The sequence below is a fragment of the Sphingomonas jejuensis genome, assembly GCF_011927695.1.
Taxonomy (GTDB): Bacteria; Pseudomonadota; Alphaproteobacteria; order Sphingomonadales; family Sphingomonadaceae; genus Sphingomonas_K; species Sphingomonas_K jejuensis.
In genome coordinates, this window is record NZ_JAATJE010000002.1 from 385,265 (window position 1) to 604,207 (window position 218,943).

The following is a 218,943-nucleotide window of genomic DNA, read 5'->3' on the forward strand; positions in this document are numbered from 1 at the left end:
GGCGTGAGGAGAAGGAGCAGCAGCGCCCTCATGACGGCTGCACCGTGTAGATCTCGTCCGGGCGCCAGCCGAGGCCGAGGCCGATGCGGATGGCGACCACCAAGACCAGGAAGGCGAGCATCAGCCGGAGCATGTCGGGCTTCAGCCGGAGCGCGAGCTTTGCGCCGATCTGCGCGCCCGTGACGCTGCCGACGAGGAGCAGCACGGCGAGGACGATGTCGACGGCCTGGGTGGTCAGCGCATGCACAAGCGTGGCCGCCGCCGTGACGAACAGGATCTGAAACAGGGAGGTGCCGACAACGACCCGCGTCGCCATGCCCAGGATGTAGAGCATCGCCGGGATCATCACGAAGCCGCCGCCGACGCCGAGCAGGATGGTGAGCACGCCCACGAAGAAGCCGACCAGCAGCGGGGCGACGGGCGAGATGTAGAGGCCCGAGCCGTAGAAGCGCCACCGCATCGGCAGCGCGGCGACGAGCCGGTGATGCTTTCGCCGGCTGGGTGCGGGCTGTTCCCCACGGCGGGACGCGACGAGGCTGCGGATCCCGTCGCGCGCCATCAGCGTGCCGACATAGCCGAGCAGCAGGACGTAAAGGACGCCGATCACCGTATCGATCTGGCCGATCCGCTGAAGGACGCGGAACAGCCACGCGCCCGCCAAGGAGCCCAGGAGGCCGCCCGCCACGAGCACGGCACCCATCTTCATGTCGACGCCGCCGCGCCGGAGATGCGCGAGCGCGCCCGACACGCTGGCGCCGGTCACCTGCGTCGTCGCGGACGCCGCCGCGACCGTGGGCGGGATGCCGTAGACGATCAGCAGCGGCGTGGTGAGGAACCCCCCGCCGACGCCGAACATGCCAGACAGCAGTCCGACGCCGAAACCCAGCGCGACGATGACAAGCGCGTTCACCGACAGGTTGGCGATGGGCAGGTAGAGATCCATGCGGCCCCGGCCTATCGGATGCGGTGGGTGAGGTGAACCCGCATCAACCCTCCTGCGATGCCCACCAGCCGGCATAGGGCGTGTTGCGAATCAGGCGCCGGTTGAGATCGGGCGCGCCGTCCGTCCACCAGACGGGGCCGCGCTCTCCCAGCGCGCGCTTGGCGGCATCCACGGCGGCACGGGCCGCGGCGCGGGCGGCCGGATCTCCCCTGGCCAGCCGCACCCCGGCACGCGCGCGGCCGAGCGCCTGGCGAAGCGCGTCCCGCGTCGCCGGATCAATCCTAGGATCGGTCGCGCGCCACAGCCGCGGGCCGGCACGCCCGACATGGACGATGTAGCGTCCGTCGGGCGTGCGCGGCGGTGCGGGCGGGGGATTAGCCGTTGACGACCGTGCCGCCATTCGGGTGGATCACCTGGCCCGAGATGTAGCTGGCATCCTCGCACGCCAGGAACAGGAAGGCCGGGGCGACCTCGTTGGGCTGCCCCGGGCGTCCCATCGGCGTGTCCTTGCCGAAATCGGGAATGTTCTCCTTCGGCTGGCCGCCCGACGGGTTGAGCGGTGTCCAGATGGGTCCGGGCGCCACGCCGTTCACGCGGATGCCGTCCTTCACCAGGCTTTCGGAAAGCGACCGGGTGAAGGCCGTGATCGCGCCCTTGGTGCTGGAATAATCGAGCAAGATGGCGGCACCCTGGTACATGGTGATGCTGGTGCAGTTGACGATCGCCGCGCCCGATTTCAGGTGCGGGCGCGCCGCCTGGACCATGAAGAACATGCCGAAGATGTTGGTCTGGAACGTGCGGCGCAGCTGCTGTTCCGTGATGTCGGTGATGTCCTTGTCCGGATGCTGTTCGCCTGCATTGTTGACGAGCACGTCGAGCTTGCCAAATTCGGCGATCACCTTGGCGACGGCATCGTCGCACCAGCTCTTGTCGCCGACATCGCCGGCGACCGTGAGGGCGCGGCGACCTTCCGCCTCCACGATGCGCTTGGTTTCCGCGGCATCCTCATGCTCGTCCAGATAGAGGATGGCGACATCGGCGCCCTCGCGCGCGAACAGGGCCGCCACGGCGCGGCCGATGCCGCTGTCGGCACCGGTGACGATCGCGACCTTGTCCTTCAGCCTGCCGGAACCGGGGTAGCGCGGCTGCCATTCGGGCTTGGGCTGCAGGTCCGCTTCGGACCCGGGCATGCCGGGCTCTTCGGTGGTCGGGGGCGTGAAATCGGTGGCCATCTGTCATCCTTTCGCGTCGCAGCCCCTGCAACGCCGCGGATGGCGGGCGGTTCAGACCGTTTCGGCAGGAGCCGGCGAAAGCTCATCGGGCGAGCCGGGTGGCGATGAAGCCGGCGAGCAGCGGGCCGGCGATGCCGGCGATCGCCATCCACAGCGGATGCGTGATGGCGAGGATGGTGAGCAGCACCAGGGCGAGGATCAGCCCGGCGACCACCCAGCCGGGCCAGGCGCGGCACGACACGCCCACGGCAAGCGCGGCCCCGCCCAGCGCGCCCAGGAACCAGGCCAGCACGACGGACAGCTTGTTGGCGAGCGGCAGCGCGGCAATTGCGGCGGGAAGTTCCGCGGGGGTGAGGCGGGTGAAGCTTGGCGGCGCGGGCGCGAGCAGCCCGCCGATCCGCTCAACAAGCGCGACGGTGAGCACCCCGACAACGATGCCGACGATCAAACCCAACACTGCGCGCATCTTCACCCTCCCCGACCGGCGAGGATATTAGCGCGACGCGACGATCCTGTCGCCCTGCGGTCGCGCATCGGCCATCTGCATGGTGGTTGCGCGGCATTCGGCGAGGATGACGGGGAAGTCGAGGTCGCTTGCGGCGATCAGTGCGTCGTCCTGCGCGGCGCGGCAGCTCGCCTCCGTCCGGAACGCGGTGGGCTGAACGCGCATCTGCGTGCAGGCGGAGCCGGTGTCCGCGCACCCCATGATCGCAATGACGTAGAGAAGCGGCTCCATGCCCAGCATCCTTCCGTTCACCTCATCGCATAACGCGCGATGAGCCGTGCAGTTGCATCGACGAGCAGAGTGGAAGCTTAGACGAACAGATCATCTTTGTGCGGCGTCGGATCGTCCCCATATGGCGGAGCGATGCCGCCCGACACCACCGCCCCGGGCGTGGCCGATCCTGCCGGATGGGCGACGCTCCGCCGCTTCCTCCCCTATTTGTGGCCCGCCGACGACATCGGCCTGCGGGTGCGCGTCGCGCTGTCCTTCGCCCTCGTCGTGGCGTCGATTGCGCTGACCACGCTGGTTATGCCGCTCGCCTATGGCGCGGCGGTGGACCGGCTGACGGCGGGACAGGAAGCCGGGGTCGCGATCGCGGTGGCGCTGGTGGTCGCCTATGCCGGCGCGCGCTTCGGCGGCGTGCTGCTCGACAACATGCGCAATGGCATCTTCGAATCGGTCGGGCAGGATGCCACGCGGCGGCTGGCCGAGCGCGTGTTCGGCCATCTCCACCGGCTGTCGCTGCGCTTCCACCTGGAACGCCGGACGGGCGCGGTCACCAAGGTGATCGAGCGGGGCACCAAGAGCATCGACACGATGCTCTATTTCCTCTTGTTCAACATCGCGCCGACGGCGTTCCAGCTGACCATCGTGCTGACGCTGTTCTGGACGCGGTTCGGTGTCGGACTGGTGGCGGCGACGCTCGCGGTGGTCGCGCTCTACGTCTGGTTCACCAAGGTGATGACCGAATGGCGCACCCGGCTGCGCGAGCAATGGACGGAGCATGACACGCATGCGACCGCGCGCGCGGTCGATTCGCTCCTGAACTACGAGACGGTCAAATATTTCAACGCCGAGGCGCGCGAGGAGCGGAGCTATGCCGCCGCGGTCCAGGCGCTCGCCCGGACGACGGTGAAGGTGGAAACGTCGCTTGCCTGGCTGAACATCGGCCAGTCGCTGATCACCAACGGCATGATGGCGGGCGCGATGGCGTTTACCGTCTGGGGCTGGTCGACCGGCCGGTTCAGCCCGGGCGACGTGGTGGTCGTGAACACGCTGCTGATGCAGCTGTTCAGGCCGCTGGACCTGTTGGGCATGGTGTACCGGACGATCCGCCAGGGCCTCATCGACATGAAGGCGATGTTCGACCTGGCGGATACCGATGCCGAGGTGAAGGACATCCCCGGCGCGCCCGCGCTGGCGGTGACGCGGGGCGAGGTCCGGTTCGAGCATGTCCGCTTCGGATATGAGCCGGACCGGCAGGTGCTGCACGACGTCAGCTTCACCGTGCCTGCCGGCGGGACGCTGGCGGTGGTGGGCCCGTCCGGGGCCGGCAAGTCGACCCTGTCGCGGCTGCTCTACCGCTTCTACGACCTGCAGGGCGGCCGCATCCTGATCGACGGGCAGGACGTCGCGCGGGTGACGCAGGACAGCCTGCGCCGCGCGATCGGCATCGTTCCGCAGGACACGGTGCTGTTCAACGACACGATCGGGTTCAACATCGGCTATGGCCGAGAGGGCGCCGGGCCGGAGGAGATCGAGGCGGCGGCGAAGGGCGCGGCGATCGACGAGTTCATCCGCGCGCTTCCCGACGGGTATGACGCGATGGTCGGCGAGCGCGGGCTGAAGCTGTCGGGCGGCGAGAAGCAGCGCGTGGCGATCGCCCGCACGCTGCTGAAGGACCCGCCGGTGCTGATCCTGGACGAGGCCACCAGCGCGCTGGACAGCCGCACGGAGGCGGCGATCCAGCGGACGCTGGGCGCGGTGGCGGAAAGCCGCACATCCATCGTCATCGCGCACCGGCTGTCGACGATCGTCGATGCCGACCAGATCATCGTGCTGGACGCCGGTCGCGTGGCCGAGCGCGGCACCCATGCCGAGCTGCTGGCGCGCCGCGGCCTTTATGCCGAGATGTGGGCGCGCCAGGCGGCCGAAAGCGACGTCGACGAGGTCGCCGTCGCGGCGGAGTGACGATCAGGCGCGGTGCTGCCGCCGCCAGATCAGGAAGGAATAGAGCACCGGCGTCGCCACCATGTTGAGGATGGCCGCGATGACGAGCGATCGCCGCGCCTCCGCATCGATGGGCGCGAGCGCGGCAAGCAGGATCACCAGTCCGGCGATCACCGTGGTCCAGGCGCCGAACCGGTGCGTCGCGATCCAGTTATCGGTATCGGCAAGGGTCCACGGCGTGCGGATCCCCACGAAGAAGCCGGGTCGCGATTTCGGAAGCGCATTGCCGACCGCGACCAGGAGCGCGCCGACCCCCGCCAGGATCAGCGACGGCTGGGCCGCGAGACCGAGCAGGGGTGCGGCCACCATCAGCTGCACGACCAGCATCAACGCGAGCAGTCCGGCCCAGCAGGTGCGCAGCAACGGCGCGCTCGCCTCCATCCGGCGCTGCAACGGCTCGATCGACGGCAGGGCCGCGAACAGCAGCGACAGGAGGATCGTCACCGCGATCGGCGTCAGCAGCGCGGTGCCCGCGTCCGCGAATCGATCGGGCAGGCCCGCGGCATCCCAGTGCACGGGAAGCGCGACGCCCGGCGCCGCATTCTTCCACGCGACCGCCGCCACCAGCGCCATCACCCCAACGGTCGCGGCCGACGCGATCTTCAGTCCACGGTTTTCCATGTCCCCTCCCCTTCTGCCTGCCTGTCCTCGCCGACGCCGAGCCGGCCCATGAAACCCATCATCACCTCTTCGAGAAGCGACAGGTTGAGCGTGTAGATGGTCGACGTGCCGCGCTGTTCGGCGCGGATCAGCCCGGCCGCCTTCAGCCGCGCGAAGTGGCCCGACATCGTCGGCTTTGACACGTCAAAGGCATCGGCGAGCGCACCCGCGCTCATCCCGCCGCCGCGCAACAGCTCCAGCACGCGCCGGCGGATCGGGTGGGCCAGCGCATCGAACACCTCGTTCATCGCCACTCCTTCGTCTCAAGACTAATTAGCCTTGCGACAAAAAAGGTCAAGCGTGAACGGACGAGACTATCGGGGTGCGGGTTCGGCGGGTGCCTGGTTGGTCACGACGGCGGTGGTCTCCGCAGCCGCGTCGTTGGCCTCCACGCGGTCGCGGGCGGTGTCGCAGCCCGAGGTGAGCAGGCCCAGCACCAGCAGGATCATCGCTTGCTTCATCACGCCACCTCACCGTCACCATGCGGCACCGCTCGACAGGATCGCCGCGCCGCCGCTACTGCCCCAGACATGGACCTGACCGCAAAGCTTCGCCAGCTCTTTGGTTTCGCGGGCTTTCGCGGCGTGCAGCAGCAGGTGGTCGACCGCGTGATGGCGGGCCGGCGCACCCTGGCCGTGATGCCGACGGGCGCGGGCAAGTCGCTCTGCTACCAGCTGCCGGCGGCCGCCCTGCCGGGAACGTGCGTCGTCATCTCCCCGCTGATCGCGCTGATGCACGACCAGCTGCGCGCCGCCACCGCCGTCGGCATCCGTGCCGCCACGCTGACATCGGCCGACGACAATCGCGCCGAGACGATCGCCCGGCTGAAGGCGGGCGAGCTCGACCTGCTGTATGTCGCGCCCGAGCGGGCATCGGGCAGCGGATTCGCCCAGTTGCTGGATCAGGTGGACCTTGCCCTGTTCGCGATCGACGAGGCGCACTGCGTCAGCGAATGGGGGCATGACTTCCGGCCCGATTACCGGCTGCTGCGGCCGCTGCTCGACCGGTTCGACCATGTGCCGCGGCTGGCGCTGACCGCGACCGCCGATGCCCATACGCGCGCCGACATCCTGGTGCAGCTGGGCATCCCCGACGACGGGCTGATCGTCGCCGGGTTCGACCGGCCCAACATCCGCTACAGCATCGCGCCGCGCGACAACGCCACCGCGCAGATCAGTGCCCTGATGAAGGCGCATCTGGGCCCGGGCATCGTTTATGCCCAGACCCGCGCCGGAGTGGAGAAGCTGGCCGAGGCGCTGGGCCGCACCGGGCGGCCGGTCCGCGCCTATCACGCCGGACTGGATCCGGCCGTGCGCGCCGCCAACCAGACCGCCTTTGTGCAGTCGGAGGACATGGTGATGGTGGCGACCGTCGCCTTCGGCATGGGAATCGACAAGCCCGACGTCCGCTTCGTCGCGCATGCCGGCCTGCCAAAATCGATCGAAGCCTATTATCAGGAAACCGGGCGCGCCGGGCGCGACGGCGACCCGGCGGTGGCGCACCTGTTCTGGGGTGCGGAGGATTTCGCGCGCGCGCGGCTGCGGATCGGCGAGGTGGAGCCGGACCGCCAGCCCGGCGAGCGCGCCCGGCTGGCCGCGATGGGGGCGCTGGTGGAGACCGGCGGGTGCCGGCGCGCGGTGCTGCTGCGGCACTTCGGCGAAGCGCCCGCGGAGCAGTGCGGCAACTGCGACAACTGCCTGACGCCGCCGGCGGCGGTGGATGCGACGGAGGTCGCCCGCAAATATCTGTCCGCCGTGTTCCGGACCGGCCAGAGCTTCGGCAGCGGCTATGTGGAAAGCGTGCTGCTGGGAAAGTCGAGCGAGCGCAGCCTGATGAACGGACACGAGCAGCTGTCGGTGTGGGGCATCGTCAGCGCGGGCGAGGCGACGCTGTTGCGGCCGGTGTCGCGCGCCTTGTTGCTGCGCGATGCGCTCCGCACCAACCATCATGGCGGGCTGGAATTCGGGCCGGGCGCCCGCGCGCTGCTGAAGGGGGAAGGAACGCTTTCCATCGTGCTGCCGCCGGTGCGCGCGCGGCGCCGGCGGGGCGAGGGCGCGGACGGGGAGATGCCGCACGACCCGCTGTTCGAGGCGCTGCGCGATTGCCGGCGCCGGCTGGCAAGCGAAGCAGGCGTCCCGCCCTATGTGGTGTTCCACGATTGGACGCTGCGCGAGATGGCATCCGTGCGCCCGGCCACTCTGGCGGCGCTCGGCCGGATCACGGGTGTGGGCGCAAAGAAGCTGGACGCCTATGGCGCGGCGTTCCTCCAGGCGATGAAGGATGCGGCATGATGGACAAGGACGTGGACCTGCGGTGGCTGGAGGACGGCTTTGCCGTTGCGGGGCAAATCGATGCCGCGCTGTTGGCGACGCTGAGGCAGGCCGGCATCACCGCGATCATCAACAACCGGCCGGATGGCGAGCAGCCGGGACAGCCGGACGACGCCAGCCTGGCCGCGGCCGCGCGGGCGGAAGGGATCGCCTGGACCCACGCGCCGATGAGCGGCGGGGTTTCGCCCGAGATGCTGGATGCGGTGGACGCCGCATCGGCAGATGCCGGCGCGGTGCTGGCGTTCTGCCGGTCGGGAACGCGGTCGGCCTATTTGTGGGCGCTGGCGCGGGCCCGGGCCGGCGGCGACCCGGACACGCTGTCGAGCCAGGCGGCGGCGGCGGGGTATGACCTCGCCGCCGTCCGGCCGTTGATGGAGCGCCTCGCCGCCGAGGCGCGATAACGCTTATTCCTCGTCCGCGTCCTCGTCGTCGTCATAGTCGTCGAGGTCGTCCGCAGTGGACAGATGTTCGTCGATCGCCTCGGCGATGAGGTCGAGCTGCTCGACCGTGGCAGTGAACTCGGTCGAGTTTCCGTCATCGTCCTCGATCGACAGGAGATAGCCTTCCGAATCGGGTTCGATCGTGAAGCGGGACAAGGCGCGTGCCATAAAACCTCCGATGCTGTTCGGGGTTTGGCAACGCCCAACTCGGCCCGCGTTTCCGTGCCGCGCTGAGACTTTCGTTCGGCCGGTCCGGCGGCGCGGACCGGCCGATGACGATCAGTAGTTGTAGGCGCGCTCGCCGTGCTCGCCCAGATCGAGGCCTTCGCGCTCAACCTCTTCGGTGACGCGGAGACCGGTGACCAGCTTGGCGACGGTGAAGGCGATGGCCGACCCGACCCCGGCCCAGACGATCGCGATCACGACCGCGATCACCTGCGTGCCGAGCTGCGCGCCCAGCGCGTAATCGTCTCCGCCGGGACCACCCAGCGAAGGCAGCATGGTGACGGCAGTGCCGATCGAGCCGATGATGCCGCCCAGGCCGTGGATGCCGAAGGCGTCAAGCGAATCGTCCAGACGCAGCCGCGGCTTCACCGACACGACGAACCAGGCGCAGACGAAGGCCGCGATCCCGCCGAGCAGGATGGCGCCGAACGGACCCGAGTTGCCGGCTGCGGGCGTCACCGCGACGAGGCCGGCGATCGCGCCCGAACAGGCACCGAGCAGCGACGCCTTGTGACCCAGCGCACGCTCCGCCAGCATCCAGAACAGCACGCCCGCCGCCGTCGCCACGAAGGTGTTGAGCATGGCAAGCGCGGCCGAGCCGTTCGCCTCCAGCGCAGAGCCGGCGTTGAAGCCGAACCAGCCCACCCAGAGCAGACCCGTGCCGATCAGCGTCATGGTGAGCGAGTGCGGCGCCATGATCTCCCGCTTGTAGCCGAGGCGCGGCCCCAGGATCAGCGCACCGACGAGCGCCGACACGCCTGCGTTGATGTGCACCACCGTGCCGCCGGCATAGTCGAGCGCCGCCGGTTCCCAGTTGAAGAGCAGGCCGTTGGCCGCCCACACCATGTGCGCGATCGGCAGGTAGACGATCGTCAGCCACACCAGCGCAAACAGCATCAGCGCGGAGAATTTGAGCCGTTCCACCAGCCCGCCGACCACCAGGCTGACGGTGATGGCCGCAAAGGTCATCTGGAAGGCGATGAAGACATATTCGGGAATGACGACGCCGTCGGTGAAGGTCGCGGCCGTCGAGTCGGCGGTGACACCGGCCAGGAACAGCTTGCCCGCGCCGGCGATGAACGCGTTGCCGCCGTCACCAAAGGCGAGAGTGTAGCCGTAGATCACCCACAGAATCATGGCGAAGCTGGCGACGCCGATGATCTGGGTGAGGACGGACAGCATGTTCTTGGTGCGGACAAGGCCGCCGTAGAACAGCGCCAGCCCCGGCACGATCATCGCCATGACGAGCACGGTGGCCGTCATCATCCAGGCGGTGTCGCCCTTGTCCACCACCGCCGCGACCGGCGCGGCCTCTGCCTGCAACTGCGCCAGCGCCGGCGAGGCAACCAGCCCCGCGAGCGCCGCCGCCACCAGGCTCCGTCCCGTTAGTCCCATCGCCACCCCCTTCGATGCTGCTGATGCGAAGGGACGATGCTAACAAAAACTTTCCGTTCGCCAAGCTTTTTGCTGCGCCTGCGAACGATTTTAGGACAGAATGTTCCGGAAGGTCAGTTCGGCGTGCCGGTGTTGCTGCCGTTGTTGGCGCCGCCCATGCCCGGCGCGCCCACGCGGCCGATGTTGCCGAAGATCTCGTCAAAGAAGCTGCGGTCGCGGCCGAGCGTCGGCGTGGTGCGCGACGTCGGAGACACCGACGCGATCTGTTCCAGGCCGGTGCGCTCCACCGACTGAACGTTGCCGGCATCGTCGAAGCGGACATGAATCACGTTCTGCGACGCCGCCTTGGGCCGGCCGAAGGCGAACTGCCGCGTCTGGCGCGAAACATAATACCAGTCGCGCTGATCGAACTGGCCCTGGAAGGTCGGGCGCCCGAGCGTCCCCTGCACCGAGGCGCGGTTGTCCACGCCCGGCGCGATCGCGCTGGTCAGGCTTTCGTCGGCGACATAGCCGGAATAGGTGATCGACTGCGTGCAGCCGCCCGCGCCCACCAGCAGCAGCGCCGCCGCAAGCGTCACCAGCCTCGTTCCCGTCACCGACATGATCTCTCCAACTCAACCACAAGCGCATCGCCTTGCAACGGCCGCGCGCCCGCTCAATATGCGCGATCACCGTGGATCGGCAAGCCAGCGAAGGATGCGCCCGCCCCCCATGTCCTTCTTGCAGCGTCTTTTCCGAGGCCGGGGCGACGACGCCGCGGCGATCACCCCGCTCTATTCGGCGATCGTCACGCGTGCGCGTGAACCACATTGGTATCTCGACGGCCGCGTGCCGGACACGATTGATGGCCGGTTCGACATGATCGCCGCGATCATGGCCGCGGTGCTCATCCGGCTGGAGGACGACCCGGCGGCCCGCGCACCCTCCACACACCTGGCCGAAGTGTTCATGGACGACATGGTCGGGCAGCTGCGCGAGATCGGCGTGGGCGACGTGGTTGTCGGCAAGCATGCCGGGCGGATGATGAGCGCGCTGGGCGGCCGGCTGACCGCCTATCGCACCAGCACCGATCCGGTCGAGCTGAAGCCCGCGCTGGTCCGCAACATCTATCGCGGGGTCGATCCCGGCGAGGCCGCACTTGACCATGTGGCCGCAGCCCTCACCCGGTTCCGGTCGGAGCTTGCGCAGACGCCGAGCGCCGCCATCCTGGCCGGCACGCTGCCGCCGGCATGAGCATGCCGGAATTCTCACGCCGCATCGCGCTCGACACCGTGGGTGAAGGCGGCCGCGACGTGGCCGTGGAGGCGGACGCCGACGAGCGTCAGGCGCTGGCTCGGCGGTTCGACCTGTACGCGCTCGACCGGCTGGACGCGACCGCACGGCTGACGCTCCGGTCCGGGATCGTCCATGCCGAAGGGACGCTGCACGGCACCGGCGCGCAGCGCTGCGTCGTGACCGATGCGCCCGTGCCCGTCCTGATCGACGAGGCCTTTCATCTCCGCTTCGTGGACGATGCGCCGGAGGGCGACGAGATCGAGCTGTCGGAGGAGGATTGCGATACGTTGCCGCTGGATGGCAACGCGATCGACCTGGGAGAGGCGGTCGCCGAGACCTTCGCCCTGGCGCTGCCGCCCTTTCCCCGTGCGCCGGACGCGGATGCCGTGCTGCGCGCGGCGGGCGTAAAGAGCGAGGAAGAGGCCGGTCCGTTCGGGTCGCTCGCGGCGCTGAAGGACAAGCTTGCGCGTGGTGAGTAGGCGGCCGGGCGGCGCGCGTTGAGCATCGTCACCGCGCTGGCGCGGTGGATCGGCCGCAAGGGGCTGCTGTTCGTCGCGCTGGTCGCGGCGCTGATCGCCTACCAGATGATCCGGCCGTCCTACGACCGGTACCGGGATCTCAGCGCGCAGGTGCAGTCGGCGCGGGTCGCCGGCCCTGCGCTGGACGCCGCGGGACGCGACGCGCTGACGGGCGGGGAGCGCGCACTCACCGATGCCCACCGGCTGGGCGTGGCGCAGATCGACGCGCGGCTGGGGGCGGCGCGGCAGGCGCAGGCGGACCGCGCCGGGCGGTGCGGCAGCGACCTGGGAGCGGCGCTGCGCGGGGGTGCGGCCGCGGTGATCGACAATCGCCGGGCCTGCTTCGAGCAGGCGGCGATCGGGCGGGAGATCAGCGTCCTGACCGAACTGCGCGCCACCGCCGATGCGCGCCGACCGGGGGAAAGCGTCGAAGATGCAATCACCCGTCATGTCGCCGACATGCGCGCGGCGGCCGCGGAGATGCGCCGGGCGGCCGCGGACATGCGCGCGGCGCGGAGCTGGCAGGATGCCTTTCGCCGGAACCAGCAGCGTGAGGCCGCAGCGGCGCGCTACACGGCGGCCCAGGCGCGGGCAGAGCGGGCGCGCGGCCAGGCGGAGCGGCTGGTCCGGTCGCGCGAGCGGATGGCCACGGCGGAGGTCACTGCCCAGCGGCGGGTGGCCGAAGCGCGTGCGGCGTTCGAGAGGCTTGCGGTCGACCGGGCCGGGGCGCTGCGGCGGACCTATGCCGACCGGCTGGGCACGTGGAGCGCGCAGGTCGGGCTGCCGGGCATCCTGCGGACGGCGGCATGGCTGCTCATGGGCATTATCCTCATGCCCTATGCCATTCGGCTGTTCTGCTGGTTCGTGCTGGCGCCGCTGGCGATGCGCCGCCCGTCCATTCGGCTGCGGGTGCCGGGCGGCGGCGACCGCCCGATCCCCTTGCCGGACCGCAGCGGCCCATCCGTGGCGGTACGGCTGTCGCCGGGCGAGGAGCTGCTGGTGCGGCAGTCCTTCCTTCAGTCGACCAGCGTGGAGGGCACCAAGGCGACCCGCTGGCTGCTCGACACGCGCCATCCGCTGACCAGCATCGCGTCCGGCCTGAGCTTCCTCACGCGACTGCGCGGCGACGGGGGCGCGACCACGGTGTCCGCGACGGCCGACCCCTTTGCCGAGGTGGCGATCCTGACCCTTCCGGACGGCGCAGCTTGCGTCGTGCAGCCGCGCGCCCTTGCTGCGGTGGCGGAGCCGATCGGCCGGCCGCTCAGGATCACCAGCCACTGGCGGCTGTTCAGCCTCAATGCCTGGCTGACGCTGCAGCTTCGCTTTCTGGTGTTCCATGGGCCGGCGCGGCTGGTGCTGAAGGGCGGCCGCGGGGTGCGCGTGGAGCGGGCGGAGGCCGGCCGGGTTTTCGGCAGCGACCAGCTGATCGGATTTTCGGCGGACCTCTCCTACGCCGTCACGCGGTCGGAGACGTTCTGGCCCTACTTCCTTGGCCGCGAATCCTTGCTGAAGGACCGGGTGCAGGCAGGCGCGGGCGTGCTGATCGTGGAGGAAGCGCCGCTGGGCGGGCGGCGCGGCGCGGGGCCGCGGCGCGGGATCGAAGAACTGGTGGACGCGGGGCTGAAGGCCTTCGGCCTCTAGCCCCGCGCGCATGAGCGGCGTCGGCCCCGGGCGGGCGCGCGGCCGGCCTCAGTGGCCGGCCTGCTCACCCCGTTCGATGCCCGACTTCGCCAGCTGATCGTCGATCTGCGCCATCAGCCGGTCGAGCCCGGCCTGGTCCTTCGCCTCGGCGCGGGCGACCAGCACGTCCTGCGTGTTGGATGCGCGCAGCAGCCACCACCCGTCGGGCGTGTTGACGCGCGCGCCGTCTGTGCGGTTGACGTCGGCGCCGTCCGCCTCCAGCCGGTCGAGCACTTCGTCCACGGCCGCGAACTTGCGCGTCTCGTCCACCTGGAAGCGCATTTCCGGCGTGTTGACCATCTGCGGCATGTCCGACTTCAGCTGGGTCAGCGACTTGCCCGATGCCTTGACCGCCCCGATCAGGCGGACGGCGGCATAAAGCGCGTCGTCGAAACCGTAATAGTCGTGCGCGAAGAAGATATGGCCGCTCATCTCGCCGGCGAGCGGGGCACCGGTTTCCTTCATCTTGGACTTGATGAGGCTGTGGCCGGTCTTCCACATCAAGGGCTCGCCGCCCAGTTCCGCCACGCGATCGTAGAGCGCCTGGCTGGTCTTCACGTCGGCGATGATGGTGGCGCCGGGCACCGCCTTCAGCACCGGCTCGGCAAGGATCGACAGCAGCTGGTCGCCCCACACGATGCGGCCCTGCCCGTCGATCGCGCCGATGCGGTCGCCGTCGCCGTCGAAGGCGACGCCAAAGTCGAGCCCCTTTTCGGCGACCAGGCGGCGCAGGTCCTCCAGGTTCTTTTCCTCGGTCGGGTCGGGATGGTGGTTCGGGAAGGCCGAATCGACGTCCGTGAACAGCAGGTGGTGCTCGCCCGGCAGCTGCGCCGTCAGCTTCTCGATCGCGGGGCCGGCGGCGCCGTTGCCGGTGTCCCAGCCGATCCGGTACTCGCCGCCCGAATAGCCGGCGACCAGACGCCCGACATATTGGTCGAGGATGTCGAAATCGGCGACGCTGCCGCGCTCGTCCGACTCCACCCAATCGCCCGCGGCCGACAGCCGGCCGACCTCCTGGATGTCCTCACCGAAGAATGGCCGGTGCTGGAACACCATCTTGAAGCCGTTGTAGTTCGCCGGGTTGTGGCTGCCGGTGATCATGATGCCGCCGTCCACCTCGAGCACGGCTTCGGCATAATAGAGCATCGGCGTGGGGCCGAGGCCCACCCGCACCACGCTGACGCCGCCCGTGGTGAGCCCGTCGATCAGCGCGTCGGACAGCCGCGGCGAGCTTTCGCGCCCGTCATAGCCGACCGCCACCCGCGTGCCGCCCGCGCGCGTCAGCAGCGTCGCGAAGCTGCGGCCGATCGCATAGGCGTCCTTTTCGCCAAGCGTTTCGCCGATGATCCCGCGGATGTCGTATTCGCGCAGCGAACTGGGGTGAAACTGATGGGTCATGAACGGCTCCGTCTCTCGATCTCGGCAAGAAGGGTGTCGCGCGCGGCGTTGGCGCGGCCGGCAAGCTCTGCGCTGCCGCCCGCGTCCGGATGCACGCGTGCGATGATGCGGCGGTGGGCCGAACGCACATCGTCGGCCGAGGCTCCGCCGCCGAGTTCCAGCGTGCGGCGCGCCTCCGCGAGCGTCATGGCCGGGCGCTTCGACCGGCCGAGCCAGGCGAGCACCGCCAGCACCAGCAGGCCGAGCAGGAGCAGCTTCACGACGCGAGCGCCGCCGTGCTGGCGCGTTCGGGAAGCTGCAGGCCGGAGACGAGCTCGCGCAGTTCCTGGCGTGCGGCGACATGGCCGAGGCCAACGTCCGTCATGGCCGCGATGTCGAGAAGCGTGAGCCCCGACGGAAACAGCTCCCGGTAGATCACGCGCTCGCCCAAGCCCGGGATCAGGCGGAAGCCGACGCGCTTCGACAGCTGCTGGAGCGCGTCGCCGACCCGGCGCATGTTGCGCGCCTCGATATGCTGGAGGCGGTTGCGGAGCACCACCCAGTCGATGGTCGCGCCGTCGGCCCGGGCCCGCGCCTTGCGCGTGTCCCAGATCAGCTCCGAATAGAAGGACGGGCGCGTGACCTTGTAGCTTTCGGCATCGACCTGCCCGATCAGGTCGAAATCGACGAAGCTGTCGTTCATCGGCGTGACCAGCGTGTCCGACAGCCGCGCGGCGGCGCGGGCAAGGGGATCGTCGCGGCCGGGCGTGTCGATCACCAGGAAATCGGCACCGTCCGCAATCTCCGCCAGGCGGGCATCGAAGCCGTCCTCCGCCGTGCCGTCCAGCACCTTCCAACGCGGCACCGGCAGGTCCAGCGACCGCTTGCGCATGGTGGCGACACGGTTTTCGAGATAGCGGGCAAGGGTGCGCTGGCGATGATCGAGATCGATGGCGGCGACGCTGCGGCCGGTAGCGGCGAGAGCGACGGCGACATGGACGGCGGTGGTGGATTTCCCCGTGCCGCCCTTTTCGTTCGCGAACACGATCAGGTGCGTGCCGCCGATTGCCATTCGCCCGTTACCTGCCCCTTGATCGCGTCCGCAACGAACGTCATTGACCCTGGTCCGCGCCATAGTCGAGGGGGCAAGCCGGTGCAAACGATCCGTCGAACGGCGGAGTTGAGAGAGTTGCTCGCCGCGCTGCGGGCGGGGGGCGGGCGCGTCGCGCTGGTCCCCACCATGGGCGCGCTCCACGCCGGGCACCTGAGCCTGGTCGCGGAAGCGCGGCGGCGGGCCGAGCATGTGGTGGCCTCGATCTTCGTCAATCCGCTCCAGTTCGGAGCGGGCGAGGACCTGGACCGCTACCCGCGGCGCGAGCGCGCCGACGCCGCGCTGCTGTCCGAGGTAGGTGTCGCCGTGCTGTGGGCACCGGCGGCCGATGACATGTACCCGGACGGCTTCGCCTCCACCGTCAGCGTCAGCGGGATCACCGACGGCTTCGAAGGCGCGACCCGGCCCGGCCACTTCGACGGAGTGGCGACGGTGGTCGCCAAGCTGTTCGGGCAGGTGCGACCGGACGTCGCGCTGTTCGGCGAGAAGGACTGGCAGCAGCTGCAGCTGATCCGCCGCATGGCGACCGACCTGGACCTGGGCGTGGAGGTGGTGGGCGTTCCGACCATGCGCGATGCCGACGGGCTCGCCCTGTCGTCGCGCAACGCCTACCTGACGCCCGAGGCGCGCACCGCCGCCCGTGCCATGCCGCGCGCGCTGGGTGAGGCCGCGGCTGCCTTGGGACGCGGGACCGCAGCGGACGATGCGCTTGCCGCCGGACGCGCGGCGCTTGAGCGCGCGGGGTTCGAAGTGGACTATCTTGCGCTGATCGACGGCGCGTCCATGCGGCCGATCGACGCTGTCGTGGACGGGGCGCGCCTGATCGCGGCCGCCCGCATCGACGGCACGCGCCTGATCGACAACCTCGCCGTCTAAACATCTCGGCGCGCCCGCCGTTAACCTTTCCAGCGACGTCATCACCAAGGCTGCGATGACGTTAACCATTCTTTATCCGGGCGCGCCGCAATGCTTCCGGACCACGGAAGGGACGGAAATGGCAAGCGCGATCAGACACATGGGAATGTTGGTCGAGAACCGGCTGGCCGAGGCGGCACGCGGAAGCGTGGACGCGCTCTACGAGCTTGGCATGGTGTTCTCGAGCGGAGCCGAGGGGCTGCGCGTGGACTTCATCGAGGCGCACAAGTGGTTCAACCTCGCCGCGCTGAAGGGTGATTCCCGCGCCCAGATGTGCCGGTCCGACATCGCGGCCGACATGACCACCCGCGAGATCGCCGAAGCGCAGCGCCAGGCGCGCGCGTGGCTGAGCAGCACGACCCAGCGCCTCGCCGCCTGACCCCGACCGCGGCCTGATTGGCGGGCCGCCGGGCGGGCGCTAGACAGCGGGCGATGTCCCGGCGCCGCATCCTCATCCTGTTCGGCACCAGGCCGGAGGCGATCAAGCTGTTTCCGGTCATCCGGGCGCTGCAAGCGTTTCCGACTATCGAGGTCCTGACCTGCGCCACCGCGCAGCACCGCGACATGCTGGACCAGGTGCTGGGCATCGCCGGCATCAGGCCCGACCATGACCTCGACATCATGGAACCGGGACAGACGCTGGACCGGCTGACCGCACGGCTGCTGACGGGTATCGGCGGCGTGCTCGACACCGATCCCGTCGACCGGGTGATCGTGCAGGGCGACACGGCGACCGCGATGGCGGGGGCGCTTGCCGCCTATTACCGCAAGATTCCGGTCGCGCATGTCGAGGCGGGGCTTCGATCGGGCAACATCCTCCATCCCTGGCCGGAGGAGGTGAACCGCCGGATGATCGCGCCGATCGCCGATCTTCATTTCGCCCCCACCGAGATCGCTGCCGCCGCGCTTCGCCGGGAAGCGATCACGTCGGGCATCCACGTGACCGGCAACAGCGTGATCGATGCGCTTCATCAGACGCTTGCCGCCGTGGAGGCCCGTCCGGCGCTGGCGGCCGGCTGGCAGGACGTGGCGCCAGCGATCGACGGTCGCCGGCTGATCCTGGTGACGACGCACCGGCGCGAGAATTTCGGTGGCGGCCTTGAGGCGATCGCCGACGCGCTCCTCCGCATCGCCGCCGATCCGGCTGTGGTGCTGCTGTTTCCCGTCCACCCGAACCCGGCCGTCGGCGCGGTGATGGAGCGGATGCTGGCATCGCAGGCCAACATCCTGCGCGTGCCACCCTTCGATTACCCCAGCTTCGTCGCCGCGCTGGCCGCCGCGTCGCTGGTGCTGACCGATTCGGGCGGCGTGCAGGAGGAAGCGCCGGCACTCGGCAAGCCGGTGTTGGTCATGCGCGAGACCACGGAGCGTCCGGAGGGCGTCGCCGCCGGCACCGCACGGTTGGTCGGCACCGATGCGGACCGGATCGTCGCGGAGGTGCGGCGCTTGCTGGACGACCAGACCGCCTATGCGGCGATGGCGCAGGCGCACAATCCGTTCGGCGACGGACAGGCGGCGGCGCGGATCGCCCGCATCGTCGACGCAGGGACGCGCCTGCTCAGCCGCGCCTGAAGGGCGTCATCTCATCCAGCGCGGCGATCTCCCCCGCCACCGCGCGACGCTCCCGCTCCAGGAAATCCGCCACCGCGGCGCGGAAGCCTGTATCGGGGATATAATGGGCGGAATAGGTCGGCACCGGCCCGTAGCCGCGCGCCAGCTTGTGCGAGCCCTGCGCGCCCGCCTCCACCACCCGCAACCCGCGCGCGATGGCCGCGTCGATCGCCTGATAATAGCACAGTTCGAAGTGGAGGAAGGGCACCTCCTCCGACGCGCCCCAGTAGCGGCCGTAGAGCGTGTCGGCGCCGATGAGGTTCAGCGCTCCGGCGATCGGAACGCCATCGCGGAGCGCGAGCATCAGGAGCACGCGGTCCCCCATCCGCTCCCCCAGCAGGTCGAAGAAGCGGCGGGTGAGATAGGGGCGGCCCCATTTGCGGCTGCCGGTGTCCTGATAGAACTCCCAGAAGGCATCCCAATGCCTGGGCTCGATGGCGCTGCCGGTCAGATGGACGATGTCGAGCCTGCGCACCGCCTCCGCCCGTTCATGGCGGATCGTCTTTCGCTTGCGGCTGGCCAACGCGCCCAGGAAGTCGTCGAAGCTGCCATAGCCATTGTTGATCCAGTGAAACTGGCTGTCGACGCGGATCAGCCAGTCCGCCGCCTCGAACAGCGCGACCTGATCCGGATGGACGAAGGTCGCATGCGCCGACGACAGGTCATGCTCCCGCACCACCGCCTCTGCCGCGGCGATCAGCGCGCGGGCGGTGTCCGGGTCCTGCGCCAGGAGCCGAGGACCGGGCACAGGCGAAAAGGGCACTGCGATCTGGAGCTTCGGGTAATAGCTGCCCCCCGCCCGCTGCCAGGCATCCGCCCAGCCATGGTCAAAGACATATTCGCCCTGGCTGTGGCTCTTGGCATAAGCGGGAAGCGCCCCGGCCAGTCGCCCGTCGGCGCCGTCGATCAGGATCGGGATCGGCTGCCAGCCGGCACGCGGCGAAACGCTACCCGATTCCTCGAGGATCGAGAGAAAGGCATGCGAGACAAACGGATTGTCGCTGCCGGCGACGGCATCCCACTGCGCGGCATCGACGCCGGCGACGCCGTCCGCCAGCCGTGCGACGATGCCTGCCACCGGGCGCTCAGGCGTCCTTGAGCGCGATCACCGCATCGATCTCCACCGCCGCGCCGAGCGGAAGCGTCGGCACGCCGACGGCGGCGCGCGCATGACGGCCGGCTTCACCGAACACGTCGGCCATCAGCGTCGATGCGCCATCTGCGACCTTGGGCTGATCGGTGAAGCTGCCAGCGCTGTTCACGAAGACGCCAAGCTTGACGATGCGCTTGACCCGGTCGAGCGACCCGACCGTCTTCTTGACCTGCGCCAGGATCATCAGCGCGCAGGCACGCGCCGCATCCTGCCCGAAGGGGATGTCGCGGTTCTCGCCAAGCCGCCCTTCCATCAGGGCACCGTTGCTGAACGGCAGCTGGCCCGAGAGATAAAGGAGGCCGCCCTCCTCCACTGCCGGCACATAGGCGGCAACGGGCGCAGCGGCGGCGGGAAGCGTGAGGCCGAGTTCGGCCAGCCGGTCGTCGATGGTCATGATGTCAGTCCTCATCCAGATCGCTCCCCCAGCGTCAAGCCGGCGGCCGGTCGACCTTCGGCAAAGCGCGCCAGGATCCAGTCGGCCGCCACGCCCCAGTCATCGATCCGCGCATGCGCATCGGGTGCGGGCGGGATCTCCGCCGCGAGCGGCGGGTCCATGACCATGTGCAGCCGGTGAACAAAGGGCGCGGCCTTGCCGACCGAATGATGATGGGTGGCAAGGTCGTCCACGAAGGCGGCGATGGACGGCCGGTATTCCGCAAGCAGCCGGGCGGCGGCCGCGCCCTTCCCGCCCTGGTTGCAGACGACGCGGTGATCGATGCCGAGCGCGGAGAGCTGCGCCACCCGGTCCGCCTGATGGCAGTCGTGGAGGTTGGTGAGCACGACGATGTCGGCGACCTCCCCGATCCGCTGCAAGGCGTCCGTCGCCCCGGGCACCAGCGTCTGGCGCGCCATCTGGGTCGTGAAGAAGCCGCCCAGGAGCTCCCAGACTTCCTGACCGACGATCGGATCGCCGCCCGGCCGCCGCTTCAGCGCGGTCGCGAAGTCGCCGCCATTGGTGGAGAAGTCCACATCGTGCGCCTCGTCGAGCCATTCGCCGAAATGCCGCACCATGTGCAGCAGCACCTCGTCGCAATCGGTGATCAGCAGCGGGCGGCTCATCGCTCCAGCGCCTCGCGGCTGGCGACGAGATCGGCCGGCGGCACGTCGATGGCGTCGGCGCAGGCGATGAGATCGGGCTCGTGCGTTTCGAGAAAGCGCAGAATGGCCGCCAGCACCGCATCGTCCTCCAGCCGGGACCGCAGATCGGCGGGATCAAGCCCGGTCAGCGCCAGCAGCCGCGACGCGCGCTCGTCGTCCGAGAGCGTCCAGCCGAGCGCCATCAACGCAGCTTGCCGCGGATCAATTGCCGTTCTGCGATTCACCGCCTATCGTCCGCCTCGTTCACGAAAGTTCATAAGGGGGCGACGTGACGAAAAAGGTGCTCGTTGTCGAGGACAACGAGCTGAACCTGAAGCTGTTTTGTGATCTGCTCCGTGCCCATAACTTCGAGGCGGAGCCGGTCCGGGACGGCCGTGAGGCGGTGGAGCGTGCGCGGCGCTTCCAGCCGGACCTTGTCATCATGGACATCCAGATGCCGCATGTGAGCGGGCTGGAGCTGATCGAGACGCTGAAGGCGGATGCCGAACTGAACGCCATTCCGATCATGGCGGTCACGGCCTATGCCGGAAAGGGAGACGAGGGGCGCATCCGCGAGGCGGGGGCGGAAGCCTATGTCTCCAAGCCGATCTCCGTGCTGCGCTTCATCGATTCGGTCTCCCAGCTCGTCTGAGCCGGGCGACCGAACAGCGCAGCGGACCTGCTTACTTGATCTTGGCTTCGCGGAACTCGACGTGCTTGCGCACGACGGGATCATATTTGCGGAAGTTGAGCTTTTCCGTCTGCGTCCGCGGATTCTTCTTCGTGACGTAGAAGAAACCGGTGTCGGCGCTGCTCACCAGCTTGATCTTGACGGTGGTCGGCTTCGCCATGACCCCTTAGTCCTTCATCGATTGCGCATGAAAAATGAAGGGCGACGTTGCCGCCGCCCTGATCGGCCGTCCATGACGATACGGGCGGCGCTTGTCAAGAAAGCCCGCGATCGGACCGCCAGCGCAACCTCTTGCCGCCTCCGACATTGAAGGCGCGAACCCCCATCCGGAGCACAGCCATGGCAGACCAGAGCCCCGCCCCCCTCGCCACCCCCACCGACCTGAACCGCAACGACACCGGATCCGTCGCAGACGCGCTGAACGTCGTGCTGGCGGACTGCTTCGCGCTCTATCTCAAGACCAAGAACTTCCACTGGCATGTGTCGGGCCCGCACTTCCGCGATTATCACCTGCTGTTCGATGCCCAGGCGACGCAGATCCTGCAGATCACCGATGCGGTCGGCGAGCGGGTGCGCAAGATCAGCCAGACCACGCTCCGGTCGATCGGCGACGTCGCGCGGCGCCAGAACATCCGGGACAACGACCGCGACTTCGTGCCGCCGGCCGAAATGCTGGCCGAGCTGCGCGACGACAATCTGAAGCTGGTCGAGACGATCCGCGTGGCGCGGGAGCGCGCGGAGGCGGCGAACGACACCGCCACCTCGTCGATCGCCGACGACTGGATCGACCAGGCCGAGGAGCGCGCCTGGTTCCTGTTCGAGGCGAGCCGCGGCGCCTGACGATGTGACGGTCGGCACCGCCGGGTGCCGGCCGCCGCCACCCCCATCCGGCGTCCACGGAACCGCCACGCGGGTCCGGCGCTTGGACGATCGATGCGCGCCTTTTCCCAGCTTCTCGACGGGCTGACCTACACACGGTCGCGCAATGCCAAGCTGAAGCTGATCGCCGATTACCTGCGCGCGACGCCCGATCCCGACCGCGGCTATGCGATGGCCGCGCTGACCGGCGACCTCGACCTGCCGGCGGTCAAGCCCGCCGTGATCCGCGCGCTGGTCGGCGAGCGCGTCGACCCCGTGCTCTATGGCCTCAGCCGGGACTTCATCGGCGACACGGCCGAGACAGCGGCGCTGCTGTGGCCTGATCCGGCGGTGCCGCCGGAAGGCGAGCTGGACCTGTCGCTGTCGGCCGTGATCGACCGGCTGAACGCCTCCGGCCGCGCCGCCGCACCCGCCACGCTTGCCGATCTGCTCGACCGAGTAAGCGTGGAGGAACGCTATGCCCTGTTGAAGCTTGCGACCGGGAGCCTGCGGGCGGGCGTGTCGGCACGCCTGGCCAAGACCGGGCTGGCCGACGCCTTCGGGCTGAACGTCGACGACGTGGAGGAGCTTTGGCACGGGCTGACCCCACCCTATCAGCCGCTGTTCGAATGGGCGGAGGGCCGCAGCGACCGCCCTGCGCTGTCCGAGTTGCCGGTGTTCCGCCCCTTCATGCTGGCGCACGGGCTGGAGGACGGCACCGTCGACCTCGCCGACTATGCGGCCGAGTGGAAATGGGACGGGATCCGCGTGCAGCTGGTCCGCGCCGGCGGCCAGACCCGGCTGTTCAGCCGGACGGGCGACGACATCACGGCAAGCTTCCCCGACGTCGCAGCGGCCTTCACGCACGACGGCGCGCTCGACGGGGAGCTGCTGGTGCGGGGCGACGCGCAGGGCGCCGACAGCCATGGCGGGGCGGCCGCGAGCTTCAACGCGTTGCAGCAGCGGCTGGGCCGGAAGGCAGTGTCGGCCGCGATGCTGCGCGATTATCCGGCGTTCGTCCGCCTCTACGACGTCCTGCTGGACGGCCAGGAGGACCTGCGCGCGGAGCCCTGGACCGAGCGGCGCCGCCGATTGGAAGCCATCGTTCCGCAACTCGATCCCACGCGATTCGACCTGTCGCAGCTGATCAACGCCGCCGACTTTTACGCGCTGACGGAGATCCGCGCCGGAGCGCGCGACGATGCCATCGAAGGCGTCATGCTGAAGCGGCGGGACAGCCCCTATGTCGGCGGGCGCCGCGTAGGGCTGTGGTACAAGTGGAAGCGCGATCCGCTGACCGCGGATTGCGTCGTGATGTACGCCCAGCGCGGGTCTGGAAAGCGATCCTCCTATTATTCCGACTACACGTTCGGCTGCTGGTCGGAGGATGGCGACCTGCTTCCGGTCGGCAAGGCCTATTCCGGCATCACCGACGAAGAGCTGCGGTGGATCGACCGCTTCGTGCGCAACCACACGGTGAAGCGGTTCGGGCCGGTGCGCGAGGTCGAAAAGAGCCTGGTGTTCGAGATAGCGTTCGATTCGATCCATGCCTCCGCCCGGCACAAGTCCGGCATCGCCATGCGCTTTCCCCGGATCAGCCGGGTCCGCCGCGACAAGCCGGCGGCGGAGGCGGACCGCGTTGAAACTTTGCGTCGCCTGGCAACATGATCTTGGAACAGCCCCGTGGGCGGGCTAGGCTTTCCCGAAGTTAACGAGGGGGCATGGTGATGCGGGGTTTGATGCTGTTGGGCGGGTTGGTGCTGGCGGCATCGGCCCCCGCATTCGGGCAGGAACGTGCGGCCGCGCCGACGCCGCTGCGTCCGGGAAGCGCCGCGCAGGAGCAGCTGACCAGCAACGGTCCGCGGCTGGTCGAGTATGACATGTACTACGACCTCTACTCGTTCCGCGCGGATGCGGGCGAGCGCGTGCAGATCGACATGCGGTCGGACGCGTTCGACCCCTATCTGGAGCTTGGCCGGGTGGGCGGCGACGGTGCCTTTGTCGCCGTTGCCGAAAATGACGACGCCGACGGGCTGAACGCGCGCATCATCCAGACAGTGGCGGAAGGCGGCGATTACCTGGTGCGGGCGCGCACCGTCAGCCCCGGCAGCACGGGCGCCTACACGATCGAACTGAGGCGGCTTGGCGAGGCGGCCCCGCCGCCGCCGCCCGTCGCGCTTCGCTCCGGCCAGGCGACCAGCGGAAGCTTTGCGACCGACGGTGCGATGCTGGTCGACGACACGGGCGCGACGACCACCCGCCCCTATCGCCTCTACAGCTTCGATGCGCGCGCGGGACAGACCTACACGATCAGCATGAAGTCCGCGGCCTTCGACACCTATCTGGAGGTCGGCGCGCTGACCCCGATCGGCTTTGCGTCCGCGCGCAACAACGACGACGCGGAGGGCGACGCCGGCGGTGACAACGGCACCGATTCGCAGCTCACATTCCGCGCCGAGCGAGCGGGCCCGGTGACCGTGCGCGCGAGCGGCCTGACCGACGGCGCGGTGGGCGACTACACGATCGACGTGCGCTGAGCGCGTCCGGGGCGGGTGCCGCGCCCGCCCCGGCGATCAGCCGCGCTTCAGCCTGCCAATCAGGGCGTCCAGCGCCTGCAGGAACCGCGACCGGTCCGTCTTCGAGAAGGGCGCGGGCCCGCCGACAACGTCCCCGCCGGCGCGGAGATCGGCCATGATCGCTCGGGTGGCGATGGCCGTGCCGATGCTTGCGGTGGTGAACGGCTTGCCGGTGGGCGCAAGCACGCTCGCCCCTGCCTTCAGGCAGCGGTCGGCGAGCAGGATGTCCGCGGTGACGACGGCAGAGCGCGCATCCGACGCCTCGGCAATCCAGTCATCGGCGGCATCGAAGCCGTCGCCGACCACCACCCGCTCGACCAGCGGATGGCCCGGGACCCGCAACCGGCTGTTGCTGACGATCATTACGGGGACGGCGTGGCGCCAGACGACGCGGTAGATCTCGTCCTTCACCGGGCAGGCGTCCGCATCGACCAGCACGCGGACACCGCGTCCGGAGGCGGCAGGGTCGATCAGACCGCCACCTCGCCCTCATCCTCGCCATCCCAATAATGAAGCCGTTCGGCCCTCACATGGATCATCACCAGGCCGGGCGTGTCGACGCCGTCCTTGAACCAGCGTTCCAGGTCGGGCGTCCAGTGCGCCTCGAAGGTCGCCTTGTCGCGGACGATGTCCGCCCGGCCCTCCACCGCCACGAAGAAGGGACGCATTCCGAGCATGCCGGACTTGCCCTGGAAGCTGAGGCCGACATGCGGATCGCGGCCGATGTCGGCCACCATGCGGGTGTCGTCGGTGGTGAAGAACCAGCTGTCGCCGTCATAGTCGACGTCACCATTGTTGCTCATCGGGCGGGCGCCGATGCTGCCGTCCTCCGCCTTGCTGTTGAGCATGGCGAAGTCGATATCCTTCATCGCCTTGGCGACATCGGCGAGGGTCTTGGGCACGGGCGCGCTCCTTTGCTGTTGCCCATGCTCAACGCGCCGCCTGCCGGTTGGAGCCGATCAGAACAGCCCCGGCACCTCGCGCTGCGCCGTGGTTGGCCGATCGGGGCTGAGCAGCAACTGCTCCCGCTCAATCCGCGCCGACTGCCCCTGGACACCTTCCCCGGCGATGCGGGTGCAGGCGCGGCCGGCGATGAAGTCGATCGACCGGGCGATCGATGCCTCGCGCGGATCGCCGAGCGGGAAGGACGCATCGTCGGCGGCGGCGCAGCTGTTGGCGACCTTGCTGGCGAGCCCATCATAATAGTCGCCCTGGCGGTCGCGGTTCTGCGTGGCGAACGCCACCACGCGCAGCCGATCGTCACACGCGCTCCGGTCGAGCGCGATCTGGCCGACCGGCTTGCCGTAGGTGTTGGTGCCGACCAGCGCCAGGTTCTGCCCGAGATAGGGGATGAAGGCGTTGATCACGAGCTCGCTGGCGGACGCCGTGCCACCGCGGCCGATGAAGGACACGCGGGTGGGCGCGATCGAGTCGGAACGCTGCTGGAAGAAGCGCGTGCTGTTCTGCGCGGACTTCTCCGGCCGGAAGGTGGTGTAGGAGAACACGTCCGAGCTGAAGCGATCGCGCGCCATCAGGTCGCCGATCAGCTCGGCCACCCGCACCAGGCCGCCGCCATTGTAGCGCAGGTCGAACACGATCTCCGTCACGCCCTCCGCCCGGAAGCGGGCAAAGGCGTTGCGCAGCGGCTGCTCCGCCGTGTCGATGAAGGTCCGCAGGTTGATGTAGCCGATGCGGCGTCCCTCCTGCTCGATGACGCGAACGCCGTAGCGCGGCGACACGGCCGGCAGTTCGAAGTCCGCCTTGGTGACCGTCACCTGCCGCGTGCCGCCGTCGGTGCCGCGGATGGCGAGCACGCGCGCCGTGCCCGCCGTGCTCGGCCCCAGCGCGTCGACGATCGCCTGCGTGCCGCCCGATGAATAGAGATCGGCAATCGTCCGCACCGGTCCGCCGACCGGGCCGACGCCGGTGATTACCGTGCCCCGGTCGATCCCGGCGGCGAGCGCGGGACCGTTCTCGAACCCTTCAAGCACGGTCAGGCTGGTGGTGCCATATTCCAGCCGAACGCCGAAGCCGGCGGTCTGGCCGGACGAATAATAGGCGTTCTCCTCCGCGATCGACGTCACATAGGTGAAGAAGCGGTCGCGCCGCTGGGCCCGTGCCGTTGCCGTCAGAGCGTCCACATAGTCGGAGAGCGTCGCATAGGCGGCAGGATCGAGCGATGCCGGCAGCGTTTCGGGGAACAGATACCATTCGCGCATCTGCGCGGTGACCCAGTCCTGCCGGGCCCGGAGCGAGCAGGTGGCCGTAGGGGCCGGCGTTGAGGGCGTGGGGCTGGTCTGCGTCGGTGTCGGCGTCGTGCCCACCAGGGCATTGCCGCCACCGCCACCACCGCCGCACCCCGACAGCAACGCGCCCACACTGATCAACGCAACGAAACGCCGTGCCTTCATGGACTTATCTCCCGTCGCCGCAGCCTAGCGGCACGAACGGAGCCTGTCAGGCACAATCATCATGAAGGATGACTGAAGCCGAGCAGCGACAGCGTCGCGCCGTCGCGCCTGCCGCCGAACAGGATGTCGAGCACCGCGGCGGGCGCGGATCCGCCGCCTGCCGCCTCGAACAGGGTGGCGCTCGACCGGAGCTTCATGGCGTCGACCGGGCCCATCAGCCGGTCCGCGTCGGCACCAGCGGGTGATTGCGCCGCGGCCTCCATCGCCGCAACCAGCCGGTCGCCGAGCAGCGGATGCGCCAGGTAGGAGCGCGCCTCGTCCAGATCGGCGATGGCGTAATGGCGCGCGGTCTCGCTTCGGCCCAGCCCGGCGAGCTGCGGGAAGACGAACCACATCCAGTGGGTGCGCTTCTCGCCCCGGCGGAGCTCGGACATGGCCTGGTCGAAGACGCCGTCCGCCTGGGCATCAACGAAGCGCTGCAGCCTGTCGACCACCGACACCCTCCCAGCCGAAAATCATGATCTGCCAGCAACTTCCGCGGACCCGGCACGTTCCGGCCGAACGATCCCCCGTTGCAAGCCAAGGAGCAAGACCATGGGCCTGTTCACCAAGGACATCGAGACGCTGCACGACCTTTATGTGCATCAGCTGCAGGACGTTTATTACGCCGAGCATCAGATCACCAAGGCGCTGCCAACCATGATCGGCAAGGCGACCAACCCGCAGCTGAAGGCAGGTTTCGAGCAGCACCTGCGCGAGACCGAGGGTCAGATCGCTCGGCTGGAGCAGGTGTTCCAGCTGCACGGCCTGTCGCCCAAGGCCGTCACCTGCCCGGCGATCGACGGCATCATCAAGGAAGCCAACGAGGTGGCGGGCGACATCGCCGACAAGCAGGTTCTGGACGCGGCACTGACCGCATCGGCGCAGGCCGTCGAGCATTACGAGATCACCCGGTACGGCACGCTGATCGCCTGGGCGGAGCAGATGGGCCATGCGGAGGCAGCGGCGCTGCTCGGCGAGACGCTGGCCGAGGAGAAGGCGACGGACGACAAGCTGACCCAGCTGGCGTCCTCCGCGATCAACCGTCAGGCCGAACTGGCCTGACCCCGAGCGCGGGCGGGCGCCCCGGCGCTCGCCCGCGCTTTGCCTAGCGGCGCGCGTCCGCCAGGCGCTGGACCGCCGCAAGCGTCTGCGTGATGTGGGTGCGTGGATTGCGGTCCTCGTGCGCGAGCACGACGCGACCATCCTGACCAATGACATAGGAGATGCGGTTGGCGCGGCTGCCGTCGCCCAGTGCCGCGTCATAGGCGCGGATGGTGGCGGCGGGGGCGGTTGCGACGGCAAAGCGGTCGCGGCATTCCTCCCGGCTGAAGCGGGTCAGCGTCGGCAGGTCATCCGCCGACATGCCGATCACCGTCGCGCCGGCGCGCCGGAACTCGTCCGTCGCCTCGGCGAACGCATTCGCCTCGATGGTGCAGCCCTGGGTGAAGGCGGCCGGGTAGAAGTAAAGCACCACGGGCCCGCGACGGAGCGCCGCGGCAAGATTGAAGCGGAAGGGACGACCGGCCAGGGCGCCCTGCGTCCGGATCTCGGGCGCCCGCGCGCCGATGGGCAGCGCGGCGTTGGCAGCGGTGGCGGGCATCAGGCAGGCCGCGGCGGCGGCAAGAAGGGCAAGGCGCATCAGGTGAACTCCGGCGTTGTGCCGGGAGCTTAGCGCATCGGGCGCGGCGTGCCAGAGGCCTCGGCGTCGGAGAGAGCGCCTGCGACCTCCGGCACGACCGGCCGGGTCGCCCGCATCAGGCGATCGAGCGGACGGCGGTGTTGTTCATGGCGGGCGCAACGGCGGCGCCGACAACGTTGGCCGACAGCATCAGGGCGGCAACGGCGGCGAAAACAGTGCGGATCATGGTGGTCACTCCCTTTGTCCCGCCGGACCATCCGGCCGGGATGCAAGGGACTTTGCATGGCCCGTGCCAAATCGCGCGATGCCTCGTTTACCGCGATTTTTTCCGTTATCTGCGGGTAAAGACCCGCCTTGCATGCCCGATGAGTTGGCGAATTCCACCAAGCGCTGGCGAAAGCCGCCGACCCTTGCCGCCCCACTGGTGAACCGACCGGAGACGCAGTAGGTCAGCGCGATGCCTGGAACCATCCCGCCGTCCGCCGACGACATCGAGGCGATCGCCCTGGCGACGCTGCTGTCGCTGCCGCCCCTGTTCGGCGACCATCTGGGCGACGTGGTGCTCCGCGTGGAGGAGTTCGCGACGGAGGACGTGCTGGACGAGCTCGCGATCGACGATCCCTTTGCGCTCACCGGCCTTTATACCGGCCGGCCGATCGGCGAGAAGACGAGCGGGGACACGGGCGCGCTGCCGGACATGATCCACCTGTATCGCCGGCCAATCCTGGACGAGTGGATCGAGCGCGACATTCCGCTGGAGACGCTGGTCTCGCACGTGCTCATCCACGAAGTGGGGCATCATTTCGGCTTGAGCGACGAGGACATGGACGCGCTGGAGCAAGAGGCGGCGGACGCGGAGCGGTGACGGCCGCGCTTCTGGAGCTGACCGGCGTCGCCTGTCGCCGCGGCGGCCGGATGCTGTTCCAGGACGTGTCGCTCACGCTGTCGGCCGGCGAGGCGTTGCTGGTCACCGGCGCCAACGGCAGCGGCAAATCCTCTTTGTTGCGGATCATCGCCGGGCTGCTTCGGCCAAGTGCCGGTCAGGTCAGCCGCGAAGGGAGGATCGCCTTCGCGGACGAGCGTCACGCCCTGGACGATGCCGCACCGCTTTCGGTCGCGCTGGCCCGCTGGGCGGCGCTGGATCGCAACCCGACGACGTCGTTGGACGCCGTCGGCCTCCAGGATTTGGGGATGCTGCCCGTTCGGCTCCTGTCCACCGGCCAACGGCGACGGGCGGCGCTGGCCCGGGTGATGGCGACGGGGGCCCCGCTGTGGATCCTCGACGAGCCGGATCTGGGCCTTGATGCGGAGGGCTGCCACCTGCTGGAGCGGCGGATTGCGGCGCACCGCGCCGCCGGCGGTGCGGCGATCGTCGCCAGCCACCGGGCGCTGGACCTGCCCGGCGCGGCTGGGTTGCGGCTGTGAGGGCCTTTGCTCACATCATGATCGGCCAGGCGCGGACCGGGCTGGTCGGGGGCGGCGCGGTGATGTGCGTGCTTTTCTTCCTGCTGGTCGCGACCTTGTTTCCCTTCGCTGTCGGGCCGGACGCAGCCCTGCTGTCGCGGATCGCAGGCGGCCTGCTGTGGACGGCCGCGCTGCTCGCGGCGCTGCTTCCGGTGGGCACTCTGGTGGAGGACGACCGCGCCGCCGGGATCCTCGACCAATATGCCGCGCGCGGGATCGGCGACGAAGTGGTGGCGGCCGCCAAGATGGCCGGCCACTGGCTGAGCTTCGGCCCGGCGCTGATGCTTGCGGCGCTGCCCGCGGCCGCCTTGCTGCGGATGGACGGCGACGTGCTGCTGCGGCTGGAGATCGGCCTGCTGATCGGCACCCCCGGCCTGGCCGCGCTGACGCTGGTGGTTGCCTGCGTGACGAGCGGCCTGCGCGGGACCGGCGCGCTTTCCGGATTGCTGATGCTGCCGCTTGCCGTGCCGATCCTGATCTTCGGCGCGGGGATGGTCGGAACCGACGATCCGTCCGCGGCCCGGCTGCTGGGGGCGGTGTCGCTGCTGTTCGCGGGTGCCGCACCGTTTGCGGCGGGCGCGGCGCTGCGCGCCGGGCGCGGCGGCTAGACCGGGAGCCCCTGCAGCAGGCAGGGGAGCTGCCCGGCCTCGCCGCGCGCCTCCGCCATGAACCGCCGCTTCAGCACGGGCGCGCGCTGCACGAGGCCGAGGCCGGCGCGGCGGATGGCCGAAGCCGTTCGACCGGGCACCCCGAACAGCCGCGCCAAGCCGTCGGTCGCGGTCGCGACGGCGAGCGTGTCAAGCGCGCGCCACCGCTCGTAGCGCGCAAGGAGCTGGCGATCGCCGAGGTCCATGCCCAGCCGCGCGCCTTCGACCAGCACCTGCGTCAGCGCAGCGACGTCGCGGAAGCCGAGGTTCAACCCCTGCCCGGCGATCGGATGGATGCCGTGCCCGGCATCGCCCACCAGCGCCAGCCGCTCGGCCGTGATCCGAGCGGCATGGTGGAAGCCGAGCGGATAGGTGGAGCGCGGACCGGCAACGCGCAGCGCGCCCAGCATCCGCCCCATGCGCTTGCCGGCCTCATCCAGGAACGCGCGATCGCCCAGCCGCAGCATGGCGGGACCGTCGCTGGCCTTCACCGTCCACACCAGCGCGGAGCGATGCCCGTCGGCATCGTCCGGCAGCGGCAGCAGCGCGAACGGCCCGGCCGGATAGAAGATCTCGTGCGCGACGCCGCCGTGCGGCAGCTCATGCCCGATCGCCGCGATGATCGCCTGGTGGTCGTAGGACCAGCGCGCCACTGCGATGCCCGCTGCCTCGCGCGACGGGGAGCGCCGACCTTCGGCGCCGATCAGGAGCGGCGCGGCCACGTGCCGCCCGTCCGACAGCGTGGCGGTGACGCCCGCCTCCGTCCGGCGAACATCCGCCGCGCTTGTTTCGAGCCGCAGGTCGAGCGCGGGCGCCTCGTCGGCGGCCTGGTGGAGCGCCTGCCGCAGCGCCCGGTTCTCGTACATGACACCCAGGGGGCCGCTGCCGGGATCCGGATCGAAGTCGAGCACACCCGGCGCCAGGCCGTCCGAGACGCGGATCGACGCGATCGGGCAGCCGAGACCCGCCAGCCTGGGGGAGACGCCGATCGCATCCAGCATGCGCCCGCTCGCGCTCGCCACGGCGGAGGCGCGGCCATCGAAGCCGGGGCGCAGCACATCCTCCCGCCGGGCCGGATCGACGATGATGCTGGAGATGCCATGCGCATCCAGCGCCAGGCCAAGGGTGAGCCCCACCAGTCCGCCGCCCAGGATCAGGACATCTGCGCGGTCGATGCTTTGCGTCATGACCTTCATCTAGGCGCAAGTGCCGCGGGGCGAAAGCGTCTCGCTTGACGTTGGAGTCACCGGGCGCGATCTTGGGCGGCGGAACATAGGGCAAACGGGGCGGGCATGGCGAGCCGGGCGGCAGGCGAGGAACTGGGGTGGCGCGATGCGTTCCGCCGCGGTGTGGCACGATCGGGCGCGATGCTGGCTGCGATCGGCATCGGGCTGCTCGCGCTGGCGCTGATCGTCGCGCTGGTCAGCTACCGCTCGAGCGATCCGTCGCTCAACACCGCCGCCGGGGGGCCTGTCGGCAACCTGCTGGGTTCCACCGGCGCCTGGGTGGCGGACCTGCTGCTGCTGCTGTTCGGCCCGGCCGTGGCGCTGATGGTGCCGCTCCTGTTCATGTTCGCGCTTCGCATCTGGCGCGCGGTTCCGCCCGGCCGCTGGCGGCTGACGGTGCCGCAGGCGCTGCTGGGCATCGTGCTGGTGGGCGCCGCACTGGCGATGGTGCGTCCCGGCGCCTTTCCCGGCCTTCCCGCCGGAGTGGGCGGACTGGGCGGGCTGACGCTGGCGGGCGGCGTCGACAGCGCGGTATCGCTGATCCCGGACAGCACGGTGAGCTTCTGGACGCGGATCGCGGCCATCCTGTTCCTGTCCCTCACCGGTGCCATCCTGTGGGCGAAGAGCCTTGAACTGGATGCCGTGGAGCGCGGCTGGCTGTTCCGCCGCGGGCGGGCGGAGCGTGTCCGCGACGATGCGCCCATCCGGGTGGCGGAGCCCGCCGCCAAGCCGGCGTCCACCCGCCGGCAGGTGGCGCCCGTGGACGAGGACCGCGCGCCCCCGGTCATTGCCGACCGTCAGCCGGCGCCGGCCAGCGCCGGCCGCCGCCAGGTGCGGGAGCGGCAGTCGAAGCTCGACCTGCGCGACAACTACACCTTGCCGACGCTGGACCTGCTGAAGCCCGCGCCGCCATCGACCGGCGGCCCGATCGACAAGGCCGGGCTGGAACGCAATGCCCGCCTGCTCGAATCGGTGCTCGACGATTTCCATGTGAAGGGCGAGATCGTGGAGGTGCGGCCGGGGCCGGTCGTGACCATGTACGAGCTGGAGCCCGCCGCCGGCATCAAGGCCAGCCGCGTGGTCGCGCTGGCCGACGACATCGCCCGCAACATGTCGGCGCTGTCCGCGCGCATCGCGGTGATCCCCGGCCGCACCGTGATCGGCATCGAGCTTCCCAACCAGAAGCGCGAAGCGGTGGTGCTGCACGAACTGGTCGGGTCCGAGGCGTTCGAGGACCAGCAGGCGCAGCTGCCGCTGATCCTGGGCAAGAACATCGCCGGCGACCCGGTGATCGCCGACCTGGCGCCGATGCCGCACCTGCTGGTCGCGGGCACCACCGGATCGGGCAAGTCGGTCGGGCTCAACGCCATGATCCTGTCGCTGCTGTACCGGCTGACGCCGGACCAGTGCCGCATGATCATGATCGACCCGAAGATGCTGGAGCTGAGCATCTACGACGACATTCCCCATCTTCTGTCGCCCGTCGTGACGGAGCCCGCCAAGGCGATCCGCGCGCTGAAATGGGCGGTGGAGCAGATGGAGGAGCGCTATCGCATGATGGCGTCAGTCGGGGTCCGCAGCCTCGCCAGCTTCAACGAGAAGGTGCGCGGCGCAAAGGCCAAGGGGCAGGCGCTCGGGCGGCGCGTGCAGACCGGCTATGACGCGGACACCGGCCAGCCGCTCTACGAGGAGGAGCAGCTCTCGTTCGAGCCGTTGCCGCAGATCGTGGTGGTGGTGGACGAGCTCGCCGACCTGATGATGACGGCGGGCAAGGAGGTCGAGTTCCTGATCCAGCGGCTGGCGCAGAAGGCGCGCGCGGCGGGCATCCACCTGATCATGGCGACGCAGCGCCCGTCGGTGGACGTGATCACGGGCGTCATCAAGGCGAACCTGCCGACGCGGATCAGCTTTCAGGTCACGTCCAAGATCGATTCGCGCACCATCCTGGGCGAGCAGGGTGCCGAACAGCTGCTCGGCAAGGGCGACATGCTCTACATGCCTGGCGGCAAGCAGATCGTGCGTGTGCACGGCCCGTTCGTGTCGGACGACGAGGTGCGGGCGGTCGCCGACCATTGGCGCGGTCAGGGCACGCCGGACTATATCTCCGCCGTGACGGAGGAGCCGGCCGACGGCGGCTTCGAACTGGACGGCGCGCCCAGCGGCGATGATTCACCGGAAGATCAGCTCTACCGCAAGGCCTGCCAGGTCGCGGCGGAGAGCCAGAAGGCATCGACCAGCTATATCCAGCGGCAGCTGCGCATCGGCTATAATTCGGCCGCGCGGCTGATCGAGCGGATGGAACAGGACGGCAAGGTCAGCCGCCCCGACCATGTCGGCCGCCGCGAGGTCCTGATGGACACGGACGGCCACGCGATCTGAGCCGCGCCGCGGCGCGCGTTACCGGCAGCGATGCGCGCGGGTGCGGCGCTCAGGCGGTGCCGCCGACCGTCAGGCCGCCGATCAGCAGAGTCGGCTGGCCGACGCCAGCGGGAACGGACTGGCCGCCCTTGCCGCAGGTGCCCACCCCTTCGTCCAGCGCCGGGTCGTTGCCGATGCCCATCACCTGGGTCAGAACGCTCGGCCCGTCGCCGATCAGGGTCGCGCCCTTGATCGGTGCGCCGATCTTGCCGCCTTCGACGCGGTAGGCTTCGGTGCAGGTGAAGGTGAACTTGCCCGACACGATGTCGACCTGCCCGCCGCCGAAGCTCTTGGCGTAGATGCCGTCCCCCATGCGGGCCAGAAGCTCCGCCGGGTCGTCCTTGCCGCCCGTCATGAAGGTGTTGGTCATCCGCGGCATGGGTGCGTGGGCATAGCTTTGGCGGCGACCGTTGCCGGTCGGCTTGACGCCCATCAGCCGCGCGTTCAGCCGGTCCTGCATATAGCCCACGAGCACGCCGTCCCTGATCAGCACGGTTTCCTCGGTCGGCGTGCCTTCGTCGTCGATCGACAGCGATCCGCGACGTCCCTCGAGCGATCCGTCGTCCACCACCGTCACGCCGGGCGCGGCGACGCGGTCGCCGATGCGACCGGAAAAGGCCGACGTGCCCTTGCGGTTGAAATCGCCCTCTAGCCCGTGGCCGATTGCCTCGTGCAGCAGGATGCCGGGCCAGCCCGGCCCGAGCAGCACCGTGCGTTCGCCGGCGGGAGCGGGGACGGTATCCAGGTTGACCAGCGCCTGCGCCAGCGCCTGGTCGATGCCGCGGTTCCAGGTCTCCGGATCAAGCAGCCGGTCGTAGAGCATGCGCCCGCCAGTCCCGAAGCTGCCGGTCTCCCGTCGGCCGTTCTGTTCGACGACGATGCCGATGTTGAGGCGCACGAGCGGACGGACGTCGGTCGCGACAAAGCCGTCGGCACGCACCACCTCCACCACCGACCAGCTGCCGAGCAGACTGGCCGAGACCTGCCGCACCCGCGGATCGCGCGCGCGCGCGGCTGCATCGATCTCGCCCAGCAGCCGGACCTTGGTTTCGAACGGCACGGCCGAAAGCGGATCGGCATCGGTGTAGAGATGGCGGTTGCTTCGCCGCGGCGCGGCCGCAGGGGTGCTGCCCGACGGGTCGAGCAGCCGCATGGTTTCGGTCGCGCGCTGGATCGCCGGCGCGTCGATCGAGCTGGCATGCGCATAGGCGGTGGTGGTGCCGCTGACCCCGCGCAGGCCGAAGCCGCGGTCGACGGAGTAATCCGCCGTCTTCAACCGGCCATCGTCAAAGGCCAGGCTTTCCGCCTGGCTGTGCTGCAGGAACAGCTCGCCGTCATCGAGATGACCGATCGCGCCGCGCGCCAGCCGGAGCGCGTCGGCCGGGTCGATGTCGCGGTAGAGGAGCGACCGGGGCGCCGCGGCCGCCACCGTCAGGCGACCTCGCCCCGGTCCGCCGGCCCGCCCGCAAGAATGAAGCGGCGGTCGCAATAGCCGCAATCGACGACGCCGTCGGCGCCCATCTGCAGCCACACGCGCGGATGGCCCAGCGCGGGGGCGATATCGCCCGCGCCGTCGCAGGCGATGCGGGTCTGGTCGACACGGATGATTTCGGGTTGAGGCGCGTTCATCTGAGCGGTCCTATCAAGCGCGTGCGGTGGCAGCAATCATCCGAGCAGGTCGATGCAGTGGCCCGCAAACGCCTGCCCCGTGTCGCGCGGCGGCGGCGGCGTGCTGCCGATCCGCTGGACGCCCTGCACGACATCGATGGCGGCTGCATCAGCCATCAGCTCGGCAAGATTGGGCGGGATCGACCCTTCGGCAACGCTGCCCCGGGCGCCGGGGGCCTCCACGATCGGCGCGAGCGCGATTTCCGTGGTGCCGATCGCCAGCCGCATCGGCTCCCCGGTGCGCGACGGCGTGAACCCCGGGACCGCAACCGACAATCGCGCCGGCGTGCCGCCGCAGGTCAGCGTCAGGGAGACGGTGCCTTCCGGCTCCACCAGTTGCAGGCTGCCATCCGCGTCGCCGGGCACGATGCGCCAGCTGAGCCCCGGCACCGGCTCGGCCGGTTCAGCGGCCAGGTTGGACTGGCTTTGCGTCGCGACCTCGGCCGGGATGCCGGCAGCGTTGTTGGTGGTCACGTCGTCGCCACCGCCACAGGCGGGCAGCGCCAGCACGAGGAGGGCGGCGAGCCCGCGTGACGATCGCCGCTTGGAGCCTGCCTTCGCCACCGCTATTCCCCTTGACCCATGACCGACGTCGCCATTCAGATCGATACGCTTTCGAAAACATACAAGGGTGGAAAGCGCGCGCTGGACGGTGTGACGTTCGACGTGCCGCGCGGCCAGATCTTCGGGCTGCTGGGTCCGAACGGCGCGGGCAAGTCGACGCTGATCAACATCCTGGCCGGGCTGGTGAACCGCACCGGCGGCAGCGCGCGGATCTGGGGGTTCGACATCGGGCAGGACGCCCGCAACGCCAAGGCGTCGATCGGGATCGTGCCGCAGGAGATCCTGTTCGATCCGTTCTTCACCCCGCGCGAATCGCTGGAGATCCAGGCCGCGCTCTACGGCGTGCCGCGCGACAAGCGGCGCACCGACGAGCTGCTGGCCGCCGTTCACCTGTCCGACAAGGCGGACGCCTATGCCCGGACCCTGTCCGGCGGCATGAAGCGCCGGCTGCTCGTCGCCAAGGCGATGGTGCATTCGCCGCCCGTGCTGGTGCTGGACGAGCCCACCGCAGGGGTCGACATCGAGCTTCGCCAGCAGCTGTGGGCCTATGTGCGCGAGCTGAACGCCGCCGGAGTCACGGTGGTCCTCACCACCCACTATCTGGAGGAGGCCGAGGAACTGTGCGACCGCATCGCGATCATCAACCACGGCCGCCTGATCGCCAACGAGCCGACCCGCGCCCTGGTCGGGATGGCGCAGGAGAAAATCGTGGAGGTGACGGTGGACCGCGACATCGCGGCCGCCCCGGCCAATGCCTGCTTCGACAAGGTCCTGTTGAAGGGCAGCCGCGTGCTGGAGATCAGCTACCGCAAGGACCGGGTGAACGCGGGCGAGGTGCTGGCTGCGCTGCAGGGCGCCGGCCTGGGCATCGTCGACGTGTCCACGAAGGAGGCGGACCTGGAGGACGTCTTCCTGAACCTGACGCGCGCCGCCGCCTGACGGACACCGCCGCCTCAGCCTGAGTCGGCCACCTGCGTGAGGGCCGCAAGATCGGCGAACAGCACCGGATCGCTGTGCTGGAACCGAAAGCAGGTCCTGCCATGCCGCACGGCCCGCAGGGCGGGGGACACGGCGGCGTCCAGCCCGTCGTCGCCGTAGAGCGGCATCAGGTGATAGGCGACGCATTCCTCCTTCACGGTCACCGTTCCGAACCAGCCGAGTTCCCCCGTGCTGCCGTCGACGTCGCATGAGCGGACCACCAGCCGACCGGGCTTGTCGACCGTCACGACCTGTCGGCCGGCAGCCGCCACCATGATGGCGCGCAGATCGCTGAAGACCTCGTCGATCGGGTTCATGTCTCCCTCCGCCGAAGCATCATTGTATCAGAAGCCGGTGCGGGCGACTTGCATGGCAAGGCACGCCACCGGCGGGACGCTGTCCTCCGCCGGCGGATCATGGCAGACGGAACCGATGAACCGACGCTTCCCTCCCCCGCCCGCCGCACCGATCCCCTTCAAGCCCGACGCGACGGGCCGCAGCGGTGATGGCGTCCGGGAGCACGCACCAGCATGACGGACGCGGCGAGCGGGGCATCGTTCGACGTCGTCATCGTCGGATCGGGAGCGGCCGGGCTGACGGCGGCGCTGAACCTGGCCGAGCGCTTTCGCGTGGCGGTGCTGGCGAAGGGCGGCCTGTCCGAGGGGTCGACGGCCTGGGCCCAGGGCGGCATCGCCGCCGTTCTTGAGCCGGGCGACAGCTTCGAGGCGCATATCGAGGACACGATGATCGCCGGTGGTGGCCTCAACGACCGCGAGGTCGTGGAGCATGTCGTGTCGCGCGCACCGGCGGCGATCGAGCGGCTGGCCGAGCTGGGCGTGCCGTTCAACCTGGGCGAGAACGGCGAGCGCTGGCACCTGACGCGTGAGGGCGGGCACAGCCACAGGCGCATCGTGCATGTCGACGACGCGACCGGATGGGCGGTGCAGGCGGCGCTCGAGAAGGCCGCGGTGGCGCATCCGAACATCACGCTGCTGCCCGATCATGTCGCGATCGACCTTGCCACCGGCCGGCACGGCGAACGCTTTTCAGGCGATGGGCATGTGCGCGGCGTTTATTCCTTCAACCGCGCCACCAATCATGTCGAACTGACCACCGGGCGCGCGACCATCCTGGCGACGGGCGGAGCGGGCCGTGCCTATCTCTTCTCAACCGCGCCGCGGGGCGCCACCGGCGACGGCATCGCCATGGCGTGGCGCGCGGGCGCGCGCGTTTCCAACATGGAATTCATGCAGTTCCATCCGACCTGCCTGTACAATCTGGAGGTCAAGAACTTCCTCGTCACCGAGGCGGTGCGTGGCGAGGGCGGGCGGCTGATCAACCCGACCACGGGCAAGCGCTTCATGCCTTACTATGACGAGCGGGCGGAGCTTGCCCCGCGCGACGTGGTGGCGCGGGCGATCGACGCGGAGATCAAGCGGTTCGGCCTCGACTATGTCCATCTGGACATCAGCCACATGGACGCCGGCTTCGTGCGCGGTCATTTCCCGAACATCAACGACAAGCTGCTGGGCCTGGGCATCGACATCACCGCCCAGCCAATCCCGGTGGTTCCGGCCCAGCATTATACCTGCGGGGGCGTGGTGGTGGACCTGGAAGGGCGCACGGACCTGCCCGGCCTCTATGCGGCGGGCGAAGTCACCGAATCAGGTCTGCACGGGGCAAACCGGCTCGCCTCCAACTCGCTGCTGGAATGCTTCGTGTTCGGAGAGGCGGCGGCCGAAAGCATCAAGCAGCGCTGGGACGACCTGCCCGTGCCGCCGCCGACACGCGCCTGGGACGAAAGCCGCGTCACCGATTCCGACGAGGAAGTGGTGGTGCAGCACAACTGGCGCGAGCTTCGCCGCTTCATGTGGGATTATGTCGGCATCGTCCGCACCACCAAGCGGATGGAACGCGCGCGGCGGCGCATCGCCAACCTGCGCGCCGAGGTGGACGATTATTACGGCAACTTCCGCGTGACGCCCGACCTCATCGAACTGCGCAACCTGATCGAGGTGGCGGACCTGATCGTCCGATCCGCGCTGCACCGGCAGGAAAGCCGGGGTCTGCACTATACGCTCGACCACCCCGACATGGCGGCGGAGGCAGTCGACACCGTGCTGGTGCCCTGACGGCTCAGGCGAGGAAGCCGCGCACCGCCACCGCGAATTCACGCGGGCGGTCGAGCATCACCATGTGGCCCGCGCCTTCCACGGGCACCAGCCGCCTGTCCGGCGCCCGCGCATAGGCGGCGGCATAGGTGCGGCCCAGCCCGCGGGGATCCGCCTCGTCGCGCGGTGGCGCGGCATAGACGACGGTGAGCGGGCTCCTGAGACGAGAAAGCTGCGGCCCGAGGTCGGTGGTCGCGAGCTCGTGCAGCGCATTGGCGGTCACGTCCGGGTTGGTGGCGCCCATGCCGAACCGGCTCATCAGCTGACCGAACATCTGCCGCCCCCCGGGGGTGGCGGTGAACTGCTCCCGAAGCCGATCGAACAGGCCGTTGGATCCGCCGCTGGCAAAGCCGTAGCCGGTGGCGGGCGCGGGGAGGATGTCGACCACCATCAGCCGCCCGACCGCCGCCGGCACGCGCGTGGCAAGCATCAGGCCGATGATGCCGCCCATCGAATGGCCGATCACCGCCGGTTGCACGAGCCGCTGGACCTGGATGTAGCGGGCGATCTCCGCCGCCACCGGCCCGGCGACCGGGCCGTCGGCGTTCGCGCCCGGCGCGGTGCCACCGAAGCCGTTGATCTGGACCCGGTGGTAGCGGTGGCCGGGCACGGCGGCGACCAGGCCGTCCCACACGCTGCGCGAGCCGCCGAGGCCGTGGATCAGGATCACGTCTGGGCCCGTGCCGCGCACCTCCACCGACATCCGGTTGGAGGAAAAGGGCGCGGCGGCGGCGCTATCCGGCAGCAGCGCCCCGCACGCGACCGCGACGCCGGCGGCAGCGGCGGTCCCGATCAGGCGGCGGCGGTCGATGTTGTCTGTTGCATGCATGCGACGCATCCTGCCCGGTCGCGCTTGAACGGCAGATGATCGGTCCCGCTCGCTGGCAGGAGGGCGTGCGATCCGCTATCCGCCATCCATGCCGCACCTCTACCTCGTCGACGGATCGGGTTACATTTTCCGGGCCTATCATCGGCTGCCGCCGCTCACCAACCGGCATGGCGAGCCGGTAGGCGCGGTCTATGGCTACACCACCATGCTCTGGAAGCTCGCCGACGAGCTGCACGCCGCCGACGGCCCCACGCATATGGCGGTGATCTTCGATGCGTCGTCGAAGTCTTTCCGCAACGACATGTACGACCAGTACAAGGCGCATCGGCCGCCGCCGCCCGAGGACTTGGTGCCGCAGTTTCCGGTGATCCGCGACGCCACACGCGCCTTTTCGCTTCCGTGCCTGGAGGAGGAAGGGTTCGAGGCGGACGACCTGATCGCCTCCTATGCCAAGGCGGCACTGGCCGAGGGATGGTCGGTCACCATCGTGTCGTCGGACAAGGACCTGATGCAGCTGATCGAGCCCGGGCTCGACCTCTACGACACGATGAACAACCGCCGGCTGGGCGCCGAGCATGTGCAGGAGAAGTTCGGCGTCGGTCCGGACAAGCTGGGCGACGTGCTGGCGCTGATGGGCGACAGCGTCGACAATGTGCCCGGCGTCCCCGGCATCGGCCCCAAGCGCGCGTCCGAGCTGATCAAGCAGTTCGGCGACGTGGAAGCGGTGATCGCCGCCGCACCCGCGATGAAGCCGTCCAAGATGCGCGACAACCTGCTGGAGCATGCCGATGCCGCGCGGCTGTCGCGCGAGCTCGTGCGCCTGAAGGACGACATGGCGCTGCCGGCGCCTCTCGACGAGTTCGCGCTGCCCGACAGCGGCATCCCGGAAGCGCCGTTGCGCGCCTTCCTGGAGCATCATGGCTTCAAGTCCCTGCTGACCAAGCTGAGCCAGGTCGCGGAGCCCACCCCCGACACGCCCTCGCACCCGGTGTTGCCGCCCGATCCGCCGTGCGATCATGACGCATACCAGACGGTGCTGACGCTCGATGCGCTGGACGAGTGGATCGCCCGCGCCCGCGCGCAGGGGAGCGTCGCGCTGGACACGGAAACGGACGCGCTGGGATCGGCCAGCGCCAACCTGGTCGGGCTGAGCCTGGCGCTGGGGCCCAACCAGGCCTGCTATGTCCCGCTGGCCCACAGCGGCGGCGACCTGTTGTCGGACGTGCCGCAACAGATCGACATGGCAGAGGCGCTCGGCCGGCTGAAGCCGCTGTTCGAGGATCCCGGTGTCCTGAAGGTCGGCCACAACCTCAAATACGACCTCACCGTGCTTGCCCGCCACGGCATCGCGGTCACGCCGATCGACGATTCGATCGTCATGAGCTTCGACCTGGATGCCGGACTCCACGGGCACGGGCTGGACGAGCTTGCCGCCACCCATCTTTCGCACAGCTGCATCGCGTTCAAGGACGTGACCGGGTCGGGCAAGGCGGCGATCGGCTTCCATCAGGTCGCGCTGGACCAGGCGACGCGCTACGCCGCGGAGGACGCCGACGTCGCGTGGCGCCTGTGGCGCCGCTTCAAGGCCAGGCTGGCGCTGGAGGGAGCGACCCGCGTCTACGAACTGGTCGACCGGCCGCTGGTGCCGGTGATCGCCCGCATGGAAGGCCGCGGGATCAAGGTCGATGCGGCCAAGCTGGCGCAGCTGTCGGCCGACTTCGGAACGCAGATCGAGGCGCTGGAGGCCGAGGTGCATGCGCTTGCCGGTCAGCCCTTCACGATAGGCTCGCCCAAGCAGCTGGGCGACATTCTGTTCGAGAAGCTCGGTCTGAAGGGTGGCCGCAAGGGGAAGTCGGGCGTCTATTCGACCGATGTCAACGAGCTGGAGCGGCTGGCGGGCGAGGGCGTGCCGATCGCGCGCAAGGTGCTGGAATGGCGGCAGCTGACCAAGCTGAAGTCGACCTACACCGACTCGCTTCAGGCAGACATCAATCCGCGGACGGGCCGCGTTCACACCAGCTACTCGCTGACCGGCGCACAGACGGGGCGCCTGTCGTCGAACGACCCCAACCTGCAGAACATCCCGATCCGGACGGAGACCGGCCGTCAGATCCGCGACGCCTTCGTAGCGGAGCCGGGTCACCTCATCCTGTCCGCCGACTATTCGCAGATCGAGCTGCGGCTGGCCGCGCATTTCGCGGACGAGCCCGCGCTGAAGGCAGCCTTCGCCAACGGCGACGACATCCACGCGCTGACCGCGACAGAGCTGTTCGGCGAGGTCAACCGCGACACGCGCGGGCGTGCCAAGACCATCAACTTCGCGATCCTCTACGGCATCTCGCGCTGGGGGCTGGCTGGGCGGCTGGACGTCACCGCCGACGAGGCGCAGGCGATGATCGATCGCTATTTCGACCGTTTCCCGGGCATCAAGACCTATATCGCCGAGACGCTGACGCGCGCCCGCGACACCGGCTACACGGAGACGCTTTTCGGCCGGAAGACGCATTTCCCGCGCATCAAGTCCAAGAACCAGGCCGAGCGCGGCGGATCGGAACGCGCCGCCGTCAACGCGCCGATCCAGGGCACATCGGCCGACATCATCAAGCGCGCCATGGCCCGGATCGAACCCGCGCTTGCCGCCGGCGGCTGCACCCGGACCCACATGCTGCTGCAGGTCCACGACGAGCTCGTCTTCGAGGTCGCCGAGGATGAGGTGGAGCGCGCCACGCCCATCATCCGTGAGGTAATGGCGACGGCGGCCGAGCCCTACCTCACGCTCAACGTGCCGCTGGGCGTCGAGATCGGCACCGGTTCGAGCTGGGGCGCCGCGCATTGATCAAGGGCGATGGCGTCGCCACCCCGCAGCCGGATGCGGAGCGCGAAGGAGAGGACATCGCAACGCTGGCCAAGGGCGGCCGAACGAACGTGTTCGGGTTCGTCCTCCGGCTGACCGCGCGGCTGCCGTTCCTGTTCATCGCGGGCCGCATCTATGGCGCGGAAACGGTTGGTCGGTTCGCCTTCGCCGTGCTGATCGTCGAGCTGGCGGCGCTGGTCGCAACGCTGGGCCTGAAGCGCGGACTGGCGCAGGCGCTGGCGAAAACGGACCGTTCGCACTCGCACGTCGTGTGGGACGGCATGGCGGTCGCCTTCCTGGCATCGGCCGCCGCCACCGCGCTGCTCTTCGCCTTTCCGCAGATCATGTACCCGAACAGCGAGATCTACGGCCTCGAGCGGCTGTTGCCGCTGGTGGTGTTCGCGATCGCGTGGTCCGACATCTCGCTCGCCGCGCTCGCCTATCGCCTGAACGTCAAGGCGACCGTGTGGGCGCGGGCGGTGGTGGAGCCCTGGACGATCAGCGTGGCGGCGCTGGCGCTGTCGTTCGTGTCGACACGCGACGGCCTGATCATCTCCTATGTTCTCTCGATGATCGCGGCGCTGACGGCATCGCTGGTGCCGTTCATCCGCAGCTACGGCATTCCCTATGGCTGGAAGCCGCATGTCGCGCCGATTATCCAGCTGACGCGCGCCAACGTCCCGCTTGCCGGCGCGGACGCGCTGGAATGGGCGTCGCGCAACGTCGACAGGTTCATCCTCGGCCTGTTTTTCGGCCCGGCGATCGTCGGCGTCTACTACATGGCGCAGCAGGTGGCATCGCTGCCGCAACGGCTGAAAACCAGCTTCGACCCCATCCTTGGGCCGGTGGTGACGCAAAGCCTGGCCGAAGGCGACCGCGCGGCGGTGGCGCGGCAGGTGCGGCAGGTCGCCTACTGGATCATGACGGCACAGCTGCTGCTGGCCCTGATGGGATCGGTCCCGGGCGAGGCGGTGATGGGCGTGATCGGCCCCGCCTTCGTTTCCGGCACGGCCGCCCTCGCCTTCCTGTTGTTTGCGGAGGTGTTCGCGTCGCAGGGTGCGGTGTCGGAAAGCGCGCTCGTCTACATGGCGCGGCACCGCAACCTGATGATCTCCTCGACGATGCTGGGGATCCAGGTGGTGATGAGCATCGGTCTTATCCTGCTCGCCCGGCGGCTGGGCCTGCCGGAGACCTACGCCGCCGCCGGCCCCGCGCTCGCGCTCGCCATCACCGTCGGGATCGCGTCCTTCACCAAGGCCGCGCTGTTGAAGCACCTGACGCAGACGCCCGTCTGGGGCTTTCGCTGGGCGCTGGTCGCCGCCGGCGTGATCGCCGCCGGTGTCGGCACCTTGTTCACGCGCCTGCCCGAATGGGCCGAGCTGAGCTTCGGCCTGCCTGCGATCGTCGCCACCTATGCGGTGGTGATCTGGCGCTACGGCCTGACCGACGACGATCGGGCGCTGTTCCGCAAATCCGGCGCCCAGCCGGCGCCGATCAGTGGCGGAAGTGCCGCTGCCCGGTGAAGACCATGGCGAGGCCCGCCTCGTCCGCCGCCGCGATCACCTCATCATCCCGGATCGAGCCGCCCGGCTGGATGACGCTGGTCGCGCCGGCCTCGACCGCCGCCAGCAGCCCGTCCGCGAACGGGAAGAACGCGTCCGACGCAACCGCGGACCCGATCGTGCGCGGCCGGTCCCAGCCCGCCTTCTCGGCCGCATCCTTCGCCTTCCACGCAGCAATGCGCGCCGACTCCAGCCGGTTCATCTGGCCGGCGCCGATCCCGGCGGTGGCGCCGTCCTTGGCGTAGACGATCGCGTTTGACTTCACGTGCTTGGCGACCGTCCAGGCGAACAGCAGGTCGCGCATCTCATCGGCGGACGGCGCGCGCTTCGTGACGAGCTTGAGCTCGCCTTCCGTCACGCGGCCGAAATCGCGGCTTTGCACGAGATAGCCGCCGGCGATCGACCGCACCTGCACGCCGCGGCGCGCGGGATCGGCGATCTCGCCGGTCAGCAGCAGGCGCAGATTCTTCTTGGCGGCGAACGCCGCCAGGGCATCGTCGTCGGCATCCGGCGCCACCACCACCTCTGCGAACAGCTGGGTGATCGCCTGCGCGGTGACGCCGTCGAGCGGGCGATTGACCGCGATGATGCCGCCAAAGGCCGACACGCTGTCGCAGGCGCGCGCGGCCTCATAAGCGTCCAGCAACGTCGATGCGGTGGCGACCCCGCACGGATTTGCATGCTTCACGATCACGGCCGTGGAGTCGGCGTCGCGGAACTCCGACAGGAGCTCCAGCGCCGCGTCGGCGTCGTTGTAGTTGTTGTAGCTCAGCGCCTTGCCGCCGACCTGGCGGGCATGGGCGACGCTGCCGCGCCCGCCGCCCGATGGCAGGTAGAGCGCGGCCATCTGATGGGGATTCTCTCCGTAGCGCAACTCGCCGGCCTTCTCGGCCGACAGGAGCAGCCGCTGCGGCAGCCGCTCGCCCTGGTCGACATGCGCGAACCAGCGGGCGATCGCCGCGTCATAGGCTGCCGTCGCGGCAAAGGCCTTCGCGGCCAGCCGCTTGCGCAGGACAAGATCCGTGCTGCCGCCGGTCGCGTCGAGCGCGTCGACCAACGCCTGGTAGTCGGCCGGATCGGTCACGATGGCGACATAGGCGTGGTTCTTGGCGGCCGATCGCACCATCGACGGACCGCCGATGTCGATGTTCTCGATCACCGTGTCGCGATCGGCGCCCTTCGCCACCGTCGCCTCGAATGGATAAAGGTTCACCACCACCAGATCGATCATGCCGATGCCGTGCGCGGCGGCGGCGGCGGCGTGGGCGGCATCGTCGCGAACGGCCAGCAGCCCGCCATGGACGACCGGGTGCAGCGTCTTCACGCGCCCGTCCATCATCTCGGGAAAGCCGGTGAGATCGGAGATGTCGCGCACGTCGAGCCCGGCGTCGCGCAGCGCAGCGGCGGTGCCGCCGGTGGAAACAAGCTCGACCCCGTGGCGGGCAAGCGCCCGGCCGAGATCGACGATCCCGGTCTTGTCGGAAACGGACAGGAGGGCGCGGCGGATGGGCAGATCGGTCATGCCGGCCCGTTAGCCGAAGCGCCCGCGCTGTTGAACCCTATCCGCTGCGCTTCAGCAGCCAGGAGACATTTGTGCCGCCGGCCGGGCTCTCGCCCGTCGCCACCAGCTGGGTGGTGCCCGCCGGGTGCCCCTCGCCATCGATCCAGATGCTTTCTTCCAGCGACAGGACGGCGCCGCGCAGGCGGAACTGCCAGAGCGGCCCGCCGGCGACGCGCAGCAGCGCCCCCATGCCGTCGGCGGTGGGCGTTGCCTCCACGTCCGCGCCGAGATGGAAACGGATGGCAAAGGCGGCCGGCTTGCCACGCCCGCGCTTGGCGGCGGGAAGCAGCATGTCCTCACCCGCAAGCTCGCGCCCGTCACTCGACAAACGCAGGATGCGGCGATGGATGAGGCCGTGGCGGCGTGCATAGCCGTCATGGCTCGCCTCCAGCCGGCTCGTTCCTTCGCTTTCCTGCCGGTCGACCTCGACCTCCACCACGCCGCGGCCGAGCGCGCCGTCGCCGTGGATGGCGGTGGAGTTGGTATCGGCCAGGACCAGCGTCGAATGCGCGGCGGTGGTGCGAAGCGCGGCGGCGAGATCGTCGGGCAGGGTCAGCCCGGCGAGGCCGCCGCCCCCGCACGACACGATGATGCGGTCCGGCCCGTCCGACATCTCGAAGGCAAGGGTGGAGGCGCAGCCTCCTTCGCACAGCCGGGCGACCGGCGGCGGGGCGGCATCCACGGTGATGACGGTCGCGCCGCCCGCCAGCCGCTGGAAACCCCATTCCCTGGCCTGGCGGAGCGGCCGGGCGCGCACGCCGCTCGCTTCCACCACCTGCCGCACGCGCACGGCGGGGACGGGCAGCCCGCCCTGCCAGCTGGCAAGGCCGCCGTCGCCGTGGCACACGCCGAGCAGCGCCGGCACCGCGCGGGCAAGCGTCGCCTTCAGCGCGGGCGCCGGCTCCATGCGGACCGCATCATAGCAGGCGTCCAGCGTCGCCAGCAGGGCGACACCATCCAGCAGCCCGCCCGGGTTGCGGCACACGGCGCCGCCATCTCCCGTGAAGGCACCGGCGAGCGCGCGCTCGAGCCCTTCCTCGCCGAACTGGCGGCGGCGCTCCCCGCCCGGCAGCAGAAGCCCGGCCGCGACCACGCCCGACCAGGCAGCGACCCGCGCCATGCCGATCGGCGCACGATCGGCGCCGCGATCGAGATGACGGGCGCCGCGCGCAAAGGTGTTCAGGACCGCCGACCGGTACACCAGATCGGACGACGACAGGATGAGCGGCGCATGCGCCGCCCACATCAGGATGCGGCGCCCCCACAGGTCGTAGCGCCAGGCGAGGCCGGACACGTCCTCGGCATGCTGCGCCAGCCAGCGGCGCATGATGCCCTCAGCGATGGGCGCGCCGTCCTGCCGGGTCGCGGCGGTCGACAGGTCGCGTAGCCAGCCGAAGCCGTGGAGATGTTCGGCAAGCGCGCGGGGCACGGCGAGCTGCGCGAAATCGAGATCGGCCACCGGCACGCTGACGCCGCCGAAGCTCAGCTCGCCGGCAAGCAGCGCCTGGCCCGCATGGCGATCGCCCATCACCGGATCGCGCGGCGCCGCGAGCAGCTTCAGTGGAAAGCGGCCACGCAGGCGAAAGCTGTGGAGCGGCGTGCGCCAGGTCAGCCGGTTGAAGCCGTTGGCGATCCGCTCGAGCAGACCGCCCGAACCCTCGCCCTCGACCCGGATCAGCCGCTTGCCTTGCTCGATCCCGTCGTCGCTCGGCTGCGGTGCGCTCATCGCCCGGCCAGCCCGCGGATGTTGGCGGCGTAGGCGTCGGCCCCGCCGCGAAAGGCGGCGGTCCCGGCCACCAGCACGTCCGCACCCGCCGCGATCGAGCGGGGCGCGGTGTCGGCGGTGATGCCGCCATCGACCTGCAGCCGGATCGGCTTGCCGAGCTTGTCGATGCTTTTCCTGATCGCCTCGATCTTGCGAAGCTGGCTGTCGATGAAGCTCTGGCCGCCGAAACCGGGATTGACGCTCATCACCAGGACGAGGTCGATCTCCTCCAGCACATAATCCAGCATCTTGGCGGGCGTGGCGGGGTTGAGCGACACGCCTGCCTGCTTGCCCAAGGCCTTGATGCGCTGGATCGTGCGGTGAAGATGCGGGCCGGCTTCCGGATGGACGGTCAGGATGTCCGCGCCCGCATCCGCAAAGGCGTCAAGGAACCCGTCGACCGGCGAGATCATCAGGTGGACGTCGAGCGGCTTGGCCGTTTGGGGCCGAAGCGCCTTCACGACAGCGGGTCCGATCGTGATGTTGGGCACGAAGTGCCCGTCCATCACGTCGACATGGATCCAGTCGGCGCCGGCGGCGTCCATCGCGCGCACCTCCTGCCCCAATGCGGCGAAGTCGGCCGACAGGATCGACGGTGCGATGAGAACGGGCCCGGTCATTGGGGGCCAAGCTCTAGTGGCCCGACTCGGCACCCGCAAGCGGCCGGCGCCGAAGCCTGGCGATGAAGAAGCCGTCGAGCCCGCCCTGATCGGCGATCATCCCGGGAAGCGTGCGGACCCAGCCTTCGCCGGCAACCGGAACACCGGCCGGAAGCTCCCCGGACGCGGGCGGATGGACGGCATAGTCCGGGCGGGACGCGACAAAGGCGCGGATCTGGTCCTCCCCTTCCTCCGGCTCCATCGAGCAGGTGGCGTAGACGAGCGTCCCGCCGGGCCGGACCCAGTCGGCCGCGCGCGCCAGCATCGCCGCTTGGCCCGCGGCCAGATCGGCGATCGCGCGCGGCTGGACACGGTGGAGCACGTCCGGATGGCGCCGGAACACGCCGGTTGCGCTGCACGGCGCATCCAGGAGCACGGCGGCAGCCGGTTCGGGCGGGTTCCAGCGGAGGATGTCGGCCTCGACCAGGTCGGCCCGCAGGCCGGTGCGCGCCAGATTCTCGCCGAGCCGCTTAAGGCGCGATGCCGATCCGTCGACCGCCGTCACCCGCCACCCGGCGGCGGCGAGCTGCATGGCCTTGCCACCGGGCGCCGCGCAGAGATCGAGGACATGCTCGCCCGCGCCTTCGCCGAGCAACCGCGCCGGGATGGAGGCGGCGAGATCCTGAACCCACCAGCCCCCCTGGTCGAAGCCGGGCAGATCGGTGACGGTGCCGGACGGCAGGCGCCGGTGGCGGGGGGCGAACGCGACCCCGTCGGGGGCGACGACATCCTCCCGCGCCAGACTGAGGTCCAGCGGCGGCGGAGCCGCGATCGCCACTGCGGCAGCCGCCACCACGTCGGGGCCCCACGATCGCCGCCACCGGTCGGCGACGGTCGGCGGCAGCGTCGGATGTGCCGGCAAGGTCACGCCGCGGCGCATCAGCGTGCCGAAGACGCCATGCACCAGCCGCTTGGGCCCGCCGTCCAGCAGCGGGAGTATTGTGGCGATGGCGGCGTGCGGCGGCGTGCCGAGCACCAGCGGCTGCACAAGCGCGAGCCGGAGCGCCATGCGCGCCTTTGCGTCGTCAGCCAGCCGGTTGCGGGTCGCGCTGTCGATCAGCGCGTCGAGGTCGGGCAGTCGGCGCAGCACCTCGCCGGCGATGGCGAGCGCGAGCGCCTGATCCTGGCGATCCGCCACGTCGCGGGTGGCGGCGGACCTGGCCGCGTCGATCGGAAGGCCGCGCCGCAGCACGGCGTCCAGCAGGCGCAGCGCCGCGCGCCGGGCGGGAAGTCCGGGCGTTCCCGCATCGCTCATCGTGCCATGTCCTGCCCTTGAACCCCTTGCACCGCGTCACGACAGTGGTGGCGCAGAGCGCAACCTTTGGAGGCCATCATGTCAGGTCGTCGTCCCGCCCATCTGGATCCGCCCGCCGATCTGTCGAAAAGCCCGCCGGTGCCGAAGCCGGAGCCGCTGGTCCGGCCGAGCGACGATCCGCTGGGGATGGACCCGGTGCGCTATGGCGATTGGGAGCGCAAGGGCATCGCGGTCGACTTCTAGAGCGGTCATCATGCTTCCGCCCGAAGCGGGCGGGACAACAGCGTGCGGATGACATCGGCGGCCTGCGCGCCGGCCAGGAGGTCGCAGACCGCCGCGGTCACTGGCATGTCGATGCCGGCCTCATCGGCCGCCGCCCGCAGAACCGGCGCGGTGAACGCACCCTCCGCAACGGTGCGGCGGTCGCCCAGCAGCTCGGCCGCCGTCCGCCCTTCGCCGATGCCGAAGCCGAGTGCGAAGTTGCGCGACCGCTGCGACGAGCAGGTGAGCACCAGGTCTCCCAGCCCGGACAGGCCAGCGATCGTGCTTTCGCGGGCGCCGCGTGCCCGGCCGAAGCGGCTCATTTCGGCAAAGCCGCGCGCGATCAGCGACGCGCGGCCATTCTCGCCAAGCCGGGCGCCGGCCACCACGCCGCATGCGATGGCGAGCACGTTCTTCACCGCGCCGCCGATCTCCGCCCCGACGACATCGTCGGACAGGTAGGGGCGGAAGGTCGGGCGGGCGATGCGCTGCACCAGCCGCTCGCCAAGCGCAGGATCGGCGCAGGCAAGCGTCACCGCAGTGGGCAGGCCGGCGGCGACCTCGTGCGCGAAGGTGGGTCCGGACAGCACAGCGATAGGGGAGCGCGGCCGGGCGGCCGGTGCGACCTCCGACATCAGCCGCCTTGTGCCAGCCTCGATGCCCTTGCAGCACAGGATCAGCGGCTGGTCGCCGGCGGGCGCGGTTCGCAGCACCTCGCCCATCGCCTGGGCGGGTGTCACCACCAGCCAGGCCTCCGCCGCGGCGAGATCGCCGATGCGGCTGGTCGCGCGAACGGACGGCGACAGCGTGATCCCGGGCAGATAGGCGGGGTTGGTCGCGCTGTCGTTGATGGTGTCGGCAACCGCGGGATCGCGCGCCCACAGCACCACATCCTCGCCGTTGCTGGCCATCGCCTGCGCCAGGGCAGTGCCCCAGGCGCCGGCGCCGATCACGCCGATCATGCCTTCACTCCCGCGCCGCGGGCGGGTGCCGCTTCCGGATCGAGCGGCCACCGCGCGCGTGCCGGCACGTCCAGATCATCCAGCATGCCGGCGGCAAGACGCTCCGCACCCGCCCAGGCGATCATCGCGGCGTTGTCGGTGCAGAGCCACAGCGGCGGTGCCACGAAGGGAAGGGCATGGTCGGTCGCAAGCCGTTCCAGCGCTTCCCTGATCGCGCCGTTCGCGGCCACGCCCCCGGCGACCACAAGGGCGGTGACCCCGTCACTGGCATCCAGCGCACGGCGTGTGCGATCGACCAGACAGTCCACCACCGCCTGCTGGAACGACGCGGCGATGTCGGCCGTGCCGAAGTCGCCCGACTGCGCGGCGCGCGCGACCGCGCTCTTCAGGCCGGCGAAGGAGAAATGCGGATCGGCCGTCCCGACCAGCGGGCGCGGCAGCGGCACCGCGCGCGGGTCGCCACCCGCCGCGGCACGTTCCACCGCCGGGCCGCCGGGGAAACCCAGCCCGAGGAGCTTGGCCGTCTTGTCGAACGCTTCGCCGGCGGCATCGTCAATGGTGGTGGCGAGCCGGCGATAGCGGCCGACGCCGTCCACCCGCAGCAACTGGCAATGGCCGCCGGACACCAGCAGCAGCAGATAGGGGAAGTCCAGCGAGCGGTCGTGGAGACGGACGGACAGCGCATGGCCTTCGAGATGGTTGACCGCGATCAGCGGCTTGTCCGCCGCCATCGCCAGCGCCTTGCTGGTCACCAGCCCGACCATGACGCCGCCGATCAGCCCCGGCCCCGCCGTCGCGGCGACCGCATCCACGTCGGCCAGGGCGATGCCGGCATCGGCCAGCGCGGCCCCGACCAGCGGTGCGAGCACCTCGACATGCGCGCGTGCCGCGATCTCCGGCACCACGCCGCCGAAGGGGCGGTGCTCGCTCTCCTGACCGGCAAGCCTGTGGGCGAGCACGCGGCCATCTCCTGTCACAACCGCAGCGGCGGTTTCGTCGCAACTCGATTCGATTCCGAGGATCAGCGTCATGCGCCGCGGCTCTAGCGCATTTGTCATGGCACACACATGCCCCTAAGCGACCGCCACGATGGTTGCCCTTCCCCTTCGGCTCGGCACGCGCGGATCGCCGCTTGCACTCACCCAGGCGCGCATGGTGCGCGCCGCCTTGTGCGCCGCGCATGGCTGGCCGGACGATGCCGTCATCATCGTCCCCGTGTCGACCAGCGGCGACCGCATCCAGGATCGCGCGCTCGCCGAGGTGGGCGGAAAGGCGCTGTGGACCAAGGAACTCGACCGGGCGCTGTGCGAGCGGTCGATCGACTTGGCGGTTCACAGCATGAAGGACGTGGAAACGGTCCGCCCGGTTGAGATCGCGATCGCCGCCGTGCTGCCCCGCGCCGACGTGCGGGACCGGTTGATCGGCGCGCCCTCCTTCGATGCGCTGCGCAAGGGCGCCGTCGTCGGCACCAGCGCGCCGCGCCGCGCCGCCCAGCTGCTGCGGATGCGGCCCGACTTCCGGATCGTGCTGTTCCGCGGCAACGTCGGGACGCGGCTGGCCAAGCTGGAGGTCGGGGAGGCCGATGCGACGCTGCTGGCGGCAGCGGGGCTCGAACGGCTAGGGCGCGACGACGTCGGATCGCCGATCCCGGTGGACATGATGCTTCCCGCGCCCGCGCAGGGCGCCGTCGGCGTGGAGGTGCGCGCGGAGGACGCTGCCGTTCGCGACGCCGTTTCGGCCATAAACCACCACCCGACCCGTCAGGCGGTGCGGACGGAACGTGCGCTGCTCTACGCGCTTGGCGCCGATTGCCGTTCCCCGGTGGCGGCGCTTGCGACCATGGAGGGTGGCGGCATCCGCCTGCGCGCCGAAATCCTGACCAACGACGGCAGCCTCCACCTCGCACGGGAAGCGACCCTGGCCGCTCCGGAGGACGCAGCCTCGCTGGCGGCGGACATGCTGGCCGAGGCACCGGCGCCGCTGCGGTCGCTGTTCGCGGCATGACCCCGATCCTGGTGCTGCGGCCGCAGCCCGGGGCGGATGCGACGGCCGCGCGCATCCGCGCACGCGGCCTGCCGGTGGTGGTCACCCCCCTGTTCGCGCGGGTTCCGCTTGCCTGGACCCCGCCCCCGCCCGACGCGGTGGATCACCTGCTCGTCACCAGCGCGGCCGTATTCGACCATGGCGGTGCGGGGCTTGCCGCTTTCCGTCAGCTGCCGCTGGTGGCGGTGGGCGGCGCGACGGCAGCGGCCGCGCGCGCGGCCGGCTTCACCCATGTCGCCTTTATGGAAGGCGGCGACGTGCATGCGGCAGCTGCGCTGCTGGCGCGGCGCGGCGCCCGGCGCGTGCTGCACCTGGCAGGCGCCGACCGGATGGAGGCGGACGTGCCGGACGCAACGGTGATGCCGATCGCGGTCTATGCGTCGCGCCCGGCCCCGCCCCCCGACAGTTTCACCCGTGCGCTGGTCGGGCCCGCGATCGCACTGGTCCATTCGGCGCGGGCGGGCGCGCGGCTCGGTGCGCTTGTGACGGACCGCGACCACCTTTCGATCGTCGCGATCAGCGCGGCGGCGGCGCGCGCGGCGGGCGATGGCTGGCGCGCGGTCTCGGTCGCCGCGGCGCCAACGGACGCGGCAATGGTCGAACAGGCAGCGGCGCTTGTGCACGCGGGTTGAGCCTGCGATGAAGCGTGCATGATCGCGGAGGAACCACCCTACGCGCCAGCATCCCGGCGCGCGCGCCGGTGGCCGATCGTGCTGCTGCTGGCGATTGCTCTCTTCCTGGCCGGCGTCGCGGCGGCCGTCTGGGCATTCCGCGACCCGGGCATGCGCGACCTGATCGCCGAAGAGCCCGAGAGCATGACCAACACCGCAGCCCCCATGCCGGTGGCGGCGGTGACACCACCCCCGATCGTCCCGACCGCAGATCCGGCGGCAACCGAGACCGCCGACGCGCTGGACGAACGCGTGGCGGCGCTGGAAGCACGCATCGATCAGGTCGGCCGGCGTGCGCAGAGCGCGGCGGGCGACGCGGCGCGTGCGGAAGGTCTGCTGGTCGCCTTCGCCGCCCGCCGCGCGCTCGATCGCGGTCTCGGCCTCGGCTACCTCGAAGGTCAGCTGAACGATCGCTTCGGAACCGCCCAGCCCCTGGCGGTGCGCACCGTGATCGCGGCCGCACGGGACCCGGTCACGATCGAGGATCTCCAGCTTGATTTGGAGGAGATCGCTCCCGCGCTCGGCCGCGGCAGCGCGGACGAAGGCTGGTTCGACGGCGTGCGCCGGAACCTGTCGGAGCTGATCGTGATCCGCCGGGCAGGCACACCGTCGCCCCTTTCGTCCGAGCGGCTCCGCCGCGCGCGGCGGATGCTGGAGGGCGGCCGTGTCGATGCGGCGATGGCGGAGGTCGCGCGGATGCCGGGCCGCGACGGTGCCGCCGCCTGGCTGACCGACGCGCGGCGCTATGTCGCGGCGCGCCGGGCGCTGGACGTGCTGGAAACGGCTGCCCTGCTTGCGCAACAGCCGCAGCCGGGTGCGGCGGGCGTGACCCAGCCAGCCGTGACCGACGCGGATCAGCCTACGCCCGATGCGGCGGCGCGCCCGTAATTTCCGATTAGTGAGGTCGCGGCCGATGGCGACTGGAGCGGGCGAAGGGATTCGAACCCTCGACCCCGACCTTGGCAAGGTCGTGCTCTACCCCTGAGCTACGCCCGCTCTGGCGTTGCGCGACCCTGGTGGGCCGGCGGGTGAGGTCGGGCTGATAACGGCAAGGATTGGGCACCGCAAGCCCCTTCGCATGCAAAGGCCGCCCGCGGCTCCGCGGGGGTTGGCATGGATGCGCGGTGCCCTCACATACGACAGTACGATCAAGGCAAGGTGGAGAGTGGCGGTGGCGACTTTGGGGATGAGCGCGGCGGACCGTGAGGCGATTGAGGCCTTTCGCCGCGACGTCGTCGAGCCGTCGATGACCAAGCTCGTGATCCTCGATTTCTGGGCGGAATGGTGCGGTCCGTGCAAGGCGCTGGGGCCGGTGCTCGACGCCGTGGCCGAACGCTATGCGGCACGCGGCGTGGTGCTGCGCAAGCTCGACGTCGACAAGGAGAAGATGATCGCGGCCCAGTTCCAGGTCCGGTCGATTCCGACAGTCTATGCCCTGTTCCAGGGTCAGCTGGTCGCGGACCTCACCAACTATCGCACGGAGGCGCAGCTCAGCCAGGCGCTGGACGAGATCCTGCGACAGCTGCCGGTCGAGGCGGGCGAGCCCGCCGACGCCGCGGCGGACGTCGCTCCGCTGATCGGGATGGGCGAGGAGGTGCTGGACAGCGGCGACGCCGAACGTGCGGCGTCGATCTTCACGCAGCTGTTCGACATGGCGCCCGACAACCCTGCCGTCATCGCGGGGCTGGCTCGCGCGCTCGTGGCGCTGGGCCGGATCGAGGACGCGGAGGCACTGATCGAGGCCCATGCCGCGGACAGCACCGACGCCGCCATCACCCGCGCGCGGACCGCCGTGTCGCTGGCGAAGGACGCGCAGCCCGCCGACGAGCTCGACGGATTGCGGGCGCAGGTCGCTGCCGACCCCGACGATCATCAGGCCCATATCGATCTGGCCGGCGGCCTGATGGCGGCGGGTGACCGCGACGGTGCCGCCGACCTGCTGCTCCGTTCGATCGCGCGCGACCGGGAGTGGAACGACGGCGCGGCCCGCCAGAAGCTGTTGCAGCTGATGCAGGTGGTCGGCCTGGAAGATCCGTGGGCGTCGGCGACCCGCCGGCGGCTGTCGGCGCTGCTGTTCGGCTGATCCGTGCGCTCCACGTCCCGCCTGTCGATCTTCCCGCTTGGGGGCGCGCTGCTATTCCCGGGCATGCAGCTGCCGCTCCACATCTTCGAACCGCGTTATCGCGCGCTGGTGAGCGATGCCATGGCGCGCGATCGCAGGATCGGGATGGTGCAGCCGCGCGGCGATGGCGATCCGCCGCCGCTGTTCGATGTCGGTTGCGTGGGGCGCATCGCCCATGTCGAGGCGCTGGACGACGGCCGTTACAACATCCTGCTGGAAGGCGTGGCGCGGTTCCGCATCGTCTCGGAACTGGATGTGGCAACGCCCTTCCGGCAGGTCGAGGCGACCATCGAGGAGGCAGCCCCCGACGAGAGTCTGGCGGCCGTCCAGCGTGCGGCGCTGGAGAGCGAGTCGCGCCGGTTCGCCGAGGCGCATGGCTATGCGGTGGACTGGAGCGCGGTCAGTCGTCTCGACGACATGTCGCTGGTCAATGGCATCGCGCAGATCGCCCCGTTCGACGTCGCGGCCAAGCAGGCATTGCTTGAGGTGGACGGCATCGCGGCGCGGAGCGAGCTGATCATCCAGCTGATGCAGTTCTTTGGCCGGCATGACGGCGAGAACCGCGTGACGCTGCAATGAGCCTGCCCGACGAGATGGTGGCGCGGCTCGTGTGCCCGGTGACACGCGCTCCGCTCAGACGCGACGGCGAGTGGCTGGTGTCGGACGCGGCGGGATTGGCCTTCCCGATCGTCCGCGGCGTACCCCGGCTTGTGCCGGAGCAGGCACGCCCGACAGCCTAGCCGTCGTTCGACCAGCGCGCGAAGATGGCGGTGGGAAGGAGGAGGCCGCGTGCCTCTTCCCGCACGGTCAGTTCGCCCGCCTCGACCCGCCCCGGCAGGTCCGCGAACAGCTGGCGCATCAGCTCGCCGATCGCCAGCGCCGACATGCGCACCGCGTAGACGGTGAGGAAGCAGAAGCGCGATTGCTGGTCGATGAGCGCGCGAACGTCGGCGAGCAGCGGCGCCAGATCCTGTTCCAGCCGCCATGTTTCCCCTGTGGGACCACGGCCGAACTTTGGCGGGTCGAGCAGGATGCCGTCATACCGCCGTCCGCGCCGACGCTCCCGCGCGACGAACTTGCCGGCATCGTCGACAAGCCAGCGGACCGGGCGATCGTCGAGGCCCGACAGCCGGGCATTGGAACGGGCGGTATCGACCGATTTCTTCGATGCATCGACATGCACCACCTCGGCACCCGCCGCCGCCATCGAAAGCGTGCCCACGCCCGTGTAGCCGAACAGGTTCATCAGCTGCGGCCGTTCGGCGCCTGCGACACGCTCCCGCATCCAAGACCAGACAGGTGCCATGTCCGGAAAGAAACCCAGGTGGCGAAACGGCGTGCACTGCGCGGTGAAGCGGACGTCCTCCCAGGCAAGGGGCCACCCGTCGCGGGGGACCGGGCGGTCGAAACGCCACCGGCCGCCGCCATCCTCATCGGGACCCGGTACGAACTCGGCATCTGCCGCCCACTCGGCGTCGGCGGGCGCCCACAGCGCCTGCGGATCGGGACGAACGAATCTGTAGCCGCCATAGCGCTCCAGCTTTCGCCCGCCGCCCGAATCGACCAGCCCGTAGTCGCCCCAGGCCTCCCCCGTCATCGTCACGAGCGTCATGCGGCGGGGGTCGCGTGCTCGCGCAGATAGCGGGTGAGCGCATCATAGGTGCCGGGGATGGCGGTGCAGCGTTCCTCACGCGCGAACAGGTCGCCGACGCGCGGGGGCAGGCCCGGTCGGTTGCCGGAGGCGCGCTCCACCGCGTCCCGGAATTTGGCGGGGTGAGCGGTCGCCAGCGTGACGATCGGGATGGCGGGGTCGAGATCGATCCGCTGGGCGGCGGACAGGCCGATCGCCGTATGCGGATCGATCAGCTGACCGGACCGCTCGTGCGCCCAGCGCAGCGCCATCGCCATCTCGTCGCCGTCGACCCGCACGCTGGCGAACCGCCGCGCGATCCCGCCACGCTGCTCCGGCGTCAGCCCGACGCGTCCGGCGGCGGCGAAATCCGCCATTTGATCGGACAGGGCGGTGCCGTTGCGGCCGCCTTCCTCGAACAGCAGCCGCTCGAAATTCGAGGAGACGGCGATGTCCATCGACGGGGTGGCCGTCTCCACGACACCCGCCGGCGCATAGTCGCCGGTCTCCAGCGCACGGTGCAGGACATCGTTGACGTTGGTGGCAACGACGAGGCGGGCGATCGGCAGCCCCATGCGCGCGGCCACATAGCCTGCGAACACGTCGCCGAAGTTGCCGGTCGGCACGGAAAAGGCGACGGGACGATGCGGCGCGCCGAGCCGCACGGCTGCGTAGAAATAATAGACGACCTGCGCCAGCAGCCGCGCCCAGTTGATCGAGTTGACCGCCGTCAGCGCATAGCGCCCGGCGATGTCGGGATCGCCGAACATGCGCTTCACCAGCGCCTGCGCGGTGTCGAAGTCGCCTTCGATCGCCAGGTTGTGGACGTTGGGCGCCAGCACCGTCGTCATCTGGCGGCGCTGCACGTCCGACACACGGCCGCGCGGGTGGAGCATGAAGATGTCGAGCCGATCGATGCCGGCAAGTCCATGGATGGCGGCGGAGCCGGTATCGCCCGACGTCGCGCCGATCACCGTCAGGTGACGATCGCTGCCGGCGAGAAAGCGTTCGAGAAGAAGCCCGAGCAGCTGGAGCGCCACATCCTTGAAGGCGAGCGTGGGGCCGTGGAACAGTTCGAGGAGCCAGTGCCGGCCGTCCAGCTGGATCAGCGGGGTGACGGCGGCATGATCGAACCGGCCGTAGGCGGTGCGGCACAGCGCGAGCAGGTCGGCCGCCGGCACCGCGTCGCCGACGAAGGGCTGCATGATGCGCTGGGCGGTTGCGGCATAGTCGAGGCCGGCAAGCGCCGCGATGTCCTCGCCGGTGAGATGCGGCAGGCGGTCCGGCAGGTAGAGGCCACCGTCCGGCGCGAGCCCCGCCATGGTTGCCGCGCGGAAATCGACGGGCGGCGCCGCACCGCGCGTGCTGATGTAGCGGATCATCGCGAGCGCCGGGCCCGGCTGCGTAGTGCCACGACGTAGACCACCAGCGCGATCGCCGCGAAGGCGAACCATTGCACCGCATAGGCCCGGTGGTTGTTCGGGATGCTGTCGATGTCGGGCGGCGCCGCCGGCATCAGCCCGGCCGGGGCGTCGTCGGCGACGAGGCGGATGAGGCTGCGGCTGTCCGGGGCGATCGTGCCGGTCACGCGGCCGCCGGCCCACGCCGGGTTCGCATCGTCCCGGGACCATCCGACCACCACCTGGGCGCCCGGCCCTTCGGCGCCGGTGCGGCAGGACGCGACATGGATCCAACCGGACTCGCCGGCGCGATTGCGACCGCTGGTGGCGCGCCACCCGGCGACCGAAAGGCAGGTCACGGCCGACCGCCGGAACAGTGGGAGCGCGTCGGCGACGGGCGGAGCGGGATAGGCGACCGCCGGCTGATGGGCTGCGGCGGCAAGCTCCCGCAGCACGGCATCCTTCCACTCGGCGCGGCGAAGCTGCCACACGCCAAGCCCGATCATGGTGACCACCGCCGCCAGGACGATGATCGTGGCCAACAGGGGCGGCCGGCCGGTTCGCCCGGTGTCAGGCGTGCCGTCGGCCATCCGGTCAGCCGTGAACCGCGGCGCCCCAGCCACCCCAGACGTAGATCGTCAGGAAGAGGAACAGCCAGACCACGTCCACGAAGTGCCAGTACCAGGCGGCCGCCTCGAACCCGAAATGCTGCCGCGGGGTGAAGTCGCCGCGATAGGTGCGCACCAGGCAGACGATCAGGAAGATCGTGCCGACCAGGACGTGGAAGCCGTGGAAGCCGGTCGCCATGAAGAAGATCGAGCCATAGTTGAGCCCGGAGAAGGCGAACGGCGCATGGGCGTATTCATAGGCCTGGATGGCGCTGAACAGGATGCCGAGGCCGATCGTCAGCCACAGGCCGTTCTTCAGGCTCGCCCGGTCGTTGTGCAACAGCGCATGGTGCGCCCAGGTGATCGTGGTGCCCGAGCACAGCAGGATCAGCGTGTTGAGAAGGGGCAGCCCGAACGCGTCGATCACCTCGACACCGGCCGGCGGCCAGACCCCGCCGACTGCCTCGGCATCGGAGGGGAACAGCGCGAAGTTGAACCAAGCCCAGAACCAGCCAACGAAGAACATCACCTCGGACGCGATGAACAGGATCATTCCGTAGCGCAGGTGCAGCTGGACGACCGGCGTATGATCGCCGCGGTTGGCTTCCCGCACCACGTCCGCCCACCAACTGTAGAAGGTGAACAGGACGGCTGCGAGGCCGACGCCGAACACGGCCGCGCCATAGGGCGCATCGTGCATCCACATGATGCCGCCCGCCGCCATCGCCAGCGCCGAGAACGAACCCACGATGGGCCACGGGCTGGGCGGAAGGATGTGGTAATCGTGGTTCTTGGCGGACGCCATCGTGTCAGGCCCTTGTCTATCTCGGTCTTGCTCTAGCCACCGGTTCCGGCACGGTCCACCGGGAAGAAGGTGTAGCTGAGCGTGATTTCCTGGATGTCGCGCGCGTCCGGGTCCTCCAGGATCGCGGGATCGACATAATAGAGCACCGGCATGCGCACGCGCTGGCCGGGTTCCAGCCGCTGCTCGGTGAAGCAGAAGCACTGGATCTTGGTAAAATATTTGCCCGCCTGGCTCGGCGTGACGTTGAAGGTCGCGGTGCCCGTGACCGGCACCGTTCCCTTGTTCTCGGCGATGAACACCTGCATGTCGCGCGCTCCAACCGTCACCCGGTCGCGGTTCTGTTCCGGGTGGAACGACCAGGGGAGCGCCGGCGACGTGTTCGCGTCGAAACGGATGGAGAGCACATTGCCGGCGACCGGGTGGGCCCGTTCCGCGACAACGGCGGGATCGACGCGCATGGTGGTGCCGCCCCAGCCCGTCACCTGGCAGAACATACGGTAGAGCGGGACGCTGGCGTAGCCGAGGGCGAGCATGCCGAGCGCAGCCACCAAGGCCATCAGGGCCGCCCGCCGGTTCCGATCCTGAAGCGTCGCCGCCATCAGCGCAGACCCAGCTTTGCAATCGTAATGAGGAAGAAGAGGATGGCGAGCGCGCCTAGCACGATCCCCATCACGGTCGCCCGCGATCGCTGCCGCGCGCGGAACAGGTCCTGATCGTCCGGCGTCATGCCAGCAGCAGCCGGTCGGCGACGACGGCCCCGAACAGAGCGAACAGGTAGAGGATCGAGTAGCGGAACAGCGCCCGTTCCGGCGCCATCCGGGTCGGATCCGTCTCCGTCGAGCGCGAGACGCGCCAGGCGAGGAGAAGGAACGGGACGGTGAGCGCCACGGCAGCCGCCGCGTAGAGCCAGCCGGCAAGGTCGAACAGCGCAGGCGCGATCACCACCGCCGCCATCACGATGCTGTAGAACAGGATCTGGCGGCGCGTCTCTAGCTCACCCGCCACGACCGGAAGCATGGGCACGCCGGCCGCCGCGTAGTCGGGCCGCACGAACAGCGCGAGCGCCCAGAAATGCGGCGGCGTCCACATGAAGACGAGCCCGAACAGAACGAGCGGAAGCGCCCCGACCTGACCGGTCGCCGCGGCCCAGCCGATCAGCGCCGGAAACGCACCGGCGGCGCCGCCGATGACGATGTTCTGCGCCGTGCGCCGCTTCAGCCAGACGGTGTAGACCAGCACGTAGAAGAGGATCGACACCAGCAGGATCGCCGCTGCCAGCCAGTTGAGCGCGACGCCCATCAGCAGCACGGAAAAGGCGCCCAGCGCCACGCCGAAATGCAGCGCATCCTGCCGCGCCATGCGGCCGGCGGGAAGCGGGCGCCTGGCCGTGCGCTTCATCAGCGCGTCGATATCGGCCTCGTACCACTGGTTGAGCGCGGCTGCCGCACCGGCGCCGAGCGCGATACACAGGATTGCGGTGAAGCCGAGCACGGGGTGCACCGGCACCCGCGCCGCGAGCAGCCCGCACAGGCCGGTGAAGACGACCAGCGTCATCACCCGCGGCTTGGTCAGCGCGACGAAGTCACGCCAATCGGCGGACAGCTGTGTGCTGCCCGCCGGACTGGTTGCCGGATGTGTCGTGGACGCCATCAGTCGATCTTCGGCAGCGTCTCGAACTGGTGATACGGCGGCGGGCTCGACAGTTCCCACTCAAGCGTGGTGGCGCCTTCGCCCCAGGGATTGTCGCCTGCCTTCTTCCCGGCCGCGAGCGACCAGGCCACGTTCACGAAGAAGATGACCATGCCCAGCGCCATGATGATGTAGCCGTTGGACGCGATATCGTTCCAGGTGGCGTAGGCATCCGGATAGTCCGGATAGCGGCGCGGCATGCCCTGCAGACCCAGGAAGTGCATCGGGAAGAACAGCACGTTCACGCCGATGAAGAACACCCAGAAGTGCAGCTGGCCGAGCAGCTCCGAGTACATCTTCCCGCTCATCTTCGGGAACCAGTAGTAGAAGCCCGCGAAGAGCGAGAACACGGCGCCGAGCGACAGCACATAGTGGAAGTGCGCCACCACGTAGTAGGTGTCGTGCACCACGTCGTCGATGCCGCCGTTGGCGAGCACGACGCCGGTCACGCCGCCGACCGTGAACATGAAGATGAAGCCGATCGCCCACATCATCGGCGTGCGGAACGACAGCGAGCCGCCCCACATCGTCGCGATCCACGAGAAGATCTTCACGCCCGTCGGGACCGCGATGATCATGGTCGCGGCCGTGAAGTACATCTTCGTGTTCACGCTCATGCCGGTCGTGAACATGTGGTGCGCCCACACCACGAACCCGACGACGCCGATCGCGACCATGGCATATGCCATGCCGAGATAGCCGAACACGGGCTTGCGGCTGAAGGTCGCCACGATCTGGCTGACGATGCCGAAGCCCGGCAGGATCATGATGTACACTTCGGGGTGGCCGAAGAACCAGAACAGGTGCTGGTACAGCACCGGATCGCCGCCGCCCTGCGCGTCGAAGAACGCGGTGCCGAAGTTGCGGTCGGTCAGCAGCATGGTGATCGCCGCGGCAAGCACCGGAAGCGCCAGCAGCAGCAGGAAGGCGGTCACCAGCACCGACCACACGAACAGCGGCATCTTGTGCAGGGTCATGCCCGGCGCGCGCATGTTGAAGATGGTGGTGATGAAGTTGATTGCACCCAGGATCGACGACGCGCCAGCCAGGTGGAGCGACAGGATCGCCATGTCCACGGCCGGACCCGCAGAGCCGCTGGTCGACAAGGGGGCATAGACCGTCCAGCCGGTGCCGGCGCCGTTGCCAGTGCCGCCGGAGAAGAAGGCGGATCCCAGCAGGAGCAGGAAGGCCGGCACGATCAGCCAGAAGCTGACATTGTTCATACGCGGAAACGCCATGTCGGGCGCACCGATCATGATCGGGACGAACCAGTTGCCAAAGCCGCCGATCATCGCCGGCATCACCATGAAGAACACCATGATGAGGCCGTGGGCGGTGATCAGCACGTTCCACAGGTGGTGCGCCTGGTCGGGCGTGGCGCCCGGACCGTCCACATAGGTCGCCCACAGGTTCAGATACTGGATGCCCGGCTCGTGCAGCTCCATGCGCATCAGGCCGGACACGGCGCCGCCGATGATCCCCGCGATGATCGCGAAGATCAGGTACAGCGTACCGATGTCCTTGTGGTTGGTCGACAGGAACCAGCGCGCGAAGAACCCCGGTTTGTGGTCGGCGTCATGATGATGTTCGTGCGCATGATCCGCCTGAAAGGCGCTGGCGCCGTAGGCGTTGGGGTTAGCGGCGACGTCGGTCATCGGCTCAGTTTCCGGTGTTGTCGGTCGCGGACTGGTTGGTCGCGACGGCAGGGGTGCCAACTTCGTTCTGGAGCGCCGGCTCGTTGGCGATCGGCTGCGCCGCGCCCTCGGCCGGAGTGGTGGTGTCATCGGCCGCCTCGGCGACGTTGGCCGCCTCGGTCGGCTGCGCGTCGCCCGGCATGGTGCCGCCCTTTGAGCGCACCCAGGCCTCGAACGCCGCCGGCGACACCGCCTCCACCGCGATCGGCATGAAGGCGTGGCGCGCACCGCACAGCTCGGAGCACTGGCCGTAATAGACGCCGGGGCGCTCAACGGTGAAGGTCAGCTCGTTGAGACGGCCGGGAACGGCGTCCATCTTCGCCCAGAATGCGGGAACGGCCCAGCTGTGGATCACGTCGTTTGACGTGACGATCATCTTGATCTCGCGCCCGACGGGCACGACAATCCGGTTGTCCACCGCAAGCAGGCGCGGCTCGCCGCGGCGCGCGGCCTCGTCGTCGGGCAGCATGTTCGAGATCAGCTCGAACTCGCCGTTGTCCGGGTACTGGTAGGTCCAGTACCACTGGTTGCCGACCGCCTTGATGGTGAGCGCGTCGCTCCCGGCCGGCTTGAATTGCGCGGCGAGCAGGCCGAGCGACGGGATGGCGATCGCCACCAGCAGCAGCACCGGCGCAACCGTCCAGATCACCTCGATCAGGGTGTTGTGCGACGTCTTGGACGGCGTCGGATTGGCCGACCGGCGATAGCGCGCGATCACCCAGAGCAGCAGGATCAGGACGAAGATCGAGATGGCGACGATGATCGGCATCAGCACGGCGTTGTGCATCCACGCGGCGCGGCGGCCGTTGGGCGTCACCTGCGGCTGGAGCGTGAAGCCGCCCTGCGTCGGCTGACCGATGCCGCCCTGCGGACGCAGCATCGGGGGCGCGGCCGGATTGGCCGCTGGCGTCGCATCGGCCGCCGGGGCGCCGGGGTTCGGCGCGCCTTCGCCCGGCGTTGCCGGCGCAGGGGCGCCGCCCGGCACGATCGGGGCCGGCGTTTGCAGTGCCTCTGCCGCAGGAACGCCTTGTTGGGCGAGCGCGGCGGCGGGCAGCAGGATCAGCCCAAGCGCGGCGGCAGCGGACTTCAAGAAGGTCATAGTCGTCCCGATCATTCCACTCGGTTCGCGGCAAAGCGGTCGGCACCGACGCCGAACGGGCCTGCGATTCAAGGCCCTATATGCCCGGCTGCTCCCGCCCTCAAGCTTGTCAGCGGAGATTTTGCTGGCATAGCGGCCGAACCATGGACCGCGACGCCATCCTGAACGAATTCCGCGCCGCCGGCGCGCTCCTGGAAGGGCACTTCATCCTGTCCTCCGGCCGGCACAGTCCGGTGTTCCTCCAGAAGATGCTGGTGTTCCAGGACCCCCGCCGCACGGAGCGGCTTTGCCGCGCGCTGGCGGACCGCATCACCGACCGGTTCGGTGCCGTCGACGTGATCGTCTCCCCGGCGATGGGCGGCATCATCCCCGGATATGAGACCGCCCGCGCGCTGGGCTGCCGCGCGATCTTCGTGGAGCGCGAAGAGGGCGAGTTCCGGCTGCGGCGCAACTTCTCCATCGCGCCGGGCGAGCGGGTCGTGATGGTGGAGGACATGGTGACCACCGGCCTTTCCTCGCGGGAGTGCATCGCCGCCATCCGCCGCCATCCGGGCGATCTGCTGGGGGCGGCCTGCCTGATCGACCGCTCGGGCGGCCGGGCGGACATCGGCGTTCCGCTGGTGCCGCTCACCACGCTCGACATCCCAGACTACGCAGCGGATGCGCTCCCTGCCGAGTTGGCGGCGATGCCGGCGGTGAAACCCGGCAGCCGCGATCTCGCCCGGTGATCCGGCTCGGCGTCAACATCGATCATGTGGCGACCGTCAGGAACGCGCGCGGCGCGGGCTATCCCGATCCCGTGCGCGCCGCGCGGCTTGCCGCCGATGCGGGCGCGGACGGCATCACCGCGCACCTGCGGGAGGACCGCCGCCACATCACCGATGACGACATCGCGCGGCTTTCCGCCGAGCTGACGGTCCCGCTGAACCTCGAAATGGCGGCCACGGACGAGATGCTGGCGATTGCGCTGCGCCATCGGCCGCACGCCGCCTGCATCGTTCCCGAAAAGCGCGAGGAGCGGACCACGGAGGGCGGGCTGGATGCCGCCGGGCAGCGCGCGCACCTGGCGCCGATGGCGGCGGCTCTGGCGGAGGCCGGCATCCGGCTGTCGCTGTTCATCGAACCGGACGCGCGCCAGATCGAAGCGGCGTTGCAGCTGGGTGCGCCCGTGGTCGAGCTGCACACCGGTCGCTATGCCGAGCTGGAAGGAGACGCCAAGGTGGAGGAGCTGCGGCGGTTGTCCGATGCGGCGGCGCTTGCCGCCAAGAACGGCATCGAGGTCCATGCCGGCCATGGCCTCACCTTCGACAATGTGCAGCCGGTGGCGGCGATCCCGCAGGTGCGTGAGCTCAACATCGGCCACTTCCTGGTGGGGGAAGCGCTGTTCGACGGCCTGGCTCCCGTTGTCCGCCGGATGAAGGCTCTGATGGACGACGCCCGGTGAGGACGCCGCGGGCGCTCGTTCCTTGGATGGATGCGGCATGATCATCGGTATCGGGTCGGACCTGTGCTCGATCGAGCGGATCGCGCGCTCGCTGGAGCGGTTCGGCGAACGGTTCGAGACACGCGTGTTCACCCAGGCCGAGCTTGCGCGCGCGGCGCGCCGGCCGTTCACCCGGGCCGGAACCCTGGCCAAGCGCTTCGCCGCGAAGGAAGCGATGTCGAAGGCGCTGGGCACCGGCTTTCGACAGGGTGTGTTCATGCGCGACATGGGAGTGGCGAACATGGCCAGCGGCGCGCCGACCATGACGCTCCAGGGCGGTGCCCGGGCGAGGCTTGACGGCATGACGCCGCCGGGCCACGCCGCGCGCATCCACCTGAGCATGACGGACGATCATCCCTGGGCCCAGGCATTTGTCGTAATCGAGGCCGTTGCGGTGCCGGACACGGGGATCGGGAGACTTGAGGCGTGAACGCATCCAAGGCGGCCAAGGCCGGCACCAAGAAGAAGACCGACTGGGTCGGTGAGCTGAAGGGCATCTTCTGGCTGGTGCTGGCGGTGCTCGGCTTCCACAGCTTCGTGGCCAAGCCCTTCTACATCCCGTCCGAATCGATGATGCCGGGGCTGCTGGTCGGCGACCGGCTGGTGGTGTCCAAATTCCCCTATGGCTGGTCGTTCGTGTCGCCCACCTTTCACATCCTGCCGCCGATGCCCGGCCGCGTGCTCGGCCGCATGCCTGAGCGGGGCGACGTGGTGATCGTCTCGCCACCCGGCGTGCGCCAGGACTATATCAAGCGGGTGATCGGCCTGCCGGGCGACCGCATCGAGATGCGCGACGGCACCGTGATCCTGAACGGCGTCCCGATCCGGCGGGAGCGGCAGCCCGACGCGCTGATCCCGGTCGATGCGAACGCGCCCTGCTCGCCCTTCCAGTTTCCGGGAGCGCTGGAGACCACCGCCGCCGGTGGTGAGGTCTGTCGCCTGCCGATCGTCCGCGAAACGCTGCCCAACGGGCGGCAGTACGACACGATCGACCTCGGCCCGACGCCGGCCGATAATTTCGCGGCCTTCACCATCCCGGCCGACCACGTGTTCCTGATGGGCGACAATCGCGATCGCTCTGCCGACAGCCGCGCCGCGCTGATCGACGGGGGTCTGGGCGGGCCGGTGCCGTGGGAGAATCTTGGCGGCCGCGCCGAGTTCACGACCTTCTCGCTCGACGGATCGTCGACCTGGTACAACCCGATCAGCTGGATCGAGGCGCTGCGCCCCGGCCGTGCCGGCAACAGCCTGCATCCGGTCCAAAGCGTCAACTGACGTCCGTCAGCGGGTCGTTTGAGGAGGCGTTGGCGAAAGCTCTCTAGGTGGGGGTCAACAACCCGATCCGGTCGTCGGGTCGGGTCGCCGCGCACCGCAGTGGATGCTGAGGCGGCCCGCACTTAGCGCCGCAGGCCTTGGTCGCGCTGCGTCACGGACGAGAGCCAGCCGAGAGCAGGGTCCTGATCGTCAGGCTGTCCCGCTGCCGACGGTGCTTGGCCCGAGGATGAGCTGCACCAGCGGGCGATCAGCCATTCGCGGTGACGATGTCTGATGCAGGCCGCGCCACAGCCCAATGGCGAAAAACCGGACCCGCGTCGGGCCCGGGTCGCTTTCAGCGCCCGTCGGCGCCCGGTGCGGGGCCACCCGGCGGCATTCCGCCCGGCATGCCCGGCATCCCGCCCATGCCCTGCATCTGCTGCAGCACGGCGGCCGGGATGAAGTCGATCATCTCGACGTCGAAGATCAGCACGCTGTTGGCCGGGATCTCGGGCCCGGGCGACTGTTCGCCATAGCCCAGCGCGGGCGGCAGCCAGATGCGGTACTTGGATCCCTTGGGCATCTTGGTCATGCCCTCTGCAAAGCCGGGGACGACCTGCGCCAGCGGGAACGGCGCGCGCTCGCCCTGATCGAACTGCGATCCGTCGCGCAGCGTGCCGGTGTAGTTCACCAGCACCACGTCCGACATGGTCGGCGTGGCCCCCTCGCCCGGCTCGATCGCGCGGTACTGAAGGCCCGACTCGGTGGTGACGACACCCGGCTGGCGCGCGTTCCATGCCAGGAACTGTTCCGGGGTGCCGGCCTGCGCGACCGGCGCGCTGGTGGTGGCCCAGGCCAGCCCACCGGCGGCGGCGACGGCAAGGCCGATGCCCACCCACAACGAAACAAGGACGCGGCGGCGCGTCGGTCGCAGCGGAACGGCCGTCACCGATGACATGGGTCGAAAAGCCTTACTTGGCGCCGTCGCGCTCGGCGCGCTTGCGCTCCAGCTTGCGAGCCCGGCGGACAGCGGCGGCACGCTCGCGCGCACGCTTCTCCGACGGCTTCTCATAGTGACGGCGCAGCTTCATCTCGCGGTACACGCCCTCACGCTGCAGCTTCTTCTTGAGCGCACGAAGGGCCTGGTCGACATTGTTGTCGCGAACGAGAATTTGCATGAACCGCCGAACTCCGAAAGCCGAACGCGGCCGATTCGCCCAACCGATATGGGCGAAGACCGCGCAATATGAATGCGTTACGCCCGAAACCCTTTCCGGACGCGAACCGCACTCCTAGCACCGCGCGCCAGCCGCTTCAAGTCGCGGCCGAACAGGTCTAGGAACAGGCCGGAGAGGATGGCCGAGGAGACGATCATGGCAACGGCAGTCGACACCCGGATGAGCGAGGCGGAATGGGCAGCGCGGCAGGAGCTGGCCGCCTGTTACCGCGTGTTCGACATGCTCGGCTGGTCCGAGATGATCTACAACCATATTACCGTGAAGGTGCCGGACGAGGAGGGCGCCTTCCTGATCAACCGGTTCGGCCTTCATTTCAGCGAGGTGACCGCGTCCAACCTCGTCAAGATCGACATCGACGGCAATGTTCTGGGTGATCCCGCCCCCGTCAACCGCGCCGGCTTCGTCCAGCACGCCGTGTTCCACCGCAACCTGCCGCACGCGCACTGCATCATGCACACCCATACCACCGCCGGCATGGCGGTGAGCGCGCTGGAAGGCGGGCTCAGGCCCACCAACTTCTATGCCACCGCCTTTGCCGGGCAGCTCGGCTACCACGACTTCGAAGGGGTCACCGTACGTGACGAGGAAGGCGCGCGGCTGATCGCGAGCCTCGGGGACAAGCGCGCCATGTTCCTGCGCAATCACGGCATCCTGGTCATGGGCCGCACGTTGCCAGAGGCGTTCCTGACGCACTGGTCGCTGCAGCGGGCGTGCGAGATCCAGCTGGCGACCATGTCGATGGGAACACCGCTGGAGGTGCCGGCCGAGGTGATCGCCGTGCACCAGCGCGATCTCAGCCAGGCGCAAGCGCCGGGCGGCCCGGGTGCGGCCGATTTCGCCGCCATGGTCCGGCTGGTGGACCGGACGGACCGGAGCTGGCGAGACTGATGGTTGCCCTCACCGTCAACAACCAGCCGGTCGATTACCTGATGGATCCGGACACCCCGCTGCTCTGGGCGCTGCGCGACGCGTCCAACCTGACGGGCGCGAAATATGGCTGCGGCGATGGCAGCTGCGGCGCGTGCACGGTGGATGTCGACGGCGCGGCGGTGCGCGCCTGCACCATGTCGCTGGCGGAGGCGGAAGGCCGCTTCGTCACCACCATCGAGGCGCTGTCGCGCGACCGGAGCCATCCGGTCCAGCAGGCCTGGGTCTCAAATCAGGTGCCGCAGTGCGGGTTCTGCCAGCCCGGCATGATCATGGCGGCCGCCATCCTGCTGCGGCGCACGGCGCGGCCGACCGATACCGAGATCGACGCCGCGATCACCAACCTGTGCCGCTGCGGCACCTATCCCAGGGTTCGGGACGCGATTCGCCGCGCTGGCGCCGTGCAGTCCGGCGCGGAGACGATCGCGGCCGCCCCGCCGCCGCGCATCGATCCGGCCGACGCCGCCGCCGCGGTGCCCGCCCTTACCCCGCCGGAGGCGCGGCAACCTTAACGGCGCGGTTCAACGACGTTCAGCCACGGCTCATGGCGGATGGGTCAAAGAAGCTCCATGATCCGGCGCGTCCTGCACGCGGGTCGTTGGAGAGTATGTCATGCGTAACAGGTTCATTCTGGCGATGCTGGCCGCCAGCGTCGCCGTGCCCGCCTCAGCCCAGGTGGCGGAGCTCGCGCCGACGGAAAGCATCGAGCCGGTGCTGGCGAGTCCGGCCCGGGCGGAGCGGGCTGCCCCCGCAGCGCCCATCGAGATCGCGCAGCGCGAGGGCCGCCGCGGCGGCGGAGAGCGTCGCGGCGGCGGCGAACGCTTTGGTGGTCGCGGGGGCGGAGAAGGCTTCCGCGGGTCGCCGCGCAGCACCAACGAGGCGGTGTTCCGCGCCCGCGAACGCGCGGTGCCATCGTCCATGTCCGCGCAACCGCGCCCCGAGCAGGGCGCACGGCAGGAGTTCCGGCGCGAGCGTCGCGACGCCGGCAGGACTTCCGGCAGGAACGGCGCGGCGACCGGCAGGAGTTCCGGCAGGAGCGTCGCGACTGGCGCCAGGACCGGCCTGCCAACCCGGCGGACAGGGGCGAATGGCGGCGGGAGGGACGCGAGGATCTCCGCGACTTCCGCCAGGATCGCCGTGACGATCGCCAGGATTTCCGGCGCGACCGCCGCGACGACCGTCAGGACTTCCGCCGCGACAACGGGCGGTGGGATCGCGGCGACAATCGCAACTGGAACAACGATCGGCGCTGGAACGACAACCGCGGCTGGAACAATGATCGCCGCTGGAACGACGGGCGGGGATGGAACGGGCGCGATCGCGACGGTCGCGGCTGGGATCGCGGATGGCGCAACGATCGCCGCTACGACTGGCAGAGCTATCGTCGCTCGAACCGGGCGGTCTTTCGCGGATCGCGCTACTACGCGCCGCGTGGCTGGGGCTACGGCTACCGCCGGTTCGACATCGGCATCAGCCTGTTCGCCGGGCTCTACGCGTCGAACTACTGGATCAACGATCCCTGGTATTACCGCCTGCCGCCCGCTTATGGCAGCTACCGGTGGGTGCGCTACTATGACGACGCGCTCCTGGTGGATGTGAGGTCGGGCTATGTCGTGGACGTCATCTACGATTTCTTCTGGTGACATAGACCGCGATCAGGCGACGGTGCTGGCCCAGACGGGCCGCGCCGTCGCCGATCGGCTGCGGGAGAACCCGGCGGTTATCGCCATCCCGCATGACGGCATCGAGATGTTCGTCGTGCCCGACTTCATCTCCCCGGCAGAATGCGCCGCGTTGATCGAGAAGATCGACGCAGTTTGCCAGCCCTCCACGCTCCTGTCCGGCGGCACCCTGGCCGACGATGTCGGCTTCCGCACCAGCCACAGCGCCAATCTCGACCGGTTCGATCCGCTTGTGGAGGCGATCGACACCCGGATCCTGGCGCTCACCGGCCTGCGGGAGCGGCAGGGCGAGACGATCCAGGGCCAGCGCTATCGGCAGGGACAGCTGTTCAAGCCGCATTATGACTGGTTCGGCACCGACCAGCCTTATTGGCCGAAGGAAGCGGCGGCCGGCGGGCAGCGCAGCTGGACCACCATGGCCTATCTCAACAGGCCCCAGGCAGGCGGCGCGACCCGCTTCACATCCGCCGGGTTCCAGGTGGAGCCGCTGCCCGGATTGCTCCTTCTTTGGAACAACATGACCGTCGACGGCCTGCCGAACCCGGCCGTTATGCACGAAGGTTCACCCGTCGAGGCGGGAACCAAATACATCTTTACCAAATGGTTCCGTCGAGGCGATTGGTATTGAGGAAGCTTTCGGGAAGCTGACAACCGCATTCCCGCATCGTTCAGAGCGAATCGCGCAGAAGAGCGTTCATGGAGCCGCCGGATATTCGGCAGGTCCAACGAGAGGAGCTTTTCTATGCGCAAGCTTATCATCACTGGCCTGATGCTGGCCACTGCGCTTCCCGGTGTCGCCCAGGCGCAGACCGCCCGAGAGGTGCGCGAGGATGCCCGCGACCTGCGCGATGCGCGTCGTGACCTGCAGGATGCACGCCGTTACGGCGACCGTGACGACCGCCGCGATGCGCGTCGCGACGTCCGCGATGCCCGCCGCGACTAACGCGAGGAGCTGCGTGACTATCGCCAGCGCAACCGGCAGCTCTATCGCCAGGGCGCCTATGTCGGCCCGCGCGGCTATCGCTACGTCCCGGCCAATGTCGGCGGCACGCTGAACCGCTCGCTCTATGCCCGCAACTACTACGTCGCGAACCCGACCCGCTACCGGCTGCCGCCGGTCGCCCGCAACCAGCAGTGGGTGCGCCACGGCAACGACGTGCTGCTGGTGGATGTGCGCACCGGCCGCGTCCTCGACGTGAACCGCAATTTCTTCTGGTAACCCTTCAGTAGCGTTGCGTAAGGCCGGCTCGGGAGCATGCTGCTTCCGGGCCGGTTCCTTTTGGGGGCGGCCTGCTCGAACTCGAAAGCCGGTCCATGCGTCGTCTCTCCGCTGCCGCCTGCCTCCTTGCCGCCGTCGCCGCGGCGGGCCCCGCCCTGGCACAGGCGCCGGCGCGCACGCCCGCGTCCGCAGCAGCGACGCAGGACAGCGCGGCGGACGAGGCGCTGCGCGCGCTGTTCCGGCAGAGCGACGAAGACAATCTCAGGCGCAATCCGCTGTCGGCGATCTTCCGCGGCGACCTGCGCTACGCCGATCGGCTGGGCGACTACCTGACCGACGACTATTACGATGCGGAGCGGGCGGCGGCCGAGCAGAGCCTGGCCGCGCTGCAGCGGATCAACAAGGCGGCGCTGACCCCCACCAACCAGATCGCCTATGATGTCTTCGAATATCAGCAGCGCGAATCGCTCCGGCAGCTCGACCCTGCGATCCTGGCGCTCACGGCAGTGCGGCCGGTGGATCATTTTTCCGGCTTCCAGACCTTCTACCCCAGCTTCGCCTCGGGCCAGGGCGCCGCGCCGTTCCGGACCGTCCTCGACTATGAGAACAACATCAAGCGCCATGCCGACTATGTGCGGCTGACCGACCGGTCGATCGCCCGGCTGCGCGAGGGGATGGCGAGCGGGGTGACGCAGCCCAAGCTGATCGTCCGCAACACGATCGAGCAGCTCGACCAGCTGATCGCGCAGGACACGCAGGCGTCGACCTTCTACGGCCCGGTGCGCGACTTTCCGGACAGCATCCCCGCGGGCGAGCGTGAGCGGCTGCGCGCCGAGACGGTCCGCGCGATCGAACAGATCAACGCTGCCCACACGCGGCTGCGCGACTTCCTGCGCGACACCTATCTGCCCGCCGCGCGCGACACGGTGGGCCTCGGCGGCATGCCCGGCGGCGACCGGCTGTACGCGGCGCTGATCGAGCAGAACACGACGCTGCCGCTCGATGCCGCGACCATCCACGCGCAGGGCCTGGCGGAGGTCGCCCGGATCCGCGGCCAGATGGAGGCGATCCAGCGCGAGCTTGGCTTCCAGGGGACGCTGGCCCAGTTCTTCGAGCATCTCCGCACCGACCCTGCCTACCGCCCCGCGTCCGCGCAGGCGCTGATCGACGGGTTCCAGGCGATCGGCCGGCGCGTGGATGCGCGCGTGGGCGAACAGTTCTCCACCATTCCGCAAACCCCGCTCGAAATCCGGCCGGTCGAGGCCTATCGGGAGCGCGGGGCCGCCGCCGGCAGCTATCAGGACGGCGTGTGGGATCCTGCCGATCCCGCCAAGAACCGGCCGGGCGTCTTTTACTTCAACACCTATGATCTCCCGTCGCGCAACACCTACGGCATGGAAACGCTCTACCTGCACGAAGCCGTGCCGGGGCATCACTTCCAGATCAGCCTGGCGCAGGAGAACACGGCGCTGCCCGCCTTCATGCGCTACGGCGGCAACACCGCCTTTGTGGAGGGCTGGGCGCTCTACGCCGAAACCCTGTGGCAGGAACTCGGCATGGAGCAGGAGCCGCTGCAGCGCTTCGGCGGCCTTGATGACGAGATGCTGCGCGCGATGCGTCTGGTGGTGGACACCGGCATCCATGCCTATGGCTGGGACCGTGACCGCGCGATCGCCTACATGCTCGAAAACTCGTCCATGGGCCGCACGGACGCGACCATCGAGGTCGATCGCTACATCGCGATCCCGGGTCAGGCCCTGGCCTACAAGACCGGGCAGCTGACGATCAGCCGGCTGAAGGCCGAGGCGCAGCAGGCCCTTGGCGATCGCTTCGATCCGCGCGCATTCCACGCGGAGGTGCTGATGACGGGCGCCTTGCCGCTTCCCGTGCTGGAGCAGAAGATCGACGGCTGGGTGGCGAACAGCCGCCGCTGATGGCGGTCGCGCTCAGTCGCCCGCCCCGCTCCCCAGCGCCTCGGCGATCAGCCGCCGGCTGTTGGCGATGCCGTAAAGCCGCACGAAACTGCCCATCCGCGGCCCCTGGCTGCTGCCGAGCAGCGTCTCGTAGAGCGCCTTGAACCAGTCGCGCAGGCCCTCCTTGCCGAAGTGCGCCTTGCCGATCTCGTACACCTCGTCCTGGATCGCCTCGGCCGTGGCATCGTCGGGCATCAGGGCAAGCTTCTCGTCGAACGCGCGCAGCGCCGCCGCCTCGCGCGCGTCGGGCGCGCGCCGCTGCAGCGTCGGCGCGACCAGGTCGCGGTGGATGGCGATTGCATGGCCGACCAGCCGGTCGAGATCGGGATCGGTGTCGGCGCGCGCGTCCGTGTAATTGGCGAGATAGCCCCACACCTGGTCCGGCGTCGCGCCCGCCCCCAGCACGCCCACAAGGTTCAGCAGCAGCGAGAACGGCACCGCCAGCTGCCCCGGCGGAACGGCGCCCGCATGGACGTGGTGCACCGGATTGCCCAGCCGCTGCTCCACCGGCTGATCGTGCCAGTTGGCCCGGAACTGCCAGTAATCGTCGATCGCGCGGGGGATCAGCCCGACATGCAGCGACTTCGCCTTCTTCGGCTCGCGGTAGATGTAGAAGGCGAGGCTCTCCTCGGGCCCGTAGCGCAGCCACTCGTCCAGCGAGAGGCCGTTGCCCTTGGACTTCGAGATCTTCTCGCCCTTCTCGTCGAGGAACATCTCGTAATTGAAACCTTCGGGCGGCCGGGCACCCAGCACGCGCGCGATCTTGCCCGACTGCACGACCGAATCGATCAGGTCCTTGCCCGCCATCTCGTAATCGACGCCGAGCGCGGCCCAGCGCATCGCCCAGTCGACCTTCCACTGCAGCTTCGCCAGCCCGCCGAGCGCGGACTGCTCGACCCGCTGCCCGTCGTCCTCGAAGGCGATGATGCCCGCGTCGGCGTCGATCACCTCGACCGGCACCTGCAGCACGACGCCTGATGTGGGGCTGACCGGCAGGATCGGGGAATAGGTCCGGCGCCGCTCCTCGCGCAGGGTCGGCAGCATCACGGCCATGATCGCGTCGAAGTTGCGCAAGACGCCTTTCAGCGCCTCGTCGAACCGGCCGGAGCGGTAGCATTCGGTCGCCGACAGGAATTCATAGTCGAAGCCGAAGCGGTCCAGGAAGGCGCGCAGCATCGCATTGTTGTGCGCGGCGAAGCTGTCATGCGTGCCGAACGGATCGGGGATCGCCGTCAGCGGCCGGCCGAGATGAGCCGCCAGCATGTCGCCGTTGGGCACATTGTCCGGAACCTTGCGCAGCCCGTCCATGTCATCCGAAAATGCGATCAGCCGGGTCGGCTGGTCGCTTAACACCTCGAACGCGCGGCGCACCATGGTGGTGCGCAGAACCTCGTTGAAGGTTCCGATGTGCGGCAGGCCGGACGGGCCATAGCCGGTCTCGAACAGGATGGGCGCGCCGCCGGGCTTTCCGTCCGGATAGCGGGCAAGCAGCTTGCGCGCTTCCTCGAACGGCCATGCCTTGGACTGGAGCGCCGCTTGGCGCAGATCGTCGGTCATGCGCGTCGTCTAGCGCGGTGGGCGCGGCGCGCAACGCCGCGTGTTGCCATGCAACAAAGTAGGCCGCTTCTGCGTCTTGCGGCGATGATCGTGACCCCGTCGCCGCGGCTAAAGCGGATCGTCCTTGATGTCTGGAAGCCGCTGCTCGCGCTCGGCATCTGGGACGTCCTCGTGACGGTGACCTATTTCGTCTTCCCGTTCACAGCGCCGTCGCTGCCGCTCACGCTGTTCGGCACGGCGTTGGCGCTGTTCTTGGGCTTCCGCGACAACAGCGCCTATCAGCGCTGGTGGGAAGGCCGGATCCTGTGGGGATCGATGATCAACGCGTCGCGCAACGTGGCGCGGGGTGCGGGCGCCTTTTTGGCGGAAGAGGATGGTCAGGAGGTGCTGGACCTGCGCCGGTCCATCACACTGCGCCAGATCGCCTATGTGCACGCGCTGCGGTGCCAGCTCCGCCGGCAGGACCCCTCGGCCGAGGTGCGCCGCTTCCTGTCGGACGACGAGGCGGCCGAGCCCCTGGGGCGCCGCAACCCGGCCAACGGTCTTCTCGACGGCACAGCCGGGCGGATCGAGCATGCCATGCGCAAAGGATGGATCGACACGATCCAGCAGACGCAGCTTGAACGCATCCTGGTCGACATCGCCAACGCGCAGGGCGGCATGGAGCGGTTGAAGAACACGCCCCTGCCGAACCAGTACCGTTTCTTCCCGACCTTCTTCACCCGGCTGTTCTGCGTGCTGCTTCCGATCGGGCTCGTCGAGACGCTGGGCATCGCGACGCCGATCGGGTCCACCATCGCCGGGCTGATGTTCCTGGCCGTCCTGCAGATCGGCGAGGACCTGGTGGATCCGTTCGCCGACACGATCCACGACGTCCCGATGACCGCCATGTGCCGCACGATCGAGATCGACCTGCTCGAGGCGCTGGGCGATCCCGCCCCGGAACCGCTGCAGCCCACAGACGGCGTGCTCTGGTAGCACGTTCACTTTCCGTTCGGGCGCTGCCGCGCTAAACCCTGCCGCGGTGCTTCCCTACCCTGCCCTTCATGCCAGCCATGCCGGCATCTGGATCGCGCGTCCGGGTGAGCCGGCCCGCGCCGTTGAGCGCGGAACGGCCGTGGGCCTTACCGCGGAAACGCCGACCATTCTTTTGAACGCGCCGCTCACCGGCGACAGGCTCGGCTATCCAGATCTGTCCGGGCTCGATCTGCTTGAGCTGTTCGCCTTCGTGCACCCCGCCCGCTTCGCCGTGCCGACGCCCGCAGGCATCGCGCGCGCGCTCGGCCTGCAGCCGCCCGCGGACGAAGCCGGCGTTCCGGCGCTGCTGATCGCCGCAGCGGCGGCGCTGGTGGAGCGGATGCGCGACGCCGACTGGGCGGAACGGCACGGCGCCTGGGACAGTGTGCAGGCGCTCACCCGCGCGCGGTGGCCCTGGGCGCCGGCCGTGGGCGTGTCGCTCAACCGGCCGGAGCGGCCGGAGCGCGGCCTCTTCCAGCGCCTGCCGGAATGGGAGGAAGGGCAGCCCCGCGATCCGCCGCGCCCGATCGCCATCGAACCCGAAGAAACGATCGGGCGGCTGGCCCGCCTGACCGGCGGCCAGGCCGAACAGCGCGCCGGGCAACGGGATTATGCCGCCGCCGCCGCCCAGGCATTCGCCCCGCGGGCTCGCGTCGACACGCCACGCCTCGTGCTGGCGGAGGCAGGCACGGGCATCGGCAAGACGCTCGGCTATCTCGCGCCTGCCAGCCTGTGGGCGGAGCGGGCGGGCGGTGCCGTGTGGGTGTCTACCTATACCAAGGCGCTGCAGCGTCAGCTTGACCGCGAAGGGGAACGGCTGTTTCCCGATCCGGCGGCAAGGCGGCGGCGCATGGTGATCCGCAAGGGTCGCGAGAACTATCTCTGCCTCCTGAACCTGGAGGATGCGATGCAGGGCGGCTTTGCCGGCCGGGCGGCCGTGCTCGCGCAGCTGGTGGCGCGCTGGGCCGCATATTCGCGCGACGGCGACATGGTGGGCGGCGACCTGCCGGGCTGGTTGCCGTCGCTGTTCCGCAGGAACGGGTCCACCGCGCTCACCGACCGCCGGGGCGAGTGCGTGTTTGCCGGCTGCCCGCACTATCGCCGCTGCTTCGTGGAGCGCGCGGTGCGGGCCAGCGCGGACGCCAGCATCGTGGTCGCCAACCACGCCCTGGTGCTGGTCAACGCGGCCCGCGGCCGTGATGCGGGCGGTCCCACGCGGCTGGTGTTCGACGAAGGACATCATCTGTTCGAGGCGGCCGATTCGACCTTCGCCGCCGCGCTGACCGGTGCGGAGCTGATCGAGCTTAGGCGCTGGGTGGTGGGACCGGAAGGGCGGTCGCGCGGCCGGCGGCGGGGCCTGTCCGCCCGCCTGCTCGACGTCGCGTCGCAGGATGAGATCGGCGGCGATGCGATTGCCCGCGCGATCGAGGCGGCGGGTCTGCTGCCGGCCGACGGCTGGCTCGGGCGATTGATCGAGGCCCAGCCGTTCGGTCCGCTCGAAACGCTCCTCGCGGAGGTGCGGGGCACCGTTTACGCCCGGGCCGAAGGCGAGGATGCCGGCTATGGTCTGGAAACGGAGCTTGCCCAGCTGCCGGCCGGGTTGGTCGATGCCGCGGGACCGGCCGCGGCCGCGCTGGGGGCGCTCCATCAGCCGCTTCTTCAGCTTGCGCAGCGGCTGGAGGCGCTGCTGGAGGAGGGACCCGACTGGATCGACACGCCGGCGCGCGCCCGGATCGAGGGGGCGGTCTCGGCTCTCGGCTGGCGCACCGCGACACTTGCGGCTTGGACAGCCCTGCTGGCGCGGGTCGGCGGCCCGGCCGACCCCGACTTCGTGGACTGGCTGGCCGTTGCGCGCATCGATGCACGCGACCTCGATGTCGGTCTCCATCGCCACTGGCTGGACCCGACCCGCCCGCTTGCCGAGCTGGTGCTGAAGCCCGCGCACGGCGTGCTGGTCACCTCCGCCACGCTCCGCGGCGGCGGCGATGGCTGGCAGGCGGCCGAAGCGCGCAGCGGATCGCTGCACCTGCCCGCTCCGCCGACGCTGTTCGAGGCGCCCAGCCCGTTCGACTATGCCGCGCAGGCGGAAGTGCTGATCGTCACCGACGTGAAGCGCGGCGACCTGGCCGCGCTCGCCGGCGCCTATGCGCGCCTGATCGTCGCGGCCGGCGGCGGAACCCTCGGCCTGTTCACCGCCATCCGCCGGCTGCGCTCCGTCCACGCTCGGATCGCGGACCGGCTCGCTCGCGACGGCCTCCCGCTCTACGCCCAGCATGTCGATCCGATCGACACGGGGACGCTTGTCGACATCTTCCGCGACGATTCGCGCGCCAGCCTGCTCGGCACCGATGCGCTGCGCGACGGCGTGGACGTGCCCGGTCATTCGCTGCGCCAGGTGGTGATGGAGGCGGTGCCCTGGTCACGGCCCAGCGTCCTTCATGCCGCGCGACGCGCAGCGAGCGGTGATGCCGCCGCTTATGACGACCGCCTCATCCGCGCGCGGCTGGCGCAAGCCTTTGGACGGCTGATCCGGCGCGCCGACGATCGCGGCACCTTCGTGATCCTGTCGCCGGCGATGCCGTCCCGCCTGCTGACGGCGTTCCCCGCCGACACCCCGGTCAGCCGCGTGACGCTCGACGAGGCGGCGGAGCGGGTTCGTCAGCGCCTTTCGCCGCCGCCCGACATGGTGCAAGGGGGATCGACGCCCGCGCCGGTGGAGCCCCGATGAAGACGCTGATCCTCCTCCGCCATGCAAAGTCCGGCTGGGACGACGGCATTGCGCGCGATTTCGACCGTCCTCTGAACGGCAAGGGCGAACGCGCGGCCCGTACCGTTGGCCGCCGCCTGCGGGAGGATGGGCTGACCTTCGATCAGGTTGTCGCATCGTCCGCCGTTCGGGTGCGGGAGACGCTGGCGCAGCTCTGGCTCGGCTACGGCACGACGCCGGACGTCACCTTCGACACGGGGCTCTACCTGGCGACGGTGGACGGGTTGCTCGACAGGGTCCAGCAGACCGAGGACTCGGTCGATCGCCTGCTCTTGGTCGGTCACAATCCGGGCCTGGAGGACCTGGTGCTGACGCTGGTGCCCGATCACCCGGACGACCGGCTGCGCGACGACGTGGAAGAGAAGTTCCCGACCGCCAGCGTGGCCGTGCTGGCGCTCGCCATCGACAGCTGGACTGCGGCGAAGCCCGGTGCGGGCAAGCTCGAGCGCTTCATCCGCCCCCGCGATCTGGACCCTGCACTGGGCCCCGACCGCGGCTGAGGCTCAGCCGTCCGCCTGAAGTGCTGCGGCCAGCCGATCGCGGATCCGCTTCAGGTCGGTCAAGAGGGCGTCGTTCGCGCCCGCGTCCTCCGCCGGACTTTCGGCCGAAGGCGCCGGCGTCGCGGTACCGGACAGCAGCTGCTGCACCCCCTTCACCGTATAGCCTTCGCGGTTCAGGAGCGTGTTGATGCGGGTGGCCAGGGCCACGTCCGCCGGCCGGTAATAACGGCGCCGGCCGGAGCGCTGCAGCGGGCGCAGCTGCGGGAAGCGCGTTTCCCAGTAGCGAAGGACATGGTGGGCGACGCCCAGCCGATCCGCCAGCTCGCCGATGGTGAGGAACGCGTCCTCACCCTTCTCGCCCTGGCGATCGTCCGTCATCCGCGCGCCGGCCTCAGCCCTGGTTGGTGATGCGGTCGCGCAGCATCTGGCTGGCGCGGAAGGTCAGGACGCGGCGCGGCGCGATCGGCACCTCCACCCCCGTCTTCGGATTGCGGCCGACCCGCTCGCCCTTGTCGCGCAGGATGAAGCTCCCGAAGCCGGAGATCTTCACATTCTCGCCGTCCGAGAGGGCCCCGCACAGCTTGGCCAGGATCTGCTCGACCATGGACGCCGACTCGGCACGCGACAGCCCGACCTCGCGGTGCAGCGACTCGGCAAGCTCCGCCCGCGTGAGCGTCGCGACGTCAGCCATGATCTTCCCCCCAGAACCTAGTGTAAAACGACCATATCATAGCAGCCTGGCCGCTCTGCTCACAAGCGCACGACGGCAGCGCCCCATGTGAATCCGCCGCCCATCGCCTCGAGCACCAGCAGCTGCCCCGGCTTGATGCGCCCATCGCGCACGGCCACGTCGAGCGCCAGCGGCACGGACGCCGCCGAGGTGTTCGCGTGGATGTCGACCGTGGTCACGACCCGCTCGGGATCGAGCCCCAGCTTGCGGGCGGTGGCGTCCAGGATTCGGGCGTTCGCCTGGTGCGGGACGACCCAGTCGACCTCGCTGCTGTCATGCCCGGCGACCGCCAAGGCTTCCTGCATCACGGCGGCCAGGTTCACCACCGCGTGGCGGAACACCTCCCGGCCCTTCATGCGCAGCTTGCCGACCGTGCCCGTCGTGGACGGCCCGCCGTCGACATAAAGCAGGCCGTTGTGCCGACCATCGGCATGAAGGCGCGTGGCAAGGATGCCGCGGTCGGCCTGATCAGTCGCCTGCAGCACCACCGCGCCCGCGCCGTCGCCGAACAGCACGCAGGTGGTGCGGTCCTCCCAATCCAGGATCCGGCTGAAGGTCTCGGCGCCGATCACCAGCGCCGTGTCGGCGGTGCCCGCGCGGATCATGCTTTCCGCGACGGACAGCGCGTAGAGGAAGCCGGAACAGACCGCCGCGACATCGAACGCGACGCAGTCGGCGATGCCGAGCTTTTCCTGGACGATCGTCGCCGTCGACGGGAATGTCTGGTCGGGGGTCGCCGTCGCCAGCACGATCAGGCCGACCTCCGACGCGTCGATGCCCGCCGCCTCCAGCGCGCGGCGCGACGCATCGGTCGCCAGCGTCGCCGTGGTTTCGCCGTCACCCGCGATGTGGCGGAAGCGGATGCCGGTCCGCTCGACGATCCACTCGTCGGAGGTGTCGACCTGCTCTGCAAGCTCGGCATTGGCAACTCGGCGCACGGGCAGGGCCGCGCCCGTCCCGGTGATGGCGGCCCGCCGCGTCACTTGGCCAGGCCCTCGCCGTGGCCGATCGCACCCAGGTCGGCGGTGATCCGCTCGGTGATGCCGTCGCGCGCCAGCTTCGCCGCGACCGAGATCGCATTGGCCACGCCGCCGATGTCGGCACCGCCGTGGCTCTTCACGATGATGCCGTTCAGGCCCAGGAAAACCGCGCCATTGTGGTTGTTCGGATCGAGGTGCGTCTTCAGCATGTGAAAGGCCGGCCGTGACAGCAGGAAACCGGCTTTCGACCGGAACGAGCTGGTGAAGGCGCGGCGCAGCAGGTCGGTGATGAACCGGGCGGTGCCCTCAACCGACTTCAGCGCGATGTTGCCGGTAAAGCCGTCCGACACGATCACGTCGGCCTCGCCCCGGCCGAGCCGGTCGGCCTCGATGAACCCTTCGAACCGCAGCGGAAGGTGTGGCGACGCGCGCAGCGTGTCGGCTGCCTCGCGCACCTCGTCGGTTCCCTTCAGCTCCTCGACGCCGATGTTGAGCAGCCGCACGCGCGGCGTATCCACGCCCAGCACGATGCGGGAATAGGCGGCGCCCATGACGGCGAACTGCACCAGGTTATCGGCATCGCACTCGGTGTTCGCGCCGAGATCGAGCATGACGAGGTCATTGTCGCCAAGGGTGGGCAGCGTCGCCGCCAGTGCCGGGCGGGCGATCCCCTTCATGGTGCGCAGCGACAGCTTCGCCATCGCCATCAGCGCACCCGTGTTGCCCGCCGACACCGCCGCCGCCGCCTCGCGCGACTTCACGGCGCTGATCACCAGCCCCATCGACGTCGTCTTGGCGCGGCGAATGGCAAGCGTCGGCTTTTCGGTCGACGCGATCGTCTCCGGCGCGTGACGCACGTCGGCTGCGGCCGCAAGCGCGGCATGCCGCTGAAGCTCGGCATGGATGCCGGCCTCGTCACCGATCAGAAGTAAGCGCAGGGTCGGATCGGCCGCGAGCGCCGCGGCCGCGCCGCCGATCATCACCGGCAACCCGCCGTCGCCGCCCATCGCATCGATCGCGATCCGCGACGTTGTGCTCACCGCCACCGGTCCTTCAGGTGAAGCGGTCGTCAGGCCTCGACCGAGACGATCTCACGGCCGTTATAATGGCCGCAAGCGGTGCACAGGTTGTGCGGACGCTTCAGTTCGCCGCAATTCGGGCACTCCTGAAACGCCTGCGGCGCGAGCGCGTCGTGGCTGCGGCGCATGTTGCGCTTCGAGGGTGACGTTTTTCTCTTCGGCACTGCCATGGCGGCACCCGTTCCAATCCAGATGATGTGTTCGGCGACCGGTGCCGGTAAGGAACACGGCACCAAGGGCCGCGGACCTGGGGCGGCCGTTCGCAAGCGAGCCGCCGCCTATAGCGATTCCCGATCAGGTTGCAAGCGCGCGTCACCCGCGACCGCCTGCAGTTCGCCTCATGCTACCCGGCAAGCACATGATCCGCCACGAAACCGTTGGTGCGCCGTTCGTGCCCGAAGGTGGATGTGGGGCCATGGCCGGGGATAAATACGGTGTCGTCGCCCAGCGGCCACAGCACCTCGGTCACCGACCGGATCAGCGCCTGGTGATCCGACAGGGGAAAGTCGGTTCGGCCGACGGAACCGGCGAACAGCACATCCCCCACCAGCGCCAGCGCGGATGCCGGATGGTGGAATGTGACGTGCCCCGGCGTGTGTCCCGGGGTGAAATAAACGTCCAGCGTCAGATCGCCGACGGTGACGCTGTCGCCGCCCTTTAGCCAGCGATTCGGCTCGAACGGCGCGGCATCGGGCATGCCATAGGCGCGGCCGTCCTCGCCCAGCCGCGCGATCCAGAACCGGTCCGCCTCGTGCGGACCCTCGATCGGCACGCCCAGCTCGGCGGCGAGCAGGCCGGCTTCCCCGCAATGATCGATATGGCCGTGGGTCAGCAGGATCTTCTCGACCGACACTCCCGCCTGCGTCACCGCCTCACGGATGCGCGGCCGGTCGCCGCCCGGATCGACCAGCGCCGCCCGCATCGTCGCCGTGCACCAGATGAGCGAGCAGTTCTGCTGGAGCGGCGTCACCGGAATGATCGCGGCGCGAAGAGGCGGCTGTGTGGTCATGCCCCCGACCTGCGCGGTCCGGCGCCCCGACGCAAGTGAGACAGACGATCCGCGCAGTCGGCCTGGATCGAGTAAGGCGTATCAGCAACGTTCGAGATTTGGACAGGTGAGCACGGCGCCTGTTGCTGTTCATCGATCCGAAGGCTGGCTGTGATCCCGAGACAACATGGGGCGCCAACGAACGCCCAGGCTGATCACCAGCGGCCAGAACAGGGTGTTTCCTATGTCAGCGAGCGTGTCTGCCCATCGAAGCCCATAGACAAGATAGTCCATGAACTCGTTGCCGAGTTCCGCGGCGAGAACCCACCAGAATGGGAAGAAACTTCCGAGCGATCGCCGGCTGACGAGCCGGACAAGCAATAGGATCGCGAGCCCGGCATGGATGTGCAGAATGGCATCCGGGAGGCCGGTGCCATCCCCGATCCACAAGATCAGACGATGGTAGAGGGCCGGGATCTGCCAGCCAGAGCCAAGCTCCTCCGGCGAAGAGGGGACCGACGCAGTTATCTGGCTTCTCCAACTAAGAGGCAAAGATGGGCAGTCGGTGTTGAACGCAGGCCGAAATCCGTCTGCCAGAAGGTCAGGTGGAAGCACGCGCTGCCCACGACCCCGCCGATAGGAAGCGAGGGATCAAGTCAACGCTTCAGATGAGCTGTCGGAGGCAGCTCAGGCCAATCCGTGCTCGGGCATTCGTGTCGGGTTGGGCGGTTTCATAGTTCTGACGTGCTACGGCAGCTTCATCAGGGGACAGGCCTTCGGTCGCGCGGCGCCGATAGAGGGCCTGCGCTTGCGCGTAGACCCGCTCTTGCTCGGCGGACAGCAGCCCGCTCGATCGGAGGCGCGTTCCGAGCGCGTCGAGGCCGAACTCGCATGCCAGGGCCTGATCCTGCGCCGTGCCGGCCTGAGGCGCGCTAGCGCTGCTGAGAGACAGCTTCTGTGCTGTTGCCCGATCCTGCGCACTGAAGATCTTTGCGGGCGCGCGATCGGCTGGCTGCTCGCCTGACGGCGGTGGCGAACAGGATGCAAGGGAAGCCGATGCCACAAGCATATACGAGACAGAGCGGTGCATTACGGGCCTCATTACGATGGCGGAACCATGGAGCCGGCCTAGAAGCGCCCGATCCGCAGGTCTGTCTTCGCCACTGAGCTACGGATCAAGCATCTAGAGCCGTGGCGCACAAGCTTGCGGATGACGCTTGCCTGATCGGGATGCAATTCGGAGGCGGCAGCTTAGCGCTGTTGCGGCGTTCTCGCGGCGCGTTGCCGGTCTGAGGCTTCTTCGAACGGATCCGTCACGTTGCTGCGCGAATCATAGTTCCTATCCACCCGGTTGCGGATGCGGTTCTCCAAACGGTTTTGGATTCGCGCTTCGATGCGCTTCATCGGCTCAATCCGCAACGCCTCGGACAGATCCTCGGGATTTTGTCGTAAGCCGGCTTCTCCGGCCACACTGCTCGGGTTTCGGGTGAGAACTGGCGACGGGCCAGTTTCCTGATCTGGTTGATCGACCGTCTGCGCTTCGGCAAGGCTCGACGCGGCGATCGAAGCGAGAAGCAAGTAGAACAGGCGCAGGCACATTGTTCTGCTATACGCGGAGAGACTGAGATTGCTTTTCATGGCGCCGGTCGGATCTGCGCCTCCAAAATGCGGCCCGTTGTACCGCCCACCTGAGTTGACGCTCTCGTAATGAGCGCAAGAGTCTGCATGGGACAATCTGCTGGAACGACAAAGCGGCCGTTGAAACGCGCCTCACTGTCTGGGGAGTTCGTCATCACCACGCGCCCGAGCTCGCGCCCGTCCGCGCAAGTGATGAGCCAATATGGACGGGCAGTCAGTTGCTGGTCGATCTCTGCGCTTCGTCCCGAGAGCGAATAGCGGCCTGGAGGCAGCAGCTGCCGTTGCGACAGAACAGGGCCGCCGACCGCCGCGGGTGCGGAGAAACTGACGAAACCGCCATCTTCTTCAGCTTGGATCGACGCGAATGCCCCGTCCTGCTGCACAGGCACCCAGTCAAACCCGGAGGGCCGTTCCAACCTTGTCGTGAAACGGGGATCTCGCGAGAACCGCTTGTTCGCTGCCGCATTGTACCGTCGATATAACGTCCAACTCGCATCGAGCGCTCCGGCGGAGACCAGGCGGTCCACGAGGCCGGCCCTCACAGAAGGTGGTATCGCGACACCTGCGCGGGCAAGCCGACCATAAAAGGCGGCGACGTCGACCGGGTCGCCCGTGTAAGAAACACTCTCGACGAACGAATCCAACCAATTCGGCCGCTGTGACAAAGTACGGGATAGGTATTCTTGGATCCGCGGATCAGCGATTGCGGTACTTAGAACAGGGAAGAGCAGCTCCGGCGCCTGTCGAGATGTCCTGAGAGCGACATCATAATGACTCAAGGCCGCCGCCAGGTCTCCCCGTCCAACGGCATCTTCGATCAACCAAAGGCGAGTCCGCAAGTCTCGCCTCGAGAGTCGATCAGAGAAGGAGAAGTAGGATCTCGCTTCCGCTTCATCTTTGTCGAGCGCGGCTATGACGCCTCTGACCGATACAGCGGCGACAGCCGTCGGGTCACGCAGCAATGCCGCCGCGGCGAGGCGATCAGCTTGGTCACGGCTGCTTGGCGCGCCGCTGTCGGCGAGTTCGGCTGCGAAGCTTGCCTCAACCCTCGCGTCCCAGGGAGCCAGAGCATAGGCCGTATCCGGAAGCCGGGATCGTATCGCCAAGGCCAGCGACTGCGTCACCGACACATAGCACAACCAGAAGGTCGCCAGAGCCAGGGCCGATCGCAGCGCCCACTCCGCCGGCGAGCGACGACTTGTCCCGGCCCGCCGCCCCCGCTGCCTAGACATCAGGTGCGCGCGGCCTTCTTGGCATCGGCTGCCGCGTCACGGCCGTAACCATAGCCGTAATCATACCCATAGCCGAAGTGAGCCTTCTTCGGCTCGAACTTCGTCAGCACGCCGCCGATGACGTAGGCGTTGGCACTGGCCAGTCGACCTAGAGCCGTCTTCACGAGGCTCGATCGGATACCGTGCGACTCGACCGCATAGATCACACCTTCAACGCGGCTCGCGATCAGCGGAGCGTCAGCCAGTCCGAGCACAGGAGGGCTATCGATGACGACATTGTCATACGTCTCGAGCAGCCGAGTAATCAGCAATTGCAGGCGATTGCCGGTCAGAAGCTCGGCGGCATTCGGCGGGATCGGGCCCGCTGACATGGCAGTGAAGCCCAGATCGGTCATCGGGAAGGTCAGCCCCTCGATCGAGTCTTCACCAGCCAGGAAGTTGCTCAAGCCTCGCTCGTGCCCCACATTTCCCAGGTGATGGACGGACGGTGACCGCATGTCGCCATCCACCAGGATGACCTTTCGCCCAGCGCGCGACAGGGTCGTGGCGAGCGACAGGGAGGTGGTCGACTTGCCTTCCGCCGGACGGGTCGACGTGACCGCGAAGGACCTCGGCACCCCGTGTTCAGTCGTGAAGGCGAGATTGGTCTGAACGGCCAAGTACGCATCGACGAGTTCGGATTTCCGATCCAGCAGAGCGTCGCGCGGAGTCTGCCCCTCGACCTTGGGCACCGTTCCAAGCAGTGGAAGTCCCAGGCGTCGCTCGACCTCGGCAGGATCGGCAATCGCCTCATCGATCTGCTCGAGCGCAAACGCCAGCCCCGCACCGAGTCCAAGACCCGCAAGGATTGCGATGGCGAGGTTGAGAAGCAGGCGCGGACTGGAGGGCCTTTGCGGAACGTCGGCCTGATCGACGATCGAAACGTTGTTGACGCCTACACCTCCAGCAATCCCGATCTCCCTGTAGCGCTGCAGCAAGCCTTCGTAGAGGGTGCGATTGGTATCAACTTCCTGTTGGAAGATGTTGTACTGGATGGACCGGCGGCGAAGATCCAAATAGTCGGCCTTCAAGCTTTCCACGCGGTTCCGCAATCCACGCTCACGCTGAAGAGCGCTGCGATAGTCGCCCTGCAACGAACCAGACACGCGCCGTTCCTCAGCGGCGATGCTGCGGTCGAGCTGCTCGATCTGCGATTGGATTTGCCGTGCCGCCGGATAGCCCGGTTCGAATTGCGTCATTAACCGTTGATAGTCTGCCGCGTATTCTGCACGTCGCTGACGGAGCGCATTGATGGCCTGATTTCGGAGGGCCTCAGCCGAAGCTCGGCGCCCGCCCTCGCGGAAGCGCGCTTCCGCCGCGATGCGATCCGCAGTTGCCTCTCCGAGCGCAGCATTCAAAGAGGCAAGATCGTCGGCAACGATCGACCGCTCAGTAGACGAGCCTTCACCCGAGGACTGTGCAGGTAAGTTTATGATCTCCTGCTGCGACGCATAGGTGACAAGCTGGCGCTGACTTTCGTCTAGCAGCTCCTTTTGTTGCGCGAGTTGCCGCTCTAGCAAGTTGCGCCCGTAAGAGGTGGCTTGCACCTTTCGTTCAAGATTAGTCTGGATGAAGTTTTCCGACCAAGCGTTTGCAACTCGGGCGGAAAAGGCGGCATCCGGACTGGTGAAGCCGATGTCGACCAAACGGGAAAGTCGTGTCGGAGAGATGCTTAGATTTTCACGAAGGATCTCACCCGCCGCACGCTGTCGTTCCGCCCGCCCCGCAGCAGCGTAACGTCCATTACTTAGCTCAAATGCAGGAGTGTCTGACGTGACTCCGAACATCTGGAAAAAATCCGGATCATCGATCAGCCTTAGCTGAACGGCCACGCGCTCAGACAAAGCGCGCGATCGCAGCAATCCATATTGTGTTTGATAGAACTCTTGATCGGCGATGCCGGTTTCGCGCTCCACTCCCTCAAAGTTCGTGACCTGACTAGCCTCTCGCGAAATCTCAATCGTGCTGACCGCCGTGTACTTCGGCGTCATAAGCAATGTGATTATCAAGCCCGCGACAACGCAAGCCGCCAATGCGGCTACGATGACGTAGCGCCACCGCATCGCAATCCGAAGATATTGCCGGATCAGCGGGATCTCTTCGGCTTGAACAGCCGAAATCCGCTTCGCACCCGCAGGATCCTGGTTCGCTGGATTGAAGTTCCCGCGCAAATTCGGGGTCACGAGGTTCATAGAAAACTGCCCTACTGCAGGAACGCGATGAGAGGCGCCGCAAGAACCGGCGAAACAGCCACGAGGTCTCGGAAGAGGCGGCGCTGGGGAGAGTCGCCGACCACGATGACATCATTGGCGTAGACGGGCGGGTCATCGTAGGCGCCGCGGCGAATGGCGGCGACGTTGTAAAGGCCGGCCATACGACGCCCCTCCACGCTCCGCAGGATCACCACATCGTCCTGCCTTGCAAATTCGGAGAACCCCCGCGCGGAGGCGATGACGCGCATCAGCGTCATCTGGTTGGTCACAGGATAGAGCCCCGGTTCGGTCACCTGACCATCGATGGTCACAACCTGGCTGACGGAGCTCCGGATGTTCACGATCACCTGAGGATCCCGCACGAAGCGAGCGCGCAGTGCCTCTTCGACGCGCAGGGCTAGCTCGCCAGCCGTCAGGCCGTTCGCATCGATCGTGCCTGCGAGCGGCATCGCGATGCGGCCACTCGCGTCCACCTGCATTTCGCGGCTGAGGTCCGGAACGTTAAAGACATCGACCTGGATCGTGTCGAGCGGACCAATCAGTGCCGGACGATCCGCGGCCAGCAGATCCTGCCGGTTAGGCGGCGGCAAAACAGCAGCGCCGTCCACAACCGTCAGCCGCGGTGTCGAGGTTATCGGCTCGCGCCCCGCGCAGCCGGAAAGCGCCGCAGCCGCAAGAAAAACAAGGGAAAGTTTCAGCATGCGCCGCTTGGTTCCGCCGGTCAGGAAAAATCTTGCCGCCTATAGGGGCTGCCTTCACGCGGGTAAAGCTGGGCGGCCCGACCGGCTCGAGCCTCCGTTCAGCCACACCGCTGCAATCGCGACGATCGCCATGATCATCGGAGTGCGCGCCGGGTAATCGACCAGGCTGGCAAGGAAGATGAGGAGCAGCACCGAAGACCCCAGTTTCGCGGTCGCATGCTCCGACCGCCCTCCCGCACGCCATGCCCGCACACTGGCCAGCAGCCACCACCCCAGCGCGACCAGAAGCAGCACCATGCCCGCCAGGCCGCCTTCGAGAGCGACCTCCAGAAAATCATTATGCGCATGATTAAGGTACAGGGTCTGGAGAAGCTCCAGAGGCTCGCGGATACGGAAAACCGGGTCGAAACTTCCAAACCCGGAACCGGCAGGAAAGTAGATCCAAAGAGCGTCGATGACGGTCGGGAGTCCGCGTGCTCGCAGGTCGTCGCTGGCGTCGATCGACAGAGCACGATCGATCGCGTCCGCGCGACCGGCGGAGAGGGAAACGAACACAAGCGAGATGATCAGGGCTCCAATCGCGACCAGCAGAGCCGGAAACGCCCATTTGGGTGCGCGGCGCAGGTCGTCGCGCAGTCGGCGGCGAACGATGAGCAGGCCGAGAACGACGCCGACCACTCCGAGAAGGAGGCCCGCTCGAGACCCGCTGGCAAGGATCATCAAGACCAAGACCAGGATCATACCGAGTGCGGCTGCGCCTCGCCATCGCGCCCGCGTTTGGCCGCCAAACGCCCACACCGGCGCAACAACGCACCCGATCGCCAGAAACAATGCGAAATGATTTCGGTTGGCCAAGCTACCGCTTACCTGACCGTTTCCATCGTTGATGAGCGGATTGTCAAAATCGATCCCAGAGAACTGAACGACGCCAAGAAGCATCGACATCAGGATGACGACCAACACCATCAGCGGAACAAGCGCGCGATCCTCAGCCGGCATCCAGGCCAACAGGATTAGGACCGCGGCGGGCACAACAAGCGAGGCGGCAGCGTTGACGGCGCCGTCCGGTACGATCGCCAATGGGCGCCATATATCTGCCGGGAGAACGTCCGCCTGAGCGAAAAGCTCGCGGCCCGGCAGGCTCTGCCACAGACCGGGCGGAAGCGGCACCAGCTGGACGATCAACAGCAGGAGCGCGGCGGCCAGAATGAAGATGGCGGGACGGGTATCGTCTAGCCTGATCGGGCGCGGAGCGAGGAAAGCCGTGGCGACGATCGCCAGGAACGCCGCACATCGTGTGATCGCTTGGCCCATCGCGTCCGCCCGTGACGCGCCGCCCGCCATCCAGAGCACCGCAAACAAAGTGGCGAGGATGAGGAACGAGGCTCCGGGCCGCCGCAGGAGCGTGCCGCGTCTATGGTCTGGCATGTGGTCGCATTAAGGCGTCGCCGCCGAAAACGGAACCGCCGATCTGGACGAACCGTCCCAACGGTTCATCGACTCCGACCCTCTGCCCTCGGAAGGATTTGCAACGCGCTCCACACTGTCGCTGCTGCCCGCACGGCACGAAGGCTTAATGCCGGCCTGATCACTGGACGGCGCAAGCAAACGACCACCGATCGGCAACCAGCCGTCACTCTCGCGAATGCCGGCTGTCAACTATTCCGCAGTCGGCGACGCCCCGGGCGCGACGTGCATGTCTGGGTTCGCGGTTCCCAGCAGATTGGTCTGCCAGAAGATCAGCGAGGTCCAGAACTGGTAATCCTGGTTCTCCTTGCGGGCGAAGCCATGGCCTTCGTTCTGGCCAAGCAGGTGCCAGGCCTGGCCGCCGTTGCGGCGGACCGCCTGGACGATCTGGTCCGCCTCCGACGCAGGAACGCGCGGGTCGTTCGCGCCCGTCACCACCATCAGCGGCACGCGCAGCTCGGAAACGCGAGTCAGCGGGCTGATCTCGGCAAGCTTGGCGCGCTGCTCGGGCACCCGCTCGTCGCCATATTCCACCCGGCGAAGGTCACGGCGATAGCTCTGCGTGTTCTCCAGGAACGTGTTGAAGTCGGAGATCGCGACGATGCAGTTCGCGCCGCGCAAACGGTCGCCGTACCGGATCGCCGAGGCATAGCACATGTAGCCACCGTATGAGCCGCCCGTCACCGCGATGCGGGTCGGGTCGATGGCGGGGTCGCCGCCGAGCCGGTCGAGAAAGGCGCCGATGTCCTTGACCGAGTCCTCGCGGCGGAACGGTCCGTTGTCGAGCGCGACGAAGCGCTTGCCGTATCCGGTCGACCCGCGGACGTTCGGGTAGAAGATCGCGATGCCCAGTTCGTTCAGCAGGTAATTGCTGCGGCCAAGAAAACCCGGCCGGCTCTGCCCTTCGGGTCCGCCATGGATGTTGACGATGAGCGGGCGCCGCCCCGGAAAGCGCGCCGCATCCGGGCGGTAGAGGAAGCCGGAGACCGGCTCCCCGTCGAAGCTGCGCACCTCCACCAGCTCCGGCTCGACATTGCGGGTGGCATCAAGGCCGCCCGTCTCGCTCTCCGTCCACCGGGTCACCTGCAGCGTCTCGGGATCCACCGAATAGGCGTCGGACGGCGAGGTCGCAGACGACAGGGTGAAGCCGATCGTGCCCCATGGCGCGAACTCCGCGCCGCCGATCACGCCCGCCGGCAGCGGCACGTCGCGCACGGCCCGGTTCCGGTCGGCCAGGTCCATGATCCGCATCTTGGACGCGCCGGCCTCGTTGACGATGTAGACGAGCCGCCGGCCGTCTTCCGAGATGTCGAAGCTGTCGACGTCCCAGCGCTCCTCCCGGCTCACGGGGGTGAAGCGACCGGTGGCCACGTCCAGCGTGCCCAGCCGCTGGAAGTCCGATCCCTGGTCGCTGACCGTCCACACCGTGCCGTCGGGCGCATAGCGCGCCCCGCCCCAGGCGATCTCCTCGTCGGGTGTGATCGGCCGCATCCGGCCACTGGCGACATCGAGCGCATGGAGGCGCGACCGGGTAAGGACTTGTATTCGCCGACGATCGCGGTGCGCCCGTCGGGCGAGAAGTCCGCCACGCCCCAGCCGCCGCCGGACACCTCGGCCACCAGCCGCGTCGTCGACGGATCGCGCGGATCCATCATGTAGATGTCGCTGTCCGTCCCGTTCCGCTTGTTGGAGGTGAAGGCGACCTGCCGGCCGTCCTGCGTCCAGGCATTCAGGTTGTTGCGGCTCTGCCCGTCGGTCAGCAGCGTCAGCCGCCCGTCCTTGAGCGTGTAGAGCTGGTCGAACTCGCTGCCGCCGACATCCATCGCCACCACCAGCACGTCGCCCGTGCGGCGCGCATAGCTGCCCCCGGCAATCGGCTCCGCCTCGAAGCTGATCTGCCGGCGGTCGGCACCGGGCGCGCGCACCTTGTGGAGCTGGGCGGTGTCGCCGAAGCGCGTTGCGATCAGCATCGACCGGTCGTTGCGATCCCAGCCGGAGAAGCCGGCGGTGCGGAACTCCATGTAGGGCCGGGTGGCGGTGGCGAGCGCCTGCGGCACCTCGGGAACGCCGTCGGAGACGAGGGCGGCCGGCCGGGGCACGACTGCCGCCGCCGCGCTGGCCGCTGCGGGTGCGGGCGCGGGCGCGCTGCCCTGCGGCGCCTGCGCCCACGCGGCACCGGTCAACAGCACCAGCATTCCGAACGATCCCGCCACCCGCATGCCCGTGCTCCCCATCAACCAGCTGGCGAAGGCTAGTCCGGGTCCGGACGCCCGGCAAGCTGCGCTTGATCGACAGGCAACGCCGCCGGTCGGGGCCGACGGCAGCCGTCGAGCCGCACCATCCCTCCATCGGAAGCATGCTGCGGACGCCTCAGGGGAGCGATAGCGCCTTTGCAACGGCGAGCGAACCGAACCCGCCAACGCCGTCCCTTCTCAACGCAACTTTAATCCAGGGAGCCGTCGAATGCGTCTTCGATCGATAATACTCGCCGCGGCGGTTCTCTCCGCCACGCCGACCATGTTGTTGGCCCAGAGCGCTGAGGGCGCAGAGCCGGCACCTGCTGGCGCTGTCGGCGGAACAGCGGATGGCGCCGCGGCCTGCCCGCTCCAAAGCAACCAGGCACCACCATCCGCGCCCCGGCGTCGTCGCGGGCTCGGCGGGCTGCTCCGTGCCGTCGGATCGTCCGGTGCGCTGGCGTTCGTTCCGGGCCTTGGCATGGCCGGGCAAGTCGCAAACCTGGCCGCCGGCACAGCGGCGCAGCTCTCCGCCGAGGATCAGCAGGGCGCGGCGGCAGCGGAGCAGGCGCGGCAATCCGGCGACGCCGTCCGCCTCGCCGCCTGCCAGGCTCAGGCGGCCGCTGCGGTGGCGAACTGAGCCTGCCTGCTCAGCATTCCACAACGTTGACGGCCAGGCCGCCCAGCGCGGTCTCCTTGTACTTCGCGGACATGTCGAGCCCGGTGCGGCGCATCGTTTCGATCACCTGATCCAGACTGACGCGGTGCGTGCCGTCGCCAAGCAGCGCGAGCCGGGCCGCCTCGATCGCCTTGATCGATCCCACGGCATTCCGCTCGATGCAGGGAACCTGGACGAGCCCGGCGACGGGATCGCAGGTGAGGCCGAGATTATGCTCCATGCCGATCTCCGCCGCATTCTCGACCTGCCCCGGCGTTCCGCCGAGTGCGGCCGCCAGCCCCGCCGCCGCCATCGAGCAGGCGACGCCGACTTCGCCCTGGCAGCCGACCTCCGCGCCGGAGATCGACGCGTTCTCCTTGAACAGCGAGCCGATCGCCGCCGCCGTCAGCAGGAAGGTCTCGACGCCCGCCTCGTTCGCGCCTGGCGCGAAGCGCTGGTAGTAGCGCAGCACCGCCGGCACGATGCCGGCCGCCCCGTTGGTGGGCGCCGTGACGACCCGGCCCCCGGCGGCATTCTCCTCGTTCACGGCCAGCGCCCACAGGTTCACCCAGTCGATCACCGTCAGCGGGTCGGCGAGCGCGCGTTCCTGCCGTTCGATCAGCGTGCGCAGCACGCCGGGCGCGCGACGCCGAACCCCCAGCCCGCCGGGCAGGATGCCGCCTTCCCGCACGCCGCGGTCGATGCAGGCGGACATGGCCTCGGCGATCTCGCGCAGGCGGGCGGAAACCTCATCCGGCGCCATCGCCGCTTCCTCGTTCGCGCGCATGATGGCGGCAAAGCTTTGGCCCGTGGCTGCAGCGATGCCCAGCAGCGCATCGCCGGAGGAAAAGGCGAACGGCACGTCCCATCCGCCCTCGGGCGCCATGTTGCGCCCGACATCCTCTTCGTCGAGGACGGCACCACCCCCGATGGAGTAGGCGGTCCGCACCAGAAGCACGGCACCGGCCTCGTCGAACGCGGTGAAGCGCATCGCGTTGGAATGGAAGTCGAGCCGTTCCTTTTGGAGGAAGAGCAGGTCGGTCGCCTCGGCATGGCGGATCGTCCGGACCCCGCCCAGCACCAGCTCTCCGGTGGCCCTGATCCGCCCGACGATCTGGTCGGCGTCGTCGGGATCGATCGACGCCGGCCGCTGCCCGGACAGGCCGAGCAGCACGGCCCGGTCGCTGGCATGTCCCTTGCCGGTCAGCGCCAGCGATCCGTAGAGCCGGGCCTCCACCCGCGCCACGCGGTCCAGCAGATCCTCAGCGATCAACCGGTCGACGAAGTCCGCGGCGGCGGTCATCGGCCCCATGGTGTGCGAACTGGACGGGCCGACCCCGATCTTGAACAGGTCGAATGTGCTGGCGACCACCGGCGATCTCTCCTTGCCGGATCATCGCAGTCCGCCCGGCTGGCCGCGCTCTAGCGTGGCGCGGCGGCGCGGCCTAGGGATCGCTGCATGGACGCGCCTTTCGTGCTGCTCGACGATGCCCGTGGCGGGCGCGCCCGACTGTTCCGGGCGCCGCGCGACGTGCTGGTCGCGCGCTCCGCGGAGGAGGTCGCGGCGCTGCTCGACCGGCTTAGGGGCGAGACGCGGCACGCCGCCGGCTTCCTCTCCTACGAAGCCATGGAGGAAGGCGCCACGTCGACCGGCCTGCCGCTCGCCTGGTTCGGCCTGTTCGATGCGTGGGAGCCGGTCGATGCCGCAGAATGGCTGCCGGATCCGGCGGGCGCCTGGGCCGGCACGCCCGTGCCGCGGATCGACAGGGCCACCTATGCCGCCCGCTTCGCGGAGGTGGCGGAGGCGATCCGCGCGGGCGAGATCTATCAGGCGAACCTCAGCTTTCCGGCCGACGTCCCCGTCGCCGGTCATCCCGCCGCGCTCTATGCGGGCCTGCGCGCGCGTCAGCGCATGGCGCACGGCGCGCTCCTGTTCACCGGCGACGACTGGCTGTTGTCGCTGTCGCCCGAACTGTTCGTGGCGGTCGAGGGCGACAGCGTCCGGGCGCGCCCGATGAAGGGCACGGCGCCGCCCGATGCCGCGCCCGAGCTGCTGGCGGGCGACGAGAAGCAGCGCGCCGAAAACCTGATGATCGTGGACCTGATGCGCAACGACCTGTCGCGTGTCGCCGTACCCGGCAGCGTCCACGTCCCACGGCTGTTCGCTGTCGAGCGTTATCCAACGGTGCAGCAGATGGTGTCCGATGTCGCGGCAACGCTGCGCTCCGGCGTCGGCCCGGTTGATGTCATCGCCGCCGCCTTTCCCTGCGGATCGATCACCGGGGCGCCGAAGCGCGCGGCGATGGCCCGGCTCCGATCGGTCGAGCAGGTGCCGCGCGGCATCTACACCGGCGCGATCGGCCATGTGTCGGCGCAGGCCTGCGACCTCAACGTCGCCATCCGCACGCTGCACATCGCCGGCGACGGCGATCGGGCGGTGATCGGCCTCGGCTCCGGCGTCGTCGCGGACAGCGACGCCGACCAGGAATGGGCGGAGTGTCTTCGCAAAGGCAGCTTCGTGGCGTCCGATCGGGCGTTCGACCTCATCGAGACGATGCTGTTCGATGCGAACGACGGCCTCATGCGGCTCGATCTTCATATCGAGCGCATGCGCCAAAGTGCGCGGCTGTTCGGCTATCCGTTCGACCGTCACGACGTCCGCAACGAACTGCAGGCCGCGACCTTCCGGCTGCGCCAGGATGCGACCGTGCGGTTGTTGTGCGGCAAATCGGGGGCGATCAGCGTGGAGACGCGGCCGCCCCCCGACAGGCCGGTCGGCCCGGTCATCGTTCCCGTGGTGCCGCTGCCTGTCGCGCCGCACGACATCCGGCTGCGACACAAGACAAGCGACCGCGCCTTCTACGACACGGCGCGCCGCGCGGCGGGCGCGTTCGAGGTGCTGTTCCGCCGCCCGGACGGGCTGCTGACCGAAGGCAGCTTCACCAACCTGTTCGTCGAACGGGGCGGAACGCTGCTGACCCCGCCCTTGTCGCGCGGCCTGTTGCCGGGCGTGCTGCGCACCGCGCTGATCAACGAGGGTCGCGCGGTTGAGGCGGACCTGACGGAAGGTCATCTGGCCGAGGGTTTTCTCATCGGCAACGCCGTGCGCGGACTTTTGCCAGCGCGGCTCGCTTCGCTATAGCAGCCGCAGCCGACCACCATCCGGAGCCGTCGATGACCCGCCTGTCCGCCGCCATCGATCGCATCCAGTCGTCGGCGACCCTGGCGATGACGGCTCGCGCCGCCAGGTTGAAGGCCGAAGGCATCGACGTCATCGGCCTGTCGGCCGGGGAGCCGGATTTCGATACCCCCGACTTCGTGAAGGAGGCGGCCATCGCCGCGATCCGCGACGGGCAGACCAAGTACACCAATGTCGATGGCACCCCGCGGCTGAAGGCGGCGATCGCGGCCAAGTTCGCACGCGACAACCGCCTCCGCTACGACCCGGCGACGCAGATCGGCGTCGGCGTCGGCGGCAAGCATGTCATCTTCAACGCCATCGTCGCGACGCTCGATCCCGGCGACGAGGTGGTCATCCCCGCGCCCTACTGGGTGAGCTACCCCGACATCGTCGCGTTCACCGGCGGCACCCCCGTCACCATCCCGGCGGGCGCCGACCAGGGCTACAAGATCACGCCGGAACAGCTCGATGCGGCGATCACGCCGCGGACGCGCTGGGTGCTGCTGAACTCCCCCTCCAACCCCAGCGGTGCCGCCTATGACGCGGCCGAACTCATGGCGCTCGGCGACGTGCTGCTGCGCCACCCGCACGTCATGGTGCTGACCGACGACATGTATGAGCATGTCTGGTATTCGGATCGCCAGTTCGCGACCATCGTCGAGGTCCGGCCGGAGCTTGCCGACCGCACGCTGACGGTCAACGGCTGCTCCAAGGCCTATGCCATGACCGGCTGGCGGATCGGTTACTGCGGTGGCCCCGCCTGGCTGATCAAGGCGATGGCAAAGCTGCAGTCGCAGTCGACCTCCAATCCCTGTTCGATCGCGCAGGCCGCCGCCGCCGGCGCGCTGGAAGGGCCGCAGGACTTCCTGCACGCGCGCAACGATGCCTTCCGGCAACGCCGGGATCTCGTGGTTGGCCTGCTGAACCAGGTGCCCGGCCTCCATTGCCCCACGCCGGACGGCGCCTTCTATGTCTATCCGGACGCGAGCGGGCTGATCGGGCGCAGCACGCCGGACGGGCAGCGTATCGATACGGACGAGGCGCTGGCCGGCTATCTGCTCGACTCGGCGCGCGTGGCGGTGGTGCACGGCGGCGCCTTTGGGCTCTCGCCCGCCTTCCGGGTCAGCTATGCGACGTCTGAGCCACTGCTGCGCGACGCCTGCGCGCGGATCGCGGAGGCGTGCGCGGCGCTGCGCTGAGCCCGCTCGACGGACGGCACGTCTCGTCGACCGACGCGCTTTCAAGCTGAACGTCGGCTTCCTACATGGTTCAGCCAGCGGTCAGTGACCGGGCGCCATGGTGGCCCCGTCGGATCGCCCCCGCGATCGCCAAAAGCGAGGCAAGGCACATGCGCAGCTTTATTCGTTCCACCGGCCGCTTCCTGCGGTCCGACCTGTTCCGGAATTTCGCGGGCGGCTTCGTGGTCGGCGGCGTGGCGCTGGTGGGTCTGGCCGGCAAGGCGGAAGCGGCCACCGCGCTGTTCCTGTGATCGGACGCCTGGCCCTCCTCGCCGGTGCCGCGACGCTGGCCGCGGTGCTGGCACCGGCCGGTAACGCCGCGCCCGTCGCCGTGCCGCTGCAGCAGCAGGACGTGCGCGGGGTCAGCGGCCCGCAGACCGCCGTCTTCGCGGGCGGATGCTTCTGGGGGATCGAAGGCGTCTTCCAGCATGTCCGCGGCGTGCGGGAGGTCGTGTCGGGCTATGCCGGCGGCGCCGCCGCCGATGCCAATTACGCGGCCGTCTCCAGCGAGCGGACCGGCCATGCCGAGGCGGTTCGCATCGTCTATGATCCGACTGTGGTCAGCTACGGCGACCTTTTGCGCATCTTCTTTTCCGTCGCGCATGATCCGACTCAGCTCAATCGGCAGGAGCCGGACGAAGGGCCGTCCTACCGGTCGGCGATCTTCCCGCAATCTCCCGCGCAGGCGGCCGTCGCCCGGCGCTACATCGCGCAACTGAACGCGGCCGGTGTCTACCCTCGCCCCGTCGTCACCCGGCTCGAAAGCGGTCGCTTCTACCCGGCGGAGGCAAGCCATCAGAACTTCCTCAACCGCAATCCCGACCATGGCTACATCCGGCGGTGGGACCTGCCGAAGCTGGCGGCGCTGCGGCAGACCTTTCCGCGATCCTGGCAGGCGCAGCCGGCGCGCTGAGGGCGCGTGATCCCTCCCGGTCCGGCCTCAGGCCGCGATCGGAAAGCGCAGCAGCCGGTCGGCGAGCGGCACCCACGCTTCCGCGCCGGCGCCGACCGCGCGCCGCAGTTCCGGATGATCGACGTCGAGCCCGCCGGTCAGCGCGCCGAATGCGGGCAGCACCAGCTTCGTGCGGGTCGCGACGAAGCAGCGGCGCGACACCTGCCGCCCGCGCGCGCCGACGCGCAGTTTGGGATGGAAATGCCCTGACAGCTCCGGTCGACTGTCGTGCGGGTCCGCCTCGTGGCGCAGGACGAGCCCGTCCACCACGGCTTCCTCCATCACCTCGCCGCCGCAGCGGTCGACGATCGCCGTGTCGGGCGACAACAGGCCACGGTCGTGGTTGCCCGTGATCCAGGTGAAGCGAGTCGCCCCGGTCAGCGCGCGCAGCCGCTCCTGCGCCGCCTGCGGCAGCCGCTCGCAGCCCCTTGCATCGTGGAAGCTGTCGCCCAGGCACCAGATCTCCCGCGGGCGGTGGGCATCGACCAGCGCTTCGAGCGTGTCGAGCGTCGCCAGGCTGTCATAGGGCGGCAGCATCTGCCCCCACCGCGCGAACCAGCTCGCCTTCTCCAGGTGCAGGTCGGCGACCAGCAGCGCGCCGCGGGCAGGCCACAACAGCGCGCCATCCTTCAGCGCGAGCAGATGATGGCCGGAGAACAGGACGGGAACCACGCCCCGGCTATGCCGCGCCTGCCCGCGCGGATCAATCCCGCGACGCGGACGCAATGCGGGAGAGCATGCCCGTGCGCGCCGTGAACATCTGCGCCGGCCTGCCGATATGGTCCCGCGCCTCCAGCCGCACGCGCCGGGCGGCGAAATCCACCGACACCCGCCGGAACAGCCGCAGCGCGTCCATGCCCAGCAACATCGCCGGCCGGTCGGCGAGGCCGAAGCGGTGAAAGGGCGCGGCATCGGTGAAGGCGACGGGCAGGTTCGCGATCTCCGCCGTGCCGATGGTGATGGTGCTGAGCGGGGCGCTCTCGGCCTGCAGGCTTTCCCCGGTGACGCTGGTCAGCTCGACCGGCACGCTGCCGCGTCGCGCGAGCCGGCGCCGGAGCGCGAGATTGCCGACGCTCACCTGCGATCCGGTGTCCAGGATGACATGCACCCGCTCCCCGTTCATGGTGGCGTCGGCGAGCACGAGCTGGCCATAGCGGCTGCGCGCGCGGATCACGATGGTGTCGCCGTCCCAGCGCTCTTCCCGCACGCTGGCCGGCTCCACCCGCATCTCGCCTCGGTCGAAGTCGAGCAGCACGCGCTTGCCCTGCAGGGCATCCAGGCCGATCAGCCCGGCCGCGCCCAGGTGGCGCCCGGCAAAGGCGGGCGCGACCAGACCGCTGCGCGACACGCCGCTGACGGCAAGCGTCGGGATGTGAACGGACGGCGCCGTGCTCTGCCCCGCCATGCTCAGGACGCGCACGTCCGGCCCCTCGCGCAGCCGCAGCGCGCGGGCGAGCTCGGTGGACACCACCGTGCGTTCGGATCCCGTGTCGACGACGAACGGGTAGGTGACGGAGCCCGCGACACTGACCGGGACCGTCATGCGATCGACCGAGTCGAGGCCAAGCAGGATCACCGACACGTCGACCAGTTCGGGCGCATCGAGCAGCGCCTCGATCTCGCGCGCCTGCGGCGCCGCGCCGGCAAGGCTCAGCCAGAGAACGGCCGCAGCGGCCGAGGCACCCATCCGGGGCCGCCGCGGGCAAAGCGGGATCGGCATCCTCTTTCCCCTTCTGTTTGAAGAGGATGCTACGCCTGTTCGCCCCGGTCGTCCATCGTCAACGCCCGCGCGCGGCCTCCGCCTGCGCGAGCAGGCGCAGCACGTTGCCCGACCAGATCTTCTCGACGTCGGCCGGGGTGTAGCCGGCGGCGAGCAGCCGCTCGGTGATCTTCGGAAGCGCGGCCACGTCCTCCATGCCGAGCACGCCGCCGCCGCCGTCCCAGTCGCATCCGATGCCGACATGGTCGACGCCGGCCACTTCGATGAGGTGGAGGAGCGAGCGCATGAACAGCTCGAAATCGGCCGGCGTGCCGGTGCGCTCCGCCTCCGGCCGGCGGGTCTGGCCGATCGACCAGTCGGACAGGAACAGCGCGTTGGCCTGGATGACGCCGCCCTTCGCCGCCAGCGCGCGGATGCGCGCGTCGTCGATGTTGCGCGGATGGTCGTAGATCGCCTTCGGGCCGGAGTGCGACAGGATGATCGGCGTGGTCGACAGCGCCAGCATCTGGTCGAATGCCGCGTCGGACGAATGGCTGCCGTCGACGATCATGCCCAGCCGGTTCATCTCCGCCACCCATTGCCGGCCAAGCGGGCTGAGGCCGCCCCAGCGCCCCTGCCCGGTGGTCGAATCGGCAAGCTGGTTGTCGGCCGAATGCACCGGCCCCGCCATCCGGACGCCGGCATCGTACCACCGGCTGAGCTGCGACAGGTCCTCCCCCAGCGGCAGGCTGTTCTCGATCGAGATATAGACCACCCGCTTGCCCGCCGCGACGATCCGCGCGGCATCGGCGGCGGTGGTGGCAAAGGCGAAGCTGTCCGGATTGTCGCGCACCATCCGCTGGATGTTGGCCAGGCGGCGCTCGGCATGCGCGCGCGCGGCGGCATAGCCCGCAGGCGTGGTCGGGCCGGACGGCGTGTAGATCACCCAGAAACCGCCATCGAGACCGCCCTCCGCCATGCGCGGCAGGTCGATCTGGCTCCCGTCCGCGGAATAGCTGTGGCGATCGCGGATCGACCAGGCCGGGTCGTCCATCTGCGCCGGCGTATCCAGATGCGTGTCGAGCGTCAGCGCCCGGTCATGCACCGCGCGCGGGTCGGCGGGGGCGGTTGTGGTGGTCTGGCACGCGGCGAGCAGCAGGGCGGCGGCGGGGATCAGGATGGGCATGGATCGTCACGCTAGCTCTACCGGCGCGAAAAGCGAGAGCCGACATGCCATTGGCACCAGGCCCTGCGCCGTCCTAAGCCATGCGAAAGCAGGGGGAGGAACGATGATCGATCGGCGGGGCGTGATCGCCAGCGGCATGGCCGTGGCTGTCGCGGGCGCGGCACGGGCGGCGGGACACGGCGGCGCCGAAGACGCGCGCCTGGCCGGTCTCGCGCTCCCGCCCGGCTTCCAAGGCATGCTGGCCCTTGGACGAGCCGGTCACATCGTCGCCGCGCGCCCGGTCGGCATGGCCGACATCGAAGCCGGTCGTCCGGTCTCCGCCGGCACCCGGTTCCGCTGGGGATCCGCGACCAAGTGGCTGGTGAGCACGGCGGTGCTGCGCCTTCACGAACAGGGGCGCCTTTCGCTCGACGCGCCCGTGGCCCGCTACCTGCCGGACCTCCGGCCGGACGACGCGACGCCCGTGCTGGTGCGCCATCTCCTCTCGAACACCAGCGGCATTCCCGACCTCCTGTCGCGGCAGGTGGGACAGGAGCCTGAACTGCGGACGTCGCGGGCGCCGGCGCTGGCGATCGCCCGGCGCTTCGCGGGCGCGCCGCTCAGCTTCGCGCCCGGCACGGGCTGGGACTATGCGGCGCTCAACTGGGTCATCGTGGCCGCACTGACGCAGCAGGTGACGGGGGACCCGCTGGTCGCCACCGTTCAGCGGCTGGTGCTCGATCCGCTGCGACTGCGCAGCACCGGCTTTGCGCAAGCGGACCAGCCGGACATGCCCGCGCTCGCCGCGGCCTACGGCGTCGTCGATCCGCCGGAGCGCAAGATGGCGCCGGTGCCGCCGTTCCTCGCGGCGAGCGGCACCGTCGCCGGCAGCGCCGCCGATGCCGTCGGCGCGGCCCATGGCATCTTCCACGGCGCGCTGCTGAACGCGGCCTCGCGGCAGGAACTGACGCGGATCCACTGGGCGGATCAGGACTATGCGCTCGGCGGCCGCGTCCGCGTCATCGGCGGCACGCGCTATGCCTGGGAAGCCGGCAAGGTGGGGGGTTACCGCGCGCTCATTGCGCACCGCTTGGATCGCAGCGAGACGATCGTCGTCTTCAACACCACCGACCTCGACCAGGCGGTGATCAGCGCCCTTGCCGAGGACATCGCCCGCGCCTGACGGGCATCCTCCTCAATCCTCCCGCATCGCCTCCGCCGCCAGCGCTTCGGCTTCGATCAGCAAGGCGTCGTCCGCCGCGGACGAGCTGACGCGCTCGCGGCCGATCAGCACCAGCACCGGCACCGCCAGCGGGGACACGCGGCCAAGGTCGACATGCACCATCGTGTCGGCCGCCCGGTCCAGCAAGGAGGCGAGCCGGCCGACATCCGTCATCCGCGCCCGCGCATCCTCCCACGCGGCGCGCAGCAGCAGGTGGTCCGGCTCATATCGGCGCAGCACGTCGTAGATGAGGTCGGTCGAAAAGGTGACCTGCTTGCCCGTCTTGCGCTTGCCCGGGTGCTGCCGCTCCACCAGCCCGCCGATCACCGCCACCTCGCGAAAGGCACGCTTCAGGAGGTTCGATCCCTGCACCCATTCGACGAACTCGTCCGCCAGGATGTCCTTGGAAAACAGCGCGGCAGGATCCGTGATCGGATCGAGCGAGTAGCAGGCGAGCGCATAGTCGTTGGACACGAAGCCCAGCGGCTTCAGCCCCTGTGCTTCCATGCGCTTGGTGACCAGCATGCCGAGCGACTGGTGCGCGTTCCAGCCTTCGAAGCTGTAGGCCACCATGTAATGCCGCCCCTCGCGCGGGAAGGTCTCGACCAGCAGCTCGCCCGGCTGCGGCAGCCGTGATCGGCGCGCCTGCGCATCCAGCCATTCGTGGACGTCCGTGGGAAAGCGATCCCATTCGCTGCGGTCGTCCAGGAAGACGCGCACCCGGTCGGCCAGGCTCGTCGACAGCGGCATGCGGGTGCCTACATAGGTCGGGATGCGCGCCGGCCGGCTGGTGGAGCGCACGATCAGGTCGGCCGTGTCCATCCGCTCCACCTCCAGGCTGAGGCCAGCGAAGAAGAAGGTGTCCCCGACGCTCAGCGTCGACGCGAAATACTCCTCCACCGTTCCAAGCTTGCGACCGTTCTTGAAGCGGACGTCGAGCGTGGTCGCATCGACGATGATCCCGGCGTTCAGCCGGTGCTGCTGCACGAAGCGCGGGTGGCTGACGCGCCAGCGCCCGTCGGCATCGCGCGTCAGCCGCTTGAACCGGTCATAGGCCTTCAGCGAATAACCGCCCGACTCGATGAAGCCGAGCACGCGCGAGAAGGTGTCGGCGTCGAGCGCGGAATAGGGCAGCGCCCCGCGCACCTCGTCCAGCAGTTCGGCCTCCTCGAAGCTGCCGGCGCAGGCGACCGCCATGACATGCTGCGCCAGCACGTCGAGCGCACCGGCACGGAACAGATCCGGGTCCAGCTCGCCCGCCTCCACCGCGTCGAGCGCGGCCTGCGCTTCCAGATATTCGAAGCGGTTTCCGGGGACGAGCACTGCGCGGCTCGGCTCGTCGAGCCGGTGATTGGCGCGACCGATGCGCTGCAGCAGCCGCGACGATCCCTTGGGCGCCCCCATCTGCACGACGCAATCGACATCACCCCAATCGACGCCCAGGTCGAGCGAGGCCGTGCAGACCAGCGCGCGCAACCGGCCATCGGCCATCGCCGCCTCGACCTTGCGCCGCGCCTCGATCGACAGCGACCCGTGGTGCACGCCGATCGGCAGCTTCTGATCGTTGGCGCTCCACAGGTCCTGGAAGATCAGCTCGGCCAGCGAACGCGTGTTGCAGAACACCAGCGTCGTGCGATTTCGCTCGATGAGGCGCATCACCTGTTCGGCGGCATAGCGGCCGCTGTGGCCCGACCATGGCACCCGGCCGGTCGGCAGCAGGATGTCGATCTCCGGATCGGCGCCGGGTTCACCCTCCACCAGCGTCACCGCACCGATGTCGCCGTCGGGCGCCAGCCAGGCGCGATACCCGTCGGGATCGGCGACCGTCGCGGACAGGGCCACGCGCCGCAGATCGGGGGCGAGCGTCTGGAGGCGCGCCATCGACAGGGCCAAAAGGTCGCCGCGCTTGCCGGTCGCAAAGGCATGCACCTCGTCGATGACGATGGTGTCCAGCCGCCCGAACATGTCGGCCGCCTCCGGATAGGAAAGCAGCAGGCTGAGCGATTCGGGCGTCGTCAGCAGCATGTTGGGCGGGCGCTGCCGTTGCCGCGCCTTGCGGTCGGACGGCGTGTCACCGCTGCGCGCTTCCACCGTGATGTCGACGCCCATCTCTTCGATGGGGGCCAGCAGGTTGCGCCGCACATCGACCGCCAGCGCCTTCAGCGGCGAGACGTACAGCGTGTGGAGCCCGTCGCGCGGCTGCTCGATCAGCGACTGGATGCTGGGCAGGAACCCGGACAGCGTCTTGCCCGCGCCGGTCGCCGCGACCAGCAGCGCGTGGCGCCGGTCGGCGGCGGCGGCAAGCATGTCACGCTGGTGCCGGCGAAGCGCCCAGCCGCGTCCTTGCAGCCAGGCGGCGATCGTCGGGTGGAGCGCGGGGTCAGCGCTGGGCGTCGTCGCGCTTGTCCTCCGCATCGATGCGGTCGCGCAGGTCGTGGGCGGCATGCTCGGTCCGCTCGATCTCGCGCGGGCCCGACGCCCGGTTGCGCATGATCGCCCACAACAGCGCGGCCAGCAGCAGGATGGGGCCGACCACCGTCAGCAATGACCAGAGACTTTCCACGGCGCCCTCCTTGGCAGAACTTCGATGGCTCCGGAACGGTTGGCGGCGACAAGGTTTCCGAAGCTGATCGTCCGCGTGGAGCCGCCCGGGCGGGCGCGCGTTCCCCGCCTGATGATCGCTGCGACCGTGAAACGATGAGCCGGCCGGGCCGCTGGCTGGAGGTCCACCGCGAGGGCATCTACGTGCCCGCCGCCGATGCGTGGATCGATCCCTCGCAGCCGAAGCCGCGCGCGCTCGTCACCCATGGCCATGCCGATCACGCCCGTGGCGGGCATGGCGCCGTGTGGGCGACGCCCGACACACTGGCCATCATGGATGTCCGCTATGGCGCGCAGGCGGCACATCCGGTGCATTATGGTGAAAGCGTGACGCTCGGCAGCGGCGACGCCGGCGTCGAGGTCAGCTTCGTGCCTGCGGGCCATGTGCTCGGCTCCGCGCAGATCGTCCTCGATCATGCGGGCGAGCGGGTGGTGGTGTCGGGCGACTACAAGCGCCGCGCCGATCCGACCTGCGCCCGCTTCCAGCCGGTCGCCTGCGACGTGTTCGTGACGGAAGCGACCTTCGGCCTTCCCGTGTTCCGCCATCCGGAAACCCACGAGGAGCTGGAAAAGCTGCTCGCCGCGCTTCGCGACAACCCCGATCGCTGCGTGCTGGTCGGCGCCTATGCGCTCGGCAAGGCGCAGCGCGTCATCCGGGAACTGCGTGACCTCGGCCACGCCGACCCCATCTACATACATGGTGCGCTCGCCCGGCTTTGTGCGCTTTACGAGGATCTCGGCGTCAACTTGGGCGACATCCGCCTCGTCGCCGACACCCCCAAGGACGACATGCGCGGCCGCGTGGTGATGTGCCCGCCGTCCGCCCTCAACGACCGCTGGAGCCGGCGCCTGCCGGAGCCGATCACCGCCATGGCGTCAGGCTGGATGCGGGTGCGGCAACGCGCGCGGCAGAAGAACGTGGAGCTGCCGCTGATCCTGTCGGACCATGCCGACTGGGACGAGCTCACCGCCACGATCGAGGAGCTGTGTCCGAAGGAGGTCTGGGTCACTCACGGCCGCGAGGACGCACTGATCCACTGGTGCATGACCCGCCAGATCAAGGCGCGCGCGCTGGAACTGGTCGGCTATGAGGACGAGGACGACTAGCGCCCCCGTCCCCACGCCAAGGCTTTACGCCGAAACGAGCGCGTTTTTGCGGCGGCGCATCGCGCTGCCGACCAGGCCGAAGCCCGCGATCATCATCGCCCAGGTCGCCGGCTCCGGCACCGCCGGGGTGGTCGATGCGAGCGTGGCTGTCAGCGAGAAGTCGTCGATGGCGAGCGCGTCTTCGGCGCCGGACGCGTCGAAGTCCGACCACCGCAGAGCGATCGAGCCCCCGTTTGCAACGGCGATGTTGCCGATCGTGCCGGAGTAAGCCGTGCGATTGTTGTTGCCGACCAGCACACCGGTCTGGCTCGAGACGGTGGAGAGCACGTCAAGCGCCGAGATCCGAACCCAGTTGGAGGTGCCGGTCAGGTTGGTGCCGCCCACAAGATACTCGAAGATCAGCGAGTCGGCGCTGCTCGAACCGTTGCGGTACTGCTCGCCGAAGAAGTTGAGCGAGAGCGCGTTGATCGTGCTGCCGGTCTGGTTGTTGAAGACCACACCGATGGCCGACCGCAGGCTGCCGCTGCTGAGAGTGCCAAAGGCCCGGTCAGCGTTGTTGGCAGCGCCAAAGCTGTAGGTGTTGCCCTGATTGTCGGAGCCTGTGCCCGCCGTATACGTCGTGTCGGCGTTGTCTTCGCTCTCGAGGAACTGCCAGCCATTGGCAACGACGCCTCCGGCCGCGTTCGCCGAACCGGACGAGATCAGCGTGTTGAAATCAGTGGAATAGCTCGTGCCGGTGAGCACGACGGCGGCCTGGCCGGCGGCGGGCAGAGCAAAGAGCATGGCCGCGGCGGAGAGCCGCGCGCCCGAAGTGACGATGGTCATTGAAGTCCCCCTGGATCCCGGCCGGAACAGCCGGACGGGCGATCATCTAGGGAGCTGATAAGTAAGGTTTATGACGCTTTAAGCATTTCGCCGCACTGCATCAGAACGGGACGTCGTCATCCAGATCGGCGTCGAAGGCGGAGCTGCGGCCACCGCCGGAAGATCCCCCACGCGAACCACCCCCGCGTCCGCCGCCGAAGCCGCCACGGTCACCGCCGCCGCGATCCTGATCGCCCCAGTCGCCAGCGCCCGAACCGCCGCCACCGCCATCACGGCCTCCGAGCAGGACGAGTTCACCGCGGAAACGCTGCAGCACCACCTCGGTGGTGTACTTGTCCTGACCATTGTTGTCGGTCCACTTGCGCGTCTGCAGCTGCCCTTCGAGGTACACGCTGGACCCCTTGCGCAGATACTGCTTGGCGATGCGGCCAAGATTCTCGTTAAAGATCACCACGCGGTGCCATTCGGTCTTTTCACGACCCTCGCCGCTGGACTTGTCGGTCCAGCGCTCGGACGTCGCGACGGACAGGTTCACGACCTCGCCCCCCGATCCCATCGAGCGTGACTCGGGGTCGTTGCCCAGATTGCCGACCAGGATGACCTTGTTGACGCTGCCTGCCACGATGCTCTCCGTTGCCTGAAGCTTCGGCTAGCGCAATCAGAGCCCCAATGCCACCGCGGACCAGTAGGTCGCCCCGGCCGCAAGATAGGCAAGGCCGAAGAGGTAGACGACCATGAAGGTCGGCCACTTCCAGCCGTTGGTTTCACGTCGGGTCACGGCGATGGTCGAGATGCATTGGGGCGCAAACACGAACCACATGAGGAAGGCGAGTGCGGTCGGAAGCGACCAGCGCCCGGCCAGCCGCTCGCCCAATGCGAGGGTCGCGGTCTCCTCATCCGGCGCGTCGATCGCGTAGACGGTCGCGATCGCCGAGACGGCCACCTCGCGAGCGGCCATTGCGGGGATCAACGCCAACGCGATTTCATGGTTGAAGCCGATCGGCCGCACGACATGCTCGATGCCGGACGCGATGCGCCCCGCCACGGAATATTCGCTTTGCGTCATCGGACTGCCCTCCGGCACCCGCGGGAAGGATGCCAGCAGCCACAGAAGAACGGTGGAAAACATGATGATCGTGCCGGCGCGGCGCAGGAACATCCAGGCGCGCTGCCACAGGCCAAGAGCAAGATCGCCGAGCCGGGGCAGCTGATATTTGGGGAGCTCCATCATGAAACCGCCGGCGGCTCCGCGCGCGACCGTGCGGCGGATCAGCAGCGCCGCCAGCATCGCCCCGACGATGCCGACGACGTAGAGGCCGAAGAGTACCAGCCCCTGCAAGCCGATGCCCGGGCCAACCGATCGGGCGGGGATGAAGGCAGCGATGATGAGGGTGTACACAGGCAGCCGCGCCGAACATGTCATCAGGGGCGCGATGAGGATCGTGGTGAGCCGATCGCGCGGATTGTCGATGGTCCGCGTCGCCATGATGCCGGGGATGGCACAGGCAAAGGAAGACAACAGCGGGATGAACGCGCGTCCGGACAGGCCGACGCCTGCCATCAACCGGTCCATCATGAACGCCGCTCGCGCCATGTAACCGGCGGCTTCCAGGACCAGGATGAAGAGGAACAGGATCAGGATCTGCGGCAGGAAGACAACGACCGATCCAACGCCGTTTATGACGCCTTCCACCAACAGGTTGCGAAGAAAGCCGTCCGGAAGGAAGGACGACACGGCGCCGGCAAGCAACTCCATTCCACCCTCGATCCACCCGATCGGAGCCTCCGACCAGGCGAAGACCGCCTGGAACATCACGAACAAGATGGCTGCAAGGATCAGCGGCCCGGCAAACGGGCTCAGCACAAGTCCGTCGATGGCGCGCGTGACGTGGCGGCCTGCGCGCTCCGACTGGATGGCATCGCGGGCGACGAGGCGCGCCCGCGCGGCGACGCCGGGATCCTCCGGGGGCACCGTGACGACATGCGCCTGGTCTCGTTCGACCAGCCGCTCGACCTCCGCACGCAGGTCGTCCAGCCCGCGCCGGCGCACCGCCACGGTTTCAACCACAGGCACGCCGAGCAGCGCGGACAAGCGCCCCGCATCGATGGTCAGGCCGTCGCGCGCCGCCAGATCCACCATGTTCAGCGCGACCACCGTCGGCAAGCCGAGCCCGATGAGCTCGATCGCAAAGCGGAGATGATGGTCGAGGTTGGACGCATCGACGACGATCACCAGCGCAGCCGGGGGCTGTTCGCCCTGCTGGCGCCCGATCACCACGTCGCGGGTGACGGCTTCATCCGGGCTCGCCGGATGGAGGCTGTAGGTTCCAGGCAGGTCGACGAGTTCGACGGGACGTCCATCACCGAGGACCAGCCGCCCCGATCGGCGCTCAACGGTGACGCCCGGATAGTTCGCGACCTTCTGGCGCGCGCCCGTAAGCGCGTTGAAGAGCGACGATTTGCCGGCATTGGGGTTGCCGACCAGCGCGACGAGCGGCGCAGCCTTCATGCGGGCGTCGGGGAGACGCGGATCGCGGCGGCCTGAACGCGGCGGATGGCGATGGTCATGCGTCCGATCCGGCAGGCGAGCGGGTCGCGGCCGATGAAGCCCCGGTGGAGCGGCTCGACCTCGACGCCCTCGGCAAAGCCGAGTTCGCGCAGGCGCCGGGCACCCTCGCCCAGCAGGTCCCAGTCGATCCGGTTGATCACGCCCACGGTCTTCAGCGGAAACTCGTCGAGTCTCAGGCCGGCCTCTGCAGCTTCACTCATATTGCGAGCGATTATCAATATTTGCCGGCATATGCCAGCGGCTTCTCACGGCGCGAGCGCGGGCGCTCCCGAAGCTTCAGGGTGCAGCCAACCGAGGTCGGGCGAGTAGCCGAAGTGCGCGAGATAGCGACCCGCCAGCGTCCACAGTCCGATCGTTGCCGCCGCCGCGACGAGCCCGTCGACCGCATAATGCCAGCCCAGATGAACCGATCCGATCCAGATAACCGCAGCATAGATCCAGCCCGCACGTCCGAGCGCCCGGCTGCGCCGCGACAGGGCAAGCGCGTAGAGGACGGCGATGGCGTTGTGGAGCGACGGCATCGCCGAGATCCCCATGCCGAAGCCATAGCGCCGTGCGACATGCGCGTCCCACAGCACCTGCTGCCAACCAACCGCGTTCAGGCTGTCGCCCATCACTGCGAGGCGCACCATCAGCGGCGCGAACTCGCCGTCCGGATCCGCTCCGACGGCAGCCGCAAAGCAAGGTCCCGCTGATGAGAGCATGGTGGCTCCCACGACGCCCAGAACGATCCAGACGGCAGTGAAGGTCAGGAAGAACCGCGCGCGATCATAGCGCGACGCGCTCACTGCCGCCCAGGCGATCGCGAGCGACAGGAAGGCGATCCAACCCGTGTAGAGCCGATCGATAATCAGGGTGGGGATCTCGCCGCCGAACAGGGCATGGGTCAGCTGCCAAGGCTGGTAGCCGAAGAAGAGTGCGCGATCGGCGGCGGCAAAGGTCGCGTCCCACGAGAACGGCGCCGCCACAGGGATGAGCATTTTCAGGATGCCAAAGCCCGAGAACAGGAGTGGCATGAGTAGAAAAGGCAGGCAGGCCGCGGCGAGCAGCCAGCCATTGCCGAAGCGGCTGAGACAGATGAGCTGCATCTGCCGGAAGGGGTCGGGCACCCGCATCAGCAGCACGCGTACCATCATCGCGGCCGCTGCCAGCTGGATCAGCGCCGGCGCGGTTGCGGTCGCCTTGTTGGCATAGTCGCTGAAATTGGCGATGGCGCTTGCGCCAAGCGGCGCTCCGACAGTTTCCGCCACCACGAACAGGCCAACCGACGCTGCCGCAACCGGCAGCAGCCAGACGCGCTCAAGCCGAGCCGATCCACCGTGCATCATCGCCATGGATCACGGCGTTAGCGAACCAGGGTTAGGTTTTGCTTACCGACGCTCAAGCCGGATAGCGGAGCCGCCCCACCAGACGGGCCAGACTGAAATGCTCCCGATTGCCCGGGCTGAACCGTGCCTTGAAGCGCTCGAACGCCATGACGCCATCGATGCGTCGCCGCAGGAACGCCCGGGTTTCGACGAAATCCTCGCTGTCGTCGTCCACGAAGACGAGGAGCGTGGTCGCATAGACGCCGATCAACGTCGTGCGCTTGGTGTAGTGGTTGAGATCCACGGCCCGATCACCCGCCAACCGCCACATGAGGTCGGCAGCCCGCCAGGCGAGACGGGCCGATCGGGCTGCGTTGGTCGGAATGGCGAGGATCGCCAGGGCGCTCCGAAGCGCCTCGCGGTCAGTCGCCAACGCTTCGAGGCGAGCGGTCACCAGTGCGTCAATCCGGTCACGCACTTTCAGCGCACCGAGCGTTTCTGCAGGAAGGGCTGCCGTCATGGCGTCGTCGATGGTCGCGAACCAGGCGTCGATCATCTGGACCGGCCCGTCGGCAAAGGCGAGGCGCGCTACCGCCCGATCCGCGCCAATCTCGTCGGCGGCGCGTTCCACCGCCTCGGCGCCCCAGCCGTCGAACGCCGCATTGGCCGCAATGGCGGGGGCGAGTGCCAGACGAAGCTCGTCTAGGGTCATGTCTGCAGCGTCGGTCATGCTTCGTCTTTAGCGTCTTTGAGCGCGACCTCCAACGATCCGCCCTCGGCGGACCCACGGCGAACCAGCACGATGGCGGCGGCGATGGCAGACGCGCCGACAAGATCCGCCGCGCCCATAGCCTCTGCGTAGACAACCCATCCGATCACGGCAGACATGATCGGCTGGAGCAGGAACGCGACGCCGACGACCACCGGTCGCACATGCCCCATCGCGTAGACCAGAAACCCTTGCCCGAGGAGCTGGCTGACAACCGCGAGGCCTGCGAGCGACCACCACGCACGCGGCCAGATGGCCTCCCCGAGCAGATGGGCGAACAGCAGCATCGGAGCCAAGCCCGCGACCGTCGTGAACGCCAGCACTCGCCAGGGATCCAGCCGCCGTCGCGCGGTGTCGATCGCGACGAGATAAACGGTATAGAAGATGCCGGCGAGCAGACTGAGCAGGTCGCCGACCAGGTTCTGCGGCGACAATTCGTAGGATTGGCCGAGCAGGAGAACCGCGCCGGCGGCCGCCAGTGCGAGCGCCGCCGCCTGGCTCCGGCTCGGCAACATGCGGGCCGCAAGGAAGCCATAGATCGGAAACAGGAAGCTGGCGGCGTTGCCGAACAGGGTGGCGTTGGCCAGTTTGGTCTGCTCGATGCCAAGATGCCAGGCAGCGAGATCGGCCGCGAAGAAGATGCCGCCCAGCGCCAGCATCACGGCACCGGCCCCTTTCGGTCCTTCGCCGCGCCCTCGCGCCAGAAGCAGCAGCACAGGAGCCGCCAGCGCCAGGCGCCAGAAGCCTGCGGCAACAGGTCCTACGCCACCGTCGGTGCCGGCCAGCCTCACCAGCCAGGGGCCGAAAGCCAGGCAGATGTTTCCGGCAAGAAGGCAGCCAAAGGCAAAGCCGGCGCTATCGGTGCAAGAAGCATTTCTTGTTGAGGCGGTCCCGTTCACGCTGCCGCCTTAGCGCCCTATCTGGCGAGCGACAGCCATTTCACCGGAGTGTTGCATGCCAACCCTGTTCGATCCCATTCGCCTTGGCGCAATCGAGGCGCCCAACCGCATCCTGATGGCGCCACTGACCCGTGCGCGCGCGGGCCGGGACGCCGTCCCCACGCCGATCATGGCCGAATATTATGCGCAGCGCGCATCGGCTGGTCTGATCATCTCCGAAGCGACCGGGATCAGCCGAGAAGGGCTCGGCTGGCCCTACGCTCCCGGCTTGTGGAACGTGGCGCAGGTCGAGGGGTGGCGACCCGTGACCGAAGCCGTGCATCAGGCGGGCGGACGGATCGTGGCACAGCTTTGGCACATGGGGCGGCTGGTGCATTCAAGCCTTGGCGAGGCGCAGCCCGTCTCGGCTTCGGCCCTGACCGCGCCGGGCCAGGCCCATACTTATGATGGGAAGCAGGACTATGAGAAGCCGCGTCCGCTTGCGCTGGAGGACATTCCACGCGTGATCGAAGATTACGCGCGGGCGGCGCGGAACGCTCTCGCCGCAGGGTTCGACGGGGTCCAGATCCACGCCGCCAATGGCTACCTAGTCGACCAGTTCCTGCGCGACGGCAGCAACCAGCGGGACGACGATTATGGTGGTTCCATCGAGAACCGCGCGCGGCTGCTGGACGAGGTGACCGAGGCCATCATCGCGGAAGTGGGCCCCGATCGGACCGCTGTTCGGCTGTCCCCGAATGGGGAGACGCAGGGCGTCATCGACAGCGATCCCGCAACCCTGTTCTCGCACGTCGCCCGGGTGCTTTCGGCCAGGCGCATCGCCTTTCTCGAGCTGCGCGAGCCGGGACCGAATGGAACGTTCGGTGCGGCGGATCAGCCGGCGGTGTCTCCGGTCATTCGTCCGCTGTTCGACGGCCCGCTGGTGCTGAACCAGGACTATTCACTGGAACGGGCGGAGGAGGTGCTGGCGAACGGCACTGCCGACGCCATCGCCTTTGGTCGACCCTTCCTCGCCAATCCGGACCTGCCCGCACGGCTGCGCACGCGCTCGCCGCTCAACGATGACGACATGGCCACCTGGTATGCGCAGGGGCCGCGCGGATATACCGACTATCCGACGCTGGCTGCCTGACATGAAAAAGGCGCCGCTGGATCGACCAGCGGCGCCCCTTCCTTGCCTCGGCTAAAGCTTAGGCGGTGACCGTCGTGCCGACCGAGCGGCGACGGCGCATCGCGCCGCCAACCAGGCCGAAGCCACCGATCATCATCGCCCAGGTCGCCGGCTCCGGCACCGCGGACACGGCGAGATCGTCGATCTCGAACGAGTTCTGCGACGAGGCGAAGCTCACGCCCGTGATCGTCTGACCGGCGTCCGCACGGAACTGCAGACGACCGTTGGTGGTCGGGCTCTGCTGATCGCCGTTCGCCGGGAACGCGCCGTTCAGCACGTCACCCGTGAAGGACTGCGTGGTGCCGTCCTGGAAGGTGAGCGTCAGCGTGTTGTACTGGTCGAGCGAGCCGAAATCAGCCGAGAAGGCGCTGACGGCGCCCAGATTGATGTTGGCCGTGCCGTTCGCCAGCACAGAAAGGTAACGCGTACCGTCGCCGGCGGCGGGCATCGCACCCTGCGAGCTGGTGCCGGTCAGGAACACGAAGTTCGAACCCGTGACGATGCCGTCTTCGGCAGCGTTGTTGAACGACGCGAAGGTCGTCTCACCCGGGGCGAGGTCGTCGGATCCCGGAACGAAGACGAAGGTGGCGGCCTGGGCCGACGCAGCCGAGAGAAACGCCACGGCGGTGGCGGCAAGAAGCTTCTTCATAAACTAATCCCCTGATACGCGCCCGAACGACCATGCGGGGGTGCATGGTCGTGAGGACCGGACGTTAACGACGGGGTAACCATTAAGTTGCAGCCGCTATATGGCCATTTGGATATTGTTCCAAAAAAAGACGCTTATGCGGCGAAACGTTCCGCCACCGTCATCAGGGTAAGCGCCGCGACTGCTGCTTCCCCGCCCTTGTCCTTGGCAGCGGGATCGGCGCGGACAAGCGCCTGTTCCTCGTTCTCCACGGTGAGGATGCCGTTGCCGACCGCGACGCCGTCCAGCGCCAAGGCCATCAGGCCCCGGGCGCTTTCGCCAGCGACGATCTCGAAATGGTATGTCTCTCCACGGATCACGACGCCAAGCGCGACATAAGCGTCGAAGCGTCCAGCTTCGCTCGCTCGGGCGATGGCTGGCGGCAGCTCCAGCGCACCCGGAACCGTCACCAACTCATGCGTGTGGCCTGCCGCTTCGATTGCGCGGCGCGCGCCGGCAATCAGCAGGTCGTTCAGGTGGTCGTAGAAGCGCGCTTCCGCGATCAGCACATGCGCCATCTATCACTCTCCTCCGACGATCGGTCGTTCCTCGACGATGTCGAGCCCATAGCCCGCAAGGGCAACCGGCGTGTGATGTGAGTTCGTCAGCAGGATCATGTCCTGGACGCCAAGTTCCGCCAGGATCTGCGCGCCCACGCCGTAGTCGCGCAGCACCTCCGCATCGCTGGGCCGCGGTCCGCCGCCTCGAGCCGCAACCGCCTGCGCCAGGGCGCCCGGACCGCTGCCCGCAAGAAGGACGAGCACGCCTGTGCCAGCCTCCGCGATCATCGCCATTGCGCGCCCGAGCAGGCCGTGCCGCGGGCTGTCCTCGCCGAACAGGTCTGCGAAGGGCGACATGGCATGCATGCGCACTATTGTTGGTCGGCTCGAATCGATACGGCCTTTCACGAGCGCGATCTGCTCGGTCGCGGTCGCCTTGTTGAAGAAAGTGATGGCAGTCCAATCGCCGCCCCAGCGACTTGTGAAGCGCGCTTCTGCCCGCCGCTCCAGCAGATGGTCATGCCGACGGCGGTAGGCGATCAGGTCCCTGATCGTTCCGATCCGCAGGCCGTGCAATCGCGCGAACGACACCAGGTCATCCATGCGCGCCATGGTGCCGTCCTCGTTCATGATCTCGCAGATCACGCCGGAAGGATTGAGGCCGGCCAGCCGGGCGACGTCGACTGCGGCCTCCGTATGTCCGGTCCGGACGAGCACGCCTCCCTCTCGCGCCACAAGCGGGAAGACATGGCCCGGGCTGACGATCGTCTCGGGACCGTTGGCGGCATCGATCGCCACGGCAATGGTGCGCGCGCGATCCGCGGCGGAGATGCCGGTGGTCACTCCCTCGCGAGCTTCGATCGATACCGTGAACGCGGTTTCGTGCCGGGTCCCGTTGGCCTTCGTCATCAGGGGCAGGCCGAGCTGCTCCACCCGCGGCTTCGACAAAGCCAGGCAGATCAGGCCGCGACCGTGGCGCGCCATGAAATTGATCGCATCGGGCGTTGCCATCTGGGCCGGGATGACGAGATCGCCCTCGTTCTCGCGGTCGTCATCGTCGACCAGGATGAACATGCGGCCGTTGCGCGCTTCGTCGATGATGCGCTCGGCCGACGCCATGACGCCACCGGTCCCTTGCTGCAGGAAGCGTTCGAGCTTCTGCAGCGTGTCGGCGGTCGGGTTCCAGTCAGACTCGCCAAGCCGGCGAAGAGAATTTGGGTGAAGCCCGGCTGCCCGGGCGAGCCCGGATCGCGTGATCTCGCCGGCCTCGACGATATCGCGCAAACGGTCGATCAGAATGCTGCTCATCGTGGCGCCATATCACACTGTCGTGTGACACAACACCCTCGCATCACATGGCGGTGTTTCTATCCTGCATCCGACGAAGGTAGCGGGCCAAGACGTCGATCTCGACATTCACCATGTCGCCAATCCTCAAATCGCCCAATGTGGTGACAACTTGGGTGTGAGAAATCAGGTTGACCCAGAACTCTGCACCCGATGCAGTGTCCTCAACTCCGTTCACGGTCAGCGACACCCCGTCGATCGTGACCGACCCTTTCGCCGCGACAAACGGCGCCAGACCGGAACCCAATGCAAAGGTCAGGCGGCGCGAGTCACCGTCGGCGATCGAGGCGACGAGTTCCGCCGTCCCGTCGACATGGCCGGTAACGATGTGCCCGCCAAGCTCGTCCCCAACCCTCAGCGCTCGCTCCAGATTGATCCGAGCGCCTGGCGCCCAGTGGCTCCCAACGGATCGCGAACGAGTTTCCGCCGACACATCCACCGCGAACCAGTCCGAACCGTGATCAACCACCGTCAGGCAGACACCCGAGCAGGCGATCGAGGCGCCCAGCACAACGCCGTCGAGCGGCTGTGCCGACCGAATGGTGAGACGGAGATCGCCTGACTGATCGGATGCTTCAACGATGCCAATGTCGGTGACGATGCCTGTGAACATGGTTCGCCCCTATCGCGTGCGGTCGTAGATTTCGAGAACATCCGGGGCTAGTCGCCGCTGATCCACAAGCGTCCAGCGTTTATGCGCCGCATCAAGCCCGCCAAGCCCGATGTCGCCGACTGATGCCTTGCCTTCCCCGATGATGACGGGCGCGCGATAGAGCAGAAGGCGATCGACAAGGTCCTCCGCCAAAAAGGCGGCAGCCGCTCCGGCCCCGCCCTCGACGAGCAGCGAGTCGACCGGCAGTTCATAGACATCTGTCGGAGCGCGGAGCCGCTGCCATCCTCGCGGAAGTTCACCTCGGCCGAGCAACAGGCGAACGGGACTTCGGTCCTCCAAACCTTCCAAGCGAACATCAAGCCGTGGGGCGTCTGCCCGCATTGTTCCGGAACCGACCAGGATCGCACCGCTCCGTGCACGTTCGCCATGCGCATGGGCACGAGAACGCGATCCGGTGATCCAGCGACTTTCGCCGCTTGAAAGCGCGATCCTGCCGTCCATCGATGTCGCGAGCTTCAGCGTTATGAACGGCCGCCGGAGTCTCTTTCGAGACAAGAACCCGGCAAGAGCTCGCTCCGCCACGCCCTGGCCGATGCCGACATCAACCACGCAGCCCGAAGCCCGTAGCCGATCGATGCCGGCTCCATTCGTCCGTGGATCAGGATCCCGGCAAGCGATCACGACGCGCGCCGGCCGCGCGGCGCCCACAAGGTCGGCGCAGGCAGCTCCTCTGCCGTTCTGATGAGCGCAAGGCTCGAGCGTGACATAGACAGTTGCGCCGCGCGACTTCTCGCCGGCCTGAGCCAGAGCGACCGCTTCTGCGTGGGGACGTCCGCCGGGTGCCGTCCAGCCTCGCCCCACCACGCGAGAGCCGGCCACGATGATGCATCCAACCGATGGGTTTGGCGCCGAGCGCCCCAAGCCGCGCTCTGCCAAGCGCGCGGCGGCCTCAATCCACCGAAGATCGTCGTTCAGAACCCATACCGATCAAGCGCGTCATCGACCTTCTTGAACTCCGACTGCCGCTTGGCACGTGCAGCCTCAAGGGCGCGTTCCCGCTCGGCCTTGGCTCGAGCATCGATCTCGTTCTGCGCGCGGATCTGCGCGAGGCTCCGATCAAGCGGCCAATCCTGAACATAGGTGATCTCGCGCTTGTACGGTGCCTCGAGGCCACGGCCGTCCAGAAAGCCGAGCACGAGGACGACCGTGATCATAACCGCAAGCACGGCGAAGCCCCACTCGTGCCGCTGCCGCTCTGCGAGGAAGCCGCGCAGGTCACGCAAACCGGCCGCCATGTTGAGGTGCTTCAGGAACGCCATGAGCGAAAGATAGGGCGCTCCCCTGCTTGGCTCAACCTGCTGCGTCGCGGAGGCGATCGACGGCGCGGTTCTTGCCGATGAGCGGGAGGAGCGTCGCCATATCGGGACCCTCGCTCCGTCCGGTCAACGCCAGGCGAAGGGGGAGGAACAGCGCCTTTCCCTTTCGCCCGCTTCCCATCTTCAGCTTGGCGGTGAGCGCCTGCCAGGGATCCGAGCTCCAGTCGATGTCGGGTGCCATGGCAGCGGCGGAGGCCAGATAGGGGCGATCAGCGGCATCGATCGGGGCAGGATCGATTGTCCCACCAATGACCGCCGCCCAGCCTTCGGCATCATCAATCGTCGCCAAGTTACCGCGGATCGTCAGCCACGCCGCTGCATCAATGACGGCCGGCAGCCGGTCAGCCACGACCTCGTGCGGCATTGCGTGGATCGTGCGCGCGTTGATGGCAGCAAGCTCGTCCTCGTCGAAGCGGGCAGGCGCCCGGCCGAACGTCGAAAAGTCGAAGTCCTTCGCGAGATCGGCTAACGCGGTGACCGGTTCGACCGGGCGGCTGGTGCCGATGCGCGCGAGCAGTGCCGCCAGGGCGAGCGGCTCGATCCCTTTCGCGCGGAAGGTGTCGGTGTCGGTGGCGCCGAGCCGCTTGGAGAGCTTGCCCTCGCCCCCCACCAGCAGCGCCATGTGAGCGAAATTCGGCATGGCGCCGCCCACGGCGGTGAACATCGGGATCTGCGCGGCCGTGTTCGAGACATGGTCCTCGCCGCGAAGGACATGGGTGACGGCCAAGTTGACGTCGTCGAGCACCGATGGAAGCATGTAGAGCCAGCTTCCGTCGGCGCGGCGAATGACCGGATCGGACATTTCCGAGGGATCAAAGCGCTGCGGCCCGCGGATCAGGTCGTTCCATTCGATGAGGCTGTCGTGCGGGAGCCGGAAGCGGTGATGCGGGCGGACGCCGTCCGCCTCCAGCCGCGCCTTTTCGACGTCGGTGAGGGTGAGGGCGGCACGATCGTAGATGGGCGGCAGGCCGCGGCCCAGCCTCACCTTGCGCTTCAGGTCGAGCTCTTCGGCGGTTTCGTAACAGGGGTAGATGTGGCCGGCATCGAGCAGCGCGGCGAAATGGCGTTCGTAGAGATCAAAACGTTCCGACTGCCGAACGATTTCGTCAGGTCGGATGCCGAGCCAGTCGAGATCCGCCAGGATGGCATCCACGAACCGCTCCTCCGACCGCGCCGCGTCGGTGTCGTCAATCCGGAGAAGAAAACGGCCGCCGCCCGCGTGGGCGGCCAGCCAGTTCTGGAGCGCGGCGCGCAGGTTGCCGACATGAAGCCGTCCGGTCGGGGACGGCGCGAAGCGCGTGGTGAGGGTCATGAGGTCCGGAAAGCGTTGGTGATGGGATAGCGCCGGTCGCGGCCGAAATTGCGCCGGCCGAGCTTGACGCCCGGCGGCGCCTGGCGCCGCTTGTGTTCGGCAAGATAGAGAAGCCGCTCGATCCGGGCGACGAGGTCGCGGTCGAAGCCCTTGGCCGCGATCTGGTCGACGGACAGCTCGTCCTCCACCAACCCCTGCAGGACGGCATCGAGCACCGGGTAGGGCGGCAGTGAATCCTCATCCTTCTGGTTGTCGCGCAGTTCGGCCGAGGGCGGCTTGTCGATCACGCGCTCCGGCATCACCGGGCCGTCCGGGCCCTTCGCGCCGTCCGGGCGATGCGCGTTCCGCCAGCGCGCCAGCCGGAAGCAGGTGGTCTTGTAGGCGTCCTTCAGGACATTGTAGCCGCCTGCCATGTCACCATAGAGCGTGGCGTAGCCAACCGACATCTCCGACTTGTTGCCGGTGGTCAGCAGCATCGGCCCGAACTTGTTGGAGAGGGCCATCAGCGTCACGCCGCGCAGGCGCGACTGGATGTTCTCCTCGGCAAGGTCGGGCGCGCGATCGCCGAAGACGGGCGCGAGCATCGCATCCAGCGCGGCCACGCCGGGCGCGATCGGGATCGTGTCCAGCCGGCAGCCCAGCAGCCGGGCGCAGCCTTCGGCGTCATCGAGGCTCGCCTGGCTGGTGTAGCGGGATGGCAGCATGACGCACCACACCCGATCCGGCCCGAGCGCGTCCACCGCGACCGCGGCGGTGAGGGCGGAGTCGAGCCCGCCGGAGAGGCCGAGCACCACGCCCGGGAAGCGGTTGGCATCGACATAGTCGCGCAACCCAACCATCATCGCCTGGTACATGTCGGCGGGGAACGGGTCGGAAGACGCGATATCGCCCTGGTCGCAGCGCCAGCCGGCGTCACTCCGCTGCCAGCGGGTGAGCGCCAGCCGCTCCTCCCATTCCGGCAGCTGCAGCGCACAGCCGCCGTCACCGTTAAGGACGAACGAGGCGCCGTCGAAGACGATTTCGTCCTGACCGCCCACGCGGTTCAGGAAGACCAGCGGCAATCCGGTTTCGGCCACCCGGCGCGCGGCGACGCCGTTGCGGCGCAGATCGTCCTTGTCGACCTCAAAGGGGCTGCCATGGGGAACCAGCAGGATTTCCGCACCCTCCTGCTTCAGATGCGCACACACGGCCGGGAACCAGATGTCCTCGCAGATCGGCAGGCCGAGGCGTACGCCCCGGAAGCTGATCGGATCGGGCAAGGGTCCGGCCTGGAACACCCGCTTTTCATCAAAGGTGCCGTAGTTCGGCAGTTCGTGCTTGCGCCGGGTGCCGACGACGCGGCCGCCGTCGAGCAGCGCCAAAACGTTGAAAAGCGCATCGCCGTCCCGCTCCACCGTGCCGACCAGCATGGCGGGACCGCCATCGGCCGTGGTGGCAGCCAGCCGGGCGAGCTCCCCGGCCGCGCAGTCCGCCAGCGCAGGCTTCAGCACGAGATCCTCCGGCGGGTAACCGATCAGCTGGAGTTCGGGAAACAGCACCAGATCGGCGCCCGTCGCTTCGGCCCGCCACCGGAGCATGGCGTCGGCATTGGCGCGCAGATCACCCACCCGCTGCGCCATCTGAACGATCGCGATCACCAGCCGGTCCGTCATGGCGTCAACCTTCCTCCAGGGCAGCTTCAAGCGCTGTCGGCGCACAGCGGCGCGGCGCCCGAAGCCCGCCGGCCACCACGCTCCCTTGCATGACGGACGTGCCGACCGCAAAGGGCTTGCAACCAGGCCCGCGGGAGAGATGCCTTGAAGTTGATGACCGGCAACGCGAACCTGCCGCTGGCGCGCGACATCGCGGCCTATCTGGAGGTGCCGCTGACGGACGCCTCCGTTCGCCGCTTCGCCGACGAGGAAGTGTTCGTCGAGGTCAACGAGAACGTCCGCGGCGAAGACGTGTTCGTGGTCCAGTCGACGGGCTTTCCCGCCAACGACAACCTGATGGAGCTGCTGATCTGCATCGACGCGCTGAAGCGCGCGTCGGCCAAGCGGATCACGGCGGTGGTGCCCTATTTCGGCTATGCCCGGCAGGATCGGAAGCCGGGTCCGCGCACGCCGATTTCCGCAAAGCTGGTCGCCAACCTCATCACCGTGGCCGGCGCGGACCGGGTGTTGTCGGTGGACCTGCACGCCGGGCAGATCCAGGGCTTCTTTGATATTCCGACCGACAATCTTTACGCGGCGCCGGTGATGTCGGCCGACATCCTGGCGCGGTTCCCGTCCGACGACCTAACGGTGGTGTCCCCCGACGTCGGGGGTGTGGTGCGGGCGCGGCAGCTGGCCAAGCGGCTGCACAACGCGCCGCTTGCCATCGTCGACAAGCGCCGGGAGCGTGCCGGCGAGTCCGAGGTCATGAACATCATCGGCGACGTGGAGGGACGCTTCTGCGTGCTGATCGACGACATCGTCGATTCGGCCGGCACCCTGTGCAACGCCGCCGCCGCGCTGCGCGAAGCCGGAGCGCGGGACGTCGTCGCCTATGTCACGCACGGTGTGCTGTCGGGCGGTGCCGTCGCGCGGGTGGAGGGATCGTCCCTGACCGAGCTGGTGATCACCGATTCGATCCAGCCGACCGAGGCCGCCGCCGATTCGGGCCGGATCCGCACGCTCACCATCGCCCCGCTGCTCGCGGAGGCCATCAAGCGCATCTCCGACGAGTCGAGCGTCTCCAGCCTGTTCGATTGAGCGCGCGATGACGCCCGACGACGTGATCCTGGCCGAGCGGCTGGCCGAGGCCGCCGGCGCCGCCATCCGCCCCTATTTCCGGACCGAACACGGCGCCGAGCTGAAGGCGGATCGATCCCCCGTGACGCTTGCGGACCGGGCGGCGGAAGCAGCCATGCGCCGCATCCTCGATGCGGAGCGGTCCGGCGACGGCATCGTCGGCGAGGAATATGGCACGAAGGACGGCGTCACCGGTCGGCAATGGGTGCTGGATCCGATCGACGGCACGCGCAGCTTCACCGTCGGACGGCCGATCTTCGGCACGCTGATCGCGCTGCTGGAGGACGGGTGGCCCGTGCTTGGGATCATCGACCAGCCGGTGGCGCGCGAGCGCTGGGTTGGCGTCGCCGGCCGCCGGACCCTGTTCAACGGCGAGCGTGCCGCCACGCGTGCCTGTGCCGCACTGGAGGGCGCGATCGTCGCGACCACCAGCCCGCACCTGTTCGCCGAAGGCGATGTGCCGCATTACATGGCACTGGTCGCGGCGGCGTCCGGCGGACATGTGCGTCAGGGCCCCGTTTATGGCGGCGACTGCTATAATTACGGGCTGCTTGCATCCGGGCATCTGGACATCGTGTGCGAATCCGGGCTGCAGCTTTACGACTTCGCCGCCCTGGTGCCGGTGGTGGAGGGTGCCGGCGGGCGCATGTGCGACTGGAACGGCGATCCGCTGTCGTCGGAAAGCGAGGGGCATGTCGTCGCGATTGGCGACCCGGCCCGGACGGACGACGTGCTGGAAGCGCTGCGCGCGACTGCCCACGAGCATTGATCTTTCGGGCCCGCTCCGCTAGGGGCCGGCGCTTCACACGATCGTGACAAGAACGGGCCGGCCAGTGTGGGCTGCCGAGCCAGTTCGTTGATCGTCCTGAACGAGGAGACGAAAATGCCCAAGCTGAAGACCAAGAGCGGGGTCAAGAAGCGATTCAAGATCACCGCGACCGGCAAGATCAAGCATGGCGTGGCCGGCAAGCGCCACCGCCTGATCTCGCACAACGCGAAGTATATCCGCCAGAACCGCGGCACCTCCGTGCTTTCCGACGCCGATACGGCGACGGTGAAGGCATGGGCGCCCTACGGCCTGCGTTAAGGAGAGCTGAGACATGGCACGCGTCAAGCGGGGTGTAACCACCCGCGCCAAGCACAAGCGGATCCTGGATCAGGCGAAGGGCTATTACGGCCGCCGCAAGAACACGATCCGCATCGCGCGTCAGGCGGTCGAGAAGGCCGGCCAGTACGCCTATCGCGACCGCAAGGTGAAGAAGCGCTCGTTCCGCGCGCTCTGGATCCAGCGCATCAACGCCGCCGTGCGCGCCGAGGGCCTGACCTACGGCGTGTTCATGCACGGCCTGAAGCTTGCGAACATCGACCTGGACCGCAAGGTCCTGGCCGACATCGCCATGCACGAGGGTGAGGCGTTCAGCGCCATCATCGCGCAGGTGAAGAGGGCCCTGCCCGAAGGCGCGCGCGTCGCGGCCTGAAGCGGGTTTCGGTCAAGACAGAAGGGGTCGTCCGGAAGGGCGGCCCCTTTTTCTTTGCCCGCGCTACCGCGTCCGGAACGCTTCCGCCGCGATCCAGTCCGCCACGCGCTCCCCATTGGGCATGCCGGGCGTGACGATGTCGAAATGGTTGGCATTGTCCGGCGCCAGCGTGCGCACCGGATCCCCGGCCGCGCGGGCCGCCTCCACATAGCCGGTCATGAAGGGCGCGAGCTCCGCAAGCACGAGCAGTTGCGGAAGGCCCAGCGGCAGATGGTCGGACGGCGACGCGATCCGGTATTCGGCCGGACGCTCCGCCGGTGTGCCGCCCATCAGCGGGACGATCACGGGCCGGCCGCAGACCTGCGCGTCGGCGCCGACCAGCGGGGCGAGCGTGCCCGGCCCGTCGATCGCCACCACGGAGCGGAGGTGCGGGCTTGCCGGCCCGGGCGTCCAGGGCGCCGGCAGCCGGTGGCGCGATGCCGCCCATAGCGCGAGGTGGGCGCCGGCCGAGTGGCCGACCACGGTGACGCGGGCAAGGTCGAGCGGATGGCGGGTGGCGAGCGTCGCCAGGTGGTCGACGCCGGCCGCGATGTCCTGGAACGTGCCGGGCCAGCCGCCGCCGGCGTTCCCCACGCGGCGATAGTCGATGTCCCAGGTGGCGACGCCGCGGCGGCGCAGCATCTCCGACAGGCCGGGCATCGCGCTGTGATCGGATATGGCCGTGTTCCAGCAGCCGCCGTGGATGACGATGGCGACGGGAAAGGGCCCGTTGCCGGGCGGAAGCCTCAGCTCGCCCGACTGGATCTGCTCAGCGCCGTAGCGGACCGTCTCCGTGGGCGGCGGCAGCGCTTCGGAGCGCCGCTCCATTGTCGACAGCGGCGTGGGCGCGCTGTCCTGAGCCGCAGCGATCGACGGACCGGCCGCGCACAGCGCCACCGAAAGCAGAACCACCGTGCCGCGCATGTCGCCTCTCCCCCGAGCAGCCACCATGCGGACGATGCCTGAGCGCGAGAGGCGATGATAGGATGTCGGCGACCTCAGTCGGTCCAGCGGTTGCCTTCCTGGACGGGCGTCTTCGGCGCGGTGGAGGTGCGGGGCGGATGATCGTCCTTTCGCCGGCTGCCACCGCGTCCGTAGAGAAGCGCCGCGGCCAGGGCAGCGGAGCCGATCCCCAGGCCCACGCCGATGCCGGCCGCGGTCAGCGCCTTCCTGCGCTGCGCGTCCTGGTCGCGCTTGCTGTTGTCCTCCGCCATCCGGTCCTCCTCCTGTTGCGGGCGTGCTTCGGCCGCCTTAAGCGCGCCAGAGTAGCGCCGAACACAACGGAACGTCCAATGGCCGAGATCGACGACCTTCACGACAGCCTGATCGCCGCGGTGGCAGACGCCGCGGACCTGCCGGCGCTGGAAGGCGTGCGGGTCGGCGCGCTCGGAAAACAGGGAAGCGTCTCCGCGCTCCTGAAGACGCTTGGCGGCATGACGCCGGAGCAGCGCCAGACGGAGGGTCCGCGCATCAACGGATTGCGCGAGGCGGTGTCGGCGGCGATCGCCGCGCGCAAGGCCGCGCTGGAGCAGGCGGCGCTCGACCAGCGGCTCGCGTCCGAGCGCATCGACCTGTCGCTGCCGGCGCCGGACGCGCCGGCGGGAAGCGTCCATCCGGTGTCCCAGGTGATGGACGAGCTTGCCGAGATCTTCGCCGACCTCGGCTTTTCGGTCGCGACCGGCCCGGAGATCGAGGACGACTGGCACAATTTCACCGCGCTCAACATTCCCGAGAGCCATCCGGCCCGGGCGATGCACGACACCTTCTATTTCGGGGACGACACCGCCCGCGACGGCCGGCGCATGCTGCTGCGGACGCACACATCGCCGGTGCAGATCCGCACCATGACGTCAAAGGCGCCGCCGATCCGCATCATCGCGCCCGGCCGCACCTACCGGTCCGACAGCGATGCGACGCACACGCCGATGTTCCACCAGGTCGAAGGGCTGGTGATCGACCGCGGCATCCACATGGGCCATCTGAAGTGGACGCTGGAGACGTTCGTGCGCGCCTTTTTCGAGCGCGACGACATCGTGCTGCGGATGCGGCCGAGCTATTTCCCGTTCACCGAGCCGTCCGCCGAGGTCGACGTCGGCTACACGCTCGACAAGGGGCGCCGGGTGATCGGCGGTGCGATGCCGGACGGCTGGATGGAGATTCTGGGATCCGGCATGGTCCACCCGAAGGTGATCGCCGCGTGCGGGCTCGACCCGGACGAGTGGCAGGGCTTTGCCTTCGGGTGCGGCATCGACCGGCTGGCAATGCTCAAATACGGCATGGACGACCTTCGCGCCTTCTTCGACGGCGACCTGCGCTGGCTGCGGCACTACGGCTTTGCCGCCCTTGACGTTCCCACGCTGTCCGGCGGAGTTTCGGCATGAAGTTCACCCTGTCCTGGCTGAAGGACCACCTCGACACGGACGCGTCGCCGGAGGCGATTGCCGAGACGCTGACGCGGATCGGGCTCGAGGTGGAGGGCGTCGAGAACCCGGCCGAAGCGCTGAAGCCGTTCCGCATCGCCCGCGTGCTCACCGCCGCACCGCATCCGCAGGCCGACAAGCTGCAGCTTCTGTCGGTGGACGCGGGATCGGGACCGCAGCAGGTCGTTTGCGGGGCGCCCAACGCGCGCGCCGGCCTGGTCGGCGTGTTCGGGGCGCCTGGCGCCTATGTGCCGGGGCTGGACGTCACGCTGAAGGTGGCATCGATCCGCGGCGTGGAGAGCCGGGGCATGATGTGCTCGTCACGCGAGCTGGAGCTGGGCGACGACCATAGCGGTATCATCGAACTTCCCGAGGATGCGCCGATCGGTGCGGTCTACGCCGAATGGGCGAAGCTGGACGATGTCGTGTTCGACATTTCCGTCACACCCAACCGGCAGGACTGCATGGGCGTGCGCGGCATCGCGCGCGACCTGGCGGCGGCCGGCATCGGCACGCTGAAGCCGATCGCCGTGCCGACGGTTCCGGCCGCCTTCCCGTGCCCCGTCGAGATCCGCACGGAGGATCCGGAGGGCTGCCCCGCCTTCCACGGCCGGGTCATTCGCGGGGTGCGGAACGGATCGTCGCCCGACTGGATGCAGCGGCGGCTGAAGGCGGTCGGGCAGCGGCCGATCTCCACCATCGTCGATATCACCAACTATCTGATGATCGACCAAGGCCGGCCGAGCCACGCCTATGACCTGGCCAAGCTCCACGGTGCCGTCGTGGCGCGGCGCGCGCGGAGCGGAGAGACCGTCGAGGTGCTGAACGGCCGCAGCTACACGCTGACGCCGGACATGACAGTGATCGCGGACGATGTGGAGGTCCATGACGTCGCCGGCATCATGGGCGGCGCGCATTCGGGCGTGGAGGACGGCACCACCGATCTGCTGCTGGAGGTCGCGTTCTTCGACCCCGAGCGGATCGCGCGAACGGGACAGGCGCTTGGGCTGACCAGCGATGCGCGCAGCCGGTTCGAGCGCGGCGTCGATCCGGCCTTCCTTGAGGATGGGCTTGCGCTGCTGAGCGCGCTGATCCTGGAGCATTGTGGCGGTACGGCATCTGAGGTCGTGCGTGCGGGTGACGCGCCCGTGCCGCAGAAGCGCATCTCCTACGATCCGGCGCTGGCGGCGCGGCTGGGCGGCGTGTCGGTCCCCACGGACGAGCAGCGCGCGATCCTGGAGCGGCTGGGCTTTGCGGTGGAGCCGGACGGAGAGCGGCTGACCGTGATCCCGCCGTCATGGCGCCGTGACGTCGACGGAGCCGCCGACATCGTCGAGGAGGTCGTGCGGATGGTGGGCCTGGATGCGGTGCAGTCCGTACCCCTGACCCGCGACCCCGGCGTGGCCAAGCCGACGGCAACCGCCGAGCAGCTGGTGGAACGCCGCGTCCGCCGTGCCGCGGCCGCCCGGGGGCTGCACGAGGCGGTGACGTGGAGCTTCCTGAGCGAGGCCGAGGCCGACGCATTCGGCGGTGGCGCCTGGACGCTGGCCAACCCGATCAGCGAGGACCTGAAGGTCATGCGCCCGTCGTTGCTGCCGGGCCTGCTGTCCGCGGCACGGCGCAACGCCGATCGTGGTGCGGCGCAGATCAGGCTGTTCGAGGTCGGCCGCCGCTACCTGGCGGATGCCGAGCGGCCGACGGTCGGCTTCGTGCTTGGAGGCGACCGCACGTCACGCAGCTGGGCGACCGGCAAAGCGCAGGGGTTCGATGCCTTCGATGCCAAGGCGGAGGCGATCGCGCTGCTCGGCGCCGCCGGAGCGCCGGTCGAGAACCTGCAGCTGATGGGCGAAGCTTCCGCTTCCTACCATCCCGGCCGCTCGGCCACGCTGCGGCTGGGACCGAAGACGATCCTGGCGGAGTTCGGCGTGCTCCATCCCGCGCTTGCCAAGACGCTCGACCTGCCGGCCGACATGGTCGCGGGCGAGGTGTTCCTGGATGCGCTGCCGGGCCGGCGCGATCGCGGCCCGAGCCGCACGAAGCCGACCTTCGCGCCGCCGGCGTTGCAGGCGGTGACGCGCGATTTCGCCTTTCTGCTGCCGGACGGGATCAGCGCGGATCAGCTGGTGCGGGCCATCAAGGGCGCGGACAAGGCGCTGATCACGGGCGCGCGGGTGTTCGACCTGTTCACCGGCCACGGCGTGCCGAAGGATCACCGGTCGGTCGCGGTGGAGGTAACGCTGCAGCCGAGCGAGCGGAGCTTTGACGAGGCCGCGCTGGCCGGCGTCAGCGACAAGGTGGTGGCGGCGGCCGGCAAGCTGGGGGCCACGCTTCGTGGCTGACCGGGTTCGGATCGCCAGCGATGCCTTGTCGGCGGAGATCGATCCTTTCGGGGCGGAGCTGCAGAGGCTGACAACCGCGGCAGGCGAGGAGCTGCTGTGGGACGGCGACCCGGCCTTCTGGACCGGGCGAGCCCCGCTGCTGTTCCCCATCGTCGGCGCGCTGAAGAACGGCGCATATCGGCTGGACGGCGAGAGCTACACGCTTCCGAAACACGGGTTTGCGCGGACCAGCGCCTTTGCGCTGATCGAGCAGCAGGCCGACAGTGCGACCTTCCGGCTGGCAGACAGTGCCGAGACGCGGGCGCATTATCCGTTCACCTTCACGCTCGACATGGCGTTTGCGCTCTCGGGCGCCGAGCTCAGCATGAGGGCGACGATCAGCAATCGCGGTCTGGCCCCGATGCCGTTCTCCTTCGGCTTTCACCCGGCGTTCCGCTGGCCGCTGCCCGGGACCGGTGCCAAAACCGACCACCGCATCCTGTTCGCCGCGGAAGAGCCTTCGGCGATCCGTGGCGTCAGCCCGGACGGTTTGCTCACCGGATCGCTGCCGAGTCCGGTGAACGGACGGGAGATCGCGCTGCGAGATGCGCTCTTCGCGCATGACGCGTTGGTGTGGGACGACCTGACGAGCCGAAGCCTGCGTTTCGAAGGCGCAGGCGGCGTCGCGCTCGACATCACATTCCCCGACACGCCGATGCTGGGGCTGTGGATGAAGCCGGGCGCCGGTTATCTGTGCATCGAACCGTGGCAGGGGCATGCCGACCCGGAGGATGCGACCAGCGACCTGCGCGCAAAACCGGGGATCGTGGAAGTCGCGCCGGGCGACTTCCGCCGCTTCCGCATGACGGTCGCGCTGGGCTGAGGCGGGCCTAGCCGACCCAGTCGCGTCGGAGCGGCTTCACCGCGAGGAGGCCGAGCAGCGCGGCGACGACATAGGCGGAGAGCGCGATGATCGTCGCGTAAAGGAGCGAGTCGTCGCCGTAGCGGGCCGCAAGCCCGTCCGACATGGCACCCATGGCCCAGCTTCCGACGCCCAACCCGATGAGGTTGTTGATGAACAGGAAGCAGGCCGACGCGGTCGCGCGCATCGGCGGCGGCACGAGGTGCTGCACCGCGGTGATCAGCGGCCCCAGCCACAGGATGTTGAGGCCGTGCGGCAGCAGGAGGAACAGCCATGCGACAGTCGCATTGGGCGCGTAGAGGCCGGCGGCGAACAGGGGCGCGGTGAGCAGCCAGGCAATCGCCGGCAGGCGCGCATACCAGCCACGGTCGCGCGATCCCAGCCGGTCGGCGAGCACGCCGCCGGCGAGGACGCCCGCGATCCCGCCAATCAGCAACAGCGAGCCGACGAACATCGAGGTTTCGATCAGGTTGAAGCCGAACGAGCGGATCAGCACGGACGGCACCCAGAAGGCCAGGCCATAACCGCACATCGAGCTGAACGCGGCGGCGAAGCCCATCAGCCAGAAGCTGCGCTTGCGCGCCAGCATCGGGAACACGGTGGATACGCGGATCCGGTCGGCCGCAGCGGGCGCGGCGTCCATCATCCCGCGGCCGGGTTCGCGGACAACCAAGCGGAAGATGGGGGCCAGCACCACCCCGGCCAGACCCACGGTGACGAAGGCCTCCCGCCACCCGAACTCTTGCGCGATGTAGCCGCCCAAGAGGGCGCCGAACGCCAGCCCGACCGGCACGCCCAGCGAATAAATGGCGAGTGCGCGGGCGCGCTTTTCGGGCGGGTAGTAGTCCGCGATCATCGCATAGGAGGGGGCGACGCCGCCCGCCTCGCCCACGCCCACGCCCAGCCGGAACAGGAACAGCTGCCAGAAACCCGTGGCGATGCCGCAGAGTGCTGTGAACCCGCTCCATACGGTCAGGGAGATGGTGATGACCCAGCTTCGGCTCGTGCGGTCGGCCACCAGCGCGAGCGGGATGGCGAGTGTCGAATAAAGAAGGGCAAAGGCGATGCCGCCAAGCGCGCCGAGCTGCGTGTCCGTCAGCTGCAGCTCCGTCTTGATCGGCTGCGCAAGGATGCCGAGGATCTGCCGATCCAGGAAGTTGAAGGTGTAGACCAGCAGCAGCATGCCGAGCACCAGCCGCCGATAGCCGGGGGTCGGGACCACTGGCCCGGGTCCGCGCGTCGCCATGATTGCCTCTCCCGTTCCTTCTTATGCCACCGTCATCCCAGCCGGGATGACGGCTGGCAAGCGGTCAGAAGCGGGCGCCCAGCGTCACGAACACCTGGCGCGGGTTGCCGTAGAAGGCGGTCACCGTGCCTTCGCGGCCCAGGCTGGGGACGATCGTGCCGGCCGGCGTGATGGTCGGCTGTCCGGTCACCGCATTGGCCGCAGCGAACTGATAACCGGAGGTGATGTAGCGCTCGTCCAGGATGTTCTTGGCGTGGAGCCCGACCGAGAAGCGATCGTCCATGAAACGGTAGACGAGATTTGCGTCCCATAGCGCGTAGCCGGGCTGATCAAGGAACGGGCTGGGCGTTTCGAACTGCGAGGTCTCGCTGCGGTAGGAGACGGTGGTGGACGCGTCGACCGAGCCGCTGCCGATCGGCGCGGTGGCACCCAGCGTGCCTGACAGCGTCCAGTCCGGCGTGTTCTGGATGCGGCGGAAATCGGACACGTCGACGCCGGTGTTGCCGATGAACTCGTCATATTGCGCGTCGATGTAGCCGAGCGTGCCGCCAAGCGTGATCTGCGATCCCGGGCCCGCGAAGCCGCGCAGCAGCCGGGCGTTCGCCTCCGCCTCGATGCCCTTGAAGGTGGCCGAGGCGGCATTGGTGGTGACGCCGGCGAACCCTTCGAAGATGCCGTCGCCATTGGCATCGACGCCGACCGATCCCGGCACCTGCACGTCCGTATAGTCGGCGTAGAAGCCGGTGAGGCCGAAGGTCAGCGCGCGATCGAACAGCGATCCCTTGATCCCGACCTCGTAGCTGTCGACCGTCTCGGGCTCGAACAGGAAGAAGTCGTAGATCTCGTCATACTGGATGCCGGGCGTGCCGTTGTTGTTCGGCGCGATGTTGGCGGAGCCGCGCGGGTCGAAGCCGCCGCCCTTGAAGCCTTGCGAATAGGATGCGTAGACGAGGAGGTCGGCCGTGGGCTTCAGCTGCACGGAGGCCCGCGGCGTGAACTTCTCGAACTCCGCCTCGCCGCGGAAGTTGGTGATCGGCGCGCCCAGGTTGACGCCGTTGCCGCCGAACTGCGGCGACGCACCGCCAAGGCGGTTGGCCTTGAAGATGGTCGAGGTGCGGTTGTCGCGCGTGTAGCGGCCGCCGACCGACACGCCGAGCCAATCGGTGAGGTCGTAGGTGAAGTCGCCGAAGAAGGACCAGGTGTCCGTCTGGACGTTGCCGGTGGTGAGCTGCCCGAAGCCGCCCGCAAGCGGGATCCCGATCAGCGGGCCGGTGGTCGCCAGGATCACGTCGAACGCGGTCGAGGCCTCCGCATCGAGATAATAGAATCCAACGAGACCGTTCAGCCGGTCGGAGGCGTAGAGCAGCTGGAATTCCTGGCTGACCTGCTCGTTGCGGTAGACGGCGGGGACGTCAACGTCGACGGTGGGCAGCGCGTCGAAGTCGATCGGGGTGAAGCTGCGATCCTGGCGCCACGCGCTGATCGAGCGGAAGGTCAAGGCGTCGCTCAGCTCGGCCGTGATCGACATGGACAGGCCGCCCGCCTCCACATCGTTGCGCGGGCTGTTGAGGCCGGCGCGGGTGTCATATTCGTCTTCCAGCACGGGCGCGCCCGTCAGCAGCGACGGAATGAGACGGTGGCCGTTGCGCGCATTCGACTGATCGTCGGTGTAGTCGCCCGACAGGCGGATGAAGAGGCGGCTGTCCGGCGTTTCGAACTCAAGGGTGCCGCGACCGGCCCATATGTCCTTGTTGTAGTTCTCGATCCCGAGATTGATGTTGTCGCCGAAGCCGCCGCGCGACAGCCGCGCGACCGAGCCGCCGATGCGGAACATGTCACCGATGGGTGCCGACACGGAGATGACGCCGTCGGCCTGATCGTAGCTGCCATAGGTGGCGCGCACGCGGACCTCGAAATCGGACGGCAGGCGGCGGGTGACGTACTTGATTGCACCGCCGATGGTGTTGCGGCCGTAAAGCGTGCCCTGCGGTCCGCGCAGCACCTCGATCCGCTCCACGTCATAGATGTCGAGCACGGCGGCCTGCGGCCGGTTGAGGTAGACGTCGTCAAGGTAGATGCCGACGCCGGCCTCGAACCCCGGCACCGGATCCTGCTGACCGACGCCGCGGATGAAGGCGGTGAGGGTCGAGTTGGTGCCGCGGGAGTTCTCCAGCGTGGCGTTCGGCGTGATGTTGGCAAGGTCGGTGATGTCGATCGATCCGGCCGCCTCCAGCTGGTCCCCAGTGAACGCGCTGATCGCGATCGGCACGTCCAGCAGGTTTTCCGCCCGGCGCCGCGCGGTGACGATGATGTCGTCGGTGACCGGCGCTTCCTCGGCCACGGCCTCCCCGGCGGCAGCGGCGGAGGCCTCCGCCTGATCGCCCGTCTGCGCGACGGCGGGAAGCGCAAGCGCGGCAAGCGAGACGCCAAGCGCCAATCGAACGGATGCAGTCAGCCTCATCGATCCCATCCTCCCTCGGGCGGCGACCTGTTGCCGGTCTTGCCGCGTCGTTCGATGGTCTGCATACTGAAACCTGAACCGGGATTCAACTTCGGTGTTGCGGGAGGACGATGTGGCGATGGACGAGGCGGTGAGCGCCACCGCAGGAGCACGGGTGCCGCGGACCGAGCGCGGCCGCCGTACGCTGCGCCTGATCCTTGACGCTGCCGCCGCCGAGTTCGGGGAGCGGGGGTTTCACGAGGCCGGCATCAGCCGCATCACGCAGCGCGCCGGGGTCGCGCTTGGCACCTTCTACACCTACTTCGATTCCAAGGAGGCGGTGTTCACGGCGCTGGTGCGCGACATGTCGATGCAGGTCCGGGACCATGTGGCGCCCCGGCTGAGCGGCACGGCGGACGCCATCGCCGCCGAGGGCGCCGGCCTTGAGGCGTTCATCGGTTTCGCCCGCGCCCACAAGGAGATCTACCGCATCATCGACGAGGCCGAGTTCGTCGACCAGGCGAGCTTCCGCACCCATTATCAAAGCACGGTCGACCGGATCGTGACGCGATTGAGGCGCGGAGCCGCACGCGGCGAGGTCCGCGAGGATATCGGCGAGGTGCACGGCTGGGCGATCGTCGGCATGAACGTGTTCCTGGGCCTTCGCTATGGCGTGTGGAACGAGGACGGTGCGCCTGAGGAAATCGCCGGCACCGTCAACGCGATGCTGCGCGACGGGCTGAAACCCTGAGGACCGCCGCCGGGATCAGCGCCGGATCAGGAACACCGCATGTTCGGCGCGGAAGTTGGCGGCGGCCGCACTGGTCGGACGATCCCGGTTGAGGAACCATGCTCGTTCGACGGTGATCCGACGGTCGGCGAGATAGGCGCGGAAATCGTCCACCGTGACATGGTGGATGTTGGGCGTTTCGTACCATTGCAGCGGCAGCAGCCGCGTCACCGGCATGCGCCCGCCCCACAACAGCGACAGGCGGACGCGCCAGTGCGCGAAGTTGGGAAAGGACACGAACGCGCGGGGCGCGAGGCGCAGCAGCTCGGCAAGGACGAGGTGCGGGTGCCGGGTCGTCTGAAGCGTCTGGCTGAGGATCGCCACTTCGAACGCGTCGTCCGGGTAATCGGCGAGATCGACGTCCGCGTCCCCCTGCACCACCGACAGGCCACGGGCCACGGCGGCGGCGACGTTCGCGCCGTCGATCTCAAGCCCGCGGGCATCGACCTGCCGGTGCGCGACGAGCGACGCCATGAGGTCGCCGGTGCCGCAACCGACATCGAGCACCCGTGCCGCCACGGGCACATGGTTGCTGATGATCTCCAGGTCGGCCCGAAGATCCTGAGGACCGGCAGGCGTCATGACGCCAAGAACCCGGCGACCACGCGGTCGAGCTCCGGCACGTCGAGCAGAAAGGCATCATGGCCGAACGGGCTCGACAGCTCCACGAAGCTTGCCGCCGCACCCGCCGCATGGAGCGCCTTCACCACAGCGCGCGACTCAGCGGTCGGGTAGAGCCAGTCCGTGTCGAAGCTGACCAAGCAGAAGCGGGTCCGTGAGCCGCGGAAGGCATCGGCGATCCGGCCGCCATGCTCCTCCCCGAGATCGAAATAATCCATCGCCCGGGTGATGTAGAGATAGGCATTGGCGTCGAAGCGATCGACGAAGCTGATGCCCTGGTGCCGGAGGTAGCTTTCCACTTGGAAATCGGCATCGAAGCCGAAGCTCTTGGCGCCGGTCGCGCCATCCGGCCGGTTCTGCAGGCGCCGGCCGAACTTCTCGGTCAGCCCGGCTTCCGACACATAGGTGATGTGGGCGGCCATCCGCGCCACGGCGAGGCCGGCGGCGGGGGGCGGACCGTCATAATAGTCGCCCCCGCGCCAGTTGGGATCGGCCATGATCGCCTGTCGGCCGACCTCGTGGAAGGCAATGGGTTGAGCGGCATGGCGGGCCGCCGACGCGATCACCACCGCCCGCTCGACCCGGTCCGGAAAGGCCGCAGCCCAGGCAAGGACCTGCATGCCGCCCATCGATCCGCCGACGACGGCGTGGAGCCGGCCGACGCCCAGGTGATCGAGCAGCAGCGCCTGCACCCGCACCATGTCGCGGATGGTGACCACGGGGAAGCGCATGGCGTATCGGCAGCCGCTTGCCGGGTCGACGCTCGCCGGCCCCGACGTGCCCATGCAGCTGCCCAGCACATTGGCGCACACGACGAAATGGCGGCTGGTGTCGATCGGTAGACCCGGGCCGACCATCCGCGACCACCAGCCCGGCTTGCCCGTGCGAGGATGGGGCGAGGCGACATGCTGATCGCCCGTCAGCGCATGGCAGATCAGGATGGTCGGGTGACGCGGATCGCCATGCGTCGAATAGCCGACATCCACGGTGCCGAGCACCGCTCCGCTGTCGACGACGAAGGGCCCGGGAAGCGTGACATGGCGGGCGGGCCCGAAGCGGCTGTCCTCTGGCATCCTGCCGGGGCCTTGCGTGCCGCCGCGTGCTTGTCAATCGGCGCGCCCGCGCGATAGAGCCGCGCCATGACCACCATCCCCCGTCCCAAGGACTGGGTCATGGGCATCAACGCCTATGTCCCCGGCAAGGCCGCCACGGCGAGCGGCGGTCCCGTTGCCAAGCTGTCATCCAACGAGAACCCGCTGGGCCAGAGCGCGGCCGCGCGCGACGCCTTTGCCGCGCGTGCGGCCGGGCTCGACCGTTACCCGGATGCGGCCGCAACCGCGCTGCGCGAGGCGATCGCCGCGCCGCTCGGCCTCGATCCCGCCCGCGTCATCCACGGCGCCGGATCGGACGAGGTGCTGAACATGGCGGTCGGCGCCTATGCCGGTCCGGGCGACGAGGTGATCCACGTCCGCTACGGCTTCGCCATGTACGAGATCGCGACGCGGCGCGTCGGCGCCACGCCCGTGGTGGTGCCGGACAAGGATTACGGCACGGACGTCGACGCCATCCTGGCCGCGGTGACCGACCGGACCACGCTTGTCTTCGTTGCCAATCCCAACAACCCGACCGGCACCTATGTCGCGCGGGACGAGATCGCGCGGCTGCATGCCGGGCTGCGGCCGGATATCATGCTGGTCATCGATCAGGCCTATGCCGAGTATCTGGCGCCGGAGGAGGATGACGGCGCGCTGGAGCTTGCGAAGACCGCCGACAACGTGATCGTCACGCGGACATTTTCCAAGATCTACGGCCTGGCGGGGGAGCGGATCGGCTGGGGTTATGGCCCGGCAGCGGCGATCGACGCGATGCACCGCATCCGCGGGCCCTTCAACGTGACGACGGCAGGGCAGTCGGCGGCGATCGCCGCGGTCGCCGACACCGCGTTCGTGGAAGCGAGCCGCGCGCATAATGATCGTTGGCTCGCGTGGCTGACCGCCGAGATCGAGGCGCTGGGCAATGCCGGGCTGCGCGCCGTTCCGTCGCGCGGCAATTTCCTGCTTGTGCTGTTCGAGGGTCGCCTGAGCGCCGAGGCGGCCTACCACGGGTTGATGGATGCCGGCTTCATCGTGCGGTGGCTGCCCGGGCAGGGGCTGGGCAACGGGCTGCGCATCACCATCGGCACCGAAGACGAGCTGCGGGGATTGATGGCGGCACTGCGCACGCTGATCGACGACGCGGGCTGATGCTGCCCTTTCAGCGCGTCACGATCATCGGCCTGGGGCTGATCGGATCGTCGATCGCGCGCGCGGTCCGGCGCCACATGCCGACGGTGCGCCTGTCGGGCTATGACGCCGATCCCGACGTTCGGGAGGCGGCCCGAGCGCTCGACCTGTGCGACGACGTTACCGACCAGCCCGGAACGGCGGTGATCGATGCCGACCTCGTCATCCTGTGCGTGCCCGTGGGCGCGGTCGGGGCGGCGGCGGCGGCGCTGGCAGAGGACCTGCCGGCCGAAGCGATCGTGACCGATGTCGGATCGTCCAAGTCCGGTGTCGCGCGCGCGCTGGCCGATGCGCTTCCCCGTCATGCGGTGGTGCCGGCGCATCCCGTTGCCGGCACGGAGCAGAGCGGGCCAGCCGCCGGCATCGCCACCCTGTTCCACCAGCGATGGTGCATCCTGACCCCCGCCGCCATGACGCCGCCCGTCGCGGTGGCGCGGGTGGCGGCCTTCTGGGAAGGGTTGGGCGCGGAGATCGCGACCATGGATGCGGAGCGGCACGACCTCGTGCTCGCCGTGACCAGCCACCTGCCGCACCTGATCGCCTACACCATCGTGGGCACGGCGTCCGACATGGAGCGGGTCACCTCCGGCGAGGTGATCAAATATTCGGCGGGCGGCTTTCGCGACTTCACGCGGATCGCGGCGTCCGACCCCATCATGTGGCGCGACGTGTTCCTCGCCAACCGCGATGCGGTGCTGGACGTGCTGGACCGGTTCTCAGCCGACCTCGCCGGGCTGCGCGCGGCGATCGAGCGCGGTGACGGCGACACGCTGCAGGCGCTGTTCACCCGCACCCGCGCCATTCGCCGCGGCATCGTGGAGCAGGGCCAGGACGATGCGCGACCCGATTTCGGTCGCCGGCACGACTAGGCGCGGGCGGGCGCGTCCTCCAGTGCGTTGATCGCGGCATGGGTGCGCGCCTCCACCTCCGCGCGCGACAGGCCCGGCGGGATCGGCGCGCCGACGCGGAAGGTGACGATGCCCGGCCGCTTGGCAAAGCCGCTGCGCGGCCACAGCCGGCCGCTGTCGAGCGCGACCGGCACCACCGGCACCTGCAGCATGCGGTAGAGCCCGGCAAAGCCGGGCTTCAGCGGCGGCCGCTCGCCCAGCGGGACGCGCGTACCCTCCGGGAAGATCAGGATCGGCCGGCCGTCGGCCAACGCCCGGCGCGCCGCCGCCGTCATGGTCCGCATGGCCGCGGGCCCGGCCTCCCGCGAGATGGGGATGCTGCCATGCGCGCGCACGGCCGCGCCGAAGAAGGGGATGTCGGCAAGCTCTCGCTTCATGACCACGGCCGGGCGGTCCAGCAGCACCAGCACCTCCAGCGTTTCGAACATGGCCTGGTGCTTCATGGCGACGATCACCGGGCCTGACGGCATGACGCCGTCGACCTGCGCCCGGATGCCGAGCAGCCGGGCAGCGACCCGGCGGTGGAAGCGGCCCCAGCCTTCGACATGGGAGGGGATGCGGGCCGGCGCGATCCGCGCCAGAACAACCGCCCACAGCACTGCCACCACCGACCCGGTGTAGAAGACGAGCGTGTAGCCCAGCGCGCGCAACCCGTTCACCATCCGACCACCGCCGCCCCGCGCCGCAAAAGATATTTGTTGTATTCGTTGTTGAGCACCCGAAGGCTCGGTTCGGTTCGCACGGCATCCTCGCTCAACGCAACGCCGCCGGGCAGCGCGCGCGTGATCTCGAACGCGGCGCGCCGCATGTGCCAGTCGCTCGTCACCAGTCGGACGGTGCGGTAGCGTTGCCGGCCCACCCATGCGGCGACCTCGTCCCCGTTCGAGCGGGTGTCCACCGCCTCGTGCCCCAGATCCACGCAGCAGTCGAACAGCCGCTGCGGACGGCCGGTGCGCACCGCCAGCTCTTGCGGCCGCACCGCGATGCCTACGCCCGAGATGAGCATGCGGTCGGCTGCACCGTCCTCCAAAAGGTCGAGCCCGCGTTCGATCCGCCCGGCGCCGCCGGTCAGCACGACGATGCCGTCGGTCCGGTCGGGCGACAACGGCCGCGGCAGGCTGGTCGCGAAGGCGGCAAAGCCCAGCAGGTAAAGGGTGACGAGGATGGCGCCCACTCGCAGCATGTCAGAGCATCCGCCGCAACACGCGCAGGATGGTCATGCGCGCGGACACCGTGGCGACGAGGGCGGCAGCCAGCGGCACCGTCAGGAGAAGGGCAAAACCGGATCCTGAAGACACCGTCGTGCCGAGCAGGTCGGATCGGACCGCGACCACCAGCCGCCCGAGCATCAGCAGCACCGCCACGCCTGCCAGAAAGCCCGCCACCCCGCCCAGCAGCGCATCAAGCGCAAAGCGGCGTTCGAACAGCCGCGCGATCTGCCGGTCGGTGGCACCGAGGAGATGGAGTACCTCCACCGTGCCGCGGTGCGTGTCGAGCGCTCCACGCGCGGCGAGCACCACGGTGGCGGCGGTGGCGATCCCGATCAGCAGCACCAACGCGCCGGCCAGCCCGGACAGGGCGGAGACGAGCCTGTTCACCGGTCCAAGCCAGCGGGCATGTTCGTCGATGAGAGCGGAGGGTGCGACCGGGCGCAGCGCCCGACGAAGGGTGGGAACGCCGCCATCAGCCAGCTCAACATCGATGAGGGCGGGGAGCGGCAGATCGTTGCCAAGCGTGCCAAGCCAAGGCTGGACGAGCGACGCGACCTCGCTGTCCGGCACGCGGGCGACAGAGAGCGCCTGCGGGAGACGCCGGACGACGGCCTCCGCCGCCGCAGCTTCCGCCGCGCGGACGGCCGGATCGGCCGCGACGATCTGGATCGTCACCCTGCCTGCCATCTGCCGGTCGAGAGCGGAGGAGGTCCCGGCAAGACCGAGCCCGGCGGCCCCCGCCAGAACGCTCAGGAAGACCATGATTGCGATCAGCGCAGCCATCGGCCCGGCGATACGCGGCTGCGGCAGCGGGCCCGCGCGGCCGAGCAGCCGGGCGACGATCCGGTCCAGCGGCCGAGGGATCATGCCCGCACCCGCGGCGGATGGCGGAGCGCGCCTACCGGATCCGAGACACGGCCGCGCGCCAGCCTGAGCGTGCGCGCACGCGGAACATGACCCATGAGGTGGAGGTCGTGGGTGGCGATCAGTACGGTCGTGCCGAGCGCATTCAGCCCGTCGAACAGGTGCAGCAGCCGGTTTGCCATTTCCGGGTCGACATTGCCGGTCGGCTCGTCCGCGATCAGCAGTTCGGGCCGGGCGATTACCGCCCGCGCGATGGCGACGCGCTGCTGCTCTCCACCGGAGAGCGTCGCCGGGCGCGCCGCCGCGCGATCGGTGAGCCCGACCCAATCGAGCATCTCGTGGACGGACGCGGCAACGGCGTCGTCGTCCATTCCGGCCAGGCGGAGCGGAAGCGCGACATTGTCGAAAGCGCTGAGGTGCGGAACCAGTCGGAAATCCTGGAACACGACGCCGATCCGCCGCCGGAGGGCCGGCAGTTCCGCGCGCGGCATCGTCACCACATCCTCGCCGAACAGGCGGATCACGCCCCGGCTGGGGCGCTGGGCGACGTACAGCAGCTTCAGCATCGAGGTCTTGCCGGCGCCCGAGGGGCCGGTGAGGAAATAAAAGCCGCCGGCCTCGAGCGAGAGGCTGAGATCGGACAATGTTTCTCCGCCCGCGCCGTAACGAAGGCCGACATTCTCGAACTGGACGATGTCTGCCAACAGCCTGCCGCCACCTGCGCCTGATCCGGTTGCTTTCGCAAACCCGCACCCGCCCGTAAAGCCGCCGAGGGGCGCCCTCTTGCGTGGAGGGAACGAAGGGTGCTTAGACTCCGACTTGGCCTAAGGAGGGGGCTCCGTCGATGATCCTGAAGTGCCCGGCCTGCGCCACCCGTTATGTCGTGCCGGACAGCGCCGTCGGCGTATCCGGACGCACGGTTCGCTGCGCGGCATGCCGGCACAGCTGGTTCCAGGAACCCGCCGAGGTCGATCCAGCGACCCTGGCCCAAGCGGCCGTCGCGCCGGATCCTGTGCCGACGTCCGAACCCGACCCGGTCGTGGATGACACCGGGTCCAGCGCGCAAGGCGACAGTGCATCCGCGCAAACCTTCGCGCCGCCCCCGGCCCGCCGGCCGCGACGCAATCCGGCACGACGCTGGACGATCGCGGCAGCCGCGGCTGCCCTGCTGATGGTGGCCGCGATCGTCGGGCTTGCCTGGTTCGGCTCGCCGGGCACCCTCGCCCGGCTCGGCCTGCCCGTCGGCGATGCGAGCGAGGCCCTGCTGATCGACTTGCCGCAGGAGCCGCTGCGGCGTGAGCTGCAGAGCGGGAACGAACTGTTCGCCCTGACCGGTCGGGTCACCAACCCGACCGACGTCGAGCAGCGCATCCCTGACATCGTCGCCGAGCTTCGCGACTCCCAGGGGCGCGTGATCTATGGCTGGACGATCGCGCCGCCGGTTCGCACGCTCGCCCCCGGCGCCAATGTCGAGTTCCGGTCGTCCAAGGTGGACGTCCCGGCGGGCGCCGAGGAGCTGAGCCTGACCTTCTCCGGCGATCAGGCGAGCTGAACGCCGCCGTCCTCCGGCGTGAAGGCAAACAGTGCCGTCTTAATCGCCGGCGGTGCCAGGGGCTTGAACCAGCTGGTGTCCTGGATGTGGCTGGCGGTCACGTAGAGCGTGCCGTCTGGCCCTTCCGACATCGTGTCCGGCCAGCGCAGGCGCTTGTCCTGCACCACCGGCTCCGTTCCCTTGCCGGACCAGCGGGTGACCGCATTGTCGGTCGGCGAGGTAATGTGGAGCACGCCCGTGCGACTGATCCACAGGCCGTCGGCGACATGGGTGGTGCCCACTTCCTCCACGGCCTTCTCGATCTCGGCGGGATCGGTTTTCCTGGTCAGCTTCTCCGTCGGCACCTTGTAGAGCGTCTTGCCGGTCAGCGCCTGCCAATAGAGCGTCTCCCCATCGCGCGAGAGCGCGATACCATCGGCGGCGAAGGCCGGCTGGCGCTTGTCGGGCCGGCGCAGCGGGTGCCCGTCGACGGTGACGACCACGCCCGGCTCGACCTGCGTCGACTTGTGCCCGTCGAGCGCACGAAAGCCTTCCCCGGAAACAAGATCGATGACGATGATCGCGCCGCGCGTGCCGCTGTCGGTGATGTAGGCGGTGTTGCCATCGGGCGAGAAGCGCACGTCGTTCAGGTAGGTGCCCTGGAGCGCGACATCGCCGGCAACGGGAATGACGCGCTTCACGCTGTTGGTGGCGAGATCGACCTGGACGAGCTTGGGCCCGCCTTCGAGGATCTTCTCGTTGCCGGGCGCCGCCGGATCGAGCACCCACAGGCTCCCTCGGCCGTCCGCCACCACCGACTGAACGCACACGAAGTGGCGTTCCACCGACATTTCGGCCTGCTTCTCGTTGCGCCAGCTGTTCCAGGCCTCGTCCGGATAGGGCTTGAGAGTCCCGTCCTTCAGCACCTCGGCCACCGACACCGGCGCGTCTTCGGTCCAGCGCGGGAAATTCACGAAGATGCGGCCGTCCTCCGACACGGTGACGCCTGTCACCTGATGATCAAAGGTCGCCACCTGACGCAGCGCCTTGTCGCGGCCCGCCCGCGCAACCGCGATCGCCGCGGCCGCGCTGATGCCGACGGCGGCTGCCGCCACGCCGATCGCCGTCTTCTGTCCGTCCTTCATGATGGTGTCTCGCCCGCAATCGTCCATGTCCTTCATGCCAAGCGTCTCCGGGCGGCGGGTGTTCCGTCCCGGTCACATGACAATCTGAGATGACGGATCGGCGACACGCGAAGCAGTTGCGGCGGTCGCGGTGCTTTGCTAGGGGCAGCCGCCTACCCGTCGCCGGGCCCGTCCCGGTGCATCATCACGTGCGGTCGTGGCGGAACTGGTAGACGCGCAACGTTGAGGTCGTTGTGGCCGAAAGGCCGTGGAAGTTCGAGTCTTCTCGACCGCACCAGATGATCAGGCGGCTCCCTCCCCGCCGACCCGGATCACGAGCTTGCCCCGTATGGTGCCGCCTTCCATCCGGCGCGCGGCGGCTGCAACATCGGCGAGCGCGAAGCTTTCCTGCACATGCGGGATGACAACGCCATCCTCGATCATCGCCGCGATCTTCAGGAGGTCCACGCCCTTCGGATCGACAATGAAGTCGACGCCGCGACGCCCGTCATCTCCCTGCCCGGCCTGCGGCTTCGGCGGCGTCAGCGTCGACACGATGATGCCCCCGGGCGCGAGCACGTCCCAGCTGCGCTGCTGCGTGTCACCGCCGATCAGATCAAGCACCACATCGACGTTTGCCGCGTCGTCCTCAAACCTCTGCGCGCGGTGATCGATCACGTGGTCGGCGCCCAGTGAGCGGACAAACTCAACCCCGTCGCCCGACGCCGTCGCGAACACCTCCGCGCCGAGCGCCTTTGCGATCTGAACCGCGAAATGGCCGACCCCGCCGGATCCGCCGTGGATCAGCACGCGCTGACCGGCAGCCACACCGCCATGATCGACAAGCCCCTGCCATGCGGTAAGCCCGGCGAGCGGAACGGCGGCCGCCTCTTCATCGCTCAGCCGGTCGGGCACCGCCGCCATCTCCGTTGCGCGAAGAACGGCATAGTCCGCCCAGGCGCCGCGATCGAAGCCGATCATGGCAAACAGCCGCTGGCCTTCGGAGAGCATGTTGTGGGCGCGGGTGCCCAGCGCCTCGATACGCCCGCAAAGGTCGCGGCCCATCGCGACGGGCAGGTCCGCTTCCTTCTTGAAGCGGCCGCCGGACGTCCGGATCTTCGTGTCGACGGGGTTCAGGCTGGCGGCGGTCACGCGCACCAGCACCTCGTCATCAACCGGCTGCGGCATCTCGACGTCCTCGACCCGGAGAACGTCGGCGTCGCCGAAGCGGTGAATGCGGACGGCTTTCATCAGGAACCTCCCATGGCTTGGCCGTCCAACGCCCCGGGCGCGCCCTGGATGCGGCGGGGCCGGACTTTCGTTGCCCGACCCCGCCCGCCGGTCAGGCCTTCGACAGATGCGCGGAGATGTGCTTGTTCATCTCGAACATCGTCGCCGACTTCTTGCCGAAGATCTTCTCCAGCTTGGCGTCGGCGTTGATCGTGCGCTTGTCCTTGTCGTCCTGCAGATTGTGCTTCTTGATGTAATCCCACGTCTTCTTGACGACTTCCGACCGCGGCAGCGGATCGTTGCCGACGATCTCGGCGAGGTCCTTTGATGGCTGCACCGGCTGCTGCAGCGCATTGCCCCGGGCGGAAGCCCCCTTGTCCGCAGTCGCCTTGGACGGTGCCTTCGCCATGATCTTCGTCTCCTTGTCGTGGTGGCGGTGCGCTGCCCGCCAGAGGTTGAGCGATGGTGCCGCTCGCTTGCCCGTGCCGCACCATCCCCTATAAGCGGAGCATCAGTGAGAGCGTCTGTCAAAGGGACATCGATGAAGCCAGCCACGTTAACCTTCTCCGCGTTGGCGGCGGCGATGCTTCTTGGCGGCTGCGGCGGCAGCGAGCGGCCGCGGGCGGACCTCGCCGCGTCGCAGGTGACCGCCATCGGCGTGAACGCCTATCTGTGGCGGGCGTCGCTCGACACGCTTTCGTTCATGCCGCTGCTGCAGACCGACAGCGCGGGCGGCGTGATCGTGACCGACTGGTATGTGAACCCGCAGACCCCGTCGGAGCGGGTCAAGGTCACCGTGACGATCCTTGACCAGGATCTGCGCGCGGATGCGCTGCGCGTCGCTGCACAGCGCCAGACCGCGCAGGGTGCGAACTGGATCGACACGCCGGTCCAGGCCGCGACGGTGCAGAAGCTGGAAGAGATCATCCTGACCAAGGCCCGCGACCTGCGCCGCGCCGCCGTTTCCGGCTGATCCCCGCTTCGATGGCCACGCGCTTCAATCCGCGCGCCGCAGATGCCCGCTGGCAGGCGGTCTGGGCGGAGCGCGAGAGCTTCCGCGCCGACGACAACAGCCCCAAGCCACGCGCTTATGTGCTGGAGATGTTCCCCTACCCGTCGGGGCGCATCCACATGGGGCACGTCCGCAACTACACGATGGGCGACGTGGTCGCGCGTCACAAGCGGATGACGGGGCACGAGGTGCTGCACCCGATGGGGTGGGACGCCTTCGGCATGCCGGCCGAGAATGCGGCGATGGAGAAGGGCGTCCATCCCGGCGGGTGGACGCGCGACAACATCGCGGCGATGCGGACGCAGCTGAAGGCGCTGGGCCTCGCCATCGACTGGAGCCGCGAACTCGCCACCTGCGAGCCCACCTATTATGGGCAGGAGCAGCGGCTATTCCTCGACCTCTACGCCGCCGGGCTGGTATACCGGCGCGAGAGCGCGGTGAACTGGGATCCGGTCGACATGACCGTGCTGGCCAACGAGCAGGTGATCGACGGGCGCGGCTGGCGATCGGGCGCCGTGGTCGAGAAGCGCAAGCTCAACCAGTGGTTCCTGAAGATTACCGACTTCGCCGAGGAGCTGCTTGAGGGGCTGGGCGCGCTGGATCACTGGCCGGACAAGGTCAAGCTGATGCAGGAGAACTGGATCGGCAAAAGCCGGGGCCTTCGCTTCCGCTTCGACTTCGTTGGGTCCAGCGACGGGTTCGAGGTGTTCACCACCCGCCCGGACACGATCTTCGGTGCAAGCTTCGCGGCCTTGTCGCCCGACCACCCCATCGCCGAGCGGCTGGCGCAGGACAGCCCGGAGCTGGCCGCGTTCATTGCGGAGTGCCGCGCAACCGGGACGGCGGCGGCAGAGGTGGAGACGCAGGAGAAGCGCGGCTTTCCCACCGGACTATCGGTCGTCCATCCGCTCGACCATGACCGTCACCTGCCGGTCTGGATCGCGAACTTCGTTCTGATGGATTACGGCACGGGCGCGATCTTCGGCGTGCCGGCACACGACCAGCGGGATTTCGAGTTCGCGTGGAAATACGAATTGCCGATCGCCCGGGTCGTGGCGCCCGCCGGCGACGAGGACGCGCCGGTGACCGGTGAGGCCTACACAGGGCCGGGCGTCATCGTGAACTCGCACTTCCTGAACGGCATGTCGGTCGAGGACGCGAAGGCGGCCGTGATCGCCCGCGCCGAACATGATGGCTGGGGCGAGGGCACGACGGTGTGGCGCCTGCGCGACTGGGGCGTGTCTCGCCAGCGTTACTGGGGCACGCCGATCCCGATCATCCACTGCGATGCATGCGGCCCGGTTCCCGTTCCGCGCGACCAGCTGCCCGTCGTCCTTCCGGAAGACGTCAGCTTCGACGTGCCGGGCAATCCGCTCGACCGCCATCCGAGCTGGAAGCATGTCGACTGCCCGACCTGTGGAACCCCGGCGCGCCGCGAAACGGACACGCTGGACACATTTGTCGATTCCTCCTGGTATTTCCTGCGTTTCGCGAGCCAGCCCGACGACCGACCCTTCGATCCGGCCGTTGTCGCGCGCTGGTTGCCGGTCGGTCAGTATATCGGCGGGGTCGAGCATGCCATTTTGCACCTGCTCTACGCCCGGTTCTGGACCCGGGCGCTGAAGCATATCGGGCTGATCGATGTGGCGGAGCCGTTCGCGGGCCTCTTCACCCAAGGCATGGTGACGCACGAAACCTACAAGGCGCCCGATGGCCGCTGGCTTGCGCCCGAGGAGATCGACAACGGCATCGTCACGGCCACCGGTGAGGCGGTGACCGTCGGACGCGTCGAGAAGATGTCGAAGTCGAAGCGGAACACGGTCGATCCCGCGCCGATCCTCGACGGCTATGGGGCGGATGCCGTCCGCTGGTTCATGCTGTCCGACAGCCCGCCGGAGCGCGATCTGCCCTGGTCGGAAGCGGGCATCGAGGGCGCATGGCGGTTCGTCCAGCGCATCTGGCGACTGGTTGATGGTCTGGAACGGGCGGACGGCCAGGATGCGGCGGTCGACCGCAAGGTGGCCCGTACCGTCGTCGGCGTGGGCGAGGATATCGACAGCCTGTCGTTCAACAAGGCAGTGGCCAAGCTCTACGAGCTGGTCGGCGTTCTTGAAAAGGCAGGCCCGTCGCGCTCGAAGACGGAGGCGATCTCCGTCCTCATCCGGCTGGTCGCGCCGATGGTGCCGCACCTGGCAGAGGAAGCATGGGCATCGCTCGGCGAGGATGGGCTGGTCAGTGACGCCTCCTGGCCGGCTGTCGACCCGGCCCTGCTGGTCGACGACACGGTGACGGTCGCGCTGCAGGTCAACGGAAAGCTTCGTGATACGATCGAGGTGCCCAAGGGACTGGCCAAGGACTCGCTCGAGACGATGGCACTCGGCTCGGAGAAGGTTCGGCGGATGCTGGATGGCGCTGCGCCGCGCAAGGTGATTGTCGTTCCGGATCGACTGGTGAACATCGTCGCATGAGGCTGCTTACGGCCTTGGCGCTGATCCTCGGCTTGGGTGCCTGCGGGCTGCGGCCGCTCTATTCCGGCGGTACGAGCGGGGTGGCCGCACGATCGCTCGCCAACATCGAGGTCGCGCCAATCCCGGGTCAGGCCGGCTGGTTGGTGCGGAACGCTATCAACGATCGGCTCGCCCCGACGCGTGGTGCGGACGGTGCTGCGGGGGCAGCGCAATACCGGCTGGTCGTCGAACTGGACGACCAGATCACCGGCTTCGGCGTGCGCGCCGACGATGCCATCACCCGTGAACGACGCACGCTGCGGGCGCGATATCAGCTGGTCGACGCGGCGCGGGGGACCGTGCTGCTCGACGCGACGGCAGGATCGGACGCCGGCATCGACGTCGTCAGTTCGGAATATGCGACGATCGCTGCGGAAAACAGCGCGCTGGAACGCCTGGCGGACGTCGTCGCCAACCAGATCGTCAGCCGGATCGCCACCGCAGACGGCGCGACCCAGGATCCAGCCGCAGCCGGTTCATGAAAGCCGACACCCGGAGCATCGGCAGAGCACTCGACGCGCCCTCTCCCGAGGTTCGGCTCTACCTGCTGCACGGACCGGACGAAGGCGGATCGCGGTCGTTATCGGACCGGTTTGCAAAGGCGATGGGCGCCGATGCGGAGCGGGTCGATCTGGACGGGCCATCCGTCGCGAAGGACCCGGCGCGCTTGGTCGACGAGGCAGCTTCAAGCTCGCTCTTCGGGGAGCGACGCTTCATCCGTCTGAGAGTGAATGGCGACGAGGCGATCGTCGCGGTCCAGGCATTGCTGGCGGCGGAGCAGGCCGGGCACCCCGTCGTCGTGATCGCACCGCAGCTGAAATCCTCGTCAGCGCTGCTTAAGGCGGTGCTTGCCGCGCCCAACGCACTGGCGTTCGGCAGCTATGCTCTCGAAGGTGCCGACGCGGGGCGTGTGGTGGTGGATATGGGGCGCGACGTCGGCGTCCGGCTCACGTCGGAGCTTGCGATCCGGATCGCGGAGGATTGCGCCGGCGATCGTGCGCGCATCGCGTCCGAGCTCGAGAAGCTGATGCTCTACGCAGATGCAGCCCCAGATCGCCCCCGCGAGGTCGACAACACGGCGGTCGAACAGCTTGGCAGCGGCGTCGTCGAGGATGCGCCGAGCCAGCTGGTGAACGATGCCTTCAGCGGTGATCCGTCGGCGCTGGCGTCCGGCCTGTCTTCGTTGCAGCAGGCCGAGCGGACGCCGCTGTTGCGGGCCGCGCAACGCCGCGCGGTGATGCTGATGGAGATGCGGGCGCGCATCGAGGGCGGAGAGAGCCCGGACCTTGTCCTGGGGGCTGCCACCCGGACGATGTTCTGGAAAGACAAGGGACCGGTCAGCGCGCAAGCACGGTTGTGGACCGCCGCCGGGCTGGAGGAGGTCGTCGCTGCGCTGATCGATGCCGAGCTCGACCTGCGCGGCGGTGGCAGTGGTGATGAAGCACTCGACGCCACCCTGCTCAACACCGGACGACGGGCGGCGCGGCGCCGCTAGATCGATTCTCCGGTCAGGCGCTGACAGATCATGTCGAGCTGATCGAGAGACTGGTAGCTGATCGACACGCTGCCGCCGTCTCGGCCGTGGCGAACCTGGACGGCAAGCCCCAGCAGGTCCCCCAATTGCCGTTCGAGCGCGGCGATATCCGCGTCCGGGACGGCACGGTGCGTGGCGGGACGCGAAACCGATTTCTGACGTCGCGCGAGCGCCTCTGTGTCGCGAACCGAGAGGCCGCGATCGACGACCTGCCGCGCGAGGCTTTCCGGATCCTCGGCAGTGATCAGCGCACGAGCATGGCCCATCGTCAGTCGACCTTCGGCGAGGTCACCGCGCACGCTTTCCGGAAGATCCAACAGGCGGAGAAGGTTCGCGATGTGACTGCGCGATTTGTGCACGATCCGAGCAAGCGCTTCCTGGCTGTGCCCGAAGCGCTGAATGAGCTTCTTGTAGGCCTCGGCCTCCTCGATCGCCGTCAGGTCGGCACGCTGAATGTTCTCGACCAGTGCGATCTCGAGCGTCTCGGCCTCGTCAAAATCATGCACGATGACCGGCACTTCGTGCAGCTGCGCCCGCTGAGCGGCTCGCCAGCGGCGCTCACCGGCCACGATCTGATAGCCGCCACCGAAGGCGCGCACGACGATCGGCTGGATCACGCCACGCGCCTGGATCGACTTGGCGAGCTCGTCGAGGGCATCTTCGTCGAAGTGACGTCTTGGCTGCTCGGGATGCGGCGCGAGTGACGCCACATCGATCATCCGAACGCCGCGTCCATCGCCGTCGCGGTCGATGGGCTGCTCGATGCTCGCATCGCCAAGCAGGGCCGAGAGCCCCCGACCGAGACCGCTCGGACGCCGACGCGCCGCTTCGCTCATGCCGCGACATTCACAGGATCGGGAAGCCGCGCGATCAGCTCCCGCGCCAAGGCGATGTAGGCCTCCGACCCGACGCATCGCTGATCATAGATCAATGCGGGCAATCCGTGGCTGGGCGCTTCGGACAAGCGCACATTGCGCGGGATGACCGTCTTGAAGACAGCGGATCCGAGGCAGGCCCGCACATCATCCGCAACCTGATCGGTCAAGCGGTTCCGACGATCATACATGGTCAGAACCACGCCGAGGATCGCAAGGTCGGGGTTGAACGCCTTCCGAATGCGCTCAACCGTTTGAAGAAGCTGGCTAAGGCCCTCCAAGGCGAAGAACTCGCACTGCAGCGGCACCAGCAAGGCGTCCGCTGCGACCATGGCGTTGACGGTCAGCAAGCCCAAAGATGGGGGACAATCGATGAGGCAGATCGTCCAGCGATCCCTCCCCTGCTCCAGCGCGCGGCGGAGGCGCATGGCTCGATCAGCGAGCGGCACGAGCTCAATCTCAGCGCCCGACAGGTCGACATCGGCGGGCACGACGTCGAGACCTGGCACCCGGCTCGAGACAACGCTGTCTGCCAGGCCGGCACCCGCGAGAAGAAGGTCGTAGCTCGAGGACCTGCGTTGATCGCGGCCGATGCCAAGCCCGGTTGAGGCGTTACCCTGAGGGTCGAGGTCGATCAAAAGCACATTCTCCCCCGCCGCAGCCAAAGCGGTCGCGAGGTTGATGGCTGAGGTCGTCTTCCCGACACCACCCTTCTGATTGGCAATACCGATCGTGATCATGGTCCCTCCCCGGGCTGCTCCGCCACGATAATGCCTGCGTCGGCATCCGTCACGCTCTGTTCCACGTGGAACGGGAGCGGGAGGCTTTCCCACGTGTATGCGGAGCGGCCTGCAGGAAGGACCCAGCGTGTTGTTTTGGTCGCAAGATGCTGCGTGTCGTTGATGAACGTGCTTGGCGGAGAAACTGCTCGTCCAACAATATTAGCGAACACTCCTTTAGCCTGCGCAGCCTTCACGGGAAAAATCGAACAATTCAGCTCCAGGTGCTGAACGCAGCGCCTTAGGAAATCGACGCGGCGCGGCCGGGGCTCCACCAGGGTCATTGGATGATCGAGGCATGCAAGGACAATCCCCGGCAAGCCCGCGCCGCTTCCGATGTCGACAACAGAACCGGGCCGTAGAAGGCATGCAAGCTGCGCGCTGTCGACGATATGCCTTGACCAAGCGCTGGAGAGTGTCGCCGCCGAAACAAGGTTCTGCCGGGCTGCTTCTTCCGTCAGCAGTGCGACATACCGGCTCAGGCGGTCCATCTCTCCACCACTGAACCGAGCCTCACACCAGCCGACCGCTTCCTCTTCAGTCATGCGGCCTTCCGGCGAAGGACGGAAAGGAGGACAGCAACCGCCGTCGGCGTGACGCCGGGAACGCGGCTGGCCGCACCGAGGGAGGTCGGCCGCGTGGCGGATAGGCGTTCGACCATTTCCGTCGAAAGGCCTGGCACTGCGTCGTAGTGCAGGTCAGACGGGATCTGGAGGAGATCGGCCGCGCGCATCGCAGCGACTTCCTGCTGCTGTCGCTGCACATAGGGCGCGTAGCGAATATCTTCGATCACGCTGGCGAGCACCGCCGGGTCGGTCGCCGCGAGCATTGTGTCCAGCATATGAAGATGCCTGTCAGACACCTGGGGGTTCCGGATCCACTCGGCAAGCGTTTGAGCCCCCTCGCCCTCGATCGCCACACCGAACGCGCGAAGCTCCGCGGCACTGACGCGTCGCTGCGTGCGAGATAATGCACTCAGCCGCTGACCCTGCTGTTGCTCAAAGACGCGACACCGATGATCGCCGATGCAGCCCAGCCGCTCGCCGATGGGGGTAAGCCGCTGCGCCGCATTGTCCGACCGCAACGCGAGGCGATATTCTGCGCGGGCTGTCAGCATGCGGTACGGCTCTGACACTCCGGACAGCGTCAGATCGTCGACCATGACACCGAGGTAGCCGTCCGCGCGATCGAAGATCGCAGGCTCCAGGTCCGTCGCGTACGCGGCAGCATTGAGGCCGGCGATGAGCCCCTGAGCTCCTGCTTCTTCATAGCCGGTCGTGCCATTGATCTGTCCGGCGAGGAACAGCCCGCCGACATCCTTGAGGCTCAGCCTTGCATCCAGAGCTCGCGGATCGACGAAGTCGTACTCGACCGCGTAGCCCGGGACGATGATCCTCGCATGTTCGAGACCCGGGATGGTCGCAACGAAGGCCTGCTGATCGGCAAGCGGAAGGGAGGTGGAAATGCCGTTCGGGTAAACGGCTTCCGTTGTCAGCCCTTCCGGTTCCAGGAAGATCTGATGGCTATTGCGATCCGCAAAGCGATCAACCTTGTCCTCGATCGAAGGACAATAGCGGGGTCCCCGTCCCTCTATGTCGCCGCTCCGCAATGGAGAACGATCAAGCGCCCCCCGGATGATGTCATGGGTCGCCTCGCTGGTGCGCGTGATCGCACAGGAGAGCTGCGGCTGAACGCGACGCTCCGTAAGCGCCGACATGGTCCATGACTGCTGGTCGCTAGGCTGTAGCTCCAAGCCCGACCAATCGATGGTTCGGCCATCGAGCCGCGGCGGCGTTCCGGTCTTCAGCCGTCCGATTGGAAGGCCGAGCGCACGGAGCTGATCGCCGAGCCGATTAGAGGCTTTCTCCTCGACCCGGCCACCGGCTCGCTTGTCACGACCGGTGAATAACTTGCCGTTGAGGAAGGTGCCAGAGGCCAGCACGACAGATCCGGTCGAAATTACCGATCCGTCGGCAAGCCTCACGCCAGTCACCTGGCCGCAATCAAGGCGCAGGCTTTCCACCTCTGCCTCGATCAGCTGCAAGCCATGCTGTGATGCCAGCAACCTGTTCACGGCTGCCTTGTAGAGCTGCCGGTCGGCCTGGATCCGTGGCCCCCGGACAGCGGCGCCCTTGCTGGCGTTCAGCATGCGGTGGTGGATCGCCGCATGATCCGCAGCCCGCGCCATCAGGCCATCGAGCGCGTCGATCTCGCGGACGAGATGCCCCTTCCCCAGCCCGCCAAAAGCCGGGTTGCAAGACATGGCACCGACCATGTCCAGACGGAGCGTGACGAGGGCAACGCGGCAGCCTCGACGCGCTGCCGCAGCTGCGGCCTCGCAGCCGGAATGACCGCCGCCGATCACTACAACGTCAAAATTCCGATGTTCCACGTGGAACTATTTCCCGATGCAGAAGCGTGAGAAGAGCTGATCCAGCATTTCCTCGGCATAGCTTGCGCCCCGCAGCCGGTCGAGCGCGAGGAGTGCTTGTCGCAAGGCTTCGGAAAGGAGAAGTGGATCCGTCTCCACTATGCCGAGCCGGAGTGCATCGCGAGCTCCGACGACCTCGGCTCGCTGGCGATCATTCAATGCAACGACGTCCTCGGCAGGCACGACGAGCCTGGCCGCCGCGCCGATCCTTTTCGCGAGCGTCGAGAGCCCAAGGCCGGTCGCTGCCGACACCATGACGTCGCACTCCGGCGGCTGAAGGCCGCGCCCAGGTAGATCTGCCCTGCTGTGAACCCAGATTGCTTTCGTTGGAGGCGGCTCGTCGCCAAGCCACAGCACGATATCGGCAAGCGCGATGGCCCGCTCCGCACGTTCGATGCCGATCCTTTCAACTTCGTCGGCATCCTGCGTGCGAAGCCCAGCACTATCCGTGATACGCACGGGGAGCCCATCGATCACAGCGGGCACCTGCACCAAGTCGCGCGTCGTACCGGCATGCGGCGACGTAATCGCCGCCTCCCTGCCGACGAGGGCATTGAGCAATGTCGACTTGCCCGAATTAGGTGGGCCGGCAATGACCACCTCGACGCCAGCTTGGAGCCGTTCACTGGATGGCTGCGCAATCAGCCGGCTCATCTCCGCATCCAGCGCAGCGATGCGGCTGGCGAGCGCCACTTCTTCCACATCTCCCTCGTCGGAAAAATCGAGGAGCGCTTCGACGGCAGCAGCGCACGCGAGGATATGGCGCCGCCACTCTGCTATCTTCGCGGCCAAACCACCTTCGGCGATCCTGATGGCATGGCGTCGCTGCGTCTCTGTCTGGGCGGCGAGCAGATCGCCAAGTCCTTCGACCGCCGTTAGGTCGAGCCGCCCATTCTCGAACGCGCGACGGGTGAACTCGCCCGCTTCAGCGAGCCGACATCCTTCGAACTCACCGAGAGTGTCGAGCATTGCCGCGACTACCGCGCGGCTTCCATGAAGGTGAAATTCAGCCACGTCCTCGCCGGTGGCCGATCGAGACGCGAGAAAGAGGATCAACAAGCCCTTGTCGAGGATATCGGAGGAGCCAGGCTTCCTGAACCTGCGATATGCAGGTGACCAAGGGGACGGCAGTGGCCCTGCCAGCGCTTCAGCGACCTGCCAGGACCTGCTTCCCGAAACCCTGATGATCGCGATTGCAGCGGGCGGTGTTCCCGTGGCCAGCGCGAAGATCGTGTCAGCCGTCGTCGTCAAACCCGCTTGGCGCCCTGATCGAACAGCTGCGTCCATAGCTTCATTCCAGCCTCGCCCATCGGCGCCCAATTGCGGACCATCGATTCGAACATCTCTGCGGAGACGCCGTTCTTCATCGTTTCCGTCAGATTGGCGACATAAGCATCGTGGACGGGCGTGAGGTCAGGCAGACCCATGAACCGCCGTGCTTCCTCCGGCGTGCAATCAACCTCGACGTTGATCTTCATGGAGCGTCCCCAAGCGCGTCTTCACCTGCCGCGTTGCTAGCATCGTCACCCCGCTTGAGCCATAGCGGCGTCGTCCTGCCTTGCCCATCATTGGAGACTCAAACATGTCGACCATCAGCATCGCCGCCTTGGATGACGCAGGATCGTTCACCTGCCATGTCGCCGAACCCGAAGGCTCAACCCGCGGCGCGATCATCGTCCTGCAGGAGGTCTTCGGCGTCAACGAAGGCATCCGTCGCAAGTGCGAGCGCTTTGCCGCCAACGGCTACACCGCCTTCGCACCGGACCTGTTCTGGCGGATCGAGCCGGGGATCGAGCTTGACCCCGACGTCGAGTCTGAACTGAAGCGCGGGCTGGAGCTTGCCGGCCTGTTCGACCAGGATGCCGCCGTCAGAGACATCGAAGCGACGATCCATGCGGCCCGCGCGCATGTCGCCGGCGGCAAGGTCGGCGTGGTCGGGTACTGCATGGGCGGGCGCCTCGCCTACTTCGCGGCAACGCGCACCGACGCCGATGCCAGCGTCGGCTATTATGCCGTTGGTATAGACGGCGTGCTGAACGAAGCGCGCGCCATCGCCAATCCGCTCATGCTCCACATCCCGACCGCCGATCACTTCGTCGGGCCGGATGCACAGGCGGCAATGCATGACGGTCTCGACGATCATCCGAAAGTCGTGCTGCACGACTACCCGGGCCTTGATCATGGGTTCGCGACCGAGATCGGCAACCGCCGAAACGAAGAAGGCGCGGCCCTGGCGGACAGCCGGACCGACGCCTTCTTCGCCGAGCATGTCGGCTAGGACTTAGAAGAGCGAGCCGATCCCCAGCGTTTCGGGCGTTCCCACCCAGCCCTCGTAGATCATCTTGCCGGCCACCAGCACGATGATCGCGAGGCCGATATAGGCGATCCAGCGGTAACGCTCGATCAGCCTTGCGATATAGTTGGCCGCCAGACCCATCAGGGCCACGGACAGCAAGAGGCCGACGACGAGAATGCCCGGATGCTCGCGGGCGGCACCGGCCACCGCGAGCACATTGTCGAGGCTCATCGAAACGTCGGCCACCGCGACCGCCCAGGCTGCGCTCGCAAAGCTGCGCGCAGGTGCAAGGCCGGAATGTTCATCCCCGTTGACCTCGTCCGAGCCGGGATTGTGGCCACCCGCGCGGATTTCGCGCCAGAACTTCCAGCTCACCCACAGCAGCAGCAGTCCGCCGGCGAAGATCAGGCCGACGATCCCCATCAGCCAGGTAACCAGCAGCGCGAAGATGATGCGCAACACCAACGCGGCACCGATGCCGATCAGGATGACCTTCTTGCGCTGATCCGCCGGCAGGCCCGCCGCCAGCGCGCCAACGACGATCGCGTTGTCGCCGGCGAGCACGAGATCGATCATCAGCACGGAGCCGAAGGCGGCCAATGCCGCGGGGTCGCCGAGATTGGAGAAGTCGGCGACGATGTTTTGCCAAAGTTCGAGCATCACCGGCGGTTAGCGCGCGGCAACGAGGCTGTCGATATCAGGTGTTATGGCGAGCCGCCGCGTGCAGAGCCGGCAGCGCCCACCGGGCCTGTTCCCAGCTATGAGCCCCCACGAGGGCGGCGGGCGTTGCCGCCCGCCCCACTCGGCTACTGGTTCATGCTGTCGAAGAAATCGTCGTTGGTCTTCGAGTTCTTCATCTTGTCGAGCAGGAATTCCATCGAGTCGATGGTGCCCATCTGCATGAGGATGCGGCGGAGCACCCACATCTTTGACAGCTTGTCCTTCTCGACCAGCAGCTCCTCCTTGCGGGTGCCGGACTTGCCAACGTCCAGCGCCGGGAAGATGCGCTTGTCGGCGACCTTGCGGTCCAGCACGATCTCGGAGTTGCCGGTGCCCTTAAACTCTTCGAAGATCACCTCGTCCATGCGGCTGCCGGTGTCGATCAGCGCGGTGGCGATGATCGAGAGTGAACCGCCTTCCTCGATGTTGCGCGCGGCACCGAAGAAGCGCTTCGGCCGCTGGAGCGCGTTGGCGTCGACGCCGCCGGTCAGCACCTTGCCCGACGACGGTACAACCGTGTTGTAGGCACGGCCGAGGCGCGTGATGCTGTCGAGCAGGATCACCACGTCCTTCTTGTGCTCGACCAGGCGTTTCGCCTTTTCGATTACCATCTCGGCCACCTGGACGTGCCGGGTCGCGGGCTCGTCGAAGGTCGACGAGACCACCTCGCCCTTTACGCTGCGCTGCATATCGGTGACTTCTTCCGGCCGCTCGTCGATGAGCAGCACGATGAGGAAGACTTCCGGGTGATTGTCCGTGATCGCCTTGGCAATGTTCTGGAGCATCACCGTCTTGCCGACGCGCGGGGGCGCGACGATCAGCGTGCGCTGCCCCTTGCCCTGCGGAGAGACGATGTCGATGACCCGGGCCGACTTGTCCTTGACCGTGGGATCGGCGGGATCGAGCGTCAGCTTGCGCTCCGGATAGAGCGGCGTGAGATTGTCGAAATTGACGCGGTGACGCACGGCGTCGGGGTCGTCGAAGTTGACGGAAACAAGCTTGGTCAGCGCGAAATAACGCTCGCCATCCTTGGGCGCGCGGATCTCTCCTTCAACCGTGTCGCCGGTGCGCAGGCCGAACTTCCGCACCTGATTGGGGCTGACGTAGATGTCGTCCGGACCCGCCAGATAATTGGCCTCCGGCGAGCGCAGGAAGCCGAAGCCGTCCTGCAGCACCTCGATGGTGCCGAGGCCCATGATCTGATCGCCATTATCGGCCTGGACCTTCAGGATGGCGAACAGCAGATCCTGCTTGCGGAGCGTGGAAGCGCCTTCAACGCCCAACTCCTCGGCCATGCTGACCAGATCGGCAGGGGCCTTCTTCTTCAAATCCTTGAGATGCATTGATAATCCTGAGGGGTAGAAGGTGTCGTTCGAAGAAAGACGCCGCTGGCAGGATGTGCGCGCAAGATGACAGCCCGAACGGGTGCGCGCGATCACCTGCGGCCTATGCGGCGTCCTGAATCAAGTCAAGCGGTGCCAAGAAGGCTTGGCGCTAATTACCCTGGCCCGCGCGCCGCTTCAGGGCACGACCGAGAGCCTGGAGGGCCGATCCGCGGTCCTGAACCAAGGCGGCGCAGCGCTGACGATCCGCGTCGATGGCGGCCAGAGCGTCGGGCCGGCTGAACAGATCCACGAACGCCGCCTCATAATCGAAGTTGGCGGTGCGCGCATCGATGCGCCCGACAAAATAGGTGGCGGCAGAGGAAAGGCCCGCACGCTGTTCTGCGGTCAGGCTGTCGCTCGCCGAGAGGGCGAACGACGCGAGGCATCGCAGATCCGCCTGGTTGGCCGCGGACGGCGTCGATTGCATCAGAAGAAGCGCCAAGAGCATCAGAGTGGCTTCACGATCACAAGGATGACGATCAGGATCACGGCGACGCCAGGCACTTCGTTCAGCAGGCGAAGCGCCTTTGTGGTCGGCGGGCGATGCCCGGCCGCAAGCTTGCGACCATAACCGACCGCCCAGCCGTGATAGCCGCTCAGCAGGATCACCAGCAGGAGCTTGGCATGAAACCATCCCATGCTGAACGCGCCGATCTGAACGGCAAGCGCCAAGCCAAGGATCCAGACACCGATCATCGACGGATTGAGGATGATCCGGCGCAACCGCCCTTCCCGCTCGATCCATTTCGCCGCCTGCGGCGAGCCCACCGGCTCCTCCGCATGATAGATGTGGAAGCGGGGAAGCAGGAACAGCCCTGCGATCCAGAAGATCACGAGGATGAGGTGCGCGGCCTTTAGCCAGAGATATGCCTGGCCCATCAGCCTTCACCCCTCACGCGGGCGATCAGGTGCTCGACATGCGCGATCGGCGTATGCTGATCGATGCCGTGCCCGAGATTGAAGATATGGGGGCGGCCGGCGAAGGCATCAAGGATCCGGTCAATGCCGGCATCAAGCGCGGCACCGCCGGCAATCAGCGCCAGGGGATCGAGGTTGCCCTGCACCGGGAGCTCCGGTGGGAGGACGCGGTCCGCCCAGTGCGGATCCACCGTCTCGTCGAGCCCGACGGCATCGACCCTGGTCCCGGCGACATAGGCCGGCAACTTGCCACCGGCGCCTTTTGGAAAGCCGATGATCGGAACGGTCGGATGACGCGCCCGCAGCGCCGAAACGATCGCTTCGTTGGGGGCGATCACCCAGCGTTCAAATTGCGCGGGGCTGAGGCTGCCGGCCCAGCTGTCGAACAGCTGCACAGCGTGGACGCCCGCATCGATCTGCGCTGCCAGATAATCGACCGTCATGCCGATGATGGCGTCGATGATCGCACCGAACCGCGCGGTGTCGGAATAAGCGAGGCCGCGCGTTCGGGCCTGGTCCCGGCTGCCCTGGCCGGCCACCATGTAGGTCGCGACCGTCCAGGGCGACCCTGCGAAGCCCAGGAAGGTCACTGCGGGCGACAAGGCAGCGGCGACCCGGCGAACAGTGCCGTAGACCGGCTCCAGCCGCTCCGGATGGGCGATGAAGTCCTCGAGCCTTGCCTCGATCAGCGGCGGGGCGAGCCGCGGCCCCTCGCCGGCAACGAAACTCAGGTCCTGCCCCAAGGCCCAGGGCACCATCAGGATGTCGGAAAACAGGATGGATCCGTCGAACCCGAACCGTCGGATCGGTTGGAGCGTGATCTCGGCGGCGGCGTCGCTGTCGGTGGCAAGCGCGAGAAAGCCGCCTTTGTCCGCCCGGAGCGCGCGATATTCGGGTAGGTATCGCCCCGCCTGACGCATGAGCCAGATCGGCGGAACGGCCTGCCGGCGTCCTCGAAGCGTGGCGAGAAGCGGCGGATCCGACGAGCGAACCGGGGCGGGGGAGTCCATCTCCATATCTTCAAAGAGACTCTTGAAAGGATGATGAGGCTGTTGGCCGGGGGCAAAGCGGGGCTTAGGCGTTCGTCCCGGACTTGCCAACGCTTTGACAATCGCGCGGTGACGCAAAGCCGCCGATTCCCGGACATCCTCCCCGCACTTCACAGACTGTGGATAACTTCATCCTGCTGTGGATGAAGCCGTGCAGCGATGCGACTTGTCCCCTGCGGCTTGGCGTCCGCGAGTTGATCCGCTAGCCCGGACGCCGCTTATCCACAGGCTTGTGAGCAATGGCGCGCGCATGAAGACCCGGCTCCACCTGCATCTTCTCTCCGACAGCACGGGCGAGACCCTGGAGGTGCTGGCCAAGGCCGCGGTCGCGCAGTTCGACGGCGTTGAGACGGTGAAGCATTTCTGGCCGATGATCCGGTCGGAAGCGTTCCTTGAGCGTATTCTCGGAGAGATCGCGCAGAACCCCGGGCTGGTGCTGTTCACGCTCGTCAATCCCGACATCCGCCGGGTGCTGGAGACGAGCTGCCGTGCGCTTGGTCTGCCGGCGGTTCCAGCGCTCGATCCTGTGGTCGCCGCGCTGTCCACGCTGCTGGGACAACCGGCGAAGGCGCGACCCGGGCGCCAGCACATGCTTGATGCCGCTTATTTCGCGCGCGTCGACGCGATCCAGTTCACCATCGCGCATGATGACGGCATCGGGCAGGAGGACTGGGAGGAAGCCGACATCGTGCTGGCGGGGATCAGCCGCACGTCCAAGACGCCGACGTCCATCTACCTGGCCAATCGGGGCTACAAGACGGCGAACATCCCGCTGGTTGTCGAGAGCCCGCCGCCCGCCTGCCTGTTCGAGCTGAAGCAGCCGCTGGTGGTCGGCCTCACCGCCAGTCCGGACAGGCTGATCCAGGTGCGGCGCAACCGGCTCCTGTCGCTCAACCAGGCACCGGAGACCGATTATGTCGATGACGAAGCGGTGCGGCGGGAGGTGACGTTCGCGCGGCGCATCTTCGCCGACAAAGGATGGCCGATCATCGACGTGACCCGTCGCTCCATCGAGGAAACCGCTGCGGCGATCATCAACCTGGTGAACGAGCGCAACGCTGCGGGAGCCGAGGGGCGGTCGTGACGCTGTTGCTTGCCTCGCGGAGCGCAGGTCGGGCCGCCCTGCTGCAGGCCGCAGCTGTGCCCTTCGACGCGATGGCCGCACCGGTCGACGAGGATGCCGCCAAGGCGTCACTGCGGGCCGAGCGGCTCGCGCCGCGCGATCTGGCCGATGCGCTTGCCGATTTGAAGGCGCAGGCGGTGGCGCGTCGGCATCCCGATCGGTTGGTGCTCGGCGCCGATCAGATCCTGGCACTCGACGACGGCACCACGCTCGACAAGCCAACGTCACGCGCCGAGGCGGCCGATCAGCTCCGGCTGCTGCGCGGGCGCACGCACCGGCTGTTGAGTGCGGCCGTCCTGATCGCCGAGGGCCGGGCAATCTGGCGGCACGTCGAAGAAGCAAGGCTGTCCGTTCGCGCGTTCAGCGACGCCTTTCTCGAAGATTATCTGGATGCCGAGTGGCCGGCAATTGCGGGCTGCGTCGGCGGCTACCGGGTCGAGGGCCGGGGCGTGACCCTGTTCGAGCGCATCGAGGGGACACAGGCGGCGATCGTCGGCTTGCCCCTCCTGCCGCTGCTTGCCCAGCTGCGCCGACTGGGAGTGATGCCGTCATGACAGCGTGGGCCGAGGTGATCGGAGATCCGGTTGCCCATTCGCTCTCCCCAGTCATTCATCGCTTCTGGCTCGACGCGCTGAAGCTGCCGGGGGCCTATCACGCGACCGCCGTCGGTGCAGGAGATTTGGCTTCGTTCCTCGACGAACGTCGCAAGGATCCTGACTGGCGGGGATGCAACGTCACGATGCCGCACAAGCAGGCGGTGCTGGCGCTTGCCGAAGATCGCGGCGGCCTTCGCGACAGCATCGGCGCGGCCAATACACTGTTCCGGGCAGACGACGGCGCGCTTGTCGCCACCAACACCGATGCAGCCGGTTTCTACGAACCGATCGCCGATGCCGACCTTGCCGGCCGCACCGTGACGGTGGCGGGCGCCGGAGGTGCCGCCCGAGCCGTTTTATTCGCGCTCCGGCAGATGGGAGTCGGCGAGGTCGTGCTGCTGAACCGGACGCCGCTGAAGGCCGCGGCGTTGCTTCATCATTTCGGCCTCAAGGGGCGCGTGCTCGGCCTGGACGCGGTTCCGCCGCCGTCGGCCCTGATCGTCAACGCCAGTGCGCTTGGCATGGCCGGGCAGCCCGACTGGCGGCCCGACCTGTCGCAGCAGGATGACGGCTGCATCGTCTATGACCTTGTCTACCATCCTCTCGAGACCGCGCTTCTGCAGACGGCCGCGGAGGCGGAGCTGGCGACGGTCGATGGGCTTGACATGCTGATCGGACAGGCGCGGGTCGCGTTCGAGCTGTTCTTCGGGCAGGCGCCTCCCGAAGAGGGTGACGAGGCCTTGCGGGCGCGGCTGGTGGCATGATCCGCATCGGGCTGACCGGCTCGATCGGCATGGGAAAGTCAACGGTCGCGCGGATGTTCGCGGATGAGGGGATCCCCGTTTTCGACGCCGACGCGGCGGTGCACCGGCTTCAAGGTTCAGGCGCGCCGCTGTTGTCGGCAATCGAGCGGGCGTTTCCTGGCACCACCGGGCCGGGCGGCGTGGATCGGGTCGCACTCGGTCTCGCAGTCTTCGGCGACCGGCGCGCACGACGACGGTTGGAGCGGATCGTTCACCCGGCCGTCGCTGCGGACCGCCGCGCCTTCCTCAGGCGCAATCGATCGCGACCTGCCGTTCTGCTCGACGTGCCCCTGCTGTTCGAGACGCGGGGCGACCGCGCCGTCGACCTGGTCGTGGTCGTGTCGGCACCGCGACCCGTTCAGCGCGCACGCGTGCTTGAACGTGACGGCATGACGTCGGCGCGGTTCCGCCGCATCTTGGCCGCCCAGCTTCCCGACCATGTGAAGCGCAGGCGCGCGGACCTCGTCATCGAGACGGGGCGCCCGATCGCCGAGTGCCGGCGAATTGTCCGCCGGCTGGTCGCTTGCCTCCGCGGACGACCGGAGCGATACGCAAGGTCATGCGTGAGATCGTCTTCGACACCGAAACGACGGGGCTGAACCCGAACGACGGGCACCGGCTTGTCGAAATCGGCTGCGTCGAGCTGTTCAACCGGGTGGAGACGGGCCGGACGTTCCACGCCTATTACTGCCCCGAGCGATCGATGCCGCCTGAGGCGCAGGCGGTGCACGGCCTGTCCGAAGCGTTTCTGTCGGACAAGCCATGCTTCGAAGAGGGGGTCGAGGAGCTGCTCGATTTCCTCGAGGACTCGCCCTTGGTCGCGCACAACGCGATGTTCGACTTCGGCTTCCTCAACTGGGAGCTGAGCGACTGCGGCCGGCTGAAGATCCCGATGTCGCGGATGGTCGATACGCTGGCCCTGTCGCGCAGCCGCCATCCGGGTGCCAAGCACAGCCTGGACGCGCTGTGCTCCCGCTTCGGGATCGACCGCAGCCACCGTGTGAAACATGGCGCTCTGCTCGACGCGCAGCTCCTCGCGCAGGTTTATGTCGAGCTGACCGGCGGACGTCAGATCGGCTTTTCGCTGGCAGAAGCGAGCGGCCGGGTACAGGTCGAGACGGGCGGGCTGGGCACGGAGACGCTGGTGCGTCGGCTCTACCCTCCGCGCCCGCATGCGGCGTCCGCCGACGAACTGGCGGCGCATGCGCACTTCCTGTCGCGGATCGCAAATCCGCTCTGGAACGAGACCGGAACCGCCGTTGCGGCGGTCGGTTGATCTGAATCCCTAGACGGCGCAGGGCGCCGAGAAGCAGTTGGAGAGAAGGATGGAAATCCGCGTATCCGGCCACCAGGTCGACACCGGCGAGGCACTTCGGGAGCATGTCGAGGAGCGGATGCAGGGCATAGCGGATAAGTATTTCTCCCGGGCCATTTCATCCCAGGTTACCTTCAACAAGGGACCACACGATTACCGTTTCGATTGCGACATCGTCGCGCACGTCAACCAGGGCGTGATCCTGAAGGCCCATGGCGAAGGCACCGAAGCGCATCCTGCCTTCGACGTCGCCGCAGCGAAGATCGAGAAGCAGTTGCGGCGCTATGTCCGGCGTCTGCGCGATCACAAGGGCGAAGGCGACGGAGACGCGCTCGCCTATGACGCCGGCTACACCATCTTCCAGGCATCGGACGAAGAAGAGGAGGCGGCCGATAACCCGCTGATCATCGCTGAAACGCGCGTTGATGTTCCCGACAGCAGCGTGTCCGACGCCGTGATGATGCTGGATCTTCGCAACACGAACGCACTGTTGTTCAAGAATAGCGGGACAGGGGCGTTCAACATGGTCTATCGGCGCGGCGACGGCACGATCGGCTGGGTGGAGCCGCAGCGCGCCGGCTGATTGCGTCGGGCGATCAGCATCAACGACGGGTCGTGCGAGCCAGCACGACCCCCTGATGGACGAGCGATGACGGAATTGAGCGCGCTGCTTGCGCCGGGCGCGGTGGCGGACTCGTTCGCCGCGGCGAACAAGAAGGCCCTGTTCGTGCAGCTGGGAAGCCTTGCGGCCGATGTCGCGGGGCTGGAGGCCCGTGCCGTGACCGAGAGGCTGACCGACCGCGAACGGCTCGGGTCGACGGGCTTTGGCGGCGGCATCGCCATTCCGCATGGCAAGGTTGCGGGACTTGATCGCATCGTCGGGCTGTTCGTGCGGCTCGATCGTGCGATCGACTTCGAGGCGGTCGACGATCTTCCGGTGGATCTCGTCTTCGCGCTGCTGTCGCCGCCGGACGCCGGTGCCGAGCATCTGAAAGCGCTGGCAGGCGTCAGCCGCCGGCTCCGAGACCGCAGCTTTGTCGCCAAGCTGAGGGGGGCGGGATCACGCGACGCGCTTTACGCGCTGTTGTCAGATACCGGGCAACGTGACGCCGCCTGATCCGGCTGGCGCCCCGGCCGGGGCGGAGGCGCATCACCGCGCACTCGAGGCGCTTTACGCCGCGGCACCCATCAACCGGCTCTTCCCATCGATGCTCGCCATTCCGGAGCCGGGGATTTCCCGTATCCGGTTCGAGGTCGATCCGGCCCACCATCATGCCGCCGGCGCAGCCCATGGCACGGTGTACTTCAAGATGCTGGACGATGCGGCCTTCTATGCGGCCAACAGCCGCGTGACCGACCGGTTTCTTCTCACCACCGCCTTCAATCTTCTGTTCACGCGTCCGTTGAAGGCCGGTGTCGTGACGGCCGAAGGACGCTGGATCAGTGGTGAGCGACGCGTCCTGATAGCGGATGCGCGCCTGCTCGACGCGGACGGCGAGGAAGTCGGGCGGGGAACCGGCACATTCATGCGATCGCACATCCCGCTTGCCACCCTGGCAGGGTATGCCCGGCAGGGATGAGCGGGCGGCTGCCCACCCATGTTCTTGCCGGCGCGCTGCTGCGACGCGCGGCGGCCGCGGGCGGATTTGGAATGCTGCTGGCACGCGGAGAGCGTGATGCGGGCGCGCTCGTCCTAGTGTGCCGCGAGACAGGCAGGACGGTTGCGGTGCGCGAACTCGCGACCGGCCCGGACGGAAAGCGGATCCTGCGCCGCGCCGGACCTGAGTCGCCGGATGACGAATCCGTGACTGTGTGGATCGAGCAGCGGCGCCGACATGATCCCGATCTCTGGATCGTCGAACTGGATATCGCGGACGCCGAACGGTTCGCCGCTGAAACGATCGGGCTGAATTGACTCGTTAACCGGGCCGGCAGCAATCGGCGACCAACAGCTCACGCGTCGGGTCGTGCCATCTTTTCGGCGACGACAACGCAGTCGGGTGATCGAACCGGGGGCCTCCATTCAGACGTCCTGCGCGCCCGCGCCGATCAACCGCACATGATGAAGTCTTGATGACGATGACATTTCGGGTCGCCAGCGGTGCGGCCATTGTGTTGGGTGCGTTTGTCGCACTGATCGGAATGGAGCCGGGCACCGCCCTGGCCCAGGAGATCACCAACCCAGGCCTTCAGAACGCATCGGCTGCGCTGATCGTTCCCGCGGTGATTGTTGATCAGGGCGTTCTCGACGGCACGGCAGACGCCCCGACCACCCCGACGTCGCTGTCCGAGCTGGTTGAGGAAACCGCCGTTCCGGCCGAGCTCGACCGACAGCATGAATGCCTGGCTGGAGCCGTTTATTTCGAATCCAAGGGCGAGCCGCTCGACGGTCAGCTGGCCGTGGCGCAGGTGATCATGAACCGCGCGGAATCAGGTCGGTTTCCGGAGACTGCTTGCGGCGTTGTCTTCCAGCGTGGCCAGTTCTCGTTCGTGCGCGGCGGCGGCTTCCCGCCGATCAATCGCGCGAGCCGCGCATGGCGTGAGGCAGTTGCGATCGCCGCGGTGGCGATGGCGGACAGCTGGCAAAGCAGCGTCAGCAACGCGATGTTCTTCCATGCCGCGCGGTTGACGCCGGGCTGGCGCCGCGACCGGATCGCGCGCGTGGGCAACCACGTCTTCTATCGTTGATCGATGCGGCTCTCGCGCCGCTTCCATCCGTTCACATGATGTTCTAGGGACAAGGGCATGGCTGCCCGCCCGCTCACAGACGATGCCGCGCCGCTGACCGCCGCCGACGTTGCTCGGGGCACATCGCGGCTGTTGCTGCGGCACGATCTGGTGGCGATGCCTGAAGTACCCCTGCCGAATGGTCGGCGGGCGGATCTGATGGCGGTGTGTTCGCGCGGCACGATCGTGATCGTCGAGATCAAGGTATCGCGGGCGGATCTGCTCGGCGACGGCAAATGGCCGGACTATCTGGATTATTGCGATCGCTTCTACTGGGCAGTCCCGGGCGGCTTTGATCTGTCATTGTTCGAGCGGGAAGGGCTGTGTGACGGCGCCTGCGGGCTGATCGTCGCGGATCGGTACGACGCCGCGATCGTCCGCGAGCCCGCTGTGCGTCCGCTGGCGGCCGCCCGGCGCAAGGCCGAGGTCTTGCGCTTCGGGCGTCGCGCGGCGCGGCGGCTGCTGGGAGCCGGCGATCCCGATTGCGAGAGCGCCGGCTGACGGATCAGAAGCCGCGGGAAAAGCGCATCGCGGCGCCATGGTCGTCCGGCATCGCGGCGATGTTGCCCGGATCGCGGCGCCAGAACAGGTTGGCGTCCAGGCGACCACCAAGCCAGCCTACCGAATAGGCCGCTTCCCAATCGATCTCCCGGCCGCCCGGCGTGAGGCCGAAGCGGTAGGGCGTGATGCCGGTGACGCCGGACGCGTAATCATAGCCGCTGGCGAGATCCAAGGTGAACGCGCCGGAGGCCACCCGGAGCGGCTGCACCATGCGAAAGCCGATCCGATCACCCGGCGTCATGATGCCGTTTCGCGAGAGATCGATGCGCCAGCCGGAGCTGCGAAGGGTGCTGGCGTCGAGCCTCGCACCGCCGGCAGAGACGCGGGTCCATCCCTGCCGCAGGCCGAGCCCGAGCGTCCACGCGCCGATCGGCACCGCAGCGTCCGCATCGACAAACCAGCTGTCCGCCCCGCTAACGCCGAACAGCGGACCGAAGCGTGCCCCAAGCACGGTCCGCTCCTCGCTCAGTTGCGACAGGCTGATGCGGCCGGTGACGGGACCGAAACGTCGCTCCACGCCGACCCCGACCATCGCATAACCATTGCGACGATAGCCGCCGATCAGCGTCTCGAGCTCCGCTTCGGTGGGGGTCAGGGCTGCGCCCTGTTCGGCACTGACCCAAAGGGCAGTCTGTCCGACCTGATGCCGGAGTGCCGTTGCGGCGCCTGGCTGACGGTCGAACCCGAGGTCCTGCGCACCGTCGCGGGCGACGAGAAAGGCAGGCTGCGGCGCACGGTGGAGCTGTGCCGCCAGGGTTGCCCCGCTGTAGGAAATGCCCAGCGCGACGTCGGTGGAGCGGCCGATCCGCGAGGTCACCATCCCCGCCATGGCGACCGCGCGGTCGCGCTCCATTTCCGTTAGCGTCATCTGATCAAGCGCCACCGCGGTGGGTGATTGGCGGATCTGGAGAGCGACGGCGGCGGCCCCTCCGCCGGCGGCGAGGGTGCGATAGCCGGGCGCCAGCGCCGCGCTCAGGACCGCATTCGGTCGCGCTGCCGCGACCGTCCCGGCGAGTTCGACGGCAAAGGCGCGATCAAAGCCGTCGAGGATCACTGCCCCCATCGGGCCGTTCTGGCCGCCGGCATCGCCCATTGGTGACGACAGCGCGCCGTTGTCGCTGCCCGATACCACGGCCGTGCCGCCGGCAAGCGACATCGCGCCGATCGGTTGAAAGGCGCGGGCGATGTTCAGGAGGCCGCGTCCGTATACGGCGTCGGTGCCTGCATCGCCGAGGTCAGTCGCCGCGGTATACAGAAGCTCCACCAGCTGCCGCCCGGTCAGGTTCGGAAAGGCCTGCGACAGCAGGGCGAGCGCCCCGGCGACATGCGGCGCGGCAAAAGAGGTGCCGCTGAACAGATAGGCGGTGCCCTCCTGGTCCGGCGCGCGCACCCGCTCCCCGAGCGCCACCAGGTAGTTGGCCGCGCCCGATCCCGCCCGGTTGCTGAAGCTGGAGATGTTGGCGGCGCTATCGACGGACCCGGCAATGATAACTTGTCCACGCGCGATGCCGTCGTTGGCGATGAGCGACAGGGCATCGGGATCCGCCGCGCCGTCATTGCCGGAGGAGATCACAATCACGATGCCTGCCGCGACGGCGCGACCGACCGCGTTTCGAAACGCGGTCCCACCCGCCGAGCCGCCGAGCGAGATATTGACGACCTTCGCACCCGACGAGGCGGCACGATCCAGCGCCCGCGCCATCGCCTGATCGCTGTGCTTGCAGCCGCTGTCTTCCCCGGTGGTGTTGCAGCTGCCGACGCTGTCGGTTCGCAGCACGAGCAGCGTCGAGTCGAACGCCACCCCGTGCGTGCCGCTGTTGTTGCGAGCACCGAGGATGACGGAAGAGACCGCCGTGCCGTGGCCGCTTTCATCCTGCAGCCCGCGCGTCGACACGAGATCGGTGGACGCGGCGCTGATCCGGCCTGCAAATTCCGGACTGTCGACATCGATGCCGCTGTCAATCACGCCAACGGTGACGCCGGACCCGGTAACGCCCCGCTGATAGGCGGTGATCGCATTGGCCTGAACCAGCCCGGACGATCGCTGATATTCCGCCGTGTTGAAGTTGCTGGCGACGGGCGCGGGCGTGGGGGCCGGGGCGGGCGCAGGTGCCGGCGTAGGCGCGGGCGCAGGTGCCGGGGAGGGGGCGGGCGTCGGGACAGGTGCCGGTGTCGACACCGGCGGCGGCGTGGACTGCACACCACCCCCGCCACCACCACCACAGCCCGACAATGCGGCAATGGTGGAGCCGGCGAGCATCAACCGAACCCGCGAACGACGCATCCTGCTCATTTCCCGAAAAGAATCGGGCAACTCTGTAGCTGCCGACGGCTTTCCGATCCATGAATTCCGACGCGGTCGTTGCCCCGGACTTGGATCGGCGGCTAAGCGCTCCGGCGATGCTCCCCGCACTTGCCCATGTCCGCAACTGGGTGTTTGACCTGGACAACACGCTCTACCCGGCGACCAGCGACCTGTTCGGTCAGGTGGATGCGCGGATGACGGCCTTTGTGGGCGATCTGCTCGGCGTCGAGGCGGACGAGGCGCGCAGGATCCAAAAGCAGCATTTCCACGAGCATGGCACCACGCTGTCAGGTCTGATGCGGACGCATGGCGTCGATCCGCATGCCTTTCTCGCCTATGTTCACGATATTCGCATGGAGGTCCTGGCAGAGGACAAGCGGCTTGTCCGGCTGATCGCCGCGCTGCCCGGGCGCAAGCTCGTCTTCACCAACGGCGACGAGCCCTACGCTCGCCGGGTGCTGGACCGGCTCGGCCTCGGCGGCTCGTTCGAGCGGATCCACGACATTCATGCCTGCGCCTATCAGCCGAAGCCGCATGCCGCCGCCTATCGGTCGATGACCGAGGCCTTCGCCATCGATGCGGCCGAGTCGCTCTTTGCAGACGACATGGCGCGCAATCTTGCACCCGCAAAGGCGATCGGCATGACGACGCTGTGGGTGGACAACGGATCGGAGCAGGCCGGCGCATCGGCCAGTAACGACTTCGTGGACCATCGCACCGCCGACCTGGGCGACTGGCTCGAGCATATCTTGGAGGAACGGGCATGACGGACGAGCTGCGGCGCATCATCGAGGCGGGATGGGACGCGCGCGATAGCGTCGGACCGGACAGCGGCGGGCCGCTGCGGGACGCAGTCGACACTGTCATCGCCGGACTGGACGATGGCAGCCTGCGCGTTGCAGATCCGACGCACGGCGGCGGATGGCAGGTCAATCAATGGGTGAAGCAGGCGGTGCTGCTTTCCTTCCGACTGAACGCCATGACGCCAATCCCCGGTGGACCCGGCGGCGCGCCCTGGTGGGACAAGGTGCCATCGAAGTTCGACGGGTGGGACGCCGCGCGCTTCGCTGAAGCGGGTTTCCGCGCCGTTCCGGGCGCGATCGTGCGGCGCGGCGCTTTCATCGGCAAGGGCGCGGTGCTGATGCCGTCCTTCGTCAACATCGGTGCTCATGTCGGGGAAGGCACCATGGTCGACACCTGGGCGACCGTCGGCAGCTGCGCGCAGATCGGGCGCAACGTCCACATATCCGGCGGTGCCGGCATTGGCGGCGTGCTGGAGCCGCTGCAGGCAGGGCCGGTGGTGATCGAGGACGGTGCGTTCATCGGTGCGCGGTCTGAAGTCGCCGAAGGCGTGCGCGTCGGCGAGGGCGCGGTGCTATCGATGGGCGTCTACTTGGGCGCATCCACTCGGATCGTCGACCGCGACACCGGCGTGGTGATGGTGGGCGAGGTACCGCCCTATGCCGTCGTCGTTCCCGGCTCGATGCCGGGGGCGAGCGGCGGACCCAACCTGTACTGCGCGGTGATCGTGAAGCGCGTCGATGAGCGGACCCGCGCAAAAACATCGATCAACGAGCTGCTGCGCGACTGATGCGCCAGGCTGGCACACTCGGCTCGTCGCGCCCGTCATCAGACTGAAACGGGCGCCCCACAGGGGAAGGCCTCCGCAACGTTAAACGGGGTTTACCATCATGTCGCGTTCGCTTCTTCTTGCTGCCGCGCTGGGCAGCGGGCTCCTCGCCGCGCCGGCCAGCGCCGCCACGTTCGAGGTCGTGTCTGGGTCCGGTATCCGCGCGACGGGCGTGTCGTCCTCGGGTCCGATCGGACAGTCCTTCACGTCCGTGGACAGCGTGCTGACCAGCATCGGCTTACAGTTCAACTCGCTCAATCCAGATTCGCCGAACAGCCCGGTGACGTTCACGCTGCGCGAGGGCGAGGGCCTGAACGGCGCGGTGCTGTTCACCGGCAGCTTCACCCTTCCGACGACGATCAACAGCCGCACGCCGGTCTGGTACGACTTCGCGCTCCCGAACGTCGCCGTGACGGCGGGCAGCCTCTACACCGCGCTGGTGTCGACCACGTCGTCGCGCCTCGCGCTCGTCTATGGACCGGACGTTGCCATCGGCGGCCCCAACAATGGCCAGCCGCTGAGCGGCGACGCCTATCTGCCGGGCCAGCTCATCGCGACCGGTTCGACCGGCGGCGCGATCTGCCGGGGCGATGCCAGCATCTGTGACGCGAACTTTCGGGTGTCGGGGGTGACCCCGCCGGCTGCCGCCGTGCCGGAGCCGGCCACGTGGGCGATGATGATCGGCGGTTTCGGTCTGGTCGGTGGCGCACTGCGCCGTCGCCGCACGGGCACCGTTTTCGCCTGAGCGATCGCGGCTCCGTCCGCGTGGGCGGGCGGAGCCGTTCGCGTCGTCAGTCAGCCTGGTGGTGGATGGGCGTCTGCTGATGCTGGACCACCCACCACTTGTCCTGATCATCCAGACGGTAGGTGGTGGTGCACCACGCCTCGTAGGTCGGGGCGTCCTCCTTATCGGCATGGACGCGGTATCCGGCGACAAGCAGCCCGTACTGGATGCGGGAGATGCGCTGTTCGCTGAACTCCACGGTGGACCAGCGCGGCGTGTCGCTGACGCCCTTGATCACCTGCTCACCATCCATCACACCGAACGGTGACGGCATGACCATGATCACCTTGTCGTCCAAATTGTCCCTGTAGAAGGCCTCGTCCGCCTTCCAGAGCTTTGTCTCGAAATCCCAAACGCGATCGTCGTCCATCGTCCCGTTCTCCGCTGTGCGGCTAACCGAACGAACCTCGCGCGATGCGGGTCCGACCGCTCAGAGCGCGCGTTCGACCAGCTGCGCGGCCGCCGGGCTGTCCCATTCATAGCCTCCGACCATCCGCCACAGCTCGCGACCCTGGGCGTCGTAGAGGATCGTCGTCGGCAGAAGACCGCTGTTGTATGCAAAACCGAGCCCGTTTTCCGGATCGCGGTAGCTGGGCAACGAGGTGGCGCCGGCGCGATCAAGGAAGCGGTTAAGGTCGGCACCGGCAGCGTCCTGGCTGACGATGACAACCGCCAGACGGTCCTTCTCCCGCGCGGCCAGCCGAACAAGCGTCGGCATTTCAGCGACGCATGGACCGCACCAGGTCGCCCACAGATTGACGAGCACAGGCCGCCCCTGCAGCGACGCCAGCGTGGTCGGCGTGCCGTTCGGTGCAATGATCGCCTCCGACGGCATCGCTTCGCCCCGATGGGTCTCGTCGAGCTTGCCGCTTGATGGCCGCGCCGGGGCGGCACGGTCCGTCTGCCGCGGCGCCTCCGCTTGCTCGGCCGGGGTGGAGGCCCTATCGCAGCCGCTGACGGCGGTGGCGAACAGAAGGACAAGCGCGGGCGTGACGGACGGGCGCAAGACGGGCTCCAATCAGATGTGGGGCGGCCGCTTCGCCGGGGGACCGGCCGCGGTCATGCGCGAGATTAACGCGTCAATCGGCTTCGACAAGCGGATGTGGCGTCAAGACGTCGCCGGATCGATCGCCCATGTCGACATGCTGGGGCGCCAGGGCATCGTGCCGTCCACGGACGCGGCCGCGATCCGCGACGGACTTGGCCGCGTACGCGACGGCTATGCTGCGGGAGACCTGCCGGACGATCCTGCGCTGGAAGACATCCACATGGCGACGGAGGCGCGGCTTGCCGACGATATCGGTCCCGCCGCCGGCAGGCTTCATACCGCACGCAGCCGGAACGACCAGGTGGCGACCGACTTCAGGCTGTGGGTGCGCGATGCCATCGATGAGGTCGATGGCGGTCTGGCGGCGCTCCAGAAAGTCCTGGTCAACCGCGCGGGTGAGCATGCCGACAGCGTCATGCCCGGCTTCACCCATCTGCAGGCCGCGCAGCCGGTGACCCTCGGCCACCATCTGATGGCCTATTACGAGATGCTGGCGCGGGACCGCAGCCGCTTCAGCGATGCGCGCGAACGCCTCAACGAGTGCCCGCTCGGGTCCGCCGCGCTCGCCGGGACCGGCTTTCCCATCGACCGCGTGGCGACGGCCGAGGCGCTCGGCTTCGACCGTCCGACGCGCAACTCGCTGGATGCGGTGTCCGACCGCGATTTCGCGCTCGACTACCTGACCGCCGCTGCGACCTGTTCGGTGCATCTGTCCCGCCTGGCAGAGGAGCTGGTGCTGTGGGCGTCGCAGCCATTCGGCTTCGTCACGCTGTCAGACGCATGGTCGACCGGATCGTCGATCATGCCGCAGAAGCGCAATCCTGATGCGGCCGAGCTCGTCCGCGGGCATGCCGGGCGGATCGCTGGCGCCATGGTGTCGCTGTTTGTGACGATGAAGGGCCTGCCGCTCGCCTATTCAAAGGACATGCAGGACGACAAGCCGCCGCTGTTCGAGGCGCACGACCTGCTGGCGCTGTCGCTGGCCGCCATGACGGGCATGGTGGAAAGCGTGGCCTTTCGCACGGACCGGATGCGGGCCGCAGCCGAGGCGGGTTTCGCCACCGCCACTGACCTTGCCGACTGGCTGGTGCGCGAACGTGGCGTGCCATTTCGTGAGGCGCACCATATCGTTGGCGCAACCGTGAAGGCGGCGGAGGAAGCGGGCGTGGCACTCGACGCGCTTCCGCTCGACCGGCTCCAGGCGATCGATCCGCGCTTGAGCGGGGATGCCCGCGCGGTGTTGGCGGTGGACGCATCGGTCGCCAGCCGGACGAGTTTCGGCGGCACCGCGCCGGCGCAGGTCCGCGACCGTGTCACGGAAGCCAAGGCTGTGTTGGGGATGACGTCATGAAGGCCCGGTCCATCGCGCTGCTTGGCATGCTGGCACTTCTGGCGGGATGCGGCGGCCGTGCCGCGCTGCGACCGCAGGAGGGCGCGTCGCTTCCGCCAACGCCCTACGCGGCGCGCGAGGCGCCGACCGCGGAGGAGCTGATGACGCCGGGGCCGCAGGCGCGCCCGCAACGCTCGGACGAGCTGCTCCGCCGGTCGGAAGAGCGCGAGGACGACCGCTTCGACCTGCCGCCGACCGCCTGATGGATCATTTCGAGGTTCGCGACGGTCGCATGTTCGTGGAGGACGTGTGCCTGGATGAGATCGCTGATGCGGTCGGCACGCCGGTCTATGTCTACTCCACCGCGACGCTTGAGCGACATGCGGCTGTTTTCCGCCAGGCAGTCGCCGGGCTGGGGCGCGGCGACCCGCTCGTCGCCTTTGCGGTCAAGGCCAATCCAAATGGCGCCGTGCTCGCGACGCTCGGCCGCGCGGGGCTGGGCGCCGATGTGGTGTCGGGCGGTGAGGTCGCACGCGCCCGGGCCGCCGGCATCGCCGCCGATCGCATCCTCTTTTCCGGGGTGGGAAAGACCGCGGCGGAGATGCGGGACGGGCTTGAGGCCGGGATCCTCCAGTTCAACCTGGAGTCGCAGGAGGAAGCGCGGCTGTTGTCGGAGGTCGCCGTCGCCGCCGGGCGGACGGCAGACATCGCCTTTCGCATCAATCCGGACGTCGACGCCGGAACGCACGCCAAGATCTCGACCGGCCGGGCCGACAACAAGTTCGGCATTCCGGCGGCGGATGCGCGCGCCGCCTATGCGACTGCCGCGTCCCTGCCAGGGCTGCGCGTCACCGGCGTCACCGTTCACATCGGTAGCCAGCTGTTCGACCTGGCGCCGCTTGCCGCAGCGTTCGGCCGGCTCGGAACCCTGATCGGGCAGCTGCGGGCGGACGGTCACCATATTGAGCTGGCCGACCTGGGCGGAGGATTGGGCGTCCCTTACGACCCCGCGCTTCCACCGCCACCGACGCCGGCCGATTATGGCGCAATGGTCGCGCAGGCGACCGCAGGGTGGGATCTCCGTCTCGCCTTCGAACCCGGCCGGCTGATCGTCGGCAATGCCGGTGTGCTGCTTGCCAGCGTGGTCCGGGTGAAGCCCGGTGCCGAACATCCGTGGGTGATCGTGGATGCTGGCATGAACGACCTGATCCGACCCAGCCTCTACGACGCCTGGCACGACATCCGTGCCGTCCGGCCGACCGGCGCGCGCTGGATGGCCAATGTCGTGGGTCCCGTGTGCGAAAGCGGTGACACCTTCGCAACGGCACGGGAGATGGACCAGGTGGGCGAGGGCGACCGCGTCGCCTTCATGACGGCAGGTGCCTATGCCGCGACGATGGCCAGCACCTACAACAGCCGACCGCTGACGCCGGAGGTGCTCGTGTCCGGCAGCCGCTGGGCGGTGGTGCGAGAGCGCCAGTCGCTGCGGGAGATGATTGCGGCCGAACGTCGACCGGACTGGCTGACGGCATGAAGGCAATGGCCTGGCGCCTGTGCGACGGCGCGCCGCAGACGGTGTCGCCGGAAGCGGCGGTGGAGCCCTGCGAAGGGCTGTCCTGGGTTCATCTGGAGGGCAGCGACCAGAGCATTCCAGATTGGCTGCGTGACACGGCGAAGCTCCCGTCGATCGTGATCGGCGCGCTGACGGCCACAGAGACCCGGCCACGCTGCGAGCCGATGGAGGAGGGCGCGATCGTCAACCTCCGCGGGCTTGCCGCCAATCCGGAGGAGGCAGCGGATTCGTTGGCGTCGGTGCGGATGTACGTGACGCGCGGCCGGGTGGTGTCCGTGTCGCGCGTGACCCTGTCGGCGCTTCCGGCCGTCCAGGCGAAGATGGAGGAAGGCAAGCTCAACGATCCCGGCGACCTCGTCACCGCGATCGCGGTGGCCATCACCAAGCTTCTCGACCCCGATGTGGCTGCATTGGGAGATTCGCTCGATGCGTGCGAAATCGAGCTGGATGCGCGTGACAGCTGGCGCTTCCGGCGGGCCGTTTCGGCGGCGCGGCGCACCGCGATCGACTATCGCCGTTTCGTCCAGCCGCAACGCGACGCCCTGGAGCGGCTGGCGGGGCTGGAGGTCGGCTGGCTCGATGCATCGGACCGCCAGCATATCGCCGAAGCGGGAGACCGCTTCGCCCGCATGACGGAGGAGCTGGAAAGCATCCGCGAGCGTGCGGCCCTGATGCACGATCAGCTGACCGACATGCGGGCGGAACTGCTCGACACACGATCGCTGCTGGTGGCCGTGGTGGCGCTGATCTTCCTGCCGCTGACCTTTGTGACGGGGCTGCTCGGCATGAACGTGGCCGGCATCCCCTATGCCGACGAACCCTGGGCTTTCAGCGCTGTCGTCGGGATATGCGTGCTGATGGCGGCCGGGCTGGGCGGCTATTTCATCCGAGCGCACTGGTTCCGGCGCTGACGGTTGCGAGCCGGCGGCTCAGCCGCTGTTGCGCAGTGCGGTCGCGATGGCGTTGATCGAGAGCTGGATCCCCTCGGCCACGCGATCGTCGGACTCTCCGGACCGGTACCGCTTCAAAAGCTCGATCTGCAGCAGGTTGAGCGGCTCGATATAGGGCAGGCGCAGGCGGATGGAGCGGTCCAGCGCCTCGTTGTGCTCGAGCAGGCGCGATTGGCCGGTCGCGTCGAGCAGCGCGTCATGCGCCTGCGTCCACCCATCGCGAATCCTGCCGAAGATCGCATCGCGCAGCCGATCGTCCTCGACCAGGCCGGCATAGCGCGCAGCGATGCCCATGTCGGACTTGGCGAGCACCATCTCCATGTTGGCAAGCGCGGAGCGCAGGAAGGGCCAGCCCACCGCCATGTCGCGCAGCAGCGCCTTGTCCTCGAAGGCGGCCATGGCCTGACCCACCCCGTACCATCCCGGCAGCATGACGCGCGCCTGTGCCCAGCTGAACACCCAGGGGATCGCGCGCAGATCCTCGATCCGTTCCGACTTCGTGCGGCTGGCGGGGCGCGAACCAATCTTCAGGCTCGCGATCTCGCGCACGGGCGTCATCTGCCGGAACAGCGTGGTGAAGCCGTCCGTCTCGTAGACAAGGCCGCGATAGGCGCGGAAGGCGTGATCCGACAGCGACGTCATGGCGGCTTCGAAGCGCCTGACATCGGTGTCGCTGACCTGTGCCGGCTCCAGCGTGGCGACGATCGTGGCGGACGCCATCGCCTCCAGGTTGGTCATGGTGCTGTCGCGCGTGCCATATTTGGCTGCGATCACCTCGCCCTGCTCGGTGATGCGGATGCGGCCCTGCACCGTGCCACGAGGTTGCGCCAGGATCGCGGCATAGGATGAGCCGCCTCCCCGCCCGACCGCGCCGCCGCGACCGTGGAACAACTGCATGGCGACGCCGGCTTCCTCCAGCACCGGCTTCAGCGCACGGGATGCGACATCCAGCGACCAGGTGGAGGTCAGGTAGCCGCCGTCCTTGTTGCTGTCCGAGTAGCCGATCATCACTTCCTGATGCCCGCGCGCGGTGACGATGGCGGCGACCTCCGGCAGCGACAGCCAGGCGCGCATGATGTCGGGCGCTGCCTCCAGGTCGCCGATCGTCTCGAACAGCGGGATCGGCATCACCGCCGACAGGCCGGCTTCCTTCAGCAGCAGCGTCACTTCGAGAAGGTCGGACACCGACTTGGCCATCGACACGATGGAATGGGCGATGCAGGCCGCGCCGTAGCGCTTCCGGGTTTCGGCAGCCGCGCGGAAGATGGCGAGTTCCCCGGCGGTTTCGTCGCCATAGTCATGCTCGGGCACGGTCAGCGGACGGGGAGAGGCAATCTCCGGACGGAGGATCGCCACGCGCGCGTCCTCATCCAGTGCGAGGTAATCGTCGCACACGCCCGCGGCCTTCAGCAGCTCGGCCACCGTTCGTTCGTGCACCGCGCTGTTCTGGCGCATGTCGAGCGTCGCCAGGTGGAAGCCGAAGGTGTCCACCGCGCGGATGAGGCGGCCAAGGGCGCCGCCGCCGCCAAGCGCCTCGGTGCTGTCGGACAGGGACCGGGCGATCGCGACCAGATCCGCGCGCAGCTCGGCCGGGTCGGCATAGCGCTCCCCGACCCCGCGCGCCGGACGCGGTGCAGGCCCGCCGGCCAGAGCCGCGCGGGTGGCGGACAGCCGTGCATAGATGCCGGTGAGGGCGCGCCGGTAGGGCTCGTCCTGGCGGCTCGGGGCATCGTCGCCGCTCCTGTCGGCCAGCGTCTGCACGGCCGCGCTTGCCGCCGCGAGTTCGTTGGAGATGGACAGCTCGGCACCGAGCGCGTGCAGCTGGTCGAGATAGCTGTCGATGGCTGCGGCGGACGCATGCGCCATGGCAGAGCGTAACGCATCCGCGGTGACGAAGGGATTGCCGTCCCGATCGCCGCCGATCCAGGTTCCGGGGCGAAGAAAGCTTGCCGGCCGGGCGCCGAGAGCCCGTTCCCAGCGAGCGTAAAGTGCGGGCAGCGCCGGCAGGAAGCTGTCGCGCAGGTAGGACAGGGCGGTTTCCGCTTCGTCCGCAACCGGCATGCGTTCCCGCCGGATCGGGCGCGTCTGCCACAGCAAGGCCACCTGACGGTGGATCGCGTCGGCCAGCAGGTCGCCATCCGGCGTCTCTTCCGCCCCGCTGTCGCGCAACCGCATCAGCGTGGCGATGCGGTTGCGGTGGTCGATCATCGACTTGCGCCGGACCTCCGTCGGATGCGCGGTCAGCACCGGCGAGACCAGCGCCTTGTCCAGCATCGCGACAATGGCGTCGGCATCGACGCCGTTGGCCTTCAGCCGCTCCACCGCCTCCGCAAAGGTCGCACCTGTCTCTGCCGCGATGCCGGCACGATCCTCGGCCAGGTTGGCGAGCATCGAGAACAGCATGAAGCCGCGAACGAAGGCGAGCGTGTCGTTGAGATCGAGCGCGCCGAGCTCGCTGTCGATCGCGTCGCGCCCGCCCAGCCCGCGCGCGCGCTCCACGGACGCCTGGCGGATCGCCTCCGTCCGTTCGAACAGCGCATCGCCGCCTTGCGCGCGAATGACGTCGCCAAGGATCCTGCCGAGAAAGCGGATGTCCGCATTCTGCGCGATCGGCGACGCACGGCCGCCATTTGCGCCGTCAGGCGAGGAGTTCGACATCCCAGTAGAGCCAGTCATGCCAGCTCTCATGCAGGTGATTGGGCGGGAAAGCACGCCCGTTCTCCTGCAATTGCCAGCTTGTCGGCCGGAACGGCTGAAGGTGGAGCGCCATGCCGGCCTGCTTGGGCGTACGGCCGCCCTTCTTCAGGTTGCAAGGCGCGCAGGCCGTGGACACATTCTCCCACGTCGTCCTGCCGCCCTGCGCGCGGGGCACCACATGGTCGAACGTCAGGTCCTTCGGCGTGCCGCAATATTGGCAGGCAAAGCGGTCGCGCAGGAACAGATTGAAGCGGGTGAAGGCAGGATGTTCGGACGGGCGCACATATTGCCGCAGCGCGATCACCGACGGCAGCTTCATGCGCGAGGACGGGCTGCGCACCTCCCGCTCATAGCAGGAGACGATGTCCACCCGCTCCAGAAACACGGCCTTGACCGCGGTCTGCCAGGGCCAGAGGCTCAGCGGATAATAACTGAGCGGCGTGTAGTCCGCGTTCAGCACCAACGTCGGGCAGCTGTCCGGGTGCCGGATCAGGTCGGGATGGAACATTGGCCTCGCCTCCCCTTCGTTGCTGCGCCTCCTGCCAAGCGGAGGTGACGGACTCATGACACCATTTCCCGAGTCGTGCCGTCAAGCGGGGAGTGGCACCAGCCGCTTTGCGCCTAGCCCGACGGGCCCGCTCCATCTGGGTCATGCGGCATCGGCGTTGATGGCGCATGACGTGGCACGGGCAGCGGGCGGCCGCTTCCTCCTGCGCATCGAGGATATCGACGGCAGCCGATCCCGCCCGGAACATGTCGCCGGCATCCACGCCGATCTGGCATGGCTGGAGCTGGAACCGGACGCGCCGCCCGTTCTGCAATCGACGCGCCTGCCCGTGTACCGCGCCGTTCTCGACAAGCTTCGCGGCGCCGGGCTGATTTACCCCTGCTTCTGCACGCGCGCCGACATCGCGGCCAGCACGTCGGCGCCGCACGGCACTGCCGCCGTCTATCCGGGCACCTGCCGGCATCTTGATCCCGCGGACCGTGACGAACGGGTCGCAACGATGGCCCATGCCTGGCGACTGGACATGGCAGAGGCGTTGGCTCGAACTGGCCCGCTCCGCTGGCACGATCTCGCGGTCGGACCAATCGATGCGCGCCCCGATCTCGCCGGTGACGTCGTGCTCGCACGCAAGGACGCGCCCGCGAGCTATCATCTGGCTGCGACGATCGACGATGCCTGGCAGGAGATCGGGATCGTCGTGCGCGGTCAGGACCTGTTCGCGGCGACGCATGTGCACCGGTTGCTGCAGGCGCTGCTCGATCTGCCCACCCCCGCTTACGCCCATCACCCTCTTGTCCGGGGTGCCGACGGCCGCAGGCTGGCCAAGCGCGACGGAGCGGCCGCACTGGCCGATCTCCGCGAGCGCGGCGAGGATGCGGAAGCGTTGAAAATGCAGCTTCGGCAGACCATGCGCGAGGCTGGATTCGACCCGCGACCTTCCTATATCTAGGCCATGACCACCTTCCTCATCATCCTCGTGGTTCTGGCGGCCATCGCGACCCTCGTGGCGCTGGTTCGTGGAATCGTCACGTTCCTCCGCACGACGGAAGCCGATCTGAAAGGCACCGGCGCGAGCGCGTCCGGGTTGAAACAGAACAAGATGATGATGCAGCGCGTGACCTTTCAGGCTGCTGCCGTGCTGATCGCGGCGCTGGCGCTGCTGCTGTCCCGTTGAGGTTTCGAATCCGTCCATTGATGCAGGTTGGGCGGATTGTCGCCGCCGCGCTGAAACCCGCGTGAGGATGTGACGTTCTGCGTGTCGGAGAAGCAGAAGTTTTTCGGTTGAAACCTTAACTAACATCCTGCGTTCCTCTGCCTTGGCGGCGGAGGGAGCATTCATGGCTGTTCAACGGACCCGGCGCGCGTCGCTGGCGTTGCAGGAGAGATTCCGGTCGACCCGGTCGTTGACGCTGTCGCTGGCGCGGCCGCTGTCCGATGCGGACGCCACCGTTCAGTCGATGCCCGATGCGTCGCCTGCAAAATGGCATCTGGCGCATACCAGCTGGTTCTTCGAAACCTTCGTGCTGCGCGACCATGTGGCCGGATACGTCCCGTTCGATGCCAGCTACGCCTTTCTGTTCAACAGCTACTACGAAGCGGAAGGTGCCCGGCACGCGCGTGACCGCCGCGGCATGATTACCCGACCGTCCGTCGACGAGGTCCGCGCCTATCGGGCCCATGTCGATGCAGCCATCATCGAAGCCCTGCCGACGCTGCCGGAAGTGGCTTGTGAGCTCGTCTCGCTGGGCTGCCAGCACGAGGAGCAGCATTGCGAGCTGCTGATCACCGACATTCAGCACCTGCTTCATCAGAACCCGTTGATGCCGGCCCTGTTCGACGCTCCGTCGGCGCTGCCCGCACCCGTCCCGCCGCCGATCCGCTGGATTACCGGGAAAGAGGGGCTGGTGGAGATCGGCCATAATGGTGACTGCTTCGCCTTCGATTGCGAAGGACCGCGCCACAGCGTCTGGCTGGCCCCGCATGCGCTCGCCAGCCGTCCGGTGACGAATGGAGAGTGGGCCGACTTCATCGCCGATGGCGGCTACCGCGACCCGCGGCACTGGCTCGCCGACGGTTGGTCCTGGGTGAAGGCGGAAGGGGTGGAGGCGCCGCTTTACTGGCAGGCTGACGATGCGGGTCGGTGGCATCGCTTCGGGCTCGACGGGCTCCGGGCCGTCAATCCCGCTGCGCCGGTCACGCATGTCAGCCTGTTCGAGGCGGATGCCTATGCCAGCTGGGCCGGCGCGCGGCTCCCGACCGAGGCGGAGTGGGAGTCGGCCGCGAGCGGCCTTGATCCGGATGCCGGCACTTTCCTTGACGACGCAGGCGCGGTGCGCCCGCGGGCGTGCACCGGGGCGGATGGCTTGTGCCAGATGTTCGGCGACGTGTGGGAATGGACGGGCAGCGCCTATCGGCCGTATCCGGGCTTTCGCGCGGCGGACGGTGCAGTCGGAGAATATAATGGGAAGTTCATGTCCGGGCAGTTCGTGCTGAGGGGCGGCAGCTGCGCCACGCCGCGGGGGCATGTACGTGCGAGCTACCGCAACTTCTTCTACCCGCACCAGCGCTGGCAGTTCACCGGCGTGCGTCTGGCGCGCGATCTCTGATGGCGGATCGGGAAGGCGACGACGCCAGCGGCAGCTTCCGGAACGATGTGATTGCGGGCCTTTCCACGCGGCCGCGCGCGATCCCCGCGCGCTGGTTCTACGACGAGCGCGGATCGGAGCTGTTCGAGGACATCACGCGGCTTCCGGAATATTATCCGACCCGCGTCGAGACCGAGCTGCTGAGAAGCCGCGCGGGTGACATGGCGGCTGCCGCGGGCTTCGGCCGCGCCGTGGTGGAGTTCGGTTCGGGATCATCGACAAAGACGCCCCACCTCCTTCGGGCTGCGCAGCCGGCCGCTTATGTGCTAATCGATATTTCGGGCGATTTCCTGCGTGCCTCCGCCGCGGGCTTGGCGGAGCGCTTTCCCGACCTCCCCATCCATCCGCTGGAGGCGGACTTCATGCGGCCCTATCGGCTGCCTGCCGCCGTTTCCGACCTGCCGAAGCTCGGTTTTTTCCCGGGATCGACGATCGGCAACATGGTTCCGCGGTCCGCGGTCGACCTTCTCCGGCGCATGCGTGACGTGCTTGGCGAAGGTGCGGCATTGCTGATCGGCATGGACCGGGTGAAGAGCCCCGACATCCTCGTTCCCGCCTATGACGATGCTGCCGGGGTGACGGCGGCCTTCAACCTCAACCTCCTCCACCGCATCAACAAGGAGCTTGGCGGGACGATTCCGATCGACCATTTCCGCCACCGCGCGATCTGGAACGACCCGATGGCGCGGATCGAGATGCATCTGGAAGCGACCCGGGACGTGTCGTTCGACGTGGACGGTCGGTCGTTCGAAATGGCGGCCGGCGAGACCATCCACACCGAGAACAGCCACAAATATGGGCCGCGCGACGCCCGGCTTCTGCTCCGCGCCGGCGGATGGACGCCGATCGACGAATGGACGGACGAGGAAGATCAGTTCGCCGTGCTGCTGGCGGAGGCGCGCCCGCGCCGCGCGGCGCCCTAGCGGACGACGGCGCGCCAGGTTGTGATGAGCTCCCGCGTGCCGCGGCATACGGGCATCTCTCGCCGGCTGATCAGGCGGAAGCGGTCCCCGTCCCAGACATGATCCTCGCCGATGCCGCAGTCGCCGAGCCCGCGCCCCTTGCCATATCCTCCGAGCACGCCTTCGTCGAAGTCGACGTTCAGGAGCGATGGCACCCGGCCGTTGTCGCTCAACGGCACAGCGCTGTCGAACGGCGCCGGGCGCGCACGTCCGCGCTCCACCACGAAGATCGCCGACACGCTGTTGTAGGCGCCAAGCTGGCACGGCAGCAGCACCAGTGACCGGCCCCGATCCAAGGGGTGGACGGATATCGCTTCCACCTCGCGTGCCCGATCGCTGCAGGCGGCCTGCGCCGCCATGTCGGCGATCAGCGCGCGACCGGGCCGCACCTGACCGCCTGTTTCGCCGCGCCGCCGCACCACCGGGAGCGGCGGCGCCGGTGCCATGTCTGCGGCTGTCCCCCGCGCCACGATCGCACCCCGGCTGCCGGCGCGCCCCTGTCGCGCGTCCATGTCGCGAAGGGCGGCCGCCGCGCCGGCCAGTGATGCGCCGGACCAGCGTCCGGCTGCGCCGCGAAGCTCGACCCGGCGGCCGTTCGCGATTGCGCGCGCGGCGTCGAGGCCCGGCATGCCGCCGATGCGCACCGCACCGTCGGACGCTGTGGCAGCCGCGATCGCGCGACCATCCACCATCAGGCTGACCCGCCCCACGATCGGCCGGTCCTCGCCCGATATCTGGACGATCGTCTCGCCGTCTGCTCCGGGAGCGCGATCCACGGTGATGACCAGCGGAGGATCGGCTGTCGCACCTTCCGGAGCGACCGCGACGGCTTTGCAGGCCAGCCCATTGTCGCAGCCGACCACCCAGTCGGTATAGGTCCTGACGTCGCCGGGCAGGGCCCGCGCGGTTGCCGACTGCACGGCAAGGGCGACGAAGATGGCGAGCGGCATGGCTGGATCCTAGCCGAGTGAGCGAAGCGCGGGTAGGGCGGTCAGCGACGGGAGATGGCGATGAACGTAATTGCGGTGATCGGGGCGGGGCAGATGGGAGCCGGGATCGCGCAGGTTTCGGCGCAGGCAGGTTACCGCGTGCTCTTGGCCGATGTCGCGCTTGATCGGGCAGAGGCAGGGAAGGCGGGCATCGCCAAGCGGCTGTCACGTGCGGTCGAGAAGTCCGACCTCGAGCCGGAAGCGCGGGACCGCGCGCTTGAGCGGATCGAGCCTGTGGGGACGCTCGAACCGCTGGCGGCCGCTCAATTGGTCATCGAGGCGGCGACCGAGCGTGAGGACGTGAAGCGCGCCATCTTCGAGAATGTCGGCCGCGTGCTCGGCCACCAGGCCATCCTTGCCACGAACACGTCCTCGATCCCGATCACCCGGTTGGCGCAGGCGTCGCCCGATCCGAAGCGGTTCGTCGGCGTGCATTTCTTCAATCCCGTTCCGGTGATGGGGTTGATCGAGCTGATCCGCGGCCTCGCGACGTCGGACGAGACGGTGCGTGCGGTGGAGCTTTACGCACAGGCGCTCGGCAAGCATGTCGTCCATGCCAACGATGCGCCCGGCTTCATCGTCAACCGCGTGCTGATGCCCATGCTCAACGAGGCGGTGTTCGCGCTCGGCGAGGGCGTGGCGACCGTTGCCGACATCGATGCGGCCTGCAAGCTCGGCCTCAATCATCCCATGGGGCCGCTGACGCTGGCTGACTTCATCGGGCTCGACACGTGCCTGGAGATCACGCGGGTGCTTCATGCCGGCACGGGCGATCCGAAGTTTCGACCCGCGCCGCTGCTCGTCAAATATGTCGAGGCCGGGTGGCTCGGAAAGAAGACGAAGCGCGGATTTTACGACTGGTCGGGCGACACACCCGTTCCCACACGCTGATCCGACGGTGTCGGCGTCGCGAGGTTCAAGCCGACCGCGCCTGCAAGGATCAGCCCGATGCAGCCGACCTGGACGGCGGTGAGCGGCTGGCGAAACAGAGACCAGCCAATCAGTGCGATGGCGGCGATGCCCACACCCGACCAGATCGCGTAGGCGATTCCCATTGGGATGCGGGTGAAAGCATGGCCCAGCAGCCAGAAGCATGCTGCATAGAGCGCGATCGACGCGACGCCATATGCCGGCCGGGTGAAGCCGTTCGCCGCCTTCAGCAGCGATGTCGCGGCGATCTCCAGCGCGATCGCGAGGCCGAGCATGATCCAGGCAGTCATCGCGCTCTCCGTTCGGTTTGCGCCGCCCTATCAATCGCGGGCCGCGTTGTTCAATCGCCGCTGGCGAGGCGCGCGGGCTTGCGTTAGGCCGCCGCGATGCTCGAGCCCCACCGCTCCGGCGGCCGCGCCATCGCGCCGTCCCTTTTCGCCTTTGCCGTCCTTTACGGCGGAATGACCTGCATCGCCGGCGTGCTCGGCAACAAGCAGGTGGATCTGGGTCCGTTGGCGGTGGAAGCAGGCATCTTCCCGTTCCTGCTGCTGGTGTCCCTGTCGTCGACCGTCGCGGAGCTCCATGGCCGGGACATCGCCAATCGGCTGGTGCTGTTCGGGTTCGTTCCGCTGGTGCTCTCCATCCTTCTCACGCTGCTCGTGCTGTCGCTGCCCGCGGCAGAGGAGATGGAGCCTGCGCGCCGCGATGGTTTTCAGCTCGTGCTGGGACAGAGCCCGCGGCTGATGGTGGCGGGCATCATCGCCTATGGCATCTCCACCTTCCTCAACGTCACGATCTTTTCCCGGATGCGCGGAGCGGAGGGGAGGCGGCTGTTGTGGTTGCGCGCGGGCGTGGCGAGCATGCTCAGCCAGATCGTCGACACACTGCTGTTCGTCACCATCGCTTTCCTTGGCGTCTTCCCCATCGCCGAGCTGCTGATCGGGCAGATGCTGGCCAAGGTCGTGCTGTCTGCGGTGATGGTGCCGGCGGTGATCTATCTGCTGGTCGCGATCGGCCGGCGACTGGATGGAGCGCCGGCATGACGGACACGGTGAACCTCGCCAAGGCGGAGACGATCGTCGAGGCGCTGCCCTATCTCCAACGCTACGCCGGCAAGTCGTTCGTGGTGAAATATGGCGGCCATGCGATGGGCTCGCCGGAGCTTCAGCGCGGCTTTGCCGAGGACATCGTCCTTCTGAAGGCGGTCGGCATCAATCCGGTCGTGGTGCATGGCGGTGGTCCGCAGATCGGATCGATGCTGAAGCGGCTCGGCGTCGAGTCCACCTTTGTCGGCGGGCTGCGCGTGACCGACGCCGAGACCGCGCGGATCGCCGAGATGGTTCTCGCCGGATCGATCAACAAGGAGATCGTTTCCTGGATCGGGGCGGCCGGGGGGCGTGCGGTCGGCCTGTCGGGCAAGGACGGCGGCCTGGTCGTCGCGGAGAAGATCTCGGGCCGGGACGCGGATCCGCTGCAGGGGATCGAGCGGCATGTGGACCTGGGGTTCGTGGGTGAGCCCGCCCATGTCGACCGGTCGGTCCTCGACACGCTGATGAACGCCGGCATCATCCCGGTGATCGCGCCGATTGCGACGGGCGAGGATGGGCAGACCTACAACGTCAACGCCGACACGATGGCGGGGGCGATTGCGGGCGCGCTCGGCGCCTCCCGCTTCTTTCTGCTGACGGACGTGGCCGGCGTCCTCGACAAGCAAGGCGTGCTGCAGACCAATCTGTCACCGACCGAGATCGCCGGGCTGATGACGGACGGGACCATCAGCGGCGGCATGATCCCCAAGGTCGCGACCTGCGTGCAGGCGGTGGAATCGGGTGTCGACGCCGCCGTCATCTTGGACGGGCGGGTCCCACATGCGATGCTTCTGGAAATGTTCACGGCGCAGGGTGCCGGCACGCTGATCCGCGCCTGACGGCTGCTGGTCGACCCGCCCTTCACGAAGCGGCCTCGAATCGGCTATTCGGGCCGCAACACCATTGGAGTGCCCCGTGACCACCATCTTCCAGATCCTGTTCGTGCTTCTCGACGTGCTGTGGTGGGTCATCATCATCCAGGCGGTGCTGTCCTGGCTGGTCGCGTTCAACGTCATCAACACCTATAACGACTTCGTCCGATCGGCCCTGATCGCGCTCGATCGGATCACGGCACCGATCTACCGGCCGATCCGGCGCATCATGCCGGATCTGGGTGCGCTCGATCTGTCGCCGCTGGTGGTGCTGTTGGCGCTGATGATCCTGCGCACGATCATCCTGCCCAACCTCTACGCATCGCTGGTTTCCTGATCGTGCCGGCCACGCTGATCGACGGCAAGGCAGCGGCGGCCGCCCTGCGCGAGCAGGTGGCGGAGGAGGCCCGCGCCTTCCAGGCGGCGGCCGGCCGTCACGCCGGCCTTGCTGTCGTGCTGGTCGGCGACGATCCGGCGAGCGCCGTCTATGTCGGCTCCAAGGAGAAGGCGACCCGCACGGCCGGCATGGCGGGGCAGGTCCATCGGCTGTCGGCCGACATCGATCAGCCCACGCTGATGGCATTGATCGATCGGCTGAACGCCGATCCCGCCGTGGACGGCATCCTTGTTCAACTGCCGCTGCCGGCTGGCCTGGACAGCGACGCCGTGATCGCCGCCGTCGATCCGGCAAAGGACGTCGACGGCTTCCATCCCTTGAACGTCGGTCGCCTTGCAAGCGGGCTCCCCGCGCTCGTCCCCTGCACGCCCAAGGGCTGCATCTTCCTGCTGAGGCAGCAGCTCGGGTCGCTTTCCGGCCTTGATGCGGTGGTGATCGGCCGATCGGCAATCGTCGGGCGACCGATGGCGCAGCTGCTGCTTACCGAAAGCTGCACGGTCACGATCGCGCACAGCCGCACGCGCGACCTGCCTGCGATCGTCTCTCGCGCCGATATCGTCGTTGCTGCCGTCGGCCGACCGGAGATGGTGCGGGGAGACTGGCTGAAGCCGGGCGCGACGGTGATCGATGTCGGCATCAACCGGGTCGAAGGTCGCCTGGTGGGCGATGTCGCCTTCGACGAAGCGATGACGGTCGCGGGAGCGGTCACGCCGGTGCCGGGAGGGGTTGGACCGATGACGATCGCCGTGCTGCTCGCCAACACCGTGGAGGCAGCGCGCCGCCGCGAAGGGCTGGCATGATCGAGCTGTTCGTCTCGGCCTTCGTCACCTTCTTCGTGGTCATCGATCCGCCCGGCTGCGCGCCGATCTTCGCCAGCCTGACAACGGGAGCGTCGCCGGACGCACGGCGGCAGATGGCCTACCGGGCTGTGGGTGTCGGTACGCTGATCCTGCTGGTTTTCGCGCTGTTCGGCGAGGCGTTCCTGTCCGCCCTGGGGATCAGCCTGGACGCCTTTCGCATCGCCGGCGGGATCATGCTGTTCCTGATCGCGCTCGACATGGTGTTCGAGCGGCGCACGCAGCGGCGGGAAGACCGGGCCGAAAAGGTCATGGCCGATCCGGAGGTGGAGGACGTCTCCATCTTCCCGATGGCGATGCCGATGATCGCCGGTCCGGGTTCGATCGCGACGGCGATGCTGCTGGTGTCGGGCACTTCGGGTATCGCGGGGGGTGCGGTGATCCTGGCGGCGATGCTTGCCAACCTCGCCCTGATGCTTGTCTCGCTGCTTGCCGCGGGGCCGATCATGCGCGTGCTCGGCACCCGCATCGAGGCGGTGGTGACCCGGCTGCTGGGCGTGATCCTTGCCGCGCTTGCCACCCAGTTCGTGCTGGACGGCATCCGCGCGAGCATGACCGCCGCCTAGCGGATCCGCCAGAGCCGGTACGGGCTGTTCGGAGGCAAGGGGAGCGGATCGAGCCAGCCGAACCGGGTGCCGGAGGCGAGCTGCGCGTAGAAGCCCTTCGGGCTGCGCGCGCGGTAGATCGTCGATTCCGACATGTTCGGGCAGACCATCAGCAAAGTCGCGCCGCGCGACTTCATGATCTGGCGCGCGCGATCGGGCGTGCCGTCGAACGCGTGGTGCACCGCGACGATCGCATCGCCGTTGCGGTGATAGGGTCCGGCGATCGCGCGGTGGCGGGTGGTCGCCAGCAGACGCGGCCCCAGATCGACGAATGTGAAGATCGTCTGCGGCGGCCGGATGCGGGCGATCGGGCGGAGGGCGGACAAGGTCGGGCAGCGGTTGTTGGCCAAGTTGACGGCTGCGGTGCGGGGATGGGGAGGATCCTTCGGCACCAGCTTCAGCACGCCGGACAATCCAACACCCGACACGATCATGAACAGCACGAACAATGCTACCGCGCGCATGGCGAGCGTCGGCAGCGCCAGCAGGGCCCGCCCGACGGTCCAGGCGAGCGCGGCGGCCGCGGGAATCGCGAGCAGCTGGGCCGCCGGAGCCGCACGGGTCTGCCAGGCGAGCAGGCCCGCCGCCGTTGCGACGAGAAGAAAGATCGCGATCCAGTCGAGCACAAGCGCGCTGCGCCGCCCGCGCCAGATGGCGAGGCCGGCGCCGATCAGCCCGGCGACCGGCAGCAGGATCATGGGGTAAAGGAGGTCGGGCTTCAGACGCCATGCCGGACGCGCTTCCCGCACGTTGGACAGCCACAGGCGTTCAAGTTCCGGCGACACCCCCTCCGGCCGGCCAAGGCAGTCGGGCCAGGCCAGCGCGAAGCCGCCGGCGAGCAGCAGCGCCGCCGCACCCGCCAGCGCCAGTCGACCCGGCCAGCCGAGCCGCCCGAAATGGCTGATCAGCCAGAACAGCGCACCGCCGCCGATGGTGGCGGACAGCCACACGGGCGACAGCGCGTCGCACACGGGCGCGCGGTTCGCCTGGGAGGCGAACAGCAGGAAGCCGACGGCGGACCCGGCGGCGAGCGTCGCGGCGTAGCGGCGGAGCGGATCGGCCGCGGGCTCCCCCAGCGCAACCCAGCGCAGGCCCATGATGCCGGTGCCGATCGCAAGATAGGGAAGCATTTCCAGGCCGATCACCAGCGACAGCACGGTTGCCGCCGCCGCCACGACCGCACCGCGGTTGCGCGCCGGATCGACCAGCCCGGCCACCATCGTCGCGAGCAAGGCGAGCTGCCAGCCATGATGATCGATCCTGAGCGGCTGAACCATGCCCAGCACATAGCCCGAGGTGATCAGCAGGGCGGGCGCAAGCCAGAAGGCGAGGGGCGCGACGACCCGGCGGATGGTGAGCGACAAGGAGACAAGGATCAGGCCGAGCGGCAGCAGCGGGGCGAGCGCGACGGCCCAGCGTTCGGCATCCACGCCGCCGACGAAAGGGCGGAACAGCAGGATCAGCCCGGCGATCGGCAGGTCCACCAGCCGCGACCAGTGGATATCGAACCCGGCCGGCGGCGACAGGCGGTGCTGGCGCAGGTCGAACCAGGCCTGCCCCTGCAGCCAATCGCGGACCTGGGTGATGCGCAGATTGTCGTCGGTGTCGCCAAGCGCGAAGCCGAGGATCAGCCGATAGCGATCCCACAGCAGCCAGACGGCAAGCGCCAGCCAAACCAGAAGCACCATGCGCAGCCAATGCTGCTCCGCTGCCCCGAGCCACCGGCGCGACCGGGCCATCCAAGATCGTGGTTCCATCAGCACGGTTGCCCGACTAGGGCATAATCAGGATCCGCGCATCAGGATCTTCGGGCAGGGTGGAACGGGAACGCATGGGCATCGCCATCGGTCAGGCGGCAACGCGGGGCACCCTGGGCCAGATCGTCCGTTACGGCATCACGGGCGGCCTGGTGACGATCGGCTTTTCGGCCGTTTACTGGTTGTTGGCGACGCCCGTCGGGCTCGATTCTCAGGTCGCGCTGACCATCGCCTTCCTGCTGTGGAGCGGGATCGGTTTCGTGCTGCATGGCCGGATCAGCTTTCGCGACCATGGCAGCCGCGATCGCATGGGCGCACGATCGGTCCGCTTCCTCCTGGTCAACCTGCTCGGCTTCGCGCTCAACCAGCTGTTCGTCTGGGTGCTGGTGAAGCAGATGGGCGGGCCGACCTGGTGGCCGATCCTGCCCTTCATCTTCGTGACACCGCTGGTCACCTTCGTTCTTCACCGCCGCTGGGTGTACGCCTGATGGACCGCGCCGTTTTCGACCGCATGGCGGAGCAGGACGCCGAACATTGGTGGTATGTCGCGCGGCGCCGATACCTGTCGGCGCTGATCGAGCGGCAGGTGCCGATGGCGCCGGGCGCGCGCGTGCTGGAGGTCGGCTGCGGCACCGGGCACAATCTGGAGATGCTCGGCCGGTTCGGCCATGTCGACGCGCTGGAGCTCGACGCCCCGGCGCGGGCAATCGCGGAGCGGCGGCTGGGTCGCCCGATCGGCGCCGCGCCGCTTCCCCAACTGCCGGGCGTGCCCGACCGCGCCTATCAGCTGATCGCTCTGCTGGATGTGCTGGAGCATGTCGAGGACGGTGTCGGCGCGCTCAGGGCGCTTCGCGAGAAGCTTGCCGCCGACGGGCGCCTGCTGGTGGCGGTGCCGGCCAACCCCTGGATGTGGAGCGCACACGACGTCCACCACCACCACCACCGCCGCTACACGGCCGGTGCGTTGCGGCGGGAAGCGGCGGAAGCGGGGCTGACCGTCGATCATCTGTCGCATTTCAACAGCCTGCTGTTCCCGGTCGCGGCAGCGGCGCGCATCGCCGGCAAGATCACGAACAAGCAGACCGCCGACGACGCCATGCCGTCGCCGCCGGTCAATCGCCTGCTTGCCGGCATCTTCGGCCTGGAACGCTTCGTGGCAGGGCGCGTCCCGTTGCCGTTCGGCGTTTCGATCGCGGCGGTGATGCGGGCCCGCTAGCGCGCGGGACGGTCGATCCGCAGAACCAGCGATCGTCCGCGCCGCCACACCGGCGTCATGCCGTCGAGCAGGCGTGGATCGAACGGCGGCGCATCGACAATCCACACATGATCGAACAGGTCGCGCCGGATGGCGGGCAGCGCGCGCGAGATCGGCAGCCAGCGTTCGCGCCGGCATTGCTGGAAGGTCACGAGCTGCGACGGATCGGAGACAAAGGGGCGCGCCTCGTCAAAGGTGACGCGCAGGAGCTGCGCGCCCGCCGCTTCCCATTGATCATTGGCGAAGGCACCGCGACGCACCAGCGCCATGCCGGGGATATGGTCGAGCCGGGACCGCCACCATCCCTCGACACAGCGCTTGCCAACGAGCGTGACCAGCGTGGACCCCGGCGGGACATGGTCCAGGGCGGCAAGCTCTCGCGTGAATGCGCGGTCGTAGAGCACCGCGCTCCAGAAATTGCCGCCGAGCCGGACGCCCAGGAAAAGCAGCGCGGCGACGGCGAGGGCACCCGCAAAGCGGGCGGTGGCGGCCGGGGTGAGGCGGATGCCGATCACCGCCACGGCCAGCATGTAGGGCGCCAGCCGCATGTCGGCATAGGCGGACCCGAACACGATGCGCGGCAGAAGCAGGTAGACGCCGAGCAGGAACACGGCGGAGATCGCCAGGTGGCGTGACAGTTCAAGCCGGCGGTCGACAAGCGCGGCACGCAGGGCGACGATCAGCACCACCATGCCCAGAATATCGAACCCGGCCCACCGATCACGCAGGATCATGCCGAAATAGGCAAGCTTCGCTTCCATGGCGAACCAGCCGCCGGTCATGCCCCCCGCATCGCCGCCGCCGCGCCACAGGAGCATCAGCAGGATCGGAGGCGTGAGCGGCAACACCCCGATCGCGGTGGGGATCAGGGCGCGGTGCCACCGCCGGCCGCGGTCATGCTGCCGGATCAGCTCCGCCGAGAAGCAGAGCACGCCCAGCGTCCCCCAGCCAAAGGCATGGGTGATCCAGATCAGCACGGCGATGACGGGGAAGATCGCCGCCCTGAGCGCGAGCCGCCCGCGCCGCGCCAGGTGCAGCCACAGCCCGAAGGCGACGAACACGAAGGCCATGGCGAGCGAGAAGTTCGCGAAGCCGAAGAACAGGGGATAGTTGTAGACGAGCGGCACCGCCAGGAAGGCCGTCGGCGGCAGCCGGTGGTGCACCTCGTGCGCGATCCACAGCAGGCCCGCGGCGGTCAGCGGCGGGATAAGGGCGACGATCAGCTTGACCGCATGTTCCAGCCCCAGGAGCGGCGCCAGCGGCTCCACCAGCAGGTCGACGCCGAGGTTGCCGATCACCGCCCATTCGAAGCTGTACCAGCGGGCAAGCTGCGGATCCTGCCCGATGCCCAGCTGCACATGGTAGCGGCCCATGTGGCCGAGCAGGTCGACCAGCGGCGGGACGGTGGGCCACAGGAGCGGCAGCGCGGTCAGGAGGACGACCGCCACCAACAGCCATGGCCGTGACCACCAGTCGCCGCGTTGTGCCCGATCCATGCCAGAATTGACCTAAAGGCACGTCAGGGTGCCCGCAAGCGCGGCAGCTCGCTTTGCGGTGGATTAACACCTAGCCGGGCGAAGCGCGCGGCAAACGAACGTTAAGCATTCCCAGCTAGATCATGCTTATGAAGGACGGACGAGCGACCATAAAGAGACCCGCGCTGGCTGACACGCGGCGCCCCTTGTATCAGCCGGCGCTGTGGATGGTTGGCAACTTGCTTGTCGTGATTTTGATCGTCCTGGATCTCACCGTTTTTGACGGCGGCCGGATCATGAACGGTGCCTTCGCTGGCCGCGATTTCATCAATGTATGGACGGCAGGAAAACTGATCCTGTCCGGTCAAGCTGACGTAATCTATGATCTCGGCCGCTACCATGCAGCACAACAAAGCTTTTTCGGTCCGATCGGGCCTCACAATTATTCCTACCTTCCGGCAACCCTCATCCTAACCGTGCCATTTGCGCTGCTCCCTTATCCTCTGGCGCTCATAATCTGGTTGATCACCACCGGAGCCCTTTTCCTATGGGCTGCGAAGCCATGGTGGACGTCAGCAAGCCAACTTCCACTTACCCTGCTGCTAGCGCTGCCAGCTGCCACAATGAACATTTGGGCTGGTCATTACGGGTTTCTCTTCGGTGGGCTCCTTCTCTGCGGCTGGCGGGCGCTGGAGGCAAATCGGCCGGTGCTAGCGGGGGTGCTCTTCGGCCTGTTAATCATCAAGCCCCACTTGGCCATCCTCGTGCCCGTCGTCTTGCTTCTTCGACGAGCGTGGACGCCGATCGCCTCGGCGGCAGCCGCGGTATTTGCCTTGATCGGCACAAGTATCTTGCTGTTCGGTCTTGATCCTTGGCGCGAATATCTTTTCGTCACGTCAGCAACTCAGGCAACCATGATTGATGGAAGAGGGCAGCTTTACGGCCTGATGGCGACCTCCCCGGCGTCCGCAATCTTCTTGATCGGTGCAGGCGGAGTTGCGGCTTGGATTGGTCAGGTTCTATTCGGGGCATTCGGGTTCTGTCTTGTCGTTCATGCCGCCATCCGAGGCGCTACGCTGCGAGACCTCGCCCTACTGGCATCCCCAGCCACATTCCTAATTCTTCCCTATGCCTTCAACTACGATCTGGTCGTCCCCTGTTTCGCGGCCGCCTGCGCGCTTGTTGATCCCCGGCTGCGGCCTAGCGATGAGCGCCTCGCTATGCTCGGCTTCTGCGCGGCCCAGCTCGGCATGGTCTTGGCGCTCATCGGCGCTCCCCTCATGCCACTGTTCCTCGCCGGCCTAAGCTGGACGCGTTACCGCCTGGCTGTATGCGAAACGGGCTCATCCCCAGACGCATCACGGCGGCCGAGCAGCCTTAACCGCAGCGCATTGAGCTTGATGAAACCCGCCGCATCGCGCTGGTCATAGGCGCCGGCATCGTCCTCGAACGTCACCACCTTCTCGCTATAGAGCGAGTTGGCGGAGCGCCGCCCGACGACGTGCACGCCGCCCTTGTAGAGCTTCAACCGGACCTCGCCGTCGACCTTTTCCTGGCTGTGGTCGATTGCGGCCTGCAGCATCTCGCGCTCCGGCGAATACCAGAAGCCGTTGTAGATGAGCTCGGCATAGCGCGGGGCGAGCTCGTCCTTCAGGTGCGCGGCGCCGCGGTCGAGCGTCAGCTGCTCGATCGCGCGGTGGGCGGCGTGGAGGATGGTGCCGCCCGGCGTTTCGTACATGCCGCGGCTCTTCATGCCAACGAAGCGGTTCTCGACGAGGTCGAGCCGGCCGATGCCATGCGCGCGGCCAAGATCGTTGAGGCGGGCGAGGAGCGCGGCAGGCGACAGGGCCTCCCCATCCACCGCCACCGCGTCGCCGCGTTCGAACGCGACCGTGACGAGCTGGGGCTGGTCGGGCGCATCCTCCGGATTGACGGTGCGGGAAAAGACATAGTCCGGCACCTCCGCCCAGGGATCCTCCAGCACCAGCCCTTCGGACGAGGTGTGGAGCAGGTTGGCGTCGGTGGAAAAGGGCGCCTCCCCGCGCTTGTCGCGCGGGATCGGGATCTGGTGCGCTTCGGCGAACTCGATCAGCTTCGATCGACTGGTGAGGTCCCATTCGCGCCACGGCGCGATCACGCGGATGTCGGGCTGGAGCGCGTAGTAGCCGAGTTCGAACCGGACCTGGTCGTTGCCCTTGCCGGTGGCGCCGTGGCTGACCGCGTCGGCGCCGACCTGCCGCGCGATCTCGATCTGGCGCTTGGCGATCAGCGGCCGGGCGATCGACGTGCCGAGCAGGTAGAGCCCCTCGTAGAGCGCGTTGGCGCGCATCATCGGGAACACGAAATCGCGGACGAACTCCTCGCGCAGGTCGTCGATGAAGATGTGCTCGGGCCGGACGCCCATCAGCTCGGCCTTGGCGCGGGCGGGCTCGAGCTCCTCGCCCTGGCCGAGGTCGGCGGTGAAGGTCACCACCTCACAGCCGTAATTCTGCTGCAGCCACTTCAGGATGACGCTGGTGTCCAGCCCGCCGGAATAGGCGAGCACCACGCGGTTGATCTTGTCGGCCATCGGGGCTCCGTGCGTTAGGGTCCGGGCGCGCACTTAAGGGGCGGGGGCGCGGTCCGCCAGCAGATAGTCCCGCGTGATCGGCAGCGTGCGCCGCCCCTTCGCATATTGGACCTGGTAGTTGCACATGCCGCCATGTTCGAAGCTGACCTGCGCGCCCGCCAGGTAGAACTGCCACATGCGGAAGAACCGGGCGTCGTAGAGCGCCTCGATCTCGGCGCGGGCGGCGACCACGCGGTCGTACCAGTGCGACAGGGTCATGGCGTAATGGAGCCTGAGCGTCTCCACGTCGGTCGCGATCAGCTTGGTGCCCTCGCTTGCCGCCACGATCTCGCTCAGCGCGGGCGAATAGCCGCCGGGGAAGATGTATTTGCGGGTCCAGGCGTCCGTCTGCCCCGGCGCGCCGAGGCGGCCGATGGTGTGGAGCAGCATGGCCCCCTCGTCACCCAGCAGGCGCGAGCAGGTCGAGAAGAACTGCCGGTAGTTGGGCGGACCGACATGTTCGAACATGCCGACCGAGACGATCCGGTCGAAGCGGCCGGTGACGCGGCGATAGTCGATCAGCTCGAAGGACACGCGGTCGGACAGACCCTCGGCCGCGGTCCGCTCCCGCGCGTAGCGGATCTGCTCCTCGCTGAGCGTCACGCCGAGCACGGTGACGCCGTGCGTGCGCGCCAGGTAGCGGGCAAGGCCACCCCAGCCGCAGCCGATGTCGAGCACCCGCATGCCGGGTTCAAGCGCGAGCTTGCGCGCGATCAGTGCCATCTTGTTGGCCTGGGCCTGTTCCAGCGTCTCGTCCGGCGACCGGAAATAGGCGCAGCTGTACTGCCGCTCCGGATCGAGGAAGAGCTCGTAGAGCCGGTCGCTGAGGTCGTAATGATGGCGCACATTGGCGCGCGCGCGGCGTTCCCAGTTGAGCCGCCCGATCGCGGCGGCGGCACGGTCGACGAGGCCGCGGACGAGGCCTTCATTGTCGATGGTGCGGCCGTCTTCCCACCGGCCGTTCGCCTGGATCAGCCGGACGAGGTCGCGGACGTCGCCATCGTCGACCACCATCCGCCCGTCCATGTAGCTTTCGCCTGCCCCCACCCGCGGCGCGCGGGCGATGGCGGCCGGCGCGCCCGTGTCGGTGAAGCGGATGGTGACGTCGCGAAAGACGGGATCGGGCGTGCCGAAGCGGCTGGTGGTGCCGTCCGCCTCGATGACGGTGAGCACCCCGCGACGGACGAGCTTGTCGAGATAGCGGGCCAGAAGCACGCCCGGCCTTTCCCTCAATCGATCGCGAGTGTCGAGGCCCACCCTTCAAATGAAGGGTCAGATGCCGGCATACCATTCATAGCCGGCGACATCCTCCCAGAAGCCGCCCTTGCCCTGGCCGATACCGGCCAGCGTGTCGCGCGCTTCCACCCGCATCAGATATTTGGCGTGCTTGTAGCCCAGCTGCCGCTCGACCCGAAGGCGCAGCGGCGCACCGTTCGCCACCGGCAGCATCCGGTCGTTGAGCGCGTAGGCGAGGATCGTTTGCGGGTGGCGGGCATCGACCATGTCGATCGACTCGTAATAGGGTGCGCTCCCGAACAGGTCGGCGCAGTGGAACACGAGATAGCGGGCGGATGGCCGCACCCCGGCGGCATCGAGCAGGCCCGCCAGCGGCACGCCCCGCCATTTTCCGATCGCGCTCCATCCTTCCACGCAGTCGTGGCGGGTGATCTGCTCGCGCGCGGGCATCGCCGTCAGTTCGCCAAGCGACAGGCTGAGCGGGCGCGCGACCAGCCCGTCGATTGCCAGCCGCCAGTCGGCGAAGCCGCCGGCGAGCAGATTCTGGTAGAGAGGCGTCGACGGCATGGCCGTGCCGTTCGACCGGAACACCGGCGACCGCTCCTCCGGCCGATACTCGCGCGCCAGCGCACCGCGGGCGGTCACGGCACGCTGGATGCGCAGGTTGGCGCCTTCCGCCAGCGCGATCATACGCTGGAACCGTTCGCTCCCATTCAGCGCGTCGCAGCCCGACAGCAGCCCGCCGGCGCCAAGCGCCGCACCCGTCACCAGAGCGCGCCGGGTCAGAATCATGGTTGCCGCTCCGCCGGCAGCCGCCACCATCCGGTCACCATGCCGCGCAGCTGGTTGAGCGGACCGGAGAGCAGAACCAGCAGGATATGGACGATCGTGAACAGCACAACCGCCACGGCCGCGATGAAATGAAGGGAGCGGGCCGATTGCCGCCCGCCGAGCAGGTCGAGCAGCCACGGAGCCGCCGCGTTCAGCCCCGGGGACATGGTGAGTCCGGTCGCGATCAGAAGCGGCAGCGCCACGAAGATGACGCCGACATAGCTGATCACCTGGATGGGATTGTAGCGCCTGGCTTCCTGGCCGGTCGGGAAGCGCAGCCGGGCATGGTCCTTTGCATCGTGCCACAAACGCCTTGGCGACAGCTCCCGCCGGCCGAGCTTCAGGTCGCGCGCGATGTGGCGGTTGACGAGGCTGGCGACCATGAAGGCGAGCAGACCCCATGCGAAGATCCACGCAAAGGCCAGGTGCCACCGCCGGGCGCCCGCGAGATCGTAGCTGGACGGGATCGTCGCCCAGTGCGGGAAGGCGCGCGTCTGGACGTTTCCATCCGGATCCGTCCAGCGCCCGAGCACTCCCGTCGTCGGAACGGTGAGCGATCCGATCTTCAGCACACCGGCATCGGGGGTGGCGCCGATCTCCAGCCAGGCCTGGTCGAAGTTGGCGCCGTAGCTGCCCCAGTAGAGCCGCGGATGCGCGTTGAAGATCATCAGCCCGCTCATCAGCAGGACGAACAGCACGACGACGTTCACCCAGTGCCAGAGCCTGGTCGCGAGGCGGTGGCGGTAGATCATCGGCTGTGTGTCGGCCCGATCCGTCATGACAGCATCATGATCCATCAAGGTGCGGTTCGTCTAGCCGATCGTGCCCGGCACCAGCGGCACCGGATCGGCCGGCACGATGCCGCTTGGGTTCAGGTCGACATGGCTGCGGTAATAATGCGCCTTGATCTGGTCGAAGTGCACGGTCGCGGCGATCCGATCGTCTCCCATCATCCGCGCGACGAAGCGGGACAGCGCCGGATAGTCGGCAATGCGCTTCACGCTGCACTTGAAGTGGATGTGGTAGACCGGATCGAAGCGGATCAGCGTGGTAAAGAGGCGGATATCGGCCTCCGTCATCTGATCGCCGACCAGCCAATCGGACCCCGCCAGCCGAGCCTCCAGCCAGTCGAGCGTCTCGAACAAGGGACCGACCGCCTCGTCATAGGCATCCTGGCTGGTGGCGAAGCCGCAGCGGTACACCCCGTTGTTGAGCGTCCGGTAGACCCGGTCGTTGACCGCATCGATGTCGGTGCGAAGCGCCGGCGGGTAGAAGTCGCCCGGCGCCGCGCCCAGATCGTCGAAGGCCTGGTTGAAGATCCGGATGACCTCCGAGGATTCATTGTTGACGATGGCGTTCTGTTCGCGGTCCCAGAGGACGGGCACCGTCACCTTGCCCGTGTAGTCGGGCCGGGCAGCCGCATAGACCTGATGAAGGAAGCGCCTCTCGCCGATCCGGTCGCCGCTGCCGCCATCCCGCCCCTTCAGCGTCCAGCCGTCCTCCCGCATCAGCGGATCGACGACGGAAACGTCGACAAGGCTGTCCAGACCCTTCAGCGCACGGACGATCATCGTGCGGTGCGCCCAGGGGCAGGCATGGCTGACGTAGAGATGATAGCGGCCGGCGGCTGCCGGAACGGCATCCTGCCCGTCGGGACCGGGCTCCCCGTGCGGCGTGATCCACCGGCGAAAGCCGCTGTCCTCGCGCTTGAAGGCGCCGCCCTCGTTCCCGGCGGTCGCCTCGCCGGCGTGCCAGCGACCCTCGATCATCCTGCCCATGCCGTCACCGTTCCTGAAGCCGTTCAGGAAGGGGAACGTCCGTGGCGGCGCCCGCTATCCCTGTTCTGGCGGAAACGGGTCGTTGCCGCGTGCGATCAGCCGAGCGGCGCGAGTTCGGCGGCGGCCGCACGGTCGAGCTCCGCCCGGCTCTTCTTCTCCGCCGCGGTCTTCAGCTGGCCGCATGCGGCATCGATGTCCCGCCCGCGCGGCGTCCGCACCGGTGCGGAGATGCCGGCTTCGAACACGATGTCCGAAAAGCGGCGGACCCGTTCGGGCGTCGAGCATTCATAGGGCGCGCCCGGCCACGGGTTGAACGGGATGAGGTTCACCTTGGCGGGCAGGCGATAGTGGCGGATCAGGCGCACCAGCTCCTCGGCGTCGGCATCGCTGTCGTTCTTGTCCTTCAGCATCACATATTCGAACGTGATGCGCCGCGCGTTGTTGGCGCCGGGATAGCTGGCGCAGGCGGCCAGCAGCTCGTCGATGCCGTACTTCTTGTTGAGCGGGACGAGTTCGTCGCGGACGTCCTTGGTGACGGCGTGCAGCGACACGGCAAGGTTGACGCCGATCTCCTCGCCCGCGCGCGCCATCATCGGCACGACGCCCGACGTCGACAGCGTGATCCGGCGCTTCGAAAGGGCAAGGCCGTCCCCGTCCATCACGACCTTCAGCGCATCGCGGACATTGTCGAAATTATAGAGCGGCTCGCCCATGCCCATCATGACGATGTTGGTGAGCATGCGGCCTTCAGGCTGCGACGGCCATTCGCCGAGCGTGTCACGCGCCAGCATCACCTGGCCAACGATCTCCCCGGCCGTGAGGTTGCGCACCAGCCGCATCGTGCCCGTGTGGCAGAAACGGCAATTGAGCGTGCAGCCCACCTGGCTCGACACGCACAGCGTGCCGCGGTCCGCATCGGGGATGAACACCATCTCATAGTCATGACCGTCCGGCGACCGGAGCAGCCACTTGCGCGTGCCGTCGGATGACACCTGCGCCTCCACCACGTCCGGCCGGGCGACCACGAACCGCGCCTCAAGCCAGCCATGCTGCGCCTTGGCGATGTCGGTCATGTCGGCAAAGGCGGTGGCGCCGCGATTGTAGATCCAATGCCAGATCTGCTTGGCGCGCAGCTTCGACTGGCGCGCGTCCAGCCCGGCCGCCGACAGGGCCGCCTGGATCTCCGCCCGCGACAGGCCGACAAGGTCGATGCGCCCGTCGGCGCGCGGCGCGGGTTCGCGCGGGACGGTAACGGGGTCGACATGGCCCGGGATCGGCATGGGGGCGGCGGAAGCGGTCATCGCGCGCCCATATGGGACTATTGGGGCCGATTTGCGACCGGGCGCGACGGCGCGCATGCCAGGATCGCCGCATCGATGGCGGTGGCCGCGCCGCCGAGCAGGAAGCGGTGCCGGATCACGCGCCCGTCCGCGCCGCGCCCGGCCACTGTCATCGTGCGTCCGCCGCGCAGCGCGCGGAGCACGCGGGCGTCCGCCGCCGCCGGCCACCACAGCGTGTCGCTGCCCGCAAGGGGAATAGCCTGGCCGTCGATCAGCAGCCGCGCCGTGGCGACCGGGCCGGCGGTGGTGATCTGAAGCCGGGGCAGGGTGCCGCGTGCCATCGCGACATAGGCGGCGGCGCTGCCCCGCCGGGTGCCGTCGGCTTCCGGGCGCGCCACCGCCCAGCAGCGGTCCTGTTGTTGGTCGATGAATGCGCCCCAGCTGTCGCGAACCGCGAGCGGCACGGGTGCAACACGGGTTAAAGCCGCGACCGGAGCGAAACCGCCGCAAACCGCGACGGCGGCTCCGATGATGAACGCCAGATGTACGCGTTTGTTGCCGTTATGCAACATGTCGGCTTGTTGTCTGGCGTTCATGCAACGCCCGGTCGCGTTGTGCGATCTGGCCTCGTCGCTCCGCTGTCCGGAGCTATTGTTGGAGCATTTCATGCGTAAGATCATTCTCGCCGCCGCCCTTGCCGGTGCCGCATCCACCCCCGCCTTCGCCCAGGCCGACGCGCCGTTCACCGGTCTGCGTGTGGAAGGCCTGGCCGGTTATGACAATGTCCGTCCGGGCGACGCCGATGGCGAGGACGTCGAGGGCATCGACGGTTTCCAGTACGGCCTGGCGGTCGGCTATGACGTGCAGCTGGGCGGCGTGGTCGTCGGCGCCGAGGGCGAGATCAGCGATTCCACCGGCAATTCGGAAGGCACGCTCGATTTCGGCGACGGCGTCGTTGACAGCCGCCTCGAGACCGGCCGCGACCTGTATGCCGGCCTGCGCGTCGGCTTCCCCGTCACGCCGACCACGATGATCTATGCCAAGGGCGGCTACACCAACACGCGCATCGAGAGCCGCTTCGACAACGGCACCGACGTGTTCGAGGACCGGCTGAACGTCGACGGCTTCCGCCTGGGCGCCGGTGCCGAGTTCCTGTTCGGACCGAACGCCTATGGCAAGCTGGAGTACCGGTACTCCAACTACAGCTCGCTCAACTACGAGGACGACGACTTCAACCTGGAAACCGGCATCGATCTGGACCGGCACCAGGTGGTCGCGGGCGTCGGCGTCCGCTTCTGAGCCATCGCGCACCGGTTGCGGAATTGGGGGGTCGGGGCGCTTGCTCCGACCCCCTTTTTTCGTCAGGAGAACGGGGACGGTCATGGGCGCTCCGCCCCGGGGGTAGGTAACGATGAAGGCGACGATCGAACGCGCGGTGCTGCTGCGGAGCCTCGGCCACGTTCAATCGGTGGTGGAACGGCGCAACACCATTCCGATCCTGTCGAACGTGCTCATCGAGGCGGCGGCGGGCGGCGGGTTGCGCCTGATGGCGACCGATCTGGACCTACAGATCGTGGAAACGGTGGATGCGGCGGTCGACCAGCCGGGCGCGATCACCGTGTCCGCGCACACGCTGTTCGACATCGCCCGCAAGCTCCCCGAAGGATCGCAGGTCGTGCTGACCGCGGCGGAGGGCAAGGTGCAGATCGTCGCCGGCCGGGCGCGGTTCAACCTGCAGACGCTGCCGCGCGACGACTTTCCGGTGATCGCGGAAGGGGAGCTGCCGCACCGCTTCTCGCTGCCGGCGACCACCCTGAAGACGATCATCGACCGCACGCGCTTCGCCATCTCGACGGAGGAAACGCGCTATTATCTGAACGGCATCTTCCTCCATGTGGCGGAGGACGGATCGGCCGGCCCGGTGCTGAAGGCGGCGGCGACGGACGGCCATCGGCTGGCCCGGGTGACGGTGCCGCAGCCGGACGGCGCCAGCGGCATGCCGGACGTCATCGTGCCGCGGAAGTGCGTGGCGGAACTCAGAAAGCTGCTCGACGAGGTCGATGGATCGGTGGAGGTATCGCTGTCGGCGACCAAGATCCGCTTCGATTTCGGCGCGGCGATCCTGACGTCGAAGCTGATCGACGGCACGTTCCCCGACTATTCCCGCGTCATCCCGACCGCCAACGACAAGCTGCTGAAGCTCGACCCGCGGAGCTTCATGCAGGGTGTCGACCGTGTCGCGACGATCGCCAGCGACAAGACGCGCGCGGTGAAGATGGCGCTGGACCGCGACAAGGTGACGCTCTCCGTCACCAGCCCGGAAAACGGCACCGCTTCCGAGGAAGTGCCGGGCGACTATGCCGCGCAAGGGCTGGAGATCGGCTTCAACGCCCGGTACCTGATGGACATCCTGGGCCAGATCGAAGGCGATCTGGTTGAGGTCCACCTGGCCGATGCCGGCGCCCCGACGCTGATCCGCGAGAATGACGAGAGCCAGGCTCTCTACGTGCTGATGCCGATGCGCGTCTGACCGACGGCATCACCGCGGGGCGAAGGGGTCCTGTCGCGCGCGGATAAGGCGGACCAGCGCCTCCACGTCATGGGGGGCGACGTTCGGCAAGCGCAGCCGCTCGGGTGCTGGCGCCTCGAAGGTCGCGATGACCAGTCGGAAGCCCGCGCTGTCATTCTCTAGCACCGTGCCGTGGCTCGCGAGCCAATCGAGGCTGTGGTGGAGCTGGTTCCTTGCGGGGTTGTCGATCAACCCGCCCGACAGGGCCAGATCATCGGCGCTGTGTCGCCGCATTGCCTCGCCGAGGGCAAGCAATCGGGCGTCGTCGCTGATGACGACCCTGCGATCGTCGAAAGCGATCGGGCCGATCCCTGCCCCATGCTCGTCCTCCGGCTGAGACAGCTCGGCATCGGTGGCGTAGAGGTAGCGAGTGCCCGGAAAGCCGGCGACAGTGACGCGTCCTTGGGAATAAAGATTGTCGCCCTGTCGCGCCGCCACGTTGGACAGATAGCGGGCGACACCGCGCAGAAATGCCGAGGTCGTGCGTTCCCGCGCCTCCGCAATCGTCTCGATGGTCGCGACGTGCCAACGCCCATCCGCGAAAGCGACCTCCCAGGTCTGACGTCCGATCGTCAGGCGATGGCGCTGTCCGTCAGCGTCGCCGACCCGGTAGTCACCATTGGCGGCCACCTCCCACAGCACGATCCGGCGGCCATGATCTTCCGAGTAGCGGGCTTGAACTTGCGCGACGCCCGGTGCGGCGTACGCCAGAAGCGCGGATCCGAGTAGCATCTTCATCATGTCTCTGTTCCCCCGGCCATGACGGGGAGCATGCCTCACCTGAACCGTCGATTGCCCAGCGGCGAGATCGGCGTCACAGCATGTTGGTGCCGATCGCCCGCCTTCGCCTGACCGACGTCCGCTCGCATCGTGCGCTGGATCTGGCGCCGGGTGAGGGCTTCGTGGTGCTGACCGGACCCAATGGCGCGGGCAAGACCAACGTGCTGGAGGCGGTGTCGCTGCTGGCGCCCGGCCGCGGCCTGCGGGGGGCGCCGTTGCGCGAGGTGGCGCGCAGCGACGGGCCGGGCGGCTTTGCCGTTGCCGCACGGCTTGGCGACGGGACGGAGCTCGGGACGGGCACGCTGGCGGACGCGCCCGACCGGCGGCAGGTCCGGGTGAATGGCGCCGCGGCGTCGGCGGCAGCACTTGGCGAGCGGCTCCAGATGCTGTGGCTCACGCCGGCGATGGACCGGCTGTTCGTCGATACCGCATCGGCCAGACGGCGCTTCCTCGACCGGCTGGTGCTCACGCTCGACCCCGGCCACGCAGCGCAGGCCTCCCGCTATGACGCGGCCATGCGCGCGCGCAACCGGTTGCTGGCGGAGGATCGGTCGCCCGATCCGGCCTGGCTGTCCGCGCTGGAGGCGCGAATGGCGGAGCATGGCGCCGCGATCGCGGCCGCAAGGCGCGCGACGGTGGCGCGGCTGGGTGACCGGCTGGCGGAAAGCCGCGACCCGAGCTTCCCGGCGGCGAGCCTGGCGCTCACCGACGAGCCACCCGCGCAGCCGGACGTGCTGGCCGGCGCGCTTGCAGCCGGCCGCGCACGCGATGCGGCCGCGGGCCGCACGCTCGTGGGCCCGCACCGGACGGACCTGCTGGTCACCCACAGAGACAAGGGGCAGCCGGCGGCGCGTGCCTCGACCGGCGAGCAGAAGGCGCTGTTGATCGGTATCCTCCTCGCCCATGCCGCGCTGGTCGCCGCGGAGGCGGGGCGCGCGCCGATCCTGCTGCTCGACGAGGTCGCGGCCCATCTCGATCCCGACCGCCGCGCCGCCTTGTTCGACCGGTTGCGCGGCACAGGCAGCCAGGCCTGGATGACGGGAACGGAAGTCAGCTCGTTCGCGGCAGTCGGCCCCGATGCGACCTGGATCGCGCTTGGCGGCTAGATGCCGATCGCGGGCAGGCCCGTGACGTGGACGGCAAGCAGCAAGGCCGCCATCGGCAGGGCCGAAAATGCCAACGCCGCAAGGCCTGCCAGGTGGCTGTCGGGCTTCCTCATGCCGATCGTTCCATCACGACGGCGCGAGGGCGGGAAGCAGCGTCCGATCGAGGCCGGGACGGGTTCGACGAACGGCGGTTTCGCTTGGGAAACGGCCCCCGATTCCCTATATGCTGTCCATGGCAACAACTCCGAATACCAACAGCTACGGCGCCGATTCCATCAAGGTCCTGAAAGGGCTGGACGCCGTCCGCAAGCGCCCCGGCATGTACATCGGCGACACCGATGACGGCTCCGGCCTCCACCACATGGTGTTTGAGGTGTCGGACAACGCCATCGACGAGGCGCTTGCCGGGCACTGCGACCTGATCACCATCACGCTGAACGCCGATGGGTCGGTTTCGGTCGAGGACAATGGTCGCGGCATCCCGACCGGCATCCACGCCGAGGAGGGCGTGTCGGCGGCCGAGGTCATCATGACGCAGCTCCACGCCGGCGGTAAGTTCGAGAACACGTCGGACGAGAATGCCTACAAGGTGTCCGGCGGGCTGCACGGCGTCGGCGTGTCCGTCGTCAACGCGCTGTCCGACTGGCTGGACCTCACCATCTGGCGCGACGGCGAGGAGCATTACATGCGCTTTCGTCGCGGTGACGCGGAAGCGCCGCTGAAGGTGGTGGGCGATGCCGGCGAGAAGACCGGAACGCGCGTCACCTTCTTCCCGTCGGCGGACACGTTCCGCATCACGGAGTTCGACTTCGAAAAGCTGGAGCATCGCTACCGCGAGCTTGCTTTCCTGAATTCAGGCGTTCGCCTGCGGCTGGTCGACGCCCGGCACGAGGAGCGGGTCGAGCGCGAGTTCTTCTATGAAGGCGGGATCGCGGCGTTCGTGTCGTGGCTCGACCGGGCAAAGACGCCGTTGTTCCCCGCGCCCATCGCCATCACGGGCCACCGCGACCAGATCGGCATCGACGTCGCGCTGGAATGGAACGACAGCTATTACGAAAACGTCCTCGCCTTCACCAACAACATCCCGCAGCGCGATGGCGGCACGCACATCGCGGCCTTTCGCGCAGCGCTGACCCGCACGCTGAACGGCTATGCCGAACGCTCCGGCCTCTTGAAGAAGGAAAAGGTCCAGCTGACCGGCGAGGACATGCGCGAAGGCCTTACCGCGATCGTCTCGGTGAAGCTGCCCGACCCCAAATTCTCGTCGCAGACCAAGGACAAGCTGGTCTCGTCCGAGGTGCGCCAGCCGCTTGAGGCGCTGCTTGCCGACAAGATGGCGGAGTGGCTGGAGGAAAACCCCGCCAACGCCAAGGCCATCGTTCAGAAGATCATCGACGCCGCCGCGGCGCGCGAGGCGGCGAAGCGTGCGCGCGAGCTGACCCGGCGCAAAGGCGTGATGGAAATCAGCTCGCTTCCCGGCAAGCTGGCCGACTGCCAGGAGCGCGACCCCGCCAAGTCCGAGCTGTTCCTGGTGGAGGGCGATTCCGCAGGCGGCTCCGCCAAGCAGGGCCGCGACCGCGCCACCCAGGCGATCCTGCCGCTGAAGGGCAAGATCCTGAACGTGGAGCGCGCGCGGCTCGACCGGATGCTGTCGTCGAAGGAGATCGGCACGCTGATCCAGGCGCTGGGCACGTCCATCCGCGACGAGTTCAACCTGGCCAAGCTGCGCTACCACAAGATCGTCATCATGACGGACGCGGACGTGGACGGCGCGCACATCCGCACGCTCCTCCTGACCTTCTTCTACCGGCAGATGCCGGAGATCATCCAGGCGGGCCACCTCTTCATCGCGCAGCCGCCGCTCTACAAGCTGACGCGGGGCCGATCCGAAGTCTATGTGAAGGACGATGCCGAGCTTGACGCGCACCTGGTGCGCGAGGGGCTGGCGGCGATCCAGATCGAGGGACAGGGCACGCCCGAACTCGAGCGGCTGGTGGATCATGCGCGGCGCATGCGCACGCTGATGCGCTATGTGCCGCGCCGCTACGACCCTGCCATCATCGAGACGCTGGCGCTTGCCGGTGCGCTCAACCCCGCGCTGGACGATGCCGGGCGAGAGGCGGCGGGAACGCGGGCGGCGGCGATCCTCGACCTGGTCGATCCGGAAGCGCGGTGGACCGCGCACCTGGCGCAGGAAGGCGGCTTCCACCTGGAGCGGCTGTGGCGGGGCGTCACCGACCACCATATCGTGGAAGGCAGCTTTGCCGTGTCGGCGGAGGCGCGCAAGCTCCACACGCTCGCGGCGGAAGCGGGCGAGGATTACGACCGGCCGTTCCGGATGCTGCCGGTCGCCAAGGCCAAGCAGGCGGACCCAGCGCCCGCAGAGGGCGAGGACGCCCCGGTCGACGATACGAAGGCGATCCGCGTGGTGCGCCCGTCCGAGCTACTGGAGGCGGTACTCGCCGCCGGGCGCAAGGGGCTGTCGATCCAGCGCTACAAGGGGCTGGGCGAGATGAACGCGGAGCAGCTGTGGGAAACGACGCTGGACCCGTCGGTCCGCTCGCTCCTGCGGGTGGAGGTCGCCCAGGCCGACATCGCCGACGAGATCTTCACGCGTCTGATGGGCGACATCGTGGAGCCGCGCCGCGACTTCATCCAGGAGAACGCCTTGAGTGTGGCCAACCTCGACGTTTGAGGTCATGATGCCATGCCCTTCGTGCCATGTCGTGGAACCGATGAGCGTGACGGGCGTCAAGGCACAGCCATTCAGGGCAGGACGGGAGCAGATCATGGCACGCACGGCGGAAAAGCGGGGCAAGGACGAGACCAAGGCCGCGGAGAAGAAGGTCAAGGCGACCGGCAAGCCCGCCGGCGGCGCGCGCGGCGGCATCACGGCGCCGGTAACGCCCTCCGCCGACCTCGCCGAGATCGTCGGCAAGGACGACCTGCCGCGCAGCGAAGTCGTGTCCAAGGTCTGGGACTATATCAAGAAGCACGACCTGCAGGACGCCAAGGACCGCCGCCAGATCAACGGCGACGACAAGCTGCAGAAGATCTTCGGCAAGAAGTCGGTCAGCATGTTCGAGATGAACAAGCATCTGAGCGCGCACCTGTCCGCAAAAAAGGCCTGATCCTGCCGGGCCGTCGCGGCGGGGACGCTGGCGGCTCCCCGCGGCGGCCGAGCGGAGCATCCATAACGACCAGGGTGGCGACGTGTCGCTGACACCGTTCCGCTTCAGCTACGGCCCGCAGGTTCGCAGCGGGCCGGGGTCGATCGTCCAGCTGGGCGATCTCCTCACCGCGGGCCCGGTCCTGTTCGTCACCGACGCCGGCGTGCGGGAGCTGGGCCTCGCCGACGAGGCGATCGCCGTCTGTCCGGACCCGGTGGTGTTCGACCGGGTCGAAGCCGATCCGTTGCGCGACACATTGCTGGCCTGCGTCGAGGCGGGCCGGGCTGCGGGCGCGACGGCGGTCGTCGGCTTCGGCGGCGGCAGCCCGATGGACGTGGCGAAACTGGCCGCTTACCTCCTCGGATCGGGCGACGACCTCGACCGGATCTGGGGCGTCAGCAATGCGCGCGGAACGCGCCTGCCGCTGGTCCTCGTGCCCACCACCGCCGGCACCGGATCGGAGGCGACGCCCGTCGCCGTCATCACGCTGTCGGATGCGGAGAAGCGCGGCGTGTCCGCCCCCGTGCTGGTCCCGGACCATGCGATCCTCGATCCGCTGCTGACCACCGGGCTGCCGCGTGCCGTCACCGCCGCGACGGGGCTGGATGCGATGGTGCACGCGATCGAGGCCTATACCTCGCGCCACCTCAAGAACCCGGTGTCGGACATGCTTGCGCGACAGGCGCTTCAGCTTCTGTCGGGCCATCTTCTGCGCGCCTGCGACGACCCCGGCGATCTGGAGGCGCGCGGGGCGATGCTGCTGGGGGCGCATCTCGCGGGCGTCGCCTTTGCCAATGCGCCGGTGGGCGGCGTTCATGCGCTTGCCTATCCGCTCGGCGCCCGCTTCCATGTGCCGCACGGCGTATCGAACGTCCTGATGCTCGGCCATGTGCTTCGCCACAACATGGTGGCCGCCATGCCGCTTTATGCGGAACTCGCGCCCATCCTCGATCCGTCCCTTGCCGCGCTGGGTGGGCAGGGGGCAGCGGCCGGTTTCATCGATGCGCTCGACCGGTTGGCGACTGCCACGGGCGTGCCGCGGCGTCTGCGCGACGTGGGTGTCGCGGAGGCCGATCTCGACCAGCTGGCGGCAGACGCGATGCTCCAGACCCGGCTGCTCGGCAACAACCCGCGCAGCATCGAGCAGGCCGACGCCCATCGGCTCTACGCCGCAGCGCTGTGAGCCGTCAGCCCCTCGTCGGCCGGAGTGGTTACCGCCACTGGACGACCATCGCCACGCGGTGGGCGGACAACGACGTCTACGGCCATGTGAACAACGTCGTCCATTATGGCTGGTTCGACACGGCGGTGAACGGCTGGCTGATCGGGCGCGAGCTGGTGGACATCCACCACGGGCCCGTCATCGGCCTCGTCGTCGAGTCCGGCTGCAGCTATGCGGCGCCGCTCGAATATCCCGGGAACGTGGAGGTCGGGCTGGCCGCCGTGCGCGTCGGCGGATCGTCGGTGACCTACCGGCTCGGCATCTTCGCGGAAGGCGCGGAGAGTGCGGCGGCCGAGGGGCGCTTCACCCATGTCTATGTGGACCGCGTGACCCGCCGCCCGGTGCCCCTGCCCGATCGCTGGCGCGAGGAGCTGGCGGCGATCGGACCGGATTAGAAGGCGCGCGACAAGGCGAACTCGACCCGGGTTCGCGCGAAGTCGAACAGCTCAACCGTCGACTGGTTGATGGTGCGGGTCACCCTGACGAGAGGCGACAGGCCATTGAAGCTGATCCCGCGCAGCACGAGCCCGGCACTCAGGTCGAAGCGCAGATCCTGTCGCCGCTCGGGGAACAGGGCGAGCCGGCGATCGGCCTCGAGGCGCGACACGCCCAGCTGGCCAAAAATCACCTGCCCCATCACCAAGTGCGACAACAGCATGTCGCCGCCGACAGCGGTGGTGGCGAGCCCCGGCTCCGCGGCGCCCTGCCGCGTCACCCGAGCGGCCACCCGCCCGCTGCTGCGCGACGACAGGGCCAGGTCGTAGGCAACGTTGCCGTCGATCAGCAGGCCGTCCTGCGCGCTCAGCCGCGCGTGGCGGATCGAGATGAGGGTCGCCTCGGCCTCGATCTGGCTGCGGCGGCTGAGTGGCCGCAGCCAGTTCACGCTGCCGCCGAGCCCGTCCGAGAACCGCTCACTGCCGAACCAGCGCCGGGACGCGAGCGCGGCCGGCCTGAGCCTGCTGGAGCCGATCCGGAGCTCCGGACCCACGGCGAGATTCACGCCGATGTCGTTGAAGCGTCCGCGCCCGTAGAGATCCCCGCGCGCGGAGAGCCGCGTCAGCATGGACGACCGCTCGCCCAGCCGCAGCCGCCAGAACGCCTGGCCCCCGAGCGCCAGTCCGACACCCGAGCGCGCCTTGGCGTCTTCGTCGAGCAGGATCGGTGCGATCACGGTATCCACCGTCTCGCGCGCGGTTGCCCGGTTGATGTTGCTGTCAGGCGCGATCGCCAGTTCGAACGAACCGCCGAAGGCGCGGGTCGAGCGCAAAGCCTGGCTGAAGCGGTCCACCGCACGCGCGACATCGTCCGGCAGGCCGGTGGCGCTCACCACGCGGAGTTCGCGGCGCGCGCCGCTCTCGTCGCCGAGCTGCGCGAGCATTCGGGCGAGTTCCAGCCGGGGACGCTGCGCCTCCGGTCGGTCGACAAGGAGCTGGCGGAGAGATCCCGCGGCGCCGGCACGGTCGCCCTGCTGCTCGCGCAGCATGGCCAGGCGGAAGCGCGCTTCGGTCCTGAGCTCCCGGTCGGCGTCGCCCGACAGGCTTCGCAGCAGCGTTTCGGCATCGGCCGCGCGTCCGCTCGCCTGATATTCGTCAACCAATCGCAGCAGCTGCGCCGGAGCCAGGCGGACACATCCACTGGCGGCGATGCAGGGTGCTGCGATGTCGCCGCTGGCGGCTGCGGGCGCTGACGCCAGCATCGCCGCCGCGATCAACAGGAGCCGCATGGCCCTTACTCCGTCAGTTGCCCTTGCCGACGACGGCGCCGGCCGCAGCGCCGCCAGGCCCGGTCAGGCTGAAGCTGTAGCCGACCTCCTCCCCGCCCGGGCCGAAGAAGGCGCCGTCGAAGCCGCCGGTGTAAAGGTTGCCGCGATCATCGCCGTTCAGATGCGTGAAGCTGCCGCTGAAGCTGCCTCCCCGCGCGGCGATCGACCCCGTGCCAGCGAACATGCCGAGCGAGCGGGTGGTGCCGTCCATGGTGCCGGTGAGGTCGAGGTTGGTCTCCACCGTCATGCTGGAGAAATCGGCCGTCAGGCTGCTGATGCCGCCAAGCTCATAGACGCCGTCTGCGGTGGCCCACATCCCATTCACGCTGGTGGTGTAGGAGCCGCGACCCGTGCTCGGCGCCGAGGCGGCCTGGCGGACCCCGTAGACGAAGTAGCGCTGATCGAAGTCGGCGGTGCCGCTGCCAGACGTCATCGTCGTCCATGCGCCGTAGCTTGTGTAGCTGAGCGCCATGTCGGGGTTACCCGACCCGGGATTGAACAGCGTGAGCTGATCCGTCCGGTTGCCGGAGACCTGTTCGTACACGGTGACCGTCGCGTCACGTTCGACCTCGTCGGCGGCGGTGAAGCTTCGCGACAGACTGCCGTCCACCACCCGATAGCTTCCGGTGGTCGCATCATATTCCACTGCGACCGTTCCGTCGTGACCCGTTCGGCTGGAGGAGATCGCGCTCACCGACGAGGCATCGACATGGCCCGACAAGCGGGACGCGGCGCTGGAATAGGACCCGCTCGCCGCGACCGGCGCGGTCGAGGGCGTCGGCGTTGGAGAGGGTGACGGAGCCGGAGTCGGGGCGGGCGTGGGCGTTGGGGACGGAGTCGGGGCAGGCGTGGGGCTCGGCGTCGGCGACGGAGCGGGCGTTGGCGTAGGCGTGGGTGCCGGAGCCGGAGTGGGACTCGGCGATGGGGCCGGCGTGGGGGTCGGGGACGGAGCCGGAGTCGGGGCGGGCGTCGGGCTCGGCGTAGGCGACGGGGCGGGTGTTGGTGCCGGGGTAGGGCTCGGCGTTGGTGAGGGGGCTGGCGTCGGTGCCGGCGTGGGCGTTGGGGACGGAGTCGGCGCAGGCGTGGGGCTCGGCGTCGGCGACGGAGCGGGCGTTGGCGCAGGCGTGGGTGCCGGCGCCGGGGTGGGCGACGGAGCCGGAGCCGGCGTGGGGGTCGGGGACGGAGCCGGAGTCGCGGCAGGCGTGGGGCTCGGCGTCGGCGACGGGGCGGGCGTGGGCGTCGGAGCCGGAGCGGGTGTGGGAGTCGGGGTCGGCGCAGGCGTGGGGCTCGGCGTCGGTGACGGGGCGGGTGTTGGCGCGGGCGTGGGCGTCGGCGACGGAGCCGGCGTGGGGGTCGGGGACGGAGCCGGGGTCGGCGCAGGCGTGGGGCTCGGCGTCGGCGACGGGGCTGGCGTTGGCGCGGGCGTCGGAGCCGGAGCCGGCGTGGGAGTCGGGGACGGAGCGGGGGTCGGCGCAGGCGTGGGGCTCGGCGCCGGTGTCGGTGCGGGCGTGCTCGGCGTCGGCGTCGGCGAGGTTGCCGGCGTGGGGCTCGGCGCCGGGGTGGTGGCGGCGGGCGTCGGCGACGGTGCAGGCGTGGTCGGCGCAGGCGTGCCCGCGCTTGGGGTCGGCGCGGCCGGGCTTCCGGCGCTGCCAGACGGTGCCGGTGTCGAGTTCACGCCGCCGCCACCGCCGCCGCACGCGGCAAGCGCAAGGCCGAGGCTGAAGACGCAGTACTTCCGGGCCTTGTTCATCGCGACGGCGCTCCTGTTCTTGTCGGAGCCGCTATGCGCAGACTGTGGTAAGGAAACCGTGAAGCAAAGACTTACAGGGACTTAACGAAAGAACTCAGGCGGCGTGACCGAGCATCGCCTTCTGCCTGCGGCGCTGGACGGAAGATCCGATCCCGAGCGATTCGCGATATTTCGCAACCGTGCGGCGCGCGATGTCGAAGCCGCGCTCACGCAGCAGATCCACCAGCGTGTCGTCCGACAGGATCGCGGTGGGATCTTCGGCTGCGACCAGTGCGCGCAGCGCGCTCTTCACCGCTTCCGCCGACACCGCCTCGCCGCCTTCGGCCGACTGGATGGCGCTGGTGAAGAAATATTTGAGCTCGAACAGCCCGCGCGACGAGCTCAGATACTTGTTCGACGTGACGCGGCTGACCGTCGATTCATGCATGCCGATCGCGTCGGCCACGGCCTTCAGCGTCAGGGGCCGCAGGTGCGCCACGCCCTTGCGGAAGAAGCCGTCCTGTTGCTTCACGATCTCGGCGGTGACCTTCAGGATCGTGCGCTGTCGCTGGTCGAGCGCCTTCATCAGCCAGTTCGCGCTTTGCAGGCATTCGTTGAGCCAGGCGCGCGAGCTCTTGTCCAACCCGCCGGCGCTGAGTTCTGCCTGGTAGGCCCGGTTGACCAGCAGGCGGGGGAGGGTCGCCGCGTTGATCTCGATGGCCCAGCCCCGTCCGCGCGGCGCAACGAAGATGTCGGGGGTCACCGCCTGAACGGTGCTGCCCCCGAATCGCAAGCCAGGCTTCGGATCATAGCCGCGCAGTTCGCGCACCATGTCCGCCATGTCCTCGTCATCGACACCGCACAGGCGCTTCAATTGCTGCAGCTTGCCCGCGGCAAGCAGCTCGAGATTGTCGAGCAGGCGGGCCATCGCAGGGTCGCAGCGATCCGCCTCCCGCGCCTGGAGCGTCAGACACTCGGACAGGTTCCGCGCGCCGACGCCGCAAGGATCGAACCGGTGGATCACGGCCAGCACCGCCTCCACCTGCGCCAGGGGCACGCCAAGCCGTTGCGCCACGTCCAGAAGGTCGGCCGTCAGATAGCCGGCATCGTCGACGGCATCGATCAGGTGAGTGGCGACCAGGAGATCGCGGCCAGACAGCGTCTCGCCGGCCTGCGCAAGCAGATGGTCGTGGAGCGACGCGGCATCCGCTGCGATCTGGCCGAGATCCGGCCCGTCCTCGCCTCCTGCGCCGCCGGACGCGCCCGGCCCGTTCAGGCCCAGCGATCCATCGAGCCCCACGGCATCGATCGCGGCATCATGATGGAAGGTCTCGCCGATATAATCTGCGTCCAGCGGCGCGTCCGCCGCGGCATCGCCGCTCAGGATCAGGCTGTCGGCAGTCGCCGGCTCGGGCGGGACGTCGGACGGGGGGGCGCCGTCGGGCTCCGGCACGCTGTCTGCGTCCCACTCGCGCGGCTCTGCAGGCTCGGGCGCGCCGGCTTCCAACAGCGGGTTGCGCTCGATTTCTTCGGCAATGAACGCCTCGACCTCCAGGTTCGACAGCGCCAGCAGCTTGATCGCCTGCTGCAACTGCGGCGTCATCACCAGCGACTGGCTCTGACGCAGGTCGAGGCGCGGCGACAGTCCCATGAGCGTTACAGCTCGAAACCCTCGCCAAGGTACAGGCGCCGTACGCTTTCATCGGCCACCAGCGCGGCCGGACTGCCGGCGAACAGCACCTTGCCGTCGTAGATGATGCAGGCACGATCGACGATGTCGAGCGTCTCACGCACATTGTGGTCGGTGATGAGCACGCCGATGTCGCGCCGCTTCAGGTCCTTCACGAGATCGCGGATGTCCGCGATCGAGATTGGGTCGATGCCGGCGAACGGCTCGTCCAGCAGCATGATCGACGGATTCGCGGCCAGCGCGCGGGCGATCTCGCAACGGCGCCGCTCGCCTCCCGACAGCGCCATGGCCGGCGCCGCGCGCAGCCGGGTCAGGCCGAATTCGCCAAGCAGGGTTTCCAGCCGCTCCGCCCGGGCGGCCTTTTCCGGCTCCGACATCTCGAGCACCGCGGAGATGTTCTGCTCAACCGTCATGCCGCGGAAGATGGACGTTTCCTGCGGCAGATAGCCGAGCCCCATGATCGCGCGGCGGTACATGGGGAGCGCGGTGATGTCCTCGCCATCCAGGAGAACGCGGCCGGCATCCGGCTTCACCAGGCCCATGACCGAATAGAAGCAGGTCGTTTTGCCCGCGCCGTTTGGCCCCAAGAGGCCCACCACCTCACCGCGCCCGACAGTCAGCGAGACGTCGGACAGCACCACCCGCTTGTCATAGGCCTTGGCGATCGACACCACCGCCAGCCCGCGCGTGCACGCGGCCGCCTCTGCCGCGCCGATCGGCGCGGCATCCGCTGTCGGTTCGATGGTCGTGATGTCGTCCATGTCGGCTCCGTCTTTGCGGCGGCACGGTTACCGTGGGGTGAAGATCGCACCGTCTGGCAGGCTTCCTGCATGAAAGCGCCGACAGGGTGAACCCGGATTCGGCGAACGACCGCAGCGGCGCGCCCGGCAGCGCCTAATCGGCCGCCGCCGCCTTTAGCCTGTACAGCGCCTCCAGCGCCTCGCGCGGGGTGAGCGTGTCCGGATCGATCGCGGCGAGCGCCTCCTTCAGGGGGTCGGGCGCGGCTGCCGCTTCCTGCGCCGCTGCCGCAGCGAACAGCGGCAGGTCATCCAGTCCCGCCGCCACTCCGCCGGTTCGCGCGCGGCCCGCCTCCAGTGCCCCCAGCACGGTTTTTGCCCGCTGCACCACCGGCGGGGGCAGCCCGGCGAGCTTGGCGACCGCCAGGCCGTAGCTGCGGTCTGCCGCGCCGGGAGCAAGTTCGTGCAGCAGCACGAGGTCGCCCTTCCATTCGCGCGCGCGGACATGGTGAAGCGACAGCCCGTCGAGCGTGCCCGCAAGCCGGGTGAGCTCATGATAGTGGGTGGCGAAAAGGCAGCGGCATCGCAGTCGCTCCCCGATCGCCTCCACGACCGCCCAGGCAATCGCGAGCCCGTCATAGGTCGATGTGCCGCGCCCAACCTCGTCCAGGATGACGAAGCTGCGGTCGGTGGCGCCGGCCAGGATGGCGGCGGTTTCCACCATTTCCACCATGAAGGTCGACCGTCCGCGCGCAAGATTGTCGCTGGCGCCGACGCGGCTGAAGATGCGGTCCGCCAGACCAAGCGTCGCGCGGGTCGCGGGCACGAAGCTTCCGGCCTGCGCGAGCAGCAGGATGATCGCGTTCTGGCGCAGGAAGGTGGACTTGCCGCCCATGTTCGGGCCGGTCACCAGCCACAGGCGGCTGTCCGGCGAAAGGCGACAGTCATTGCCGACGAAGCGGCCGCCGGCCGCCGTCACGGCCGCCTCCACCACCGGGTGGCGGCCGCCTTCGATCTCAAGGCAGGGATGATCGACCAGTTCTGGCCGGCACCAGCCCGCCACCGCCGCCTGCTCCGCCAGTCCGGCGGAAACGTCGATGCGAGCCAGTGCGTCGGCCGTGGCGGCGATCGCGCGCGCGCGGTCGAGCACCAGGCCGAACAGCTCCTCCAGATGCGCGGCCTCCGCAACCTGCGCGTGAGCGCCCGCCTGCAGCACCCGGCTGGCCTGCTCGTGCAGTTCGGGAGCGTTGAAGCGCACGGCGCCCGCCATCGTCTGGCGGTGCGTGAAGCCGGAGTCGGCCGCCATCAGCCGGTCGGCCGCGCGCGCGGGCACCTCCACATGGTAGC

General features: G+C 68.4%; 236 protein-coding genes and 2 tRNA genes (2 of these 238 only partly in view). 106 read left to right on the top strand and 132 right to left on the bottom strand.

Annotated elements, in window-relative coordinates:
- The 6 genes from GGR88_RS11420 to GGR88_RS11445 form a co-directional block, all read right to left on the bottom strand.
- Positions 1–32 carry the beginning of a TIGR02186 family protein gene (locus GGR88_RS11420; protein WP_167955084.1) on the bottom strand. Its footprint begins 721 nt before the window's first position, so 32 of the gene's 753 nt are visible here — the first part of the coding sequence; it begins with the start codon at positions 30–32; the stop codon falls past the left edge of the window.
- Positions 29–943: a sulfite exporter TauE/SafE family protein gene (locus GGR88_RS11425; RefSeq protein ID WP_167955086.1), complete on the bottom strand. Its 915-nt coding sequence runs from the start codon at positions 941–943 to the stop codon at positions 29–31. The genes GGR88_RS11420 and GGR88_RS11425 overlap by 4 nt, the downstream gene beginning before the upstream one ends.
- 43 nt (positions 944–986) lie before the next feature.
- Positions 987–1,343, bottom strand: a complete 357-nt coding sequence (locus tag GGR88_RS11430; RefSeq protein WP_167955089.1) for a hypothetical protein — start codon at positions 1,341–1,343, stop codon at positions 987–989.
- Positions 1,318–2,175: an SDR family oxidoreductase gene (locus GGR88_RS11435; protein WP_167955092.1), complete on the bottom strand. Its 858-nt coding sequence runs from the start codon at positions 2,173–2,175 to the stop codon at positions 1,318–1,320. The genes GGR88_RS11430 and GGR88_RS11435 overlap by 26 nt, the downstream gene beginning before the upstream one ends.
- Positions 2,176–2,257: 82 nt before the next feature.
- Positions 2,258–2,641: a hypothetical protein gene (locus GGR88_RS11440; RefSeq protein ID WP_167955094.1), complete on the bottom strand. Its 384-nt coding sequence runs from the start codon at positions 2,639–2,641 to the stop codon at positions 2,258–2,260.
- Between the two features lie 27 nt (positions 2,642–2,668).
- Positions 2,669–2,911 carry a hypothetical protein gene (locus tag GGR88_RS11445; RefSeq protein ID WP_167955096.1) on the bottom strand — a complete coding sequence of 81 codons (243 nt, stop codon included), beginning with the start codon at positions 2,909–2,911 and terminating at the stop codon, positions 2,669–2,671.
- 132 nt (positions 2,912–3,043) lie between these two features.
- Between GGR88_RS11445 and GGR88_RS11450 the strand changes: the two genes are divergently transcribed.
- Positions 3,044–4,870: an ABCB family ABC transporter ATP-binding protein/permease gene (locus GGR88_RS11450; RefSeq protein ID WP_167955099.1), complete on the top strand. Its 1,827-nt coding sequence runs from the start codon at positions 3,044–3,046 to the stop codon at positions 4,868–4,870.
- A gap of 3 nt (positions 4,871–4,873) precedes the next feature.
- Here GGR88_RS11450 and GGR88_RS11455 read toward each other — a convergent pair whose 3' ends face one another.
- From GGR88_RS11455 to GGR88_RS11465, 3 genes are all read right to left on the bottom strand, one after another.
- Positions 4,874–5,530, bottom strand: a complete 657-nt coding sequence (locus tag GGR88_RS11455) for an SdpI family protein (protein ID WP_167955101.1) — start codon at positions 5,528–5,530, stop codon at positions 4,874–4,876.
- Positions 5,512–5,817 carry an ArsR/SmtB family transcription factor gene (locus GGR88_RS11460; protein WP_167955103.1) on the bottom strand — a complete coding sequence of 102 codons (306 nt, stop codon included), beginning with the start codon at positions 5,815–5,817 and terminating at the stop codon, positions 5,512–5,514. Before GGR88_RS11460 ends, GGR88_RS11455 begins: the two co-directional genes overlap by 19 nt.
- A 66-nt stretch (positions 5,818–5,883) precedes the next feature.
- Positions 5,884–6,030, bottom strand: a complete 147-nt coding sequence (locus GGR88_RS11465; RefSeq protein ID WP_167955107.1) for a hypothetical protein — start codon at positions 6,028–6,030, stop codon at positions 5,884–5,886.
- 69 nt (positions 6,031–6,099) lie between these two features.
- On the opposite strand from GGR88_RS11465, the gene recQ reads away from it, so the two are divergent.
- Both recQ and GGR88_RS11475 read left to right on the top strand, forming a co-directional pair.
- Positions 6,100–7,860: a DNA helicase RecQ gene (recQ, locus tag GGR88_RS11470; protein ID WP_167955110.1), complete on the top strand. Its 1,761-nt coding sequence runs from the start codon at positions 6,100–6,102 to the stop codon at positions 7,858–7,860.
- A complete protein-coding gene (locus GGR88_RS11475; protein ID WP_245196898.1) occupies positions 7,857–8,300 on the top strand; it encodes a protein tyrosine phosphatase family protein in 444 nt (147 codons plus the stop codon). Before recQ ends, GGR88_RS11475 begins: the two co-directional genes overlap by 4 nt.
- A 3-nt stretch (positions 8,301–8,303) precedes the next feature.
- Here the strand turns inward: GGR88_RS11475 and GGR88_RS11480 are convergent, their stop codons facing one another.
- From GGR88_RS11480 to GGR88_RS11490, 3 genes are all read right to left on the bottom strand, one after another.
- On the bottom strand, positions 8,304–8,507 hold the full coding sequence (locus GGR88_RS11480) for a hypothetical protein (protein ID WP_167955112.1): 204 nt from the start codon (positions 8,505–8,507) through the stop codon (positions 8,304–8,306).
- Positions 8,508–8,618: 111 nt separating this feature from the next.
- Entirely contained in the window at positions 8,619–9,959 is a 1,341-nt protein-coding gene (locus tag GGR88_RS11485) for an ammonium transporter (protein ID WP_167955114.1), read from the bottom strand.
- Between the two features lie 113 nt (positions 9,960–10,072).
- Positions 10,073–10,561: an outer membrane protein assembly factor BamE gene (locus GGR88_RS11490; RefSeq protein ID WP_167955116.1), complete on the bottom strand. Its 489-nt coding sequence runs from the start codon at positions 10,559–10,561 to the stop codon at positions 10,073–10,075.
- 109 nt (positions 10,562–10,670) lie between these two features.
- On the opposite strand from GGR88_RS11490, the gene GGR88_RS11495 reads away from it, so the two are divergent.
- The 3 genes from GGR88_RS11495 to GGR88_RS11505 are packed head-to-tail and all read left to right on the top strand — an operon-like array spanning position 10,671 to position 13,393.
- Entirely contained in the window at positions 10,671–11,192 is a 522-nt protein-coding gene (locus tag GGR88_RS11495; protein WP_167955118.1) for a ubiquinol-cytochrome C chaperone family protein, read from the top strand.
- The gene (locus GGR88_RS11500; protein WP_167955120.1) at positions 11,189–11,713 is read left to right on the top strand and encodes a YceD family protein; all 525 of its coding nucleotides are present in this window, start codon (positions 11,189–11,191) and stop codon (positions 11,711–11,713) included. Before GGR88_RS11495 ends, GGR88_RS11500 begins: the two co-directional genes overlap by 4 nt.
- An 18-nt stretch (positions 11,714–11,731) precedes the next feature.
- Positions 11,732–13,393, top strand: a complete 1,662-nt coding sequence (locus GGR88_RS11505; RefSeq protein WP_167955122.1) for a hypothetical protein — start codon at positions 11,732–11,734, stop codon at positions 13,391–13,393.
- A gap of 48 nt (positions 13,394–13,441) precedes the next feature.
- On the opposite strand, the gene pgmG is transcribed toward GGR88_RS11505, so the two are convergent.
- From pgmG to GGR88_RS11520, 3 genes are read right to left on the bottom strand one after another with little or no spacing between them, the layout of a single operon-like run.
- Positions 13,442–14,830, bottom strand: a complete 1,389-nt coding sequence (pgmG, locus tag GGR88_RS11510) for a phosphoglucomutase/phosphomannomutase PgmG (RefSeq protein ID WP_167955124.1) — start codon at positions 14,828–14,830, stop codon at positions 13,442–13,444.
- A complete protein-coding gene (locus GGR88_RS11515; protein WP_342449789.1) occupies positions 14,827–15,090 on the bottom strand; it encodes a J domain-containing protein in 264 nt (87 codons plus the stop codon). Before GGR88_RS11515 ends, pgmG begins: the two co-directional genes overlap by 4 nt.
- Entirely contained in the window at positions 15,087–15,881 is a 795-nt protein-coding gene (locus GGR88_RS11520) for a division plane positioning ATPase MipZ (protein WP_209023381.1), read from the bottom strand. Before GGR88_RS11520 ends, GGR88_RS11515 begins: the two co-directional genes overlap by 4 nt.
- 81 nt (positions 15,882–15,962) lie before the next feature.
- Between GGR88_RS11520 and panC the strand changes: the two genes are divergently transcribed.
- The 3 genes from panC to wecB are packed head-to-tail and all read left to right on the top strand — an operon-like array spanning position 15,963 to position 18,407.
- Positions 15,963–16,796, top strand: a complete 834-nt coding sequence (gene panC, locus GGR88_RS11525) for a pantoate--beta-alanine ligase (protein WP_167955126.1) — start codon at positions 15,963–15,965, stop codon at positions 16,794–16,796.
- A 55-nt stretch (positions 16,797–16,851) separates the two neighbouring features.
- On the top strand, positions 16,852–17,214 hold the full coding sequence (locus GGR88_RS11530) for a hypothetical protein (RefSeq protein WP_342449790.1): 363 nt from the start codon (positions 16,852–16,854) through the stop codon (positions 17,212–17,214).
- A 53-nt stretch (positions 17,215–17,267) separates the two neighbouring features.
- Complete coding sequence (gene wecB / locus GGR88_RS11535) at positions 17,268–18,407, top strand: non-hydrolyzing UDP-N-acetylglucosamine 2-epimerase (RefSeq protein ID WP_167955128.1); 1,140 nt, start codon at positions 17,268–17,270, stop codon at positions 18,405–18,407.
- Here the strand turns inward: wecB and GGR88_RS11540 are convergent.
- From GGR88_RS11540 to GGR88_RS11555, 4 genes are read right to left on the bottom strand one after another with little or no spacing between them, the layout of a single operon-like run.
- Positions 18,394–19,524, bottom strand: a complete 1,131-nt coding sequence (locus GGR88_RS11540) for a GNAT family N-acetyltransferase (RefSeq protein WP_167955130.1) — start codon at positions 19,522–19,524, stop codon at positions 18,394–18,396. The genes wecB and GGR88_RS11540 overlap by 14 nt on opposite strands.
- A gap of 7 nt (positions 19,525–19,531) precedes the next feature.
- A complete protein-coding gene (locus GGR88_RS11545; RefSeq protein ID WP_167956184.1) occupies positions 19,532–19,993 on the bottom strand; it encodes a RidA family protein in 462 nt (153 codons plus the stop codon).
- An 11-nt stretch (positions 19,994–20,004) separates the two neighbouring features.
- Positions 20,005–20,658 carry an HAD family hydrolase gene (locus tag GGR88_RS11550; protein ID WP_167955133.1) on the bottom strand — a complete coding sequence of 218 codons (654 nt, stop codon included), beginning with the start codon at positions 20,656–20,658 and terminating at the stop codon, positions 20,005–20,007.
- Entirely contained in the window at positions 20,655–20,921 is a 267-nt protein-coding gene (locus GGR88_RS11555) for a DUF3572 domain-containing protein (protein WP_342449791.1), read from the bottom strand. Before GGR88_RS11555 ends, GGR88_RS11550 begins: the two co-directional genes overlap by 4 nt.
- A gap of 44 nt (positions 20,922–20,965) precedes the next feature.
- Here GGR88_RS11555 and GGR88_RS11560 point away from each other — a divergent pair, with 44 nt between their 5' ends.
- A complete protein-coding gene (locus tag GGR88_RS11560; RefSeq protein WP_167955137.1) occupies positions 20,966–21,328 on the top strand; it encodes a response regulator in 363 nt (120 codons plus the stop codon).
- 31 nt (positions 21,329–21,359) lie between these two features.
- On the opposite strand, the gene rpmG is transcribed toward GGR88_RS11560, so the two are convergent.
- Positions 21,360–21,527 (bottom strand): 50S ribosomal protein L33, encoded by a 168-nt coding sequence (rpmG, locus tag GGR88_RS11565; protein ID WP_167955139.1) that lies wholly within the window; start codon positions 21,525–21,527, stop codon positions 21,360–21,362.
- A gap of 179 nt (positions 21,528–21,706) precedes the next feature.
- Here rpmG and GGR88_RS11570 point away from each other — a divergent pair, with 179 nt between their 5' ends.
- The 3 genes from GGR88_RS11570 (at position 21,707) to GGR88_RS11580 (ending at position 24,762) form a co-directional block, all read left to right on the top strand.
- Positions 21,707–22,207 carry a Dps family protein gene (locus GGR88_RS11570; RefSeq protein WP_167955141.1) on the top strand — a complete coding sequence of 167 codons (501 nt, stop codon included), beginning with the start codon at positions 21,707–21,709 and terminating at the stop codon, positions 22,205–22,207.
- 93 nt (positions 22,208–22,300) lie between these two features.
- Positions 22,301–23,893, top strand: a complete 1,593-nt coding sequence (locus GGR88_RS11575) for a cisplatin damage response ATP-dependent DNA ligase (protein WP_167955143.1) — start codon at positions 22,301–22,303, stop codon at positions 23,891–23,893.
- A 53-nt stretch (positions 23,894–23,946) separates the two neighbouring features.
- Positions 23,947–24,762, top strand: a complete 816-nt coding sequence (locus tag GGR88_RS11580) for a hypothetical protein (protein WP_167955145.1) — start codon at positions 23,947–23,949, stop codon at positions 24,760–24,762.
- 36 nt (positions 24,763–24,798) lie between these two features.
- On the opposite strand, the gene GGR88_RS11585 is transcribed toward GGR88_RS11580, so the two are convergent.
- The 4 genes from GGR88_RS11585 to GGR88_RS11600 are packed head-to-tail and all read right to left on the bottom strand — an operon-like array spanning position 24,799 to position 27,646.
- A complete protein-coding gene (locus GGR88_RS11585) occupies positions 24,799–25,239 on the bottom strand; it encodes a YaiI/YqxD family protein (RefSeq protein ID WP_342449792.1) in 441 nt (146 codons plus the stop codon).
- Between the two features lie 32 nt (positions 25,240–25,271).
- Positions 25,272–25,703, bottom strand: a complete 432-nt coding sequence (locus GGR88_RS11590; RefSeq protein WP_167955147.1) for a pyridoxamine 5'-phosphate oxidase family protein — start codon at positions 25,701–25,703, stop codon at positions 25,272–25,274.
- A gap of 57 nt (positions 25,704–25,760) precedes the next feature.
- Entirely contained in the window at positions 25,761–27,212 is a 1,452-nt protein-coding gene (locus GGR88_RS11595; protein ID WP_167955149.1) for a S41 family peptidase, read from the bottom strand.
- Positions 27,213–27,271: 59 nt separating this feature from the next.
- The gene (locus GGR88_RS11600) at positions 27,272–27,646 is read right to left on the bottom strand and encodes a DUF1810 domain-containing protein (protein WP_245197073.1); all 375 of its coding nucleotides are present in this window, start codon (positions 27,644–27,646) and stop codon (positions 27,272–27,274) included.
- A gap of 160 nt (positions 27,647–27,806) precedes the next feature.
- Here GGR88_RS11600 and GGR88_RS11605 point away from each other — a divergent pair, with 160 nt between their 5' ends.
- Positions 27,807–28,316, top strand: a complete 510-nt coding sequence (locus tag GGR88_RS11605; protein ID WP_167955153.1) for a YciE/YciF ferroxidase family protein — start codon at positions 27,807–27,809, stop codon at positions 28,314–28,316.
- A 43-nt stretch (positions 28,317–28,359) separates the two neighbouring features.
- Here the strand turns inward: GGR88_RS11605 and GGR88_RS11610 are convergent, their stop codons facing one another.
- Positions 28,360–28,893: a peroxiredoxin gene (locus GGR88_RS11610; RefSeq protein ID WP_167955155.1), complete on the bottom strand. Its 534-nt coding sequence runs from the start codon at positions 28,891–28,893 to the stop codon at positions 28,360–28,362.
- 457 nt (positions 28,894–29,350) lie between these two features.
- Here GGR88_RS11610 and GGR88_RS11615 point away from each other — a divergent pair, with 457 nt between their 5' ends.
- The 3 genes from GGR88_RS11615 to GGR88_RS11625 are packed head-to-tail and all read left to right on the top strand — an operon-like array spanning position 29,351 to position 30,965.
- Positions 29,351–29,758 carry a metallopeptidase family protein gene (locus GGR88_RS11615; protein WP_167955156.1) on the top strand — a complete coding sequence of 136 codons (408 nt, stop codon included), beginning with the start codon at positions 29,351–29,353 and terminating at the stop codon, positions 29,756–29,758.
- Positions 29,755–30,318 (top strand): heme ABC exporter ATP-binding protein CcmA, encoded by a 564-nt coding sequence (gene ccmA / locus GGR88_RS11620; RefSeq protein WP_167955158.1) that lies wholly within the window; start codon positions 29,755–29,757, stop codon positions 30,316–30,318. Before GGR88_RS11615 ends, ccmA begins: the two co-directional genes overlap by 4 nt.
- Positions 30,319–30,335: 17 nt before the next feature.
- Entirely contained in the window at positions 30,336–30,965 is a 630-nt protein-coding gene (locus GGR88_RS11625) for a heme exporter protein CcmB (protein ID WP_167955160.1), read from the top strand.
- On the opposite strand, the gene GGR88_RS11630 is transcribed toward GGR88_RS11625, so the two are convergent.
- On the bottom strand, positions 30,962–32,191 hold the full coding sequence (locus GGR88_RS11630; RefSeq protein WP_209023383.1) for an FAD-dependent monooxygenase: 1,230 nt from the start codon (positions 32,189–32,191) through the stop codon (positions 30,962–30,964). The two genes, GGR88_RS11625 and GGR88_RS11630, sit on opposite strands and share 4 nt — an antisense overlap.
- Positions 32,192–32,296: 105 nt before the next feature.
- Here GGR88_RS11630 and GGR88_RS11635 point away from each other — a divergent pair, with 105 nt between their 5' ends.
- Positions 32,297–34,609: an FtsK/SpoIIIE family DNA translocase gene (locus tag GGR88_RS11635; RefSeq protein ID WP_167955164.1), complete on the top strand. Its 2,313-nt coding sequence runs from the start codon at positions 32,297–32,299 to the stop codon at positions 34,607–34,609.
- Positions 34,610–34,658: 49 nt separating this feature from the next.
- Here GGR88_RS11635 and tldD read toward each other — a convergent pair whose 3' ends face one another.
- Genes tldD through GGR88_RS11650 form a run of 3 tightly spaced genes read right to left on the bottom strand, consistent with a single transcriptional unit; the run spans position 34,659 to position 36,880 of the window.
- Positions 34,659–36,077, bottom strand: coding sequence for a metalloprotease TldD (tldD, locus tag GGR88_RS11640; RefSeq protein ID WP_425338483.1), 1,419 nt, complete (start codon positions 36,075–36,077; stop codon positions 34,659–34,661).
- 2 nt (positions 36,078–36,079) lie between these two features.
- The gene (locus tag GGR88_RS11645; protein WP_167955166.1) at positions 36,080–36,277 is read right to left on the bottom strand and encodes a zinc-finger domain-containing protein; all 198 of its coding nucleotides are present in this window, start codon (positions 36,275–36,277) and stop codon (positions 36,080–36,082) included.
- A 36-nt stretch (positions 36,278–36,313) separates the two neighbouring features.
- Entirely contained in the window at positions 36,314–36,880 is a 567-nt protein-coding gene (locus GGR88_RS11650; RefSeq protein WP_167955169.1) for a hypothetical protein, read from the bottom strand.
- An 18-nt stretch (positions 36,881–36,898) separates the two neighbouring features.
- Here GGR88_RS11650 and GGR88_RS11655 point away from each other — a divergent pair, with 18 nt between their 5' ends.
- Positions 36,899–37,819 carry an ABC transporter ATP-binding protein gene (locus GGR88_RS11655; protein ID WP_167955171.1) on the top strand — a complete coding sequence of 307 codons (921 nt, stop codon included), beginning with the start codon at positions 36,899–36,901 and terminating at the stop codon, positions 37,817–37,819.
- A gap of 14 nt (positions 37,820–37,833) precedes the next feature.
- Here GGR88_RS11655 and GGR88_RS11660 read toward each other — a convergent pair whose 3' ends face one another.
- Positions 37,834–38,175, bottom strand: coding sequence for a hypothetical protein (locus tag GGR88_RS11660; protein WP_167955173.1), 342 nt, complete (start codon positions 38,173–38,175; stop codon positions 37,834–37,836).
- Positions 38,176–38,388: 213 nt separating this feature from the next.
- Here GGR88_RS11660 and nadB point away from each other — a divergent pair, with 213 nt between their 5' ends.
- Complete coding sequence (nadB, locus tag GGR88_RS11665) at positions 38,389–39,990, top strand: L-aspartate oxidase (protein WP_167955175.1); 1,602 nt, start codon at positions 38,389–38,391, stop codon at positions 39,988–39,990.
- 4 nt (positions 39,991–39,994) lie between these two features.
- On the opposite strand, the gene GGR88_RS11670 is transcribed toward nadB, so the two are convergent.
- Positions 39,995–40,858 carry an alpha/beta fold hydrolase gene (locus GGR88_RS11670; RefSeq protein WP_167955177.1) on the bottom strand — a complete coding sequence of 288 codons (864 nt, stop codon included), beginning with the start codon at positions 40,856–40,858 and terminating at the stop codon, positions 39,995–39,997.
- A gap of 88 nt (positions 40,859–40,946) precedes the next feature.
- Between GGR88_RS11670 and polA the strand changes: the two genes are divergently transcribed.
- On the top strand, positions 40,947–43,694 hold the full coding sequence (gene polA, locus GGR88_RS11675) for a DNA polymerase I (RefSeq protein WP_167955179.1): 2,748 nt from the start codon (positions 40,947–40,949) through the stop codon (positions 43,692–43,694).
- Entirely contained in the window at positions 43,691–45,235 is a 1,545-nt protein-coding gene (locus tag GGR88_RS11680) for a lipopolysaccharide biosynthesis protein (RefSeq protein ID WP_209023384.1), read from the top strand. Before polA ends, GGR88_RS11680 begins: the two co-directional genes overlap by 4 nt.
- On the opposite strand, the gene purH is transcribed toward GGR88_RS11680, so the two are convergent.
- Genes purH through GGR88_RS11700 form a run of 4 tightly spaced genes read right to left on the bottom strand, consistent with a single transcriptional unit; the run spans position 45,207 to position 50,514 of the window.
- On the bottom strand, positions 45,207–46,796 hold the full coding sequence (purH, locus tag GGR88_RS11685) for a bifunctional phosphoribosylaminoimidazolecarboxamide formyltransferase/IMP cyclohydrolase (RefSeq protein WP_167955181.1): 1,590 nt from the start codon (positions 46,794–46,796) through the stop codon (positions 45,207–45,209). The genes GGR88_RS11680 and purH overlap by 29 nt on opposite strands.
- A 37-nt stretch (positions 46,797–46,833) precedes the next feature.
- Positions 46,834–48,561: a heparinase II/III family protein gene (locus tag GGR88_RS11690; protein WP_167955183.1), complete on the bottom strand. Its 1,728-nt coding sequence runs from the start codon at positions 48,559–48,561 to the stop codon at positions 46,834–46,836.
- Entirely contained in the window at positions 48,558–49,220 is a 663-nt protein-coding gene (gene rpe, locus GGR88_RS11695; protein WP_167955185.1) for a ribulose-phosphate 3-epimerase, read from the bottom strand. Before rpe ends, GGR88_RS11690 begins: the two co-directional genes overlap by 4 nt.
- Positions 49,221–49,233: 13 nt before the next feature.
- Entirely contained in the window at positions 49,234–50,514 is a 1,281-nt protein-coding gene (locus GGR88_RS11700) for an RsmB/NOP family class I SAM-dependent RNA methyltransferase (protein ID WP_167955187.1), read from the bottom strand.
- Positions 50,515–50,592: 78 nt separating this feature from the next.
- Here GGR88_RS11700 and GGR88_RS11705 point away from each other — a divergent pair, with 78 nt between their 5' ends.
- Positions 50,593–50,757 carry a DUF1674 domain-containing protein gene (locus tag GGR88_RS11705; RefSeq protein ID WP_167955189.1) on the top strand — a complete coding sequence of 55 codons (165 nt, stop codon included), beginning with the start codon at positions 50,593–50,595 and terminating at the stop codon, positions 50,755–50,757.
- Between the two features lie 8 nt (positions 50,758–50,765).
- Here GGR88_RS11705 and GGR88_RS11710 read toward each other — a convergent pair whose 3' ends face one another.
- Together GGR88_RS11710 and tsaD are read right to left on the bottom strand one after the other, a co-directional pair.
- Entirely contained in the window at positions 50,766–51,737 is a 972-nt protein-coding gene (locus GGR88_RS11710; RefSeq protein WP_167955191.1) for an NAD(P)H-dependent glycerol-3-phosphate dehydrogenase, read from the bottom strand.
- A complete protein-coding gene (gene tsaD / locus GGR88_RS11715) occupies positions 51,734–52,768 on the bottom strand; it encodes a tRNA (adenosine(37)-N6)-threonylcarbamoyltransferase complex transferase subunit TsaD (protein ID WP_167955193.1) in 1,035 nt (344 codons plus the stop codon). Before tsaD ends, GGR88_RS11710 begins: the two co-directional genes overlap by 4 nt.
- Before the next feature lie 58 nt (positions 52,769–52,826).
- On the opposite strand from tsaD, the gene hemC reads away from it, so the two are divergent.
- From hemC to GGR88_RS11730, 3 genes are read left to right on the top strand one after another with little or no spacing between them, the layout of a single operon-like run.
- Positions 52,827–53,741 carry a hydroxymethylbilane synthase gene (gene hemC / locus GGR88_RS11720; protein ID WP_167955195.1) on the top strand — a complete coding sequence of 305 codons (915 nt, stop codon included), beginning with the start codon at positions 52,827–52,829 and terminating at the stop codon, positions 53,739–53,741.
- Complete coding sequence (locus GGR88_RS11725; RefSeq protein WP_167955197.1) at positions 53,738–54,412, top strand: uroporphyrinogen-III synthase; 675 nt, start codon at positions 53,738–53,740, stop codon at positions 54,410–54,412. The genes hemC and GGR88_RS11725 overlap by 4 nt, the downstream gene beginning before the upstream one ends.
- An 18-nt stretch (positions 54,413–54,430) precedes the next feature.
- Positions 54,431–55,339 (top strand): hypothetical protein, encoded by a 909-nt coding sequence (locus GGR88_RS11730; protein WP_167955199.1) that lies wholly within the window; start codon positions 54,431–54,433, stop codon positions 55,337–55,339.
- A gap of 33 nt (positions 55,340–55,372) precedes the next feature.
- On the opposite strand, the gene GGR88_RS11735 is transcribed toward GGR88_RS11730, so the two are convergent.
- Positions 55,373–55,447 (bottom strand) — tRNA-Gly (locus GGR88_RS11735).
- 190 nt (positions 55,448–55,637) lie between these two features.
- Between GGR88_RS11735 and GGR88_RS11740 the strand changes: the two genes are divergently transcribed.
- From GGR88_RS11740 to GGR88_RS15375, 3 genes are read left to right on the top strand one after another with little or no spacing between them, the layout of a single operon-like run.
- Positions 55,638–56,534 carry a tetratricopeptide repeat protein gene (locus GGR88_RS11740; protein ID WP_167956192.1) on the top strand — a complete coding sequence of 299 codons (897 nt, stop codon included), beginning with the start codon at positions 55,638–55,640 and terminating at the stop codon, positions 56,532–56,534.
- A gap of 3 nt (positions 56,535–56,537) precedes the next feature.
- Positions 56,538–57,152 carry an LON peptidase substrate-binding domain-containing protein gene (locus GGR88_RS11745; protein ID WP_167955201.1) on the top strand — a complete coding sequence of 205 codons (615 nt, stop codon included), beginning with the start codon at positions 56,538–56,540 and terminating at the stop codon, positions 57,150–57,152.
- A gap of 14 nt (positions 57,153–57,166) precedes the next feature.
- Positions 57,167–57,313 (top strand): Trm112 family protein, encoded by a 147-nt coding sequence (locus tag GGR88_RS15375; RefSeq protein ID WP_425338493.1) that lies wholly within the window; start codon positions 57,167–57,169, stop codon positions 57,311–57,313.
- Here GGR88_RS15375 and GGR88_RS11755 read toward each other — a convergent pair.
- Genes GGR88_RS11755 through coxB form a run of 9 tightly spaced genes read right to left on the bottom strand, consistent with a single transcriptional unit; the run spans position 57,310 to position 65,498 of the window.
- Positions 57,310–58,185, bottom strand: a complete 876-nt coding sequence (locus tag GGR88_RS11755) for a class I SAM-dependent methyltransferase (protein ID WP_167955205.1) — start codon at positions 58,183–58,185, stop codon at positions 57,310–57,312. The genes GGR88_RS15375 and GGR88_RS11755 overlap by 4 nt on opposite strands.
- Positions 58,182–59,582 carry a threonine synthase gene (gene thrC, locus GGR88_RS11760; protein WP_167956194.1) on the bottom strand — a complete coding sequence of 467 codons (1,401 nt, stop codon included), beginning with the start codon at positions 59,580–59,582 and terminating at the stop codon, positions 58,182–58,184. Before thrC ends, GGR88_RS11755 begins: the two co-directional genes overlap by 4 nt.
- Complete coding sequence (locus GGR88_RS11765; protein WP_425338484.1) at positions 59,582–60,145, bottom strand: SURF1 family cytochrome oxidase biogenesis protein; 564 nt, start codon at positions 60,143–60,145, stop codon at positions 59,582–59,584. The genes thrC and GGR88_RS11765 overlap by 1 nt, the downstream gene beginning before the upstream one ends.
- A gap of 52 nt (positions 60,146–60,197) precedes the next feature.
- The gene (locus GGR88_RS11770; RefSeq protein ID WP_167955209.1) at positions 60,198–61,016 is read right to left on the bottom strand and encodes a cytochrome c oxidase subunit 3; all 819 of its coding nucleotides are present in this window, start codon (positions 61,014–61,016) and stop codon (positions 60,198–60,200) included.
- 32 nt (positions 61,017–61,048) lie between these two features.
- The gene (locus tag GGR88_RS11775) at positions 61,049–61,615 is read right to left on the bottom strand and encodes a cytochrome c oxidase assembly protein (protein WP_167955211.1); all 567 of its coding nucleotides are present in this window, start codon (positions 61,613–61,615) and stop codon (positions 61,049–61,051) included.
- Positions 61,615–61,743, bottom strand: coding sequence for a hypothetical protein (locus tag GGR88_RS15530; protein WP_280742485.1), 129 nt, complete (start codon positions 61,741–61,743; stop codon positions 61,615–61,617). The genes GGR88_RS11775 and GGR88_RS15530 overlap by 1 nt, the downstream gene beginning before the upstream one ends.
- Complete coding sequence (locus tag GGR88_RS11780) at positions 61,740–62,666, bottom strand: heme o synthase (RefSeq protein WP_167955213.1); 927 nt, start codon at positions 62,664–62,666, stop codon at positions 61,740–61,742. The genes GGR88_RS15530 and GGR88_RS11780 overlap by 4 nt, the downstream gene beginning before the upstream one ends.
- Positions 62,666–64,360, bottom strand: coding sequence for a cytochrome c oxidase subunit I (ctaD, locus tag GGR88_RS11785; protein ID WP_167955216.1), 1,695 nt, complete (start codon positions 64,358–64,360; stop codon positions 62,666–62,668). The genes GGR88_RS11780 and ctaD overlap by 1 nt, the downstream gene beginning before the upstream one ends.
- 4 nt (positions 64,361–64,364) lie before the next feature.
- On the bottom strand, positions 64,365–65,498 hold the full coding sequence (gene coxB, locus GGR88_RS11790) for a cytochrome c oxidase subunit II (protein ID WP_167955219.1): 1,134 nt from the start codon (positions 65,496–65,498) through the stop codon (positions 64,365–64,367).
- A gap of 143 nt (positions 65,499–65,641) precedes the next feature.
- On the opposite strand from coxB, the gene pyrE reads away from it, so the two are divergent.
- From pyrE to lepB, 4 genes are read left to right on the top strand one after another with little or no spacing between them, the layout of a single operon-like run.
- On the top strand, positions 65,642–66,226 hold the full coding sequence (gene pyrE / locus GGR88_RS15380; RefSeq protein ID WP_167955221.1) for an orotate phosphoribosyltransferase: 585 nt from the start codon (positions 65,642–65,644) through the stop codon (positions 66,224–66,226).
- A complete protein-coding gene (locus GGR88_RS11800) occupies positions 66,223–66,942 on the top strand; it encodes a pyridoxine 5'-phosphate synthase (protein WP_167955223.1) in 720 nt (239 codons plus the stop codon). The genes pyrE and GGR88_RS11800 overlap by 4 nt, the downstream gene beginning before the upstream one ends.
- 37 nt (positions 66,943–66,979) lie before the next feature.
- Complete coding sequence (gene acpS / locus GGR88_RS11805; RefSeq protein WP_167955225.1) at positions 66,980–67,411, top strand: holo-ACP synthase; 432 nt, start codon at positions 66,980–66,982, stop codon at positions 67,409–67,411.
- Positions 67,408–68,256, top strand: a complete 849-nt coding sequence (gene lepB, locus GGR88_RS11810; RefSeq protein WP_167955227.1) for a signal peptidase I — start codon at positions 67,408–67,410, stop codon at positions 68,254–68,256. Before acpS ends, lepB begins: the two co-directional genes overlap by 4 nt.
- A 334-nt stretch (positions 68,257–68,590) precedes the next feature.
- Here the strand turns inward: lepB and GGR88_RS11815 are convergent, their stop codons facing one another.
- Both GGR88_RS11815 and rpsU read right to left on the bottom strand, forming a co-directional pair.
- Positions 68,591–69,193: an FKBP-type peptidyl-prolyl cis-trans isomerase gene (locus GGR88_RS11815; RefSeq protein ID WP_167955229.1), complete on the bottom strand. Its 603-nt coding sequence runs from the start codon at positions 69,191–69,193 to the stop codon at positions 68,591–68,593.
- A 13-nt stretch (positions 69,194–69,206) separates the two neighbouring features.
- Positions 69,207–69,413, bottom strand: a complete 207-nt coding sequence (gene rpsU / locus GGR88_RS11820; RefSeq protein WP_167955231.1) for a 30S ribosomal protein S21 — start codon at positions 69,411–69,413, stop codon at positions 69,207–69,209.
- A 195-nt stretch (positions 69,414–69,608) separates the two neighbouring features.
- Here rpsU and GGR88_RS11825 point away from each other — a divergent pair, with 195 nt between their 5' ends.
- The 7 genes from GGR88_RS11825 to GGR88_RS11850 all read left to right on the top strand — a co-directional run bounded on the left by GGR88_RS11825 (position 69,609) and on the right by GGR88_RS11850 (position 75,235).
- The gene (locus tag GGR88_RS11825; RefSeq protein ID WP_167955233.1) at positions 69,609–70,361 is read left to right on the top strand and encodes a class II aldolase/adducin family protein; all 753 of its coding nucleotides are present in this window, start codon (positions 69,609–69,611) and stop codon (positions 70,359–70,361) included.
- The gene (locus GGR88_RS11830; protein WP_167955235.1) at positions 70,361–70,912 is read left to right on the top strand and encodes a (2Fe-2S)-binding protein; all 552 of its coding nucleotides are present in this window, start codon (positions 70,361–70,363) and stop codon (positions 70,910–70,912) included. The genes GGR88_RS11825 and GGR88_RS11830 overlap by 1 nt, the downstream gene beginning before the upstream one ends.
- A 1,020-nt stretch (positions 70,913–71,932) precedes the next feature.
- Positions 71,933–72,043 carry an RcnB family protein gene (locus GGR88_RS15630; protein ID WP_342449817.1) on the top strand — a complete coding sequence of 37 codons (111 nt, stop codon included), beginning with the start codon at positions 71,933–71,935 and terminating at the stop codon, positions 72,041–72,043.
- A 22-nt stretch (positions 72,044–72,065) separates the two neighbouring features.
- The gene (locus tag GGR88_RS11840) at positions 72,066–72,710 is read left to right on the top strand and encodes a 2OG-Fe(II) oxygenase (RefSeq protein ID WP_342449794.1); all 645 of its coding nucleotides are present in this window, start codon (positions 72,066–72,068) and stop codon (positions 72,708–72,710) included.
- A gap of 114 nt (positions 72,711–72,824) precedes the next feature.
- On the top strand, positions 72,825–73,025 hold the full coding sequence (locus GGR88_RS15685) for a hypothetical protein (RefSeq protein ID WP_425338485.1): 201 nt from the start codon (positions 72,825–72,827) through the stop codon (positions 73,023–73,025).
- Positions 73,026–73,133: 108 nt separating this feature from the next.
- Complete coding sequence (locus tag GGR88_RS15690) at positions 73,134–73,301, top strand: RcnB family protein (protein WP_425338494.1); 168 nt, start codon at positions 73,134–73,136, stop codon at positions 73,299–73,301.
- 95 nt (positions 73,302–73,396) lie between these two features.
- Positions 73,397–75,235: a DUF885 domain-containing protein gene (locus tag GGR88_RS11850; RefSeq protein ID WP_167955239.1), complete on the top strand. Its 1,839-nt coding sequence runs from the start codon at positions 73,397–73,399 to the stop codon at positions 75,233–75,235.
- 12 nt (positions 75,236–75,247) lie between these two features.
- Here GGR88_RS11850 and GGR88_RS11855 read toward each other — a convergent pair whose 3' ends face one another.
- The gene (locus GGR88_RS11855; RefSeq protein ID WP_167955241.1) at positions 75,248–76,831 is read right to left on the bottom strand and encodes a lysine--tRNA ligase; all 1,584 of its coding nucleotides are present in this window, start codon (positions 76,829–76,831) and stop codon (positions 75,248–75,250) included.
- An 84-nt stretch (positions 76,832–76,915) separates the two neighbouring features.
- On the opposite strand from GGR88_RS11855, the gene GGR88_RS11860 reads away from it, so the two are divergent.
- From GGR88_RS11860 to GGR88_RS11870, 3 genes are read left to right on the top strand one after another with little or no spacing between them, the layout of a single operon-like run.
- Complete coding sequence (locus GGR88_RS11860) at positions 76,916–77,809, top strand: bestrophin family protein (protein WP_167955244.1); 894 nt, start codon at positions 76,916–76,918, stop codon at positions 77,807–77,809.
- 46 nt (positions 77,810–77,855) lie between these two features.
- Positions 77,856–80,576, top strand: coding sequence for a helicase C-terminal domain-containing protein (locus tag GGR88_RS11865; protein ID WP_167955246.1), 2,721 nt, complete (start codon positions 77,856–77,858; stop codon positions 80,574–80,576).
- Positions 80,573–81,115 carry a SixA phosphatase family protein gene (locus GGR88_RS11870; RefSeq protein ID WP_167955248.1) on the top strand — a complete coding sequence of 181 codons (543 nt, stop codon included), beginning with the start codon at positions 80,573–80,575 and terminating at the stop codon, positions 81,113–81,115. The genes GGR88_RS11865 and GGR88_RS11870 overlap by 4 nt, the downstream gene beginning before the upstream one ends.
- A 3-nt stretch (positions 81,116–81,118) precedes the next feature.
- Here the strand turns inward: GGR88_RS11870 and GGR88_RS11875 are convergent, their stop codons facing one another.
- From GGR88_RS11875 to GGR88_RS15390, 14 genes are all read right to left on the bottom strand, one after another.
- Positions 81,119–81,493, bottom strand: coding sequence for a MerR family transcriptional regulator (locus GGR88_RS11875; RefSeq protein WP_167955250.1), 375 nt, complete (start codon positions 81,491–81,493; stop codon positions 81,119–81,121).
- Positions 81,494–81,506: 13 nt separating this feature from the next.
- Positions 81,507–81,806 carry an integration host factor subunit alpha gene (locus tag GGR88_RS11880; RefSeq protein WP_167955252.1) on the bottom strand — a complete coding sequence of 100 codons (300 nt, stop codon included), beginning with the start codon at positions 81,804–81,806 and terminating at the stop codon, positions 81,507–81,509.
- 59 nt (positions 81,807–81,865) lie between these two features.
- Positions 81,866–82,828, bottom strand: coding sequence for a beta-ketoacyl-ACP synthase 3 (locus GGR88_RS11885; RefSeq protein WP_167955254.1), 963 nt, complete (start codon positions 82,826–82,828; stop codon positions 81,866–81,868).
- Entirely contained in the window at positions 82,825–83,865 is a 1,041-nt protein-coding gene (gene plsX / locus GGR88_RS11890) for a phosphate acyltransferase PlsX (protein ID WP_167955256.1), read from the bottom strand. Before plsX ends, GGR88_RS11885 begins: the two co-directional genes overlap by 4 nt.
- A gap of 29 nt (positions 83,866–83,894) precedes the next feature.
- Positions 83,895–84,074, bottom strand: a complete 180-nt coding sequence (rpmF, locus tag GGR88_RS11895) for a 50S ribosomal protein L32 (protein ID WP_167955258.1) — start codon at positions 84,072–84,074, stop codon at positions 83,895–83,897.
- A 173-nt stretch (positions 84,075–84,247) separates the two neighbouring features.
- Positions 84,248–84,913 (bottom strand): MBL fold metallo-hydrolase, encoded by a 666-nt coding sequence (locus GGR88_RS11900; RefSeq protein WP_167955260.1) that lies wholly within the window; start codon positions 84,911–84,913, stop codon positions 84,248–84,250.
- Positions 84,914–85,556: 643 nt separating this feature from the next.
- Positions 85,557–85,982, bottom strand: a complete 426-nt coding sequence (locus tag GGR88_RS11905) for a hypothetical protein (protein ID WP_167955262.1) — start codon at positions 85,980–85,982, stop codon at positions 85,557–85,559.
- Positions 85,983–86,143: 161 nt separating this feature from the next.
- Positions 86,144–86,530, bottom strand: a complete 387-nt coding sequence (locus GGR88_RS11910; RefSeq protein ID WP_167955264.1) for a hypothetical protein — start codon at positions 86,528–86,530, stop codon at positions 86,144–86,146.
- On the bottom strand, positions 86,527–87,654 hold the full coding sequence (locus GGR88_RS11915) for a hypothetical protein (protein WP_167955266.1): 1,128 nt from the start codon (positions 87,652–87,654) through the stop codon (positions 86,527–86,529). Before GGR88_RS11915 ends, GGR88_RS11910 begins: the two co-directional genes overlap by 4 nt.
- A gap of 107 nt (positions 87,655–87,761) precedes the next feature.
- Complete coding sequence (locus GGR88_RS11920; RefSeq protein ID WP_167955268.1) at positions 87,762–89,993, bottom strand: GumC family protein; 2,232 nt, start codon at positions 89,991–89,993, stop codon at positions 87,762–87,764.
- A gap of 11 nt (positions 89,994–90,004) precedes the next feature.
- The gene (locus tag GGR88_RS11925) at positions 90,005–90,715 is read right to left on the bottom strand and encodes a polysaccharide biosynthesis/export family protein (protein ID WP_167955270.1); all 711 of its coding nucleotides are present in this window, start codon (positions 90,713–90,715) and stop codon (positions 90,005–90,007) included.
- A 54-nt stretch (positions 90,716–90,769) separates the two neighbouring features.
- Positions 90,770–92,029, bottom strand: a complete 1,260-nt coding sequence (locus GGR88_RS11930; protein WP_167955272.1) for an O-antigen ligase family protein — start codon at positions 92,027–92,029, stop codon at positions 90,770–90,772.
- Between the two features lie 345 nt (positions 92,030–92,374).
- Positions 92,375–93,433: an alpha/beta hydrolase family protein gene (locus tag GGR88_RS15385; protein ID WP_342449818.1), complete on the bottom strand. Its 1,059-nt coding sequence runs from the start codon at positions 93,431–93,433 to the stop codon at positions 92,375–92,377.
- 92 nt (positions 93,434–93,525) lie between these two features.
- A complete protein-coding gene (locus GGR88_RS15390; RefSeq protein ID WP_245196901.1) occupies positions 93,526–94,416 on the bottom strand; it encodes a TolB family protein in 891 nt (296 codons plus the stop codon).
- 229 nt (positions 94,417–94,645) lie between these two features.
- Here GGR88_RS15390 and GGR88_RS11940 point away from each other — a divergent pair, with 229 nt between their 5' ends.
- On the top strand, positions 94,646–95,056 hold the full coding sequence (locus GGR88_RS11940; RefSeq protein WP_167955274.1) for a hypothetical protein: 411 nt from the start codon (positions 94,646–94,648) through the stop codon (positions 95,054–95,056).
- 10 nt (positions 95,057–95,066) lie between these two features.
- Here GGR88_RS11940 and GGR88_RS11945 read toward each other — a convergent pair whose 3' ends face one another.
- Entirely contained in the window at positions 95,067–96,446 is a 1,380-nt protein-coding gene (locus GGR88_RS11945) for an L-serine ammonia-lyase (protein WP_167955276.1), read from the bottom strand.
- Positions 96,447–96,533: 87 nt separating this feature from the next.
- On the opposite strand from GGR88_RS11945, the gene GGR88_RS11950 reads away from it, so the two are divergent.
- From GGR88_RS11950 to msrA, 4 genes are all read left to right on the top strand, one after another.
- Complete coding sequence (locus GGR88_RS11950) at positions 96,534–98,216, top strand: chorismate-binding protein (RefSeq protein ID WP_209023387.1); 1,683 nt, start codon at positions 96,534–96,536, stop codon at positions 98,214–98,216.
- A 32-nt stretch (positions 98,217–98,248) separates the two neighbouring features.
- Entirely contained in the window at positions 98,249–99,454 is a 1,206-nt protein-coding gene (locus GGR88_RS11955; RefSeq protein ID WP_167955278.1) for a pyridoxal phosphate-dependent aminotransferase, read from the top strand.
- Positions 99,455–99,603: 149 nt separating this feature from the next.
- A complete protein-coding gene (locus tag GGR88_RS15395) occupies positions 99,604–99,744 on the top strand; it encodes a hypothetical protein (protein WP_245196903.1) in 141 nt (46 codons plus the stop codon).
- Positions 99,741–100,406, top strand: a complete 666-nt coding sequence (gene msrA / locus GGR88_RS11960) for a peptide-methionine (S)-S-oxide reductase MsrA (protein WP_342449795.1) — start codon at positions 99,741–99,743, stop codon at positions 100,404–100,406. The genes GGR88_RS15395 and msrA overlap by 4 nt, the downstream gene beginning before the upstream one ends.
- 27 nt (positions 100,407–100,433) lie before the next feature.
- On the opposite strand, the gene pdeM is transcribed toward msrA, so the two are convergent.
- The 3 genes from pdeM to GGR88_RS11975 all read right to left on the bottom strand — a co-directional run bounded on the left by pdeM (position 100,434) and on the right by GGR88_RS11975 (position 103,330).
- The gene (gene pdeM, locus GGR88_RS11965) at positions 100,434–101,117 is read right to left on the bottom strand and encodes a ligase-associated DNA damage response endonuclease PdeM (RefSeq protein ID WP_167955282.1); all 684 of its coding nucleotides are present in this window, start codon (positions 101,115–101,117) and stop codon (positions 100,434–100,436) included.
- Positions 101,118–101,148: 31 nt separating this feature from the next.
- Positions 101,149–102,132: an aspartyl protease family protein gene (locus GGR88_RS11970; RefSeq protein ID WP_167955284.1), complete on the bottom strand. Its 984-nt coding sequence runs from the start codon at positions 102,130–102,132 to the stop codon at positions 101,149–101,151.
- A 91-nt stretch (positions 102,133–102,223) separates the two neighbouring features.
- The gene (locus GGR88_RS11975) at positions 102,224–103,330 is read right to left on the bottom strand and encodes a dipeptidase (RefSeq protein WP_167955286.1); all 1,107 of its coding nucleotides are present in this window, start codon (positions 103,328–103,330) and stop codon (positions 102,224–102,226) included.
- A 103-nt stretch (positions 103,331–103,433) separates the two neighbouring features.
- Between GGR88_RS11975 and GGR88_RS11980 the strand changes: the two genes are divergently transcribed.
- Entirely contained in the window at positions 103,434–104,492 is a 1,059-nt protein-coding gene (locus GGR88_RS11980) for a serine hydrolase domain-containing protein (protein ID WP_167955288.1), read from the top strand.
- 12 nt (positions 104,493–104,504) lie between these two features.
- On the opposite strand, the gene GGR88_RS11985 is transcribed toward GGR88_RS11980, so the two are convergent.
- Together GGR88_RS11985 and GGR88_RS11990 are read right to left on the bottom strand one after the other, a co-directional pair.
- Positions 104,505–106,946 (bottom strand): ligase-associated DNA damage response DEXH box helicase, encoded by a 2,442-nt coding sequence (locus tag GGR88_RS11985; RefSeq protein ID WP_167955290.1) that lies wholly within the window; start codon positions 106,944–106,946, stop codon positions 104,505–104,507.
- A complete protein-coding gene (locus tag GGR88_RS11990) occupies positions 106,912–107,094 on the bottom strand; it encodes a hypothetical protein (RefSeq protein WP_167955293.1) in 183 nt (60 codons plus the stop codon). The genes GGR88_RS11985 and GGR88_RS11990 overlap by 35 nt, the downstream gene beginning before the upstream one ends.
- A gap of 134 nt (positions 107,095–107,228) precedes the next feature.
- Here GGR88_RS11990 and GGR88_RS11995 point away from each other — a divergent pair, with 134 nt between their 5' ends.
- On the top strand, positions 107,229–108,239 hold the full coding sequence (locus GGR88_RS11995) for a ligase-associated DNA damage response exonuclease (RefSeq protein ID WP_167955295.1): 1,011 nt from the start codon (positions 107,229–107,231) through the stop codon (positions 108,237–108,239).
- Positions 108,240–108,263: 24 nt separating this feature from the next.
- Here the strand turns inward: GGR88_RS11995 and GGR88_RS15400 are convergent, their stop codons facing one another.
- From GGR88_RS15400 to GGR88_RS15635, 7 genes are all read right to left on the bottom strand, one after another.
- Entirely contained in the window at positions 108,264–109,064 is an 801-nt protein-coding gene (locus tag GGR88_RS15400; protein WP_167955297.1) for a PEPxxWA-CTERM sorting domain-containing protein, read from the bottom strand.
- Between the two features lie 100 nt (positions 109,065–109,164).
- Positions 109,165–109,686, bottom strand: coding sequence for a single-stranded DNA-binding protein (ssb, locus tag GGR88_RS12005; RefSeq protein WP_342449796.1), 522 nt, complete (start codon positions 109,684–109,686; stop codon positions 109,165–109,167).
- A 36-nt stretch (positions 109,687–109,722) separates the two neighbouring features.
- Positions 109,723–111,573, bottom strand: coding sequence for a ferrous iron transporter B (feoB, locus tag GGR88_RS12010; RefSeq protein ID WP_167955300.1), 1,851 nt, complete (start codon positions 111,571–111,573; stop codon positions 109,723–109,725).
- Positions 111,570–111,833 carry a FeoA family protein gene (locus GGR88_RS12015; RefSeq protein WP_167955302.1) on the bottom strand — a complete coding sequence of 88 codons (264 nt, stop codon included), beginning with the start codon at positions 111,831–111,833 and terminating at the stop codon, positions 111,570–111,572. The genes feoB and GGR88_RS12015 overlap by 4 nt, the downstream gene beginning before the upstream one ends.
- A gap of 45 nt (positions 111,834–111,878) precedes the next feature.
- Positions 111,879–112,967 (bottom strand): phosphatase PAP2 family protein, encoded by a 1,089-nt coding sequence (locus tag GGR88_RS12020; protein WP_167955304.1) that lies wholly within the window; start codon positions 112,965–112,967, stop codon positions 111,879–111,881.
- Positions 112,968–113,013: 46 nt separating this feature from the next.
- A complete protein-coding gene (locus tag GGR88_RS12025; protein ID WP_167955313.1) occupies positions 113,014–113,670 on the bottom strand; it encodes a COQ9 family protein in 657 nt (218 codons plus the stop codon).
- Entirely contained in the window at positions 113,667–114,608 is a 942-nt protein-coding gene (locus GGR88_RS15635; protein ID WP_167955315.1) for an EamA family transporter, read from the bottom strand. Before GGR88_RS15635 ends, GGR88_RS12025 begins: the two co-directional genes overlap by 4 nt.
- 55 nt (positions 114,609–114,663) lie before the next feature.
- Here GGR88_RS15635 and GGR88_RS12035 point away from each other — a divergent pair, with 55 nt between their 5' ends.
- Positions 114,664–115,740: an alkene reductase gene (locus GGR88_RS12035; RefSeq protein ID WP_167955317.1), complete on the top strand. Its 1,077-nt coding sequence runs from the start codon at positions 114,664–114,666 to the stop codon at positions 115,738–115,740.
- Positions 115,741–115,798: 58 nt separating this feature from the next.
- Here GGR88_RS12035 and GGR88_RS12040 read toward each other — a convergent pair whose 3' ends face one another.
- From GGR88_RS12040 to GGR88_RS12075, 8 genes are all read right to left on the bottom strand, one after another.
- Positions 115,799–116,428 carry a PEPxxWA-CTERM sorting domain-containing protein gene (locus GGR88_RS12040; protein ID WP_167955319.1) on the bottom strand — a complete coding sequence of 210 codons (630 nt, stop codon included), beginning with the start codon at positions 116,426–116,428 and terminating at the stop codon, positions 115,799–115,801.
- 134 nt (positions 116,429–116,562) lie between these two features.
- The gene (ribH, locus tag GGR88_RS12045; protein ID WP_167955322.1) at positions 116,563–116,985 is read right to left on the bottom strand and encodes a 6,7-dimethyl-8-ribityllumazine synthase; all 423 of its coding nucleotides are present in this window, start codon (positions 116,983–116,985) and stop codon (positions 116,563–116,565) included.
- A gap of 3 nt (positions 116,986–116,988) precedes the next feature.
- Positions 116,989–118,275 (bottom strand): 3,4-dihydroxy-2-butanone-4-phosphate synthase, encoded by a 1,287-nt coding sequence (ribB, locus tag GGR88_RS12050; RefSeq protein WP_167955324.1) that lies wholly within the window; start codon positions 118,273–118,275, stop codon positions 116,989–116,991.
- A 43-nt stretch (positions 118,276–118,318) separates the two neighbouring features.
- A complete protein-coding gene (locus tag GGR88_RS12055; protein ID WP_167955327.1) occupies positions 118,319–118,927 on the bottom strand; it encodes a riboflavin synthase in 609 nt (202 codons plus the stop codon).
- 9 nt (positions 118,928–118,936) lie between these two features.
- Positions 118,937–119,902: a bifunctional diaminohydroxyphosphoribosylaminopyrimidine deaminase/5-amino-6-(5-phosphoribosylamino)uracil reductase RibD gene (gene ribD / locus GGR88_RS12060; RefSeq protein ID WP_209023436.1), complete on the bottom strand. Its 966-nt coding sequence runs from the start codon at positions 119,900–119,902 to the stop codon at positions 118,937–118,939.
- The gene (locus GGR88_RS12065; protein ID WP_167955329.1) at positions 119,899–120,246 is read right to left on the bottom strand and encodes a hypothetical protein; all 348 of its coding nucleotides are present in this window, start codon (positions 120,244–120,246) and stop codon (positions 119,899–119,901) included. Before GGR88_RS12065 ends, ribD begins: the two co-directional genes overlap by 4 nt.
- Positions 120,247–120,277: 31 nt before the next feature.
- Positions 120,278–121,615, bottom strand: a complete 1,338-nt coding sequence (gltX, locus tag GGR88_RS12070) for a glutamate--tRNA ligase (RefSeq protein WP_167955333.1) — start codon at positions 121,613–121,615, stop codon at positions 120,278–120,280.
- Positions 121,612–123,267 (bottom strand): NAD+ synthase, encoded by a 1,656-nt coding sequence (locus tag GGR88_RS12075; protein WP_167955335.1) that lies wholly within the window; start codon positions 123,265–123,267, stop codon positions 121,612–121,614. Before GGR88_RS12075 ends, gltX begins: the two co-directional genes overlap by 4 nt.
- 144 nt (positions 123,268–123,411) lie before the next feature.
- On the opposite strand from GGR88_RS12075, the gene GGR88_RS12080 reads away from it, so the two are divergent.
- From GGR88_RS12080 to rplT, 4 genes are all read left to right on the top strand, one after another.
- Positions 123,412–124,347: a ribose-phosphate pyrophosphokinase gene (locus GGR88_RS12080; protein WP_167955337.1), complete on the top strand. Its 936-nt coding sequence runs from the start codon at positions 123,412–123,414 to the stop codon at positions 124,345–124,347.
- A 7-nt stretch (positions 124,348–124,354) separates the two neighbouring features.
- Positions 124,355–125,155, top strand: a complete 801-nt coding sequence (locus GGR88_RS12085; protein WP_167955342.1) for an inositol monophosphatase family protein — start codon at positions 124,355–124,357, stop codon at positions 125,153–125,155.
- 114 nt (positions 125,156–125,269) lie between these two features.
- Positions 125,270–125,473 carry a 50S ribosomal protein L35 gene (gene rpmI / locus GGR88_RS12090; protein ID WP_167955345.1) on the top strand — a complete coding sequence of 68 codons (204 nt, stop codon included), beginning with the start codon at positions 125,270–125,272 and terminating at the stop codon, positions 125,471–125,473.
- 13 nt (positions 125,474–125,486) lie between these two features.
- A complete protein-coding gene (gene rplT / locus GGR88_RS12095) occupies positions 125,487–125,864 on the top strand; it encodes a 50S ribosomal protein L20 (protein WP_167955347.1) in 378 nt (125 codons plus the stop codon).
- Between the two features lie 63 nt (positions 125,865–125,927).
- On the opposite strand, the gene GGR88_RS12100 is transcribed toward rplT, so the two are convergent.
- Positions 125,928–126,827: an alpha/beta hydrolase family protein gene (locus GGR88_RS12100; RefSeq protein ID WP_167955349.1), complete on the bottom strand. Its 900-nt coding sequence runs from the start codon at positions 126,825–126,827 to the stop codon at positions 125,928–125,930.
- 74 nt (positions 126,828–126,901) lie between these two features.
- Positions 126,902–127,117, bottom strand: a complete 216-nt coding sequence (locus tag GGR88_RS12105) for an isopropylmalate isomerase (protein ID WP_167954485.1) — start codon at positions 127,115–127,117, stop codon at positions 126,902–126,904.
- 78 nt (positions 127,118–127,195) lie between these two features.
- Between GGR88_RS12105 and pheS the strand changes: the two genes are divergently transcribed.
- Genes pheS through GGR88_RS12120 form a run of 3 tightly spaced genes read left to right on the top strand, consistent with a single transcriptional unit; the run spans position 127,196 to position 131,524 of the window.
- Positions 127,196–128,284 (top strand): phenylalanine--tRNA ligase subunit alpha, encoded by a 1,089-nt coding sequence (gene pheS / locus GGR88_RS12110; RefSeq protein WP_167955351.1) that lies wholly within the window; start codon positions 127,196–127,198, stop codon positions 128,282–128,284.
- A complete protein-coding gene (gene pheT / locus GGR88_RS12115) occupies positions 128,281–130,662 on the top strand; it encodes a phenylalanine--tRNA ligase subunit beta (RefSeq protein WP_167955353.1) in 2,382 nt (793 codons plus the stop codon). The genes pheS and pheT overlap by 4 nt, the downstream gene beginning before the upstream one ends.
- Positions 130,655–131,524, top strand: coding sequence for an aldose epimerase family protein (locus tag GGR88_RS12120; protein WP_167955355.1), 870 nt, complete (start codon positions 130,655–130,657; stop codon positions 131,522–131,524). Before pheT ends, GGR88_RS12120 begins: the two co-directional genes overlap by 8 nt.
- A gap of 7 nt (positions 131,525–131,531) precedes the next feature.
- On the opposite strand, the gene GGR88_RS12125 is transcribed toward GGR88_RS12120, so the two are convergent.
- Both GGR88_RS12125 and GGR88_RS12130 read right to left on the bottom strand, forming a co-directional pair.
- Positions 131,532–132,809: a spinster family MFS transporter gene (locus GGR88_RS12125; protein ID WP_167955357.1), complete on the bottom strand. Its 1,278-nt coding sequence runs from the start codon at positions 132,807–132,809 to the stop codon at positions 131,532–131,534.
- A gap of 64 nt (positions 132,810–132,873) precedes the next feature.
- Positions 132,874–135,270 carry a TonB-dependent receptor gene (locus GGR88_RS12130; protein WP_167955359.1) on the bottom strand — a complete coding sequence of 799 codons (2,397 nt, stop codon included), beginning with the start codon at positions 135,268–135,270 and terminating at the stop codon, positions 132,874–132,876.
- Positions 135,271–135,388: 118 nt separating this feature from the next.
- On the opposite strand from GGR88_RS12130, the gene GGR88_RS12135 reads away from it, so the two are divergent.
- Positions 135,389–136,000, top strand: coding sequence for a TetR/AcrR family transcriptional regulator (locus GGR88_RS12135; protein ID WP_167955361.1), 612 nt, complete (start codon positions 135,389–135,391; stop codon positions 135,998–136,000).
- Positions 136,001–136,015: 15 nt separating this feature from the next.
- Here GGR88_RS12135 and metW read toward each other — a convergent pair whose 3' ends face one another.
- Positions 136,016–136,621: a methionine biosynthesis protein MetW gene (metW, locus tag GGR88_RS12140; RefSeq protein WP_167955363.1), complete on the bottom strand. Its 606-nt coding sequence runs from the start codon at positions 136,619–136,621 to the stop codon at positions 136,016–136,018.
- On the bottom strand, positions 136,618–137,733 hold the full coding sequence (metX, locus tag GGR88_RS12145) for a homoserine O-acetyltransferase MetX (RefSeq protein ID WP_167955365.1): 1,116 nt from the start codon (positions 137,731–137,733) through the stop codon (positions 136,618–136,620). Before metX ends, metW begins: the two co-directional genes overlap by 4 nt.
- A 66-nt stretch (positions 137,734–137,799) precedes the next feature.
- On the opposite strand from metX, the gene hisC reads away from it, so the two are divergent.
- On the top strand, positions 137,800–138,903 hold the full coding sequence (gene hisC, locus GGR88_RS12150) for a histidinol-phosphate transaminase (protein WP_167955367.1): 1,104 nt from the start codon (positions 137,800–137,802) through the stop codon (positions 138,901–138,903).
- Entirely contained in the window at positions 138,903–139,811 is a 909-nt protein-coding gene (locus GGR88_RS12155; RefSeq protein ID WP_167955369.1) for a prephenate/arogenate dehydrogenase family protein, read from the top strand. The genes hisC and GGR88_RS12155 overlap by 1 nt, the downstream gene beginning before the upstream one ends.
- Here GGR88_RS12155 and GGR88_RS12160 read toward each other — a convergent pair.
- The 4 genes from GGR88_RS12160 to ftsE are packed head-to-tail and all read right to left on the bottom strand — an operon-like array spanning position 139,808 to position 142,629.
- Positions 139,808–140,512 carry a lysophospholipid acyltransferase family protein gene (locus GGR88_RS12160; RefSeq protein WP_167955372.1) on the bottom strand — a complete coding sequence of 235 codons (705 nt, stop codon included), beginning with the start codon at positions 140,510–140,512 and terminating at the stop codon, positions 139,808–139,810. The genes GGR88_RS12155 and GGR88_RS12160 overlap by 4 nt on opposite strands.
- Entirely contained in the window at positions 140,506–141,033 is a 528-nt protein-coding gene (locus GGR88_RS12165) for a YdcF family protein (RefSeq protein WP_167955374.1), read from the bottom strand. Before GGR88_RS12165 ends, GGR88_RS12160 begins: the two co-directional genes overlap by 7 nt.
- A 1-nt stretch (position 141,034) precedes the next feature.
- Positions 141,035–141,928, bottom strand: a complete 894-nt coding sequence (locus GGR88_RS12170; RefSeq protein ID WP_167955376.1) for a cell division protein FtsX — start codon at positions 141,926–141,928, stop codon at positions 141,035–141,037.
- Positions 141,925–142,629 carry a cell division ATP-binding protein FtsE gene (gene ftsE, locus GGR88_RS12175; protein ID WP_167955378.1) on the bottom strand — a complete coding sequence of 235 codons (705 nt, stop codon included), beginning with the start codon at positions 142,627–142,629 and terminating at the stop codon, positions 141,925–141,927. Before ftsE ends, GGR88_RS12170 begins: the two co-directional genes overlap by 4 nt.
- A 140-nt stretch (positions 142,630–142,769) precedes the next feature.
- On the opposite strand from ftsE, the gene GGR88_RS12180 reads away from it, so the two are divergent.
- A complete protein-coding gene (locus GGR88_RS12180) occupies positions 142,770–143,477 on the top strand; it encodes an MJ0042-type zinc finger domain-containing protein (protein WP_167955380.1) in 708 nt (235 codons plus the stop codon).
- Here the strand turns inward: GGR88_RS12180 and GGR88_RS12185 are convergent.
- A complete protein-coding gene (locus GGR88_RS12185) occupies positions 143,465–144,637 on the bottom strand; it encodes an L-dopachrome tautomerase-related protein (protein WP_167955382.1) in 1,173 nt (390 codons plus the stop codon). The two genes, GGR88_RS12180 and GGR88_RS12185, sit on opposite strands and share 13 nt — an antisense overlap.
- A 154-nt stretch (positions 144,638–144,791) precedes the next feature.
- Here GGR88_RS12185 and GGR88_RS12190 point away from each other — a divergent pair.
- Positions 144,792–144,878, top strand: a tRNA-Leu gene (locus tag GGR88_RS12190).
- A 5-nt stretch (positions 144,879–144,883) separates the two neighbouring features.
- On the opposite strand, the gene GGR88_RS12195 is transcribed toward GGR88_RS12190, so the two are convergent.
- Together GGR88_RS12195 and GGR88_RS12200 are read right to left on the bottom strand one after the other, a co-directional pair.
- Positions 144,884–145,831, bottom strand: a complete 948-nt coding sequence (locus GGR88_RS12195; protein ID WP_167955384.1) for an NADP-dependent oxidoreductase — start codon at positions 145,829–145,831, stop codon at positions 144,884–144,886.
- 91 nt (positions 145,832–145,922) lie between these two features.
- Positions 145,923–146,219, bottom strand: a complete 297-nt coding sequence (locus GGR88_RS12200; protein ID WP_167955386.1) for an SWIB/MDM2 domain-containing protein — start codon at positions 146,217–146,219, stop codon at positions 145,923–145,925.
- Positions 146,220–146,351: 132 nt separating this feature from the next.
- Between GGR88_RS12200 and GGR88_RS12205 the strand changes: the two genes are divergently transcribed.
- From GGR88_RS12205 to holA, 4 genes are read left to right on the top strand one after another with little or no spacing between them, the layout of a single operon-like run.
- Positions 146,352–146,783 carry a DUF3576 domain-containing protein gene (locus GGR88_RS12205; RefSeq protein ID WP_167955388.1) on the top strand — a complete coding sequence of 144 codons (432 nt, stop codon included), beginning with the start codon at positions 146,352–146,354 and terminating at the stop codon, positions 146,781–146,783.
- A gap of 11 nt (positions 146,784–146,794) precedes the next feature.
- Positions 146,795–149,290 (top strand): leucine--tRNA ligase, encoded by a 2,496-nt coding sequence (gene leuS / locus GGR88_RS12210; RefSeq protein WP_167955390.1) that lies wholly within the window; start codon positions 146,795–146,797, stop codon positions 149,288–149,290.
- Positions 149,287–149,811: an LPS assembly lipoprotein LptE gene (gene lptE / locus GGR88_RS12215; protein WP_167955392.1), complete on the top strand. Its 525-nt coding sequence runs from the start codon at positions 149,287–149,289 to the stop codon at positions 149,809–149,811. Before leuS ends, lptE begins: the two co-directional genes overlap by 4 nt.
- Positions 149,808–150,824 carry a DNA polymerase III subunit delta gene (gene holA, locus GGR88_RS12220; RefSeq protein WP_167955394.1) on the top strand — a complete coding sequence of 339 codons (1,017 nt, stop codon included), beginning with the start codon at positions 149,808–149,810 and terminating at the stop codon, positions 150,822–150,824. The genes lptE and holA overlap by 4 nt, the downstream gene beginning before the upstream one ends.
- Here holA and GGR88_RS12225 read toward each other — a convergent pair.
- Genes GGR88_RS12225 through GGR88_RS12250 form a run of 6 tightly spaced genes read right to left on the bottom strand, consistent with a single transcriptional unit; the run spans position 150,821 to position 156,426 of the window.
- Positions 150,821–151,699 carry a ParB/RepB/Spo0J family partition protein gene (locus GGR88_RS12225; protein ID WP_167955396.1) on the bottom strand — a complete coding sequence of 293 codons (879 nt, stop codon included), beginning with the start codon at positions 151,697–151,699 and terminating at the stop codon, positions 150,821–150,823. The two genes, holA and GGR88_RS12225, sit on opposite strands and share 4 nt — an antisense overlap.
- On the bottom strand, positions 151,696–152,478 hold the full coding sequence (locus GGR88_RS12230; protein WP_167955398.1) for a ParA family protein: 783 nt from the start codon (positions 152,476–152,478) through the stop codon (positions 151,696–151,698). Before GGR88_RS12230 ends, GGR88_RS12225 begins: the two co-directional genes overlap by 4 nt.
- Positions 152,475–153,062 (bottom strand): 16S rRNA (guanine(527)-N(7))-methyltransferase RsmG, encoded by a 588-nt coding sequence (locus GGR88_RS12235; RefSeq protein ID WP_167955400.1) that lies wholly within the window; start codon positions 153,060–153,062, stop codon positions 152,475–152,477. Before GGR88_RS12235 ends, GGR88_RS12230 begins: the two co-directional genes overlap by 4 nt.
- Positions 153,059–154,909 (bottom strand): tRNA uridine-5-carboxymethylaminomethyl(34) synthesis enzyme MnmG, encoded by a 1,851-nt coding sequence (mnmG, locus tag GGR88_RS12240; RefSeq protein ID WP_167955402.1) that lies wholly within the window; start codon positions 154,907–154,909, stop codon positions 153,059–153,061. Before mnmG ends, GGR88_RS12235 begins: the two co-directional genes overlap by 4 nt.
- Positions 154,910–154,915: 6 nt before the next feature.
- On the bottom strand, positions 154,916–156,199 hold the full coding sequence (gene mnmE / locus GGR88_RS12245; protein ID WP_245196906.1) for a tRNA uridine-5-carboxymethylaminomethyl(34) synthesis GTPase MnmE: 1,284 nt from the start codon (positions 156,197–156,199) through the stop codon (positions 154,916–154,918).
- The gene (locus GGR88_RS12250) at positions 156,196–156,426 is read right to left on the bottom strand and encodes a DUF6489 family protein (RefSeq protein ID WP_167955406.1); all 231 of its coding nucleotides are present in this window, start codon (positions 156,424–156,426) and stop codon (positions 156,196–156,198) included. Before GGR88_RS12250 ends, mnmE begins: the two co-directional genes overlap by 4 nt.
- A gap of 104 nt (positions 156,427–156,530) precedes the next feature.
- On the opposite strand from GGR88_RS12250, the gene GGR88_RS12255 reads away from it, so the two are divergent.
- The gene (locus GGR88_RS12255; protein WP_167955408.1) at positions 156,531–157,226 is read left to right on the top strand and encodes a dienelactone hydrolase family protein; all 696 of its coding nucleotides are present in this window, start codon (positions 156,531–156,533) and stop codon (positions 157,224–157,226) included.
- A 3-nt stretch (positions 157,227–157,229) separates the two neighbouring features.
- Here GGR88_RS12255 and GGR88_RS12260 read toward each other — a convergent pair whose 3' ends face one another.
- The 5 genes from GGR88_RS12260 to hemE form a co-directional block, all read right to left on the bottom strand.
- A complete protein-coding gene (locus GGR88_RS12260) occupies positions 157,230–157,904 on the bottom strand; it encodes a TerC family protein (protein WP_167955410.1) in 675 nt (224 codons plus the stop codon).
- Between the two features lie 146 nt (positions 157,905–158,050).
- Positions 158,051–159,307: a transcription termination factor Rho gene (gene rho, locus GGR88_RS12265; RefSeq protein ID WP_167955412.1), complete on the bottom strand. Its 1,257-nt coding sequence runs from the start codon at positions 159,305–159,307 to the stop codon at positions 158,051–158,053.
- 151 nt (positions 159,308–159,458) lie between these two features.
- Positions 159,459–159,797 carry a hypothetical protein gene (locus GGR88_RS12270; protein WP_167955414.1) on the bottom strand — a complete coding sequence of 113 codons (339 nt, stop codon included), beginning with the start codon at positions 159,795–159,797 and terminating at the stop codon, positions 159,459–159,461.
- Positions 159,797–160,228 (bottom strand): CopD family protein, encoded by a 432-nt coding sequence (locus tag GGR88_RS12275; protein WP_167955416.1) that lies wholly within the window; start codon positions 160,226–160,228, stop codon positions 159,797–159,799. Before GGR88_RS12275 ends, GGR88_RS12270 begins: the two co-directional genes overlap by 1 nt.
- A complete protein-coding gene (gene hemE / locus GGR88_RS12280; protein WP_425338486.1) occupies positions 160,228–161,277 on the bottom strand; it encodes a uroporphyrinogen decarboxylase in 1,050 nt (349 codons plus the stop codon). The genes GGR88_RS12275 and hemE overlap by 1 nt, the downstream gene beginning before the upstream one ends.
- Before the next feature lie 289 nt (positions 161,278–161,566).
- On the opposite strand from hemE, the gene GGR88_RS12285 reads away from it, so the two are divergent.
- The 11 genes from GGR88_RS12285 to GGR88_RS12335 all read left to right on the top strand — a co-directional run bounded on the left by GGR88_RS12285 (position 161,567) and on the right by GGR88_RS12335 (position 168,381).
- Positions 161,567–162,400, top strand: coding sequence for a pyruvate, water dikinase regulatory protein (locus GGR88_RS12285; RefSeq protein ID WP_167955420.1), 834 nt, complete (start codon positions 161,567–161,569; stop codon positions 162,398–162,400).
- The gene (locus tag GGR88_RS12290; protein WP_342449797.1) at positions 162,397–162,993 is read left to right on the top strand and encodes a Maf family protein; all 597 of its coding nucleotides are present in this window, start codon (positions 162,397–162,399) and stop codon (positions 162,991–162,993) included. Before GGR88_RS12285 ends, GGR88_RS12290 begins: the two co-directional genes overlap by 4 nt.
- The gene (locus tag GGR88_RS12295) at positions 162,990–163,799 is read left to right on the top strand and encodes a shikimate dehydrogenase family protein (RefSeq protein WP_167955424.1); all 810 of its coding nucleotides are present in this window, start codon (positions 162,990–162,992) and stop codon (positions 163,797–163,799) included. Before GGR88_RS12290 ends, GGR88_RS12295 begins: the two co-directional genes overlap by 4 nt.
- On the top strand, positions 163,796–164,437 hold the full coding sequence (gene coaE, locus GGR88_RS12300; RefSeq protein ID WP_167955426.1) for a dephospho-CoA kinase: 642 nt from the start codon (positions 163,796–163,798) through the stop codon (positions 164,435–164,437). The genes GGR88_RS12295 and coaE overlap by 4 nt, the downstream gene beginning before the upstream one ends.
- Positions 164,398–165,114 (top strand): DNA polymerase III subunit epsilon, encoded by a 717-nt coding sequence (gene dnaQ / locus GGR88_RS12305; RefSeq protein ID WP_167955428.1) that lies wholly within the window; start codon positions 164,398–164,400, stop codon positions 165,112–165,114. The genes coaE and dnaQ overlap by 40 nt, the downstream gene beginning before the upstream one ends.
- A 49-nt stretch (positions 165,115–165,163) precedes the next feature.
- Positions 165,164–165,736 carry a ribosome hibernation-promoting factor, HPF/YfiA family gene (hpf, locus tag GGR88_RS12310; protein ID WP_167955430.1) on the top strand — a complete coding sequence of 191 codons (573 nt, stop codon included), beginning with the start codon at positions 165,164–165,166 and terminating at the stop codon, positions 165,734–165,736.
- A gap of 66 nt (positions 165,737–165,802) precedes the next feature.
- Positions 165,803–166,270: a PTS sugar transporter subunit IIA gene (locus GGR88_RS12315; protein WP_167955432.1), complete on the top strand. Its 468-nt coding sequence runs from the start codon at positions 165,803–165,805 to the stop codon at positions 166,268–166,270.
- Positions 166,257–166,733, top strand: coding sequence for a PaaI family thioesterase (locus tag GGR88_RS12320; RefSeq protein ID WP_342449798.1), 477 nt, complete (start codon positions 166,257–166,259; stop codon positions 166,731–166,733). The genes GGR88_RS12315 and GGR88_RS12320 overlap by 14 nt, the downstream gene beginning before the upstream one ends.
- Positions 166,730–167,068 (top strand): DUF1491 family protein, encoded by a 339-nt coding sequence (locus tag GGR88_RS12325; protein WP_167955434.1) that lies wholly within the window; start codon positions 166,730–166,732, stop codon positions 167,066–167,068. Before GGR88_RS12320 ends, GGR88_RS12325 begins: the two co-directional genes overlap by 4 nt.
- Before the next feature lie 158 nt (positions 167,069–167,226).
- Complete coding sequence (locus GGR88_RS12330; protein ID WP_167955436.1) at positions 167,227–167,841, top strand: cell wall hydrolase; 615 nt, start codon at positions 167,227–167,229, stop codon at positions 167,839–167,841.
- A 57-nt stretch (positions 167,842–167,898) separates the two neighbouring features.
- Complete coding sequence (locus GGR88_RS12335) at positions 167,899–168,381, top strand: MmcB family DNA repair protein (RefSeq protein WP_167955439.1); 483 nt, start codon at positions 167,899–167,901, stop codon at positions 168,379–168,381.
- 4 nt (positions 168,382–168,385) lie between these two features.
- On the opposite strand, the gene GGR88_RS12340 is transcribed toward GGR88_RS12335, so the two are convergent.
- On the bottom strand, positions 168,386–170,725 hold the full coding sequence (locus GGR88_RS12340) for a S8 family peptidase (RefSeq protein ID WP_167955441.1): 2,340 nt from the start codon (positions 170,723–170,725) through the stop codon (positions 168,386–168,388).
- 116 nt (positions 170,726–170,841) lie between these two features.
- Between GGR88_RS12340 and GGR88_RS12345 the strand changes: the two genes are divergently transcribed.
- The 3 genes from GGR88_RS12345 (at position 170,842) to GGR88_RS15405 (ending at position 173,121) form a co-directional block, all read left to right on the top strand.
- Positions 170,842–171,513, top strand: coding sequence for a pyrimidine 5'-nucleotidase (locus GGR88_RS12345; RefSeq protein ID WP_167955443.1), 672 nt, complete (start codon positions 170,842–170,844; stop codon positions 171,511–171,513).
- Positions 171,510–172,337 carry a 2,3,4,5-tetrahydropyridine-2,6-dicarboxylate N-succinyltransferase gene (dapD, locus tag GGR88_RS12350; protein ID WP_167955445.1) on the top strand — a complete coding sequence of 276 codons (828 nt, stop codon included), beginning with the start codon at positions 171,510–171,512 and terminating at the stop codon, positions 172,335–172,337. The genes GGR88_RS12345 and dapD overlap by 4 nt, the downstream gene beginning before the upstream one ends.
- A gap of 100 nt (positions 172,338–172,437) precedes the next feature.
- Positions 172,438–173,121 carry a PEPxxWA-CTERM sorting domain-containing protein gene (locus GGR88_RS15405; protein ID WP_245196908.1) on the top strand — a complete coding sequence of 228 codons (684 nt, stop codon included), beginning with the start codon at positions 172,438–172,440 and terminating at the stop codon, positions 173,119–173,121.
- Between the two features lie 46 nt (positions 173,122–173,167).
- On the opposite strand, the gene GGR88_RS12360 is transcribed toward GGR88_RS15405, so the two are convergent.
- Both GGR88_RS12360 and GGR88_RS12365 read right to left on the bottom strand, forming a co-directional pair.
- Complete coding sequence (locus tag GGR88_RS12360; protein ID WP_167955447.1) at positions 173,168–173,530, bottom strand: DUF4440 domain-containing protein; 363 nt, start codon at positions 173,528–173,530, stop codon at positions 173,168–173,170.
- Positions 173,531–173,590: 60 nt separating this feature from the next.
- Positions 173,591–174,166: a TlpA family protein disulfide reductase gene (locus tag GGR88_RS12365; protein WP_245196909.1), complete on the bottom strand. Its 576-nt coding sequence runs from the start codon at positions 174,164–174,166 to the stop codon at positions 173,591–173,593.
- Positions 174,167–174,182: 16 nt separating this feature from the next.
- Here GGR88_RS12365 and argH point away from each other — a divergent pair, with 16 nt between their 5' ends.
- From argH to GGR88_RS12385, 4 genes are read left to right on the top strand one after another with little or no spacing between them, the layout of a single operon-like run.
- A complete protein-coding gene (argH, locus tag GGR88_RS12370; protein WP_167956221.1) occupies positions 174,183–175,559 on the top strand; it encodes an argininosuccinate lyase in 1,377 nt (458 codons plus the stop codon).
- Positions 175,556–175,801, top strand: a complete 246-nt coding sequence (locus tag GGR88_RS12375) for a hypothetical protein (RefSeq protein ID WP_167955449.1) — start codon at positions 175,556–175,558, stop codon at positions 175,799–175,801. The genes argH and GGR88_RS12375 overlap by 4 nt, the downstream gene beginning before the upstream one ends.
- Positions 175,801–177,072 (top strand): diaminopimelate decarboxylase, encoded by a 1,272-nt coding sequence (lysA, locus tag GGR88_RS12380; RefSeq protein ID WP_167955451.1) that lies wholly within the window; start codon positions 175,801–175,803, stop codon positions 177,070–177,072. The genes GGR88_RS12375 and lysA overlap by 1 nt, the downstream gene beginning before the upstream one ends.
- Positions 177,069–178,022 (top strand): zinc transporter ZntB, encoded by a 954-nt coding sequence (locus tag GGR88_RS12385; protein ID WP_167955453.1) that lies wholly within the window; start codon positions 177,069–177,071, stop codon positions 178,020–178,022. The genes lysA and GGR88_RS12385 overlap by 4 nt, the downstream gene beginning before the upstream one ends.
- An 18-nt stretch (positions 178,023–178,040) precedes the next feature.
- On the opposite strand, the gene ppc is transcribed toward GGR88_RS12385, so the two are convergent.
- Together ppc and GGR88_RS12395 are read right to left on the bottom strand one after the other, a co-directional pair.
- Positions 178,041–180,719 carry a phosphoenolpyruvate carboxylase gene (gene ppc / locus GGR88_RS12390; protein WP_167955455.1) on the bottom strand — a complete coding sequence of 893 codons (2,679 nt, stop codon included), beginning with the start codon at positions 180,717–180,719 and terminating at the stop codon, positions 178,041–178,043.
- Complete coding sequence (locus tag GGR88_RS12395; RefSeq protein WP_167955457.1) at positions 180,700–181,266, bottom strand: HNH endonuclease; 567 nt, start codon at positions 181,264–181,266, stop codon at positions 180,700–180,702. The genes ppc and GGR88_RS12395 overlap by 20 nt, the downstream gene beginning before the upstream one ends.
- A 55-nt stretch (positions 181,267–181,321) precedes the next feature.
- On the opposite strand from GGR88_RS12395, the gene gluQRS reads away from it, so the two are divergent.
- From gluQRS to egtD, 4 genes are all read left to right on the top strand, one after another.
- A complete protein-coding gene (gluQRS, locus tag GGR88_RS12400) occupies positions 181,322–182,215 on the top strand; it encodes a tRNA glutamyl-Q(34) synthetase GluQRS (RefSeq protein WP_167955459.1) in 894 nt (297 codons plus the stop codon).
- A gap of 3 nt (positions 182,216–182,218) precedes the next feature.
- Positions 182,219–182,440, top strand: a complete 222-nt coding sequence (locus GGR88_RS12405; RefSeq protein WP_167955461.1) for a twin transmembrane helix small protein — start codon at positions 182,219–182,221, stop codon at positions 182,438–182,440.
- 163 nt (positions 182,441–182,603) lie between these two features.
- Positions 182,604–183,872: an ergothioneine biosynthesis protein EgtB gene (egtB, locus tag GGR88_RS12410; protein WP_167955463.1), complete on the top strand. Its 1,269-nt coding sequence runs from the start codon at positions 182,604–182,606 to the stop codon at positions 183,870–183,872.
- The gene (egtD, locus tag GGR88_RS12415; RefSeq protein WP_167955465.1) at positions 183,872–184,834 is read left to right on the top strand and encodes an L-histidine N(alpha)-methyltransferase; all 963 of its coding nucleotides are present in this window, start codon (positions 183,872–183,874) and stop codon (positions 184,832–184,834) included. Before egtB ends, egtD begins: the two co-directional genes overlap by 1 nt.
- Here egtD and GGR88_RS12420 read toward each other — a convergent pair.
- A complete protein-coding gene (locus GGR88_RS12420; RefSeq protein WP_167955467.1) occupies positions 184,831–185,823 on the bottom strand; it encodes a DUF1176 domain-containing protein in 993 nt (330 codons plus the stop codon). The genes egtD and GGR88_RS12420 overlap by 4 nt on opposite strands.
- 60 nt (positions 185,824–185,883) lie before the next feature.
- Between GGR88_RS12420 and GGR88_RS12425 the strand changes: the two genes are divergently transcribed.
- The gene (locus GGR88_RS12425; RefSeq protein WP_167955470.1) at positions 185,884–186,753 is read left to right on the top strand and encodes a 3-hydroxyacyl-CoA dehydrogenase NAD-binding domain-containing protein; all 870 of its coding nucleotides are present in this window, start codon (positions 185,884–185,886) and stop codon (positions 186,751–186,753) included.
- On the opposite strand, the gene GGR88_RS12430 is transcribed toward GGR88_RS12425, so the two are convergent.
- On the bottom strand, positions 186,714–187,082 hold the full coding sequence (locus GGR88_RS12430; protein ID WP_167955472.1) for a DMT family transporter: 369 nt from the start codon (positions 187,080–187,082) through the stop codon (positions 186,714–186,716). The genes GGR88_RS12425 and GGR88_RS12430 overlap by 40 nt on opposite strands.
- Before the next feature lie 96 nt (positions 187,083–187,178).
- Here GGR88_RS12430 and GGR88_RS12435 point away from each other — a divergent pair, with 96 nt between their 5' ends.
- The 5 genes from GGR88_RS12435 (at position 187,179) to GGR88_RS12455 (ending at position 190,572) form a co-directional block, all read left to right on the top strand.
- Complete coding sequence (locus GGR88_RS12435; RefSeq protein ID WP_167955474.1) at positions 187,179–187,835, top strand: queuosine precursor transporter; 657 nt, start codon at positions 187,179–187,181, stop codon at positions 187,833–187,835.
- Positions 187,832–188,719 carry an acetylglutamate kinase gene (argB, locus tag GGR88_RS12440; protein ID WP_167955476.1) on the top strand — a complete coding sequence of 296 codons (888 nt, stop codon included), beginning with the start codon at positions 187,832–187,834 and terminating at the stop codon, positions 188,717–188,719. Before GGR88_RS12435 ends, argB begins: the two co-directional genes overlap by 4 nt.
- 76 nt (positions 188,720–188,795) lie before the next feature.
- Positions 188,796–189,089, top strand: coding sequence for a YggT family protein (locus tag GGR88_RS12445; RefSeq protein WP_167955478.1), 294 nt, complete (start codon positions 188,796–188,798; stop codon positions 189,087–189,089).
- A gap of 2 nt (positions 189,090–189,091) precedes the next feature.
- Positions 189,092–189,949 carry a bifunctional methylenetetrahydrofolate dehydrogenase/methenyltetrahydrofolate cyclohydrolase FolD gene (gene folD / locus GGR88_RS12450; RefSeq protein ID WP_167955480.1) on the top strand — a complete coding sequence of 286 codons (858 nt, stop codon included), beginning with the start codon at positions 189,092–189,094 and terminating at the stop codon, positions 189,947–189,949.
- The gene (locus GGR88_RS12455; RefSeq protein WP_167955482.1) at positions 189,946–190,572 is read left to right on the top strand and encodes a MarC family protein; all 627 of its coding nucleotides are present in this window, start codon (positions 189,946–189,948) and stop codon (positions 190,570–190,572) included. The genes folD and GGR88_RS12455 overlap by 4 nt, the downstream gene beginning before the upstream one ends.
- On the opposite strand, the gene GGR88_RS12460 is transcribed toward GGR88_RS12455, so the two are convergent.
- Positions 190,569–192,350 carry an AcrB/AcrD/AcrF family protein gene (locus tag GGR88_RS12460; protein ID WP_167955484.1) on the bottom strand — a complete coding sequence of 594 codons (1,782 nt, stop codon included), beginning with the start codon at positions 192,348–192,350 and terminating at the stop codon, positions 190,569–190,571. The genes GGR88_RS12455 and GGR88_RS12460 overlap by 4 nt on opposite strands.
- Before the next feature lie 92 nt (positions 192,351–192,442).
- Between GGR88_RS12460 and GGR88_RS12465 the strand changes: the two genes are divergently transcribed.
- A complete protein-coding gene (locus GGR88_RS12465; RefSeq protein WP_167955486.1) occupies positions 192,443–192,856 on the top strand; it encodes a GtrA family protein in 414 nt (137 codons plus the stop codon).
- A complete protein-coding gene (locus tag GGR88_RS12470) occupies positions 192,856–193,584 on the top strand; it encodes a class I SAM-dependent methyltransferase (protein WP_167955488.1) in 729 nt (242 codons plus the stop codon). The genes GGR88_RS12465 and GGR88_RS12470 overlap by 1 nt, the downstream gene beginning before the upstream one ends.
- Here the strand turns inward: GGR88_RS12470 and GGR88_RS12475 are convergent.
- On the bottom strand, positions 193,581–195,119 hold the full coding sequence (locus GGR88_RS12475; RefSeq protein ID WP_167955490.1) for a hypothetical protein: 1,539 nt from the start codon (positions 195,117–195,119) through the stop codon (positions 193,581–193,583). The genes GGR88_RS12470 and GGR88_RS12475 overlap by 4 nt on opposite strands.
- Before the next feature lie 122 nt (positions 195,120–195,241).
- Between GGR88_RS12475 and GGR88_RS12480 the strand changes: the two genes are divergently transcribed.
- On the top strand, positions 195,242–196,528 hold the full coding sequence (locus tag GGR88_RS12480; protein ID WP_167955492.1) for a glycosyltransferase family 87 protein: 1,287 nt from the start codon (positions 195,242–195,244) through the stop codon (positions 196,526–196,528).
- Here the strand turns inward: GGR88_RS12480 and GGR88_RS12485 are convergent.
- From GGR88_RS12485 to GGR88_RS12515, 7 genes are all read right to left on the bottom strand, one after another.
- Positions 196,414–197,667: an argininosuccinate synthase gene (locus GGR88_RS12485; RefSeq protein ID WP_167955494.1), complete on the bottom strand. Its 1,254-nt coding sequence runs from the start codon at positions 197,665–197,667 to the stop codon at positions 196,414–196,416. The two genes, GGR88_RS12480 and GGR88_RS12485, sit on opposite strands and share 115 nt — an antisense overlap.
- Positions 197,668–197,700: 33 nt before the next feature.
- Positions 197,701–198,921 (bottom strand): class I SAM-dependent methyltransferase, encoded by a 1,221-nt coding sequence (locus tag GGR88_RS12490; RefSeq protein WP_167955496.1) that lies wholly within the window; start codon positions 198,919–198,921, stop codon positions 197,701–197,703.
- 57 nt (positions 198,922–198,978) lie between these two features.
- Complete coding sequence (locus GGR88_RS12495) at positions 198,979–199,734, bottom strand: molybdopterin-binding protein (RefSeq protein WP_167955498.1); 756 nt, start codon at positions 199,732–199,734, stop codon at positions 198,979–198,981.
- On the bottom strand, positions 199,731–200,552 hold the full coding sequence (locus GGR88_RS12500; protein ID WP_167955500.1) for a cytochrome b/b6 domain-containing protein: 822 nt from the start codon (positions 200,550–200,552) through the stop codon (positions 199,731–199,733). The genes GGR88_RS12495 and GGR88_RS12500 overlap by 4 nt, the downstream gene beginning before the upstream one ends.
- Positions 200,553–200,585: 33 nt before the next feature.
- Positions 200,586–201,551, bottom strand: a complete 966-nt coding sequence (locus GGR88_RS12505; protein WP_167955502.1) for a glutathione S-transferase family protein — start codon at positions 201,549–201,551, stop codon at positions 200,586–200,588.
- A gap of 95 nt (positions 201,552–201,646) precedes the next feature.
- Positions 201,647–202,852 carry a dual-specificity RNA methyltransferase RlmN gene (rlmN, locus tag GGR88_RS12510; protein ID WP_245196911.1) on the bottom strand — a complete coding sequence of 402 codons (1,206 nt, stop codon included), beginning with the start codon at positions 202,850–202,852 and terminating at the stop codon, positions 201,647–201,649.
- A 17-nt stretch (positions 202,853–202,869) separates the two neighbouring features.
- On the bottom strand, positions 202,870–203,295 hold the full coding sequence (locus GGR88_RS12515; RefSeq protein WP_167955504.1) for a hypothetical protein: 426 nt from the start codon (positions 203,293–203,295) through the stop codon (positions 202,870–202,872).
- Positions 203,296–203,497: 202 nt separating this feature from the next.
- On the opposite strand from GGR88_RS12515, the gene GGR88_RS12520 reads away from it, so the two are divergent.
- Together GGR88_RS12520 and dnaN are read left to right on the top strand one after the other, a co-directional pair.
- Complete coding sequence (locus GGR88_RS12520; protein WP_167955507.1) at positions 203,498–204,130, top strand: outer membrane protein; 633 nt, start codon at positions 203,498–203,500, stop codon at positions 204,128–204,130.
- Positions 204,131–204,242: 112 nt separating this feature from the next.
- A complete protein-coding gene (gene dnaN, locus GGR88_RS12525; RefSeq protein ID WP_167955509.1) occupies positions 204,243–205,361 on the top strand; it encodes a DNA polymerase III subunit beta in 1,119 nt (372 codons plus the stop codon).
- 9 nt (positions 205,362–205,370) lie between these two features.
- Here dnaN and GGR88_RS12530 read toward each other — a convergent pair whose 3' ends face one another.
- Positions 205,371–206,141, bottom strand: a complete 771-nt coding sequence (locus tag GGR88_RS12530) for a hypothetical protein (RefSeq protein ID WP_167955511.1) — start codon at positions 206,139–206,141, stop codon at positions 205,371–205,373.
- An 80-nt stretch (positions 206,142–206,221) separates the two neighbouring features.
- Here GGR88_RS12530 and recF point away from each other — a divergent pair, with 80 nt between their 5' ends.
- The 5 genes from recF to GGR88_RS12555 all read left to right on the top strand — a co-directional run bounded on the left by recF (position 206,222) and on the right by GGR88_RS12555 (position 212,073).
- Positions 206,222–207,286: a DNA replication/repair protein RecF gene (gene recF / locus GGR88_RS12535; protein WP_167955513.1), complete on the top strand. Its 1,065-nt coding sequence runs from the start codon at positions 206,222–206,224 to the stop codon at positions 207,284–207,286.
- Positions 207,287–207,518: 232 nt separating this feature from the next.
- On the top strand, positions 207,519–209,981 hold the full coding sequence (gene gyrB / locus GGR88_RS12540) for a DNA topoisomerase (ATP-hydrolyzing) subunit B (RefSeq protein ID WP_167955515.1): 2,463 nt from the start codon (positions 207,519–207,521) through the stop codon (positions 209,979–209,981).
- Between the two features lie 40 nt (positions 209,982–210,021).
- On the top strand, positions 210,022–210,417 hold the full coding sequence (locus tag GGR88_RS12545) for an SWIB/MDM2 domain-containing protein (protein ID WP_245196913.1): 396 nt from the start codon (positions 210,022–210,024) through the stop codon (positions 210,415–210,417).
- An 82-nt stretch (positions 210,418–210,499) separates the two neighbouring features.
- Positions 210,500–211,639 carry an iron-containing alcohol dehydrogenase gene (locus tag GGR88_RS12550; protein WP_342449800.1) on the top strand — a complete coding sequence of 380 codons (1,140 nt, stop codon included), beginning with the start codon at positions 210,500–210,502 and terminating at the stop codon, positions 211,637–211,639.
- Positions 211,636–212,073 (top strand): thioesterase family protein, encoded by a 438-nt coding sequence (locus tag GGR88_RS12555; protein ID WP_167955517.1) that lies wholly within the window; start codon positions 211,636–211,638, stop codon positions 212,071–212,073. The genes GGR88_RS12550 and GGR88_RS12555 overlap by 4 nt, the downstream gene beginning before the upstream one ends.
- Here GGR88_RS12555 and GGR88_RS12560 read toward each other — a convergent pair.
- The 6 genes from GGR88_RS12560 to mutS all read right to left on the bottom strand — a co-directional run.
- On the bottom strand, positions 212,070–213,401 hold the full coding sequence (locus tag GGR88_RS12560) for a tetratricopeptide repeat protein (protein WP_167955519.1): 1,332 nt from the start codon (positions 213,399–213,401) through the stop codon (positions 212,070–212,072). The genes GGR88_RS12555 and GGR88_RS12560 overlap by 4 nt on opposite strands.
- Positions 213,402–213,414: 13 nt before the next feature.
- Entirely contained in the window at positions 213,415–214,086 is a 672-nt protein-coding gene (locus GGR88_RS12565) for a HupA family protein (RefSeq protein ID WP_167954486.1), read from the bottom strand.
- On the bottom strand, positions 214,076–215,137 hold the full coding sequence (locus GGR88_RS15085; RefSeq protein ID WP_209023460.1) for a hypothetical protein: 1,062 nt from the start codon (positions 215,135–215,137) through the stop codon (positions 214,076–214,078). The genes GGR88_RS12565 and GGR88_RS15085 overlap by 11 nt, the downstream gene beginning before the upstream one ends.
- A gap of 147 nt (positions 215,138–215,284) precedes the next feature.
- Entirely contained in the window at positions 215,285–216,820 is a 1,536-nt protein-coding gene (gene rpoN / locus GGR88_RS12575) for an RNA polymerase factor sigma-54 (RefSeq protein WP_167955521.1), read from the bottom strand.
- Between the two features lie 5 nt (positions 216,821–216,825).
- Positions 216,826–217,620: an LPS export ABC transporter ATP-binding protein gene (gene lptB, locus GGR88_RS12580; protein ID WP_167955523.1), complete on the bottom strand. Its 795-nt coding sequence runs from the start codon at positions 217,618–217,620 to the stop codon at positions 216,826–216,828.
- 133 nt (positions 217,621–217,753) lie between these two features.
- On the bottom strand, positions 217,754–218,943 hold the end of the coding sequence (gene mutS, locus GGR88_RS12585) for a DNA mismatch repair protein MutS (RefSeq protein ID WP_245196915.1). The gene runs 1,402 nt beyond the window's last position; the window shows 1,190 of its 2,592 coding nt (coding positions 1,403–2,592); its start codon lies beyond the right edge, outside the window; it ends in the stop codon at positions 217,754–217,756.

Excerpts from the sequence above, each read along its gene's own strand:
- GGR88_RS11425 (WP_167955086.1), bottom strand. The coding sequence starts at position 943 with ATGGATCTCTACCTGCCCATCGCCAACCTGTCGGTGAACGCGCTTGTC.
- GGR88_RS11430 (WP_167955089.1), bottom strand. The coding sequence starts at position 1,343 with ATGGCGGCACGGTCGTCAACGGCTAATCCCCCGCCCGCACCGCCGCGC.
- GGR88_RS11435 (WP_167955092.1), bottom strand. The coding sequence starts at position 2,175 with ATGGCCACCGATTTCACGCCCCCGACCACCGAAGAGCCCGGCATGCCC.
- GGR88_RS11440 (WP_167955094.1), bottom strand. The coding sequence starts at position 2,641 with ATGCGCGCAGTGTTGGGTTTGATCGTCGGCATCGTTGTCGGGGTGCTC.
- GGR88_RS11445 (WP_167955096.1), bottom strand. The coding sequence starts at position 2,911 with ATGGAGCCGCTTCTCTACGTCATTGCGATCATGGGGTGCGCGGACACC.
- GGR88_RS11450 (WP_167955099.1), top strand. The coding sequence starts at position 3,044 with ATGCCGCCCGACACCACCGCCCCGGGCGTGGCCGATCCTGCCGGATGG.
- GGR88_RS11455 (WP_167955101.1), bottom strand. The coding sequence starts at position 5,530 with ATGGAAAACCGTGGACTGAAGATCGCGTCGGCCGCGACCGTTGGGGTG.
- GGR88_RS11460 (WP_167955103.1), bottom strand. The coding sequence starts at position 5,817 with ATGAACGAGGTGTTCGATGCGCTGGCCCACCCGATCCGCCGGCGCGTG.
- GGR88_RS11465 (WP_167955107.1), bottom strand. The coding sequence starts at position 6,030 with ATGAAGCAAGCGATGATCCTGCTGGTGCTGGGCCTGCTCACCTCGGGC.
- recQ (WP_167955110.1), top strand. The coding sequence starts at position 6,100 with ATGGACCTGACCGCAAAGCTTCGCCAGCTCTTTGGTTTCGCGGGCTTT.
- GGR88_RS11475 (WP_245196898.1), top strand. The coding sequence starts at position 7,857 with ATGATGGACAAGGACGTGGACCTGCGGTGGCTGGAGGACGGCTTTGCC.
- GGR88_RS11480 (WP_167955112.1), bottom strand. The coding sequence starts at position 8,507 with ATGGCACGCGCCTTGTCCCGCTTCACGATCGAACCCGATTCGGAAGGC.
- GGR88_RS11485 (WP_167955114.1), bottom strand. The coding sequence starts at position 9,959 with ATGGGACTAACGGGACGGAGCCTGGTGGCGGCGGCGCTCGCGGGGCTG.
- GGR88_RS11490 (WP_167955116.1), bottom strand. The coding sequence starts at position 10,561 with ATGTCGGTGACGGGAACGAGGCTGGTGACGCTTGCGGCGGCGCTGCTG.
- GGR88_RS11495 (WP_167955118.1), top strand. The coding sequence starts at position 10,671 with ATGTCCTTCTTGCAGCGTCTTTTCCGAGGCCGGGGCGACGACGCCGCG.
- GGR88_RS11500 (WP_167955120.1), top strand. The coding sequence starts at position 11,189 with ATGAGCATGCCGGAATTCTCACGCCGCATCGCGCTCGACACCGTGGGT.
- pgmG (WP_167955124.1), bottom strand. The coding sequence starts at position 14,830 with ATGACCCATCAGTTTCACCCCAGTTCGCTGCGCGAATACGACATCCGC.
- GGR88_RS11520 (WP_209023381.1), bottom strand. The coding sequence starts at position 15,881 with ATGGCAATCGGCGGCACGCACCTGATCGTGTTCGCGAACGAAAAGGGC.
- GGR88_RS11530 (WP_342449790.1), top strand. The coding sequence starts at position 16,852 with ATGACGTTAACCATTCTTTATCCGGGCGCGCCGCAATGCTTCCGGACC.
- wecB (WP_167955128.1), top strand. The coding sequence starts at position 17,268 with ATGTCCCGGCGCCGCATCCTCATCCTGTTCGGCACCAGGCCGGAGGCG.
- GGR88_RS11545 (WP_167956184.1), bottom strand. The coding sequence starts at position 19,993 with ATGACCATCGACGACCGGCTGGCCGAACTCGGCCTCACGCTTCCCGCC.
- GGR88_RS11550 (WP_167955133.1), bottom strand. The coding sequence starts at position 20,658 with ATGAGCCGCCCGCTGCTGATCACCGATTGCGACGAGGTGCTGCTGCAC.
- rpmG (WP_167955139.1), bottom strand. The coding sequence starts at position 21,527 with ATGGCGAAGCCGACCACCGTCAAGATCAAGCTGGTGAGCAGCGCCGAC.
- GGR88_RS11570 (WP_167955141.1), top strand. The coding sequence starts at position 21,707 with ATGGCAGACCAGAGCCCCGCCCCCCTCGCCACCCCCACCGACCTGAAC.
- GGR88_RS11575 (WP_167955143.1), top strand. The coding sequence starts at position 22,301 with ATGCGCGCCTTTTCCCAGCTTCTCGACGGGCTGACCTACACACGGTCG.
- GGR88_RS11580 (WP_167955145.1), top strand. The coding sequence starts at position 23,947 with ATGGTGATGCGGGGTTTGATGCTGTTGGGCGGGTTGGTGCTGGCGGCA.
- GGR88_RS11595 (WP_167955149.1), bottom strand. The coding sequence starts at position 27,212 with ATGAAGGCACGGCGTTTCGTTGCGTTGATCAGTGTGGGCGCGTTGCTG.
- GGR88_RS11600 (WP_245197073.1), bottom strand. The coding sequence starts at position 27,646 with ATGTCCGAGCTCCGCCGGGGCGAGAAGCGCACCCACTGGATGTGGTTC.
- GGR88_RS11605 (WP_167955153.1), top strand. The coding sequence starts at position 27,807 with ATGGGCCTGTTCACCAAGGACATCGAGACGCTGCACGACCTTTATGTG.
- GGR88_RS11610 (WP_167955155.1), bottom strand. The coding sequence starts at position 28,893 with ATGCGCCTTGCCCTTCTTGCCGCCGCCGCGGCCTGCCTGATGCCCGCC.
- GGR88_RS11615 (WP_167955156.1), top strand. The coding sequence starts at position 29,351 with ATGCCTGGAACCATCCCGCCGTCCGCCGACGACATCGAGGCGATCGCC.
- GGR88_RS11625 (WP_167955160.1), top strand. The coding sequence starts at position 30,336 with ATGATCGGCCAGGCGCGGACCGGGCTGGTCGGGGGCGGCGCGGTGATG.
- GGR88_RS11630 (WP_209023383.1), bottom strand. The coding sequence starts at position 32,191 with ATGACGCAAAGCATCGACCGCGCAGATGTCCTGATCCTGGGCGGCGGA.
- GGR88_RS11635 (WP_167955164.1), top strand. The coding sequence starts at position 32,297 with ATGGCGAGCCGGGCGGCAGGCGAGGAACTGGGGTGGCGCGATGCGTTC.
- GGR88_RS11645 (WP_167955166.1), bottom strand. The coding sequence starts at position 36,277 with ATGAACGCGCCTCAACCCGAAATCATCCGTGTCGACCAGACCCGCATC.
- GGR88_RS11655 (WP_167955171.1), top strand. The coding sequence starts at position 36,899 with ATGACCGACGTCGCCATTCAGATCGATACGCTTTCGAAAACATACAAG.
- GGR88_RS11660 (WP_167955173.1), bottom strand. The coding sequence starts at position 38,175 with ATGAACCCGATCGACGAGGTCTTCAGCGATCTGCGCGCCATCATGGTG.
- nadB (WP_167955175.1), top strand. The coding sequence starts at position 38,389 with ATGACGGACGCGGCGAGCGGGGCATCGTTCGACGTCGTCATCGTCGGA.
- GGR88_RS11670 (WP_167955177.1), bottom strand. The coding sequence starts at position 40,858 with ATGCATGCAACAGACAACATCGACCGCCGCCGCCTGATCGGGACCGCC.
- polA (WP_167955179.1), top strand. The coding sequence starts at position 40,947 with ATGCCGCACCTCTACCTCGTCGACGGATCGGGTTACATTTTCCGGGCC.
- purH (WP_167955181.1), bottom strand. The coding sequence starts at position 46,796 with ATGACCGATCTGCCCATCCGCCGCGCCCTCCTGTCCGTTTCCGACAAG.
- GGR88_RS11690 (WP_167955183.1), bottom strand. The coding sequence starts at position 48,561 with ATGAGCGCACCGCAGCCGAGCGACGACGGGATCGAGCAAGGCAAGCGG.
- rpe (WP_167955185.1), bottom strand. The coding sequence starts at position 49,220 with ATGACCGGGCCCGTTCTCATCGCACCGTCGATCCTGTCGGCCGACTTC.
- GGR88_RS11700 (WP_167955187.1), bottom strand. The coding sequence starts at position 50,514 with ATGAGCGATGCGGGAACGCCCGGACTTCCCGCCCGGCGCGCGGCGCTG.
- GGR88_RS11705 (WP_167955189.1), top strand. The coding sequence starts at position 50,593 with ATGTCAGGTCGTCGTCCCGCCCATCTGGATCCGCCCGCCGATCTGTCG.
- GGR88_RS11710 (WP_167955191.1), bottom strand. The coding sequence starts at position 51,737 with ATGATCGGCGTGATCGGCGCCGGCGCCTGGGGCACTGCCCTGGCGCAG.
- tsaD (WP_167955193.1), bottom strand. The coding sequence starts at position 52,768 with ATGACGCTGATCCTCGGAATCGAATCGAGTTGCGACGAAACCGCCGCT.
- hemC (WP_167955195.1), top strand. The coding sequence starts at position 52,827 with ATGGTTGCCCTTCCCCTTCGGCTCGGCACGCGCGGATCGCCGCTTGCA.
- GGR88_RS11725 (WP_167955197.1), top strand. The coding sequence starts at position 53,738 with ATGACCCCGATCCTGGTGCTGCGGCCGCAGCCCGGGGCGGATGCGACG.
- GGR88_RS11730 (WP_167955199.1), top strand. The coding sequence starts at position 54,431 with ATGATCGCGGAGGAACCACCCTACGCGCCAGCATCCCGGCGCGCGCGC.
- GGR88_RS11740 (WP_167956192.1), top strand. The coding sequence starts at position 55,638 with ATGAGCGCGGCGGACCGTGAGGCGATTGAGGCCTTTCGCCGCGACGTC.
- GGR88_RS15375 (WP_425338493.1), top strand. The coding sequence starts at position 57,167 with ATGGTGGCGCGGCTCGTGTGCCCGGTGACACGCGCTCCGCTCAGACGC.
- GGR88_RS11755 (WP_167955205.1), bottom strand. The coding sequence starts at position 58,185 with ATGACGCTCGTGACGATGACGGGGGAGGCCTGGGGCGACTACGGGCTG.
- GGR88_RS11770 (WP_167955209.1), bottom strand. The coding sequence starts at position 61,016 with ATGGCGTCCGCCAAGAACCACGATTACCACATCCTTCCGCCCAGCCCG.
- GGR88_RS11775 (WP_167955211.1), bottom strand. The coding sequence starts at position 61,615 with ATGGCGGCGACGCTTCAGGATCGGAACCGGCGGGCGGCCCTGATGGCC.
- GGR88_RS15530 (WP_280742485.1), bottom strand. The coding sequence starts at position 61,743 with ATGACGCCGGACGATCAGGACCTGTTCCGCGCGCGGCAGCGATCGCGG.
- GGR88_RS11780 (WP_167955213.1), bottom strand. The coding sequence starts at position 62,666 with ATGGCGTCCACGACACATCCGGCAACCAGTCCGGCGGGCAGCACACAG.
- ctaD (WP_167955216.1), bottom strand. The coding sequence starts at position 64,360 with ATGACCGACGTCGCCGCTAACCCCAACGCCTACGGCGCCAGCGCCTTT.
- coxB (WP_167955219.1), bottom strand. The coding sequence starts at position 65,498 with ATGACCTTCTTGAAGTCCGCTGCCGCCGCGCTTGGGCTGATCCTGCTG.
- pyrE (WP_167955221.1), top strand. The coding sequence starts at position 65,642 with ATGGACCGCGACGCCATCCTGAACGAATTCCGCGCCGCCGGCGCGCTC.
- acpS (WP_167955225.1), top strand. The coding sequence starts at position 66,980 with ATGATCATCGGTATCGGGTCGGACCTGTGCTCGATCGAGCGGATCGCG.
- GGR88_RS11815 (WP_167955229.1), bottom strand. The coding sequence starts at position 69,193 with ATGTCATCGGTGACGGCCGTTCCGCTGCGACCGACGCGCCGCCGCGTC.
- rpsU (WP_167955231.1), bottom strand. The coding sequence starts at position 69,413 with ATGCAAATTCTCGTTCGCGACAACAATGTCGACCAGGCCCTTCGTGCG.
- GGR88_RS11825 (WP_167955233.1), top strand. The coding sequence starts at position 69,609 with ATGGCAACGGCAGTCGACACCCGGATGAGCGAGGCGGAATGGGCAGCG.
- GGR88_RS11830 (WP_167955235.1), top strand. The coding sequence starts at position 70,361 with ATGGTTGCCCTCACCGTCAACAACCAGCCGGTCGATTACCTGATGGAT.
- GGR88_RS15685 (WP_425338485.1), top strand. The coding sequence starts at position 72,825 with ATGCGCAAGCTTATCATCACTGGCCTGATGCTGGCCACTGCGCTTCCC.
- GGR88_RS11850 (WP_167955239.1), top strand. The coding sequence starts at position 73,397 with ATGCGTCGTCTCTCCGCTGCCGCCTGCCTCCTTGCCGCCGTCGCCGCG.
- GGR88_RS11855 (WP_167955241.1), bottom strand. The coding sequence starts at position 76,831 with ATGACCGACGATCTGCGCCAAGCGGCGCTCCAGTCCAAGGCATGGCCG.
- GGR88_RS11860 (WP_167955244.1), top strand. The coding sequence starts at position 76,916 with ATGATCGTGACCCCGTCGCCGCGGCTAAAGCGGATCGTCCTTGATGTC.
- GGR88_RS11870 (WP_167955248.1), top strand. The coding sequence starts at position 80,573 with ATGAAGACGCTGATCCTCCTCCGCCATGCAAAGTCCGGCTGGGACGAC.
- GGR88_RS11875 (WP_167955250.1), bottom strand. The coding sequence starts at position 81,493 with ATGACGGACGATCGCCAGGGCGAGAAGGGTGAGGACGCGTTCCTCACC.
- GGR88_RS11880 (WP_167955252.1), bottom strand. The coding sequence starts at position 81,806 with ATGGCTGACGTCGCGACGCTCACGCGGGCGGAGCTTGCCGAGTCGCTG.
- rpmF (WP_167955258.1), bottom strand. The coding sequence starts at position 84,074 with ATGGCAGTGCCGAAGAGAAAAACGTCACCCTCGAAGCGCAACATGCGC.
- GGR88_RS11900 (WP_167955260.1), bottom strand. The coding sequence starts at position 84,913 with ATGACCACACAGCCGCCTCTTCGCGCCGCGATCATTCCGGTGACGCCG.
- GGR88_RS11905 (WP_167955262.1), bottom strand. The coding sequence starts at position 85,982 with ATGCACCGCTCTGTCTCGTATATGCTTGTGGCATCGGCTTCCCTTGCA.
- GGR88_RS11910 (WP_167955264.1), bottom strand. The coding sequence starts at position 86,530 with ATGAAAAGCAATCTCAGTCTCTCCGCGTATAGCAGAACAATGTGCCTG.
- GGR88_RS11920 (WP_167955268.1), bottom strand. The coding sequence starts at position 89,993 with ATGAACCTCGTGACCCCGAATTTGCGCGGGAACTTCAATCCAGCGAAC.
- GGR88_RS11925 (WP_167955270.1), bottom strand. The coding sequence starts at position 90,715 with ATGCTGAAACTTTCCCTTGTTTTTCTTGCGGCTGCGGCGCTTTCCGGC.
- GGR88_RS11930 (WP_167955272.1), bottom strand. The coding sequence starts at position 92,029 with ATGGGCCAAGCGATCACACGATGTGCGGCGTTCCTGGCGATCGTCGCC.
- GGR88_RS15385 (WP_342449818.1), bottom strand. The coding sequence starts at position 93,433 with ATGCGGATCATGGACCTGGCCGACCGGAACCGGGCCGTGCGCGACGTG.
- GGR88_RS15390 (WP_245196901.1), bottom strand. The coding sequence starts at position 94,416 with ATGGGGAGCACGGGCATGCGGGTGGCGGGATCGTTCGGAATGCTGGTG.
- GGR88_RS11940 (WP_167955274.1), top strand. The coding sequence starts at position 94,646 with ATGCGTCTTCGATCGATAATACTCGCCGCGGCGGTTCTCTCCGCCACG.
- GGR88_RS11950 (WP_209023387.1), top strand. The coding sequence starts at position 96,534 with ATGGACGCGCCTTTCGTGCTGCTCGACGATGCCCGTGGCGGGCGCGCC.
- GGR88_RS11955 (WP_167955278.1), top strand. The coding sequence starts at position 98,249 with ATGACCCGCCTGTCCGCCGCCATCGATCGCATCCAGTCGTCGGCGACC.
- GGR88_RS15395 (WP_245196903.1), top strand. The coding sequence starts at position 99,604 with ATGCGCAGCTTTATTCGTTCCACCGGCCGCTTCCTGCGGTCCGACCTG.
- GGR88_RS11970 (WP_167955284.1), bottom strand. The coding sequence starts at position 102,132 with ATGGGTGCCTCGGCCGCTGCGGCCGTTCTCTGGCTGAGCCTTGCCGGC.
- GGR88_RS11975 (WP_167955286.1), bottom strand. The coding sequence starts at position 103,330 with ATGCCCATCCTGATCCCCGCCGCCGCCCTGCTGCTCGCCGCGTGCCAG.
- GGR88_RS11980 (WP_167955288.1), top strand. The coding sequence starts at position 103,434 with ATGATCGATCGGCGGGGCGTGATCGCCAGCGGCATGGCCGTGGCTGTC.
- GGR88_RS11985 (WP_167955290.1), bottom strand. The coding sequence starts at position 106,946 with ATGCGGAGGACAAGCGCGACGACGCCCAGCGCTGACCCCGCGCTCCAC.
- GGR88_RS11995 (WP_167955295.1), top strand. The coding sequence starts at position 107,229 with ATGAGCCGGCCGGGCCGCTGGCTGGAGGTCCACCGCGAGGGCATCTAC.
- GGR88_RS15400 (WP_167955297.1), bottom strand. The coding sequence starts at position 109,064 with ATGACCATCGTCACTTCGGGCGCGCGGCTCTCCGCCGCGGCCATGCTC.
- feoB (WP_167955300.1), bottom strand. The coding sequence starts at position 111,573 with ATGAAGGCTGCGCCGCTCGTCGCGCTGGTCGGCAACCCCAATGCCGGC.
- GGR88_RS12015 (WP_167955302.1), bottom strand. The coding sequence starts at position 111,833 with ATGAGTGAAGCTGCAGAGGCCGGCCTGAGACTCGACGAGTTTCCGCTG.
- GGR88_RS12020 (WP_167955304.1), bottom strand. The coding sequence starts at position 112,967 with ATGGCGATGATGCACGGTGGATCGGCTCGGCTTGAGCGCGTCTGGCTG.
- GGR88_RS12025 (WP_167955313.1), bottom strand. The coding sequence starts at position 113,670 with ATGACCGACGCTGCAGACATGACCCTAGACGAGCTTCGTCTGGCACTC.
- GGR88_RS12035 (WP_167955317.1), top strand. The coding sequence starts at position 114,664 with ATGCCAACCCTGTTCGATCCCATTCGCCTTGGCGCAATCGAGGCGCCC.
- GGR88_RS12040 (WP_167955319.1), bottom strand. The coding sequence starts at position 116,428 with ATGAAGAAGCTTCTTGCCGCCACCGCCGTGGCGTTTCTCTCGGCTGCG.
- ribH (WP_167955322.1), bottom strand. The coding sequence starts at position 116,985 with ATGGCGCATGTGCTGATCGCGGAAGCGCGCTTCTACGACCACCTGAAC.
- ribB (WP_167955324.1), bottom strand. The coding sequence starts at position 118,275 with ATGAGCAGCATTCTGATCGACCGTTTGCGCGATATCGTCGAGGCCGGC.
- GGR88_RS12055 (WP_167955327.1), bottom strand. The coding sequence starts at position 118,927 with ATGTTCACAGGCATCGTCACCGACATTGGCATCGTTGAAGCATCCGAT.
- GGR88_RS12065 (WP_167955329.1), bottom strand. The coding sequence starts at position 120,246 with ATGGCGTTCCTGAAGCACCTCAACATGGCGGCCGGTTTGCGTGACCTG.
- gltX (WP_167955333.1), bottom strand. The coding sequence starts at position 121,615 with ATGACCCTCACCACGCGCTTCGCGCCGTCCCCGACCGGACGGCTTCAT.
- GGR88_RS12075 (WP_167955335.1), bottom strand. The coding sequence starts at position 123,267 with ATGACGGACCGGCTGGTGATCGCGATCGTTCAGATGGCGCAGCGGGTG.
- GGR88_RS12085 (WP_167955342.1), top strand. The coding sequence starts at position 124,355 with ATGACGCCCGACGACGTGATCCTGGCCGAGCGGCTGGCCGAGGCCGCC.
- rpmI (WP_167955345.1), top strand. The coding sequence starts at position 125,270 with ATGCCCAAGCTGAAGACCAAGAGCGGGGTCAAGAAGCGATTCAAGATC.
- rplT (WP_167955347.1), top strand. The coding sequence starts at position 125,487 with ATGGCACGCGTCAAGCGGGGTGTAACCACCCGCGCCAAGCACAAGCGG.
- GGR88_RS12100 (WP_167955349.1), bottom strand. The coding sequence starts at position 126,827 with ATGCGCGGCACGGTGGTTCTGCTTTCGGTGGCGCTGTGCGCGGCCGGT.
- GGR88_RS12105 (WP_167954485.1), bottom strand. The coding sequence starts at position 127,117 with ATGGCGGAGGACAACAGCAAGCGCGACCAGGACGCGCAGCGCAGGAAG.
- pheS (WP_167955351.1), top strand. The coding sequence starts at position 127,196 with ATGGCCGAGATCGACGACCTTCACGACAGCCTGATCGCCGCGGTGGCA.
- pheT (WP_167955353.1), top strand. The coding sequence starts at position 128,281 with ATGAAGTTCACCCTGTCCTGGCTGAAGGACCACCTCGACACGGACGCG.
- GGR88_RS12125 (WP_167955357.1), bottom strand. The coding sequence starts at position 132,809 with ATGGCGACGCGCGGACCCGGGCCAGTGGTCCCGACCCCCGGCTATCGG.
- GGR88_RS12130 (WP_167955359.1), bottom strand. The coding sequence starts at position 135,270 with ATGAGGCTGACTGCATCCGTTCGATTGGCGCTTGGCGTCTCGCTTGCC.
- GGR88_RS12135 (WP_167955361.1), top strand. The coding sequence starts at position 135,389 with ATGGACGAGGCGGTGAGCGCCACCGCAGGAGCACGGGTGCCGCGGACC.
- metW (WP_167955363.1), bottom strand. The coding sequence starts at position 136,621 with ATGACGCCTGCCGGTCCTCAGGATCTTCGGGCCGACCTGGAGATCATC.
- metX (WP_167955365.1), bottom strand. The coding sequence starts at position 137,733 with ATGCCAGAGGACAGCCGCTTCGGGCCCGCCCGCCATGTCACGCTTCCC.
- hisC (WP_167955367.1), top strand. The coding sequence starts at position 137,800 with ATGACCACCATCCCCCGTCCCAAGGACTGGGTCATGGGCATCAACGCC.
- GGR88_RS12155 (WP_167955369.1), top strand. The coding sequence starts at position 138,903 with ATGCTGCCCTTTCAGCGCGTCACGATCATCGGCCTGGGGCTGATCGGA.
- GGR88_RS12160 (WP_167955372.1), bottom strand. The coding sequence starts at position 140,512 with ATGGTGAACGGGTTGCGCGCGCTGGGCTACACGCTCGTCTTCTACACC.
- GGR88_RS12165 (WP_167955374.1), bottom strand. The coding sequence starts at position 141,033 with ATGCTGCGAGTGGGCGCCATCCTCGTCACCCTTTACCTGCTGGGCTTT.
- GGR88_RS12170 (WP_167955376.1), bottom strand. The coding sequence starts at position 141,928 with ATGATCCCTCGGCCGCTGGACCGGATCGTCGCCCGGCTGCTCGGCCGC.
- GGR88_RS12180 (WP_167955380.1), top strand. The coding sequence starts at position 142,770 with ATGATCCTGAAGTGCCCGGCCTGCGCCACCCGTTATGTCGTGCCGGAC.
- GGR88_RS12185 (WP_167955382.1), bottom strand. The coding sequence starts at position 144,637 with ATGAAGGACATGGACGATTGCGGGCGAGACACCATCATGAAGGACGGA.
- GGR88_RS12195 (WP_167955384.1), bottom strand. The coding sequence starts at position 145,831 with ATGAAAGCCGTCCGCATTCACCGCTTCGGCGACGCCGACGTTCTCCGG.
- GGR88_RS12200 (WP_167955386.1), bottom strand. The coding sequence starts at position 146,219 with ATGGCGAAGGCACCGTCCAAGGCGACTGCGGACAAGGGGGCTTCCGCC.
- GGR88_RS12205 (WP_167955388.1), top strand. The coding sequence starts at position 146,352 with ATGAAGCCAGCCACGTTAACCTTCTCCGCGTTGGCGGCGGCGATGCTT.
- leuS (WP_167955390.1), top strand. The coding sequence starts at position 146,795 with ATGGCCACGCGCTTCAATCCGCGCGCCGCAGATGCCCGCTGGCAGGCG.
- lptE (WP_167955392.1), top strand. The coding sequence starts at position 149,287 with ATGAGGCTGCTTACGGCCTTGGCGCTGATCCTCGGCTTGGGTGCCTGC.
- holA (WP_167955394.1), top strand. The coding sequence starts at position 149,808 with ATGAAAGCCGACACCCGGAGCATCGGCAGAGCACTCGACGCGCCCTCT.
- GGR88_RS12225 (WP_167955396.1), bottom strand. The coding sequence starts at position 151,699 with ATGAGCGAAGCGGCGCGTCGGCGTCCGAGCGGTCTCGGTCGGGGGCTC.
- GGR88_RS12230 (WP_167955398.1), bottom strand. The coding sequence starts at position 152,478 with ATGATCACGATCGGTATTGCCAATCAGAAGGGTGGTGTCGGGAAGACG.
- GGR88_RS12235 (WP_167955400.1), bottom strand. The coding sequence starts at position 153,062 with ATGACTGAAGAGGAAGCGGTCGGCTGGTGTGAGGCTCGGTTCAGTGGT.
- GGR88_RS12250 (WP_167955406.1), bottom strand. The coding sequence starts at position 156,426 with ATGAAGATCAACGTCGAGGTTGATTGCACGCCGGAGGAAGCACGGCGG.
- GGR88_RS12255 (WP_167955408.1), top strand. The coding sequence starts at position 156,531 with ATGTCGACCATCAGCATCGCCGCCTTGGATGACGCAGGATCGTTCACC.
- GGR88_RS12260 (WP_167955410.1), bottom strand. The coding sequence starts at position 157,904 with ATGCTCGAACTTTGGCAAAACATCGTCGCCGACTTCTCCAATCTCGGC.
- rho (WP_167955412.1), bottom strand. The coding sequence starts at position 159,307 with ATGCATCTCAAGGATTTGAAGAAGAAGGCCCCTGCCGATCTGGTCAGC.
- GGR88_RS12270 (WP_167955414.1), bottom strand. The coding sequence starts at position 159,797 with ATGCTCTTGGCGCTTCTTCTGATGCAATCGACGCCGTCCGCGGCCAAC.
- GGR88_RS12275 (WP_167955416.1), bottom strand. The coding sequence starts at position 160,228 with ATGGGCCAGGCATATCTCTGGCTAAAGGCCGCGCACCTCATCCTCGTG.
- hemE (WP_425338486.1), bottom strand. The coding sequence starts at position 161,277 with ATGGACTCCCCCGCCCCGGTTCGCTCGTCGGATCCGCCGCTTCTCGCC.
- GGR88_RS12285 (WP_167955420.1), top strand. The coding sequence starts at position 161,567 with ATGAAGACCCGGCTCCACCTGCATCTTCTCTCCGACAGCACGGGCGAG.
- GGR88_RS12295 (WP_167955424.1), top strand. The coding sequence starts at position 162,990 with ATGACAGCGTGGGCCGAGGTGATCGGAGATCCGGTTGCCCATTCGCTC.
- coaE (WP_167955426.1), top strand. The coding sequence starts at position 163,796 with ATGATCCGCATCGGGCTGACCGGCTCGATCGGCATGGGAAAGTCAACG.
- dnaQ (WP_167955428.1), top strand. The coding sequence starts at position 164,398 with ATGCGTGAGATCGTCTTCGACACCGAAACGACGGGGCTGAACCCGAAC.
- hpf (WP_167955430.1), top strand. The coding sequence starts at position 165,164 with ATGGAAATCCGCGTATCCGGCCACCAGGTCGACACCGGCGAGGCACTT.
- GGR88_RS12315 (WP_167955432.1), top strand. The coding sequence starts at position 165,803 with ATGACGGAATTGAGCGCGCTGCTTGCGCCGGGCGCGGTGGCGGACTCG.
- GGR88_RS12325 (WP_167955434.1), top strand. The coding sequence starts at position 166,730 with ATGAGCGGGCGGCTGCCCACCCATGTTCTTGCCGGCGCGCTGCTGCGA.
- GGR88_RS12330 (WP_167955436.1), top strand. The coding sequence starts at position 167,227 with ATGACGATGACATTTCGGGTCGCCAGCGGTGCGGCCATTGTGTTGGGT.
- GGR88_RS12335 (WP_167955439.1), top strand. The coding sequence starts at position 167,899 with ATGGCTGCCCGCCCGCTCACAGACGATGCCGCGCCGCTGACCGCCGCC.
- GGR88_RS12340 (WP_167955441.1), bottom strand. The coding sequence starts at position 170,725 with ATGCGTCGTTCGCGGGTTCGGTTGATGCTCGCCGGCTCCACCATTGCC.
- GGR88_RS12345 (WP_167955443.1), top strand. The coding sequence starts at position 170,842 with ATGCTCCCCGCACTTGCCCATGTCCGCAACTGGGTGTTTGACCTGGAC.
- dapD (WP_167955445.1), top strand. The coding sequence starts at position 171,510 with ATGACGGACGAGCTGCGGCGCATCATCGAGGCGGGATGGGACGCGCGC.
- GGR88_RS15405 (WP_245196908.1), top strand. The coding sequence starts at position 172,438 with ATGTCGCGTTCGCTTCTTCTTGCTGCCGCGCTGGGCAGCGGGCTCCTC.
- GGR88_RS12360 (WP_167955447.1), bottom strand. The coding sequence starts at position 173,530 with ATGGACGACGATCGCGTTTGGGATTTCGAGACAAAGCTCTGGAAGGCG.
- argH (WP_167956221.1), top strand. The coding sequence starts at position 174,183 with ATGTGGGGCGGCCGCTTCGCCGGGGGACCGGCCGCGGTCATGCGCGAG.
- GGR88_RS12375 (WP_167955449.1), top strand. The coding sequence starts at position 175,556 with ATGAAGGCCCGGTCCATCGCGCTGCTTGGCATGCTGGCACTTCTGGCG.
- lysA (WP_167955451.1), top strand. The coding sequence starts at position 175,801 with ATGGATCATTTCGAGGTTCGCGACGGTCGCATGTTCGTGGAGGACGTG.
- GGR88_RS12385 (WP_167955453.1), top strand. The coding sequence starts at position 177,069 with ATGAAGGCAATGGCCTGGCGCCTGTGCGACGGCGCGCCGCAGACGGTG.
- ppc (WP_167955455.1), bottom strand. The coding sequence starts at position 180,719 with ATGTCGAACTCCTCGCCTGACGGCGCAAATGGCGGCCGTGCGTCGCCG.
- GGR88_RS12395 (WP_167955457.1), bottom strand. The coding sequence starts at position 181,266 with ATGTTCCATCCCGACCTGATCCGGCACCCGGACAGCTGCCCGACGTTG.
- gluQRS (WP_167955459.1), top strand. The coding sequence starts at position 181,322 with ATGACACCATTTCCCGAGTCGTGCCGTCAAGCGGGGAGTGGCACCAGC.
- GGR88_RS12405 (WP_167955461.1), top strand. The coding sequence starts at position 182,219 with ATGACCACCTTCCTCATCATCCTCGTGGTTCTGGCGGCCATCGCGACC.
- egtB (WP_167955463.1), top strand. The coding sequence starts at position 182,604 with ATGGCTGTTCAACGGACCCGGCGCGCGTCGCTGGCGTTGCAGGAGAGA.
- egtD (WP_167955465.1), top strand. The coding sequence starts at position 183,872 with ATGGCGGATCGGGAAGGCGACGACGCCAGCGGCAGCTTCCGGAACGAT.
- GGR88_RS12420 (WP_167955467.1), bottom strand. The coding sequence starts at position 185,823 with ATGCCGCTCGCCATCTTCGTCGCCCTTGCCGTGCAGTCGGCAACCGCG.
- GGR88_RS12425 (WP_167955470.1), top strand. The coding sequence starts at position 185,884 with ATGAACGTAATTGCGGTGATCGGGGCGGGGCAGATGGGAGCCGGGATC.
- GGR88_RS12430 (WP_167955472.1), bottom strand. The coding sequence starts at position 187,082 with ATGACTGCCTGGATCATGCTCGGCCTCGCGATCGCGCTGGAGATCGCC.
- GGR88_RS12435 (WP_167955474.1), top strand. The coding sequence starts at position 187,179 with ATGCTCGAGCCCCACCGCTCCGGCGGCCGCGCCATCGCGCCGTCCCTT.
- argB (WP_167955476.1), top strand. The coding sequence starts at position 187,832 with ATGACGGACACGGTGAACCTCGCCAAGGCGGAGACGATCGTCGAGGCG.
- GGR88_RS12455 (WP_167955482.1), top strand. The coding sequence starts at position 189,946 with ATGATCGAGCTGTTCGTCTCGGCCTTCGTCACCTTCTTCGTGGTCATC.
- GGR88_RS12460 (WP_167955484.1), bottom strand. The coding sequence starts at position 192,350 with ATGGCCCGGTCGCGCCGGTGGCTCGGGGCAGCGGAGCAGCATTGGCTG.
- GGR88_RS12465 (WP_167955486.1), top strand. The coding sequence starts at position 192,443 with ATGGGCATCGCCATCGGTCAGGCGGCAACGCGGGGCACCCTGGGCCAG.
- GGR88_RS12470 (WP_167955488.1), top strand. The coding sequence starts at position 192,856 with ATGGACCGCGCCGTTTTCGACCGCATGGCGGAGCAGGACGCCGAACAT.
- GGR88_RS12475 (WP_167955490.1), bottom strand. The coding sequence starts at position 195,119 with ATGGATCGGGCACAACGCGGCGACTGGTGGTCACGGCCATGGCTGTTG.
- GGR88_RS12480 (WP_167955492.1), top strand. The coding sequence starts at position 195,242 with ATGCTTATGAAGGACGGACGAGCGACCATAAAGAGACCCGCGCTGGCT.
- GGR88_RS12485 (WP_167955494.1), bottom strand. The coding sequence starts at position 197,667 with ATGGCCGACAAGATCAACCGCGTGGTGCTCGCCTATTCCGGCGGGCTG.
- GGR88_RS12495 (WP_167955498.1), bottom strand. The coding sequence starts at position 199,734 with ATGATTCTGACCCGGCGCGCTCTGGTGACGGGTGCGGCGCTTGGCGCC.
- GGR88_RS12500 (WP_167955500.1), bottom strand. The coding sequence starts at position 200,552 with ATGACGGATCGGGCCGACACACAGCCGATGATCTACCGCCACCGCCTC.
- GGR88_RS12505 (WP_167955502.1), bottom strand. The coding sequence starts at position 201,551 with ATGGGCAGGATGATCGAGGGTCGCTGGCACGCCGGCGAGGCGACCGCC.
- rlmN (WP_245196911.1), bottom strand. The coding sequence starts at position 202,852 with ATGACCGCTTCCGCCGCCCCCATGCCGATCCCGGGCCATGTCGACCCC.
- GGR88_RS12520 (WP_167955507.1), top strand. The coding sequence starts at position 203,498 with ATGCGTAAGATCATTCTCGCCGCCGCCCTTGCCGGTGCCGCATCCACC.
- dnaN (WP_167955509.1), top strand. The coding sequence starts at position 204,243 with ATGAAGGCGACGATCGAACGCGCGGTGCTGCTGCGGAGCCTCGGCCAC.
- GGR88_RS12530 (WP_167955511.1), bottom strand. The coding sequence starts at position 206,141 with ATGATGAAGATGCTACTCGGATCCGCGCTTCTGGCGTACGCCGCACCG.
- recF (WP_167955513.1), top strand. The coding sequence starts at position 206,222 with ATGTTGGTGCCGATCGCCCGCCTTCGCCTGACCGACGTCCGCTCGCAT.
- gyrB (WP_167955515.1), top strand. The coding sequence starts at position 207,519 with ATGGCAACAACTCCGAATACCAACAGCTACGGCGCCGATTCCATCAAG.
- GGR88_RS12545 (WP_245196913.1), top strand. The coding sequence starts at position 210,022 with ATGAGCGTGACGGGCGTCAAGGCACAGCCATTCAGGGCAGGACGGGAG.
- GGR88_RS12560 (WP_167955519.1), bottom strand. The coding sequence starts at position 213,401 with ATGCGGCTCCTGTTGATCGCGGCGGCGATGCTGGCGTCAGCGCCCGCA.
- rpoN (WP_167955521.1), bottom strand. The coding sequence starts at position 216,820 with ATGGGACTGTCGCCGCGCCTCGACCTGCGTCAGAGCCAGTCGCTGGTG.
- lptB (WP_167955523.1), bottom strand. The coding sequence starts at position 217,620 with ATGGACGACATCACGACCATCGAACCGACAGCGGATGCCGCGCCGATC.